Here is a 225539-nt window from a genome sequence, read left to right as displayed (position 1 = left end):
TAGGCGTCGCAGGTCCAGATGAACTGCGCGGCCTTCTCCGCGGCGTCGGGGAAGATCGCCCCCGCGCGCTGTTTCGGCTGATTCGCGACGATGCCGACCGGCCGCCCGTCGATGCGAGCGAAGGCCGTGATGATCTCCGGCCCGTACTCGGGGCGGAGCTCGAGCACCGAATCGGCGTCGACGACGCGCTCGATGACGTCGAACATGTCGTAGCCCCGGTTGGGCTCTTGCGGCACGACGGAGTCGATTCCCGCGGGCGAGCGTGCGGGATCCGCCCCTTCCGTGCGCGGCGGTTTCTCGTCCGCGTTGTCGGGCAGGTAGCCGATCAGCTTCGCGACGAGTTCGCGGGCGTGCTCCTCGTCCTCGGCGATGAGGTCCGCGCTGCCCGAGTGGCGGGCGTGAACGTCCGGCCCCCCTAACTCGTCTAAGTCGATGTCCTCGCCGGTGACCATCTCGACCATCCGCGGGGAGGCGATGGCCATCGCGGACATGTCCCGGACCATGACGGTGAAGTCCGCGAAGACGGGGGTGTAGGCGGCCCCCGCGATACAGGGCCCGTAGAGGACGCAGATCTGGGGCACGCGGCCGGAGAGCATCGAGTGGTTGTAGTAGTACTTCCCGATGCCCTCGCGGTTGGCGAAGAACCCGGTCTGCTGGTCGATCCGGCCGCCCGAGGAGTCCATCAAGTAGAGCACCGGCCGACCGGTTTTCAGCGCGCGCTGTTGCATCCGGAGGAACTTCTCGACGCCCTTCTCGGCCATCGACCCCGCCTTGACGGTGAAGTCGTTGGCCATGAAGTGGACGTCGCGCCCCTCGAACTCCGCGGCGCCGGTGATGAGGCCGTCCGCCGGCAGCCGGTCGCCGGAGTCCGCCTCCCCCTCCTGCCCGCTGGGGTGCCACTCGTCGAAGTTGGCGAACTTGCCGTCCTCGAACTTGATGCCGCCCTCGCCGTCGCCGGACTGCGTCCGGCGGCTCGACGAGGTTCCCTCGTCGTTGAACCAGAGGTCGAGTCGGTCCCGGACGAACAGCTTCCCCTGCTCGGAGAGCCGCTCGCGGTACTTCTCGGGGCCGCCCTCGAGGATGTCCTCGATCTCTTCGCGAAGCCGTTCCTCGCGGTCGGTCGGCCCGAGGCCGTCGCCGGACGACGCGGCGTTTTCGGTTCCGCCGTCGCCGGTCGCGGCCTCGAGCGCCTCCGCGGCGGCCTCGCTCGCGTCGGCGGGGATCGCGCTCTCGTCCGGCGTGGCCGTCGCGAGGAGCTCGTCGCCCCGCTTCGGGTAGAGTTCCACCTCCTCCCCGAAGTGGGACGCCAGCGCCTTCGCGATCGCCTGTGCCTCCTGATCCGTCGCGGCGGTGTTGACTCTGAGTTCCATGCGAGTTCCGTTAGGTCGATCCTACGACGGGGGCGTTCTTATCGGCTGTGGTGATTGTTGCCACCTGACTCGCCGCCGGCCGGCGGCCGGATTCGATCTCGAGCACGCTCAGTACGATCTCGGGAAGCCGAGCCGTCGGCTGATGTGGTTGTACGCCATCTGCTGGGAGACGGGCGCGAGCCGCGTGAGGTTGACCTCGCGCCACCAGCGCTCGACGTCGTACTCCGTCGCGTAGCCCCAGCCGCCGAAGGCCTGCATCGCGTGTTTGACGGCCTCGATGCCGGCCTCGACGGCCGTCGCCTTCGCGACGTTCGTCTCGTAGCCGCAGTCCTCGCCTCGATCGTAGCGCCACGCGGCCTTCTCGCGCATGAGCGCGGCGGTCTCCATCTTCGCGTAGGCCTCGGTGATGGGAAACGAGACGGCCTGATGGGTGCCGATCGGCGCGCCGAAGATCTCGCGATCGTTGGCGTACTCGATGGCCGCGTTCGCCGCGAGCTTGCCGATCCCGGTCGCGGCCGCGGCGAAGCCGATCCGTTCGGGGTTGAGCATGTCCACGAGCACCCACCAGCCGTCGTCCTCGTCGCCCAGCAGGTTCTCGGCCGGGACGCGGACGTCCTCTATGAAGACCTCGCAGGACTTCGAGTAGTTCATCGCGTGTTTGGGGATCGGCGAGACGTCGACGTTCGGGTCGTCCATGTCGACGACGAAGAGGCTGATGCCGTCGGTGCCCCGCTCGACCTCGTCTCGAGGGGTCGTCCGCGTCACGAGGATCATGTTGTCCGCGCGGTCGGCGAACGTGATCCAGGCCTTCTTGCCGTTCAGGACGTATTCGTCTCCGTCCCGCTCCGCTCGAGTCGCGACGTTCAACGTGTTCGTGCCCGCTTCCGGCTCCGTAATGGCGATCGAGAAGTTGCGCTCTCCCATCGCGATATCGGTCAGGTACCGCTCCTTCTGCTCGTCGGTGCCGTACTCGCCGATACCGACCGCGGCCATGCCGGCGGTCAGCACCAGGTACCACGTGCCGGCCATGCCACAGCCCTCGGCGCAGAGGGTCTCCATCGCCAGCCCCATCTCTTCCATCCCCATCCCCGCGCCGTCGTACTCCTCGGGGACCAGCAGGCCGTGAAAGCCCGCCTCGCCGAGTTCGTCCCAGAACTCGCTCGAGAACTCGCCGGCTTCCTCCTTCTCGCGCCAGTGTTCGGGGCCGAACTGCTCGGCGATTTCCGTCGCCGTCTGTCGGATCAACTTGCGTTCCTGTGTGTCTTCGAAATTCATGGTCTGTCTCGTCTCGACTCCGGGTCGCCGTCGTCCGGAATCACGTTCGAACCGCTCGGTTACTCCGCACGGTCGCCTCGAGCGCGGACTCAGGCCGCCTCGGCCTCCTCTTCGACTTCGTCCTGGAGCTCCGTCCGGCGGATCTTCCCGGTGACCGTCTTCGGCAGTTCGTCGCGGAACTCGATCTCGCGTGGGTACTCGTGGGCCGAGAGCTCCTCTTTGACGTGGTTCCGGATGTCTTCCTTCAGTTCCTCGGAGGGAGTCGCGCCCTCGCTGGGGACGATGTAGGCCTTCACGATGTTGCCCCGCTCGCGGTGGGGTTTCGGGACGACGGCCGCCTCGGCGACGGCCTCGTGTTCGCCCAGCGAGCTCTCGACCTCGAAGGGGCCGATCCGGTAGCCCGACGAGAGGATGACGTCGTCGGCCCGGCCCTCGAACCAGAAGTAGCCGTCCTCGTCCAGATGAGCCAGATCGCCCGAGAGGTACCACTCGCCGTCCGGCCCGTCGACGAAGCAGTCCGCGGTCTTGTCGGGCTTCTCCCAGTACTCCGCGAAGAAGCAGGGGTAGTCCCCGCGCTGGGCGATCTCGCCCGTTTCGCCGGGCTCGAGCACCTCGCCCGTTTCGGGATCCACGACAGCGGCTTCGATACCGGGCAGCGGTTTCCCCATCGAGCCCGGCCGGACCTCCATCGTCGGGTAGTTGTTGATGATCATGTTCCCCGTCTCCGTCTGGCCGTAGGTGTCGTGGACGGTGACGCCCAGCGTCTCCTCGCCCCACTCGACGACGCCGGCCGAGAGCGGTTCGCCGATCGAGAGCGCGTGGCGCAGGTCCAGGGAGACGTCCTCGAGGACGTCCTCGTGTTCCCGGAGCATCCGGTAGGCCGTCGGCACGGAGAACAGCACGGTGATCGGATAGGTGTCGAGCAGGTCGGCCCACGCCTCGGGGTCGAACTCGCCCTCGTAGGTGAACAGCGCGGTCCCCCAGAACCAGGCGCCGAGCGTGTTGATCGGGCCGGTCAGCCAGCCCAGATCGCCCGTCGACCAGTAGCAGTCGCCCTCCCGGAGGTCGACGGCGTACTTCTGGGTGGCCGCGACGCCCAGCACCCACCGGTGTTCGTGCAGGACGCCCTTGGCCAGTCCGGTCGTCCCGCTGGTGTAGTACAGCAGCGCGTCGTCCTCGGCGCCGGTGTCGGCCGGTTCGTACTCGCGGCTCGCGGTCTCCATCGCCGCGCGGTAGCTGACGTCGCCCCGCCGGATCCCCCGCCCGTCGTCGCTGACGACGATGACGTGCTCGACGGACGGGGCGTCCTCGAGCGCGTCGGCGACCGTATCGCGGTTCGCTGCGGTCGTAACGACGGCCTTCGCGTCACAATCGGAGAGCCGATACGAGATGCCGTCGGGGCCGAACCGCTCGTTGATCCCGCCGAAGACGGCCCCGCGCTTGAGCGTCCCGACCAGCGCGACGTAGTGTTCGGGAATCCGAGGCATGTACGAGAAGACGCGGTCGCCCCGCTCGATCCCGAGGTCCTCGAGGACGTTCGCGAACCGGTTCGTCGCCTCGGCGAGTTCCCAGAAGGTCGTCGTGGTCAACTCACCGTCCTCGCTCACCTGATAGAGCGCGACCTTTTCCTTGTTCTCGGCGTGGCGGTCGCAGACCTCGTGGGCGATATTCAGCTCCTCCGGAGCGTCCCAGTCGGCCGCCTCGTAGATGTCCTCCCACGCGAAGCCGTCGCGCACCTGCTCGTAGTCGGGCATATTGTGATCCGATACCATGTCTCGGACGCCACCGCTTTCGGCAATAATTGCTACGGTTGCTCTCGAGGATTCCGAGCCGAATAAAACTCCTCGAGAGCGTCCGTCCGGCGTCCGTCGGAATCCGTGCAGTCGCTACTGGCCGTCGGTGGCCGTACACGTCGTCGGCCTCGCACGTCCGTTCGGTGGGGCGTCGCCGGTGGAGCTGTCGTCGGCACGGTGCCGTCGTCCCGGAACGGCAGGGAGCGGCGCCGTTCGAGCCGAACGAGTATTCACAGAAATGCAAGGAGGAAGCCCACGACTTTCGTCGTGGGAGGAATCCGACAAAGCTCGAATCAATCCACGGACGATAGCAGTCCGACTCCCCAACGTCAGTATTACAACGCGAGCGAGAATATCGCTCGTAAACTTCTCAAACGTCTCCACTCGGGGCAGAAGTCTTCGGGTGGAGGCGCACCCCGTCAGTGTGCGCTGAAGTCAGGGATGTTGAACCTAAACGGCGATTTCCACGCCTCCGTCAAATCGGCGGCAGAAGGGGAGTCCACTGACAAGCCCACGACTTCAGTCGTGGGGTACTGACAAGTTCTATGCGCTGTCACCTCCTTTGAACGACCGTGAGCGAAACCAACGCGATCGACGCCCGACACGTCGAACTGACGTACGCCGACGGGACGGAGGCCGTCGCGGACCTCTCGCTCGAGATTCGGGCGGGCGAGTTCTTCGGCTTCCTCGGCGCGAACGGCGCCGGGAAGACGACGACGATCAAGGTCCTCGCGACGCTCCTGAAGCCGACCGGCGGCTCGGTCGCGGTCAACGGGTACGACGTCGAGTCGGAACCGCGCGCGGTCCGGGAGTCGATCGGCTACATGGCCCAGGAGACGAGCATCGATCCGGGCGAGCGGATCGACGACCTGCTCGAACTCGTGGATCTGGCCGGCGTGGCGAACAAGGTCGCCAAGGACTTCTCCGGCGGGATGAAAAAGCGCCTCGACGCCGCGACCGCGCTGGTCCACGATCCGCCGATCGTCTTCCTCGACGAACCGACGACCGGGCTCGACCCGAAGGCCCGCAACCGGCTGTGGGACTACTTCGAGCGGATCAACGACCGCGGGACGACGGTCTTCCTGACCACGCAGTACTTGGAGGAGGCCGACCAGCTCTGCGACCGGATCGGCGTCATCCGCGACGGGACGATCGTCGCCGACGGCTCGCCGGCCGAACTGAAAGACCGCGTCGGCGGCGCCGTCCTCGAGATCGAACTCGCCGATTCGGACGCGCAGACGCGCGAACGGGCCCGCGAGGTCGCCCTCGAGGCGGACGCCTTCGACGACGCGCCGATCGAGACCGCCGACGACGGACTGAGCGTTCGCTCGACGGCCGCCAGACGGCGCGGCCCGGAACTGCTCGTGGCCCTGAAGGAGGCGGGAATCCCCATCACCGGGTTCAACGTCCGCGATCCGACGCTGGACGACGTCTTTCTCGCGATCACCGGCGAAGGGCTCGACGAAGATGAGGCGGCGACCGAGCCGGGTGGACCCGGGGCGTCGGCCGCGGCCACGGAGGTGGATCGATGAGTATCGACGCCGAGAGCGAGGGCGGGCGGAAGACGGCCGGCAACGGCTTCGTCCGGGACACGTGGATCAACCTGAAACGGTGGCTGATCAAGACCACCCGCAACCCGTTCGTGATGACGGTCTCGCTGCTGAACCCGATCATCTTCCTCGTCCTCTTCACCGAGGTGTTCGGTGGGATCACGGAGGGCGCCATCGCCCAGAGCCTCGGCACGGAGGCCAGCTACGTGACCTTCCTCGTGCCGGCGATCGTGATCCAGACGGCGCTGATCGCCGCGACGACCTCCGGGATCGGTCTCGTCGACGATATCGAGAACGGAATGTTCGAGAAGGTCCTCGTCTCCCCGATGCACCGCGGCGCGATCTTCCTCGGGAAGTCCCTCTCCGAAGTGCTGCGCATCGTCGTCCAGATCGGGATCATCCTCGCGCTCGGCTACGTCCTCCTCTACTTGGACACGGGCGCATCGGTGACCGATTACGTCGAAACCGGCGTTCTCGGTGCGCTCGGAATCGTCGCCGTCGGGATCGTGTTCTCGATCTGGTTCACCGCGCTCTCGAACGTGGTCGCGCTCGTCACCCGCGATCAGGAGTCGACCATCATCGCGGTGAACCTGCTGCAGTTCCCCCTCCTCTTCCTCTCGAGCGCCTTCCTCCCGATCGAGGCGCTTCCCGAGTGGGTCCAGACGATCGCCGCGCTCAACCCGATCACCTACGGCGTCGACGCCGCCCGCGCCCTGATGTTCGGCCAGGACGTCATGACGGTCCTCGAGGTGTCGGCGTTCGGCGGCATGTGGAACACGCTCGTTCCCGCGCTGGCGGTGCTCGGCGCGCTGGACCTCGTCTTAGGGGCCGTCGCCGTCCACTTCCTGAACGGCGCCTCGAGTTCCGACGTGCAGTAGGCGCCGTCGGACGGACTCGAGCGTCGCTCTCCGATTTCACCGGCTGTCGTTCGATCCCCGTCTCAGTTTCGTGCGGCGCGCAAAAGAGACGGGTCTCGGAACGTACTAGCTGCTGTTTCCACTGGACGTGAGCGTCGCAGTGACTGACACAACGAAATTCGAGTCGCTTCGGCTGGCGCGACGGCGCGTCCAATCGCCGTCGCTCGCGCCTCAGACTTGGTTCGCAACGCGAGCCTGCGTCCGGTAGCCGTCGACGCTAGGGCTCGAGTCGGAACCGGGTCGTCGGCGCGCCGTCGAATCGCGGGCCGCGCCCGCGCCGTTCGAACCCGAGCTCCTCGGCGGCGTCTTCGATGGTCTCCGAGTCGGGCGAAACCAGGAGTTCGACGGCCATCGATTCTCGTTTCGCGAAGCGAACCGGTTCGCCGAGGAGTTGCTTGCACGCCTCGCTCGTGCCGTCGAGTTGGGTGACGTGAACGGTGTCCTCGCGGGCGTCGAAACTGATGAATCCCAGCAGGTCCTCCGGATCGGAGCCGTCGAACTGCGAGTCCGACACGTCGGCGTTGGGGTCGTGCGTGCCGTCCTCGGCGACGCGGACGGTTCGGTCGTGAACCAGATTCCGCATCACGTCGGTCGGCGAGTCGGCGATCGACGCCAGCGCGTCCGCGTCGGCCTCGAGTGCGTCCCGTACGTTCATCAACGTGTGGTAATGCCACCCACAAATATAAATCCCGGCTGCGACGGCGGGGCGGTGACCCGCTGTGACCGGCCGCCGTCGGGGACTCTCGTCGGCGCTGACATGTGGACGGTCGATCGCTCGCGGTAAAAACGCGGGCGATGGGACACAGTTATCTGCCCGCTCTGGTAACGGTGTGCCATATGAGCGAAGTTATCGTCACGCGAGCCGCGGACGAGGTGTCAGCATGCGCGTAGTCGCCAAGTTCGGCGGAACGAGCCTCGGCAGCGGGGACCGGATCAACCGCGCCGCCGACTCGGTCGCCGCCGCCGTCGAGGACGGCCACGAGATCGCCGTCGTCGCCAGCGCGATGGGGTCGACTACCGACGACCTGCTCGACGAGATCACGTTCGAGACCGACGAGGAGGACCGCGCCCAGATCGTCAGCATGGGCGAGCGAACCTCGGTGCGGATGCTCAAGGCCGCGCTCTCCGCCCGCGGTATCGACGCGACCTTCCTGGAGCCCGGCAGCGACGACTGGCCGGTCGTCACCGACGAGTACGGCGAGGTCAACGTCGAGGAGACGAAACAGCGCGCCCTCGAGGTCGCCGACGAGATGGACGCGACGGTTCCCGTCATCACCGGCTTCCTCGCCGAGGGGCCCGACGGCTCGATCACGACGCTTGGCCGGGGCGGCAGCGACACCACGGCGGTCATGATGGGCAAGTACATGGACGCCGACGAGGTCGTCATCGTCACCGACGTCGAGGGCGTCATGACCGGCGACCCCCACGTCGTCGAAGGGGCCCGGAACGTCGGCGAGATTTCGGTCGACGAACTGCGGAACCTCTCGTTCCGCGGGGCCGAAGTCGTCGCCCCCTCCGCGCTCTCCTACAAGGACGGCGAACTCGACGTCCGCGTCGTCCACTACCAGCACGGCGACCTGCTCTCCGGCGGGACGAGCATCGAGGGCGAGTTCAAGAACCTCGTCGACCTGCGCGAGCGACCGCTGGCCTGCCTGACCATCGCCGGCCGCGCGATCCGGAACGAACCGGGCATCTTCAACCACCTCTCGGAGGCGCTGGCCGAGAGCGACATCAACGTCGACGCCGTCGCCAGCGGAATGGACACCGTCACCTTCTACATCGACGAGGAGGAGGCCGAACGCGCCGAGAACATCCTCCACCGCGAGGTCATCGCCCGCGACGAACTCTCCTCCGTCACCGTCGACTCACCGGTCGCGGTCGTCCGCGTCACCGGCGGCGAACTCCCCAACCAGCCGGGGATCATCAGCGAGATCGTCAACCCGCTCACCGAGGCGCGGATCCACCTCAACGACATCATCACCAGCGCGACCAGCGTCGCGCTGTTCGTCGACTGGGACGACCGCGAGGAGACCCTCGAGCTGACCCAGGACCTCTTCTAGACGCCGCGAGCGCCTCGAGTCGGGGTCGAACCGATTCCGTCAGTCGATTTTGCGGCGACGTTCTCGCGATCGAGACAGTATTTTAGTCGTCGATTAGCCGCTCGAAATCTCGGTAACGGGGTCGTAACGAAGGTGGATGGGACGGGAGTCACTGCCATGAGCACGGAGCAGACGGACGCGGAGGCGTTCGAAGATATCGACCCCGATCCCGACGCGGTGCTGGCCGAGTTCGGCGTGGACTCGCCCGAGGAACTCGTCGCCGACGGCGGCGCACACGATCCCACCACCGACGACGAAATCAGCGAGGCGCTACGCGCCTCGAGCAGTCAGACGCAGTCCGACGACGATGTCGATGACACGACGGCCGCCGAACTGTTCGCCGACCTCGAGGGTCAGGCCGCCGAGGCTCGAGCGCTCGAAGAACGGGACGACGGCGTAACCGACGCGCCGGGCGAGTCGACCGACGAGGAATCTCCGCCCGAATTCGAGGAGTTCGAGGCGGCTTTCGTCGGTACTCCGTCGGTTACCAGTCGCGAGGACGAGGGACTCGTCGAGTCGACGGCCGCCGAACTCAACGCCGTCGCCGAGCGCGTGTTCGGGTCCGACGAGACGTCCGCCGATGATGCGGGCGACGCGCCGCTCGAGTCCGGAGTGATAACCGAGGCCGAAGCGCCGACCGATGCCGACGAATCGGCTGAGGGGAACGCGGGCGACGGCGGACCGGTGACGGACGCTCGACGCGACGACTCGAGTCCCGACCGGACGCTCACCGTCTCACGGGCGACGAACGGGCTGGAACTCGTCGGTCCCGAGCCGACGACGACGCGAGTCGAGAGCGACGTCTTCGGCTGTGCCGACGCGGACGAGTGCTGATCCGGAATCCCCCTCGGAGACGCCGACGTCGGTCGATCGCGGGCGAATTGAGGCTAGTCACGGGCAAGTCGAAGTCGGTCGCGAGGGGACGTCGCGACGTTCGCCCGTCGATGCGCCGATTCGGTCCGGAACGAACGGTTCGACCCATCGATGAACACGAACTCTCAGCTAGACTGAACACGCGCGACGGCGTCGTGGAGGTATGGTCGCGTACAAGACGAAAGTCGCAGAACGGATCCACCTCCCCTCTCGAGACCGGCGCGAACGAGCGCTGTCCGAGGCGGGGTACAACGTCTTCAATCTCGACGCCGAGGACGTCTTCGTCGACCTCCTGACCGACAGCGGCACCGGTGCGATGAGCGACGCTCAGTGGGCGGCCGTCATGCGCGGCGACGAGTCCTACGCCGGCTCGCGCAGCTTCGACGACCTCGAGTCCGCCGTCCGGGACGTGATGGGCTTCTCGCGCGTCGTCCCGACCCACCAGGGGCGGGGCGCGGAGAACGTCCTCTACGGAACGCTGCTCTCGGAGGGCGACGTCGCGCTCAACAACACCCACTTCGACACGACGCGGGCCCACGTCGCGAACCAGGGCGCCGACCCGGTCGACTGCCCCGTCGAGGGAGCGCGCGACCTCGAGTCGGACGAGCCGTTCAAGGGGAACTTCTCGCTCGAGCGCGCCCGGTCGGTCGTCGACGAGGTGGGCGCCGAGCGCGTGCCGCTGGTAATTCTAACGATCACGAACAATTCGACGGCGGGTCAGCCGGTCTCCGTCGAGAACACGCGACGGGTTCGGGACTTCGCCTCCCAGATCGATGCGACCTTCGTCATCGACGCCTGCCGGTTCGCCGAGAACGCCGGCTTCGTCCGGCGCCGCGAGGACGAGTTCGACGGGGCCGACATCGACGAGATCGCCCGCGAGCAGCTCGGATACGCCGACGCGATCGTCATGAGCGGCAAGAAGGACGGGCTGGCCAACGCCGGCGGCTTCGTCGCGACCGACGACGAGGCGCTGTTCGAGCGGTGCAAGCAGCGCGCGATCCTCTACGAGGGCTTTCCCACGTACGGCGGGATGTCCGGACGGGACGTGGCCGCGCTGGCAGTCGGCCTCCGCGAGGCCGTCGAGGAGGCCTACGTCGCCGACCGCCTCGACGGCGTCCGCGCGTTCGCGGACCTACTCGCGGACGCCGGCGTGCCGATCTACACGCCGCCGGGGGGCCACGCCGTCTACCTCGACGCGGGCGCGGCGCTTCCCCACCTCGATTCCGACGAGTTCCCGGGCCAGGCGCTGGTCTGCGAACTGTACCGAGAAGGCGGCGTCCGCGGGGTCGAACTCGGGAGCTTCGCGTTCCCCGATACGGACCGGCCGGAACTGGTCCGCCTCGCGGTACCGCGTCGCACCTATCACACCGAACACTTCGAACACGTCGCGGAGACCGCCGCGACGGTCATCGAGAAGCGCGAGTCGGTCGCCGGGCTCGAGATCACGTCCGAACCCGACAACCGAGAGTTACGTCACTTCACGGCCGACCTCGAGCCGGTTTCGGCCTCACAGTAGGAATACGGCATCGGTACCCGGAACAGTCCGTAAAGCCCCGTTCAGTGATACAGTTACCGGGGGCAGGACTCTGCTCCTTTGACGTTGTCAAGATTGATCCGCTGAATACGGAGGGCATATGATCTGTCTCCGAGAATACCCGAATATGGAGTTGCCCCCTTTCGAACTGGAACGGTGGCTCGACGAATACGAACCGGACGCTGACCTGATGCTCGCTGAAAGCGGCGTCCGAAGTCTTCCCGCCGACCGGTTCGATCTCGACGCGGGTGAACTCGGCTACGTCATTCCGACCGATGGAGCTCCAGAGTTCCGCGCTGCGATTGCCGAGCGCTACGAACGCGACCCCGAAGAGGTGGTTCTCACGTGTGGAACACAGGAGGCCGACTACCTCACGTTCATGGCGCTCCTGAACGAGGGGGATCACAGCGTCGTCGTCTCACCGACCTATCAGTCACTCGCGAGCGTGCCCGCCGCTATCGGCGACGTGACCGAAGTCCGAACCGAACCCCCGGAATGGGAGCTTTCCGTCGATGCCGTCGCGGAGGCGATGCGTCCAGAGACTCGGGTCGTCGTCCTCACGAACCCGAGCAACCCGACGGGCAAGTACCTCGGACCGGAGACGATGCGAGCGCTGTACGACCTCGCGGCGGAGAACGACGCGTACCTCCTCATCGACGAGGTGTACCGAATGCTGGCCGACGACCCGCACGCCCCGGCCGCGTCGCTCGGGCAGCGAGCGATTTCGACCGCTGGCGTCTCGAAGTCGTACGGTCTTGCCGGCGCGCGTCTCGGCTGGGTTGTCGCAGACGGGGAACTCGCCGACACGGTGCGGAAATGGAAAGACTACACGACGATTTCGCCGCCGATAATCGGGCAACACATCGCTCGACAGGCGCTCGGCGAGCGGGAGGCCGATATTCTCGAGGCGAACCGTGCCCACGCGAAGTCGAACCGAGACCGCGTCGCCGAGTTCGTCGAACGCTACGATCTCGAGTGGTACGAACCGACTGGCGTCAACGGCTTTCCGACGATCCCCGACGGCTTCGAGAACGGAACGGAGTTCTGTCGATCGCTGTTCGAGGCCGAGAGCGTCGTCCTCGCACCCGGCGATGTCTTCGGCTATCCGAACCGGTTCCGAATAGGGTTCGGTCTCCACACCGACGAGCTCGAGGCGGGTCTCGAGCGGGTCGGTCGGCACATCGAAACCCACAGCCGATGACGTTCACCCGGTGTTCAGAATCGATGTATCCGCCGTGTACCCCATACGTCTAACATAAGATGTTATAACTAAGGAGGAGTCTCGTGGTCGATAAGCACACGTACGTAGCGAACGACCCGACCCAGTTTCAGACCCGTGTGAAGAACCCGAGCGACCGCCCGAGACGCCCGCTGAACCCCGAGATCAGCGACTCGAGAGCATTCGCTGAGCCCGATCCTTCAGGCTCGGCTCCGGCTCGGGCTGGCGTCCCAGTCGCTGCTTCGCGAGGCTGCGGACGCCCCGCTGGGCCTGTTCGGAGGTCGCGAGATCGATCGCCCAGTCGGGGACCTGCGATTCGATCTCCCGACGCTTCTCCGCTTTGAGCGTGCTGTACTGTCGCAACGCGAGGCCGACGCCGATGAACATGGCGGCGTCGGTCAGTTCCCTGCGGAACCGGTTTCGGTCGTTGCGGACCGCGACCGCCTTGACCAGCGAGATGAGACCGATCCCGATGTAGAGTTTGGCGTTTCGCGACGGATTGCCGCTGAGTAACCCTTTGATTGCCATGCGGCGGTGGCTACCACGTTCTCTCGGATAAAACTCCGCTGGCAGGCGACGGGTTTAGTCGAAGTCCGTCCCGTGACCGGATTTGACGCCGCGGTGTCGCCGGTCGTCGATCGGTTCGATCGAAAAGCCGAGCCGCTCGTAGAACGGGCGAACGCCGTCGTCGAACCGCGCCGTCAGCCGGCCCTCCCGCGCCACGGCGCGGTCGATCAACGCCGTGCCGATGCCCCGCCCGCGGTGCCGTCGACGAACGCCGATCGCCGAGACGTGCGCCCCCGGCTCCTCGAGAGGTTCGAGCACGACCGTCCCGAGGATCCGTTCCCCGGTCCCCGCCGTCCCGCCGCGCTCGTCGCCGGCGACCAGGACGTTCCCCTCCGCGATCCGGCTCTCGACGTCCCCCGGCTCGAGCATGGCCGCGTCGAGGATGCGCCGGACCTCGAGGGCGTCGTCGCCGGTCGCGGTGCGGACGTACCCGACCGCCTCGTCGGACGCGTCCGCTCTCGTCTCGTCGGGGTCGTCCATTCGTCAGGTCCGTCGGTCGACGGTGGCCAACAACTCGTCGATTTCGGGCCGATCCATGTTGCTCCGGCCGCGGTAGGTCGCGACGACCTCGAGGGCGGCGGGGTCGCGGATATCGAGGACGACGGCGGCGGGCATCCGCCCGACGAGGTCGAAGTGGCGACCGACCGGCCCGAGCCGAACGGGCTGGTCGAAGGCCTCGCCCGCGGTCGTCTCCGGATCCGCACAGAGCGGGAAGGGCAGGTCGTACCGTTCCTGCCACTCTCGGACCCGGTCCCGGGGTTCGGGCACGACCGAGACGACCTGGCAGCCCCGGTCGCGGAACTCCTCGTAGCGGTCGGCGACGGCCCGGACCTGCCGGCGACACTGGCCGGCGTGGTGGTCGCGGTGGAGCAACAGGAGGATCGCGTCGTGGGCCGGCTCGGCGCCGTCGGTCGTCGTCGGATCGGCGGGCGCGACCGGCTCCGTCAGGTCGGTCAGCGAGAGCGGATCCGGGCCGGGACCGACGTTCGGGAAGGTCAGTTCGGGGGAAGATTCGGTCATACGTGGCGTACCGCGGCGGCCGGGAAAGTGACTCGGCTTTCAGCAGTCAGGCGGGCACCGCCGGCGCCGCTGTCCGAACGCGATCGAACCGTTCCCCGACCGTAGCGCGCGCATACGGACCCGCGATGAACGTAGTTCGGGTCACACACTCTTTTCGGACCTGGAGCAACAATTAAGTAGTTATAACCGGAATACGTGCTCAAATGACAACTAATATCGGGATCAGAATAACTAATCTGGTGACGATATCTCATACAGGTGGTTGTTTCGGAACGAATATACCGCACAACAGTCGCCGCCGTGACGAACCGTGAGCATGATCGCAATTCTCGATATCGCGCATCCGGATCTCGCGCTGACACCGACGATCCGAGACCGTCCGGACGCGTCCATCGAGGTCGTCCCCCACTCCACGACGGACCCGGAGACCGGACTGTTCTTCTACCTCGTCGAGGGCGCCGACGAGGCGTTCGAGGACGCCCTCGAGCGAGACCACACGGTGACGGACTGGATGCTCGCGGACAATCTCGGTTCGGCGCGAATCTATCGGCTCCAGCACCCCGATGAGGCCGTCCTCATCTCGCCGTTGACGACCGAACTCGGCGGACTGCTGTTGAACGCGGAGACCACCGGGCGGGGCTGGACGACCCGCGTTCAGCTTCCCGACCGGGAAGCGCTCGCCGACCTCTGGGACTGCTGTGAGACGCGGGACATCTCGTTCGAACTGCGCCGGATGTTTCGGCGCGACGAGTGGACCGGCGAGACGTTCCCGGAGGTAACCGACGAACAGCGCACCGCGCTGGTCCGCGCCCACGAGGAGGGCTACTTCGAGGAACCGCGGGAAATCTCGCTCGAGGAACTCGCCGAACGGCTCGGCATCTCGTCGACGGCCGTCAGCGGGCGCATCCGCCGCGGAACCGGGCGACTCGTGGCGTCGACGCTCCGCGAGGAGTGACTCGCGAGGGCGTCGACGACGTGCTCGAACTCGTCCGCTTCCGAAACCCGAGCGTATCGCGGGAGATTCACACTGTGGCCCGTCCGCCGACGGTGTCGGCGATAGCGGTCGGTACTCTCGTTGCCGACCCCGATTCTTCAAAATAAGTGTGTGACATTAACTAACAACCAAGTGGATGCCCGACGAACCGACCGATAGTATGGTCGCGACAGGAACCCGATACGACGTTATCGTGATCGGCGTCGGCGGGATAGGCAGCGCGACGGCCGCTCACCTCGCCGACCGCGGCTGCGACGTGCTCGGCCTCGAACGCTACGACGTGCCCCATTCGATGGGCTCTTCCCACGGGATCACCCGGATCATTCGACGCGCCTACTACGAGCACCCCTCCTACATTCCGCTCGTCGAACGGGCCTACGAGCTCTGGGACGACCTCGCGGAGGAGACCGGCCGCGACGTGATCCACCGGACGGGATCGATCGACGCCGGCCCTCCGGATAACGTCGTCTTCGAGGGCTCGTTGCGCTCCTGCGAGGAACACGACATTCCCCACGAGGTCCTCACGAGCGCGGCGGTCGCCGAGCGGTTCCCCGGCTACGACCTCCCCGAGGGGTACAAGGCCTTGTACCAGCCCGACGGCGGGTTCGTGGTTCCCGAACAGGCGATCGTCGGCCACGTCGAGACGGCCCAGGCGGCGGGCGCCGAGGTGCGCGCCCGCGAGCGCGTCCTCGAGTGGGAGCCGACGGCGGACGAGGGCGTCCGCGTCGAAACCGATCGCGGGACTTACGAAGCCGAGAACATGGTGCTCGCCGCGGGGGCGTGGAACTACAAGTTTACCGACGTACTCGAGGGGCTCGCGGTCCCCGAGCGGCAGGTACTCGGCTGGTTCCAGCCCGATCGGCCGTCGACGTTCGAACCCGAGAACTTCCCGGTCTGGAACCTCGAGGTCCCCGAAGGCCGCTTCTACGGGCTGCCGATCTACGACGTGCCGGGGTTCAAGATCGGCAAGTACCACCACCGCGACGAGGAGGTCGATCCCGACGACTACGAGAGGGAGCCGAACCGCGAGGACGAGCGGCTCCTCCGCGAAGTCACCGAGAACTACTTCACCGACGCCGCCGGGCCGACGATGCGGCTCGCGACCTGCATGTTCACCAACTCGCCCGACGAGCACTTCATCCTCGATACGCTCCCCGAGCACCCGCAGGTGGTCGTCGGCGCGGGCTTCTCGGGCCACGGCTTCAAGTTCGCCAGCGTCATCGGCGAGATCCTCGCCGACCTCGCGATCGACGGCGACACCGACCACCCGATCGACATGTTCCGACTCGACCGATTCGACGCCTGAGTCGCCCGCAACCGTCCCTCGATTCGCCACCGACGGCGCCGAAACGCTCGAGACGGGTCGCCGATCGGTTCCTCGCTCGAGCCGCAGGCGTCGTCGATCGCGCTCGTCGTTCGCTTTCTCTCGGACGTCGCGATTCGACCACTCTCGGAAACGAGCTTTTCGTTCGGCTTCAGAACTCCTGCGTCGATCCCGTTGACCACTGCGCAGTTTGCGGAGCGTGCGGCGACTACTCGTACACGGGGACGGCCTCACAGTCACAGAACTCGTCGACCGAGTCGGACGCACGCTCGACGGCCGCTCCGACCCGCGGTCGGTCTACCGATCCGCGACCGGCGTTAGCCGCCCTTGATCAGCCGCAACACCGTTACGTGCTCGCTCTCGACGGGCTGGTCCTCCGGAACCGGGCGACCGTCGACGAGGACGCTCACCTCGTGAGGGCTGAGATCGACCTCGCGGAGGAGGTCCTGATAGGTCGGGGTCGGCTCGCCGTCTCCGGTCGCTCCCGACGCCGAGACCGACTCGAGGTCGATCTCGCGGGTCTCCTCGCCCTTGACGTCGACGGTGACGCGCATAGTCGCCGTTACGCGAGCGCGGACTTGAGCGCGTCGCTCTCGCGAGGCCCGTCGCCGCGCCGTCGACCCGGCGGGTATCGAACGTACTCAGTCGGTCGTCGGCCCACTCGGTCCGACGCCGCCGCGCGACTCCCGGTCGCGCTCGCGGGCCGTTCGCCAGTGGCTGAACAGGCCGACGGCGAGCGCGCCGATGCCGAGCAGGAGCACGAGCAGGTTCAGCAGGTCGCCGACGTACGGCACCAGCCCCAGCGCCGCGCCGATGACCAGCCCGACCACCAGCGCGAGCCAGCGGTTTCCGACGCCGACGAGCGAGAGCAGCCACGCGCCGACGGCGAAGCGGCCGTAGACGAGCCCGAGCCAGACGGCGAGGGCGAACAGGAACGCGCCGACGATCGAGAACGGGATGCCGATCACCGTGAGCGCCACCGCGACCAGCAGGACCGGAACGCCGATGAGGACCCCGAGCCCGACCAGTCCGGACCGTCCGGGCGTGCTCGCGGCCCGACTGGCGACCCCGTCCGAGAACCGAGGGAACAGGGCGAGCAACGCCGCCCCGAGCACGAGGTTCAGCGCCAGCGCGTAGGCCGCGAACAGCCACGAGGCGATCGGCTGGATCGTCGGCGCGACGTCGACGCCGACCGACGAATCCTGCTCGATGGTACCGGCGACCGCGTCGGTGTTCCCCTCGAGATCGCCGCCGTAGCGCAGATCGCCCGCGATCGACGCGCCCTCGCCCAGCTGGATCGTCTCGGCGCCGATCTCCGCGTCTCCCTCGAGCGTCCCGTCGACGACGACCGTTCCGGCGCCGATCGAGGTCGTCCCGCCGACGACTCCCTCCTCGGTGATCGTCACGCTCCCGCCGGCGGCTTCGACGTCGCCGTCGACGGTCCCGGCGATCGTCACGCTGCCGCCGACGGCCTCGAGGTCCCCCTCGACGGTTCCGTCGATCCGCACGTCGCCGGCGACGGCGCTGACGTCGCCCGTTACGGTGCCTTCGACGATGACCGTTCCCCCGAACGCCTCGAGGCTGTCGACGGTCTCGCCCTCCTCGACGACGACCGTGCCGCCCGTTCGATCGGCCTGTCCGGCGACGGTGGCCGGGACGGCGCCGGCGACGACGACGGCCGCGAGGGCGATGACGAGCAGCGTTCGCGAGTTACTGTTACCGGACATACAGGATCGTACGACGAGTCTCGAGAAAAATACCCTACGCAACGGTCAGTACGTCGGACTGTCTCCCCGTCGTGATTCCCTGCCGGCGGCCGGGGGACCACCGGGCCGACGCGGACAAGGCAAGATTCACCTTCCGGCCGCACCTTGCGAGCGGTATGAGCGAGGCCGACGCCGAGGCGGCGGAGCCGACACCCGGCAGGACCGAAGTCTGGATCGAGAAGTACCGGCCGGAACGGCTCGACGAGATCAAGGGCCACGAGAACATCATCCCGCGGCTGCAACGCTACGTCGAGCAGGACGACCTCCCCCACCTCATGTTTGCGGGGCCGGCCGGAACGGGGAAAACCACGGCGTCACAGGCCGTCGCGCGCGAAATCTACGGCGACGACTGGCGCGAGAACTTCCTCGAACTCAACGCCTCCGACCAGCGCGGAATCGACGTCGTCCGCGACCGGATCAAGGACTTCGCGCGCTCTTCGTTCGGCGGCTACGATCACCGCATCATCTTCCTGGACGAGGCCGACGCGCTGACCTCCGACGCCCAGTCCGCGCTGCGTCGGACGATGGAGCAGTTCTCGAACAACACGCGCTTCATCCTCTCGTGTAACTACTCGAGTCAGATCATCGACCCCATCCAGTCCCGGTGTGCGGTCTTCCGCTTTACCGAACTCACCGAGGACGCCATCGAGGCCCAGGTCCGCGAAATCGCCGAAAACAGGGGATCAGAGGTCACCGACGACGGCGACGACGCCCTGGTCTACGCGGCCGACGGCGACATGCGATCAACGGCCTCCAGGCCGCGGCCGTGATGGCGAGACCGTCGACGAGGAGACCGTCTTCGCGATCACCGCCACCGCGCCCGAGGAGGTCGAGGAGATGGTCGAACACGCCATCGACGGCGACTTCACCGCCGCCCGCGCCGCCCGTAACTACTCGAGTCAGATCATCGACCCCATCCAGTCCCGGTGTGCGGTCTTCCGCTTTACCGAACTCACCGAGGACGCCATCGAGGCCCAGGTCCGCGAAATCGCCGAAAACGAGGGGATCGAGGTCACCGACGACGGCGTCGACGCCCTGGTCTACGCGGCCGACGGCGACATGCGAAAGGCGATCAACGGCCTCCAGGCCGCGGCCGTGATGGGCGAGACCGTCGACGAGGAGACCGTCTTCGCGATCACCGCCACCGCGCGCCCCGAGGAGGTCGAGGAGATGGTCGAACACGCCATCGACGGCGACTTCACCGCCGCCCGCGCCGCCCTGGAGGACCTGCTGACCGAGCGCGGGCTCGCCGGCGGCGACGTCATCGACCAACTGCACCGCTCGGCCTGGGAGTTCGACATCCCCGAGACGGCGACCGTGCGCCTGCTCGAGCGACTCGGCGAGGTCGACTACCGGATCACCGAGGGCGCGAACGAACGGCTGCAACTCGAGGCGCTGCTGGCGGCGCTGGCCCTCGAGGACGACGCCTGACCGGTCCGCCTTCGCCATCTGCCCTTCGTTTCGACTCGAGGTTGTAACACGCCGTCCGAAGTACGCTTTTTTACGGCGACGGAAGTGTCCGTCTCAGTCGCGACTCACGTCGGCCGGGCCGATCCCGCGAAACGCGAAGGTGGCTCCCTCGTCGGTGGCGACGCCGACGTCCCAGCCGTGGGCGTCGGCGATCCGCTCGACCGGCCCGAGCCCGAACCCGGTGCCGTCGGCGGCGGCCAACCGACCCGGAACGGGGGTCGTCTCCCATCCGGCGGACGTCACGTCGGTCCCCGCGGGATGGCCGGTCACGGCGAACCCGTCGTCGGTCGCCCCGACGGTGACGACCGGCGCGTCGTCGTCGCTTCCCTCGGCGACGCTCTCGACCGCAGCCTGCAACAGGTGTTCGAACAGCTCCCGTAGCTGCGCCTTGTCGGCCTTGAGGACGCGATCCTCGCGGGTCACGAGCCGCGCGTCGCCGGTGTCGACGGCGACCCAGGCCCGACGCGCGACGTCGGTGACGGCGACGGGTTCGGTCTCGACGGCCACCTCGTCCCGGCGGGCGATCGCGAGCAGTTCCGCGACGCGTTCGCGGAGCCGTTCCTGGGCCGTCTCGACCTCGGCGAAGTGCTCCGCGTCGCGGGTCTCCTCGACGAGTTCGAGATAGCCGCGGGCGACGTTCAGCGGCGTTCGAACGTCCGTCTCGAGGCTCTCCGCGATCGCCTCGAGGCGCCCCTCGGCGGCCGCCAGTTCCCGCTCCGTCCGGTTCGCGTCGGTGACGTCGCCGTAGACGACCAATCCCTCGGGATTGGTGATTTCGCCGGCCGGCTCCGACCCGTCCGAGCCGTCGCCGTCGGCCGCCTCGAGGGGGACCACCGTCAGCCGGAACTCGCGGACGCCGTCGACGGTCTCGCGCCGGCTGACCAGCTGCCGGCGTCGACCGGCCCGGAGCGCCTCGGTCAGCGTCGCCCGCCGGTGCTCGAGTCCCGGCGGGAGGGGAGCCGCGTCCAGCGGCTCGTCGACGATCGCCGCCGGTTCGGCGCCGAAGACGTCGGAAAAGGCGTCGTTGACGTCCCGGACGACCGGCCGGCCGCCGTCGATCTCGTAGTGGACCGCCGGATCCGGGACGGTCGCGAACAGCGCTCGGGCGCGGTCGCGCTCCGCGGCGAGCCGATCGCGTTCGGCCGCCAGATCGTCGCGTTCCGCTTCGAGTCGGTCTCGAGCCTCGGTGGCTCGGTCCAGTTCCCCGCGCAGCCGATCGCGATCTGTCCGCAGGCCCGCTTCCGTCTCGACGCGCTCGAGGACGGCGGCTCCGACCCGCGCCCACGCGGCGAGGAGGTCGCGATCCCGGCCGTCGAACGCCGCCGGTTCCGCGGCGGCGAGCAGGAGGAGGCCGACGTCGCCGACCGGCGCACAGCACAGCGATTCCGTCCCCTCGAGGGGCGGCTCCGGACGCCCGTCGGCCGCGAGGTCGTCGATCCGAATCGGCTCGCCGCTCCGGAGTGCCTCGTCGAGAGGTCCCTCGCGGGGCATCGAGGCGAGGTCCTCGGCCGCGACCGCGTCGGTGGTCGCCCGCGGCGTCAACTCGCCGAAGTGGACCGTCGACAGCCAGCCGCACTCGGTCCCGACGGCGTCGGCGGCGGTCGCGACCAGGCGCTCGAAGAGTCGGTCGCGCTCCTCGCACGCGACGACGTCGGGGAGCGCCTCGAGGATATCGGCGACCGGCCGGCGCTCGGCGCCGGCGGTCTCGGTCGTGTCAGTGGTATCGGTATCGCCCGTCTCGACCGCGTCCGCGTTCGAACCCGAATCCGCGGCGGCGGCGGGCAGCGCCGTCGCCGCGCCAGCGCGCTCGCCGGCGCAGACCCACTCGATCTCGTCCGCGAGGTGGGCGACGGCGCCGTCGGTATCCCGGCGGACGTAGCCGTCGATCCCGTCGGTCGACCGCGCGGCCGCCGGCGCGTACGCGGACCGGGTGAAGAGCACCAGCGGCGTCGACCCGCAGGCCTCGGCGGCCTCGAGCAGCGTGGCTCCCGCCGCGGTCGTCGGCGTCTCCGCGAAGACGACGCAGTCGACCGCGGACGCCCAGTCGGCCAGGCTATCGACGACGGCCGTCGTCAGCGGGTGGACCGTGCGCTCCGGACCCGAGTCGACGCGCTCGAGGGCGGCCGCGCCGTCGCGGGCCGCATCGTCGGTTTCGGCGAGGTAGACCACCGTCCGCGGGCGTAACTGCGACGAGGGACTCATGACGCTGGCACCGTGTTCGTGTGGAGTGACCGTTCGCCCCTATACGAATGCTCCGGACGTATCGAACGCTGAGTCGCGAGCCGTGACCGACTCGGGACCGGTCGAGAGCGCCGGTCGGGACCACCTTTTCGGCCGTCACCGTGAAACGTGAGTCCATGGACGTGACGCTTCTCAGCACGGGCGGCACGATCGCGAGCACCGACGCGGACGGCGGGGCGAAGCCGACGCGGACGGGCGCGGACCTCCTCGAGGCCGTCCCGGAACTCGAGGCCCACGCGTCGCTCTCGGTCGAGTCGGTCGCGCAGGTTCCGAGCTTCGAGATCGACGGCGAGACGCTCGAGGCGATCGGCGAGCGGGTCCGCGAACTCGAGGCCGACCCGACGGTCGACGCCGTCGTCGTCACCCACGGCACGGACACGATGGAGGAGACGGCGTACTACCTCGACGTCACCGTCCGGCCCGAGACGCCGGTGTTCCTGACGGGCGCCCAGCGCCGCCCGGACGAGGTGAGTTCGGACGGGCCGAGCAACCTCCTGACGGCGGTCCGCGCCGCCGAGGCGTTCGCCGACCGCGACGCCGGCGGGACGTTCGTCGCGTTCGACGAGGCAATCCACGGCGCCCGATCGGTGACGAAGGCCCACACGTCCGCCCTCGAGGCGTTTCGCTCGCGGAACACGGGGCCGGTCGCGACGGTCGACCGGAACGGCGTCGCGATCCACAGACTGCGACTCGCGCTGGCGCTCGAGGCGTTCGACGACGACGACACGATACGAGAGGCATTTTCGCCCGTTGACTCTCAGACGTAGTCGCTCTCGCTCTCGTACACCGACGGATCGTCTTTGTACGTCTCGGCGATCGTCTCGAGGGTGGTGAACCGCGCGTTCTCGTGGCTCTTGACGTACTGGATGAACTCCTCGAGCAGCGGAATCATGTGGGGCAGGCCGTGGATGTCCGGGTGGATCGTGAAGGTGTAGACGCCCGCGCCGCGGCGATCGTAGAGGTAGTCGAACTGCCGCTTGTAGTACTGCTCGTACATCATCTCCGGATCCTTGTAGCCGGCGTGGTAGATCGGCTGCTTGATAAAGAGCATCGGCGGAATGTCGTCGCGATACCAGCTGATCGGAATCTCGACGACATCGGTCTCCTCGCCGTACTGGTACGGCTCCATCCACGTCTCGGGGTCCTCCTCGTACCGGATCTTCTCCCAGCTGTCGCCCTTGCGCATCCAGCCCGGTTCGAACATCCGCTCCATGAGGCTGCTGTCGTACAGGAAGCCGTGTTTCTCGACGAGTTCGGGCGTGTTCTCGCTGAACTCCCACCAGCTGGCGCGGTGGCCGACCGGCTCCGACCCGGTGACGTCCTCGATGCGGTCGATCGAGACCTCGAGGATCTCGTCTTCCTGCTCCCGGGAGAGGTCGGTCGGGTTCTCGTGGGAGTAGCCGTGGACGCCCAGTTCGTGGCCGTCGGCCGCGACCGCCTCGATCTCGTCGCGGAAGGTGTCGATCGTGTGGCCGGGGACGTACCAGGACGTCTCGATGTCCCGCTCGTCGAAGAGCGCGAGCATCCGCGGGATGCCCTCGTTGCCGGCGGCCAGCCCCCGCGAGAGGTCCGCGGGCGAGTCCGCTCCGCCGTACGAGCCGAGCCAGCCGGCGACGCAGTCCGCGTCGACGCCGATCGCGACATCAACAGTTCCCATAGTGCGGTCGTAGCTCTCACGAACGAACGGTAAAGAACTGTTTCACGGCCGCTCGTGACCGTAATCGGCGCTGATCGGTCGCCGCCGATTACGGTACCTCGAGTCGAATCGTTAGCGAAGTCTCGAGGTCGCTCCGTAGAATTACCGATTCGGTTCGACGCCGGTTACGTATCGGCTCGATCGCCGTCAGTGTGCTCGGTCCGCGTCGCGACCGTCGTTCGGACCTCGCCGGCCCAGTAGCTGGCGACGATCCCGAGGGGAACGAGCCAGAGCGCGGCGAAGGGCGCGTAGCGCTCGAGGCTCCGCGGCGGGACGACGGCGACGAACCGCGCGATGCCGAAGGCGGCGACGACCGTCAGGACCGTCACCGCGAGCAGCCGCGGGACCGCGGGGCCGCCGGCGGTCCGCCAGGGGCGAAGCGAGTCCGCGGTCCGAACGTCGGTCGCGTAGAGGGCGAGCGCGCTCGCGGCCGCGCCGGCGGTCAGCGCGACCGCCGTATCGACGCCGAGCACGTACTGGCCCGCCGCGAGGTCGCCGAGAGCGACCGGCACCAGCGGGATCGCGAAGGCCAGTCCCGGCCCGCCGTTCCAGATCGCGTACGCGAACGGAACGATCGTGATCGTGACCGACACGGCGACGATCAGGACGGTGCTGACGTGGTCGAACCCGAGCGATAGCGTGTCCAGCAGCACGTCGTCGACCGCGACGTTCGCCCCCGCGTAGCTGACGACGAACAGCCCGATCAGGGCGCACAAGTACGCGACGGCCACCGTCGTTCGACGGCGCTCGAGGCCGGCAAGCGGATGGTCGAGAACGGCGTTGACTGCGGATCGGAGGGCGAACCGGTTCCGGTTGCGGTCGTCGGTGCTCATTGGGACTCCGTGATGACGGTCGCGAACCCGTCGTGGTCGCTCTGGTCGTTGTCGAGATCGATCGCGGCCGGCGAGACGTCCCAGCCGGCCGCGTCGAAGGCCGCGGCGATCGACTCGCGGCCGCGGTCGTAGGAGATCACGTCGTGTTTCGGCCGGGCGGCCGAGTCCTCGTGGACCTGCATCGAGACGATTCCCTCGAACGACCAGCAGCGCACGTGAAAGCGGCCGCTGGCGCCGAAGTAGGATTCGGCGGCCGTCGCCTGCTGGCAGACGAACCGACCCTCGGTCCGGTCCCAGGCGTAGCGCGTGTACTCGTCGGGGTCGCGAAGCCAGCCCTCGGCCTCGAGTACTTCCATGACGCTCTCGAGGCCGGCCGCGTCGGTCTCGGTGTTCGGAAGGAGGACGACGTTGATCGGCGACGTCGCGACGAACGTCTCGCGGTCGGTTCGGTCGGGGTCGGCGGCGGTCGCGCGGTACTGGTAGCGCGCGATCGGCGTCTCGGTCTCGCGGGTGATCCGGTCGTCGGTCCACCCGGCCACCGCGTCCGGCAGCGCGGCGGCTTCGGCCGTGTGATCCATCGGCGTCGCCTCGGGCGGCGACGGTAACGCGACGAGGCCGCCGAGCGTCCCGACCGCGGCCAGGCCGCCGGTCCGGAGCAGGGAGCGTCTCGATCGCATCACTCGCTACCGGACGGCCGGGCCGAGCGCCCGCGGTCGTCTCGAGCGAAGCGTTCGATTCCGTCCATTTCGATTCCTATACGTGTGAACCTATTGGAATACTATATATCTTTTCAACGAAACGACAGTGGATCGAAGAGACCGGCAGCGGCGGCGCGACGGCTTCGGTTGCGGTCGACGATTTCGCCCGATTGAACGTTGCGGAACTGTTTTAGGCGCTGGCTGGCCAACACATACGTAATGAGCGAACTGGCGGACGAGTACCGCCTCGAGTACTTCGAGGAGGAAGGATTCGAACGCAAGGAGTGTCCGTCCTGTGGCGCGCACTTCTGGACCCGCGACCACGACCGGGAGACCTGCGGCGAGCCGCCCTGCGAGGAGTACGGCTTCATCGAGAATCCCGGCTTCGACGAGGAGTACAGCCTGACGGAGATGCGCGAGGTGTTCCTCTCGTACTTCGAAGACCACGACCACGAGCGGATCGATCCCTACCCCGTCGCCGCCAACCGGTGGCGCGACGACGTCCTACTGACCCAGGCCTCGATCTACGACTTCCAGCCGCTGGTCACCAGCGGCGAGACGCCGCCGCCGGCGAACCCGCTGACGGTGTCCCAGCCCTGCATCCGGATGCAGGACATCGACAACGTCGGCAAGACGGGCCGGCACACGATGGCCTTCGAGATGATGGCCCACCACGCGTTCAACACGCGCGAGGACATCCCCGAGGACAAGTACGCCTACCACGGCGAGGTCTACTGGAAGGACCGCACCGTCGAACTCTGCGACGGCCTGCTCCAGGAACTCGGCGCGGACATCAGCGAGGTCACCTACATCGAGGATCCCTGGGTCGGCGGCGGCAACGCCGGCCCCGCCATCGAGGTCATCTACCGCGGGCTCGAGATCGCCACGCTGGTCTTCATGTGCATGGAGCAAGACCCCGAGGGCGAGTACGAGCTCAAGGACGGGAACCGGTACTCCTACATGGACACCTACATCGTCGACACCGGCTACGGCCTCGAACGGTGGACCTGGATGAGTCAGGGCACCGCGACGGTCTACGAGGCGATCTACCCGGAGATGATCGACTTCCTCAAGGACAACGCCGGCCTCTCCTACACCGACGAGGAGACCGAGATCGTCTCCCGCGCCGCTCGCCTCTCCGGGCAGCTCGACATCGACGACGTCGACGACGTCGAGGCCGCCCGCGGCGAGATCGCCGCCGAGATCGGCGTCTCCGTCGACCAGCTGCGCGATCTCGTCGAGCCCCTCGAGGACATCTACGCCATCGCCGACCACTGCCGCACGCTGGCCTACATGCTCGGCGACGGCATCGTCCCCTCGAACGTCGGGACGGGCTACCTCGCGCGGATGGTCCTGCGCCGCACGAAGCGCCTCTGTGACAACGCCGGCGTCGACGCGCCGCTGGACGAACTCGTCGACATGCAGGCGGAACGCCTCGAGTACGAGAACCGCGACACGATCCGCGACATCGTCCGCACCGAGATCGAGAAGTACCGCGAGACGCTCGAGCGGGGCGGTCGCCGCGTCGAGTCGCTGGCCGAGGAGTACGCGGAGCGGGGCGAGCCGATCCCGACCGAGGAGCTGATCGAGCTCTACGACTCCCACGGTATCCAGCCCGACATGGTCGCGGAGATCGCCGAAGAGGCCGGCGCCGACGTCGACGTCCCCGACGACTTCTACAGCCTCGTCGCCCAGCGCCACGACACCCCCGAGGGCGCCGAGGAGGTCGAGGAGGACGAGGACGAGCGCTTCTCGGATCTCCCCGAGACGGAGAAGCTCTACTACGACGATCAGGAGCGCACCCAGTTCGAGGCGGTCGTCCTGGACGTCTTCGAGCGCGAAGAGGGGTACGACGTCGTCCTCGACCAGACGATGTTCTACCCCGAGGGCGGCGGTCAGCCCTCGGACACGGGGACGCTCTCGACCGACGACACGACCGTCGAAGTCGAGGACGTCCAGATCGAAGACGGCGTCATCCTCCACCGGACCGACGATGACCCCGGTAAGGGCGAACTCGTCAACGGTCAGATCGACGGCAGCCGCCGGCGCCAACTCATGCGCCACCACACGGCGACCCACATCGTCATCCACGCGGCCCGACAGGTCTTAGGCGAGCACATCCGCCAGGCCGGCGCCCAGAAGGGCGTCGACTCCTCGCGGATCGACGTCCGCCACTACGACCGCATCTCCCGCGCGGACGTCAAGGAGATCGAGTCGCTGGCCAACGAGCTCGTGATGGACAACACCCAGGTCACCCAGGACTGGCCCGACCGCCACGACGCGGAGTCCGAACACGGCTTCGACCTCTACCAGGGCGGGATTCCGCCGGGCGAGCAGATCCGGCTGATCCAGGTCGCCGACGATATCCAGGCCTGCGGCGGCACGCACGTCGCCCGCACCGGCGACATCGGCTCGATCAAGATCCTGAACACGGAACGCGTCCAGGACGGCGTCGAGCGCATCACGTTCGCGGCCGGCGAGGCCGCGATCGAGTCGACGCAGGAAAAAGAGGACGCCCTCTACGAGGCCGCCGACGTCCTCGACGTCTCGCCCGAGGACGTGCCCGAAACCGCCGAACGCTTCTTCGAGGAGTGGAAGGCGCGAGGCAAGGAGATCGAAGACCTGACGGAACAGCTCGCCGCGGCCCGCGCCGGCGGCGGTGGCGGCGGCGAGGAGGTCGACGTCGGTGACCGGACCGCGGTCGTCGACCGCATCGACGCCGACATGGACGAGCTCCGCGCGACCGCGAACGCTCTCGTCGGAGAGGGGAAGATCGCCGTCCTCGGCAGCGGCCAGAGCGGCGCCCAGTTCGTCGTCGCGGTGCCCGACGATTCGGACGTCAACGCCGGCGAGGTCGTCGGCGAACTCGCCGGCCGCGTCGGCGGCGGCGGCGGCGGCCCGCCGGACTTCGCGCAGGGCGGCGGCCCGAACGTCGAGGATCTCGACGCGGCGCTCGAGGACGCGCCCGACGTGTTGCGGCAGATTCAGGACGCCTGACCGCTGCTTGGCGCGGTCAGCGCTCAGCTATTCGGCTTCGGTCTCGATCCCGCTCGAGAGCGATCGATATTCACTGATGACCTCCGTATCGACCTCGTTTCGCGTTTCCTCGTTCGAGAGGAGGAGTTCGATTCTCGCCGACAGCGAAAGCATCCCGCTGAGCGCGTGTCGATCGAACGGATCCAGGTCTTCGACGGACGCGTCCCGGACTGCTGAGACGCTCTCGCCGAGTGAATCGACGTGTCGTTCGACTAATTCGTGAGGTGGCATGATCGGGTATTGCAGTTTTCCCGCGGTGATCTCCAGACGGTCGAGCCTCCCACCTCGTCGCTCAGGCTCCGTTCGACGACGAATCGAGTTCTTCGTCGACCTTCGACGGATGACGCCACCAGAACGACTCCGGATAGTATGATCGTTCGACACCGGCCCGTTCGTCGAGGACGGTATCGATTTCCTGTTCGTAACGCAGCCGCAGAACCTCGTCGAGCGTTTCGATCCTGATGTGTTCGTCGTGCAGGTCGAAGTACGGATCTAATTCTAGACGCGTTATTTCCAACCGATCTCGCCAGTCCAGGTCGTTCCGCAGCTCGTTCGGGACTGGCTCGAGTTCGAGGAAGTGGTTCACCACGCTCGGATACCGGTCGATCATGTACTGGAGCTCCTCGAACGCCTTCTCTCGATACTCCGCTTCTTCGAGCACTCCGTTCGTCTCCTCTCGTAGCGTCTCGAACTGTTCCCGTAAGCCGTGGTCCCCGACCTTCTCGGAGCACACCTCGAGCACGAACTCGGTCTCGTTCGCGATGGCGAGGAGCCCCGAAACGGTATTCGGACCAGTGCGATCGAGCGCAGCGGCCGATTCTACCTCGGACACAGTCCGAAGCTGATCACGATAGGTCTCGAGCGAGCGTTCTAACCGCTCTCTCGTCGGTGTGAATCCCATTATGTATCCCCTGCATCTAGTCTGATTGCCGTTCCTTCATCAACTAAGTCGTCGATGTAGTTCGGATCATCGAGTAAAAAGTACGTCTATAGTTCTCCTACTCGAACTGCGTTTTCGGGGTGAGGACAGAGCGTGACGTACGTCGGAGGTGAGCGATCATGTCGTACAGATAGCCGGAAATCGGGAGTGTCTCTGGGCCGCCGGCGACGAAGGACCATCGACCGCGATGGCGAGCGAATCCCGCGGATTTACCCGACCACCTTCGACCGCCCGGCGCTCGAAGCCTGGCTCACGGACGAGTTCGATCGATAGTTCATCGTGAACGGATTCACTTGGCATCGGGGTCGGATCGAACCACCGGTCGGATTGGTGTCCGCACTAGCGGTCAGCTGTCCGTCATTGTGCCGCGATGGATACGCGGACTGGGCGTCCGCTTCGCGCTCCGCGAGCCGTCCGACTGCGCGACGGTATCGCTCGAACTCGATGAGTTCGTTGGACAGGTCCTCGTTCTCGTCGATCACCGTTTCGACGTACTTGGCTGCAGCCCGGCGGATCGCATCGACGAACTCCGAGTCGCAGGATCTCTTCAACGACGCGTCAGCGACCGTGAGATTCGCCGTTCGGTCGAGACTGAAACTGACTCGAGACAGTCTTCGCTGTCTCGAGATGCCACTCGAACTGGCGTAGCTCGTCAGTCAGCGCGGTGTTGGTCGAATTGACAAAGTCGCGGAACGTTGTCCCAGCGTCGATCGTTTCCTCCACGAACGCCGCCTGTCGAACGGTTAGACTCGCCTCATCCTCAGACCGCTCGTCGGGGTGAAGGGCAGTACTCCTCGAATAACACTGCGTGATCCGTACCGCATCGGTGGTAATCGGTTCGACGGCGACGTAAGCGGGACCGTCCGAAGCCGAGAACGCGTAGGGTTGCCCAGCGACGACATGGAGCACGCTCGTGGCCAGTTCGTATAGGAAGCTGTGCAGGTATGCGCTCAGAGCAACGTCATCGCCCCGCGGAAGCGATTCACGATCGGTTCGCAACGTAATCCCACTCAAGGGGTTATGCGTCCCCTCGCGAATCTTGCGTGACATGCTGTCGTCATATTCGATCGCGACCGAGAACACCGATCGTGGATCGTTATCGTTCATCTAACCAGCCTCCAGACCCATCGAGGTCGGGAACCCACTTTTTCACTCCGGATCCTTCTTCGGGAAGCGCTGTGATAATCTGACCTTGCTCGACATCGACCCTCATTTCGGAGACTCCTGTACTGGATTCTGGTTCAAATCGATAGATCGTCGTATCTCCCGGTCCCGATTGCGGTTGCCCTTCCTTGGTGGCGCGATGAATCAACTCATATACGTCGTTCTGAGACATAGTTGCTGGAAGCTGTCTTCCTTTGACTGTTTGTCCGACTGGGAAGAAGGATGTTATCGATTTTTGATCGAGACCGATCTGTCCTGAAATGTGCCTCCCATTGACGTGGATCATCCCGGCGTCAGCGTCGCCGAGTTCCATCCACCGGACGCTCTCGACGTCGTCGCCGCGTTTGGCAATCAGTTGCGTCTCGAGTAAGTTACCGTTTTCTTGGATGCGTATTAGATCCTGTGGGGTAACCGAATCATCGACTAACCGGAGGTTCTCCTTATTCCGAAGGACGTAGACGAACTTATATTGCGTCGCTCGATCGAATCGAAGGACTTTGCGGACATCGTCAGCCGACAGTCTCGCGACGGCCTCGGCTCCGCTATCACCGTGGCGTGTAAGGAACTGACCGAGCTGCTCGTGAACGTCGACTAACTCTGAGAACCGTGATTCCGGAATTTCTTCGACGGCATCACTCGCTTTCTTCGACGAACCGGCCGACCCAGTACTGCGAAGGAAGTCGTCGGTCGACTGTCCGCCGTCGGTCATCGCCTTTCTCGTCAGTCCCGTCTTCGATCCCGATCGTAGGCCGCTCGAGAGATCGCCGACGCTGCGACGCGCCTGTCGGAGCGCGTCGATGAGTTCGTCGGGGTTTCTGGCAGCCTTGGTCACGGAGCCGCCGTATGCCATCGAAGCGGCGAAGTGCAGGCTGTAGCCGGTGTACCAGCCGTCAGCGAACGCGTCGTGTTTGGCCGTCTCCGTGTACGGGTTGAAGGGATTCTCCTGACGTTGCTGCTCCCTGACGCTCTCGGGGAGGCCTTCGACGATCTCTCTGACCGTCGTCTCCCCGAGCGCGTCTCGAACCTCCTGTAACGACTCGTATGTGTCGTGGGGCCGGGTGAACACCAAGACGAGGAGATCCGCCGTTTCCGATGCCCCGTGTGTGAACCCGGAGAGCGCTCCCGTCGTCCCGGCCGACAGCGAGCCGGTGGCGTACTCCTCGGCGAGGTCGGTATAGAACGCATTCTTCTGGAACGCGCGAACCTTGTCTTCGTTTCCGTGGACGTCGGCAACTTCGATGTAGACCTCGGCACCGCGTAGCGAATCGGCGATGAACCCTTCGTACGCCGACGTAAAGCGCGTGTATTCGTCTACTTCCTCGATACCGCGATAGTAGTTAGTGTCCCAGCTCCGGCCGTCTTTCGTCAACTCGCTCCGGGAGAGACCCGCCTCGTCTTCGATCGTGTACTCGAACTCGTACTCGTAGGTGTAAACGGGGTACGAGACCGTCCACCAAAGCACATCTTTCGTTCGCCATTCCGTGATGGTTTCCTCGTCGGCGTCAAGTGCCGTGATCCGCGGCGGTGTGGTGGTAAAGACCGTTGGATCCTCTTGGAACGATTCGCTGGCGTACGCGTCCGAGAGACCGTCACCCGTCGTATCGACTGCAGCGGGATCCGTTCCGAGTGTAACCTGCTCGGCATCGGTGAGACCGTTTCCAGTAGTGTCGCTAACTAACGGATCGGCTGATGCAGTCTTCGATGTAAAGTACGGTTCGAGAACTGGATCGCCCTCCTCGTGAAGTGCTTCTTCGAGAGCCTTCGCGTCCTCCCAGTTGTCGACGACCTCGATCTCCCAGCCGTCGAGTTGTTCGCGATCCGTCAATCCGTCGCCAGTCGTATCGATCCGTGCCGGATGATGCTCGGCATAGGTGACCTGTGCAGTGAGCTTCGTCTCGTTGTTCTCCTCGTAGACTCGATAATCGATGTCGACGGTCTCGTTGTCGCGGATGCCGTCGCCGCTGGTATCTAAGGCGATCGGATCGAGGTTCAGCGGTTCGCCGACGACGCCGGGTTCGCCGGTCGGCATCGAGAGATCCATCTCGGCGACGAGATCTGGAATCCCGTCGCCGTTGGTATCCCGCAGGTCGACGCCGGTCTGATTTTCGGCGACGCGCTCGAACGTCTCGGGGAGGTCTTCCTCCCGTTCGACGTGGTGGAAGTCGCCGCCGGTGATGGCCGCGATCTCGCGGAGTTCGTTCTCGTCGATGCTGTTCCCGAGGCCGATCGTACTGATCTCGATGCCGGCGTCGGCGGCGTCTTCGGCGACCGATAGCGGATCGGAGTCGCTGTTGGACTTCCCGTCAGACAACAGGATCATCACGTCCGAGCGGTTCTCCCAGCCCGCGCTCTCGAGGTGATCGAGGCCGACGCGGAGGCCGGCTTCGGTGTGGGTACCGCCGCCGGCGTCCAGGCGCTCGAGGCTGCGGTTGAGCGCGTCGTGGTCGGTCGTCAGCGACTGATCGAGGCTCGCACTCGAGTCGTAGCCGACCAGCCCGGCGCGTTCGTCGTCGGTGAGCGCGCCGACGAAGCGCTTGGCGGCGTCTTCGGCGTAGTCGATCGGCGCACCGCTCATACTGCCGCTCTCGTCGAGTACGAAGACGAAATCGGCGTTCTCGATCTCGGTGCCGTTCCCGACGCCGTCGTCGAGGTGTTCGTCGTCGAGCGTGATCGTATCGCTCGTCCGATCCTCCCAGTCGTCGATCCGGAACACCGAGAAAAAGGAGAAGTGGTCGACGTCGGCGGTCGCGACGCCGGCGTCGCGGTCGATCTCGGTCTCGACCGGCGTCCACGGCTCGTCGCTGTGGGGATCCCACGTGACGATCGAGAGGTTCCCCTCGCGCTCGAGCGCCTCGCCGTCGAGGGGAATCTCGACGGTCGCCTCGTCGATCGGCGTCGCGTTCTCGATGCGTACCATCGGTCCGGCACGGTACGCGCTATCGGTCGCGGGCGTCTCGTCGGAAACCGAGATGTCGGTCTCGTGGAGGCCGTCCCCGCCGACGGCGACTGAAACGCCAGAGGATTCGTCGACGGCTTCAACGGTCTGGTATTCGTCGGGGGCGGGCCGTTCCCACACGATATCGTCCTCCGTAATACGAATCTCGTGGGTCGCTTCGACCGTTCGGTCGGCGTCGTGGTCCGCCGTCGCTGCCACCGTAACGGTCACATTTTCGGGGTCGGCCCCCAGATCGACGACCGTCGATCCGATCGCAGTCGTTCCCGCTTTTTCGCTGGTAGTGAACGAAACGGGATCGACGTCGGCGTTTCCATCGACCGTCACCGTGGCGTTATCGTAGTTATAGGGACGAACGTCGGTCAGGATTGCCTGAAGCGACACTTGGACCGTCCCGTTTCGTTCGAATGGGCGCCCCTGCGTCAGCGACAGCGAGGGTTCGGTGTTTGCTTCGACCGCGTCGAACGCTCGCTCCGTGTGCTTCCAGGCGTTCTCGAGGTGCGACAACGCTTTCGCGCGGTCGTCCGGACCGATCGATCGGTCAGCGGACTTGCCTCGTTTCTTTCCCTTCCCAGAGGTGTCCCGCGAAACGGTCCTATCGGCCCGTTCGAGGGCATTGATGGCGTTTCCGAGTGCACTCTCGACCTTCTGTCGCTGTCCGCGATTGCGGAACTCGCCTTCGTTTTCGGCGACGACAGCGGTCGCATCGGAGACGGCGAGGCGAGCGCTCGCGTTGCCCGCCGTGTACAGTTCTTCGCTAATCGCATCGACGACCGCTTCGTCGTCCGCATCGACTTCGCTCCGCAGTGTCGCGAGCGCCTGCTGTGCGTCAGCCAAGTGTTTGAAGGCCGCCTGCGAATCAGCGTATCGGGCCCGACGGTACTCGTGCAGCGAAGCATTGATCGCCGCGACGGTATCGTTCGCCGCCGCCGTCGCGTCGTCGTCGTCCGCAATATCGAGCTCCTCGAGGCGTTCAGTCGCAGCGAGGATCGTCTCGAGCGTCGTGTTCTCCTCGAGATTCGGAACCGTGACGTTTGCATCGCCGCGGTCGTGTCCCGGCGGTCCGTCTTGACCCGGTGGTCCACCGCCCTTCTGACCGAGCGATCCATCGTTAGGCCCGGGAGAGTTACCGGGCTGGACTGCGAACGGAGACCGTTGCTCGTCCGCCGCACTCGCACTCGGTCCGCTCGCGAGTGCGGGCATAGCGACCAGCGAGGTCGCCAGTAGTACGGCGAAGAATACTGCACCCAATCGTTCTTTTTCGAACCCCATACCAGAGATATAATATTTCCTGTATTTATAATTTCCCTTAATATTGGACATCAAGTTATACTGTCCGTAGAGTGTTCAACGATGAGAATGGTAGATTAGTTATAATTTCTGCGGATAGTACCGGCTGCCATCGCTGAGGACCGCACGGAATCGAAACCGTCGCCTTTCTCGGCTGCCACACGTTCCGTATGCCCACCGCAACGAACGGGAACACCTCGCTGTACTACGACCGCGCCGGCGAGGGCGACCCAGTGGTCTTCGTCCCCGAAGCCGGCCTCGGCGGCTGGTGCTGGGGCTGGCAACACGCCGCCGTCGCCGGCCCGTACGAGGCCGTCGTCTGGGACCTCCGGGGCACCGGCCGCTCGGACGCGCCCGACGGGCCCTACGCCCTCGAGACGCTCGCCGCCGACCTCGAGGCCGTCCTCTCGGCCTGCGAGATTCCCAATGCCCACCTCGTCGGCTGCGGGCTCGGCGGGGCCGTCGCCCTCGAGGCCGCCCGGACCTCGAGTCGCGTCGCGACGCTGACGCTGTTTGGCACCGCGCCCCGAGGAGCGCAGTTCGACCTCGAGCCGCTGTTCGCGCCGCCGGACGACCGCGACGCGCTCGCCGACTCGCTCGAGGCGGGCCTCTCAGCCGAGTTCCTCGAGAGCCAGCCCGCCGACGTGTGCGAGGGAATCGTCGACTGGCGGGCCGACGGAGACGCTAATCGAGCGGGCTGGGAGGCGCAGATTGCGGCTCTCGAGGGATTCGACGCGACCGAGTGGCTCGTCGAGGTGACCCAGCCGACGCAGGTGATCCACGGCGACGCGGACGAACTGGTGTCGCCGTCGGCCGGCCGGGCGCTGGCGGACGGATTGCCCCGCGGTGAGTTCGCCGCCCTCGAGGACGCCGGCCACCTGGCGTTTATCGAGCGCTCGCGGACGGTCAACGATCGGTTGCTCGGATTCCTCGAGGCCCACACCGACGACGAATAGGACGCGACCGATTCGGGATCGAACGGCCGCCGGCGCTCACTTGAACCGCAGGAACTGCCGATCGTACTCCGGATCGTCTTCCCGCGGATGAAGCAGAACGAACGACTCCGGCGGAAGCGCCGCCAGTCGGTAGGGCAGCTCCCGGAGCTGATCGTGCCAGCCGACGCTGCCCGGTCGCGAGGAGATCACGCTGACCAGATCGTTCGCCGTCGCCTCGTCCTCGAGGGTCGAGTGTAGCGCCCGCCACGAGTTCAGGTCGCGGAACTCGGCGTCCAGTTCCGGCTCGACCAGGTCGAAGAGCCGCTCGTACTGGTGGGCCGACCCCCCGACCGCGAGGACCGTCAGCGGCGCGCCGAGCCGGTCCGCGAGCCGCTTGAGCAGGGCGACGCTCTCGAAGAACCCCTCGTGGTGGTCGATCCCCTCGGGCAGGACGACGAAGAGCCGGTCGGTCGTGTTGACCGGATGGCCGAGTCGAGCGACCACCACCGGGTCGGTCGTCCGATCTAACACCTGATCGATGACGCTCCCGAACAGTCGCTGGCCGAGCGATCGCTGGGCGTCCCAGCCCAGCAGGAGCAGGTCCGCCTGCACCTCGACGGCGCCGCGGACGATCCCGGAGGCGGGGTTGTGGTCGACGCGGATCTCCGGAGCGACGGGGACCTCGGCCTCGCTCCCGGCCGCGGTGAGCTCCTCGAGGTCGGTGTAGGCCTCGTCGACCGCGCGGTCGGGATCGCCGCTCCGATCGGGCCGGACGACCGTCAGCGTGTGGATCGGCTCCTCGCGCTCGTCGTCCTTGAGCAGCAGGGCCAGCTCGAGCAGGTGCCGTTGGCGGTCGGCGGCGTGGGAAATCGGCAGCAGGATACGCGGGTCCGCGGGCGCGTCATCGCCCGGCTCGACGTCGTCGGCCAGCGCGAGCCGCTGGCCGGCGCGTTTGGTCAGCCACGGGCTGGCGACGGCGGTCACGAGCAGCATGAGCACCACCGCGTTGAGGATTGCGGCGTCGAACAATCCGACGTCGTAGCCGATCAGCGTGATCGCCAGCGCCGCCGCGGCCTGGCCGATCGAGAGCCCGAACATGACGTCCCGTTCGTCGGCGGTGTACCCCTTCACGCGGGCGACGAGCCACGCCGCGGCCCACTTCAGGGCGACCATGACGCCGACGATCACCGCCGCCACCTCGAGCGTCCGCCGGCCCTGGAAGATCACCGTGGCGTCGACGAGCATGCCGACGTGCAGCAGGAAGAAGGGGACGAAGAAGGCGTTGCCCGCGAACTCGATCCGGGAGAGCAGCGTACCGCCCTCGGGAATCAACCGGTTGAGCGCGAGCCCGGCGACGAACGCGCCGAGGATCGGCGCGACGTCGAGCAGCGTCGCGACGCTGGCCGCCCCGAAGAAGACGACGGCGACGAAGAGGAACTCGAAATAGCTCTCCTCGCTGAAGTTTTGAAGGAACCGACGCGCGATCGGCGGGACGACGACCCAGACCCCGGCCAGCAGGGCGACCAGCGCGAGGACCTTCCCGACGACGACGCCGGCGGTGAGTCCCGTCTCGGCCGCGCTCCGGACCAGCGCGAGGACGAACAGGGCGAGCGTGTCCGTAAACAGGATCCCGCCGAAGACGGCCGTCACCGCCCGGTTCCCCGTGATGTCGTACTGGTTGACGATCGGATACGCCAACAGCGTGTGCGAGGCGAAGACGGCCGCCAGCAGCAGTCCGGCGAGTAGAGAGAGATCGAGTAGAACGATGACGGCGGCCGTCCCGACGACGAACGGGAGCCCGAAGCTCACGAGTCCGAACAGCGCCGCACTGCCTGGATCCTCCGCGAACTGCCGGAGATCGAGCTCGAGTCCGACCGTAAAGAGGAGATAGATCAACCCGACTTCCCCGAGCAGGACGATCGCGTCGCTGTGCGCGATCAGTCCCGTCCCGCCGGGGCCCAGGAGCGCTCCGAACAGGACGATGCCGACGATTCCCGGCTGGCCGAGTCGCCGGACGAGCAGCGGTCCGACCAGGAAGATCGCCAGCGCTAGAGTGAACACGAGGACCGGTTCCTCGAGCGGGAGGTCCGGAATCGCGACTGCGACTACCGACGGCGCGGCCGACCACGCGGACTGCATGTATCTAGATTCCTGAACGTGCAGCGGCCGCTTTGTTGTGCTGCTTTTATCGGGAACTCCAGGAGAATTCCTCGGCGCTTGACCTCGAGGCGATTCACTCGATTCGGGTAGCGCTGGCCGAGCGCGGTTGTCGCCGGTGGTCGGCGTCGCTCGCGCCCCTCCGGTCGGCGAGCGATCTCCTCATTGTCGCTCTTTCCACTCGCCGTAGTTCCGCTCGGAGACCTCGCCCTTGGCGCGTCGTTCCCGCGGCCAGATGGCGAGTCCGGTCGCGAGACCGACACACAGGACGACGACGCCGACCACGACCGGACCCGGTATTCCGGGCAGCGCCGCGGCCTGTCGCCACGTCTGGCCGGGGTGGTACGCCGCGATCCGGAAGAGCCAACTGGCGAGCATGATCGTTAGTAACGGGATGTACACCCGCCGGAGCCGCCGTCCGAGCGCTTCGGAGTACGGCATCTTGATCGACGGATTGCGGTAGTCCTCGCTCAATTCCGCCCGCCATCGGGGCCGTTCGACGCCGACAGACGGATCGAGCGCGTTCGCGAAGAGATTCTCCTGTAGTAATCGCGCACGCGAGCGCCACACGTCGTAGCTCTGGTAGCGTCGCGCCTCGATCCCGAGGAAGACGACCATGACGAGCATCCCGACGAGCAGAATGGCGTGCGAAGTCCCGTCGCTCGAGAACGCGTAGACGAGGATGGCGGCCATGACGGTGACCGCCCAGTTCGTCGTCTCGTCGAGGCGCCCGCGCCACGTGGTGACGCGTTCGACCTCCCCGCGATAGAGGTGGGCGGCCACCGATCCGAGACCGGTGCTCTGGTCGACCATTTCGCGCCCGATCTCGCTCTCTTCGGGTGCTTCGGGATCGAAATCGGGATCTCCCCGGCTCATCGCGGTTGCTACTGCGGATAGCGAGATAACGAACGCGCCTACACACGTGGTATCTTCGCGCGGTTCGGTCGGCTGCGAGACGAGCGACGAGGCGCGAGCGAACGGACGAGGGATTGTCTCGAATGCTCGAGTGCTTGCGATTGACCCCCCAGCTACTACGGGGACCAGGGTGGCAGTTCCGTTCGTGACACTCTGCTGGCGCGGCGGGCCGAACGGTTCCGGAACGGACGGCGGTCGTCGACGTCTCCGAAGAGCGGCTGTACGTGCGAGACGAGCGACGAGGCGCGAGCGAACGGACGAGGGATTGTCTCGAATGCTCGAGTGCTTGCGATTGACCCCCCAGCTACTACGGGGACCAGGGTGGCAGTTCCGTTCGTGACACTCTCGCTGGCGCGGCGGGCCGAACGGTTCCCGGAACGGACGGCGGTCGTCGACGTCTCCGAAGAGCGGCTGTACGCCCCCGCGGAGACGATCCACGAGAACCGCGTCTCCTACGGCGAACTCTCGGCGATGGCGACGCGGACGGCCGAACACCTCTCCGCGCTGGGGATCGACGCCGGCGATGTCGTCTGTCTCCTCACGCGCAATCGCGTCGCGTCGCTCGCCGTCCTGTTCGCCTGTCGGCGCCTCGGTGCCACCGTCTTCCCGGTCTCTCACTGGCTGACGCCCGCGTCCGTCGAGCGGCCGTTCGACCTACTCGAACCCGATCTAGTCGTCTCCGAGGCGGCCCAGCGCGACCTCGTGCGCTCGGTTCCGTTCGATCGGTCGGTAACCCTCGAGGAACTCGCCGAGGCCGACCGAGACGCCGTCCCCGCTCCGGACGAACGCGACCGCGAGTCCGACGTCGACGCTCCGCTCTTGCTCCTTCACGGCGCTGACGGTCGACCGATCGCCGGCTACTCGGCGTCCGCGCTCGAGTGGAACTGCATCTCGGCGCTCGTCGCGTGGGGGCTCTCGAGCGCCGATGTCGTCCCGGTGACGCCGCCGCTCTCGAGTCCCGACGGGCTCGTCCGCGTCGCGCTGTCGACGCTGTACGTCGGCGGGACCCTGCTGCTCGACCGGGCGTTCGATCCCGGCGACACCCTGACCGCGATCGCCGAGGAGGAGGCGACGCTGCTGGCGGGCCGCGAGACGGCGATTCGAGACCTCGCCGCCGAGTCGGGGTTCGACGACGCGGTCGACTCGCTCGAGCGCGTGATCGTCGAGGGAGCGCTGGACGACGACACGCTCGAGGCCTACCGCGAGCAGGAGATTCCGATCGCGCGCGCGGCGGGTCGGCTCGAGTGCCCGACGGCGTTCTCCCAGTCGTTCGCTGGCGCTGCAGCCGCCGATCCCGGCGACACCTCGACCGTTGCGGACGACGTCGGCACGCCCGTGCCGGACTGTCGCGCGCGACTGGTCGACGAGTCGGGGACCGTCCTCGAGGGGGCGGCCGAGGGCCGACTCGAGCTGTCCGGGCCGGTCGTGGCCGACGGCTACGTAAGCGCTGCCGGAACCGACGACGAGAACTGGTACGCCCCGGCCGAGGAGCAACGCGACGACTACGACGAGTCCGACGACCGCGGCCGGTTCGCCGACGGCTGGTTCGAGACGGGCGACCGGTACCAACGCGACGAGAACGGCACCTATCGACCGCAGTGACCTCGCCTCGTTCCCGCCGTTCGTAACCGGTGCCTGACAGGCCCGCCTCCGCTCGGGAAGCCCGCTAGCCGTCCGCGGTTGCGGCAACCCCGGTCTGGGACAGAAGGCATATCTTCCCTGAGTCGCCAATACGGGACGATGGATCAGCTTCGTATTGCCGTCCTGAACGCGGCTCACCGGGACGAGAACACGACGCGGAACTTCCGACGCGAACTCGACGCATCGCTCGCGGAGTTCGACGCCACCGAGGGCGAGGTTCCGGACGGGTTCGACTACGACGGCGCCGTCGTCACGGGCTCGCGAGCGTCAGTGTACTGGGACGACGAGTGGATGCGGCCGATCAAGGAGTGGGTCGGCGACGCGATCGACCGCGGGATGCCGTTCCTCGGCGTCTGTTGGGGCCACCAGCTGCTGGCGGACGTCCTCGGCGGCACCGTCGAGGACATGGGCGCCTACGAGGTCGGCTACAGCGAGATCGAACACTACGGCGAATCGCGGCTGTTCGACGACATCAGCAGGGAGTTCACCGCTTTCACCAGCCACTCCGACGAGGTCTCGGAACTGCCGCCCGGCGCCGAGCCCCTCGCCGAGAATCACTACTCCAACCACGGCTTCCGCAAGGACCGGGTCTTCGGCGTCCAGTTCCACCCCGAGTACGACGCCAAGACCGCCCGCGAACTCGTCCACCGCAAGGATCTCTCCGACGACCGCCGGCAGTCGGTCCTCGAAGAGATCACCGAAGAGAACTACCAAGCGGCCTGCGAGGCCAAGTTAGTGTTCGACAACTTCCTCGAGTTCGTCCGCGAGGTGCGAACCGAGAACGTCGCCGTTGCAGCCGAGTGCGAGGACGCGACGGCGACGGTCGGTCGCTCCGACTGAGCGCTCGTTTCGACGGATCGGTTCGACGGACGCAGCGTTTTCGACTAACTCCCCGATAGCTCGACGCTGAGCGACGCGTACGCGCCTCGAAGCACTATCGGATCGACGCTCGAGCGGCGGGAAAAAGCGGTCGGACGCGATTACGACGGGCGGAGTATCGAATCGGAACCGGCGGGCGCTCGATCAGTCCGCCGCGATTTCGAGGTCCGCTTCGTCTTCGGCGCCGATGGCTTCGACGATGAGTTCGGCGACGTCGACGATCTCGATCTCGTCCTCGTAGCCGCCGGTCTTGCGACCGTCCTCGTACATCGTCATGCACATCGGGCAGGCGACGACGAACTTCTCGACGCCGCTTCCGGCGTCCGTGTCCTCGAGGGCTTCGCGGATGCGCTCTTCGCTCGGCTTCGGTTCCTCTTCGAAGTCCATCCAGAGGCCGCCGCCGCCCCGCCACAACAGAAGGAGTTGTCGCGGTTACGGGGCATCTCGTCGAGTTCGCAGCCCGTGGCGGATGAGTTCCCGCGGGGCCTCGTACTCGTCGTTGTACCGGCCGAGATGGCACGGATCGTGGTAGGTGACCGTGTAGTCGAGCTCGGTGCCATTGAGGTCGAGCTTGCCCTCGTTGACCAGTTCTTCGACGGCCTGGGTCCAGTGGTAGACCTCGATCTCGCCGTCTTCGTTCCACTGCTCGTCGTACTCGAAGGGCATCATCGGGTCGTCGGCGAACTCGTCGAAGTTGAGCTCCGGATACTCGTTCTCGAACGTGTTGTAGGAGTGGGGGTCCGTACAGACGATGTTGTCGAACTCGCAGTCCTCCCACGTTTCGACGTGGTGGCCGGCGAGTTCGACGTAAACAGTTCCTCGCCGACTCGACGGATGTCGTTGCCGTCGTACTTCTCGTCGTCGAAGAGGATGCCGAAGCTGACGTCGGCTTCCTGCAGGATCGTCGCCAGCGAGCGAGCGACCTGCTTGTTGCGCTCGTCGTAACTCGGGAAGTCGCCGACGTACCAGAGGTAGTCGACTTTCTCCTCGCGAGCGTCCGGCACGTCGAACTCGAGGTCGTCGCTCCAGTCACCGCGATTGCGCGGCGAGTCGCCGAAGGTGTTGCCGTTCTGCATGACGTTCTGGAAGACGTCCTGCATGCTGGGGGCGACGTCGCCCTGATCGGTCATCTGCCGGTTGAGTCGGGTGAAGGACTGGAGGTGCTCGATCTCGACGGGACAGGCGTCCATACAGGCCATACAGGCCATGCAGGACTCCATGGTCTCCGTGTTGATCACGCTCGTACTTCCGTCGGACGGTCCGTCCGACGACGTGCCCCTCGCTGCGCTCGCGGCACCCCCGTCGGCGATGATCGGCTTCTCCTCGCCGTCGGCCTCGAGCTCCTCGCGATACTTGCGGAGGTCGAGGATGACGTCTCGCGGGTCGAGCGGACGGCTGGAGGCCTTCGCGGGACAGACAGACGAACAGCGCCCGCACTTGGTACAGGCGTCCTGATCGAGGATCTCCTTCCAGGTGAAGTCGTCGATGGACTCGGCGTTCGTCGCGTCCAGATCCGACGGGACGTTGGGGAGGCGCCGACCGGCCTTCTCGTCGCGCGTGACGACGTTCGCGAACGACGAGAGCATGTGGAACGGCTTCCCGGCGTGGGGATCCACGCGATGAAGAAGAGCGCCAGCAGCGAGTGCGACCACCACGTCAGCCAATGGAGCGTCTCGGCGTTGAAGCCGAGTTGTTCGACCGCGGCGTAGTCGGGATTGAGCGCGCCGCCCTCCAGGACCGTTCCGGTCGTCGGCAGGCCGATCGCGTCGAAGGCCATCGCCAGGCCGTAGCCGACGAAGCTGACGACCTCGTGGCTCGGCATGCCGCTGATGTAGATGCGAAAGCCCTCGAGGAGGAAACCGCCGACGCCGAGACCGAACAGCGTCCAGATGAAGACGTCGTCCTCGTTGGAGGTGTGGCGACCCCAGAGGCGGTGATTCTGGACCCAGTAGCGCCGGTAGAGGGCCATTCCGATCCCGACGACGAACAGCAGGCCCATCGCGTCGACGATGAACTGGTAGGTGAGATAGAAGTCGCCCTCCCAGAACACGATGCCGAACAACAGCTCCGTCGTGTACTGCTCGAAGCCGATGATCAGCGTCGCGATCAACAGCGTCAGGAATCCCCAGAGGATAAACGAGTGCATCAGGCCGCCGTAGAGATCCCTGTTGAACTGTTTCTCGTTCGTGATGACGATTTTCGCCGCGCTGACGATTCGACCCGGCAGTTCGTCGAGCCGAGCGAACGGATCGTCGTCGCCCTCGGTGTACCGACTGAACCGTCGGTAGACGCCGTAGGCGAAGACGGCGAGGGTCACCGCGACCAGGAAATAGAACAGCACGTATTCCACGCCGCCGATTCCCAGGTAGGTCTCCCTGCTCACCTCCGACTGTGCTATGGTGTTCATGTACAATGACGTGGGAGGCTGTGACTTAATTCTTGTCACCCCTCGCAAACACCACCCCGATGCCGTCTTGCGGAAATTTTCCTCTTATTGCCAGTTTATAATCGTTTACGATGTCTAATATCGGCCCAACGCTATCTGGCAACAGGCTTAAATAGCCGCCCGTCGGGAGTGTCCACCCATGAACGACAAAACCGAGGAACTCCGCGAGATCTTCACCGACGTCACCGACGGCGAGGAAACCGTCACCGAATCCCAGGAGAACTCCCGGGGCTCGCTCGAGCGCGACGACCGATCGGACGAAGAGCGCCTCGAGAGCGTCGTCCAGCAGATGCGCGAGCGCTACGCGTTCGAGACGCCGCTGACGGACGACGAGCTCATCGCGGTCGCGCGGGGCTTCTACGACGGCGAGGACGACGCCGCCATCGCCGCCGACCTCGACGTCGACGAGGAGACGGTCTTCGAGGCCCGCATGTCGCTGCACCTCGTGGACGAGGACGACGCCGACGAGGTCGACCTCGCGGCGATCCGCGACCGGGAGGAAGACGACGCCGCGCTCGCCGACGAGTACGACGTCAGCGAGCCCCAGATCCGCCGCTACCGCCGCGTCGCCGCCGCCGAGGACGAATCCCGCGCCGCCAACGACCGCTACCGCGACGAGTTCGACAGCATCCTCGCCGACGCCGAACTCTCGGAACGCATGACCACCGACGTCCGCGAGGACGGCCTCGAGGACGCCACCGAAGGGATGGAGACGGACGTGGAGTTCTAACGACCGAAGTTTTTTGGCGGGGTTCGAGTGCGGCCGTAGGCCGCGGACCGCCAGCTGATCGCCGAGCGCGCCGACGGCGCGCTCGGTACTACTGCTCGTGCTTCCACACAGTAGGCCGCTGTACTCGCAGCCGAGATAATCGCACCGTCCCTACTCGGGACGACTGTTCGCGCCCGACTCGAGACGGTATCGCCACCTGCTCTGTACGAGACTTTTTATGAGAACGGGCGGCCAGACGATCCGTGTCTCGAGCCCTCGTTCCCTTCAGCGACCTGCGGACGGCCGCCTACTGCGCTCGGAAGTGCTACTACCAGCGGACGGACGACGACGCCGATCGCGAGCCGTCGTCGTCGGTCGAGCGAATTCGGGACCTCGAGCGGCGGTACGAGGCCCTGCTCGAGGCGCCGGCGGGGACGCTCGCGGCCGAACCGATCGCCGTCGAACCCGTGCAGTATCGCGAGCGCCTCGGTGCGACTCGCGACCGTCTCGCCGCGGCCGGCCACTGGGATCGGTTGCGCGACCCGAGCGAACGGAACGTCTACGCCGCCGGGAAGGACTGTCACGGCGTCGTCCACAAGGTGCTCGACGCGCCGCTCGAGCCGGTCCTGATTTCGGCCGGGACGCCGCCCGAACGGGGAGTCTGGGAATCCCAGTCGGTCCACGCCGTCGCGGCCGCGAAGGCGCTGGCCTGGGAGCACGAACGAGAAATCGATCGCGCGTGGGTCGAGTACCCCGCCCACGGCGTCGTTCGCTCCCTCGAGTTGACGACGCGGCGCAAGGCCCGCTACCGACGCGCGCTCCGGACGGTGTGGGACCTCGACGGCCCGCCGGCCCGCACGACGAACCGATCGAAGTGCGAGTCCTGTGAGTTCGCCGCCCAGTGTGGCGTCCGGACCCGAACCCTGCGCTCGCTGTTACCCGGATTCGCTTCGGAATGATGGAAATACAGATATCGGGTATCGAGGCTTGTAAGTCACGAAATCGGACGTATAATCGATCCAGTGGGAGTGATACCGAGAGACTTTTACTCGTGACCGAGTAGTCGATTACACGATGATGTGGCAAGATTTCGTCTTCCTCGCCGGCAGCGTCCTTTCGATCACCTTCCTCGCACCGACGGTGCGAGATCCCACCGCCCAGGTTCCGCTCGGCTCGAGCGTCCCCTCGATGACGGTCGGGGCCGTCTACTCGTTCACCTACGCGACGATGGGAATGACCTTCTCGGCGGCCGGAGCGCTCGGCGTCGCGACCATGTGGTCGCTCATCGCCTGCTATCGCTCTCCCGGGCCCGTGAGCGGACCGCAGACGATCGCTCGGTTCGTCGCGTCGCTGCCCGGCCGCGCCCGCGAATCCGTCGCTGACATGCTCGGTTCCGGACCGTCCCCGACGACCGACGCCGAGCAAGCGGCCGACTGAATTTCGCGGGCTCCCGTTTCTCCGATTCGCTTCGAATCCGATACCGTTAGCCCTCGAGCGACGCTTCGGTCTCGACCGGCACCTGACGGTGTCGTCCGGAGTCCCCGGAACGGCAGTCGCAGTCCCGTCGCGACGTCGCGCCGTCGAAGCGCCACGAAAGGTCGTCCGACGAGGCGGTCGGACCGTCCTCACTCCAGAACGTGCTTCGCGAGCGCGGCCACGGCGGCGAAGACCACGCCGAAGACGACGCCGAGGGGTGCCGCGCTCGCGAGCGATTCGCCGCTGATCGAGAGTCGACTCGCGACGTAACCGAGTGCGGGGACGGTCACGGCGAGAAGGAACCACAGCACCGGCCGCGTTCGGAACAGCGAGTCGCCGGATCTCACACGACCGTTCATACTACCACGTGTCACCGATATCACATCCCGTCGCACATATAATTTCTCCCGACGAACTCGGGAGAGATAGGTCCGCGGCGCTCAGCGCGGCGGTATCGGACGGCTGATCGCCGGACTCGAGTCGCCCGTCAGTTCGCCTCGAGCCACGCCTCGACCTCGTCGGCCAGCGCCCCGCGGCGGTGGATCGTGTCGGCCTCGATGTCGACGACGGTGCTCGGGACCGTCTCGTCGATCGATTCGTACAGGTCGTCGGCCTCGAGGACCACCGCCTCGTCGAGCACCTGTTGGCCGATATCCTCGACTCGCCGGGCGCTCGGCTCCCCGCTGACGTTGGCGCTCGTGGCGGTGACCGGTCGCTCGGCGCGCTCGAGGAACGCGAGCGCCGGTTCGCAGTCGGGCACCCGGACACCGACTCGTTCGCGACCGGCCGTGAGGACGTCCGGGAGGGCCTCGGTGCGCTCGCAGAGCAGCGTCACGGGACCCGGAAGGAATTCGTCGGCGAACGCGCGTTCGCGGTCGCTCGCGCGGACGTAGTCCTCCTCGAGGGCCGTCTCGAACGTCGGCACGGCGACGGAGACCGGTTTCGACCGATCCCGTCCCTTGGCCTCGAAGACGCGTTCGACGGCGCCGGCGTCGAGTCCGTCGGCGCCGAGCCCGTAGACCGTCTCGGTCGGATACACCACCAGTTCGCCCGCGCGGATCGCCCGCGCGGCGCGCTCGAGGGCGTCGTCGTTCATACCCGTCTCTCGCCGCGTCAGCGACAAAAACGTAGCGTCACGCCGCCCGCTCGACCCCGCAGAGCGGAGACGGTACCCGGTCTGCGAGCCGCGCTACTCGAGGCCCAGTTCGGACTCGAGCTCGTCGTACGGCGGGAACTCGGGCCACTCGGTCGACACCCAGGCGCTGTCGATCGTCAGGTCCGGCTCGAGCCCGAAGACGGCGACCCGCGGTTCGCTGATCCCTGCCATCCCGTCGAGATCGTGGGCGATACCTAGCGACTCGGCGACGTCGTTGGCCGGGTCGGCGAAGATCGCGAACGGCAACTCGTTGTCGTCGAGGAACGAGGAGACCGCGTACGGCGTCGACGCCGTGAGGCCGACGATTCGGTCGGCGCGGTCGAACCAGCCCCGCTCGTCGAGTTCGTCGTAGATGTACTTCGCGGCGAAGGAGCCGATCATCGGCGTGCAGACGAGGATCGTCCGGCCCTCGTCGGCGACGACGTCGGAGAGGCTGCGGTCCTCCCAGAACTCGTCGGTGACCAGCGGCCGCGTGACGTCGGGGACCTCCTCGCCCGCCTCGAGGTGATCGGCGGGACCGAGGTCGGTGACCTCGAAGTCCGGCATCAGTCGTCACCCCCTGCCGTCTGGCCCTCGCCGTAGGTCGACTCGAGGTAGTCGACGATGTTGGCGCTCTCGGCCATCGTGACGCCGGTGTTCTCGTCGACGACGACGGGGACGGTGCGGACGCCGGCGACCCGCTTGACGACGTCGCGCTGCGAGTGCATCGGTTCGACGAACCGCGACCGGTACTCCAGATCGTACTCGTTGAGCAGCCGAGCGACGCGTTCGCAGTACGGACACGCCTGTAGCCGGTAGAACGTGATCGGCGCGTCGCTCGCTGCGCTGGCGGACGTTTCCATACCCATTCGTTGGGGAAACGAGCGGGTAAACGTGTCGTCGGCGGCGAGATGGACCCGCTACCTGCCGAGATGGTAAACGGTTAACCGATCCGGCTACAAGCCTCCACATCAATGGCGTTGTCTCTGCTGTCCGCGGTCGCCGCCGCCTACGAGGTGCCAGTCGTGGGTCTCGAACTCGACGAGTCGATGGTAACAATTCTCGGCAGCGTCGCTGTGCTCCTGCTTATCGCGCTCTCTGCGTTCTTCTCCTCCTCGGAGATCGCGATGTTCAACCTGCCGAAACACCGCCTCGAGGGGATGGTCGAGGACGGCGTTCCGGGCGCGAAACTGGTCAAGTCCCTCAAGAACGACCCCCATCGGCTCCTCGTGACGATCCTCGTCGGCAACAACATCGTCAACATCGCGATGTCCTCGATCGCGACCGCGATCCTCTCGCTGCATTTCGGCGGCCTGGTCGGCGTGTTGCTGGCGACGTTCGGGATCACCGCGCTCGTCCTCCTGTTCGGCGAGAGCGTGCCCAAGTCCTACGCCGTCGAGAACGCCGACACGTGGTCGGTCCGAATCGCCAGACCGCTGAAGGCGACGGAGTACTTCCTGTTTCCGCTGATCGTCCTCTTCGACTACCTCACTCGGCAGGTCAACAGGCTCATCGGCTCGACCGGGGCGATCGAGTCGCCCTACGTCACCCGCGACGAGATCCAGGAGATGATCGAGTCCGGCGAGCGTGAGGGCGTCTTAGAGGAGGAGGAACACGAGATGCTCCAGCGGATCTTCCGCTTCAACAACACCATCGTCAAGGAGGTCATGACGCCTCGCCTCGACATGACCGCGGTCCCCAAGGACGCCGGCATCGACGAGGCCATCGAGACCTGTATCCAGAGCGGCCACGCCCGCGTGCCGGTCTACGAGGGGAGCCTCGACAACGTCCTCGGCGTCGTCCACATTCGCGACCTCGTCCGCGATCTCAACTACGGCGAGACCGAGGCCGACGACCTCGAGCTCGAGGATCTCATCCAGCCGACGCTGCACGTCCCCGAGTCGAAGAACGTCGACGAACTGCTGACCGAGATGCGGGAAAACCGGATGCACATGGCGATCGTCATCGACGAGTTCGGCACCACCGAGGGGCTGGTCACCGTCGAGGACATGATCGAGGAGATCGTCGGTGAGATCTTGAAATCCGGCGAGGACGAACCGATCGAACAGCTCGACGACCGCACCGTCATCGTCCGCGGCGAGGTCAACATCGAGGACGTCAACGAGGCCCTGACGATCGACCTCCCCGAGGGCCAGGAGTTCGAGACCATCGCCGGCTTCATCTTCAATCGCGCGGGCCGACTCGTCGAGGAGGGCGAGGAGATCACTTACGACGGCGTCCGCATCACCGTCGAGACCGTCGAGAACACCCGCATCCTGAAGGCCAGACTGCGGAAGCTCGAGCAGCAACCGGAACCCGCCGAGGAGCCGCCGGACGAAGCGGAGTCCGACGAGGAGTCGGTCCCCACGGAGTAGTCATACGGTCCGCTGTAGCGATTTCCCGGCGCCCCACGATTCCGTCCAGTGGATGTGCCGGAACTGACGTACGGCAGTCCGTATCAGTCGCCGTCGGCAGCCTCGCCGGCCTCGAGCATTCGATCCCGGAGTTCTCGTCCCCGTTCGGAGTCGACCGTTAGCTCCGGTACCGGAACCGGCGACCCGTCCTCGTCGATCGCGACGAAGGTAAAGGAAGACTCGGTCGTCCGCTCGGTCTCGCCGGTTCTGGGCTCCTCGCGCCAGGCGCGCAGTCCGACGTGGACGCTCCGACGGCCCGCGTCGTAGACGAAGGCCTCGACCATCGCGGTGTCGCCGATCCCGATCGGGCGCTCGAAGTCGAGTTCGTTCACCCGGGCGGTGACGCAGGTCTCGCCGGCGAAGCGCATCGCCGACATCGCGCCGATCTCGTCGAGCCACTTCATGAGGTTGCCGCCGTGGAGCGTCTCGTTGTTGTTCGCGTGGTTCGGCTGCACCCGGTATCGGTTCTTGATGTACGTGTCGAGTACGGTGGGCATAGCGGTACTCCAGAGGGGGACCCGAAAAAAGGTTGCAGAAACGGGCAACTATGCGTCTCGTCCCAGTTCGGCGAGCAGGTGCGAGACGTGAATGCGGTCGCTCGAGCCCTCCTGCATCTCGAACTCGATGTCGGCGGCCAACTGGTGGATGCGGGCCAGCCGCTCGCCCTGGTATCGCTTGCGGGCGACGCCGAGGATCGAATCGAGGACCTCGCCGCCGTCTAACCCCTCGTCGACCAGCAGGTCGTCCAAGGTCTTGCGGGCGTCCGTGAAGTCGCCGGCCTCGGCGTCGTCTAACATCCCCTCGATCTCGTCCTCGAGGCCGACCTCGCCGATGGTCTCGTAGGCCGCCTGCATCGTGAGTTCGCCCTCGTCCTCGACGGTGGTCTGGGCCGCCAGGATCGCCTGCCGGAGGTTGCCGTTCGCGTAGCCGGCGACGAACTCGAGGCCGTCCGCGTCGTACTCGATGCCCTCCGCCTCGACGATCCGCTCCAAGACGGCGACGGTCTCCTCGCTCGTCGGCGCGCGGACGGGAACGGGGAAACACCGCGATCGGATCGGCGGGATGAGCTTCGTGGGCTGGCGGGTGGCGATGATAAACTGCGTCGTTCGGTGGTGTTGCTCCATGATCCGGCGCAGCGCCTGCTGGAAGTCCTCGCGGACGTCCTCGGCGTTGTCCAGCAGGACCGTCTTGTAGTCGCCGGAGACCGAGGCGTAGCTCGCCGACTCCTTTAAGACGTGGTTGATCATGTCCCGTTTGGACATCGAGGAGCGACCGACGAGGAACTGGGCGAACCGGGGATCGTTCTTGATCTCGGTCTTCGTCCGGCCGAAGAAGTCGGCGACGTTGATCTCGATCAGGTCGTTGTCCGGATCCGCGTGCGCGTCTCGAGCGAGCGCGCGTGCCGCCGCCGTCTTCCCGCTGCCGGGCGGGCCCTGCAGGAGGAGGTTGATCGGCTCGTCGACGGCCCGCTGGAGGTACTCGCGGGCGTCGTCCTGGGGCAACTCGGCCAGCTCGGGCGCGTGGGTGTCGGTCCACAGCGGCGCGTCCATCGCCCGTCCGTAGGGCCGGCCGGGGTAAGAATCGGTCGGTCCGTCGCCGTCCTGCTACTCGCTACCGCCAGCGTCGCTCTCGTTACCGTCGTCGCTCCCGTCCGGGACGTCGGCGAGCGTGAACGTCGTCTCGATGCGCTCGCCCTCGTCCTCGACCGGCGTCGCGTTCTCGGGGTCGCTCGGGTCGCCCGTCGCGACGAACGCGGTCAGTTCCTCGTCGTCCTCGACGGTCGCGTTCTCGTCGAATTCGACGGTGACGTTGTCGTGTTCGCCGGGGCTAAGCACCTCGCTGGTCCCGACGACGGTGCCGTTCGCATCCTGGACGGCGACGAAGCCCTCTTCGGGGGTCGCGACCGCGGCCGTGACCGAGTCGTCGCTCCCGTTGACGATTTCGATTCCGGGCGTCGTGTGGAACGTGAGTTCGATCTCGTCGAGCGCCCCGTGGCCGTCGGTGTAGACGCCGATGGTTCGGTTGCCCGGTGCGAGGCCGGCGGTCTCGATCTCGAAGGAGACCTCGCCGGTCTCGCCGGCCCCCAGTTCCAGCGTCTGTTGCTTGAGGACGTCCCCGTCGAGTCGCAGTTCGACGCTCTGCTGGCTGCCGAGATCGGTCGGATTGGCTATCTCGGCGGTGATCTCGATCGTCTCGTTGGTCGTCGCCGACTCCGGCGCGCTGAGCGACTCGACCGTAAAGGAGTCGTCGAGCGCGTCGGTGGTGTCGCCGGTCACCGTCGCCGTGTCCGAGACCGGGTAGCCGTCCTCGAGGTACGGCGGGTCCGCTTCGCCGTCGCTGTCGTCGTACCCGAAGTTCTCGTCGTCGTTGGTGTCGCGGTGGACCGTCGCCGTGAGCTGGCCGACGAGTTCGGCCTGGGCGTCCTCGTTGCGCTCGATAGTCACGTTCTCGTGGGACCCCGCCTCGAGGTAGTCGGAGACGGCGAGCGTCTCGCCGTCGCTGCCGGTCACGACGACGAAGCCGCCTTCCGAGAGGCTGACCTCGTCGACGGTGACCGATTCGCCGTCGCCGCGCTGGTCTTCGAACGTGATCGACGCCTGGGGGTCCTCCTCGACGCCGAATATCGCGGGGGCCTGGAAGATGACGAGCCCCGCCGCGAGTACGATCGCGATCGCGAGCAGGATCGCGCCGACCCGCTTGATCGTACCGAACGTCAGTCCTGAACTCATTGGGGGTGGTATCATCCGTGCGTAGGGGCTCGACGGACGTAAAATACCGAGTCCGTTTGCACGGCGTGGAGCGATTTTGCCGGTTTTTCGCGAGTCGGGATCGTTCTGAACCGTTTACGACACGGTACGGCCCTGTCATTGGTCACCCCTGAACGGGCATCCCGACGGCTTCTCCGGGTCGAGACGGGCCATCCGAAGGGGGTTTAGTGCCGGCAACCGGAGGAGCCACTGATGCCACTGCGCGTGACGTTTCTGGGGACGGCCGGTGCGATCCCGACGACCGAGCGGAATCCGAGCGCGATCTTCGTCGCTCGAGAGGGCGAGGAGCTGCTGTTCGACGCCGGCGAGGGGACCCAGCGCCAGATGATGCGCTTCGGCACGGGGTTCTCCGTCTCGCACCTGTTCGTCACGCACCTCCACGGCGATCACGTCCTCGGGATTCCCGGGCTGCTCCAGACGATGGACTTCAACGACCGCGAGGAGCCGCTGGCGATCCACACGCCCAGCGGGACGCGCCGCGAACTGAAGGGACTGGTCAACGCCCTCGGCAACCGCCCCTCGTTTCCCGTCCGGATCAACGAGGTCGGCGACGGCGACGTGGCCTACCGCGCCGACGAGTACGAGGTCCGCGCGTTCGCGACCGACCACGACGCCCGCTCGGTCGGCTACGCGCTCGTCGAGGACGACCGCAAGGGTCGGTTCGATCGCGAACGCGCCGAGGAGCTGGGGGTGCCCGTGGGACCGAAGTTCTCGAAACTCCACGAGGGCGAGTCCGTCGAACTCGAGGACGGCACCGTCGTCGATCCCGACCAGGTGGTGGGCGACCCTCGTCCCGGACGCGCGATCGTGTACACCGGCGACACCCGGCCCGCGGCGGCGACGGTCGAAGCCGCCGACGAGCCCGACCTGCTGATCCACGACGCCACGTTCGCCGACGATCGGGCCGACCGCGCCGCCGAGACGGCCCACTCGACGGCCCGACAGGCCGCCGAAATCGCGAACCGAGCGGGTGCGGATCGGCTCGCGCTGATGCACCTCTCCTCGCGGTACGCCGGACGGACGGACGCCCACCTCGAGCAGGCCCGCGAGGTCTTCGCGGGCGACGAGACGGACGCGTTCGTTCCCGACGACGGGCAAGCGCTCGAGATCCCGTTCCCGGACGACTGAGATCGGGGTTCGAGATCCGTTTCGGTCACCGACGGTCGCGACACCGCCGCGCGTCGGTCACAGCCACCCCTCCTGTCGGAAGTACGCGACCAGGAGTGCGGCGACGGCGGCCATGCCGAGCATCGCCGCCGGGTAGCCGAACCGCCAGCCGAGTTCGGGCATGTTGTACGGACTGCCTCCGAAGTTCATGCCGTAGACGCCCGCGACGAACGTCAGCGGGAGGACGATCGTCGCGACGACGGTCAGTTTCTTCATTACGTCGTTGGTCGACATCGCGAGCGCGTTGAGGTAGACGTCCCGCGAGCCGGTCGCGAGATCGCGGTACGTCTCCGTCAGTTCGACCAGTTCGACGAGTTCCTCGTAGACGTCCCGGTAGTACTTGCGGGTCCGTTCGCGAACGTGGTCGACGTCGCTCAGCGCGAGCATCGCCACGGCCTCCCGCGTCGGCCAGAGCAGCCGACGGAAGGCCAACAGGTCCCGGCGCACGTCGTTGATCTCGTGGAGCGTCGCCTCCGACGGGTCGCCGATCACGGCCTCCTCGATGCGCTCGAGTCGCCCCTCGATCTCGTTGAGCACGTCGAAGTACTCCTCGACGAGTTCCGCGACGACGCGGGAGGCGAGGAAGTCGGCGCCGCGGTCGCGGACGGACGCGGCGTTTCGGTTGCGTTCGACCGCCGCGCGGACGGTATCGACGGCCGCAACGGGTTCGGCCGCGTAGGTCACCAGCCAGTTCGCCCCGATGAACAGTCCGAGGGTCGTCCCCCGGAGGTCGTCGGTCGGCCCGCTCGCGGCGTCCGCGCCCGCGTCGATGACGTTCACTCGGACGAGGGTATAGGCGTCGAACTCCTCGACTTTCGTCCGGCCGCCGGCAGCGACGTCGTCGACCGACAGCGAGTGGACGTCGAAGGCGTCGGCGAGCCGCTCGAGGTCGCCCGCGTCGCCGTCGGTCGCGTCGATCCAGGTGAGGTCGTCGGACTCTCGGAGCGCCGTCAGGTCGCCGACGTCCTCCGCGGTCGTCGTCCGCACCGTCCCGTCTCGCCGTCCGATCACCGCCTCGATCATTCGCCGCCCACCCCGATCGCGAGCAGGGTCACGCCGACCATCGCGAGCGTGATCGAGAACGACCGGCCCGGATACGCGACGACGGTCCCGAGCGCGTATCCGACCAGTCCGATGCTCGTGCCGGCGAGTCCGGCCGCGAACCGTCGATCCATACGTGCCCAACACCGCCCGGACCAAAGCGTATAGGGTCGCTCGAGCGCTCCCGGAGAGCGTCGCGGAGACCGTCGCCCGCAGGTCGTCTTCCCGTCGTGATCGTCCGCTCGCTCGAAGCGGAGTGAGCGACGCGCCCGGGCCGGCGGTCGAAAATCCGCGCCGGATTTATACTCGGCTCGCCCCTATGCCCCTCCGTGAGTACGCGAACGAGTGCGCTCGATGCGGTCGTCTTCGGGGTCGACATCCAGAGCGGCGACGTGCGCGGGGACGCCCCGTCGTACGCGCTGGCGGTCTACGACGGCGAGGACGTCACTCGAGACGTCGTCACCCACCGCAAGCTCCGGCGACTGATCGACGACGAGGAGCCGGCGATCGTCGCGACGGACAACATGTACGAGCTGGCCGCGGACAAGGACCAGCTCATCCACTTCCTCGGCTCCCTGCCTGCTGGGACGAAACTCGTCCAAGTGACCGGCGCCGAACAGCCCGAACCGCTCTCCCGAGTCGCGAAACGCCACGGCATTCCCTACGGCAAGGATCCGATGCAGGAGGCCGAGGCCGCGGCGCGGCTGGCCGCTCACAACGTCGGCCACGAGGTCTCGGCCTTCACCGACACGACCGAGGTCAAGGTCTCGAGAGGGCGATCGACCGGCAGCGGCGGCTGGAGCGAGGACCGCTACACCCGTCGCATCCACGGCTCGGTCAGAAAACGGGCCCGCGAGGTCGAGTCCGAACTCGAGGAGGCCAACCTCGAGTACGAGCGGGACGTCCGGGAGGCCTACGGCGGCTTTGCGAACGCGGTCTTCACCGTCCAGGCCCGGCCCAGCGACATCCCCGTCTCCCGAAATCGGTCGGGCGACGTCCGCGTCGAGATCGAGCGCGAGCGCCGCGACGGCATCGAGTTCAAGCCCCTCGCCAAGCGGCGGGATCACGTCATCGTCGGCATCGATCCCGGGACGACGACCGCGGTCGCCATCGTCTCGCTCGAGGGCGACGTACTCGACGTCTGGAGTTCGCGCACCAGCGACACCGCCGACGTGATCGAGTGGATCGTCGAGCGCGGCCGGCCGATCATCGTCGCCGCGGACGTGACGCCGATGCCCGAGACGGTCGAGAAGTTCCGCCGGAGCTTCGACGCCGCGGGCTGGGCCCCCGACAGCGACCTGCCGGTCGACGAGAAACAACACCGCACGCGCGAAGAACCGTACGATAACGACCACCAGCGCGACGCGATGGCCGCCGCGCTGTACGCCGTCGACGCCCACGAGGACCAGTTCGACCGCATCGCCGGCAAACTCCCGCCGGGGCTCGACCGCGGCGAGGTCACCGCCCGCGTCGTCGCCGGCGAGGAGAGCGTCGAGGCCGTCTTGCGGGACCTGACCGACGACGACTCCGGCGAGGAAGAGGACTCTTCCGAGCACGAGCCCCGGGAGCTCACCGAGGAGGAAAAGCGGATCAAGTCCTTAGAGCGGCAGGTCGAGCGCCTCCAATCGCACGTCGAGCGACTCGAGGGCCGCGTCGAGGAGCGCGACGAGCGCATCGAGGAACTCGAGTCGGAGCTCACCCTCAAGCGCCGCGAGGAGCGCACGCAGGTCCGCAAGGACCGCGAGGTGAGCCGTCTGGAGCGCAAGGCCAACCGCTTAGAACGGGAGCGCGACGAGGCCCGCGAGGAGGTCGACGAGCTCGAGGCGAAAGTCGAGCGGATGAAGGCCCTCTGGAAGCTCGACCACTCGAACTTCAGCGACGTCTCGGCGAAGAAGGAAGGGCTCGTCCCGGTGAAGGTCGTCGAGAAGTTCACCAAGGGCGCGATCCGCGAGGCCGACGAGCAGTACGGGCTCGCCTCCGACGACGTCGTCTACCTGCGGGACGCCAGCGGCGCCGGCCGCTCGACGGCCGAACTACTCGCGGGGTTCGAACCGCGGGTGATCCTGAAAGACGGCGGGCTCTCGGAGGTCGCCGACGAAATCCTCTTCGACGAGGAGATTCCGGTCGGTCCCGCCGACGACGTCGCCATGCAGGAGGTCGACGAACTCGCCGTCGCCCGCGAGGACGACGTCGAGGCCGTCATCGACGACTGGCACGACCGCGCCGAGGAGCGCCGGCGCGACCGAAAGGCGTCGATGGTCGACCAGCTCATCAGCGAACACCGCGCCGGCGACAACGAGGTCTGAGTCTGAGGGTCGTTCCGAACGATTCTCCCGAACCGCGATCGCTCGAATCGATGCGACGGCTCGTTAGTCCGCCGATTCCACCGGTGACAGCACCTGCGGCACCTCCTCGATGTCGACCTCGTCGGTCAGCTCCTCGGGCTGGTCGACCGGGCCGTTGACGAACAGCGCGTGCACGATGAAGGCGATCGCGACGAGCCCGAGGACGGCGATCGAGGTCTCGATCGCGATCGCCGTCGCGTAACCGATGCCCGCACCGATCCCGAGGCTCGCGGCGATACACAGCAACACGAGGTCGTAGTAGTGCAGCGAGTACCCCATGCACGAGCCGTGCCGACGAATCGACAAAACGTTTCGGAGCGCAGTCGCAGCGTCGGTACGACGGGTCCTAGAACATCCCGAAGTTCTGGAGCATCCCCGAGATCAGGGACTTGACGACCAGTCCGAGACCGGCGACGACGAGAGCGATACCGACGGCGACGATCCAGTTCGCGTACGCGATGAGACCGATTCCGCCGAGCAAGATCAGGAGACCGACGATTCCGAGCGCGTCGAGATTCTTCAGCATACTCAGCACTGCCGAGCCGAGAGAAATAAACGGCGTGGTTTTCCGGTTTCGGCTGGCGCTCCGTCGGTACGCGAGTCCCGACCGCCATCCCGCGGCCTCGGCGACTCGAGCGCCGACAGCGATCGTTCCGATCGACTCGAGTGCGATCCCGACGCCGGTCGACTTCGCCCTCTCCGACCGTCGCGGGTTTTCGCTTCGTACTTTCTATAAACGGTTAAACCGCTAGGCTCCGAACGCTGGCCTATGAGCGACGACGGTGACGGCGGTCGCAAGAACCTCCGGATGCCCGAAGACGACGAGGTCTTCGCGACCGTCACGGACATGCTCGGGGCGAATCGGGTGCAAGTACGCTGTGCCGACGGTCAGGAGCGCACCGCGCGCATTCCCGGCAAGATGCAAAAGCGCATCTGGATCCGCGAGGACGACGTCGTCCTCGTCGAGCCGTGGGACTGGCAGGACGAGAAGGCCGACATCACCTGGCGCTACGAGAAGAGCGAGGCCGACCAGCTGCGCGAGGAAGGCCATATTCAATAGAACCGAACTTTTGCGCTGCGCTCACAGCGGCGCACAGCGCCGCTGTTCGCTCGGCAAAACTTCGATGAAAAGCACCGGAAGACGCTTCGCGTCTTCCGAGCCCTCGTTCGCTTTCGCTCACGAGGACACTCCTCCTTCCCCTTCATTCACTTGACTCGCGGCTTGCGCCGCGCGTCTATACGCGGCGCGTTGCGCCGCGCTTTCGTTCATTCCGGGTCAGTCGTCGGCCCGCGAGCGCCGGTGGCGCTCGCGGTGAACGGCGTCACTCGGGTTTTTCAAACCGATCGCTCGCCGACAGTACGGGTGTGCTAGGTTCATCCGCAGAAAACACGTCCTCGAGAGTGTCCGCTCAAGCAGCCTCGGCGATCAATCGGTTCGACTGACTGTCAGTCGACACAGAAGACTTATTTCGTCCTTGTGCATCCACCTGCGCATGAAACTCAGTCGGCGGCGGGTACTCGGCGGTATCGGAGCCGGCGCCGCGGCCGGGCTGCTTGGAGTGCCGACGTCAGCCGCGGACTCCGGTATCGGCACCGACACCGAACGGGTGTTCGTCCACCCGCAGACGGGCTCGCTCGACGAACTCGGCGAACTCCTCGACGTAGTCGAGGCCGTCGGCGGCACGACGGTCCTCGAGTTCGACAATTTCGACTTCGTGGTCGCGGAGGTACCGTCGACCGGGTTGGACGAACTGCGTCAGGACCGTCGCGTGGCGACCGTCGAAGAGGACGACGAGACGGGGATTCCCTCGGACTGGTCGCCGTCCCTGTCGGACATCTTCGGTTCTCCCGGCGGCTCGGACTGTGCCGCCCACCCCGACCAACGGCCGTCGTGGGGCGTCGAACGGATCGGCGCCCACGACGTCGACTCGTCCGGGTCGGGCGTCGACGTGGGGATCCTCGACACGGGGATCCAGTCGGACCACTGTAGTCTCTCGGTCGCCGGCGGGCGGAACTTCACCTCTGACGGGACGGCCGGCGACTACGAGGACCGCCACGGCCACGGGACCCACGTCGCCGGAGTCGCCGGCGCCGACGACAACGACCGCGGCGTCGTGGGCGTCGCTCCCGGCGCGAATCTGTACGCAGTGAAGGTGCTCGGGGACGACGGCTCCGGCCGCTACAGCGAGCTGATCGCCGGGATCGACTGGTGCATGTCGAACGACGTAGAGATCATCTCGATGAGCCTCGGCGGCGAGTCCTCGAGCGCCGCGATGGACAGGGCGATCGAAGAGGCACACTCGAACGGCCACCTCCTGCTCTGTGCGGCCGGGAACGAAGGCAACGACGGGAGCGGCTCGTGTGACGCGGAGACGATGACCTACCCGGCGACCCACGAGGACGTCGTCGCGATCACCGCGATGGACGAGAACGACCGGCTGGCGTCCTACAGCAGCGTCGGGTCGGCCGTCGACCTGCTGGCGCCGGGGACGAACGTCACCTCGAGCACCGTCGACAACGAGTACGCCGAGGCGAGCGGCACGAGCGTCGCCACCCCGTTCGTCACCGGCGTCGCGGCGCTCGTCTGGGAGACCCGCGAAGAGGACGGGCCGGGACCGAGCGAGCCGGTTCGGAAGATCCTCGGCGAGACGGCGGAGACGGTGCTCGGAACCTGCGCGGAAGGCGACGGACTCGTCAACGCCCGCGCGGCGCTCGGCGACGAGCGCGCGACGGAGGGCGGGGAGTGGGGCGACGGACCCGTCGGCGGGTTCCGGTCGCTACTCGAGCGGTTCGTGGACCTCATCGTGGGCTTCTTCGAGTGGCTCTGGGAACTCGTTTCGTAACCGCGACGAACACTGCGTAAACGACGAGAATCGGAACCGGTCCGACCGAGTCGCTTGGTCCTTCGATCGCCGGCTAGAGGTCGGCGACGTCCTCGATAGCGTCGGTCAGTTCCTTGATCGACTCGAGGTCGTGTTCGCCCATGTGGCCGATGCGGAACGTCTGCTCGCCCAGCGCCGAGCCGTAGCCGTTTGAGAAGACGAAGTCGTACTCCTCCGAGACGGCGTCGATGGTCGCGGCGACGTCGATCCCCTGCGTGTTCTCGATACAGCTCACCGTCTGGGACTCGTAGCCCTCCTCGGGGAACATGTCGAAGTGCTCGCGGGCCCACTCGCGGGTGTACTCGGCCATCTCGCGGTGGCGCTCGTCTCGGGCCTCGTGGCCCTCCTCGAGCATGTACTTCATCTGTTTGCGATAGGCGAGCATGACCGGAATTGCCGGCGTGGAGTGGGTCTGGCCCTTCCGGTCGTAGTAGTCCAGCGAGCGCTGGAAGCCGCCGTACCACGACGCGGAGTCGCTCTCGAGTTCGCGCTCGTAGGCGTCGTCGCTGACGACGCAGACCGCGAGGCCGGGGGGCATCGCGAAGGCCTTCTGGACCGACGTGAAGATGACGTCGATGTCGTGGTCGTCGATCTCGACGAGGTCGCCGCCCAGCGCGGAGACGGCGTCGACGACGAAGTAGGTGTCCTCGAACTCGGCGACGACGTCGCCGATCTCCTCGATCGGGTTGCGGACGCCCGTCGAGGACTCGTTCATCACGCAGGTGACGACGTCGTACTCGGTGTCGCTCTCCTCGAGGCGCTCGCGGACGTCCTCGGGTTTGACCGCCTGTCCCCACTCGTACTCGAGGGTGTCTACGGTTTTGCCGAGGCGTTCGGCGACGTTGGCCTGACGTTCGCTGAAGCTGCCGCAGGTCGTGACGAGGACGTTCTCGTCGACGAGGTTCAGAATCGAACTCTCCATGAACTCGGTCCCCGAACCGGTGAGGATGATGACCTCGTTGTCGGTGCCGAGGAACTCCTTCGTGTCCTCGACGATGGTCGTGTAGAGGTCGGTCATCCGGTCCATCCGGTGGCCGAACATCGGCTGGCTCATCTCCTCGATGACGTCCTCGCGTACCTCGGTCGGACCCGGGATGTACAGCGTCTTGTCGGGGTAGTCGTCCTTGTATTCGCGTTTCTCGGTCACGGAAGTCACCTGATACGGTCCACTGCGTCGTGCGGTGGTATGGTACTTTTGATGCCACTCGGACAGGGGGCGGTCGCTCGGCGGCTGTCCGCGGGACGGCCCGTCTCGAACCGCGGCGACCGATCGTCCCACGATCGGTCACGGACGATGGCGATCGGAAGGCTCGGCGTCCGGTCTCGAGGGCGCGGGACCGCAGAGCGCTACTCCGGCGTGGCCCCTTCGATCCGGATCTCGCCTTGCATAGTGGCGGCGTGTGGCGCACAGACGTAGGTGGCCATCTCCTTGCGGGCTTCAAATGTGAGGAACTGATCGGTGGGCTGCTCTTCGCTAGTCAACTCCGTCGAGAGGTCGTCGACGACCTCGTCGTCGGCGTTTCGAATCTCGATGTTGTGCACGGTTCCGTCGCCCTCGGTCCAGCCGAGTTCGTACGTTTCGCCGTCCTCGAGGACGAGCGTCGGGTTCGGTAGGTCTTCGACGGACGCCGGTGCGATCCCCTCCCATTCGATGGTCCGTGCGCGGAACTCGACTCGCGTTCCCGGTTCGATCCGGACCTCCTGGCCCGCCGCCGGCCCCTCGTCGTCGGACTCGTCCGACCCGCGGTCGACGGGCGTCTCGACGACGATGTCGCCGCGCATCGTGCTCTCGTGGGGGGTGCACACGTAGGTGGCCATCTCCTCGGTGGCCTCGAACTCGAGCCACTGTTGCTCGCCGGGCTCTTGGGTCACGGGCGTCGAGAGACCGTCGACGACGTCATCGTGGGCATCCCGGATTTCGATGTTGTGTCCGAGGCCGTCGCCCTCGGTCCAGCCGAGGCGGTACGTCCGGCCCGCCTCGAGCGTGAGGGTCGGGTTCACGTCGCCCTCGATTCCGGCCGGCTCGAGGGCCCGCCAGCCGTCGAGTTCGCCGCGGAGTTCGATCTCGAGCGGCGCCGCTTCCGCGTCGTCGGCCGCCTCGTCGCCGTTGGACTGCCCCTCGTCGTCGGTCCCGTCCGGCTCCGATCCCTGCTCGTCGGACGGTTGCGAGCCCGCGTCGTCGGTGTCGTCCGGGTCGTCGACGCTGCTCTCGTCGATACAGCCGGCGAGCGCGGCGGTCGCCGTCGCGAGCCCGGCGGCCCGAACCACGGTCCGGCGAGTCATCCGGTCGGAATTGGCCATGTCCCCACTACTGTCATCCGGTAGAAAAGTTCTTCTCCTTGACCACATCGCGTGTTTCGCTCTCGTTCGTCCGCACAATGTCGTCACAGTAGCCGCTGTTTGCGTTTTAATTGAGTCGGCACTTTCCTTCGTCGGGAAACCGCAGAACGGAGACTCGAAACGGATAAATCGGCGAGAAAACGCAATACCGTTCGGCGTCTAATTACGGCGAACGCTGTCCGTCGTTACTCTTCGGACTCGTTGCCGTTCTCGGACTCGTTGCCGTTCTCGGACTCGTTGCCGTTCTCGGACTCGTTACCGTTCTCGGACTCGTTGCCGTTCTCGGACTCGTTGCCGTTCTCGGAGTCGCCGCCGTTGCTGCCTTCGACCTGAATCTCGCCGACCATGTTACTCGAGTGGGGCTGGCAGACGTACTCGGCCATGTTCTCGCTGGCCTCGAACTCGAGCATCTGATCCTCCTCGCTCTCGATCTCGTCGGCGGTCGTTTGATCGGTCGAGAGGTCGTCGACGATTTCGCCGCTGTCGTCGTGAATCTCGATGTTGTGTTCGGCATCGTCACCCTCGGTCCAGCCGATCGTGTAGCTTTCACCGGCCTGAAGGATGAGGGTCGGGTTCGATTCGCCCTCGATGTCGCTCGGAGCGAGACCTTCCCACTCAGTCGTCTCAGCGCTAAACTCGATCGTCGTGTCGGGTTCGATCTCGTACCCGTCTTCGCCGCCGTTTTCGCTACCGTTGTCGTCGCCACCGTCGCCGCCACAGCCGGCGATGAGTGCAGCAGCTGCCGTTGCGCCTGTAGCCTTCAACGCCGTCCGCCGTGAGATTGGGTTATCTCGTGCCATCACTACGGGATTAGGATTGAGTACATAAAAATTGATACCCTCTATCGTGACACTGTCATGTGTTCACACACCATTCAGCGTTCTGGTAAGTTCCCGTGATATGACAGTCCGAGACGACTCGAGAGCGCCTCACAGACCGTTATAGCACTCGACGACTGCGCGAGTGAAACCGAACTTCGGACCCTCTCTCCTTCCTGTATTATATTCCTTCTGACAACGAGGGTGGGTGAATCGTACGATTTGTCGCGGTCGACGACAGAGCGGCTCAGAACGGTCCACGGTCTTCGGTTGCGAACTCGTTGCGACGCCCGATCGACAGGCGTAGGAAGACCGGTACGGCCAACAGTGCGATGGCGATCTCGAGGCCGCCGACGGCGAGGAAGGCGAGGCCGTAGCCGTAGTCGCTGGCGACGGTGCCGCCGATCAGGAAGCCGCCGAGGAAGCCGAGGCTGCCGGCGACGTTGAAGCCGGCCATCGCGAGGCCGCGCTCGCTCTCGGCGGCGATGTCGGTGACCAGCGCCATCGTCGCCGGCGAGACCAGCGCACCGAGGACGCCGACGCCGACCATGCCGATCGCCGCGGTCGCGATCGACGGCGCGGCCCCGACCGCGAGGATCCCGACGCCGTAACACACCGAGCCGACGACGATCGGTATCGTTCGACCGATCCGGTCCGAGAGCGCCCCCATCGGGTACTGTAACAGCGCGAAGGGGGCGAAAAAGCACGCCAGCAACAGCCCGGTCGCGGCGGGACCGACGTCGAAGGCGTCCTGGAAGTAGAGCGTGCCGACGAGCGCGAAGAAGCCCGCCGTCATTCGGTCGATGAAGCCGAAGGCGAAGGGGATCGACAGCGTCGGTCGCTTCCGAACGCCCTCGAGGAGCGCGCGAACGGCCCGCCGGCTGTCGGGCGAGCGGTCCGGGACACGCGTGACGAGCAGGCCGACGACCACGAGCAACCCGGCGGCGCCGAGCAGCGGCGCGAGCGGGTCCGCTTCGGAGAGCTGGCCGCCGATCGGGGCGCCGAGCGCGGCGCCGAGACCGATGGCGATCCCCGCCGCGCCCATGTTGCGGCCGTGACCGCCCTCGAGGTCCATCAGCATGGTCATCGTCAGCGAGAACGCGCCGATGGTCATCGCGCCCTGTACGACCCGCATGACGAGGACGCCCTCGAACGGGATCGATCCGATCGCGGGAACGGCGGCGAGGGCGGCGTAGCTGGCGGCGCCGGCGAGCGCCCCGGCGACGATGAAGGGCGTGCGACGCCCCGTGATATCGCTCGCGGCGCCCCAGACGCCGACGAAGGCGACGTAGCCCGCGAACTCCGCGACGAGGAACCACATGCTGGCGTCGAGGTCGGTCGCCGCGAACGCCGACGTCGCCGCGTCGGCCCCGAGCGCGTCGACGAGGGTCGACACGCCCGGGTAGAGCAACAGCTGGGAGAACAGCACGGCGAAGACGACGGCCGCGAGCACGATCCGGTCTCGGTCGCTCGAGTGCACGTTTCCCCCTTCTCACCGCTGGCTATCAAGGTCGTCGGTCTCGGCCGACTCCGGGGCGTTCCGCGTCCCCGTCGACCGCACGTCGGCTGACCGGCGGACCAGGTTCTCGACCGGGGCGGGCGCAGCCGAGAGAGCCGTCGGCGCGCTGGCGGCGCCGCGGGATAATAACCGACTCGATGAACCGATGCGCTTTCGTTCTCTGACGACCTGTCTTCTTCGATGACTTTCACGCGCCGCGGATTCCTCGCAGCGGGGGCGACCGCCGGAGCGAGCGCGCTCGCCGGCTGTACCGATTTCGTCGCCGATTCGCTCTCGTCGGATTCGGCGACCGTCGCTCGAGGGGCCCTCGAGGAGACCGGCTACGCCGAACGCACCGTCGAAGAGGTCGTCGTCGAGCGGACCGTCGGTCGGTTCGGACTCGAGCGGACGATCGAGGCCCGCAACTGGTACGCCGAGTACGACCGCGCGCTCGCGCTCGACGCGCTCGGACTGGGACGGTTGCAGGCGTCGGTCGTCTCCGTGCTCACGACGCCGCAGGTGTCGGTGCTCGGGAAGACGTTCAATCCCGTCGGCGACTACTCCACGGACGAACTCGTCGCCTTGATCCAGAGCCGGTACGACGAACTCGAGGGCGTCGAGCGCGTCGGCGCGGAGTCGGTCTCGATACTGGGGGCGGAGACGACGCTGGTCCGCTACCGCGCCGAGGCTCGATTGATCGACGCCGGGACGACCGTCGACGTCTTCCTGCAGGTCGGCGAACCCGTCGCCCACGGAGACGACTTCGTGATCGGCGTCGCCGTCTTCCCCCAGGCACGGGGCTTCGAAACCGAGTCCGGGAACGTTCGGACGCTGCTCGAGACCCTCGAGCACGGCTGAACGGACGACGGAGTGGCGTCGCGTGACGCCTCGAAGACCCCAACCGAGGCCACCGTTCGCGTCGAACCAATCGAATCCACAGGATTACGTCGAACCGGCGACACCGTCACCGGCATGAAAGGTGTTCGGTCGTGACGCAGCCGACTCGGGACGACGAAACCGTCAAGGACCTCGTTCAGCAGCACTGGGACGGCCGCGCGGCGACGTTCGACGAGGAGCCCCACCACGGGATCCACACCGGCGAACAGCGCGACCGCTGGCTCGAGGTCCTCCGCGAGACGATCGGCGACGACCCGCGTCGCGTCCTCGACGCGGGCTGTGGAACGGGCGTCCTCTCGCTGTTGCTGGCGGAACTCGGCCACGACGTTACGGGCGTCGATTTCGCGCCGTCGATGCTCGAGCGCGCCCGAGAGAAGGCTCGAGCGGCGGGCCAGTCGGTCGAGTTCCACCGCGGGGACGCGGAGGCGCTCGCCGCTCCGGACGACGCGTTCGACCTCCTCACGGCACGACATCTCGTCTGGACGCTTCCGAATCCCGCGGCGGCGATTCGAGAGTGGCAGCGAGTGGTCGAGCCGGGCGGTCGGATCCTCCTCGTCGAGGGCTACTGGGACCACGACGAACCGTGGGACGAGTATGAAGTGATTCACGACGACCTCCCGCTGTACGACGGCCGACCCCCGGACGAACTGCGCGAGGTGCTCCTCGAGGTGGGCCTTCGGGACGTCACGTACGAACCGCTGCAGGACTCGACGCTGTGGGGTCGAGAGCCCCGCCACGACTATTATCTGATGAGCGGGACCGTTCCGCGCTGACGCGGATCGGTCGAACGACGAACGTACTGCGATCTCGTCCGGAAACGATCGCTACGGGCGCGCACGAGCGAAGCGCACCGCGTCGCCTACGGCCGAATGTAGGCGTACCCCTCGTCCTGCAGCCGGGTCAGTTCCCCGCCGCCGGAGGGGACGGTCTCGACGCCGTCGACGAGGTCGGACTCCGCGAGGTCCTTCAGTTCGAGGGTGTTGCCACAAGCCTTGACCGCGATGCCGGTCTCGAGCAGTTCTTCGACCATGTTGCTGCCGTCGCCGCCGGCCGTCAGCGGTTCGATCCCCTCGGCCTGCGCGACGATGGCGATGTCGTCGATCTCGACGGAGTCGTCCTCCGTGAGGTTCTCGGCGATGGTGAGGGCGGTCTGTCGCTGGTCCGGGTCGTCGGCGATCAGGTGGAATACTGTCTGCACGATCGGCTCTCGGCCACGTGCGATGGTAGTTGTTGGCCCTGCAAGGTGAGGTGGCTCGAGCACTCGTAGTTTCGCGCTTCGAACTCTCACGCCGTGTGAGCATCTGCGAGCGCAGCGAGCAGTTTGCTACGAGAGAGCGTTGCTCTCTCGGCGTCAAGCGAAGCCTTCGGCTTCGCGGACAGCGAGGAACCGGAGGTCCCTCGAGCAGTCGGCGCGAAGCGCCGACGACCTCGCGAATCTCCGATTCGCTCAGTCACGAAAGAGCGCTCTGCGCTCTTTCGAACGACACCGCCGGAGCGGGCGAAGCCCGCGGAGGCGGCCCTTTTTCATCGAAGTCCGCGAGAGCGACGCTCTCGGGGGCCCATCAGAAATCGAAGATTTCTGAGGACGTTTTTGCGCCGAGCGGTGAGGAGCGAAGCGAGCGAACCCGAGGCGGAAGAAGTTCGTGCGTGTGAATACCACTGAATCGGCTGCGGTTTTTGCCGTTACTGAGACGCATATGTCTCTGCAGTAGTATGCATACGAAACATGAGCGACGACGCGAGCGACGGGACCGCCGACGAATCGGAGCGTCCCGAGCGCGGTCTCGGGACACGAAGCGTCCACGCCGGCCAATCGCCCGATCCGGAGACGGGAGCGATGGCCCCGCCGATCTTCCAGACGACCTCCTACGTCTTCGACGACGCCGACACCGCCGCCGACCGCTACGCCCTGGAGGACGACGGCTACATCTACTCTCGCATCGCGAACCCGACCGTTCGCACCCTCGAGAAACGCCTCGCCTCGCTCGAGGGCGGCGCGGACGCGGTCGCGACGGCCAGCGGGATGGCCGCGCTGGATTCCGCCACGCTGATCCTCGCCGAGGCGGGCGACAACGTGGTCTGTTCGACCGACACCTACGGCGGCACGACGGCCTACTTCTCGAAGACCGCCTCCCGCAGGAACATCGAGACGACGTTCGTCCCCACCCTCGAGTACGACGCCTACGACGACGCCATCGACGAGGACACCGCGTTCGTCCACGTCGAGACGATCGGCAACCCGTCGCTGGTGACGCCGGACTTCGAGCGCGTCGCCGAGATCGCCCACGAGAACGGCGTCCCGCTCGTGGTGGACAACACCTTCGCGACGCCGGCGCTCTGTCGCCCGCTCGAGCACGGCGCCGACGTCGTCTGGGAGTCGACGACCAAGTGGCTCCACGGCTCCGGCACGACCGTCGGCGGCGTCCTCGTCGACGGCGGCTCGTTCCCGTGGGGCGAGCACGGCTACGACGAGATCGCGGGCCCGAACCACGCCTACCACGACGTCGACTTCTCGCGGGACTTCCCCGAAGCCCCCTTCGCCGCGACGGCGCGCTACCGCTCGCTGCGCAGCCTGGGGAACCAGCAGTCGCCGTTCGACGCGTGGCAGACCCTGCAGGGCCTCGAGTCGATGCCGCTGCGCGTCGAGAAACACTGCGAGAACGCCCAGGTCGTCGCGGAGTACCTGGCCGACCACGAGGACGTCGCCTGGGTCACCCATCCGGGTCTCGAGAACCATCCGACCCACGACAACGCCCGACAGTATCTCGCGGACTTCGGCGGCATGGTCGCGTTCGGCCTCGAGGGCGGCTTCGAGGCGGGCAAGACCTTCTGCGAGAACGTCGAGGTCGCGCAGTTCCTCGCGAACATCGGCGACGCGAAGACGCTCGTCATCCACCCCGCGAGCACGACCCACGGCCAGTTGACCTCCGAGGAGCGGGAGGAAGCCGGCGTCACCGACGACCTCGTCCGGATGTCGGTCGGGATCGAGGACCCCGCGGACATCCTGGCCGACCTCGAGCAGGCCATCGAGGCCGCGAGCGACTGACACCGACACCCTGATTCCACCAACTCACAGCTATGACGACCAAAGACACGATCGACCTCGGCGAGTTCCAGTTCCTCTCCGGGGAATCGATCCCGAACCTCGAGGTAGCCTACGAGACCTACGGCGAGTTTACGGGCGACAACGCGGTGCTGATCTGCCACGCGCTCACCGGGAGTTCCCACGTCGCACGGCGTCCCGACTCGGGCGGCGACACCGCCGGTCAGGCCCGCGCCTGGTGGGGCGACGTCGTCGGCCCCGGGAAGGCCATCGACACCAGCGAGTACTACGTGGTCTGTGCGAACGCGCCCGGGTCGTGTTACGGGACGACCGGGCCGTCCAGCGAGAACCCCGAGACGGGCGAGCCCTACGGGACCGACTTCCCGCCGGTCACGGTCGGCGACTGGACCCGGTCCCAGCGCAAGTTGCTCGACGAACTCGGCGTCGGCCGGCTCCGCGCGGTCGTCGGCGGCAGCGTCGGCGGGATGAACGTCCTCGACTGGCTGCGCCGGTACCCGGACGACGTCGAGCGGGCCGGCGTCGTCGCTTCGGCCGCTCGTCTCGATCCGCAGTGTCTCGCGCTCGATACGGTCGCCCGGCGGGCGATCACCAGCGATCCGAACTGGAACGGCGGCCACTACTACGACGGCCCCGAGCCCGAGGACGGGCTGGCTCGAGCGCGCCAGATCGGTCACATCATGTACCTCTCGAAGGCCTCGATGAGCCGCAAGTTCGGCCGGCGCTCGGCGGGCCGGGAGACCGTCCGCGAGGAGCAGCCCGACCCCGCGGCCGCCTTCTTCCCCTACCGGGAGGTCGAGTCCTATCTCGACTATCAGGCCGAGAAGTTCGTCGATCGGTTCGACGCCAACAGCTACCTCTACATGACCCGCGCGATGGACGACTTCGATCTCTCGGCGGGCTACGAGTCCGACGCCGACGCGCTGGCGGCGTTCGAGGGGGAACTCCTCTTGCTCTCCTTTACCGGCGACTGGCACTTCACCACCGAGCAGGCCGAGGCGCTGGCCGAGGCCGCCCGCGAGTCGAGCGTCGACGTCGCCCACCACGTCGTCGAGTCCGACCACGGCCACGACGCCTTCCTCGTCGAGCCCGAGAAGGTCGGGCCGCCGCTGTCGGACCTGCTCGAGACCGGCCTCGCCGGACGGGCGATCACCGACACCGCCGGCGAGGACGAGCCGGTCGAGTCCGAGTCGTTCGCGCCGGTTCACACGAGCCTATTTTCTGAGTGATACGTTCGGCGCGGTAGTCAGTTAATTCACCGATACGCGCCGTTTATCCAGCTCAGATATTGATATCTGCTACTACAGTGCCGTAACTTATAATATCTCTCTGTTTGATGTGTCGCCGATGGCAGACGAGAGGCAACTCGAGTACGAGGACGAACAGACGGACGACCGGTCGGCACAGCAGCCGGCGGTCGAACGAGCCAACGCCGGCGGCAGCGAGCTGCCGATCAAACAGGGGGCGGTGTTCGGGGCGATCACCCTGATCGCGACGTACCTCTCCCACCTGTTCCTGACGGCCATCGCGACGGCCCGATCCACGCCCGCCGCCGGCATGGTCGGCGAGGGCGAGGACGCCTCGCTCGTAGTCACGGAGATGGTCGCCTCCTGGAAGGCCGCGGGCTGGAGCTATCTCAGCACGTTCGGCACCGGGTTCGAGGCCGAAGGCGAAGTGGCGTCGCTCGGCGGCGTTCCGAACCACGGCGCCGCGTCCGTCAGCGGCGCGTTCTCGATGTCGACGCTGTTCCTGTTTCTCGTGACGGTCGGCGGGGTCGCCGCGGCCGGCTACGCGGTCGCCCGGCACACGGCGGCCGACGACGCCGTCGAGGCGGCGAAAGCCGGCGCAACCGTCGCCGTTCCGTACTTCGCGTTCGCGCTGCTGGCCGCGCTCGTGATGACGCACACCTTCTCCGAGGGCCCCGCCGTCGAGGCACTCGTCGGCGGCGAGTTCAGCGCCGGCGCCGTGCCGGGCCTCGAGGCCGCCGATTACCTCGGCTCGGAAGGCCACGTCACCTCCGAGATCGAGTTCGGACCGTCGATCACTGACGCGATCCTCTACGCCGGTCTCATCGTGCCGGTCGTCCTCGGAGCGCTCGGCGGCGTCGCCGCTCGGCGAGAGGACGCGCTCGAGAAACTGACGGCGAAGGTCGATCAGCTGTAGGATCGCGACCGCAGCGTTTCGGAATCGACGAGGCGCAGCTTCGAATCGATCGATACGCTTCTTCGGGTGCGGTACACTCGTCGTCAGACGCCCGACGGAATCGTGTAAACAGCGAAGGAATTAGTCGGCGGAGCCGTCGGTCGACGAGCGGTACTGGTGATCAGCGTCCGACGGGACGAACTGGCTGGGGTTCGACGTCGAGGAGCCGGTGAGCCAGCGCCGGAGATCGCTCGCGAAGAGGACGGGGCTCTCGAGTCGGAGGAGCCGACCCGTGATGCTCATCCCGGTCGGCGAGCGGATCATCGCGATCAGGGCCCACATCGTGCCGGCCGCGAGCGACCCCATCGCGGAGTTCGACATGCCGAGGCTGAGGAAGGTCACGCCGTAGACGAACCCGATCGCCATCGAGGGGAGGCTCGTTCCGAGGGGAACGCGAGCGCTGGCGTCGCGGAGGGTCGGCGCCAGGAAGATGATCGAGAGCCCGCTTCCAATCATGAAGATGAAGTCTTGCCACATCATACAAGTACTTACTCGATCGCGAGTTAAAACCCTCTCGGTATTGAAATCGGCCGTTATGGTGGACATTCGTCGATCCGTGATTGTTCGCGCTCGGGTCCGATACCGGCATGATCGATAGTGTTGAATTCGGTCGACTCAGCGGTCGCTCTCGAGTAATACGACCTGGTAATGAGGCGTAGTCGTCCGAGCGACGCGGTCGAAATCGGAGAAACGAGCCGTTACTCGCCGCGCTCCGAGAGGACGCCTTCCTCGAGGAGGACCTCGCGGGCCTCGGCCATCGAGGTTACGACGACGTCGCAGTGGGGTTCGACGGCCGGTTTCGGCTCGAAGCCGACCGCGAGGCCGGCGACTTCCAGCATCGGCAGGTCGTTGGCGCCGTCGCCGACCGCGACGGTGTCTTCGAGGTCGGCGCCGACGTCGTCGGCGAGGGCCTCGAGCGCGTCGTCCTTGGTGCCCTCGATGAGCGGCCCCTCGACGGCGCCCGTGAGTTCGCCGTCCCGCATCGGGAGTCGGTTCGAGACGATGTGGTCGACGGCGACGTCCTCGCGCTCGAGCGCGGCGGCGACGCCGCGTTCGAAGCCGCCGGTGAGGATCGCGGTGGTGATACCGGCGTCGTTCAGTTCGGCGATGAGGTCGGCGGCGCCCGCCCGGAGTTCGACCTGACCGAAGGCCGCCTCGGCATCGGCTTCCGGCAGGCTCTCGAGGAGCGCCGCGCGCTTGCGGAGGCTCTCGGCGTAGTCGATCTCGTCGTTCATCGAGCGCTCGGTGATCTCGGCCATTTCGTCGGCGACGTCGCGGCGATCGCCGAGCAACACGGTCATCTCGGAGTCCGAAAGCGTCCCGTCGAAGTCGAAAGCGACGACTGTCATCGCCCGCCGATTGTCGGCCCCCGGATAAACCAGTTCAGGTTTCGCCGCGGCTCCCCGACGGTCCTCCGAACGGTCGCCCGCCACCGCAACGCTCTCCCGTCGTCCCCTCCCAGTTCGAACCCCTCGATGACGCGACTACGACCGGGTGAGCCGAGCCGATGACGACGAACACCACTCTCGAGGTCCTCGCGCTCGCGCTCGTCCCGGCGATCCTCTGGGGGTTCACTCCGATCTTCGACAAGCGCGGCATGGCCGCCGGCGGCGACTCGGTGCAGGCGTCGCTGGTCGTCGCCCTCGTCGACTCGGGGATCTACTGGCTGGTCATCGCCGCGCTCCACGGACGGTCGGCGTTCTCGGAACTGACCCTCGAGATCCTGGCCGTCTTCGCCTTCGCGGGCGTCGTCGGCACCGCCGTCGGCCGGATCGCGATCTTCGTCGGCGTCGACAGGGTCGGGGCGAGCCTCAACAGCGCTATTCTCAGCACCCGACCGCTGTTCGCGACCCTCCTCGCGCTGACCTGGCTGAGCGAACCGCTGGGCCCGGTGACCGGCGTCGGAATCGTCGTCCTCGTGGCCGGCCTCGCCCTGTTGACCGCCTCGAGAGGCGGCGATCTGAGCGGCTGGACGCCCCGGGACCTGCTGTGGCCGATCGCCGCCGCCGCGACCTTCGCCGTCGCGAACGTCGCGCGCCGGTACGGGATGCTCGAGACGCCGCTCTCGGCGCTCGAAGCGGTGGCGCTCAACGAGACGGCCGGGCTGGTCGCGCTGGTGGCCTACGTCTTCGCCGTCGGCGGTCGCGATGCGCTCGAGCGTCCGCGGGAATCGTACCGCTACTTTACCGGCAGCGGCCTCCTGACGGCCGTCGCGATGCTGTCGCTGATGACCGCGCTCGGCCTCGAAAGCGGTCGAATCGCGCTCGTCGACCCGCTGGTGGCGACCGCGCCCTTCTTCACGCTGGTGTTCGCCGCCGTCCTCCTGCGGGACATCGAGCGAGTGACGAAGGGCGTCGTCGCGGGCGCGGCGTTGATCGTCGTCGGCGCCGCGTTGATCACGCTCTGAACTCCCCGAGGAGCCGAGTCGCTCGAGAGGGGAGGTCCGGATGCGCGGACGGGATCGGAGGCGCCGTCTCCGAAGTGGACGGTGACTAGGTTTCCACGACGCGCACGGGATCCCCGACGCGAAGCGTTTCGCCGCGGTCGGCTTCCGGCACTCGAGAGATGAGCATCACCGTGTAGTAGTGGTCGAAGGCGTCCGCGTCGGCCCAGTCGGGGAACGTTTCCTCGCGTTTCTCGACGAATCGCTGCTGGAACGCCTCGATCGGCTCGCCGGACTCGGGATCCCGTCGGGGGACGACGCAGCGACCGCAGGGGGTGACGCCCGCGAACCGGACGCCGTCGACCTCGAAGGCCGGAGCGTCCTCGCCGACGAAGCGGTCCTCCCAGAACGGCTCGACGCCGCCGATCTCGACGTTCGCGCGGAGGCGCCGGCGGGCCCCCTCGACGGTCATTCCCTCGTCTTCGAACCAGTCGGCGACGGTCTCGAGCGTGGCGGTGCTGATCACCGACGGCCCCATCTCGCGGCGGTCGACGTAGCCCAGCGACCGGTCGCGCTCGAGGGTCAGGTCTTCCTCGAAGAAGTCGCCGAACCACTCTTCGGCGCGGTCGCGGCCGGTTTCCGTCTCGAGGTCGAACCGGACCCGTTCGCCGTCGGGCGCTTCGACCGAGAGTTCGGTCCGTTCCGGATCGAAATCGGTCCGCAGGTCGTGGACCCGATCCGTCCGCTTCCCGTTGAGCACCTCGCCGTCCGCGTCGAAGAGGGCGAACTCCCGATCGGACGCGAGCGTGCCGCCCTCGAGGAGTTCGGCGGTCTCGAGTTCGATACCGTCGAGTCCCTTGATCGGATAGACCCTGAGCCGCTCGAGTCGTGCCATTAGCAGAATGTGACACGAGACGCACATATAGTTGTTCGTTCGAACGTCATCGGCGGCGACGGCCCGCCGGTCGGCGCCGGTAGCCGATCGCTCGGACGACGGTTCGATCGGGCCGCCGGCGGGCGCTCCCCGTCGCGTTACTCCTCGCCGACGCGACGGGCGGTCACCCGAAACAGGTTCAGCCGCGTGCTGAACACCTGCGCGTCGCCGACGAGTTCGTACTCCGCGTCCGTCTCGAGTTGCTCGCGCGCGAAGAGGTGGGTCGTGGTTCCGACCGCCCCGCCCTCGAGCGTCGAGCGAGCGACGTAGCCCGCGTACTCGTCGGGTTGCGTGAGGACCGGCACCGTTTCGCCGTCGGGCGTTCGAAGAAGCCGAACGACGGTCGTCGCCGGCAGCCGATCGACGAGGCGAACGGTCAACCCCGGCCGGTAGTCGTCGAGCGATACCAGCACGAGATGACGGTCTTCGGACTGCGCGTCCGCCTCGGACGACTCGGTCTCGACGTCGGTGGCTTCGATCGAGGCGGACGTACCGACGACGACGATACTGGCGGTGCCGATCCGCGCTTTCGATGCGTTCGACGACTCGCCCGCTGCGGCCGACGACTCGTTCGACTGATTCTGACTCCGTTCGGCGGTCATGTGACGGTGTGGTAGTGGCGGTCTCTGTCGGTCGTTCGTCCACCGGCGTCGATCCGGACCCGCTTCCCGAACCCGATCAAAAATAATCGACGGAGGAGTACGCGACGGAAGCGCTACGAGACGTCGGTCGAGAGGAGGTTCAGCGTCGGGCTGAACATCGTCGCTTCTTCGCCGAGCGTCGCGCTCTCGCCGCTACTGATGGTCCCGCCGCGGATGAACATGAGCGTCGTGGGACTCACCGGACCGCCGTCGACCTGGTACCGCACGACGTGGCCGACGTACTCGTCGGGCTGGGAAATCTCCGGAACGGCCTCGCCGTCGGCGGTCTGGAGGATCTGCACCGTCGTGCTCGTTTCGAGCTGCGAGATGACCTCGAAGTCCTCGCCGGCTTCGTAATCGTACGTGAAGACCAGTATTTGTCCGTCGCCGTCGTCTTGCACCATTGTCAGTCACCTCCCATATCGGCGGTCGTGTCGTTTCCGGTCGTGGTGGGCTCCTCTTCCGTGACGTTGCCGTTCTCCTCTTGGATCACGTCGCCGTTCTCCTCTTGGACGACGTCCCCGGTGTCCTCGGTCGTGTCGGTATCGGTCGTAGCTCCAGTGCTTCCCAGCGTCGTGTTGAGGAGGTTCAGATCGGAACTCAGCACCGAAGCCTCCTCACCCATCGTCCCGCTGTCATCGGAGCTCAGGCTCTGGCCGCGCACGAACAGGAACGTCGTGATCCCCGACTGCTGGCCGATGTCGTATCGGATGATGTGACCGGACCACTCGTCGGGCTGGGAGATCTCCGGAATGGTCTCCCCCTCTAGCTGCAGTATCTCGACGGTCGTGCTCGTCTGAAGCGGCGCGATGACGTCGAAGTTCCCGCCGGGATAGTAATTGTTCGCGAAGACCGCTACTTGGTCTCCCTGTGCTCCGACTGTGGCCGTCCCGAAGGCGCCCGTTCCGAGCGTCAGCGCACCCGTCGCGAGTGCACCCTTCGCCATGAACGATCGCCTCGAGTCGCCTGTCGTGTCTTGTTCACTCATTTTTGCTCTCACGCCCTCGTGGGCGCACAATCCTTGCCCGAGTTGCCAGATAAACGCCGCCGACCGTTCCTTCTAGTATCCATCAATTTAATATGAGTAGCAGTATTCAGTGGTTGTTTCGACAGTATCCGGTAATCTGGTACGTCTAACGCTATTGTTCGTATGATGGATCTGGAATATAAAGGAGTTTTTTGGTCCAATCTGTCGGATAGCTGGTTCTGACAGGCCCGGGTAACGATCGCCTCGCGCGAGCAAACAGCTGATTGCGTCGTCCGTTCGAGGAAATAGTTACTGCCGCGGGTGACAGCCCGTTGAACGGACGCAGGCTCGCGATCAACGATATTCTACGCGCCGAAATACAGCGATATGCGGCGATTGATCTCGCAACGGTCCGCGTCTCGAGCGAGATCGTTCGGCCGGATCGATCCGTTCCTGTCCGTCATCGAATACGCACCGACTCGCGGTCGCGACTGTAACGGAAATCGTCACCTTCCGACCGAACGGTTCCGCTTCGTCGATCCGCGCCGCGGCCAGATCGTCCGGAATCTCGACAGACGGGCGACGAGTGAACCGGCCGAGCGCCGGTGCGGACCGGTCGCCGGGTGGTTCGCGATCACCGCTCGATCCGGACGGCGCAATCGGACGCTGCGTTTCGAACGGTAGCATCATTTATCCAGCCAGTCATCCAACTGCGCCGGAGCATGGTACTGGATAGCAATGTCAACCGACCGCACCCTCGAGGCGTGTCCCGTCGACGATTCGTGGCGACGGCAGCCGGCAGCGCGGGGCTGCTGGCGATCGGCGGGATCTCGTCGGCCCAGGACGATGGCGGCGAGTTCCCCGACGCTCGACTCGTTTCGACTCGGGATTTCGACGCCGAGATCATCCACACGCTCTACACCTACCGGAAGCGGCGCGCACTCGAGGTGCTCCTCTCCGATCCGGAGGTCCACGCGGTCGCCGAGGACATGCGCTCGAGTTACGAGGCGTACGATCCGTACACGAACTCCCTCGACGCGGTCAGCGTGCAGGGCAGTCCGGACGTCGAAATCGAAGGCGGTCTCGACGAGGGGGTCGTCGACGTCACGGCCGTCGACAGACGGATCGCGTACGGACTCGTCGATCGCCGGACCGACTCCCTCGCCGCGCTGACGATCACTGACCCGCAGGACGTCTCGTGGCGGGCCTGGGAGGCGGACGACGCGGGGCTCGAGGAAGCGCGGCTCCGACGGATCCTCGAAGACGCCCGCGTACAGGAGTACGCCGACGGCAACGACTGGTTTCCGTCGCTGCCGGTCGCCGAATCGATCACCGCGACCGGCGAGATCGAACGCGGCGGCGTGATCCCGATCGTCCTGTTCGTCGACGAGGGCGAAGCGATCACCGCCGTGGTCGTCGATCTCGACGTGCGGAACGACGACGTCGGAGACGTGAGTGACGTGACGCGAGTCGAACGGTTCGTCGAGGTTCCGCCGCACGAACTGGCGGCGACCATCGTGCCGGCGGACGACACCGTCCTCGGAACCGTTCCGTCGGTCCCGCTCGAGCGGCGACCGTGGTACACCGCGGTCGACGGCGGCCACCGGATCGAGGACCCGCCGGAGCCGTTCGATCGGGACGGGTGGCGAATCGGGTGGGACGACTCGGGAGCCCACGGCGTCGAGATCGCCGCCGAGTTTCGGGAGCGCCCGGTGTTCGCGAGCCTCGAGTCACCCGTGACTTTCAGCGGCTACGGCCTCCCGGAACGCGACGGCGAGAACACGCTGGAGTGGTTCTTTCCGGACGGCGAGTCCGCGTTCAGCGGCGACGTACTGGTCTGGGACGTCCACAGCGTCGGAGTCGGCGGACCGGGACTGCTCGGTACCGTGACCTATCCCGGGGGCGCGGACCGACCGGCCGGATTCCGGTTCAGAGCCCACTATCAGACCGGCGCTCGAGGCGCCGAGGGTCGGGACCACCGCTCGGGCTACCGGTTCGGGCAGTCCAGTCACGAACTCGCCACGGAGTTCTGGGAGGACGGGACGGTCGTTCCGATCTGGCGCCGCCAGGGACCGGGGTTCGGTACCGAATATGCGGCCACGATAGCTGACGGAGTGTCTGCAGACGCCGAAACGGATGTCGAGGCCGATCCGGGCGCCGTCGTCGACGGCGACGCGAGCGAGAACGGCGTTCCCCATCACTCGATCGCAACGGTTGCGATGGACGTCACCCCCGGGACCACCGACGGCGTCGCGATCGAACGCTCCGACGGCGCCGAGTGGACGACGCCGGAAACGGAGTTCTACCTGGTCGGCGAGCCCGGGACGGCCGTCCGGTTTTCCAACCCCGAGGGCCCGGAAACGATCGGCGTTCCGCTCGAGGACGGCATGGAGGTCGTCGTCGTCCGCCGCAGCGCCGGGGAGATACCGGGCGCCCAGCGACTCGAGAACCGGGAGATCGAAACCGCGTTCGTCCATCCGGCGCAGTACATCGGCGACGAGCCGATCCAGGGCGAACGCGTCGTCGCCTGGCTCCTGCTGGAGGCCGCGACGGCGCGACTCCCCCACCCGACCGGGACCACGTCATTCGAAACGCAGGCGACGATGCGACTGTCCGGCTACTGAACCGTCCCGCGAGTCGGTCTCGTCGAAGCGGTAGTTTTTGCCCCCGTTGGCAACAACGGAAGGGTTTACGTGCTGCGCACGATTGTCTCGCGCATGAAAGTACTGGTCACGGATCCGATCGCCGACGCGGGTCTGGACGTACTCAGAGACGCCGGCCACGAGGTCGAGACAGGCTACGAGCTCGAGGGCGAGGATCTCCTCGAGGCGGTATCGGACGCCAACGGCATGATCGTCCGCTCCGGGACCGAGGTCACCGCCGAAGTGCTCGAGGCCGCCGAGGAGCTCGCGATCGTCGGCCGCGCCGGTATCGGCGTCGACAACATCGACATCGACGCCGCCACCGACGAGGGCGTCATCGTCGCCAACGCTCCCGAGGGCAACGTCCGCGCGGCGGCCGAACACACCGTCGCGATGACGTTCGCGACCGCGCGCTCGATCCCGCAGGCCCACATCCGCCTGAAGAACGGCGAGTGGGCGAAAAGCGACTACCTCGGCGCCGAACTCGACGGCAAGACGCTTGGCGTCGTCGGCCTCGGCCGCGTCGGCCAGGAGGTCGCCAAGAAGCTCGACTCGCTGGGCATGGACATCGTCGCCTTCGACCCCTACATCTCCGAGGAGCGCGCCGACCGACTCGGCGCCGAACTCGTCGACTTCGAGGACTGCCTCGCTCGTGCCGACTTCCTGACGATCCACACGCCGCTGACCCCCGAGACCGAGGGGATGATCGGCGAAGAGGAACTCGACCTCCTCGAGGACGGCTACATCGTCAACGTCGGCCGCGGCGGCATCATCCAGGAGGACGCCCTCGCCGCGAAGGTCGAGGACGGCACCCTCGCCGGCGCCGCGCTCGACGTCTTCGCCGAGGAGCCGCTGTCGGCGGACTCGCCGCTGCTCGAGCACGACGAGATCATCGTCACGCCCCACCTCGGCGCCTCGACGGAGGCCGCTCAGGAGAACGTCGCCACCTCGACGGCCGACCAGATCAACGCCGCGCTCGCCGGCGAACCCGTCGCGAACGCGCTGAACGCCCCCTCGATCGACGAGAGCGCGTTCCCGCGTCTGGAGCCCTACATCGACATCGCCGAGACCGCGGGCAAGGTCGCGGCCCAGCTGCTCGAGGGTCGCATCGAGGACGTCGAGATCACCTACGAGGGCGACATCGCCGACGAGGACGTCGAGTTCGTCACCGCGAGCGCCCTGAAGGGCGTCTTCGAACCGCTGGAGTGGCAGGTCAACGCCGTCAACGCGCCCCAGATCGCGGAGGATCGGGGCGTCGACGTCACCGAGTCCAAGACCCGACAGGCCGCGGACTTCCAGAGCCTGATCTCGGTGACCGTCAGCAACGACGACGACGAGGTCTCCGTCGACGGCACCCTCTTCGCCGGCGACGACCCGCGGATCGTCCGCGTCGACGGCTACCGCGTCGACGCCATCCCCCACGGGAAGATGGTCGTCACGCGCAACACCGACGAGCCCGGCGTCATCGGCCTCATCGGCTCCGTGATGGGCGAGCACGACGTCAACATCGCCGGCATGTTCAACGCCCGCGAGACCATCGGCGGCGAGGCGCTGACCGTCTACAACGTCGACAGCGAGATCCCCGACGGAGCCCGCGAGGAACTCGAGGCCGACGAGCGCATCATCGGCCTCAACTACATCACGCTGAACGGCCAGGCCTGAGCCGGTCGACCGGGAGTCGTCGGTTCGCGGCTCAGGGCTTCGCGTCCGCTCTCGCGGGAAGCGTCTGGAGACAGTTCCGACAGTACGTGTAGCAGTGATCGTTTTCCGTTCCGCAGACGCGACAGGTGACCGGTTTCTCGAGCTGTCTCTGTGAACTCATCGTCGGTGTTCAGCCCTCGAGGGTGATACCCGACGCGCTGACGTTTGCAAGCCCGTCCCCCGCACGGGGAACCCATCATACTTCAGTCAAGTCGGTGCCGTCGGACGCCGTACTCACGCCCGTTGGGAGGTCGAATCGCCGCTCAGTCCGTCCGACTGTCCCATTCCCGGATGCAACCGCGAGCGCCGCTCTTTTCGGCGGGTACCGATACCGTATCCCGCCGCGTCGGCGGTCGATATCGATTCACCATCTCGAGACGTTCACGACCCGATGATTGTGATCGGATATGACGGGTAGCATACATTTTTATGAGCCGGGATATTGCGCTTCCCGATATGAATCGTCGGAAATTCATCGCGGCGACGAGTGTCGGCGTCGGAATGGCGGGCTGTCTCACCGGGAACGGGACCGATGACGGTGACGACGGAACCGACGGCGACGGCGCGAACGACGCGAACATCGACGTAAACGACAACGAGGAGGGAAGCCGCTCGAGCGATCCCGGCACCGACGGGAACGGGAGCCAGAACGACAGCAACGAGTCCTCGGCCGATTCGGAGCCCGACGAGTCCGACGACTCGACTGGGGACGACGCCGACGAAACGGACGGCGACGAGAACGAGGCCGACGATCCGTCGGGGCGAACGACGTCGTTCGAATCCTGCGAGCGAGCGACGGTGTCCGGATCGTTCGCGGACGGCGACGTCGCCTTCGCGAGCACGGGATTCTACGACGACGACGGTCTCTTCGGCAACACGGTGATCGAAGACGGCGTCGTCTTCGGCGACGACGTCGACGCGCCCTTCTCGGGCACGGTCGCGTTCGAGATCGGCGGCGGTGCGGGCGTCTCCGAGGGGAGCGACGAGATCGTCGTCACGGTTCCCGACTACGGCGGCGTCGGCACCGTGATCACGTCGTTGACGACCGAACAGGCCGATTACGCCGCGGGCGCTCCGACGACGTCGAACCCGCACGCCGAGGACTGTCTCAGCGAACTCGAGGCCGAGGCCGGCGGCGGTGGCGACAACGACAGCGATGAGAACGACACCGACGGCGACGATAGCGGGTCCGCCGACGACGATAGCGGGTCCGACGGCGACGATAGCGGGTCCGCCGACGACGATAACGGGTCCGATGGCAACGATAGCGGGTCCGCCGACGACGCCGCGGCGTCGTTCGCGGTCTCGATCCGTAGTACCAACTCCCCGGTCGACGCGGGCGGCTACCTCGAGGGGACCGTCGAGGTCCGGAACACCGGCGGCGCCGCCGGCTCTGCCACCGTCGACCTCGTGGTCGGCCACGATCCGACGACCGTCGAATCGCGGTCGGTGTCGCTCGAGGCCGGCGAACGGACGACGTTCACGATGAGCTACCAGACGCCGCCGGTCGCGTCCGACCAGCAGTTCCCCGTTCGCGTCGAGACGGCCGACGATTCGGACCAGCAGACGGTACGCGTCCGCGGCGCCCAGTAACTGCGAGCGCGGCTTCCGACCGATTCCCGCGGCGTAAGAATCCGCCCCGTTTCTGAAACCGTACTCGAGCGTACCGGGACGTGATGCTATCGACAGCTGGGACCTCCGGCGGACGCCTCGTGCGCACGTCGCCGTTCGGCCGCCCGCAGCGGCCCGTTTCCCTCGAGTCTACCGCCGTCGTCCTCCGGTACGCCGCTCTCGAGCGGCCGCGGGCGAGGCCGCGGCAAAAGACCTATCGCCCTTCCAACCAACCGCCCGTACATGGACGACGACGTTTCGGTCGACTTCGGCGAGGACGGACTCGTCCCCGCCGTGGCACAGGACGCGGAGTCCGGCGAGGTGCTCATGCTCGCCTACGTCTCCCCCGAAGCCCTCGAGCGCACGCGCGAGACGGGACGGGCCCACTACTACTCGCGCAGCCGCGACGAACTCTGGGAGAAGGGCGCGACGAGCGGCCACGTCCAGGAGATCGAGGAGGTGCGCGTCGACTGCGACGCCGACACCCTGCTCTACCTGGTCGAGCAGGAGGGCGGGGCCTGCCACACCGGTCACCGGTCGTGTTTCTACCGGACGATCGAGGGCGAAAACGTCGGCGAAGCGGTCTACGACCCCGACGACGTCTACGGCGACGAGTAACCGACCATGAGTGAACGCGCCCATCGCGGCGGCGACGCCGCCGGAACCGGGTCCGCGGGACGGTCTCCCCTCGAGGCCCTCGAGGGGGCCCGCAGGCGGTTCGAGGAGGCCGACCAGCGGATCGAGGACGCGGGCGGCGACGCCGTCGCGGAGGCCGCCGAGGCCTACCGGGACGCGACGGAGTTGCTCGAGGAGTACGTCGATCGAGCGACGGGCACCGGCCGAGAGAACTTCAAGGCCTACGTCGAACTCGAGGGGCGGTTCGACTCGCTGGTTTCGGAGCTACCCGACGATCTGAAGGGCTACGAGGCGTTCGAGGAGGCTCTCGACGCGATCGACAAGCGCCGCCTCAGCGAGTCGGACTTCGAGCGCGCCCACGAGGCCCTCGAGCCGGCGGCCCGGTACGCCGAACTGCTCGAGGAACGCGAGGCCGCCCGCGAGGCGATCGACGAGGCCCGAACCGCCGCCGCGAAGCGCCGGCGGGAACTCGGCAACGAAATCTCGGAGCGCGAACGACTGGTCGAACTCGGGGAGGCCGACCTCGAGGCGCCGGTCGCGGAACTCCGCGAGCCGATCGACGCCTACAACGAGGCGATCGAGACGGCCTTCGAGGAGTACCGCCTCGAGGCGTCGGCTCGCGAGGTGTTCGACCTGCTCGAGCGGAGTCGCTGGTACCCCTTCGTCGACTACGAGCAGCCCCCCGACGACCTCGCGACCTACGTCCGCGAGGATCCGGCCGGCGAGTACACGATTCCCGAACTCCTGGAGTACGCGAACTACTCGCGGTCGAAACTCGAGCACTACGTCTCGAGCGCGGACGAACTCAAGCGCCGGGTGGCGACCCAGCAGACGTTCCTCGACGGGATCGACGCCGACCCGCTGACGATCCCGTGGCCGCCGGGCGAGGCGGGCGCGCTCCGCCACCGGGTCCGCGAGTGCCGCCCGTTCGTCGAGCGCGTCGCCGGCGAGGACGTCGTCGCGAAACTGCGATCGATCCGGCGGCTCGCGACCGATCCCGAGTTCGAGTACGATCGGCTCCAGACCGCGGCGCAGGCGGTCGCACGGCTCTCCCCCGCCGAGCGCGAGCGGCTGGCCGACGGCCGGGTCGCCGACGAACTCGAGTCGCTGCGAGACGAGCGGGCGCGACTGGAAGCGGCCCTCGAGGTCGAGGATCCGATTTAGTTGACCCCGCTCGATCGTTGTCGCTCGAGTTCTCGTCGGAGTTGTTGCCGGATACGCACGTCTGGGCTGCGACTGGAGCCACTACTGCTGGAAGAATAGACGCTCGAGGTGGAATCGTTCCGAGCGCCGTAGTGCGCTCTTGAGCGGTGATAATCCCCACGACGGCTAGCAATACGAACAGTAGACATCGAACGAAATACCTCCTCCGAGCACGTTTACCATCGGTTTTTGGGAGATTTTATTCTATTCTAAGCACGTTGTATTTAATAACATGGTAGAGGTGAGTTCATATGATGGCCGATAAGTATCTCACAAACTGGAAGTCGACGCTGAAAAGAGGGTACATACTCATAGTCATCATCCTATTACTAGGATCAGTCTTCGATAATGGACAATCGGTATTGGCCCTCCGGTTTCTTATTCAGATTGCGGTAGTAGTATACGGCGCGAGTGCAGGATACCGACACAGAAATCAGACTGTTCCGACGATAGCAGCTCTCCTTATCGCGATTGGTGGCGGCTATGGGTGTTACCTCGTCTGGGGAGGGAGCGAGGCGTTTACGAATCTACTCTACCTTGGACTCGTCGGTGTCGGGTTCCTGGGAGACCGAGCTCAGGATTCGCGTTAAAAACTTCTCTCGTGGCTGTCTTAACGGAGACCCATCTTGGAACAGACCGCGCCGATCCCCTGTTGCCACGAAAGCAGGGCGCTCGGTTTCGACTGGTTTCCCTGACTTTCCAACGCAGCAACTGAGCGAATAGCCGATCGAGTCACTCCTGCTCCTCCTCGAGTTCGGCCGCTTCGTCGAAGTCCACGCGCGGCACGAACGGGCCGAAGTCGGCGGTTCGCGACGCGATCGAGGCGATCCGGAACGTGTAGACCAGCAGAACGGTAAACGGGAGGAAGACGAAGGTGACGACGCCGCTGACGACGAGCACGAGCACCGACGCCGTTCCGACGGTCTCGATGATCGTCGAGTACGTCATCATGAAGATGCCACCGCCGAGCAGCGTCGGAAAGCCGACGACCAGCAGCACTTTCGAGAGGTGGGCGAGTTCGTACTGCATGTACAGCGTCTTGAACGTCTGGCGAGCGATCGCGAGCTGGCCGAGCAACTCGACGATCGCGTCGAGCGTCTCGAGGGCGTCGTCCGAGAGCGCGTCGGCGTAGTGGGTTCGCAGCTGCCGGGCCGCGTACAGGTGGGATCCGTTGAAGCGGCCGAGCACCGCCGACAGCGTGTCGAACGTCCCGAAGTCCGACCCCTCGAGCGACGCGGAGACGAGTTCGCCTTCGGTCTCGACCGCTTCGACGAACCCCCTGAGAACCGCAGCGCGGTTCGGATCGTCGAGTTGCTCCGCGACCGCTTCCAGCCGTTCGGTCCGTTCGACGACGGTATCGACGACGAGTTGCAGGAAATCGGCCGGCGCCGCCGGACTGACCGGCGTTTCCGTCAGGGACTCGATCTCTCGGCGGAAGGTCACCATCTCTTCGAACCGATCGGAGAGGTCGCCCGGCCAGCCCAGTTCCTGCGAGAGGACCAGCTGGTTGATCGCGAGCACGATGGTGATGAACGGGAGGGTCCCGCCGACGATCGCCGCGACGAGCGTCGTCGCCGTGTCGGGATCGGTGACCGGAATGTACCCGGCGAAGCCGATGCCGGCACACGCGACGAAGACGACGAGAGAGAACAGTCCCGCGATCGCGTATCGGTTCCCGTCGAGCAACACCCACCGCTTGATCGGTGACTCGCGGAGCCGCTCGTGAACGAGATCGCTCCGACTCACCGCCGCGTCGATCCGTTCGTCCTCGTCGAGACCGGACTCGCCCGCGCTCATGCCAGTGCCGTCGATACAGCGGCAGAAAAGTGTACGCACGGACGGTGCTCGCTCCGCGCGTGTTCGAGCACCCGCGACTCGGACCGACCGTCGCCGACGCCGGACTCGAGGCGACGACTGAAGGCGCCGGCCGTCGTAGCGCCGGTATGACCAGACGCGTACTCGTTCCGATGGACGACTCCGAGCCGGCCCGCGCGGCCCTCGAGCACGCGCTGTCGGTGTTTCCGAACGACGAGGTGGCGGTGGTTCACGTCGTCGACGAACTCGAGGCGGGGTACGGCGGCCGACCGCCGGTGACGACTGGCGGCGAGGCCGACGCGGACGAACCCGACTTCTTCGCGGACGTGCGTTCGATCGCCGCCGAGCGCGATCGAACCGTCGAGACGGCCGTCATCGAAGGGACGTCGGCCGAGGCGATCCTCGAGCACGCCCGCGAGGCGGACGTCGACCAGATCGTGATGGGCAGCGAGGGGCGGTCGGGCGTCTCCCGGATGCTGCTGGGCAGCGTCGCCGAGGCCGTCACGCGGCAGGCGTCGGTGCCGGTGACGATCGTTCCCTAGCCGGATCGGATTCGATGCCCCGTTCAGCGATACCCGTTCCGCGTCGTTCCAGTCGGAAAACCGAACGTCCGTCCGCTGTCGATCGACGGCGACCTCGAGAACCGGCCGTTTATCGAATCGCGGGTGTTTTTCCGGCGAAGACGTAAGGACGAGTCATGGACGACCGGCTGGGGACGACGCTTCACACTGGACTCCTGCTCTCGACGACCGCGGTGCTGGCGTGGCTCTCCGGCTTCCCGATGTTGTTCCCGAGTCTGGGTCCGTCCGCGTTCGTGCTGGCACTGTTCCAGGACAGCGATGCGACGTCCCCCCGGCGGGTGATCGGCGGCCACGCGATCGGCGTCGTCGCCGGCCTCGCGGTCTACCACTTGCTCGCGAGCGGGATCGCCATGACGGCCGTTACCGAGCCCGGCTCCCTCGATGGGCTCAGACTCGGCGCGAGCGGCGTCGTCGCGACGATGCTGACCGCCGGCGGCATGCTCTGGACCGAGACCCGCCACCCGCCGGCCTGCGCGACGACGCTGATCGTCTCGCTCGGCCTGCTCTCGACTCCCCTCGAGGGGGCGTTTATCGTCGCCACCGTCGTCGTGCTCGTCGTCGCCCACGAACTCCTGCTGGCGACCGAGCGGGTCGGCGCGCGGTACGGGAACCGGCTCCGATCGTAGACCGACGGCGGCGACCGCGCGACCGCGGTATTGATACGGTATCGATACGTTCTCGATATCGAACACGATGCGGGTGGCTGCCGGGGGCAGACGGGCGGGGAGAATCGAACCGCGAGCGGTCGGCTCGACGCGCGGAGGTGTTCGGCGGTGGACGCGCTGACGACGCTGCTCCTGGTCGGTCTCGTCGCCGCGGGCGCCACCGCCGTCGCGATGGCGCTCGAGTCCCGCGGACGCCTCCCCGCGTGGGTCGGCGTCTGGGGACCGGTCGTCACCCTCGAGACGGAAAACGGGCTCGGCGCGCTCGACCGGCTGGCCCGCCCGCGCTACCGGCGCGTCTGGCGGCGGTGGACCGGCGCTGGGGTCGCCCTCGCGGTGCTGTTGCTCGTCGTCATGACCGCCGTGGTCCTGTTCGCCGCCTACGTCGCGCTGACGCGGGAGGCCGCCAGTCAGGTGAACCAGCCGCGAAACGTGCTGGCGATTCCGGGGGTCAACGACTTCCTGCCGCTGGCGGCGACGCCGGCGATCCTCGTCGGCCTCGCCGTGGCCGTCGTCGTCCACGAGTTCAGCCACGGCCTGCTCGCTCGCGTCGAGGACGTCGCCGTCGAGTCGGCCGGCCTGATCTTCGTCACCCTCGTCCCGTTCGGCGCCTTCGTCGGCATCGACGAGGCCGACGCCTCGACGGCCGAACGCAACCGAATCTACGCCGCGGGGATCGCGAACAACCTCGCGGTGGCGCTGGTCGCGTTCCTCGCCCTGTTCCTGCTCGTCTCCACCTCCATCGCCGCCGTCTCCGGCGCCGCCGTCGGCGGCGTCTACCCCGGAACGCCGGCCGATCAGGCCGGCCTCGAGCGCGGCGACGTCGTCACCGCCGTTGACGGCCGGCCGATCGACGACGCCGACGACCTGCGGACGGCCCTCGACGCGACCGACGGGAGCGTCGAACTGACGGTCGCGGGCGGCCGCGACGACGCCGAGACCGTCACGCTCGAGCGATCGGTCGTCGTCACCAGCGCGCTCGAGGGAACGGAAACGGGGGCGAATGGGGTGGTAAACGAGAGTACCGACGACGAACCGAACGCACTCGAGCCGGGTGACACGATCACAGCGGTCGACGGCACCCCAGTCCACACCGAACGCGAGTTCCGCGCGGCCCTCGAGAACCGCACGGTCGCGACGCTCGAGGCGGAGGACGGTTCCACGACGGTCGTCGCCGGCGCGGCCGTCGCTGCGGTCGACGCCGACGGCCCGCTTTCGGCCGCCGGCGTCCCCGATCCGGACGGCGACCCGCGTTCGCTCGTCGTCACGCGCCTCGACGGCGAGCGAATCGTCGATAGCGACGACCTCCGCGAGACGCTCGCGGACGCCGCCCCCGGTGAGACCGTCTCGCTCGAGGCCGTCGTCGACGGCGAGCGCCGGGAGTACGCAGTGACGCTGGGCGACCGGAACGGCGAGGCGGTCCTCGGCATCACGACGGTGCCGGGAACCGGCGGGACGACGGTGACCGACCTCGGCGTCGATCCGCATCCGAGCGCACAACACCTCGGCGTCCTCCGGGGCCAGCCGGTCGCGGACGGGCTCGGATCGTCGCCCGTAGAGCGCGGGTTCGCGACGTTCGCCCTCCCCTTCGCCGGGCTGATCGACGGCTTCTCGACGGCGAACTTCGGCGGCTTCGTCGGGTCGGTCGCGAACGCCTACGCCGTGACGGGGCCGCTCTCGGTTCTCGGCGGTGGCGTCTTCGCCGCGGCGAACGTTCTCTTCTGGACCTGGTGGCTCAACCTGCTGGTCGGCGTGTTCAACTGCATCCCCTGCTATCCGCTCGACGGCGGCAAACTCCTCCGGACGACCGCTGAGGCCGCCGGCTCGAGGGCGGGACTCGAGCGGCCCGATAGGTCGGCGACCGCGGCGATGGTCGGCGCTAGCGCGGTCGTCGTGGTCGCGATCCTGCTGGTGCTCTCGAGTCCGTTCCTCGGCTGAGTTCTCGTCCCGTCGCTGAAAAGTAGTTGGAGATCACCGCTCGACCGTCGTGGCGAGGAGATTCAGTCGCGAACTGAACATCGACGCGTCGGTATCCAACGACGCGCTTTCGCCGGTACTGATGCGCCCCTCGCGGACGAACAGGATCGTCGTCGGCTCCAACGCCCCGCCGGAGGATTCGTACCGGATCACGTGACCGGTGTACTCGTCCGGTTGCGAGATCTCCGATACAGTCTCCCCGTCGACGGTCCGGAGGAGCCGTATCGTCGTCCCCGGTTGCAGATGTGCGATCGTCTCGAACTCCGAGCCGGGTTTGTAGTCGTACGAGAAGACGAGCGTTCGTCCGTTGGTATCCTGTGTCATCGTTACTCACCTCCGTTCTCGGGGTCGTCGTCATCGTCCCTGATCGCTTCCTCGAAGGCGTCGATCTCGTCCTCCTCGAGCGGTTGCGGTCCGGTCTCCGTCTCTTCGGTAACCGACGTACTGAGCAGGTTCAACTGGGAACTCAGCACTGACGCGTCTTCACCGATCGTACCCCTGCTACCGGCGCTCAGTCGTTGTCCGCGCGTGAATAGAAACGTCGTGATGCCCGCCTCCCGAACGTCGCCGATGTCGTAGCGAATGATGTATCCGGTCCACTCGTCAGGTTGGGAGATCTCGGGCACGGGCTCCCCGTCCGCTTGTAGTATCTCGACCGTCGCACTCGTCTGGAGCGGCGAAACGACGTCGAAGCTCGCTTCGGGATAGTACTTATTCGAGAAGACCGCCGTTTGCTCTCGCTGTGCGCTCCCCGTGGCTGTCCCGAACGCCGTCGCTCCGAGCGTCAGCGCCCCTGCCGCGAGGACCCCTTTCGCCATGAACGACCGTCTCGGGTCGCCTATTGATTCGCGTTTGGCCATGATTCCGTCCCTGTCGCCCGTCGTACGGCTCTTCTCCACGCACTGATCCCACCGTGTTCGGCGTAGTCGATGGGCACGTGATCATTGGCGAACGACTCTCATCAAGTCATCTTTCGATATTCGGTCACGCTGCGATCCTCGTTCACGGTGTGATACAAGCGGTCCGCGCGGAATGTGTGCGCGACGATACACTATCTCTGACTTAATATACCGCTCTACTCACCGCGCACGTCGCGAAACGCGACCCGGGAAGCGATTCGAACGAGAAGGGGCAGTCGATTCAGGCCTCGGCCTTCGCGTCGGTCAGCGTCTCGTACATCTCGTCGGCCAGTTCGTGGGCGCGGTCGCCGTTGCGGGCCTCGGCGTAGATCCGGACGAGCGGTTCGGTGCCGGAGGGGCGGGCGAGCACCCACGCGTCGCCGTAATCCAGCCGGTAACCGTCCCGCGTGTTGAGTTCGGCGTCGGCCGACTGAGCGTGGTTGGCCGCGGCGTCTAGCATCGCGTCGCGTTCGGCCGTCGACTCGTACTCGACGTTGTGGCGGACGTTGGCGTAGCCGCCGTAGGGGGCGACGATCTCGCTGACCGGCCGTTGGGCGACGAGTTCGAGGAAGCGGGCCGCGGTGAAGGCGCCGTCCCGCGAGAGCCGGAAGTCGGGGAAGAAGATCCCCCCGTTGCCCTCGCCCGCGATCGGTACGTGCTGGCCGTTGGCCTCGAGTTCCTCGATCCGGGTGATGATGTTCGTCGACCCGATCGGCGTCAGCTCGAGGTCGGCGCCGACCTCGGTGACGACGTCGACGAGCCGCTGGGAGACGTTGACCGCCGAGACGGTCGTGTCGCCGGGCTCAAGTTCGGCGGCGGCGAGCGCGGCGAGGGTGGCGTCGCCCTCGACGTACTCGCCGGTCTCGTCGAAGAAGATGGCCCGATCGGCGTCGCCGTCGTGGGCGATGCCGACGTCGGCGTCGGTGGCCCGGACCAGCTCCCCGAGGTCATCGAGGTTGCCCGGGACGGGTTCGGGATCTCGGCCGGGGAAGTGGCCGTCGGGCTGGCCGTTGACGGTGACGACGCGACAGCCGAGCTCGCGGAGGAACTCGGGGCTGGTGATCGCGCCGGCGCCGTGGCCGGGATCGAGCGCGACCGTCAGCTCGGCGTCGGCGATGGTCTCGTAGTCGGCCGCCGCGAGCAGTTCGTCGATGTACGTCGCCCGCACGCCGTCGACTTCCCGGACGCGGCCGGTCTCGTCCCAGGAGGCGACGTCGAACGCCTCCGCGAGCAACACGTTCTCGATCTCCTCTAAGTCCGTGATCGCGAGCTCGATTCCGTCGCCGCCGACGAGTTTGACGCCGTTGTACTGGGGCGGGTTGTGCGAGGCCGTGATCACCATGACGGGGATCCCCTCTCGCTCGGCGTAGGCCTGCGCACCCGGCGTGGGCAGGATTCCCAGCCGATCGACGTCCGTCCCCGTGCTCGCGAGTCCGCTCGCGGCCGCGTCGGCCAGCATCCGTCCGGTGTATCGCGTGTCGCGCGCGATACCGACCCGGTCGACCCCCCACGCCGTCCCGGCCGCTTTCGCGACGCGCAGGACGAACGCCGGCGTCAGCTCTTCGTTGGCGACGCCGCGCGTTCCGCTCGATCCGAACACTTGCATCACGCGCTAGTCGTATGGGTCCCCTCAAAGGGATTCCGGAGCAGACGGAACGCTTTCGGCGCGCGGCCCCGACCGTGGACGTATGCATTCCATCGAGGAAAAGCGCGTCTACGGCGACCGCGACGGGGCCCTCGAGGCCTACGTCGCCAGTTCGATCGGCGTCGTTCGCGTCCGCGTCGCCGACGACACCGTCGGAGAGTTCGGCCTCTGTGACCGCTGTACGGCCCGCGACATCGCGGCGACGGACGGCGTCGTCGCGATCGCGACCGACGAGGACGTTCGCCTGCTCGACCTCGAGCGCGACGACGACGCGGACGACGCGACGGTCGTCGACAGCGGCTTCGGGCCCGCCGTCGCGGTCGGCGCCGACGGTTCCGGGCTGGTCGCCGCCGGTCCCGACGGCGACGTCGCCCGCCTCGAGTCACCCTCGATCGGCCTCGGCGACGCCGGGAGCGCCCGCGAGTGGACGCCCTTCGAGAGCGACGGCGTCGCGGCGGTGCGGGCGATCGACGGCGACCTCGTCGGCACCGACAGCGGCGTCTATCGCGTCCACGAGGGACGCCTCGATCACGCCGGCCTCTCGGACGTGCGGGACGTCTCCGCGGCCGGCGTTCCGCTGGCCGCGACCGCCGACGGCCTCTACAAACTCGGCAACGGCTGGATGGAGGCCCTCGAGGGCGGGTTCGAGACCGTCGCCGCCGACCCGCACAGCGAGCGCGGACAGTTGACTCGCGCCCACGCGGTCGGCGGCGACGCCGTCTACGCCTACGACGCCGACGACGAGTCGTGGACCGAGTACGACCGCTCGAGCGCGCCGATCGTCGGCATCGGCTACGGACGCACGGTCTACGCCGTCACCGAGCGGGGAACCTTCCTCTCGGCGACGCCGGACGACGGGGCCAACCGATGGCGGTCGCAAACGATCGGCGTCAGCGGCGTGACGGGGCTCGCCGTTCCCGGCGACGAGTAGCGGTTCCGGTCCGTACCGAGTCGACGACCGCGGTTCGACCGTCTGACGGACATTTATCTGTCCTGGATACTTTCAACATTTCGTATGAGTGGGATCCAACGCCGCCGACTCCTCGCCGCGACCGGGGCCGGCCTGACGGGTGCGATCGCCGGCTGTCTGGGGAGCGATGAAAGCGGCGGTGCGAACGGCGATGAGAACGGGGACGAGAACGGAGACGAAAACGAGACCGAAAGTGAAACCGACGAGACCGCCCAGTCGGTCTCCGGAACGATCGTCGTCGACAACCTCGACGATACGTCTCACACGTTCGACATCCTCGTCGAGTACGACGGGCAGATCCAGCACTGGGAGACCAGATCCCCCGGCGCCGACGAGACGCTCTCCTTCGATCACGACTGGTCGGCCGACCGAGAGCAGTTCCGCGTAACCGCCCGGCTCAACGAGGGCGAGCCGGTGAACATCACCCCGTCGAACTGGAACGAGTCGACCTGTCTCAGCATTTTCGTCCGCATCACCGACGGCGAGACCATGACGCACTCGAGCAACACCGACCCCGGCCACTGCGGGGCCGCGTCGGACGACGACTCCGAGTAGTCGGCTGCGCCCGCTTCCCCGCGGTCGGGCGTCGACGCGTCGAACCCGAGAACGAAAACGGGTTTACCTCCCGCCCGCTCTGCTCGAGTATGACTACGATCGTCAGCGGATCGGCCTCCCAGACGCTGGCCGCCTCCCTCGCGGACGAACTCGAGGTATCGCTCGCCGCCGTCGAGTACGACCGGTTCCCGGACGGCGAACTGCTCGCGGCCGCTCCCGACTTCGACGACGACAGGGCGATTATCGTCGGCTCGACGGTCTCGAGCGACGCCCACCTCGAACTGCTCCAGCTGCAGGACGCCGTCCGCGAGGCCGGCGCCGAGGACGTCGTCACCGTCCTTCCGTACATGGGCTACGCCCGCCAAGACGAGGCCTTCGAGGCGGGCCATCCCGTCTCCGCGCGCGCGGTCGCTCGCGCGATTTCGACCGGAACGGACCGCGTCGTGACCGTCAACCCCCACGAGGAGGCGATCTGCGAGTTCTTCGAACCGACGGCGACCGCCGTCGACGCGGCGGGCCGGCTGGCCGATCCGCTGCCCGCAGACCTCGCGGACCCCGTCTTCCTCTCGCCCGATGCGGGCGCGATCGAACTCGCCGAAACGGTCCGGGACGCCTACGGCGACGGCGAGACGGACTACTTCGAGAAGACCCGCCACTCCGGCACCGAGGTCGAGATCTCCCCCAGCGACGTCGACGTGACCGGTCGCGACGTCGTCGTGACCGACGACATCATCGCGACGGGCTCGACCATGAGCGAGGCCGTCGGCGTCCTTCGGGACCGCGACGTCGGGCGCGTCTTCGTCACCTGCGTCCACCCGCTGCTGGCGCGCAACGCGGTGACGAAGCTCCGCCGCGCGGGCGTCGAAACGATCTACGGCACCGATACGATCGAACGCGAAGTGAGCGCCGTCTCGGTCGCGCCGGCGATCGCCGACGAACTGTAACCGATCCGCCGACGCCGCGCCGCCACGATTTTGCGCGACCGTTCCGTCGACTCGGAGCGCCCGTTCTCGAGACGACGTACCGACAGTCCAGAGACACCGACGCTCAGCGCCGCCGACCGACCGTCGCGATCGCGACCGCGAGTCCGAACGCGACGGCGGCGGCCGCGACGCCGAAACCGGGCATCGATTCGACCGTCGATTTGATCCCGCCGACGGCGACCGTCGTCGTCCGCTCGCCGGCCCTGATCTCGTAGTCGCCGCCCTCGTCGAACGTCAGTTCGGCCGCGACGCTCCCGGTCTCGCCCGGCGCGAGCGCGATCGGCTCTCCAGTTTTCGTCTCCGACGCCGTCCGGAACGCGAGTCGGCCGGCCGCGGGGAGGGAGTCGGCGGTCGTCACCGTCGCGGTCGCCGTCACCGATTCGCCGGGGGCGACGCCGTCGGGTTCGGCTCGCAGGTCGGTGACGGTCAGGCTCGGGGTCGACCGGACGTAGACGGTCAGTCGGTCGCTCCCGACGCGAACGTCGTAGATCCCGGGCTTCGTCGGCGTCCACGCGAGCGCCGTCGTCGCCGCCTCGCCGGCCTCGAGCACTCGCCGTTCGGTCGCGACGACGTCGCCGTCGACCTGCAGGGTCGCGTCGGCGGTCCCCGCGCGGTCGTCGCCGTTCTCGAGTGCAACCGGCACCGTGACGCGCTCGCCGGCCGGCACCGCCAGCACGTCGCCGGCGCCGATGTCGGCGCTAAGTCCGGACAGGTTCGCGCGATCCCAGCGCCCCCACTCTCGTCCGTCGACCGTGACGGGCTCCTCGCCCAGTCCCGACGCGGTCGCGGCGCGGGACTGTCCGAACGTCGCCTCGTGCTCGAAGTAGTTCCACATATCGGGCGTCGCCCTCGTGTGCGCGTACCGCTCGGCGCTCGCTCGCAGTTCCGTCCCGCCCGCCTCCTCGAGCGCCGTCAGGAAGTCGGCCGCCGTCACCCGCTCGTCCTGCGCGTTCAGCGTTCGGACGATATCCTCGAGCCGTCTGTCGCCGTCAGTCGCGTCCCGAAGCTGCCGGTCGAGTTCGCCGTAGACGAGCGCGCCCTTGGCGTAGTCGGTCCGGTGGTGGCCCCACGTTCCCGGCTCGGCGAGGACGCCGTCGGCGTGCGGCGACTGCTCGCCGCGCTCGAGATGGTCGCGGAACTCGCTGTACGAGATCAGCCCCTGCTCGTAGGCGAGCAACGCGGCGTGGTACTCGGCCCCGCCCTCGACGAGCCAGGAGGCGTCGGTCGCGACCTCGTCGTTGGCGAAGCGCTGGTGGACGTGGACGTACTCGTGGAGCCAGACGTTCGACGCCTCGGAGAGCGGGGCGTCGGCGCGGACCCACGCGTCGGACTCGCCGTACTGGAGTCCCCGCGGGCCCCAGTCGGCGTCGCTCGGCACCGCGGCCACGAACACCGTTTCGTCGCTCGGCGCGATCGAGAGGCGCCCGCTCGCGTCGCCGAGCGCCTCGAGGATGTCGTCGGGGTCCTCGCGGAGGTCGGCGGCGTCGGAGACGACCAATCTGACGGTCTCGCCGTTTTCGGTCCGTTCGTACTCGGTCACCGGTCCGAAGACGGCGATATCGCCCCCGGTCGCCCCCGGCCCGTCGACGGTCACCGTCTCCTCGATTCCGATGCTGACGTCGGCGTCCCGCCGGTAGGAGACGCTGACGCCCGGTACGGGGACGACGCCCCACTCGCCGGTATCGACGAAGCTGTAGCCGCTCCGGCTCGAGCCCACGCGGCCGCCGGTTTCCGTCTGATCGGCCGGGAGCCGGATCCGGATCGACGGCGCCTCGCCGTCGCCGGTCCACCGGTAGGTCCCCTCGTCGGTCGCCTCGAACCCGTCGGTCGACCGGACCGTCGCCTCGTCCTCGAGGTCGACCGTCAGACTGCTCATCGGCTCCGGAATATCGAACGTAAACTCGGCCTCGTACACGTCCGGTCGGTCGGGCAGGTGCCGGAGTTCGATCGTCCGGTGGAGGATGTCGTCGGCCTCGGCCATCGCGGCCGCCTCGGCGTCGGTCTTCGTTGCGGCGCTCGGTTCGGCGGTCGCAGTCGGTACGGCGGCCGACTCGAGCGCCCCGACGCTATCGGATCCCGGATCGCTCGCTGTCGGACCCCCGCCGGCGCCGGCGATGCCGGCCGGAACGGTTCCGAGGAGGAGCGCTACGACGACGAGAACGGTAGCCCGAGATGTCACTACCTACGGCTGGTAAATCAGTCACCATGACTTTTGTGGCAGGGATACTGTCAACTGAACGCGACTGGTTCGGATCGAAGAACACGCCGTGAAATCGCGGTACGACCGGGTCGTCCGGCGAACGGGGTTAGGTTTCGATCGCTGCGTTTCGTTCGTTGCCGTCCGCATCCCGCTCGACGACGGTAATCGTTCGAACTTCCTCGTCGATTGACATCGTGATCTCGTACCCGTCAGCGCTCATCGCCTCATCGCAAGAACCCCCGAGAAGTCGATTGTCGGGATGGTCGTCCGACTTCGCGTGACTGATGCGGAGTTCTACGGACCCGTCCGATTCGTCGGCGGAAACGTCGGCGAGCGTCGCTTCCTTACACTTCTTCGACCCGACCCGGATCGCTCCTTCGACCGTCGCTTCGCCGGTTCCCTCGGTAACCGAGATCGCGGGCGCATCCCGCGGATCGAGATCGGTATCGGTGAGCTCGAACTCGAGTTCCGATACCGCAGCGGGCAGTGATCGAGAGTCCGAATCGGTAGCCGCCGGTCGATCGAGGCACCCGGCGAAACCGATAGACGGAAGAACCGCTGCACGTGAGAGGAGCGTCCGGCGATCCATAAGAACTGCTACGTGATGGGGGCGCAAATATTCTCTCGTGGCTCAAACGGCTCTTTGAGCTATCGTTCGGTTTGCAGCCACGGTTATCGACTATCGGTGGCCGGTTCCCCTTCAGTCGTTGCCAGCGGCTCGATTTCGATCTCTGCATCCACCTTTTTCCGCGTCGGGTTCGGTCGTTCCACTCCCTCACCTCTCGCGTAAAAATCTGTCTGCCGAGAGCAAAGCTCTCGCTGACCTTGCTTCGCTCCGCTCAGCAAGAGACCAAAAAGACCGGAACGGTCGACTTCGTCTCCCGTTCCGGAAACGTATGGTCTCAGTCCGACGCTTCAGCAGCTGCCAGCGGTTCGACCCCGATCTCCATCGTCACGCCCTCGACCTCCCACTCCTTGCGGTGGCCGTCGTCGATCTCGCCGAGTTCGTCGGCGCGGACCTCCTCGCGGATCAGGTCCTCGCGCTCGGCGACGAGGTCGGCCACGCGGTCGTCGCTGATCTCGAGGTCTAAGGCGATGCGCTCCTCGACGTCGAGGTCGAGGTCCTTGCGCATCTCCTGGACGCGGCGGATGACCTCGCGGGCGTACCCCTCGCTCTCGATGTCGTCGGTCAGCGAGGCGTCGACGTAGGCGACGCCGCGGTCGTCGCCGTTCAGCCCGAAGGCGGTGCCGGCGATGCCGTCGGGCGTCTGGGTGACGAACGAGACCATCTCGTCGGTGATCGATTCGCCCTCTTCGAGCACGTCTGCAACGGCCTCTTCGATCGCCTCGAGGCTCGGCTCGTCGATGCGGGCCTCGTTGAGCGCGTTCATGACCTGACCGGCGCGGTCGCCGAAAGCCGGGCCGAGTTCGCTCATGTCGGCCTCGGCGCTGTACTGGAGTTCTTCCCAGCGGTCCTCCGCGGAGACGAGCTCGATCTCGCGGGCGTTGAGTCGGTCCTCGAGCAGGTCGGTGTGGCGTTCGACGGCCTCGACGACGCGCTCGTCGCCGGCGGCGACGACGACCCGCGGAACCGGCCAGCGGAGCTTCCGACCGGCCTGCTGGCGGGCGTTCGCGCCGGCCTCCTCGATCGCCCGGAGGATGGCGACGTCGTCCTCGAGCTGTTCGTCCTGCCAGTACTCGTCGACCTCCGGCCAGTCTTCCATGTGGACGGTGTCGAACCCGTCGTCGCCGGTCAGCGTCCCGTAGATCTCCTCGCTGATGAACGGCGCGTACGGCGCGAGCAGGGCGACGCTCTCCCGGAGGACCCGATAGATCGTCGCGTAGGCGGCCCGCTTCGAGCCGCTGTCCTCCTCGGCCCACATGCGCTCGCGGACGGCCTGGACGTAGAACCGCGAGACGTCCTCGACGACGAACTCGATGAGCGCGTCGAGCGCGCGGTCCTGCCGGCGGTCCTCGAAGGCCGCGGTCATCTCGGCCTTCGTGGACTGGAGGCGGGCGAGCACCCACTCGTCGATGAGCTCGAGGTCCGAATCGACGTCGTCTCGCGGCTCCGCCGCTCGACTGTCCGCGGAGCTTCGCTCCGCGCTATCCTCGAGCGTGGTCTCCTGCGGGTCGAACTCGTCTAAGCGCATGTACGGCAGCGGGAACCGGAAGACGTTCCACAGCGTCCGGAGGTGGTTCTCCATCGTCTGCATCCCGTCCCAGTCGAAGCGCATGTCCTCGCCCTGCGGGTTGTTCGACAGCAGGAACATGCGCATGACGTCCCGGCCGTGGCGGTCGATGGCCTCGTGGGGGTCGATCAGGATGTCCTTGGACTTGCTCATCGCGCGGCCGTCGGGCATCAGCGCGTGGCCGTGCATCAGGACCTCCTGGTACGGGCTCTCGCCGAGCGCGGCGGTGCTCATCCCCAGCTGAGACCAGAACCAGCCCCGCGTCTGGTCGTGGGCCTCGAGGATGAAGTCGGCGGGCCAGAGCTCGTCGAATTTGCTGTCGTCCTCGGGGTAGTTCAGGGTGCCCCAGGAGGCGACCGAAGAGTCGAGCCAGACGTCGAAGACGTCGGGGACGCGGGTGTAGGTGGTCCCGTCCTCAGTGATGGTGAGGTCGTCGACCGTGTCCTTGTGGAGGTCGACGTCCTCGGGATCGACGTCCTGATCGACGCGTTCGGCGAGTTCCTCGCGGTCGCCGACGACGATCATGTCCTCGTCGTCGTCGCGGTCCTCGGGCGTCCAGACCGGCAGCGGGATGCCCCAGTAGCGCTGGCGCGAGACGTTCCAGTCGGGCGCCTCCTCGACGAAGTCGCGGAAGCGGTTGTCCCGCGCCCACTCGGGGTGCCACTCGCTGTCCTCGATGTTGTCCAGCAGTTCGTCCTTGACGTCGGTGATCGTGATGAACCACTGGTCGGTGACGATCTGGAGGATCCCCGTATCACAGCGCCAACAGTGGCCGTAGCTGTGGGTGACGGTGCCCGACGCGAGCAGCGCGCCGTTGTCCTCGAGGTCGTCCGTGATCTCCGGGTCGGCGTCCTTGACGAACTGGCCCTCGTACGTGCCGGCCTCCTCGGTGTAGACGCCGTCGCTGCCGACCGGACAGAAGATCGGGAAGCCGAGCTCGCGGCCCCGCTCGAAGTCCACTTCACCGTGGCCGGGCGCGGAGTGGACCAGCCCGGTGCCGTCGCCGTCGGTGTCGACGTAGTCGGCGGCGTAGACCTCGAGCGCGCCGTCGACGTCGACGTGGTCGGGCACCTCCTCGGCGAGCGGGTGCTCGTAGGACCAGCCGATCAGCTCCTCGCCGGACAGTTCGTCGACGACCTCGTAGTCGTCGTAGCGGCCCTCCCGGAGGACCTCCTCGTGTTTCGCGTCGGCGACGTACAGCAGCTCCTCCTCGCCGTCTTTCTCGGCCCGGACGCCGACGTAGTCGCCCGCCTCGTCGACGGCGACGAACGTGTTCGCCGGGATCGTCCACGGCGTCGTCGTCCAGATGACGAGCTTGCCCTCGCGCTCGGCGAGGTCGAACTTGACGTAGACGGAGGGGTCCTCGACGTCCTCGTACTCGACCTCGTTGTTCGCGATCGCGGTCTCGCAGCGCGGACACTGGGAGATCGAACGGTGGCCCTTCTCGACTAACCCGCGGTCGGCGGCCTTCGAGAAGCCCCACCAGGCGGCCTCCATGTACTCCGGTTCGACCGTCCGGTAGGGGTCGTCCCAGTCCATCCAGACGCCGAAGTCCTGGAAGTCCTCCTGGAGCCCCTCGAGTTGCTCGTCGGCGTAGTCCTTACACTCCTGGATGAAGTTCTCCTCGCCGAACTCCTCGATGTCCTTCTTGTTCTCGAAACCGAGTCGCTCCTCGACGCGGGTCTCGATGGGAAGGCCGTGCATGTCGTAGCCCGGCCGGTCGGTGACGTCGTACCCCTGCATCCGCAGGAACCGCAGGTAGACGTCCTTCAGCGACTTGTTCCAGGTCGTTCCCATGTGCGCCGACCCCGACGTGTACGGCGGCCCGTCGACGAAGAAGAACGACTCGCCGTCCGACCGGTGCTCGACCGTCTGCTCGTAGGCGTCGACGTCGTCCCAGTAGTCGAAGATCCGCCCCTCGAGTTCGTGCGGATCGTACTGGTCGTCGACCTCGCCGAATCTGCTCATACGGGAGCAATCTCACTCCGAGAGTAAAGGGGAATCGGTCCCGCTGGCGGCCGCGGAACTCGAGACGGCCGGGACGCTGACGACACCCTAAGCGTAGCCGCGAAAATCGACCGTCGGTGACGCTACTGCTCGATGCCGAACGCTCGCGCGAGCACCTTCTGGTAGCCGAGGCCGTAGACGCCGGCGTAGAGCATGACGCAGCCGATCGCCGCGAGCCAGAACGCGACCGTCGTCTCGCCCGCGCCGATGTGTTGCATGCTCGCGTACTCGGCGGCGAAGCCGATGACTGTCAGGACGCCCGCGGCGATCGTGTAGGCCACCATCGGGAGAAGTTCTGCGAGGAGTTCCGGAATTGCCGTTCCCATTACCTATCGAGAACCGCCGAGGGAAGGTAAATCTGTCTGCTCGACCGGGACGCGAATCCGAGCAACCTAACCCGGCGCCGGCCCACCTGACGGACGTGTCTCCCTCCGACACCGATCCGGCCTATCCGACCGACCGAAACGTCGTCGAACCCGACTGCGAGCGCTGTCCGGCGCTCGCCGAGCACCGCGAGTGCATCTCGTGGGGGACGGGACCGCTCGACGCCAGCGTGCTGGTGATCGGGGAGGCCCCCGGTCCCGGGACCCCCGACGCCGAGCGCTGGCGGGGCGGCAACTGGACCGGCAAGGCCTACACCTCCCGTCACTCCGGCCGGCGCATCCGCCGGATGCTCGAGCGGGTCGGCTACGGCGACGACGCCTACTACACGAACGCCGTGAAGTGTTTTCCAGCCGATCCCGAAGACCCCACGAGTAACCGAGAACCGACGCCCGCGGAGCGGACGAACTGCCGCGGCCACCTGCTGACCGAGATCGAGACCGTCGATCCCGACGTCGTCCTCGCGACCGGGAAACACGCGACGGCGAGCGTCCTCGCGGCCGAAGACCGCACCCTCGAGGGCTTCATCGACACGGTCCTCGAACCGGTGGACTGTGAGCGACTCGAGACGACGCTCCTGCCGATCCTGCACCCTTCGTATCAAGACGTCTGGATCGGACGGCTGGGATACGAACCCGAGGAATATCTCGCGGCGATCGGCGAGGCGCTCGAGGAGTCGTGTGGTCCGGGCAGCGAGTAGCGACCCGACCGCGGTCTCGCATCGCTACCGGAGACGCCGAACGGTCGTCGCCCCGCTACGTCCGCTGCGATTCGGCGCTCGCTCGGAGCGAAGCGGGCGCGACGTCCCACCGATCCGCGGTGACGCCGTCGACGCCGGCCTCGTGTAGCGCGCGGACGTCGTCGGTCGTCCGTGCGGCCTTCCACGCGATGACGTCGAACCCGCGATCGCGGGCGGCGGACACGACGTCGGTTTCGACGCAGAGGTCGTAGTGCGGGAAGACGTGCGTACAGTCGAGTTCGACCGCGCGCGAGAGGTTCTCCTCGGGTTCCTCGCCGAAGAGCAAGCCGTTCGGGACGTCCAGATAGTTCGTCTCGATCTCGGCCAGCGCCTCGGGGAGAAACGACGTGACGCGGACGTCGGCGCCGACCGTCATCGCCAACTGCAACGTCTCCGAGGCGATCCCCCGTTCTTTCAGTTCGAGTTGCAGGGTGACGTCGTCCGGGACGGTCCGCAGAACCGTCTCGAGGCGCGGAATCGATTCGCCCGACTCGAGGACGGTCAGGTCGCGGAGTTCGGTCCACGGCGTCTCCGCGACGCGGCCGTCCGCGTCGGTGACGCGCTCGAGGGTTTCGTCGTGAAATACCACCAGTTCGCCCGACCCGCACCGCCGAACGTCGACTTCGACCGCCGGCAGCCGACGAGCGGCTTCGCGGAGCGCGAGGAGGGTGTTCTCCGGAAACTGATCCGCACAGCCGCGATGGCCGATTATCTCCATCTATCCGGGTCCCGGCACCCGCTGGCAATCAACATTTTGGTTCCACTGCGCCGTTCCGTACAATCGTCCAGAATGTATCGAACGTTGACCGGCGCGGTCACGGAGTAGCGGCGCGGAACCGTCTCAAGGCCGCTTCCGGACTCCCGCCGCGTTCGGTCACCGATCGGCTGCGACGATGCCGGTCACGCACACCGGATCCGATCGGAGGCGAGCCACGCTCGCAGTCGGCCGAGGTCGGTCGGTCGATTGAGCTCCACGTGTCGCTCGGCCGGGATCAACAGCGGCCGCGTCGGCGTCCGCGGGTAGACGCAGGGGTACCAGTCCCGGAGCCGTTCGCGCAGGATTCGCATCGCGGCCGTTCGGTGCTCGCGGCTCACGACGCCGAAGCCGGCGTGCTGGTGACCCTCGATGAGTCCGTACGCCGAGACGCGTCCCGTCTCGTCCCACCGAATCGCCGTCTCCGCGCTCTGGAGCCCCGGAATGCATCCGACGAGGTTGAGCCGGCCGTCGAGGGCGTCGAACGCTCCCGCCAGCCGACCGACCTCCCGTTCGTCGACGAGGACGTCGCCGTTTATCACCAGCAGATCGTCGTCGATCCGCTCGAGCGCGAGGAGCAGCGACGCGGCGTTCTCGTACCGGTCCCAGCCCTCGAGGACGATCGGATCGACGGGCTCGTACCGCTCGAGAACGGTCTCGTGACGGTATCCCAGTACGACGCTCGTTCCGTCCGCGTACGGCTCGAGCAGGTCGCGCTGTCGATCGTACAGCGTCCGGCCGTCGAACTCGAGGAAGGCCTTCGGAACGTCGTCGGTGTACGGTCGCATCCGCCGGCCCCGTCCCGCGGCGAGGATCACGCCCCGCATCGCAACACCTCGCTGGCGGCGCGTTCGCCGGCCCGGCCGTCCATCGGAATTCCGAGGTCCTCGAGCCACGACTCGCGACGGCGGGCGACGGGTGCGGGCTCGCCGTTGTTGTAGAGGTCGTCGACGAGCGCGAGATCGATCGCGTCCGTCGTGACGCCGATCTCCGGAACCGCGCGGTCCGGCGCGTCGATGTCCGTCAGCTGGACGAGCGGCCGTCCGGTGTGGAGCCACTCGGCGATCGACCCCGAGTAGTCCGAGACGAGGACGTCGGACCGCCGCATGCTCTCGGTCGGCGTCGCGGTCTCGTCGAAGACGACGTTCGGTAGCTCGGCGATTCGAGCCCTGCACTCGCGCGTGACGGCCAGCCCCGGCCCCTCGCGTCTGTCGGTCGGATGGGGCCGAAAGAGCAGTTCGTACTCGGTGCCGGCGAAGCACTCCACGACCGAACGGGCGGTGTTCGCGTACGCGCCGCGGCCGACCATGTAGTTCGTCGGCGCGTACAGCACCCGGCGCTCGCGGGGCGGCGGCGCGTCGACCAGCGCGTCGGCTTCCGGGAGGCCGACGACGGCCACGGTCACGTCGGGCGGCGCGGCGGCCCGATAGGCCCTGGCCCACCGCTCGCCGGGCGCGAGGGCGGCGGCGACGCGCTCGAGCATCGTCCCGGTCGTCACGGAAATCTCGCCGCGGCCGATCGAGGCGCCGTGTCGGAGGTGAACGAGCGGGTACTCCTCGTAGAAGGAGAACCGCTCGATCCCGAACCGATGATTGTAGACGACGACGGCCGGATCGATCGCTCGCACGTTCTCGTCGACCGCGCCGGGATCCCGGACCTCGATCTCCGCGATGCGGTCGCTACAGCCGCGCGCGTCCGCTCTGACCGGGACGAACGCCGATTCGACGTCCACGTGCCGGTCGATCGCCTCGAACGTCTTCCGCATGAACGGTCGCTCGATGGCGTACAGTACCGCTACCATCTCGAAGTCACCCGAGCACCCGTCTCGAGCGGTAGCGTCGCGGTCTGCGTGCCGACACAGCGGTTCCGTTCGGTCGCCGTGCGAATGATACCCACGAATAGGGTGGACAACGTACTAATACTTGCAGCTTGCCGCCGCTACGTAGGTCGACTGTTCACTATGGACGAACGTTCTACACCGACTGTGAGATATTCGGGACTGTCAGCTGAATCCGCTGGGTCGAACGCGGCGTCGCGGCTCGTCGGTTCGGAGCATCGCCGAAAACCGTCGGCGGTGGTGTGTCGGGGTTCGTGACGTGGTGGCCGCCGACGATCGTGCGGTCGACCCGGTGTGACCAGCGTGACGGTGTCGGTCCGGTACAGGTGTGCGATGTCGCACGAGGTTCCCCATCGGCGCGATACGACAGGCCCCCGCTGGGCACTCTCACCGAGACGGCGCGGGGTATTGAACGGCCCCGATCGTCCATCACGATTCTCGACACGTAAGCACAGCTAGCCGGACTTTACGCCAGTTCACACTGTTCGCGGTCGATGACGGTCGCCGATCGGTGGCGATTCCGACCGCGAGGTCGGCGAGTAAGCTTCTTACAGCCGGCCGACACACACTCGCGTATGAGTACGATCTTCAGCCAGATCGTCGAGGGGGAGATCCCCGCTCGAGTCGTGTACGAAGACGAGACGACGATCGCCTTCCTCGACGCCAATCCGCTGGCGCCGGGGCACACGCTGGTTATCCCGAAAGACGAGTACGAGCGGCTGAACGACGTCCCCGACGACGTCGCCGAGGACCTCTACGCGACGGTCCACCGGCTGGTGCCCGCCGTCGAGGAGAGCGTCGACGCCGACGCCTCGACGGTCGCGTTCAACAACGGCGAGGAAGCGGGTCAAGAAGTGCCCCACGTCCACTGTCACATCGTCCCGCGGTTCGACGACGACGGCGCCGGGCCGATCCACGCCATGTTCGGCGGCCAGGAAGACATCGACGACGACCGACTCGACGAGATCGCCGACGCGATCGAGTCTCGAGCCTGAGACTGCGGCCCGTCTTCGCAGATCCGCGGTGAGCGCGGCGGTGAGAGCGCAGCGACCGATCCCGCCGCCGAATTGCCGTGACGTTTTTGATCGTCGCCCGTCACTCTCGCGTATGCTCGCCGATATCGCCGCCCAGTTCCGGGCCCATCCCGTCGCCACGATCCTCGAGTTAGGGAGCGTGGTCGTCTGTCTGTTCCTGTTCCTGGGGACGCTCGCGCTGTTCTCCACCGGACTCCCGACGGGTCGAGGGGATCCGTGGCTCGCCCTCATCGGCGTCGGCGCGGTCTTCGTCGTCTTCTGGACCGCGCTGGTGCCGCTGTACGAGCGGTTCGTGTACGCGCAGTGAGTCGATCACTGGTGACGTATCAGCGACGGGCCGACACTTCGGGGCAGTAATTTTCTCTGCGACGGCGCGCGCTGTCGGTCGGCCGAACGGTAGTGAGGCGACCGACGATACTGCGCGAGGGATGAGTAAGCGAGTATGCGAGCGAACGAATCGGCTGGGGAGGGTGTGGTCCCCCTAGCTGCCACGATTCGCAGAGCGCTTCGGCTCGGACTCGATTTTGAAGCGAACCTCGACCGATGCTCGGTTGACTCGAGGGAACACGTTCGCTGCTCGCCCACCACGGTGCAGCGCGCGCCACCGCACGTCGATTGATCGGAACGGGGCCGGAGAGAGACTGTCCGCGTCTCAGAACAGCGGTCCGATGAACAGGTTGCCGTAGCCCAGCGCGACCAGCAGGCCGAGGAACGTCGGGACGAGAAACGGCGTGCCCGGCGAGATCCAGACCGTCTCCTCGGTCGCGAGCACCTCGAGGCCCTCCCGTAGTTCGGCGGGCCGAGTCCCGTAGGCCGAGCCCTCGATGTCCTCGAGGAAGGCGTCGGCGCCCCACGGGTCGTCGGTCGATACCTCGAGCCCGTCGGTGGTGGAATCGGTCTCGAGTTCGCTCTCGCCCTCGAGCGTCGCGCCGCCGTCGCCGCGAACCGCGGCGGTGACGGCGCCGTCGGTCGGGGGATTGGGCTCGACGGGCAGGGTCGCCGGATCGCGGTAGCGGTCGGGGTCCTCGCGGACGTCGGCCAGCGTCAGGCCGCGCCAGCGGAGGTACATCCGGAGGGCGTCGAGGTCGAGCCCGCCCCGGGAGGGGCCGTCGGGCGTCTCGAGGAGGCGGCCGTGGGTTTCGGGGATCGCGTCCCACGAGACTGGCCAGCCGATGAACATGACGCCGGCGAACCGGCCGGCGACGGCGTTGCAGACGGCGAGGAAGATCGGGGCGGCGAGGCCGATGAAGACGGTGTTGACCAGGACGGTAAAGGCGAACGCCTCGACGGGCATGGACGTCACCGGGAACGTCCACGAGCCGACCGCGTACTCCGGGTACACCGGGAAGAACAGGGCCAACACGAGCAAGGCCTTCGCGTCCGCGCCGCCGATCCCGCCGATCCACCAGAACAGGTAGGCGATGGGGACGACGAACCCCAGGCTCACCGTCGTCGGCAGGAGAAAGTCGTAGGTCCAGGCGGTCCCGCCGGCCGTCCAGGCGAGCCACCCGTCCCAGACGAGCAGGACGGCGCCGAGCAGGGAGAGGGGGATCCAGACGGCGCTCGAGACGCGCCTGGTCTCGATGTCGCGGACGGCGACCCAGGCGAAGACCGGAACGGCGACGAGCCGCAGGAGATCCGGGGCCGTCGCGACGTCAGTGAGAGTCACAGGTGGTGCTCTCGAAGCGGGGGAGTGTTATCCTTTCGGCTCTCCCGGCCTTCGGGCGGGGACTCCCGACCGACGTTCTCGGCCGCGCCGCGAGGGAGTCGCCACGTCACTCGACGGCGTCGAACTCCTCGCAGTCCTCCGAGTGAAAGTGCGCCTTCTGCCCGCTGCAATCTCCGCGATGTTCGAATTCGCGGGCTGACTAACTGCGATCGAGCTGGCGTCGGTGCTCCTCCAAGGAGTGGTCCTCGAGTTCGCTTCTCGAGTCGAACACGTCACCACAGATTGGACAGTCGTGATTACCGGACAGAGGCGATGGGCCGTCCGTTAGCGGGAAACGCTTCAGCCTTTCACACGCTGCTGCGCGGACGAGTCGCGTACAGAATCTCGGACGCGGAGTTGTACTTCGGGAGTGCAGACTCACACGAGTGGAAGTTCCTCAGAGACCAGACGCAGGTGTCGAACAGCAACTCGGCTGAGAGTCGGGACTAACCGAGAACCGGGACGCGAGATACGTCGAAAAAACGTTGTTGTGGCCACGACGTGGCCCGTTTCTAGTTTAAATGACGCGGTTCTGGAGGTAGTCGAGGTGCTTGGCGTTGTACACGATCTTGACCTCGTCGGTCTCGGCGGAACCGATGCAGGTCAGGCGGACGTTCTTCTCCTCGACCTCCTCGTCCGAGAGGATCTGCTGCATGTCCATGTCGATCTCGCCCTCGAAGACGATGGCCGCGCAGTTCGCGCAGGCGCCTGCGCGACACGAGAAGGGCCAGTCGTAGCCCTGCGCCTCGGCGGCCTCGAGGATGTACTCGCCCTCGGCGACGTCGAGGGTACCGTAGTCCTCCTCGTCGAGGCCGGCGTCGGCGGCCTGCTCGAAGAGGTCGTCGTCGTCCATGTCCCAGCCCTGGTCGTCCAGTACTTCGTAGTTGAGGTATTCTACCGTGGGCATCACTCGGTGATTCACGTCCCGCACTGGTATAGCTTGCTGTTCAGTCCTAAATTGTCTTTGAATCGGAATTTGGAAGTTCGAAGGGAAGAATGTCCATATTTAGCAACTAATAGTCCACAAAGAGGGAGAGAAAAGGAAACGTTTCAACCAACGCTCTCAGTTCCTGCATCGATTGCCGCTTTTCACGTCTGCTACCACACTGAACGGGTCGAACGGCGAGCCGTCGGCGAATCCGACCGCCGACGGAGCGTCGTCGACTCGAGAGTGCCGGTTGCGATCGATCGTCGAACGTCTCGACTAGAAGCCGAATATCGGCACGAATCGGAACGTGATGAACGCGCCGACGGTCGAGATGATCGGGACGACGTTTTGCATGAGGATGACGCGGGCGGTCGTCGATGGATCGAAGAGGTCCGACGCCTTCGGGATGTCTTCGGGCTCCTCCTCGCCGATGTCGGGGGACTGTTCGCCCTCCTCTTCGGCGGTGAGTGCGCCGACGGAGACGCGGGTCTCTTCGCCGCGAGCGGCGTCTGACAGCGTCGTCGTCCGCGTCGCGCGTCCCCAGCCCAATCCGACGATGCTCATCGTCGCGATGACGACGAAACTCGCGGGGATGCCGATCGCGGAGAGGCCGACGACGATGGTCGAACTGATGACAGCGACGACGATCGCGGCCGTCAGCGGCAGGTTCGTGATGTCGTTGCCCAGCGTGTCGAGCGTCCGGCGGGCGATGGTGAAACAGCCGACGGCGACGGCCGCGGATCCGATCAGGATCAGCGTCACCATGTCGACGTCGCCGGTGCCGTAGATCGGGGCGATCGCGTTGGCGATGTTGCTCGTCCCCGAGGAAAAGCCCATCAGACAGCCGATGCCGACGACGACGAACGCGCCGGTGACCTCCCGCCGGTCGCCGTCGGCCCCGAACCGGAGACGCGGCACGACACTGGACCGGTCGACCGAGATCATCGGCTCGCCGCCCGTGCTCCCCTCGATGGCGACCCAGGCGTTGATCCGCGGGTAGAAGTACCGGCCGACGACGCCGGCCACCCAGAAGCCGATGATCGGCGCGACGATCCACCAGACGACGATCTCGCCCAGTACCGACCAGTCGAGTTCGCCGGTCGCCAGCCCGAGGGCGGCGATGGCGCCGACGGCGGTCATCGACGTCGAGGCCGGGACGCCGGCGTAGTTGCCGACGAACAGCGCGCCGCCGATGAAGAAGAGGACGGCGACGTTCGAGCGCAGCGTGAAGATCGAGGTGTCGGTGACGAGCTCCTCGCCGAGCGTGGTGACGACCTGCGGACCGATGGTGTAGGCCCCGATAAAGAAGAAGACCGACATCAGCCCGGCGGCCATCACCTTCGTGATGACGTTCGCGCCGACGGCCGGACCGAACGCCGGTCCCGTCGTCGAGCCGCCGATGTTGTAGCCGACGAAGATCGCGGTGAGGATTCCGACGATAAGCAGCGGTTCCGCGTTCACGTCCCGTAGTCATACGAACCGATACTAAAAACGCGCACATTCGCGATTCCCTTGCCGAGACGACCTCGAGTCGAACGGAACGCGACGACCGGATGCAGTCGACGACCGACTCACCGAACGACGACCACCGGTACCGGTGATCGTCGAAACACCTTCTCCGCGACGTTGCCGACGAAGATGCGGTCCGCGACGGTCCCGCCGTGACTGCCGATCACGACCGTCTCGTAGTCGTCGGCGCAACCGACGATCGCGCGGACGGGGTGGCCGAATTCGATCTCCGTACGGAGGACGACGTCGTCGTCGGCGTCGGTGACGATCTCGCGTGCCCGTTCGAACACCGTCTCCGCGTGCTCGCGGGCCGCCTCCTCGATATCGTCGGCGAGCGCGAGACCCGTCGCTCGCCCCCACATCGGAGACGGCTCACCGACGACGTGGAGAACGGTTATCTCGGCGTTCGGAAACGCGTCGATCGCGTACTCGAGCGCGTATTCGCTCATCTCCGATCCGTCCATCGGCACGAGGACGTCTGAGACCATACGCCCCCTCCCACGGCGACGGGAATAAGCCCACGGGCGGGCCGCCGTTCGCACGGATCGCCGGGGGCGTCGGCCGTCGTCTTCCGCCCCCAGTACCAAGGGGGTGTGTCGCATAGATACTCGCGACCACGGACCGACCATGGATCGCGACGCGCCGGCGGTCGGCGAGGGAACCAACATCGACGACGAAGCGCCGCGTATCGAACCGACGATCGAAACCGAAGCGGCGACGAAGACCGACGACGCCGAACTCGAGCGGACGCTCGGACTCGTCGGCGGCCTCGCGATCGGTATCGGGACGATGATCGGTGCGGGTATCTTCGTCTTCCCCGGCTTGGCGGCGGGACGCGCGGGCCCCGCCGCGGCTGGCTCGTTCGCGATCGGGGCGGTGATCGCGCTCTTCGTGGCGCTGCCGGCGTCGGAACTCGCGACGGCGATGCCGAAAAGCGGCGGCGGCTACTACTTCATCTCGCGCGGACTCGGGACGTTCGCCGGGACCGTCGTCGGACTGTCGCTGTGGCTGGGGCTCGTGTTCGCGACGGCGTTCTACCTGGTCGGGTTCGGGTATTACGCCGTCGACACGCTCGCGGAGCTCGGAATCGCGGTCGGCAACGGACTGGTGATCCCGCTGGCGCTGCTGTTCGGCGCCGGGTTCACGGTGTTGAACGTCACGGGAACGGAGAACGCGGCGAAGCTCCAGAACGGAATCGTCGCGCTGTTGCTCTCGATTCTGGTGTGCTTTCTGGGCTTCGGCGGGCTCGACGCGCTCGGCCTCGTCGGCGAACCGGCCGCGCCCGAGCGGTTCGCCCCGTTCGGCGCGTTTCCCGTGTTGACGACGTCGGCTCTCGTGTTCACCTCCTATCTCGGCTTCGCACAGATCGCGACCGTCGCCGGCGAGATGAGAGACCCCGGCCGGAACCTGCCGCTTTCGATGGTCGGCTCCGTGCTCATCGTCGGGACCCTGTACGTGGTGACCATCTTCGTCGCGACGAGCGCGTTCGGAAGCGAACGCCTCGCCGAACTCGGCGAGACGGCGATGGTCGAAGTCGGGCGCCACTACCTCGGTTCGATCGGCGCGTTGGCGATCGTCTTCGGCGGCCTGCTCGCGACGATCTCGAGCGCCAACGCCTCGATCCTCAGCACGTCGCGGGCGGTCTACGCCGTCTCGAGGGACGCCTTGCTCCCGCGGCGGGCGAGTCGAATCAACCTCAGGTACGGGACGCCCCACGTCGCGCTCGGGTTGGCCGGCGGACCGATCCTCGTGTTGGTCGCCACCGGACAGGTGGAGCTGCTCGCGGAGGTCGCGTCCTTCCTGCACCTCGTCATGTACGGCCTGATCTGCGTCGCGCTCGTCTCGCTTCGCCGCGACGAGCCCGAGTGGTACGATCCCGCCTTCCGGACGCCCGGCTATCCGGTCGTCCCGGCGGTGGGGGCGGTCGCCAGCTTCGGGCTCATCGGATTCATGCAACCCGCTTCGCAGATCACCGGCGTCGCGGTGATGGCCGTGACCGCCGGCTGGTACTTCTATTACGCGCGCGACGTGACGCTACGGGGGGCGCTGTGATGACGCGCGTCCTCGTTCCGCTGACCGTGCTCGAGGGCGAATCGGTTTCGCCCGGACTCGTCCGCCTGCTCGAGCCGGTCGACGTGACCGTCCTCGGCTACCACGTCCTGCCCGAGCAGACGCCGCCGGATCAGGCGCGGCTCCAGTACGGCGAGCGGGCGACCGACGCGCTCGCCGACCTGGCGACGGCGTTCGAGGACGACGGACGCGAGGCCGACTACCGGCTCGCGTTCACGCACGATCGGGACCAGACGATCGATCGAGTCGCCGCCGAGACGGAGTCGCGAGCGTACGTCATCACGGGCGCCGCGGGATCGGTCGATCGACTCTTCGTGGCGCTCACCGGCGACGTCGCCGTCGACCGCATCCTCGAGTTCGTCGTCGAACTGGTCGGCGACCGCGAGATCGGCGTCACGCTGTTCCTCGCGACCGACGCGGAGGCCGACGGCCGACTGGCGCTCGAGGAGGCCGTCGAAACCCTCTCGAGGCGCGGAATCGACGCGGCGTCGACGCTCGTCGTGAGCGAGGGGCCGCTCGACGCCGTCAGCGGCGCGCCCTTTGACGCGCTCAGGGAAGCCGCGGCGGAGCACGACGCGATCGTCGTGGGCGAGCACGCCCCGTCGCTCCAGTCGTTCCTGCTCGGCGAGAAACCCGAGCGGATCGCCGCCGAGTCTGTCGGCCCGGTTCTGGTGGTTCGCCCTCCCGCTCGAGACGCGTCGTCGGCGTCGCTATCGGATTCGTCGTGAGGATCGTCTCGACGCTCACTCGGTTACTCGGCTGCAGCGTCGCGTTCCTCCTCCTCGTCGGCGGGCTCGAGGTACTCTCCGCGGACGACGAGGACCGGATCGGCCGTCCGCTTCGCGATCCGCTCGGCGCGGTCTCGAAGGACGTACCGACGGATCGACGGTCGACTCTCGCCCGCGACGATCGCGTCGTGTTCGTCCGCGGCCTCGAGGATCGCCTCCGTCGGCGAGTCGGCGACGACGACCGAGCGAGAGATCCGATCGCGGCCGACCCCCGCGTCCTCGAGCGCGTCGGCCGTCGTCGCGAGCAGTTCGTCCCCTCGATTCCGGTCTCGTTCGTCCGCGACGACGTGAAAGAGGGTCACGTCGATCTCCGTCCCGTCCAGCACCGTGGCGACGAGTCGCGCCTTGTGCTCGACGTTAATGTCGCTCCGAATCGCGACGAGAAACCGCTCGAGGACCGGCGCCGGATTGAGAATCAAGACGGCGTCACACTCCGCTTCGACCGCGACGCGTTCGAACGTCTTGAAGCGATCGTGCGTGAACACGAGCCGCGAGGTGACGGGACAGCCGGCGGCTTCGAACACCGACCGACGCTCCTCGAGTTCGCGCGCGGCTCGCCGCTGGTACTGATCGCGCGCCTGATCCGGCGACGTCTGTTCGGGGACTTCGTGATACCCGAGCAAGACGACCGGGATCGACGCGAACGCGTCGACGATGGTCGTGGGAACGCCCTCCCCGCGGAGTACCGCGACGGGAACGAGCACGCGGTGATCGCCAGTGTCAGGCATTGGCGAATGCCTCGGGTTCGCATACGGGACAGCGGGTAATATACCCCCTGCAGGAAAGCGAGCACCGATACCGATCGCCGTCGGCGTCTCGCGTCGGACAGCGGCGGCGTCAGAGTCCGAAGAGGGGGACGAACCGAAACGTGGCGTACGCGCCGACCGTCGCGATCATCGGGACGACGTTCTGCATGAGCACGACGCGGGCCGTCGTCGCCGGATCGAAGAGATCGGCCGCGCTCGGGATCCGCTCGGGTTCCTCTTCGCCGATCGGCGGCAACTCCTCTCCCTCCCGATCGGCGGTCAGCGCGCCGACCGAGACCGGCGGCGACTCCTCGCCGCGGACCGCCTCGGAGACCGTCACCGGTCGCGTCGCCCGCCCCCAGCCCAGACCGATGATGCACATCGTCGCGATGATGACGAAACTCGCCGGAATGCCGATCGCGGAGAGGAAGATCACGAGCGAGGCGCTGACCGTCGCCGTGACGATCGCCGCCGTCAGCGGCAGCTCCGTGAGCTCGTTGCCCATCGTCTCGAGGGTGCGCCGTGCGATCGTGACCGTCCCGATCCCGACCGCGACACAGCCGATGACGATGGCGGGATTCATCTCGAGTTCGCCGCTGCCGACGAGCGGGGCGATCGCGTTCGCGATGTTCGAGGTCCCGGAACTGAACGCCATCAGGCAGCCGATGACGATCACCATCGCCACGCCGCCCAGTTCGCGCCGGTTGGTGGTGTCGCTCGGAGTCGGGATCGGAACGCGGCCGGACCGATCGATCCGAACGAGCGGGCCGACGCTGCGTTCCATCGCGAGCGTTCGATTGAGGGACGAGTAGAAGTAGCGGCCGATGATCAGCGAGACCCAGAATCCGATGAACGGGGAGACGATCCACCAGATGGCGATCTGCCCCATTACGACCCAGTTGAGTTCCCCGGCGGCGAGTGCGAGTCCCGCGATCGAGCCGACGGCGGTCATCGACGTCGAGGCGGGGACGCCGAAGAAGTTCCCGATGAACAGCGCCACGCCGATGAAAAAGAGGACGCCGACGCTCGCCTCGAGCGTGAAGACCCCGGGATCGTAGACGAGGTCGCCCCCGAGGGTCTCGACGACGCGCCGCCCGATCGTCCACGCACCGACGAAGAAAAACACCGTCATCAGTACGCCGGCGGTCGTCTTCGAGATGGCGTCGGCACCGACGGCCGGACCGAACGCCGGTCCCGTCGTCGCGCCGCCGATGTTGTAGCCCACGAAGACGGCCACGAGAATCCCCACGAGCAGCAGCACGGACACCATACTGATGTACGGCTTTCACGTCGATTCGGATATTCGTTGTGCCGTCGTGTACGTCGCGAGAATCGACGGAACGTCGGGTGTGAGTGGTGTCCGCGTCAGTGAACCGATACGGCTTCGAGGGGTTACCGACCCGAGTTCTCGGTCCCGTCTCCGCCGCCCGCCGCGTCGTCGGCGACCGTCTCCTCGAGGAGGTCCTCGATCTCGTCTTCGCGCGGACGACGGTCGATGCGCTCGTCGACGGTTTCGATCTGTTGTTGGACCGCGTCGACCTGCTCGCCGATCGACTGTTCGACGGCCTCTTCGACCGTCTCTTCTACTTCCCTCGTCATCCACTCCGGATCGAAGCGCGCCATCTTCCAGATCACGTGCAACGCGTACGAGACGAGGACGCCCAGGCCGAGCGCCAATCCGACTCGCGTTCCCTCGACGACGATCAGAACGACCGAGACGAAAATCAGTACGCCGTAGGCGAGATCGATGATCGCGTCGATACGGGTCGGATTCATCGTTCGGGCTGCCCCTTCAGCGTAGTCGCAGGTCGGTTTCGGACTCGTTTCACACGGACGCTCATAACGTCGTGTCATTTCAGGGTAGCGTGTGAAATCACTTGGGGAGAACTGCATCAGACGCCCCAGAAGAACGCGATCCCGAGGACGGTGACCACCGAGAGCAGCACCTGCAGCGGCGCGCCGATCCGCGCGTAGTCGCTGAAGCGGTAGCCGCCGGGGCCGTAGACGAAGAGGTTCGTCTGGTAGCCGATCGGCCCCAGAAAGGCCGTGCTCGCGGCGAAGGTGACCGCCAGGACGAACGCGAACGGGTTCGCGCCGATTCCCGCCGCCGCCGCGGCCGCGACCGGGATCAGGAGCACGACGCTGGCGTTGTTGCTGATGACCTCAGTGAGCAGCCCGGTCAGGATGTAGAATAACCAGAGCACGGCCAGCGTCGGCAGGAAGCCGGCCGCCTCGACGACCAGGAAGGCGAGGTAGGCGGCCGCGCCGCTTCCCTCGAGGGCGATCCCGAGCGGGATCACGCCCGCCAGCAGGAAGATGATGTCCCACTCGACGGCGTCGTACAGTTCGTTCGGATCCAAGACGCCCGTGACGACCATCGCGACCACGCCCGCGAGCGCGGAGATCAGGATCGGATAGATCTCGAGGGCCGCCACCGCGACGACGCCGATCATGATGGCGACGGCGATCGGCGCCTTGTCGGCGCGGTACTCGGAGCGGGGCGGTTCGCGGGCGACGATCACGCCGTCGCGCCGCGAGAGTCGATTCAGCGTGTCGGGCGGCGCCTGAATGAGCAGCGTGTCGCCGACGTCGAGCCGGCGGCCGACGATCCGCTCGCCGACGAGCGCCCCGTGGCGCCGGAGGCCGAGGACGGCGGCGCCGAACTCCTCGCGAAACGACTCGGGATCGAGGCGTTCGCCGACCAGTTGCGAGTCCATCGCGACGACCAGCTCCGTGATGATCCCCGACTCGCCGTCCGGAGAGAGATTCGCGGCGGTGTCGGGCTGGCCGACGAGTTCGACGCCTTCGGCGTCTTCGAGGGTCGCGATCGCGTTCCGGTTCGTGCGGACGACGAGGACGTCGCCCTCCGCGAGGTGGGTGCTTCGACGGGGCGCGACCGATCGGTCCTCGTCGCGGACGACCTGTACGACGTCGATCTCGGGACCGAACCTGTCGGTCGCCTCGCCGACCGTCTCCCCCACGAGCGGCGAGCCGGGGACCACCGCGACGTCGGCGATGTAGTCTCCGACGTCGTACTCCTCGAGGTAGTCCGCCCGCGGCGGAACCCGCTCGGGGAGGAGGTAGTGACCGACGAAGATCAAGTATAACGAGCCGGTGATGACGACGATGACCCCCAACTGCGTGAACTCGAACATCGAGAACCGGTGAAGCTCGGGGTACTGTGAGCCGAGTCGAGCGCTGACGTCGCTGGCGAGGATGTTCGTCGAGGTGCCGATCAGGGTGAGCATCCCGCCGACCTGCGAGGCGTACGACAGCGGAATCAGCAGCTTCGAGGGCGAGGTGTTCCCGCGGTTGGCGACGTCGGTGACGACCGGGACGAGCAGCGCGACGACCGGCGTGTTGTTCAGAAAGCCGGAGACCGGCGCGGTCGCGGCGACGGTCGCGAACAGCTGCTTCCGGAGACTCTCGCCCGCGAAGGCGGCCATCCGCCGTCCCAGTTCCTGGACGAGTCCCGTCCGGCTGATGCCGCCGCTGAGGATCAACATCGCCAGCACCGTGATCGTCGCCTCGTTGGCGAACCCGGAGATGCCGGTCTCGGGGTCGATCCCCGTCCACGGCTCGAGGACGACCAGAATCACGATCAGCAGGATCGCGGTCACGTCGATCGGCAGCCGTTCGGTGACGAACAACGCGAGCGCGAGCGCGAGGACGCCGAAGACGACGAGGGCGTCCGTCGTCAGTTCGGGCCGGGTCGCGAGGTCCTGTGCGAGCGCGACGGGGGCCGTCATCCGGTTACCACAGCCCACGCGGCCTCGGGCCGTAAGCGCTCGCCACGAGATCCGGACTGTAACGGCTCGAGAGTCGTCACCGACGCTGATACGCGTCCGTCGCCTGCGCCGCTGCGCGGCGTCGCCGGCGCCGAAGTCGGTGGCTTTAGGCCCGCGCCCGGCCTGCGCCCTCGTATGAGCGCGTTTCCGGCATTTCAGGTGATTCCCGCCGTCGACATGCAGGACGGCGAGGTCGTCCAGCTCGTCCAGGGCGAGCGCGGGACCGAGAAGACCTACGGCGATCCCGTCGACGCCGCCCGGCGGTGGCTCGACGAGGGCGCCGAGGCGTTACACCTCGTCGATCTGGACGGCGCCTTCGAGGGCCGGCGGGCGAACGGCGACGCCATCGACGAGGTCCTCGAGACCGTCGACGTGCCCACCCAACTCGGCGGGGGCATCCGCACCGCCGACGACGCCGTCGATCTGCTCGAGCGCGGCGTCGACCGGGTCATCCTCGGCACCGCCGCCGTCGAGAACCCCGAGATCGTCGCCGAGATCAGCGAGCGCCACCCCGACAGCGTGGTCGTCAGCCTCGACGCGAAGGACGGCGAGGTCGTCGTCGAGGGCTGGACCGAAGGCGCCGGGATCTCGCCGGTCGACGCCGCCGAGCGCTACGAGGAACTGGGCGCCGCGGCGATCCTCTTCACGAACGTCGACGTCGAGGGGCAACTCGAGGGGGTCGCCACCGAACCCGTTCGCGAACTGGTCGCGGCGACCGATATCCCCGTGATCGCCAGCGGCGGCGTTGCGACCTTGGAGGACGTGCGGGCCCTCGAGGACGCCGGCGCCGCTGCCGTGGTGGTCGGAAGCGCGCTGTACGAAGGGCGGTTTTCGCTCGCGGAGGCGCAGGCTGCGGTCAGCGAGTGATCGAGACTAGCACTCCGTGTTCTCGAGGTTGACTCGAGCGGTCTACTGGTTCCGACGCACAGGGATTCCACGTCCTCCACAGTCGGCTCGTTCGCTCACACGACCCCCATGAGCCATCGGCTCCTCGCTATGATCAGACGCCGATAGCATGGTCGTGTCTGCTTGTCACGGCCGGGAGCGCGGCTCGAGCAACGCGAGAGCCGTGCGACCCGGGGGAGGGCAGGCGGTCGCACGAGTGTCACCGCGAGCGACCGTAGGGAGCGAACGGGCCGACGACTGACCCGCAGGGGAAGGAGGAGTGCTTTTAATCGAATTTTTGCCGAGGGTGCGCCTACGGCGCACCCGCAGCGCAAAACTTCGTCTTACGATCGCCAGAACGCCGGCGTCAGCAACACGAGCACGGGGACGATTTCGATGCGTCCGATCCACATCATGACGATCATGACGGTCCGCGTGGTGGTGGGGAAGCCGGCGTAGTTGTCCATGGGGCCGGCCATACCGAACGCGGGGCCGATGTTGAGGAAGATCGAGGCCGACGCGCTCAGGGCCTCGAACTCGGAGACGGCCGTCCCGGCGCGGACCGCGTCGACGACGACGAAGACGGTCAGGAGGGCGAAGATGCCGATCGCCAGCATGAGGTAGGCGAAGATGTCGCCGATCGTTTCTTCGTCGACGACGTCGTCGCCCAGTCGGACCGGGCGGACCGCCTGCGGGTGGATCGCAGTGAACAGAGAGCGCCGAAACGCCTTGAGCGCGACGAGCCAGCGCAGCGTCTTGATCGAGCAGGTCGTCGAACCGGCCATGCCGCCGAGGAACATACAGAAGAAGAGGAGCTGGGTCGCGCCCGCCGACCAGTAGTTGAAGTCCGTCGACGCGTACCCCGTCGTCGTCAGCATCGAGACCACGTTGAACAGCCCGTGTCGGACCGTCGCCTCGAGCCCGTCGTCGATCGTCGGATCGAGCCAGAGGATCGTTGCGACGAGCGCGCCGATGCTCGTCAACAGGCCGATGTAGAACCGGAACTCCGCCGACTCGAGGGGACGTCGCCACTCCCCCTGCGTGAGGGCGTAGAGCAGGACGAAGTTGGTCGCACCGAGGACCATGAAGGGGATGACGGCCCACTGGACGACGGGTTCGAACGCCCCGACGCTCTCTCCCTCCGGCGAGAAGCCGGCCGTCGCGACGCTGGTCAGCGCGTGGGAGACGGCGTTGAAGAGGTCCATGTTCGGAGCCAGCCCGAGCAGGTGGAGTCCGTAGAAGGTGCCCGCGGCCAGCGCCGTGAGACCGACGTACAACCCCCAGATGAGGCGGGCGGTCTCGTCGAGCCGCGGGCGGAGTTTCTGGACGCTTTTGGTCTGCGTTTCGGTCTCCATGAGCTGTGCGCCGCCGACCAGCAGGTTCGAGAGCAGGCCGATGGCGACGATCAGGATCCCCAGCCCGCCGAGCCACTGGAGGAGCTGGCGCCAGAGGAGGATCGCCCGGGACTGGTTGGCGAAGTCCCAGCCGCTCATCACCGTCGCGCCGGTCGTCGTAAGTCCGCTCATCCCCTCGAACGCGGCGTTGACGACGCCGTCGACCGAGAAGGCGAACGCGGAGGCCGAGGGCGCGCCGAGCCCGACGAGCACGAACGGGATCGTTCCGACGAGGGCGACGGTCAGCCACGTCAGCGAGACCATGAGAAAGGCCTCGCGCTGTCCCAGCGTCGGGTCGCCGCGCAGGCCCTCGAGGCCGATCCCGATCGCGACCGTCGCGATGATCGCAACGACGAACGGAACCGGATCCTCGGCGTCAAGCAGCGCCAGTACGAGCGGCGCGGCCAGCGGCACGGACAGCCACTTCAGGACGGTCCCGGTGAGACTACAGCTCGAGCGCCAGTCGACGCGAATCCGCATTGAATGGATCCACCTGTGCGAAGGAGACCATTAACGGTTCGGAAGTGGACGGACAGACCGGACGGCAGTCGACGTTCCGATCGGCGGCTCGGCGCTTACCGCTTGTAGCCGTGGCCGACGTAGAGGGCGCAGACGTTGACGGCGAGAAGGACGAGGAACGTGGCGGTGATCCGCGGATCGCCAAGCCCCTGTGCGAGCAGCGGCAGGTGGACGAACGGGAGGGCGATCGCGACCCAGAACGAGAGGAACTGCGTCGAGCCTTTGACTGAGCGGGCGAGCCGGCGGAGGCGCTGCTCGCGTTGTCGGTCCGATTCAGGGCCGGACGGACCGATCGATTCGTTCGAGAGCGGGGAGGGGTTTGACATCGATTCGGGTCACCTCTTCGTACACACGACATTCTCCCCGCTCATCATATAACGGACTGAATATTGTCGTCATTTCGCTTCGTTTTACCCCCGATAACGAGTCAATACGATATTTCGAAACTCGATTAGAGATAGTTAGATATTTCATAAGGCGATTAGAGTGTCTAAACCGATCCGAAGCTGTTTTTCGGCTACCGAGCGGTCGAGAGTGAAACGTGGGCGACAGTATCAGTATATAGACACTGTCGGCGCTGGCCACCTCGAGGGGGGACCGGTCGAGCGCAATTCCCTTGTACCGGCGGTGCGATCGAAGCGACATGAGCGAGCGAACGGCGACCCGAACGCGGGAGACGGCCGAGACGTCGATCGAACTCGAACTCGCGATCGACGGCACCGGCGAGGCCGACGTCGACACCGGGATCGGTTTCTTCGATCACATGCTGACGTCGTTCGCCAAACACGGCCTGTTCGACCTGACCGTCGACTGCGACGGCGACCTCGCGGTCGACGACCACCACACCGTCGAGGACGTCGCGATCGTCCTCGGGGAGGCGTTCGACGAGGCGCTGGGCGACCGGGCGGGAATCGTCCGCTACGCCGACCGGAAGGTGCCCCTAGACGAGGCCGTCGCCGGCGCCGTCGTCGACGTCAGCGGACGGCCCCGGTTCTACTTCGACGGGGCGTTCTCGCAGGCACAGATCGGTGACTTCACGAGCGACATGGCTCGTCACTTCGGCGAGTCGCTGGCGATGAACGCCGGCCTGACCGTCCACCTCGAGGTGGCCTCCGGCGAGAACGCCCACCACGAGGTCGAGGCGCTGTTCAAGGCGCTCGCGCGGACGCTCGACGACGCGACGCGACTCGACGACCACCGCGAGGGGACCCCGAGCACGAAGGGGACGCTCTAGGCGTCGGGTCGGCGCAGTTCGCCGCGCTTCTCGACGAACTCGTCCCGGTCGATCGCGTGATCGATGATCGCGTCGACTTCGCTGGACTCGAGGTCGTAGGCGCCGGCGGCCAGGCTTTCGACGGCGCTGCGCTGCATGGGGAACTCGCGGTTTCGCAGCAGCCGAAGCACCTTGCCGTACGCGGCCGGCGGCTGACTCCCGGCGTCTCGATCGGCTGCCGTGCCGGGCTCCGCGGCGCTCGAGCGCTCGTCGTCGGCCTCTGTTTCGTCGTCGGTTTTCTCCTGGGTTGTTGACTCCGTTTCCGACGTGTCCGACTCCCCGTCCACGGGGTCGGAGCGCTCGAAGGTGATCCCGTCCTCGAGCAGCGACTCGGAATCGATCGCCGCGTCACCGCCGGCGTCGGCGGCGCTGTTGTCAGTTTCGGCGGCTTCGGCTTCGGTGTCGTCGGATTCGGCGTCATTGGCGCCGACGTCATCGCCGGCGGCGTCGCTCTCGCCGGAAGTCGCGTCCGATACCGTCGCGTTGGGACTCGAGGCCCGCGACCGCTTCGGGGTCGACTCGTCGGCCGAGGCGACGACGGTTCCGCTCTCGCTCGCGTTTTCGCCGGCGCGATCGTCGCTGTCGTCGCTCTCGTCGGAGGGTCGTCCGTCCCCCGCGGACGCTGCCGACGACTCGCCGCCCGCGCCGGCGCGGGCGAGCAGCGGTTCGATGAGGGTCTGCAGCCGATCCTTGCAGTCGGTACAGAGGACGACGCGTCGCTGTTCGGCTTCGGTCGGCTCGAGTTCGGGCGGGACGATTTCGAAGGCCCCGGCGGCGTCGCCGCCGCAGAAGTCACAACGTCGGAGTTCGCGCATGGTGTGCCGTTTCGCCCGGACCGTCAAAAATCGCCCGTCAGACGCGCCGTTCGCTCGATGACGTCGATCACCGGGCCTTATACGCCGGCCGCCGTATACCCGCCAACGAATGTTCGACGAGATCATGGAGAAGTTCGAGGGCTCGCCCAGTCAGCAGGCGGTGATTCGCTTGCTGTTAGAGCGGGGGTTCTCGGTCAACGACGACGGCCGCGTCGTCTCCGGGGGGATCGAGATTCCGAACACGGGTATCGCTCGCGAGATCGGCGTCGATCGGCGCGTCGTCGACTCGACGACCGACGTCATCCTCGACGACCCCGAGCTGCGCCGCATCTTCCAGAACATCTCGCAGGTGCCGAGCCTGATGGATCTGGCGCCAGTACTGGACCTGACGGTGCTGACGGTCACGCCCGACGACGCCGATCAGAAGGGAATCGTCGCGGGGATCACCGGGCTCTTGGCCGAACACGACATCTCGATCCGCCAGACTATCAGCGAGGATCCGGAGTTCACCGACGAGCCACAGCTCTACCTGATCACCGACCAGGAGCTGCCGGGTAACGTCATCACCGAAATTCGGGACCTCGAGTTCGTCCGCAAGATCGAACTCCAGTGACGACTCACTCCTCGTCGTCGGTCGACACCGTATCGACGTGATCGTCTAACACCGACTTGGTCGCGGTCGTCAGTTCCTTGAACCGATCCATCGACATGTCGTCGGTCGTCACCCAGACGCCGTGGGGCCCGCGGATCACCCGGGAGAGGTAGCCGTTCTCGAACATCCGAACCGTCGCTTGGTACTCGCCGAGCTGCGTGTTGCGGTAGGCCGACTGGGAGCGAAAGCCGAGCCGTTCGTGATCGGCGAACCCGACGAGGTCGGCCGTCTGTTCGAGGTCCGAACGGAGGTAGATCTGCTCGACCTCGTCCTCGGTGAAGTAGGTGATGCTCCGCAGCTCGTCGCCGACGGCGGTTCGGCTGACGCTGAGGAGTTCCTCCGCGAGCGTCCGGTCGATGGTTTCGGTCTCGAGCTCGGTTTCGTCGCTCATACCTGCATCCACCACAGCGGGGGACAAGAGCGTACTGAACGTCGAGAATATGATAGTTCTCGGGACGAACGGACCGACGCGCTCTTTTCGCTACCGGGCGTACCGTCGCGTATCGTGCGAGGGGAGCCGCCGTGAGTCGATCGTACCGAACCGTCGCCCGAGCGGCCACCGCCGACTTCGTCGTACAGGGTTCGGAGTTCGTCGGCCGCGTTCGACCGGTCGACTCCGTCGACGCTGCCGAGTCGTTCGTCGACGCCGTCAGCGAGGAGTACGCCGACGCGACCCACAACGTCCCCGCCTACCGGGTGCGGGTCGGCGACGGAGCTGACAGCGGCGGGAACGGCGAGAACGCCGCGGGAGCGGGCTACTTCCTTCGAGAGTACTCGAGCGACGACGGCGAGCCCTCGGGTTCGGCGGGGAAGCCGGCGCTGAACGTCCTCACCCAGCAAGAGATCGAGAACTGCGCGGTCGTCGTCACGCGCTACTACGGCGGGACGAACCTCGGCGTCGGCGGCCTCGTCCGGGCCTACTCGCGGGCCGTCAAGGAGGCCGTCGAGGCCGCCGGCGTCGTCGAGGAACGACCCCACGAAGGGGTCTCGATCACCGTCGAATACGACGACTCCGGCACGGTCCGCGGGATTCTCGAGAGCGAGGGCTACGAGTTCGAGGCCGACTATCAGGAGGACGTCTCGTTCGACGTGCGCGTCCCCCTCGAGGAGGCCGACGCGTTCCGGGATCGGCTGCGGAGCGCGACGAGCGGGCGGGCGGACCTCGAGTAACGCGGGGACGACGCCTATCGTCTGCCGGCCGTCTCGAGGCGGCGATCGATCGCCTCGCGGAGGGCCTCGGGGTCCTCGAGGGCGTCTTGGTCGAAGCGGTGGTCGAACCGCCCGCGGTCGATGACGAGTTCGTCGCCGCGGAGCCGGACGTGGGTAATCGACGACCACGGGACAAACTGCCGGCGGTACGGTCGCTCCGTGGCGAACCCGTGTTCGTAGACGCGGATTTCGGCCGCCTCGCTCGAGGCGTCGGGGAACCATCTCGTCCAGCGACCTTCAGTGACGCTCACGACCGCGCCGAGAACCATGGCGCTGGTCCCGAGGACCGCAGACCACCAATCGCCGACGATGGCGCTGCTGACGGCCAGAAGCCCCCACATAAGGAACTGGATGAGATCGAGGGTCCACGAGCCGGACGGCGACCAGTACCAGCGCCAACTCCCGACGGGCTCGTCGCCCTCGGTGGCAGCGTCGACGTAGCCGTTCTCCGCCACCCGCGCGAGGAGGATCCCCGAAATCGCGACGGCACACGCCGACCCGAGTGCGGCGAATTTGACCTGCGACCCGAGTGACCACGGAAGCGACGCGACGATCACCGCGGCGAACGGGAGGGCCCCGCAGATGATCGCCAGCCTGCGGACCCACGTCCGACCGAGTCGCCCGGGGAGTCCGTGCAGGCGTCCCGCGAGCCCGGCACCGACGACGGCCCCCGTCGCGAACGTCGCGACAGCGATCGCGAGGAGGCGCGGGGACGATTCGAGCGACAGGGCGGCGGCCGTCGTCGCGAGCCCACCTAGCCCGGCGCCGACGTAGAGCCCGAACGCTACCCGGAACGTCGTCCCCGTCGGTCCGGGGCCGGCGTTGCCAGCCGCCGGTGTCGCGTTCGAATAGGACATATCTGAACCGTATTCGTGTGCGATCAAAAACAGTTCGGTCGAACGGAGTCACCGACGCACCGTCGTAACCCGCGATCAGGCGACCGCGGACGCGATTCGACGGTCGATGGCCTCGAGAACGGCCTCGGGGTCCTCGAGTTCGTCCCGGTCGAACCGCACGTCGCGGAGACCGCGGTCGATGACGAGTTCGCCCTCGCGCAGGCGGACGTGATTGACGTCGCGCCACGGGACGAACGCCTTCGTGTACGGCCGCCGTTTGACGAGTCCGGTCTCGTAGAATTGAATTTCGCAGCGCTCCCGGCCGGGGCCGAACGGCCACCGACCCTCGACGAGACAGGCCGCGACCCAGCCGACGGCCAGCAGCAACGACATGAGTCCCTGCATCGGATCCCTGGTGGCGACATTGCCGATGCCGAGGAGGACCCACGTCCCGGCGAGCAGGAGGTCGACGACCACGGAGCCGGGCGGCTCCCATTGCCACGTTTCCTCGGGTTCGCCGGGGGTGACGGCGTTGACGTACCGGTTTCCGGCCAGTTGCGAGAGGGCGTACCCCGACGCGAAGACCACGATCACCGACCAGAAGGAGACGGCACTGACGCCCGTCTCGAGCGGGACGAGCCAGACGACGACGATGGGCAGTACCGGCAGGACGATCGCGAGCCGGCGGCGCCAGTTCCGTCCCAGCCGTGAGGGGAGCCGCAGATCGACGCTCGCCGCCGCGAGGCCGACGAGAACGCCGACGGCGAACCCGGTCGCGTACGTGCCGCCGAGGCCGACGGGCGAGCGTCCGGTCAGTGCGCCGATCGTCGCGGCGAGCCACGCGAGGACGGCGCCGCTGTAGGCGCTGACTGCGAGCCGAAATATCGCGTCCGGTCCGCCGGTGTCGCCACCGGCGATGGACGCGGTCGCGGAGTCGGTATCGGTCACGCGCCGACGTACGGCCGCTTTCTATTAAAATAATGACTTGTTCGCCGCCCTCAGGCCTCGCCGGCCGCGGACGCGGACGGCTCCGCGTGGGTCCCCGTCGGCCGCGAGTAGTTGCGGTACGACAGCGTGGTGAGGATCACCAGTCCGACGATCCGCATCGGGAACGTCACCGAGAAGCCGGTCAGTCCGATCGAGACGCCGGCCAGCGCCAGCACGCCTTCGAGGACGAGCAGCGGGATCTCGGGAACCATCAGCAGGATCGACGCCACGGCGTACAGGGCGCGCCGGGTCGAGTCGACCGCCGAGTACTGGTAGCCGATGATGGTGACGCCGAGCGCGTACACCCCGGCGAACATTCCGATAACGGGGACGATGACTTCGGGGAGGAAGAAGCCGACGTCGGCCACGTCGCTCCAGCCGATGAGCCCCCACTGGCCGTCGACTTTCCGCGCGAGGATGATCCCCGGCGAGAACACGAAGGCGAAGGGGACGAGAACCTTGTTCAGCGAGAGGAGGAACGCGATGCTCGCGGTCTTGATCTCGTCGGCCTTGGCGACCCCCGCGCCCGCGAAGGCGGCGACGGCGACCGGCGGCGTAACGTCAGCCATCAGCCCGAAGTAGAGGACGAAGAGATGGGCGGCAACCACCCAGACGCCGATGTCCTCGATCGGGCCGCCGAGCATCGCGATGAGGATGATGTACATAGCGGTGGTGGGCATCCCCATTCCGAAGATGATCGACGCGACGCCCGTCAAGACGAGCAACAGCAACACGGAGTTACCGCTGACGGTGTTGATGAGCGCCGCAAGATTCGGGCCGAGCCCGGAGACGCTGATGACTCCCGGGACGACGCCTGCGGCGGCGACGGCGACGACGACCGTCGTCGCGGTCCGCGCGCCGGAGTCCATCGATTTCAGGACGAACGCCCCGAACCGGTAGCCGGTGTTTCGGGAGAGCGTGGGCCGATCGAGCAGCGCCGCCGTTTTGTCCGCGGCGTCGTCGACCGCCCCGTCAAGTTCGAGCAGCGGAGCCCCGCCCCGCGGTTGAACGAGCATGAATGCGAGACTGACGAGGAGCGCTATCAGACCGAGATCCGACGCCGCCGCGGTCGCCGCGTTGCCGAGGGAGTAGGCTGCGGTCGTCGATCCACCAACTACGCCGCCGAGGCCGGTGCCGTAACTCGCGAAGGCCGCGACCTGAACGAGATAGAGCGCGGCGATCGATCCCAGCAACGGAATGCGCGTTCGCTCGTTGTACGCGGCCACGACCGCGATCAGCGCGACGATGGTGACGATCGTATACCAGCCCGAGCGGTTGATCGAGAAGCGAGCGATGACGAGGAAATAGATCAGCAAGACGAGCGGAACGAGGTAGAACCAGCCGGTACGAAGCGCCGCGGGAACGTCGGGGAGTTCCGCGCGCGGGATACCGCCGATTCCGCCCTTAACGGCCTCGAAGTGGACCATCACCCACATTCCGAAGAAGAAGGCGATGGCGGGCAGGGTGGCCGCCACGATCACGTCCGAGTACGGCGTCCCGGTGAACTCGACGATGAGGAAGGCGACGGCACCCATGACGGGCGGGAGGATCTGGCCCCCGGACGACGCCGACGACTCCACCGCGCCGGAAAACGAGGGGGAGTAGCCCGACCGCTTCATCAGCGGAATCGTGAAGGCGCCCGTCGTCACCGTGTTCGCGATCGACGATCCGCTGAGCATGCCCATGAACCCGCTCGAGACGACGCTCGCCTTCGCCGGGCCGCCCTTTCTGGTGCCGGTCATCGAGTAGGCGAGGTCGATGAACCACTTGCCGGCGCCGCTCATCTCGAGGAACGCGCCGAAGAGGATGAAGATGTAGATAAACCGGACGCTGACGCTGACGGGCGTGCTGAACACCCCCGCCTCGACCGTGTACCAGAGGTTGTAGACGATATTGTCCCACTCGATGACCTGAATCGACAGGGCGCCGATCGGCGAGTCACTGGGGATCATGTAGCCCCAGCGGGCGTAGACGATAAACGACGCAACCAGCGCCATGAGGACGGCGCCGAGCGTCCGTCTGGTCGCCTCGAGTACCAACAGGATGCCGACGATCCCGAGGAAGTACGCGACGGGGAAGTCGACCGGAAGCCCCAGGGACGCGAGCGGCGCCACGAGCGGCTCGAGCCACGGGTATAGATCGTGGATCGCACTGGCGTTTTCGATGCCGATGATCGGGAGCGACCGAATCTCGTCGAACTCGGTGGTGATGTAGTAGGCCGGCCAGAGCGCGAGGACGATCAGCGCGACGTCCAGCGGCGTGATTCGGTCCCGTTCCGGATCGACGACGGCCCAGCGGACGCCGTCCGCGAGTCGAGCGATCGCCCTCGAGACGGCGTGGTCGGCGCCCAAGCGGTCGCGGACAGCCGGCGGGATCCGACCGAGCCGTCGCGCGACGAACCCGTCGCCTTCGCTCGCCGGAAACAGCAGAAAGGCGAGCACCAGCGCGAACGTGACGTGGATCGCGTTGACCTGTAACTGTTGGAGCGAGATGAACTGGAACTCGCCGATCATTGGCAGCGTTCCGCCGAACTGGCGCCCGCGGGCGGCGATCCACATCTGGAACGCCGAGAAGCTGATGCCGATCAGGGCGACGAGAACGGCCGCGGGCCCTCGAAGCGTCCGCCGCCGCTCGATTTCCTCGAGTATCTCGTCTGTCTGTTCGTCCGAAACCGTGTCCGTACCGTTCGTATCTATACTCATACCAGTAATCTCCCTGACCGCGCGTCGCTCTCGCTTCGGTCGTCGACGGCCGAGTCGATCCCCCGAAGGGCCGTCAGACGGTCACCGATGGTGCCGTCGATCGCGAGGACGACGGATCCGTTCGACCGCTCGACGAGGTCGTATCGGTCGCCGTCGACGACGAGTTCGTGGCCGGCGATCGAGCCGGGAGAGACCACGATCTCCTCGTGGGAGCCCTCGCCGTCGACGACGAACCCCTCGTCGGTCCGCTCGATCGGTTCGTCGGACGGCAGTCCCGCACCGTGGGAGTGAAACACCACTCGATCCGCGCGCAGTTCGGTTCCGTCGACGACGTACACGTCCTGAACGGGTGTCTTCTCGACGCTGTGCGTATACGAAAGGATCACCTCGTCGCCCTCGTCGACGGGGACCTCGAGCAGCGGCTCGCCCGAGTCGGCGTCGGCGACGACGAGCGTGCGTTCGGTCGCTCCCGACGCGACGACCGCGCCGGTCGCGACGAAAACCACGAGGGCGGCGACGACGACGGCGCTACCGTACCATTTAGTCGATCGTTCCATGAGTGGGAACCGAGGGCTGAAGATCCGTCCCGAACGTCAGTTGAAGTACGCCTCGGCGCCGGCGTGCAGGTCGATCGGCATCCCGTCTTGGGCCGAGTCGGCGTCGATGAACTCCGATTTCGTGCCGATCTCGTCGGTGTTGTCGAAGATCGCCGTCGTCACCTCTTCGACGGTCTCCTCGTCGACGCCCTCGTGGGTGGCGATCATCGCCTGGACGGAGACGGTATCGACGTCGTCGTCGACGCCGTCGTAGGTTCCGCCGGGGATGGTGTCCTCGGCGAACCACTCGGCGTCGGACATGATGTCTTCGCGCAGGTCGCCCGAGATCTCGACCAGTTCGATGTCCTGGTTGGTCGCGAGGTTCTCGACGGAGCCGACCGGCCAGCCGCCGACGGTAAACGCCGCGTCGACGTCGCCGTCCTGGACCTGGTCGGCCGCCGTTCCGAAGTCGGCGTTCTGCTCGTCGAAGTCGTCCTCACCGATGCCGGCGGTCTCGAGGATCTGCAGGGCGTTGACCTGCGTCCCGCTCCCGGTGTCTCCGGTGTTGACCGAGGCGCCTTCGAGGTCTTCGAGGCTGTCGATTCCCGAGTCGGCCTGCGTGATGACGTGGATCGTCTCGGGGTACAGCGTCGCGACGCCGCGGATGTTCTCCATCGCGTTGCCCTCGAGTTCCTCGATCCCGGTGCCGTTGACCGCGAAGTAGGCGATGTCGTTCTGAATCAGCGCGAACTCGGCGTCTTCCCTGTTGAGGCTGCTGACGTTCTCGACGCTCGCGCCGGTCGACTGGACCTGCAGGGAGTAGTCGGTCTGGTCTTCGACGATCGTCTTGAACTCGCCCGAAAGCGGATAGTACGTTCCGTCGGTGCCGCCCGAGTGCCACGCGAGCTGGTCCTCGTCTCCCTCGCCGGAACAGCCCGCGAGAGCGGCGATACCGGTTCCGCCGATGCCTGCGATGAATGTCCGTCTATTAATATTCTGGTTCATACCGCTAGCGATTTCGTCGGAGCTATTTATACATTTTTGATTGTAAATCATATAGCCGAAACAGTCGCATGGTATGTTGTGAAAATCATTGTTAGATGGCTATATTTTCAACCATCACTCATTCGGCGTGAATACCTCGGCTATAGAGGACGGAGACTCGTCGAGCGAGTACGGTCGGGACGGGTCGCACCCGTCGACGAGTTCGATCCCGTCCGTCTCGAGGAGATCGATGTCATCCGGAACCGCCGCCGGTGCGCAACGAGCGGGTGCGGGCGCCGTCGAGTGAATCGTCGCTGGCGCCGTCACCGCTCGGCCGATGTCTCCAGCCAGCGGTCGACGGCCTCGAGGACGGCGTCGGGGTCTCCCAGCTCATCGGAATCGAATCGGACGTCGCGCAGGCCGCGGTCGAGGACGAGTTCGCCCTCGCGCAGGCGGGCGTGGTCGATATCGCTCCACGAGACGTACGTCTTCGTGTACGGGCGCCGTTTGACGAGGCCGGTTTCGTAGAGTTGGACCTCGCAGCGGTCCCGTCCCGGACCGAACGACCACCGGCCCTCGATGAGACAGCTCGCGACCCAGAAGACGGCGAGTGCCAACCACAACAGGCCCTGCGCCGGGGACCCGGTGACGGCGTTACCGATTCCGATGACGAGCCACATCCCGGCGATCAGGGCGTCGACGACCGGGGAGCCGGGCGGCGTCCACCGCCACCGTTCCGCGGGCTCGCCGGGGGTGACCGCGTCGACGTACCGGTTCCCGGCCAGTTGCGAGAGGACGTATCCCGAGGCGAAGACCGTGATCACCGCCCAGAGCGCGACGACGTCGACGGCCGCCTCGAGCGGAGCGAACCAGACGACGGCGAACGGGACGGTCGGGACGACGACCGCCGCCCGCCGGCCGAGCGTGCGGCCGAGGCGGACGGGAAGCCGCGGATCCGCGGCCGCCAGCGCCAGTCCGCCGCCGAAGCCGACGGCGAACCCGGCCGCGTAGACGGCGAGGAGGGGACCCGGGACGAACGCGGTCAGGACGGCCGCGACCGAGACGACGCCCGCGAGGAGGACGCCGGCGTAGACGGCGACGGCGAGTCGAAATCGCCCGTTGGACGGCTCGTCGCCGCCGTCACCGAGCGCGACGCGCTCGGTCGAGTTTCGCGTTGCCATACTCGAGAGACGACGGCCAGCTGACAAAAAGCTACCGGACCCGACGGAGCTGGCGGTCGGCCGACTCGCGGGTCGGCGACGAACGGCTCCGATCGACGCTCGAGGGGCGAAACGCGGTCACGACCGCCTGCCGCCTCGCCGAGATATATGGGCCGGCGGGTACGACCTCGAGTATGAACGGGATCGAGGCGGTCGACTACCACGAGATCGCCCAGGTCGAGGAGCCGCGGCTCTCGCCGGACGACGAGCGGGTGGCGTTCGTCCGCCGGACGCCCGCCGACGACGAGTCGTACGCGGCGTCGATCTACACCGTCCCCGTCGGCGGCGACGAGGCCGCGCAGTTCACCGCGGGCGACGGCGTCGACTCCCAGCCCCGCTGGAGCCCCGACGGCGATCGACTCGCCTTCGCCAGCACTCGCGGCGAGGGCGACCGCGAGCAGGTCTGGCTCGTTCCGACCGACGGCGGCGAAGCGCGCCGGCTCACGTCGGTCGTCGGCGGGATCGACGACCTCGAGTGGAGTCCGGACGGTTCCCGACTGTGCTTCTCCCAGCGCGTCACGCCCGAGGATCGAGAGGCCGATCGGGACCGCGCGGTCGATTCCGACTACGAGCGCGAGGCCCCCGATCCGCGGGTGATCGACCGCACGATCTACCGGGCGGGAACCGAGTACTTCGACGGCCGGCGGCGCCACGTCTACGTCCTCGCGGTCGAGGCCGCGCTCTCGAGGGCTCCGGAGGACGATCCGGACGGAACGGCGATCACCCGCCTCACCGACGACGACGGGCCGGCCGACGCGGTCGTCGACTACGTCTCTCCGACGTGGGGCGACGACGAGACGGTCTACTACGCGGCCAAGGCCGCCGCGGCCGGCGAGGATCCCGACGACACGCTGACCTACGATCTGTACGAACACCGGACGGACTCCGGCGAGGTCGAGGCGTTCGCGCAAACGTCGGGCTGGCTCGAGTCCGGGTCGATCGACGCCACCGCGGACGGTCGCGTCGCCTTCGAGTTCACGCCGGAGGACCGGACATCGATGCGCCAGACCGAGATCCGCGTGCACGACCGCGGGACCGGCGAGGAGCGGACGCCGACGGAGCCCCTCGATCGAACCGTCGGCCACCGCTGTGGCTTCGAGTGGGCACCCGACGGCGAGACGCTGTACGTCACGACGCCCGACGAGGGTTCGCGCGTCTGCTGGTCGGTGCCCGGCGACGCGAGCGAGGAACCGGCGCGAGTCTACGGCGACGGCGTCGCGATCGCGGATTTCTCGGTCGGCGAGAACGCCGTCGCCTACGTCTACAGCGAGTGGGACCACCCCGGCGACGTCTTCGTGACGACCCGCGGCGGCAACGAGGCCCACCGGCTGACTCGCGTGAACGACGGCTACCTCGCCGACCGGCCCGTTCGGCGCCCCGAGGAGGTCTGGTTCGAAAACGACGATGGAACGGAGATTCAGGGCTGGCTCCTCACGCCACCCGAGTTCGACGCCGACGCGTCGCCGGGCGAGCGCTACCCCCTCGTCGTCGAGATTCACGGGGGTCCCCACGCCCACTGGACGACCGCGGGGACGATGTGGCACGAGTTTCAGACGCTCGCGGCGCGAGGGTACGTCGTCTTCTGGTGCAACCCGCGCGGGTCGACGGGGTACGGCGAGGACCGCGCGACGGCCATCGAAGGCGACTGGGGCGAGGTGACGCTCGCGGACGTGCTCGCCGGCGTCGAGACGGTCTGCGAGCGCGAGTTCGTCGACGACGACGAGGTCTTCGTCACCGGCGGCAGCTTCGGCGGATTCATGACGGCCTGGGCGGTCGCCCGGAGCGACCGCTTCGAGGCCGCGGTCTCCCAGCGGGGCGTCTACGATCTCGCCGGGTTCTACGGCTCGAGCGACGCGTTCAAACTCGTCGAGGACGATTTCGGGACGACGCCCTGGGACGACCCCGACTTCCTGTGGAACCAGTCCCCCGCCGCCCACGTCGCCGACGTCGACGCGCCGACGCTCGTGCTCCACGCCGACCGTGACTACCGGACGCCCGCCAACACGGCCGAACTGTTCGTCCGCGGGCTGCAGAAACACGGGGTCGACACGCGGCTGGTCAGGTATCCCCGCGAGGGCCACGAACTCTCCCGGTCGGGCGAACCCGCTCACGTCGTCGACCGACTCGAGCGCATCGCCCGCTGGTTCGACGGCTACTCCGCGTCTCACGAGTCACCACCGGCGCTCGAGCGCGAGCGCGACGCCGGGCTCTCCAGCGGGAGCGAAGACGACGAGAACGAAGAGTGAGCCTCGCGGCGTCGGGACGCGACTCCCGGCGGTCGGAGCAGCGTTTCGTCTGGACCCGCGACCGTCGAACTGCCCGAAAACGGCCGTTCGAGTGGGTTCGACCGGAAACGAAGGGGTTCGATTCGCGATCGACGACGCCGGTGTACAGACCCCAGCATTCCGATCGCCAGTCGGTGCAAGGAAATCCCTACGAGCGTCCCGCCCGTTCGTCCGCGTATGGAGAGAAACGTCGGCGGCTTCGACCGCGCGCTGCGGATCGTCCTCGGCGCGGCGCTGCTGGTGATCGGCTACCGAAACCGGGATCGAACGGCCGGCACGCTCGCGTTCGTCGCCGGCAGCGATATCGTCGCGACCGCAATTATTCGGCGGTGTCCGGTCAACGCCGTCCTCGGGATCGACACCTGTTCGGCCGAGTAGGGAGCAGGCACTCGAGCGCCCCGGTTCGCGGCCGAATCGCTACTCGTCGGGCTCGTAGGGGACTGCGTCGTCGCTGACCGGCGGCGCGCCGATCGCGATCACGTCGACCGACCCCTCGGCGTCCTCGGGGTTGTACGCTCGGTGGGGCGCTTCGGGCGGGGCCGCGAACATCGATCCCTCCGGTACCTCGAGTTCGCCTTCGGGCGTCTCGACGTGAAGCGTCCCCGAGAGCACGACGAACGCCTCCTCCTGTTGTTCGTGGTAGTGGTAGGCCAGCGGCAGCTGTTCGCCCGGCTCCGCGCGGAAGCGGTTGATCGCGACGTTCTCGAGGTCGGCCGCGTCGCTCAGCCGGCGCAGATCGCAGGGGCGACCCTCGACGGGCTCCCCGTCGTCCGGATCGATAACGGAGTACTCCATACGGAGCGATTACGGCTCGCTCACAAAAAGTCGACGGCGGCCGGCGGGTCGGCGACGGACGGTTACGTGGTGCGGAACGCCCGGTCGCCCGCGTCGCCCAGCCCGGGCACGATGAAGCCGTCGTCGTCGAGGCGGTCGTCGATCGAGACCGTCAGCAGGTCGGCCTCGGGGAACTCGTCGCCGACGCGGAGCAGCCCCTCCGGCGCGGAGACCGCCGAGAGGACGATCAGGTTCTCGGGCTCCGGCGAGTTCTCGATCACGTGATCGAGGACGGTACACATCGTGGACCCGGTCGCGAGCATCGGGTCGGCGATGATCACGGTGTCCTCCTCGGTGATCTCGGGGAGTTTCACGTAGTCGACGGAGATGGGGAACGAGCCGTCCTCGGCGCGGCCGGCCTCCTCGTCGCGGCTCGCGCTGATGACGCCCTGCCGAGCGCGGGGGAAGGCCTTCAACAGCCCCTCGACGAACGGCGTCGCCGCGCGCAGGACGTTGATGATCACGACGTCGTCCAGCCCGCGGACGCGCTCGCCCATGGTCTGCTCGAGGGGCGTCTCGATCTCGACGTACTCCGTTTCCATCCGGCCGTCGATGATCTCGTAGCCGCAGATCCGGCCGAGCTTCACGAGGCCCTTCCGGAAGCTGACCTGCTCGGTTTCGACGTCGCGGAGCCGCGAGAGCGTGTCCTTCGCCAGTGCGTGCGTGACGAGATAGGCGTTTTCCCGGTCTTCGATCGTCATACCCGTACAGCCTGTCGCCGGGTAGTTCACGTTGTCGATCAGCCGCGGCCGAGGCGGAATCTCCCGTGGTTCCGGCTGCCATCCCGCAACCCGCCGTCTGACGACGGGTTTCAATCCGCGATTACTCGGGCACACCCGTGCGGTTTCGGTCGTTATCGGCTGCTGGGACCGCGAAAGCCGGACGTTTTCTGACGTAAACGGACGAAACGGTAGAGCCGGTTTAATCGAGGGATCGGCGTAGCCGCCGGCACACTCGAGGTGCACTATTCATGACTCATCACTCGGATCAGCGGCAGCACGACCGAACCGGCGAACAGTACGGCCAGCGACCCGAGGCGAGGGGACCGGGGACGCGAACGGGCACCGGAATGGACGCCCAGCCGCAGTTCGGCGGCTCGTCCGAACAGTCCGAGACGGGCGGCCGGGAGACGAGCATGACACGTGACCGGGGGCCGAGTACCAGCCGGTCAACGACCGACCAGCAGGAGGACCCCCGACAGCAGGCCGGTCGGCCGATAGCCGACCGGGGGAGCGAACCGATGCGCGGCCGTCAGCGAGGCGGGCAGCGAATGAGCGGCCACCGGGACGGCCAGCGGACGAACTCCCACCGGATGGGGAGGCAGGGACCCCACCAAACCGGAACGCAGGGTACCCGCCGAACCGAGACGCGAGGGACACCGCAGGCTTCGCCGACGCGGGGGATGCAGCAGCGGGGCGGTGGGCAGACTACGCAGGCCCCCTTCTTCGAGGACCACATGACCGACGAGCTGTGGATCGCCCTCGAGGACTTCAGCGAGCTTTCCCACGTCGCCGCCTGGTGTGCCACGCGGTGTGCGAGCGGCGGACCGGAGCTCGGACGCTGCGCCCGAATCTGCCAGGATCTCGCCGAGATCGCGGCGCTCAACGAGATGCTGATCGCCCGCGACTCGATGTTCGGCCCGGAGATCGCGACCGCGTTCCTGCGGGTCGCCGACGAGGGGCTCCCGACGCTTCGGCAGTTCCGGGATCGCCACCCGCACGTCCTCGAGACGGTAGCGACGATCGAGCGAACGATGAACTCCTGCGAGAGCCTCCTCCGGCGGGTCGGCGGGGGCTCTCAGGGTCGTCAGGGGACCGGAACCGGCGCCGGATCGACCGGGTCTCGAGGGATGCGAGGGATGGCCGAACAGGGAGAGTACGGGCAGGGAATGAGCGGTCAGCCGAGGGGCGGCTCCGAGGTGACCGGACAGCGATACTGATCGCGGCGGCGGCCAGTCTTGCGCAGTAACGAAGTTTATAGCGATCCGTCCCCTAGGACCGTGGCAACCGAATGGAAGAGAGTATCTCGGGCTTCAAGGTTCGCGGTGACTGGGGCGACGTCGTCGAACACGGCGAGCGCATCACCCGCGCGCTCCGGGACGCCGGCGTCCACGATCCCGACGGAGCCGACGACACCCGCTTCGTCGACGCCTTCGAGGAGTGGGAGGAGTGGCGGCCCAAGGCCCACGAAACCCTCGATACCGATGTCAGCGAGAAGACGGCCGACCAGGCCAGCGTCGAGGAAGGGAAGGGCGAGAAGGCCGGTAAAGAACCCGACGAGGACATCAAAACCGCCGGCGAGAAGCTCTCCGAGTCCTACGAGCGACTCGAGGACGACGACGCCGAGGGCGCGGTCGGGAACTGGCGGGAGTCGATCGATTACGTCGCGCGCGCGGCCGACTCGGCGAGCCGCAAGGCGCTCCGTCGCGTCGAGGACACGGTTTACCAGAACGTGATGACCCAGCTGGCGCCGTACTACTTCGACAACGAACTGATCAGCGCAAACATCCAGCAGTCGACCCGCAACGGCGACAACGGCGAGCAGTTCGTCTTCGAGGTCAACGTCAACGACGACGTCCTCAAGGACGACGTCTCGGACCTGCTCGCGGAGTACGAGGACGAGATCGACCGCTGGCACGTCGGCGTCGAGAAGGACACCGACGCGGCCGAGGCCATCGAAGGGGCCGAGCCACCACCGGAGCCGGACGACGACTCGCGGTCGACGACGAACTGAGCACGAATCCGGTCCAACCGCGAACGGCGAACACGAGCGAGTTCGAGGCAGGTGCTGTTGTAGAATCCGCGGTCAAGGTAGACGGCCTTGACCTGCGCGTCAAGGCCGTCAAGGAGTTCGAAGAACTTACCAAGAGCATCGCTGGTGGCTTCGCCAACGACCAACTGGAGAACTGCTAGCGTGTATCGCTTGTTACGCACCCGCGCGTAGAGCGTGAAGTAGGCGTGAAAGGCGGTGGTTCCTCGTTTCGCCTGCGAGAAGTACAGTGACTCCGTCTCGTCCTCGTCACCGTAGGAGGGATCGAGGTGGAGGTCGGCGACGACCTCCGCCGGTCGATCTGGAGGCGTCTCAAGGACATCCCGTTGAAGAAGCGTGTTCCCGGCCGCTCCAACGGTATCAAGATCGAACTGATCGGTAAGATATCCACGGATGGTATTGGCGTGGGGCGAGTCGTTAGTTTTCTCGCAGACGTGATTGATCGAGGCCCTCTGTCGTGACCTCCTCGTTCTCCCCGAGCTCCAGCGAAAGTTCCCTATCGAGACTGTTGACGACAAAATTAAGCAGGTGCTCTTCTTTTAGCTCGTTGTCTGCTCGGGTTGATTCCACACCTTCTCCAAGCAGATACTCGTTCTAGTCCGATGTGATCGACTGATTTTGCATCAGTCGGCAGTACCGATCAACGACTCTCATCCTGTGATCTGTGTCCGCATTCTCGTAGTGTTCGAACGCACACTCTCCAGGTTCTGATCAGATATTGCCGTTATTTATTTGATGAGTTGCAACGATCGCATCAAAAATAGTGTGAATGGGTGAGTCAGTCAATTAGGGACAGGATCACAGGCAGGATCTAGTTCACAAGGGGTAGGACCGCCGTCTTTGTGGTCGTCGTCTTTGTGGTCAAAGGGGAAATCGATCTTGTCGTCTTTGTGGTTGAAGGGGAAGTCGTCCCCGAAGTCGATTTCGTGCTTTTTGTCGTGTTTGTCGTCGTGTTTGTCGTCGTGCTTTTTGTCGTGCTTTTTGTCGTGTTTGTCGTCGTGCTTTTTGTCGTGCTTTTTGTCGTGTTTGTCGTCGTGCTTTTTGTCGTGCTTTTTGTCGTGTTTGTCGTCGTAGTCGTGCGCAACCACGCCGCCTGCAAACAGCACGCTACCTATCACTACTACTGCCAGTACAATTGAAAGTGCACGTTTCATTGTTCAGTCACCGTGTCAGGCAACATAGGCCACAGTAGGGAACATCCCTCGTATGACGGTGCTGTTGCTCATCACGAGGAAACTGCAATTTCCCCCCTTGTGGCGTGTTGCCCGGTTATTACTGTCACCAGAGATCCATTTAAATTCGGTAAATAGTTTCGAATGAACTCTGAGATTAGAGCGACTGATAGCTCTGTTTGTTGATCTAGATTCATTTTCACTGGTTATATAAAAGAATTACTCCTCGTGTTGACAACATTACCGGGAGTTCTCATCGCTATTTTCGACAGGGATATCCGTGTTCCGGCTGCCAAAATATATCGGATAAGATTTATTATTTGGCACTGTCTAGTTAAGCGCTTCTACTGTAGAACGGTGTTTCAGAACCTGTCGCAGAAAAGACCGTACAATCTGGGGTTATCACTTCTTCTGAGACGTTTGCTGAAGCAGTCGAATGTTCGCCGCTCGTGGAACCGGGTTTCGTTGTGTCAGATCATAGCTGGTGGTTTCACGACCGATACCGTCACTTCGTCATCGTCCTATCTTGCGGTTTCCGTTATATAGACAGTGCCGCAACCCCATGCGAGTAGTTCTATGACGGCCTCATCCTGTGTTGAGACGGCGTCGACGCCGTCGACTGGCGCTCCGAGGTCGGCACACACTTGTAGGGCTAGCTGGTATGCCGGGATAGATGGTCGAGCTCGTGACGATCGCGACGTTTCTGGTGGCCGCACTGGCCAGCCTCTTTATGGCCTGGGCGATCGGTGCCGGCTCGAGCGGCTCGACGCCCTTCGCCCCGGCGGTCGGCGCGAACGCGATCTCGGTGATGCGAGCGGGGTTTCTCGTCGGCCTTCTCGGCTTCGCCGGCGCGGTGTTACAGGGCGCGAACGTCTCCGAGGCGGTCGGCGCCGAACTGATCCGCGGCGTGACGCTGTCGCCGATGGCGGCGACGATCGGGCTGTCGATCGCGGCCGGGCTGGTCGCGATCGGCGTCTTCGCGGGGTATCCCATCGCGACCGCCTTCACCGTGACGGGGGCGGTCATCGGCGTCGGGCTGGCGATGGGCGGCGATCCGGCGTGGGCGAAGTACACCGAGATCGCCACACTCTGGATCCTGACGCCGTTCGTCGGCGGTGGTCTCGCGTACACGATCGCCCGCCTGCTCCGGGCCGAACTGATCGCCGAGCGGTATCTCATCATGCTCCTGGCCGCCTTCGTCGGCGTCCTCGTCGCCAACATCGAGTTCGCGATCCTCGGCTCGGCGGGGGCCGGCGGGGCGTCGATCGCTCAGGCCTCGAGTCGCTGGATCCCCGGCCCCGAAATCGCCGGCACCGTCGGGATGACGGCCGCCATCGCGGTCCTCTGGGCGGGGGCCGTCGGCTTCGACCTCCGGAACGGCCTCGAGAGCGGCGAGCGCCACTTCCTGCTCGTGTTGGGCGGACTGGTGGCGTTCTCGGCGGGCGGCAGTCAGGTCGGGCTGGCGGTCGGGCCGCTGATCCCGCTGTCGGGTGACCTCGAGATCCCCCTGATCGCCCTGCTCGTCGGCGGCGGGTTCGGACTCCTGTTGGGTTCGTGGACCGGCGCGCCGCGGATGATCAAGGCGATCTCGCAGGACTACTCCTCGCTGGGGCCGCGCCGATCGATCGCCGCGCTCATCCCCTCGTTTATGATCGCCCAGAGCGCGGTGCTGTTCGGCATTCCCGTCTCGTTCAACGAGATCATCGTCAGCGCGATCATCGGGAGCGGCTACGCCGCCGCGGGCGCCGGCGGCGGCGTCAGCGCCCGGAAGATGGGGTACACAGTCCTCGCGTGGATCGGCTCGCTGGCCGGCTCGGTTATCATCTCCTACGCCGGTTTCGTCGCGGTCGCCGCCGTTCTCGGCTGAGTCGGTCGACATCGAACAGGCTTTACACGACCGGTCGCGAGTGAGCGTATGGACGAGGACGTGTCCGCGGACTCGAGCGACGCCGAGACGATCCAGTGGCGACGCGACGCCTCGACGTCTCGCACCGTTCGACTCCTGTGGTCGCTCGGCGTCGGAACGTTCTTCGCGACCGCTTCCATCATCGTCTTCTGGCGGCTGTACGACCTCGCCCGGCAGGCTGACGCCGGCTCTCTCATCGTCGCGCTGTTCGCCGCGCTCGTCGTGACGGTGCTCGCCGTCGCCACCGTCGGCGACACCGAACGACACCTCGCGACCCTCACCGGACCGCTCCCCGTCGACGCGCCGTCCGGACCGGGCCTCGAGCGGCTGGTGGACGCCGCTCTCGGAACGATCGCGATGCTGGCGGTCATGGGATCGCTGATGGCCGTCGGCCGGGTCGTCTCCCAGCGGGAACTGCTGGCCGTCGGCGCCGGCCCGTTCACCGGGCTGGCCGCGCTGCTGGTCCCGCTGGCCCTCGTCGCGCTCGTGCTCGCCTCGTTCCTGCGGTCGGTCGGCGCGCTCGACCCCGAGGAGGGGACGATCTACCTCTACGATCCCGACCAGGCGATCGACCTCGCGGTCATTCGGGACGCCTCGACTCGGCGGCTCGGCGACGCGGCGATCGTGTCCCTCGAGTACGCCCAGCCCGACGGCCAGTACGTTCCCGGCCCGCGCCGGATCGTCATGCCCCCCGAGGTCGCCCGGAAAGTGGAGTCGCTGGTCGAGACGACCGGTGCGTGAGTCCGTTCCCCCGCGTCCCGGACCCGCTCCGCCGGCCCGAGCCGGTCGGTGACCGATACCGTCGTCCGCTTTGACGCATTTACCACGATCGGACAACCTCCGGCGCGTGCCGCTGCTCACGTGGGCCGGGATGCTCGACGAACTCGTCCCCTACCGAGGCGTCCGCAACTACCGCGACGACCTCGTTGAGCACGGCTAGCCGCCGGCTCGATTCGTTCCCACGGGACGACCACTTCACGTTCTTCGCGCGGGACGAGTGGGGTCCCGGCCGGGACTCCCTCGGCGTCGTGAGCGACTCGAACGGGAGGGGGAAGTCGAGCGAGCGAACCGCTCCGTTTTGTTCGTTCGCATACACTAGACCGCCAGTGACGGATCAGATAAAGTAGCAGTAGTCTGATAAGAGTCTCCCGTGGAGCCGTCGAAGGCTCACTAACCGGTTGTACGCCCCTGTGGATTTATTTATCCCCGTGCCATCATCCTGTATTCACCGCCGAGAAGATTGGAAGTAGAATAGTTGGAACGAAAATGTATGAGGGGGAACAGTTGGTGCACGTCCACACCTATCTGATAAATAACGCTATGAATACATGATGGCAGACGACGATTTCCGTATCCTCCTCGTCGAGGACAATCCGGGCGATGCCCGCCTGATCGAAGAGATGCTCCGGGAGACGACCGTTCCGCTATCGTCGGTCGGCGAGGCGGACGTCGGCCGGGAGAGCCGGGAGGTGACTCTCCTCCGCGCCGATCGCCTCGAGGCGGGGCTCGACCGGTTGTCGTCGTCGTCGATCGATATCGTGTTGCTCGATCTAGGGCTCCCGGACAGTTCGGGCCTGGATACGCTCACGAGCGTCCTCGAGCACTCGGCGACCGTCCCGATCGTGGTGCTGACGGGCCTCTCCGACGAGCGGGTCGGCGTCCGCGCCGTCCAGCAGGGCGCACAGGCGTATCTCGTCAAAGACGAGATCACCAGCGCACTGCTGACCCGTTCGCTTCGCCACGCGCTCGAACGGCACCAGCGCGAAACGCAGTTGACCGCGCTGTCGACGGTCTCGCGGGAACTGATGTCGATGACCGCCTTCGACGATATCGCGGACCGAGCGGTCACCGCGGCGGCGGAGTCCCTCGAGTTCCCCGTCGCCGTGGTCTGTCTCTACGACGACCGCGGCGAGTTGCGGCCTCGGGCCGCCACCGATCGAGCGGAGGAAGTGCTGCTCGCCGAGGAACCGTCGGGTGCGACCGGCGTCTCGTCCCGGCTGTCGACGCCCTGTGCGGCGGTCGTCGAGCGCGTCTTCGCCACGAAACGGGCCGACGTCGCCGCGGCCGACGATCCCGACGCGTCCCTCCCGGACGCCGACTCCCCGCTGCGGAGCCGGCTCGCGTTTCCGCTCGGGACCCACGGCGTGTTCCTCGTCGGCTCGCCGACCGAATCGACGATCCCGTCCACCGCTGTGGACTACGCGACGATCCTGGCGACGAACACGGAGGCGGCGCTCGAGCGGCTCAGCCGCGAGCAGCGGCTGCAGGAGCGGGAGGCCGAACTCGAGAGGCAGACCGAGTCCCTCGAGCAACTCAATCGGATCAACGCCATGATCCGAGACGTCGTCCAGAGCGTCGTCCACGCGACGACGCGGACCGAAATCGAGCAGGCCGTCTGCGATCGATTGGCGGCCGCCGACTCGTTTCGCTTCGCCTGGATCGGCGTCCACGACGAACTCGAGCGGACGGTGACGCCGCACGCTCGATCGGGCGTCGAGGACGGGTACCTCGACAGCGTCCCGCTCGCGACCGACGGGGAGTCGGACGAGGGCGGTCCGGTCGGGGCCGCCGTGCGGACGCGCGAACTCCGGGTCGTCGGGGACGTGGTCCGGGAACTGTCGTCCGCATCGCGGCGCGAAGAGGCGATGAAACGCGGCTATCGGTCCATCGCCAGCATCCCCCTCGTGTACGCGGAGACGCTGTACGGCGTCCTCACGATCTACGCGGACCGCCCGGGGATCTTCACCGAGCGAGTGCAGGCCGTGCTGACCGAACTCGGCGAGACGATCGCCCACGCCATCAACGCGGTCGAAAGCAAGAAGGCGCTGATCAGCGACCGTGTCGTCGAACTCAAGTTCGAGATCCGCGACACGGATATCGTTTTTCTCGCCCTGACCGCGGAGATCGGTTGCGAGTGCTCCGTCGAGAGCGTCGTTCCGCGGATGGACGATCGGCTCCGCGTGTTCTTCTCGACCGACGGCGCGTCGGTCGACGAGGTGGCGGCGTTCGCCGAGCGAGCGCTCGCTATCGAGGAGTTCACGCTCGTCGCGGAGCGGGAGGACGAGTGCGTGTTCGAGTGCACGCTGCGAGAATCGAACGTCATCTCGTTCTGTCTCGAGCGGGGAGTGTCGGTGCAGACGCTGATCGCGGACGACGGAACGGGTCAGCTGACGGTCGAACTCTCCAGCGACGCGGACGTCAGGGGGTTCGCGGAGCGCTTTCGATCGACGTACCCGGAGTCGTCGCTGGTGGCGAGTCGGGAGGGCGAGCGGTCGGTACAGACGCGACAGGCGTTCCAGACGACGCTGACGGATCGACTGACGGATCGGCAGGCGGAGGTCCTGCGCACGGCCTTCTTCAGCGGCTACTTCGAATCGCCGCGCGCGAGCAGCGGGCGGGACGTGGCGGCGACGCTCGACATCACGCAACCGACGTTCAACCACCACCTCCGGGCGGCCTTGCGCAAGCTGCTGATGCTTCTCTACACGGACTGACCGGCGACTCCGTCGATTGAGCGCGCCGATCGGGTCCCGTTCGCGGCGATCTGGCGCGGACATCTCAACTGATAGTGCTCGCTCAAGCGCGCACCTCTCAGTTGAGCTAGTACGGCTTTCCCCGAACGTTCCGTTTTGCCGAGTAGAGCAACAGATGAGCGCAACAGAGACGACCCGACAACTCTCTCGGGCCGACGAGGTGTGTACCACGGTCGCGCTGGCGGTCGCGGACGCGACGGAGACGCCGGTCGACGAACTGCCGCCGCTGTACACGGTGATCGATCCCGACGCACTCAACGATATCTTCCGGCCGCGCAACGGCGATCGTCCGCCGGCGGGAACGCACGTCTCCTTCGTGATCGCGGGGTGCACCGTCAGCATCCGCGACGGCGCCGTCGTCGTCAGTCCGGGCGCGGAGACGGCCGACGACCGAACCGCCTCGGCGCGCGCCAGCGCGAACTGAGCGATGCGAAACGCCAGCCACGGCGGGTTCGATGGATGACGACGATCCGTCGGCCGCCGCCGCACCCGACGCTCCCGCCCGCTGTGAGAACTGCGGAACGAGCCTCGATCGGGGCAACTGGCACCCGACGGTCGGGTGGACGGACTCGGACGACACGTACCGTATCGCCCGGTTCTGTAGCGACGCGTGTCGCGACGAGTGGCGTCCGCCTCGCGAGGGGACCGACGACTCGTGACCGAACACCGACGACCGCGGGTAACGCCGCACTCCGATGACGGACACTGAGACCGAGGACGATCGAATTCGCGACGAGTACAGCGAATACACGGCCGACGGCGACGTCGTCGGCGTCATCGCCGATCCGCGAAACGACCGCGCGTGGATCTCGTCGACGATCACCTGCGACGTCGAGCAGTAGCCCCCGTCCCTCCGGCGCTCGCCGCCGCGGTCCGAGACGATCGCGTTCGCGTCCCGGAGGCTCGCCGCTACGTCGACGGCTCCCGCCGCTCGAGGACGAGCACGTACCGCGTCAGCGAGCGGTGGACGCGGCGTTCGAACGCGGCCTCGAGTTCCCACCCCGCGTCCCGGGCCTCGCTCGTCCACGACCGGTCGGCGATCATCACGGCCCGCGGGGCGACCCGCCGCGCTTCAGCGAGCGCGCCGGCGACCAGGTCCTCGAGGCGGTGGGTCTCGATCTTCGACTGGCGACCGTAGGGCGCGTCGAAAACGACGCCGTCGACGCTGTCGTCGGCCAGCGGGAGCCGGGTCCCGTCTCCGCGGGCGACGGCCCACTCCCCGCGGCCGACGCCGGTCGGCGACGGCTCGTCGGGCTCGAGGAAGTGCTCGAGGTTCTCCCGCGCGCCGCGGACCATCTTTTCCTGTGCGTCCGTCCCCACGACGTCCGCGCCGACGAGACCGGCCTCGACGAGGCCGCCGCCGGTGCCGCACATCGGATCGAGGATCGTCGCGCCGGGGCGGGCGCCGGCGATGTTCGCCGCCGCCCGGGCCAGCAGCGGGTCCATGCTGCCGGGCTGGAAGAAGGGTTTGTCCGTCGGCGCGCGGTCCCCGAAGTCGCGGACGCTCTCGGCCGCGAGCCAGCCGAGTGCGCAGACCGAGACGCGTTCCTCCAGCGAGTCCGCCTCCGCGCCCGCGTCGGCGAACAGGTCGCCGGTCTCCGCGTCGGCCTCGAGTTCCCCGCCGCCCTCGAGCGGTCCCTCGGAAAACGCCGCGCGCAGCACGTGATCGGGGTCGTCGAGGTCGACGGTAAAGCCCCGATTCACCAGGATCGAGCCGAGTTCGCGCTCCGCGCGCGCCGTGCTGACGCCCGTCGAGCCGTGGACGTCGGTCGCGCGCACCGCGACGCTCCCCTCGCGGTCGAGCGGCGCGGTCTCGAGGAGGGCGCGCGCGGTCTCGAGGTCGGCGTCGGTGCGCCCGAGCAGGTCGCTCGCGCGGTGCGTGTAGGCCAGTCCGCGGACGCGCTCGGGGTTGACGGCGTTCGCGACGGCCAGACCGGGGGCGATCCGCCGGACGCCGGTCGCGGCGCTGGTCGCTTCGCGGGCCGCGAACGCGTCGTCCTCGCCGCCGAGCTCGAGCAGGTACACGCCCGTAGCTCACCGCGGCGGCGGCCATGAGCCTACCGCTTCGCGGTCGTCGCCGCGGCGTTTCGAACGCCGATCGACCGTACATTCGTCCCGACTTAAACCCGCTTGCGAGCCAGTGACACCGGTTAAATTGGCGTATAAGCGCCTTCCGGTGCCGTCGAATATACCGGATATATCAGGTGGCGGTACTAACCTTTATAAACCTTAAATACGTCTTTTTAAGCGACTTATGACGGATCCCAAGGACACCATCAATATCGAAAACGTGGTGGCGTCGACCGGTATCGGGCAGGAACTCGACCTTCAGAGCGTCGCGATGGACCTCGAGGGCGCCGACTACGATCCGGAGCAGTTCCCCGGCCTCGTCTACCGCACCCAGAACCCCAAGTCCGCCGCGCTGATCTTCCGGTCGGGCAAGATCGTCTGTACCGGTGCCAAGAGCACCGACGACGTCCACGAGAGCCTGCGCATCGTCTTCGACAAACTCCGCGAACTCCAGATCCAGGTCAACGAGGACCCCGAGATCGTCGTCCAGAACATCGTCACCAGCGCCGATCTCGGCCGGAACCTCAACCTGAACGCCATCGCGATCGGGCTGGGCCTCGAGAACATCGAGTACGAGCCCGAGCAGTTCCCCGGTCTGGTCTACCGCCTCGACGAGCCCGAGGTCGTCGCCTTGCTGTTCGGCTCCGGCAAGCTCGTCATCACCGGCGGCAAGAAGCCCAAGGACGCCGAACACGCGGTCGACAAGATCGTCTCCCGCCTCGAGGACCTGGGCCTGCTCGAGTAACGCCACCCGTTTTCGCCCGCTCACCGGCTCGCGGGTAACGGCCGTGTAGTTTTCCGCGGCGCACCGCGCCGCGCTCGCAACCCCGCTACCGACAGGGTTCGACCCGCCGCGGACGGACGCCATCGCGGTCGTGAACCGTTCTCTTCGCTTCCATTAGTGCTCGCTTTCGGTCGGTAATTGAATCGATTTTGCGACTCTCGTCGACCACTGTCCCGAAAACCGTTTCGCCGTCACTTCACCACTCTTCTGCCGGATTTCGATCGTTCGAACTCCGTTGAACGGTCCATAGTGGGCTGAATTCGGTCTCAGGTACCCCAACGACCGACCCGGTTTATCCACTCGCCAACGCTGAGTGTCCGGTATCGATGACGATCCACACAGACCAGCCGACGACCGGGTCACCTGCCAGCCGTCGGCGCGCGGACGACGGCGACGACCGCGCGGACGGGACTGCGGTCGCGATCGACGACTCCATCCCGCAGGCTGCCGTCCGCCGCGTGCTGGACAGCGATCGCCGCCGCGAACTGCTGCGCTGTCTGCTCGACGCGGACGACTCCCTCGAGCTGCCGGCGCTGGTCGCCCGGATCGCCGACGCCGAACACGACTCGACGGCCGTCACCTCGCTGCTGGACCTGCGCCAGCGCGTCCACGTCTCGCTGTGCCGGACCCACCTGCCGCTGCTCGAGAACTACCGCGTGCTCGACTACGACGAGGGGTGCGGCTGCGTCGCTCCCGGGGCGCGGCTCTCGGCGTTCGAATCGGTTCTCGACCTCGAGGCCCTTGGCGGCCCGGACACTGCGGGGCTGTCGTCGGGGCCGTAGCTCGGCGGAGTCGGACCCGCGGTCGCTTCGCGCGAGCCGGGCGCCGCGCGGCCGCGATTACTCGACCAGCCGCTCAATCTCGGTCACCAGAATGTCGCTCGCGCCGGCGTTCTTGACCTCGGTGATCGTCTCGAAGACCCGCCGTTCGTCGACGACCGCGTGGACGGCCACCATCTCGTCGTCAGCCGGCGCTTGCGTCTCCCCGCCTTCGCCGGCGATGTCCATCACCGTCGGCCCGCCCATCCCGGGGATGACGTCCCGGACCTCGTCCAGTCGGTCCCGCGGCGCGTTCATCATCAGGTAGCGCTTGCCCTCGGCCTGCTTGACCGACGAGAGCGCCGTCCGGACCTCCTCGACCTTCGGGTCGTCGAGGACGTCCTCGCGACCGAACAGCCGGACGGAACTCGAGAGCACCTCCTCGACCACCGCGAGCCGGTTCATCTTCAGCGTCGTCCCCGTGCTCGTGATGTCGACGATGGCGTCGGCCATCTCGACGTGGGGAGTGAGCTCCGTCGCGCCGGAGACCTCGACGATGTCGGGCTCGACGCCGGTCTCGGCGAAGAAGTCTTCCGTGATGTTCGGGAACTCGGTGGCGACGATGCCGCCCTCGAGGTCCGCGACCGACTCGATGTCGCCGTCTTCGGGGGCGGCGAGGACGAGTCGACAGCGGCCGAACTCGAGGTCTAACAGTTCGTCGACGTTGTCGACGCGAGCCTCCCGGACCTGGTCGTAGCCCGTGATCCCGAGGTCGGCCGCGCCGTCGGCGACGTACTCCGGGATGTCCGCCGCGCGGGCGAAGAGGACGGAGACGTCCGGGTCGACGGTGTCGGCGTACAGTTTCCGATCGGCACCGTTCTCGAGGTGGAGCCCCGCCCGCTCGAGGAGGTCGATCGTCGGCTCGTGCAGGCGGCCCTTGTTGGGAACGGCGATTCGCATATGCTCCCCGTTGGTCGCCGGCGGGGAATTGTCTTTTCATCCGGGCGAACGGTCGGTCTCCCGGCGCCGCGGCCGGGAGTCGCCGGCCCCACCTCCTTGGTGACCGACCGCATACCGTCCGACCGAAGCGACCGATGGACGATCACGATCACCGAGCAGAGGAGCCGTCCGATACCGCTCGAGACGACGACGAGCGGGCCGACCGGACCGAACGGTCGCTGCTCGAGGACGAGGCCGACGACGCCGAGCGCGGGCGAGCCGAGATCCGCGACCGGCAGGAGCGCGAGGGCGGTCGCGCCGGCGACGAACGCGGTGCGGGTCGCGGGAGCCACGGCGACGATCACGGCGCTCACGAGCACGGCGACCACGGCGGTGGGATGCACGCCGGCCACGAGACGATGTTCCGGCGCCGATTCTTCGTCTCGCTCCTGCTCTCGATTCCTGTCCTGCTCTACAGCGAGATGCTCCAGGAGTGGCTCGGATTCTCGGTGCCGGCGTTCCCCGGCAGCGAGTGGATCACCCCCGTCTTCGCGGTGATCGTCTTCGCCTACGGGGGCGTTCCCTTCCTCCGGATGGCCGTCCCGGAACTGCGCGAGCGCGCGCCGGGGATGATGACGCTCATCTCGATGGCGATCACCGTCGCGTTCGTCTACAGCCTCGCGAGCGTCGTCTTTCCAACCCAGTCGGCGTTCTTCTGGGAACTCGTGACGCTGATCGACATTATGCTGCTTGGCCACTGGATCGAGATGCGCAGCGTCCGGCGCGCCTCGAGCTCGCTGGACGAACTGGCGAAGCTGATGCCCGACACGGCCGAGCGGCTTACGGATGACGGTGAGAGCGCGGGACCACGTCCCGTGGACAACCGGGCGCAGCCCGGTGAAACGGAAGAGATTCCGGCGACCGAACTCGAGGAGGGCGATCTCGTGCTCGTCCGGCCCGGCGCGAGCGTCCCCGCCGACGGCGTCGTCGAAACGGGCGAGTCGGACGTCAACGAGTCGATGATCACCGGCGAGTCGATGCCCGTCGAGAAGGAACCCGGCGACGAGGTGATCGGCGGGACGGTCAACGGCGACGGCAGCCTCCGCGTGCGCATCAGCGCGACGGGCGAGGAGACGACGCTGGCCGGCATCATGCGGCTGGTCGAGGAGGCCCAGGGGAGCAAATCGCGAACGCAGGCGCTGGCCGACCGCGCCGCGGGCTGGCTGTTCTACGTCGCCCTCGGCGCGGCCGTCGTCACGGCGCTCGCGTGGACGATCGCGACCGGTTTCGACTCGGCGGTGATCGAGCGGGTCGTCACCGTTCTCGTCATCGCCTGCCCGCACGCGCTCGGGCTGGCGATTCCCCTGGTGGTCGCGATCAACACCTCGCTGGCCGCGCGCAACGGGATGCTCGTCCGGGACCGGATCGCCATGGAGCGCGCTCGCACCCTCGATACCGTCGTCTTCGACAAGACCGGGACGCTCACCGAGGGCGAACAGGGCGTGGTCGACGTCGCGACCGTCGACGGCGTTTCCGAAGAGGAGGCCCTCGCGCTGGCGGCCACCGTGGAGAGCGACTCGGAGCACATGATCGCACAGGCCATCCGCGAGGCGGCAGACGAACGCGGCGTCTCGAGGGGGACCGCCACCGACTTCGAGGCGCTGAAAGGGAGGGGCGTCCGCGCGACGGTCGACGGGGCGGCGCTCCGCGCCGCCGGACTGTCTCGCGGCGACGAGACGCGAGACGGCCAACGGATCTACGTCGGCGGGCCGAACCTCCTCTCGGAACTCGAGGGCGACGTTCCGACAGCGCTCGAGCGGTTCGCCGATCGAGCGGGCGAGAACGCGCAGACGGTCGTCTACCTCCTTCACGACGAGCGCCCGGTCGCCGCCTTCGCGCTCGCCGACGTCGTCCGCGAGCAGAGCGACCGCGTCGTCGACGCGCTCCACGAACTGGGACTCGAGGTGGCGATGCTGACCGGCGACTCTGAAGACGTCGCACACGCCGTCGCAGCCGATCTCGGCATCGACACGGTCTTCGCCGAGGTGTTGCCGGAGGACAAGGACGAGAAGATCACGGAGCTCCAGGAGCAGGGGAAATCCGTCGCGATGGTCGGCGACGGGGTCAACGACGCGCCGGCGCTCACCAGAGCCGACATCGGCATCGCGATCGGGAGCGGGACGGACGTGGCCGTCCAGTCGGCGGACATCATCCTCGTCAAGAACAACCCGATGGACGTGGTTCGGCTCGTCAAGCTGAGTCGGGCGAGCTACCGGAAGATGCAACAGAACCTCGTCTGGGCCGCGGGCTACAACGTCTTCGCGCTCCCGCTGGCGGCGGGGATCCTCGCGCCGATCGGGATCCTGCTCTCGCCGGCCGTCGGCGCCTTGCTCATGTCGCTGAGCACGGTGATCGTCGCGATCAACGCGCAGTTCCTCCGACGGACCGATCTCTCGGTGCCGAGCCTGCCGGGCGTTGCCGCGCCGGGTGAGCCCCGGCCGGCGGACTGAGTCGACCGAGCCGTCGGTCGCGACCCGAACGATCGGTGCTTTTCCGGCCCGCGGACGTAGCGGAGCGTATGCCCGGTTCGCGAACCGCGACGGCGGCGATTGGTCTGCTGGTCAGTCTGCTCGTGAGCGTCGTTCTCTGGTGGCGATTCAACACGTTCGCGTTCTTCCTGTTCGTTCCGTTCGTCCCGTTTCTGTTCCGCGGTTCGGGTCAGAGCGCAACCGAAGCGACGACTCGAACGTGTCCGTCTTGTGGATTCCAGACGCGGAATCGAGCCTACGAGTACTGTCCTCGAGACGGAACGCGGCTGGCGGACCGACGTCAGTAGCGAGTGTTCGCCTCGATTACGCGCTGGCCTCGTAGCCGGCCTCGTCGACCGCCTCGACGAGCGCCTGCGGGTCCGCATCGCCCTCGACGGTGGCTCGCGCGGCCTCGCGGTCGACGTCGACCGACTGCACGCCCGAGACGCCCTCGAGTGCGTCTTCGACGGTCTGTTCGCAGTGTTCGCAGGACATTCCTTCGACGGTGATCGTCTGACTCATAGGAGAGTGTAGGGACGCCCGCTCTTTGTGCGTTACTGCTTTCGATGCTAGCGCGTCGGCGAATCTGAGTTCGGATTCCAAAGCGAGCGCCGCTACTCTCTTTGGCGGCCGGTGCGAACGACGCGTATGCGAGACCTCGACGAAACCGACATGGAAATCCTGCGGCTGCTGGGCGAGAACGCCCGGCGGCCGTTCAGCGAGATCGCCGACGAAGTCGACCTCTCCGGGCCCGCGGTCTCGGACCGCGTCCAGCGCCTCGAGGAGGCCGGGATCATCAACCGATTCACGCTCGACGTGGACCAGTCGCAACTCCGGGCGGGCGTCCCGGTGTTCGTGCGGGTGACCGCTCCCTCGGGCGCAGTCGAGGACTGCCGGACGGCGGCCGCCGAGGCCGACGCCGTCGAGCACGTGTTCGTCACCGCCGACGGCGAGATCTGGTTCTACGCCCGCGCGCAAGTCCGGCGCGTCCGCGAGTGGCTCGAGGGGCTGCTCCCCGACGGAGCGGACTGCGAGTACGACGTGACGCTGCTGGACGACGCCGAGTGGACGCCCTCGCTCGAGGGGACGCAGTTCGCGCTCACCTGCGCGGAGTGTGGCAACACCGTCGACAGCGAGGGGGAGTCGACGCGAATCGACGGCGAGGTGTACCACTTCTGCTGTCCGTCCTGCTCGAGCCGGTTCGAAGGCCGATACGATCGGCTCGAGGAGGGCGTCTGAGTTTCGACTCGAAAGAAACTGCGCCCCGAAACTTTGGGTTCGAACCAATAAAGGGGGTAAGTCGCCGTCGTGTAGTAGTTAGTAATGAATACCCGGACCGCACGCCTGGATATCCGGGGCATGAGCTGTGCGAACTGTTCGCAGACGATCAGCGATGCCCTGGAGTCCATAGACGGCGTACGCGAGGCGACCATCAACTTCGCCACCGACGAAGGCACCGTCGAGTACGACCCCGACGCCGTATCGCTCGCCGAGATCTACGCGGCGATCGACGAGGCCGGCTACGAGGCCGACCGGGCGAGTCGATCGATCGGGATCACGGACATGAGCTGTGCGAACTGCGCCGAAACGAACGAGTCGGCCCTCGAGTCCGTCCCCGGCGTCATCGAGGCGGAGGTCAACTACGCGACCGACGAGGCCTCCGTCGCGTACAACCCGGCCGATACCTCGCTCGGGGACCTCTACGCGGCGATCGAGGACGCCGGCTACACGCCCGTTCGCGACGACGCGGACGGGAGCGACGAGTCGGATCGGGACCGACGCGACGCCGCCCGGCAGGCCGAGATCCGCAAACAGCGCCGGCTGACCATCTTCGGCGCCGTGCTGTCGGCCCCGTTCCTGTTGTTCATGGCCGATCGGCTCCTGCTCGGAGGGGCGATTCTGCCCGAGACGGTCCTCGGCGTCGAGTTCGGCTGGCTCGAGTTCCTGCTCGCGACGCCCGTCTACGTTCTGCTCGGTCGGGAGTTCCTCGAGAACTCCTACACCGCGCTCGCGAGGAATCGGACCGCCAACATGGACGTGCTGATCGCGCTTGGCTCCTCGACGGCGTATTTCTACAGCCTCGTCGTCCTGCTGGGCCTGCTGGCGGGGAACCTCTACTTCGACACCGCCGCGCTGATCCTCGTGTTCATCACGCTGGGCAACTACCTCGAGGCCCGCTCGAAGGGCCGGGCCGGCGAGGCCCTGCGGAAACTCCTCGAGATGGAGGCCGAGACGGCCACGCTGGTCGACGACGACGGGACCGAGACCGAAGTACCCCTCGAGGACGTCTCGGTCGGCGACCGGATGAAGGTCCGGCCGGGCGAGAAGGTGCCGACGGACGGCGTCGTCGTCGACGGCCAGTCGGCGGTCGACGAGTCGATGGTCACCGGCGAGTCCGTGCCGGTCGAGAAGGGCGAGGGCGACGAGGTGATCGGCTCGACGATCAACGAGAACGGCGTGTTAGTCGTCGAGGCGACGAAGGTCGGCGAGGACACGGCCCTGCAGGGGATCGTCCAGACGGTCACGGAGGCCCAGTCCCGCCAGCCCGAGATCCAGAACCTCGCGGACCGCATCTCGGCGTACTTCGTCCCCGCGGTCATCCTCAACGCGACGTTCTGGGGGCTGGTCTGGTTCCTCTTCCCCGAGGCGCTGGCGGGCGTCGTCGACGCCGTGCCCGTGCTGGATCTGGTCGGCGGCGGCCCCGCGGCCCTCTCGACGTTCGAGTTCGCCGTCGTCGTCTTCGCCTCCGCGGTGCTGATCGCCTGTCCCTGCGCGCTCGGGCTGGCGACGCCCGCCGCGACGATGGTCGGCTCCACGCTGGGCGCCCAGAACGGCGTCCTGTTCAAGGGCGGTGACGTCTTAGAGCGCGCGAAGGACGTCGACACCGTCGTCTTCGACAAGACCGGGACGCTGACGACCGGCGAGATGACGCTGACGGACGTCGTCGCCCTCGAGGGCGAGACGGCCGCGCCGGACGGCGGTGAGACGGCGACGGACGGCGGTGCAGTCGCTGCTCGAGCCCGGCTCGACGAGAGCGAGGTCCTTCGCCTCGCTGCCAGCGCCGAGCGCGACAGCGAACACCCGCTCGCCCAGGCCATCGTCGAGGGCGCCGCGGAGCGCGGCCTCGACCTCGCAGACGCCGCGGACTTCGAGAACGTCCCCGGACAGGGCGTCCGGGCGACCGTCGACGGCCGCGAGGTGCTGGTCGGCAACCGGCGGCTGCTCGAGAGCGAGGGCGTCGATCCGTCGCCCGCCGAAGGGGAGATGGAACGTCTCGAGCGCGAGGGCAAGACCGCCATGCTGGTCGCGGTCGACGGCGCGGTCGCGGGCGTGGTCGCGGACGCCGACACGGTCAAAGAGAGCTCTGCCGACGCGGTCGCCGACCTGCGCGAGCGCGGACTGGACGTCATGCTGATCACCGGCGACAACGAGCGGACGGCCCGCGCGGTCGCCGAGCGGGTCGGGATCGACCCCGACGACGTCCGCGCCGGCGTGCTGCCCGAGGACAAGGCCGACGCCCTCGAGGACATCCAGTCGACGGGCCGCAAGGCGATGATGGTCGGCGACGGCGTCAACGACGCGCCGGCGTTGGCGGTCGCCCACGTCGGCACCGCCATCGGCTCGGGGACCGACGTGGCCATCGAGGCCGCGGACGTGACCCTGATGCGCGACGACCCGCTCGACGTGGTGAAGGCGATTCGGATCTCCGAGGCCACGCTGGCGAAGATCAAGCAGAACCTCGTCTGGGCGCTGGGCTACAACACCGCGATGATTCCGCTGGCCTCGCTCGGGCTGCTCCAGCCGGTGCTGGCGGCCGGCGCGATGGCGCTGTCGTCGGTGTCCGTGCTCTCGAACAGCCTGCTGTTCCGGCGGTACACGCCGGACCGCGACTACGAGCTGCTCGGTCGGCTGCGACGCTAGTCGCGTGCGGTATCTGTTGATTCTACTCCACGAATTCTACTTTCTGACGGACTTCATCTGGTTCGGTAGCGAACCGCCAAGCAACGGCGAGCGTCCTGCATACCGTGGCAACGGGGAATTCCACGCCCTCCCCAGCCGATTCGCTCACGCTCTCCGACCGTTCGCTCATCCCTCGCACGAGGTTGACGACTGGTCTCGCTATCGCTCGACCAGCCGACAGCGCGCGCCACCGCATTGCTGATCGTCAGTTTCGAATGTCGAATGCCGGGTGTCGAGTTCCCCGCTCACAGCGGGACGAGCACGTCCGCGAGGAGCAGCGTCACGTAGGCCTCGACGAACGCGGCGAGGACGAGCAGCAGCCAGCCGAAGACGACCAGCGCGGTCGTCCGCGCGAGGTAGGCTTTGGTGAACAGCGCGTCGCGAGAGCCGGCGATCCGCTGGCCGACTCGGTGGACGAACCGGAAGCCGACGGCGGCGGCGATAAACAGCGCCGGGAGTTCGAAGAGCCCGTGGGGCCCGATCAGGGCGACGATCACCGCCGGACTGGTCTCGGCACCGAGGACGGCCGCGACGTTGCCGATGAGGAGTCCGTTCGTGACCATGATGAGCAGCGTCACGAGCCCCAGCGTGAGCCCGCCGCCGATCGCCGCCAAGAACGGCGGCGTGTTGTTCGCGATGAAAAACGACGCCGTGGGATCGAAGGCGATCTCGCCGACGGGATCGACGCCGCCGCCGGGCAGTTCGCCCTCGCCGAGATCCTCCGTGATCATCTCGAGCAGCAGCGCGGTCAGGTCGACGCCGGCGGCGTACAGCGCGACGCCGATCGCGATCCCGACGGCGAACAGCGCCGCCGAGAACCAGACGTACGGCCGGTGTTCGGCCCACCCGGTCTCGAGGGCGGAGAGAAGCGACGGCGCGATCGTCCGGCCGACGAGACCGGCCGCGCCCAGTCCGACGCCGAGCACGGCGGCGCCGGCGGCCGCCGTCGGCGCGTCGTGGGCGACGAGGATCGTCCCCGCGGTGCCGACGGCGACGACTGCGAGCGAGAGCAGGAGCGCGGCCCAGACTCGGTTTCGCCGGGTACCGGGAGCGGCCGGCGGCTCCGAGCCGCCGCGGTCCGGCTCCGGACTCGAGACGGCTCCTTCCCGATCGTCCCGCAGATCGACCGTCAGCCGGTCGGTCCGCGAGTCGTCGCGGCGATAAGCTGGCGACCGCTCCTCGCGGCCGGCCGTCGCTTCGGACCTCCCCGTTCGGTCGTCGTCGCTCCCGCTCATGATGGCAGTTCCTCGAAATAACAGATAAATCTCCGGGCCGTCGGCGGGGTCCGGCGGCGGACGCGGACCGGTTCCGGGTCGACAGTATAAGGCCCCTCCGCGCGAAACGCCGAGCCATGACGACGCTGGCTATCACCGGCGGGCAGGTCTTGCTGCCGGATATCACGGTGACCCGTGCGGACGTACTGATCGACCAGGACGACGGTGAGATCCTCGAGATCGGCGACGACCTCGCCGCCGACGCCGACGAGACGCTCGACGCGGCGGACTCCCTGGTCACGCCGGGGTTCGTCAACGGCCACTGTCACGTCGCGATGACCCTGTTGCGCGGGTACGCCGACGACAAGCCCCTCGACGCCTGGCTGCGGGAGGACATCTGGCCCGTCGAGGCCGAACTGACCGCCGACACCGTCCGCGCGGGCACCGAACTCGGCGTCCTCGAGATGATCAAGTCGGGGACGACCGCCTTCGCGGACATGTACTTCTTCGTCCCGACGATCGCCGAGGCGGTCGCCGACGCGGGGCTGCGCGCCCGCCTCGGCCACGGCGTGATCTCCGTCGCCAAGGACGACGAGGCGGCCCGCGAGGACGCCCGCGAGGGCCTCGCGGTCGCGGCGGAGATTGACGGGATGGCCGACGGGCGCATCGCGTCGGCCTTCATGCCCCACTCGCTGACGACCGTCGACGGCGAGTACTTAGAAGAGTTCGTCCCACAGGCCCGCGAGCTGGGGGTCCCGATCCACTACCACGCCAACGAGACCACCGACGAGGTCGTCCCGATCGTCGAGGAGGAGGGCGTGCGACCGCTGGCCTACGCCGCGGAAAAGGGGATGCTCGAGGACGGCGATTTCGTCGCCCACGGCGTCCACGTCGACGAGAGCGAGATCGGCCTGCTCGCCGAGGCGGGGACGAGCGTGATCCACTGCCCGGCGTCGAACATGAAACTCGCCAGCGGGATGGCCCCCGTCCAGCGCATGCGCGAGGCCGGCGTCACCGTCGGCATCGGCACCGACGGCGCGGCCTCGAACAACGACCTCTCGATGTTAGACGAGGCCCGCGACGCGGCCATGATCGGCAAACTCGCGGCCGACGACGCCAGCGCCGTCCCCGCGGAGGCGGTCGTCGAGATGATGACCCGGGGCAGCGCCGAGGCGATCGGTCTCGACACCGGTCGCCTCGAGGAAGGCGCCCCCGCCGACCTCGCGGTGATCGACCTCGAGGAGCCCCACCTCACGCCGCGCCACGACCTCGTGAGCCACCTCGCCTACGCCGCGGCGGCGGCGGACGTCCGCCACACCGTCTGCGACGGGCAGGTCCTCATGCGCGACCGCGAGGTGCTGACGCTCGAGGAGGACGCGGTTCGAGCGCGAGCGAGCGAGGCCGCCGAGACGTTGGTCACCGCGGCCGAGGAGTGAGGCGGTTCGCGGTCGGCTAGCGACGGCCGTCCGTACCGAAATCTGAACGTTTAGAGCTAGTTATAAACGTTAAAACTGTCTCCTGATACGTTTCGTCGCGAAAGAAACGCCCCGAACCGCCGCGGGGGTTTATTCATGAACTCCTGAATGTCTCGACCGGGATGAACGGATATCGACTGCTTGCGGCGACACTGGCTGCCGTCATGGTCTGTACGGCGCTCGCACCGATGGGTGCGGCGGCCGCGACGACCGACCACGACGACCTCTCGGTGTCCGTCTCGCAGGCGGATGACGTGATCGTAACGGTAGACGCGAACGAATCGGTTGCGAACGCGACCGTCGACGTGACGGTCGACGACGAGAACGCGTCCTACGAGGGCGCAGGCGAGTACGACGTGGCCGACGACGGCACGGTCGTCCTCCCGACGCCCGAGGAGAACGTGACGGTGACCGTCACCGCGACGCTCGGCAACGAGACGGCCGAAACGACGGCGACCCTCGAGGCCCCCGAAGAATCGGGTACCACCGGGATCGACGTCGCGCAGGACGGCGCCGACGTCTCCGTCACGGTCACCGAGGACGGCGAGGGCGTCGCGACGGACGTCGCCGTCTCGACGGTCGACGAGAACGCCAGCTACGCGGACAGCGGCACGCACGCGACCGACGAGAACGGCACGCTGACGCTCCCGGCGCCGGAGGGCAACGAGAGCGTCGAAGTCGCGTTCTCGGCGACGGTCGGGAACGAGAGCGTCGAGACGACGGCGACGCTCTCGCCGGCCGAGGAGACCAACGACGGCCTCCCGGGCAACTTCGGCGCGCTCGTCGGACAGTTCATGGAGGAGAACGCCTCCGACAACGAGAGCGACGAACCGTTCGGCGTCAGGCTGGCCGGCTTCGTCGTCGAGCACAACCCGGGTAACGCGCCCGATCACGCGGGCCCGCCGGACCACGCCGGCCCGCCGAGCGATGACGACGGTAACGACGTCGACGACGACGAGAAGCGTCAGGGTCCGCCGGAACACGCCGGTCCGCCGGACAAGGACGATGAAGACGACGACGGTGACGAAGAAGACGAGGTGGAAGATGAAGACGACGGGAACGGCGGCGGTCCGCCGTCCCACGCCGGTCCGGACAACTAACGACCGATCGACGGACGGCGGTCGACGGCGCGGCGTTCGGATCGTCAGAGGCACGAACCCCGTCGTCGCCGTCCGCTCCGATCGCGCGCGCTCGAGGCGGCTCGGGCGCCCTCGATCGTCGACCGACACCCTGTAGTTGCCGTTCGAACGATTTTTTCGACCGAAATCGATACTGATCGAGCGACCGTTCCCACCCGGGGAGTCGCTCGTCGAGCGATCGTTTCGCTTCGGACGGCCGTTCCGCGCTCGACATCGCTTCGGTAGCGTTTTGGCGCCCCTTCCACTCAGTCGACGTATGACCGACACTGCGTATCCGCCGATCAGCGAGCAACTCGACGACCTCGAGTCGGCCCGGGAGGAGGGCCGTCGCAAGATGGACTGGGCCGCCCAGCACATGCCCATCCTCGAGTCCGTCCGCGAGGAGTTCGTCGCCGACCAGCCCTTCGAGGGCGAGCGCATCGGGATGGCGATGCACGTCGAGGCGAAGACGGCGATGCTCGTCGAGACGCTCGCGGAGGGCGGCGCCGAAGTTGCCGTCACCGGCTGTAACCCCCTCTCGACCCACGACGACGTCTCCGCCGCGCTCGACACCCACGAGAACATCACCAGCTACGCGAAACGCGGCGTCGACGACGAGGAGTACTACGACGCCATCGAGGCCGTCATCGCCCACGAGCCGACGATCACGGTCGACGACGGGATGGACCTCGTCGCCGCGATCCACGAGGACTACCCCGAACTGATCGACGGCATCGTCGGCGGCGCCGAGGAGACGACCACGGGCGTCCACCGACTGCGCGCGATGGACGCCGACGGCGCCCTCGAATACCCCGTCTTCGCGGTCAACGACACGCCGATGAAGCGACTCTTCGACAACGTCCACGGCACCGGCGAGTCCTCGCTGGCCTCCATCGCCATGACCACGAACCTCTCGTGGGCCGGCAAGAACGTCGTCGTCGCCGGCTACGGCTACTGCGGCAAGGGCGTCGCGAAGAAGGCCGCGGGCCAGAACGCGAACGTCATCGTCACCGAGGTCGAGCCCCGGCGCGCCCTCGAGGCCCACATGGAGGGCTACGAGGTCATGCCGATGGCCGAGGCCGCCGAGGTCGGCGACGTCTTCCTGACGACGACGGGCAACCGCGACGTCATCGTCGAGGAGCACTTCGAGAAGATGCAGGACGGCGTCCTGCTCGCGAACGCGGGCCACTTCGACATCGAGATCGACCTCGAGGCACTGGACGACCTCGCGGTCGACCGCTACGAGGTCCGCGACGGCGTCGAGGCCTACGAACTCGAGGACGGCCGCAAACTGAACGTCATCGCCGAGGGGCGACTCGTCAACCTCGCCGCGCCCGTCTCGCTGGGCCACCCCGTCGAAGTGATGGACCAGAGCTTCGGCGTTCAGGCCGTCTGCGTGCGAGAGATGCTCGAGAACGGCGACCGGTACGACGCGGGCGTCCACGACGTGCCCGACGAACTCGACAAGGAGATCGCCGAGATCAAACTCGAGGCCGAGGGCGTCGACCACGACTCGCTGACGGACACCCAGCGCGAGTACATGGACTCCTGGGACCACGGGACGTAAGCGTCGATACCGCGGTCTCGGTAGCCGTTCGGGAGGGTCCGTAACAAGGCTCGATTCGGACCGCCTGAGCCGTTACGACCCCGCCGTCGCGTCTACCGCCCAGTCCGGTTTCTCGACGTCGGTGCTCCCCACGTCGGACAGCGTGTACGACTGCGTAATCCTCCGGGTCGTGGATTCGGCCCAGACGAATTCGTACTCGTAGTGGCGGATGACGCCGTCTTCGTCGAGCAGGAGTGTCGCTGAGAACTCCTCGTACGTCGAACTCGCGTTCTCGCCTCCCGCCCACGAGTCGGACAGCGCGTCGACGCCGGTGGCCTCGTACCGCATCACCGGAACGTCTCGGAACGTCTCGACGCCTTCGCGCTGGTAGGTGGCGTCAATCGCGGCGTGATCGAGCTGGCGCATGCTGTCGTTGCTGAACAATCCCCGCCAGAGGTACCGGTCGCTCGATTCGTTGAACACCGACGCGGGAGAGAGTTTCCGCACCGTCGTGCGGTCGTCCTCGAACAGCACGGACTCCGCACTTCCGTTCGAGTAGGTGCTCCCGTTCCCTGAAAAGTAACCGGTGGTGTGTCCGAGGTACTGCGAACTGCTGGGCTCGGCGAGAAACCGGCTCGTGTCGTTCATGTGCCTGACGTCCTTCTCCGACGGGTGGAGAACGCGATCCGTTCGGTTTTTCTCGGTCGAGAGCGTGAAACTCGTGTTCGTCATCTCGGTTGCGTGTCTATCGAACACCGACTGGTCGATGGCCGACGCGTTCGGGAACTCGTCGGGAGACACGTCGGGGGACGCGTCAGGCGACGAGTTCTCGTCCGCGCCCGGAAGTCCGGTACATCCCGCGAAGACCAGGAGGGCAGCGACGGCGATCGCTGAGAGCGGAGACGTACGCATGGGAGACTATTCAATCAACTCACAGTTAACGCTGCCGGGGAACTCCACCTCTCGGCCACGGGCGATACCATCCGAACCCGGTGTTGTGACTCTCAGGAGAATCAGTCCCGAACCGATTGCAAGATACGCGCTCTGTACTCGGCACGCCTTTTCTGACAGCCATCAGTGACACGGATGGCCACACTGGTAACGCCCTCGCCGCTACTGATCGCTAGTTTCACGGACGATCGAGCACGCAGAACCGTGCTCCCCTCCACTGACTGTAACTGGAGACGGAGAAGGCAGCGTCGGAGACAGAACAGCGGGAAACCGACCTAGCTCGAGTCGCCCGCATCGGCGTCCGTATCGACGGGTTCGACCACGAACACCAGCCCCCCGTCCTCGGGACCGCCCAGGCGGACCCGAACCGGAAACGTCCCCCCCGAGTTTCGACGGCCGGTACAGCTCCCGGTCCAGCGCCAGCCGTCCGCGACCGTCGGCACCGCGGCCGTCTCGAGGCGCTCGACGCTGTCGTCGGTAAACAGCGTCCGCCACGAGCGTCCGGCGAGGTCGTCCCGACCGTAGCCGAACTGCATCGCGAACCCGCGGTTCGCGAACTGGACGGTGCCGTCGGGCGCGACGATGGCGATCGCGTCCCCGGCGAGTTCGATGCCGGCCAGCGAGCGCCGGGAGAGTCCGGCGAGGCGTCGCCGCTCGACGAGCGACCGAATCCGGCGGCGCAGCCGATCGCCGTCCTCGATCGCCGCGGCGCGGTCCACCCAATCGAGCCAGCCGTGGGAGCGTACTCCGTCGTCGACCGTCGCTCCCTCGTCGACGAGCAGGACGATCGGGAGGTCGATCGTCCCCTCGGTGACCCGCTCGATGAGGCCGGTGCCGTTTTCCGGCGGGTAGGAGCCGACGAAACAGTCGACGTCGTCGAGCTCCGGGAGGGCGTCCGCGACCGAGGGCGCGGTCCGAACCGCGATTCGATCGTCGTCGTCGACGGCGGCTTCGACCCGCTCGGTGTGCCGTCGATCGCCGACGGCGAGGGCCGTGAGCTCCCCGGCGATCGGCGACGGACCGTCGAGGGCGGGCGCGACCGTCGCCGGCGTCATCGGCGTCCTCCTGATCGATTCGCGCCGCCGGGCGCGGTGCTGGAGGGGGCGATCGCCCCCGTCGTTGTTCGACCGCACCGCTTACGGGCTCTCATGGACCGTTCCGTCGACCAGAATGGTGCCGTCGCCTCGAACTTCGACGGTGTGCTCGCCGTAGCTGAACTGGACGCGAGCGGTCGCCGGCGTGGTCCCCTGAAAGAGCTGATCGAGCGCCTCGGGGTCGACGACGTGGTACAGCGGCTCGAGTTCGACGGGGTCGGTGTCGGTCGCGTCGGCGATGGCCTCGATCACTGAGAGACTGAGCGAATCGTTGTGGTAGTCGAGCGTCGTTCCGGACATGTTATTCGTTCGAAGGGCAGCGGCGGCTATCCGGCTATCCATTATACACGTAAACCCGTCGCGATCGAGACGCTACACATATAGAAACCGGGCCGAATCGGCCGAGTTGGGCCGCTCGAGGGGGCGTCTCGTCGGTCGGCCGATCCGATTGTGAACGGTCGTCGTGCCCGAGTCGCCGGACGGCCGCTACGGATAGTAGTCGCGCGGTAAATTTCGCCAGCGAACGGGCGATACGATCCCTGCAGATCATGTACGGTCCTCGCATACGTCGGTCATGGTCAGTCGTTCGTCACGCAGCGGCGCCCTCGACGGGTCTCTCGGCCGGCGGCGGTCGCCGGTCCTCCTCGGGGTGATTCTCGTCGGTGCGCTACTCCTCGGTCTCGGACCGCAACTCCACGACCCGTCGATCGTTCCGCTCCCGTTCGTCCTCGGACTCGCCGCTCGCGGCGGCGCCGATCGGGAGCCGACGCTCGAGCGCCTCGCGGGCGAACTCGAGACGTTCGTCTCGCGGATTCGCGACGGCGAGGTCGGCGAAGCGATCGCCGGTCCCGAAGCGGACGCCGAAGCCGTCGACTTCGAACTCGACCGCGACGACGCCCTCGGCCGCCTCTCGACGGCGATCGACGAACTGACGGCGGCGGTCCGGGAGCGCGAGCGCCGGTTCGACGAGCGCGAACGGGAGCTCCGGGAGACGAACGAACGCCTCGGGGCGGTGATCGAAGCCTCGCCGTCGGCGCTGGTCGCGCTCGACACCGACGAGACGGTGACGCTGTGGAACCCCGCCGCCGAACGCGTCTTCGGCTGGAGCGAGGACGAGGTGCTCGACGAACCGCTGCCGTTCGTTCCGGACGACCGGGCGGAAGACCACCGCGAGATCTTCGACCGACTGTTCGATGGCGAGTCGATCGCCGGGCTCGAGACCCGGCGGGTGACGAAAGACGGCGAGCGGATCGACGTGAGTATCTCCGCCGCCCCGATCTACGGCGCCGACGGCGAGATCGTCGGCACGATGGGCGCCCTCGAGGACATCACCGAGCGCAAGGACCGCGAACGCCGGCTAGAGTCGACGAGCGCGCGCCTCGAGGCGCTGTTCGAGAACTCTCCCGACATGATCGACGTGCTCGATACCGAGGGGACGATCGTCGAGGCGAACCACCGGTTCTGCGAGATGCTGGGGTACGAGGAGTCGGAGCTGGTCGGCACGAAGATCTGGGAGTACGAAGCGCTGTTCGACGCCGCCGACGTCGAGGCGCTGCTCGCGGAGCTCTCGGTCGGCGAGCGGCGCAAGTTCGAGGGCCGATACCGCCGCCGCGACGGCTCGACGTTCCCCGTCGAGGTCCACCTGATCCGGATCGATTTCGCCGACGAGACCCGGTTTCTGGCGATCAGTCGCGACGTGACCGACCGGAAGGCCGACGAGCGGCGGTTGCGCGAGCGCGAGCGGGAACTGCAGCGATACAAGGCCTACACCGACGACGTCCTCGACGCCATCGACGACGTGTTCTACGTGATCGACGAGGACGGGGCCCTCCTGCGGTGGAACGAGTCGCTCGCCACGGTCTCCGGCTACGACGCCGACGAGATCGACTCGATGGACGCCGTCGAGTTCTTCGCCGAGGCGGATCGGCCGGCCATCAACGAGGCGATCGCCGAGGTTCTCGAGACCGGCACGGCCCGCGTGGAGGTGCCGATCCGGACCGCCGACGGCGAATCGATCCCCTACGAGTTCGTCGCGACTCGACTCGAGGACCTCGAGGGCGAGACCGTCGTGACCGGCATCGGTCGCGACATCTCCGAACGGACCCGCTACGAGCGCGATCTGGAGCGGACGACCGAACTGCTCGAGCAGGCCCAGCGGCTGGCGTCGGTCGGCGGCGTGGAAATCGACGTCCGCGGGGATCCCTACGAGGTGACCGCGTCCGACGAGTTCTACCGGCAACTCGACCTCGAGCCGGGAACGACCCTGACGCCCGACAAGATGCTCGCGCAGTTCCGTCCGGACGATCGGCCGGCGATTCGGTCGGCGCTTTCCGGCGCCGTCGAGGACGGCGAGGCGTACGATCTCGAGGCGCGACTCCGATCGACCGACGGCGAGCCGCGCTGGGTCCGGGTGATCGGCGATCCCGTCCGCGAAGGCGGGGAAACCGTCGCCGTTCGGGGGTCGATGCAGGACGTCACCGACCGCAAACACCGCGAGCGCGAACTCGAGCGCTACGAGACGATCGTCCAGTCGATCGGCGACCCGGTCTACACGCTCGACGAGGACGGGACGGTTCGGTTCGTCAACGACGCGATCGAGACCCTGGCGGGGTACGATCCCGAGGCGTTGATCGGCGACGACGTCTCGGCGCTCCTGCCGCCTCCGGACCTTGAGCGGGCCCGCGAACAGGTGCGGGAGCTGCTCCGTGAGGAGGAGGGACCGTACGCCACCGTCGAGACGGATTTCATGACGGCCGACGGCGACGTGATCGAGACCGAAACGCACATCGCCCTGTTGCCGTCCGAGGACGGCGAGTTCGCGGGCACGGCGGGGGTCGTCCGCGACATCACCGACCGCAAGGAACGCGAGCGCGAACTCGAGCGCTACGAGACGATCATCCAGGCGATCGGCGACCCGGTCTACACGCTCGACGAGGACGGGACGTTTCAGTTCGTCAACGACGCGATCGAGCCGCTGGCGGGGTACGAGCCCGAGACGCTGATCGGGGCGGACGTCGAGAGCGTAATGTCCCCGACGAATCTCGAGACCGCCCGGAACCTGGTCCGGGAGCTGCTCCGGGAGGACAAGCTCTACGAGACCTTCGAGATGGACCTCGAGACCGCCGACGGCGACGTGATCGAGGCGGAAAACCACATGGCGTTGTTACCGTCAGAGGACGGCGAGTTCGCGGGCACGGCGGGGGTCGTCCGCGACATCACCGACCGCAAGGAACGCGAGCGCGAACTCGAACGGACGACCGAATTACTCGAGCAGGCCCAGCGGATCGCCGGCGTGGGCGGCTGGGAGCTCGACGTGACGGCCGATCCCTACGATCTGACCGTGAGCCCCCAACTCCAGCGCCTGTTCGGCCGCGATCCGTCCGGCGCCACGCAACGGGACGTCTCGGCGGCGCTCGGGCGGTACCACCCCGACGATCGATCCCGCGTCCTCTCGGCCGTCGAGGACGCGGTCGAGCGCGCCGAGAGCTACGATCTCGAGGTCCGGATGTACACGTACGACGACGAGCTGCGGTGGATGCGGACGATCGGCGAACCGATCGTCGACGACGGCGAGGTCGTCGCCGTCCGCGGCTCGATGCAGGACATCACCGACCGCAAGCGACGCGAACGCGAACTCGAGCGAACGACGGATCTGCTCGAGCGGGTCCAGCGGATGGCGACGATCGGCGGCTGGGAACTCGACCTCGAGTCCCAGCCGCGGACCGCGACCTGGACCGACGAGATGTATCGGCTCCACGACCTCCCGACCGACGCGACACCCGACCTCGAGCGGACGATCGAGTGCTTCCATCCCGACGATCGGGCGTTCGTTCGCGAGCGAGTCCAGACGGCCCTCGAGACGGGGACGGGATACGATCTCGAGACGCGGATCCGAACCCGCGAGGGCGAGATCAGGTGGGTCCGCGCGATCAGCGAACCGATCCGGAACGAGGACGGCGACCTCTACAAGTACCGGGGCACGGTGCAGGACATCTCAGACCGGAAGCGCCGGGAACTGGCCCTCGAGTCGCTCCACGAGACCGCCCGCGGCCTGCTCAACGCGGAGACGGAGTCGACGGTTACCGACCTGGTCGTCGAGACGGCCGCCGAACTGCTCGAGACCGACGACGTCAGCGCGGGCGTCTACCTGCTCGACTCCGAGACCAACCGGTTCGAACCGGTCTCGTCGACGGCCGGCTTCGCCGATCGGTCCGGCGGCGCACCGTCCATCGCGGTCGGCGACGGCGACTCCGTGCTCTGGACGACCTACGTGACGGGCACCCAGACCGTCGTCGACGACGCCGAGATCGGCGATCGATCGCCGCTGTTCGGCGGCGACGCTTCCGGCGGGCTGCTCGTCCCGATCGGCGACTACGGCGTCTTCGTCCTGCTGGCCTCGCCCGCGACGATCGACGACGAAACCCGACGGCTGTTCGAGACGCTCGTCGCGACCACCGAAGCGGCCTTCGACCGCCTCGAGAGCGAGGCGAACCTCCGGGAGCGCGACGCGGAGCTGGCGGCCCAGAACCGTCGGCTTCGGCGCCAGATCCAGATCACGGAGATCATCCGCGGGATCGACCGGTCGCTCATCGGCGCCGACGGCCGCGACGAGATCGAGCGAACCGTCCCCGAGCGACTCGTCGCGGCGGACAACGTCTCCTTCGCCTGGATCGGCGACCTCGACGCGAGCGGCTCGACCCTCGAGCCGCGCACCTGGGCCGGCGACGACCCGGAGTACCTGGACGCGGTCGACTTCGGTCTCGAGGGGGAATCTCAGGAGCCCGCGGTTCGGGCCGCTCGATCGGGGACGCCGACGGTCGTCGAGAACGTCGTCGAGGGCCTCCAGGGAGAGGCGTGGCGAACGAACGCGCTCGACGCGGGCTTCCAGTCGGCCGTCGCCGTCCCGCTCACCTTCGAGGAGTACAGCTACGGCGTCCTGACGGTCTACGCCGACGAACCCGACGCGTTCACCGACCTCGAGCGCTCGGTGTTCGCCGAACTCGGCGAGGGGATCGCGAACGCGATCAACGCGGCCCAAACCCAGGAAGCCCTTCACGCCGAGACGCTCGTCGAACTGACCCTCGACCTCGAGACCGACGACGTCCTGTCGCGGATCGCGACGGCGACCGGCGCCGCGGTCACCTACGAGGGGCTCGGCACCCACGGCGAGTCGGAAACGTCCCTGTTCTTCGAGACTCGAGGGGCGTCGGCGGCGGCCGTCCGCGACGCGCTCGACGGCCTCGTCTCCGTGACGTCCGCGCGCCTCGTCGCCGAATCCGACTCGCGCTGTCTGTTCGAGGCGACCGTCACCGGCGACGTCCTCGCCTCGCGGCTGGTCCGCCACGGCGGGAGCCCGCGATCGATCACGGCCGACGAGGGCCGGACCGAGGTCACCGTCGACGTCCCCGTGACGACCGACGTTCGCGAGTTCGTCGAGATGCTCCGGGATCGGTACGAGCGCGTCGACCTCCGGTCGCGCCGGCACGTCCAGCGGACGATGCACACCCGCCAGGAACTGGTGACGTCGCTGTTCGAGGACCTGACCGACCGACAGCTCGAGGTGCTTCGGACGGCGTATCTGGCCGGCTTCTTCGAGTGGCCCCGCGAGAGCACCGGCGAGGAGATCGCCGAGATGCTCGAGGTGACTCAGCCGACGGTCAACCGCCACCTCCGGATCGGCCAGCAGCGGCTGCTGGCGCGCCTGTTCGACGACGAGACGCTCTCGCTCGCCGACGGCTCCTGAGCCGCTGACGGCGCCCCCGTCCAGCGACGGCGGTTCTACTCGGAACGCCCAAGGATCCGGCGGCCGTACGGGCGGGCATGGAGACACCACAACGGCACCGCGAGCGGACGGATGGCCCGCTTCGCTCGACGCTCGTGGCCATCGGACTGACCGTCTTCGGCGTCCTCGTGGCCCCCAACTTCACGACGCTGCCGGCGTTTCTGCTCGACCCTGCGCTGATTAATTCGCCGATGGACGCGTCGATCACCGCCAGAGCGGCGCTGCTCTCGCTCAACTTCGTCGGGATCGCGCTGGCCGGTGCCATCTATCTCGCCGTCACCGATCGCGGATGGGGATACGTGGATCTCCGAATGCCGACGAAACAGGGCTGGATCTACGCCATCGCGGGCGTCGTCGGCATCCTCGTGTTTTACGTCCTCGTGGCCGTCGTCGTCTCGATGCTCTCCTTGCCCTCCTCGGAAAACAACGTGATGGGCTACATCGGCGACGATCCGACGATGGTTCTGATCATGATCGGCATCGTCTTTTTCTTCAACGCGCCGGCCGAAGAGTTCCTCTTCCGGAACGTCGTCCAGAAACGCCTCTACGAGGCGTTCAGCCGGACCCACGCGATCGTCATCGCCAGCGTCATCTTCGCGCTCGTTCACTTCGTCTCCTACGCCGTCCTCTCGGACTCGCTGCTCGCGACCATGGTCCCGATCGCGACCGTCTTCGGCGGCGGGCTCATCTTCGGCTACCTCTACGCGAAAAGCGAGAACCTGCTCGTGCCGATCCTCTCTCACGCCGTCTACAACGGGTTCCAGTTCGGACTGGTCTACCTCACCCTCGTCTACGACCTCGAGGAGTCGGGACCGACCACCGAGGCCCTCCTCGATCTGGCGGTGGCCGTCGCGACCCTGCCGCTGCCGCTCCCGCTGTAGCCGAGCGAACACTTTCACCGCGCCCTCCGTCCTTTTATTACCGCCCGCGGTCGAGAGGCCGGTATGTCTCAGGCGAAGGGCGACCGCCGCGAGCGGGAACTCGTCAACGAACTCGACGCGGCCGGCTTCGCGGTGATGCGCGCGCCCGCCAGCGGCTCCGCGACCGAACGCGAACTCCCGGACGTCCTCGCGGGCGACGGCGAGGTATTCTACGCGATCGAAGCGAAATCGAGCGCCGGCGACCCGATCTATCTCACCGGCGAGGAGGTCGAGGCGCTGATCTTCTTCGCACAGAACTTCGGCGCGAAACCCCGCATCGGCGTCCGCTTCGACCGCGAGGACTGGTACTTCTTCCACCCCGGCGACCTCCACGTCACCGACGGCGGTAACTACCGCGTCAAGAAGGAGACCGCCATCGCCGAGGGCACCGACTTCGACGAGTTCGTCGGCCGCTCCGAGAAGGTCACCCTTGAGGAGGTCGGCGACGGCGGCGGCGACGGCCCCGACGAGGAGATCCTCCGCGTGCTCAACGCCGTCAAACAGGACGTCATGGACGTCGAGGAGGCCGCGGAACTGCTCGAGTAGGTCGTGAAACTCGCTCGCGATCGCGAGCAGCCGACCGGTCGACGCTCGCCCAACTAGTTGGGGTTAACTCACTTCCAGTCGACCGGCCTGGGTTCACTGACCGATGACCGATTCGACGGCAATCTCGCGCGGGACGGCGGTCTGCGAGAACTGCGGCTCCGTGTTCGCGGCCCGCATCTGGCCGGACGGCCGGATTCGGCCGATCGGGTCGCCGGCGAACTGTCCCTGCGGCGGGACCGAGTTCCGTCGGCTCTCGTGAGCGGAGCCGGTTCCCGTGCTCGGGGTCGATCGCTGCGCTCGAGCCGTCGCTGCGGGTAGTTCCCGCCGGCGTCCGTTCGTACTCGCGTCCGCTCGATCGTCTCCGTTCAGTCGTCCGCCGGAGCCGTCGCCGAGAGGATCTCCGGATCGACCGGCCCGCCGCGGACGATCGGCTCGAAGGCCTCGAGGACGTCCCGATCGCCGCTCGTGATTCCGCGGGCCGGCCGCTCCTCGAGTTCGGTCGCGACGAACCGTCGTGCGATCAGCGCGACCCGGCCGTTCTGGGTGTTCTCGCCGCTCTCCTCGCTTTTGGTCTCGTCGTCGGCCTCGAGACCTGTCTGCGCCTGCGCGAGCAGCAACGCGGCGGTGAAGACGTCGAAGACGTAGTGGGCGAGACGCTTGGCCGACAGCTGTGCGTACTCGCCGTCCTCGGTCGCCAGCGTCGCGAGGGCGGCCGCGAGATCCTCGTACTCGGCTTCGACGGTCTCGGCGGCGTCCGCGAGCGCCGGGTGGGAGACCGTCTCGAGTCGCTCCTCGATCGTCTCGAGCAGCGGTTCGTGGGCGTCCTCGCGCTCGAGGGCCCGGAGGACGTCCAGCGAGAGGACGTTCTCGGTCCCCTCCCAGATCGGCAGCACCTGCGCGTCCCGGAGCAGACGGTCGGTGACGAAGTCGTTCACGTAGCCGTTGCCGCCGTGGACCTCCATCGCGTAAGAGGCGGTGTCGACGGCCATCCGACCCGTTCGGAGCTTGGCGATGGGGATCAGCAGTCGCATGAGGCGGTAGGCGTCGTCGGCGCTCTCGTCTGCAGTCGCGCTCGCGGCGTCGTCGGCGCGGGCGCGCCGTTCGGTCCGCTCGCGCTCGGAGAGCAGCCGCGCCGCTTCGAACGTGAACGCCGTCGCGGCCTCGTGGGCGACGGTCATGTCCACGAGATCCGCGCGCATCAGGGGGTACCGATCGATCGTGTCGCCAAAGGCCTCCCGGTTGGCGGCGTAGATCGCGCTCTCGAGCACTGCACGCCCCATCAGTCCGCAGGCCGCCGCGGCGTTCGAGAGCCGCTCGAGGTTGAGCATCTCGGTCATCTGTTTGAATCCCTGCTCCTCCTCGCCGACGAGGAAGGCCTTCGCGCCGGTGAACTCCACCTCGCCGGTCGGGACCGCCGTGGTCCCGAGTTTGTCCTTCAGCCGCCGGTAGCGCTGGTCGTTGACCGCGTCCGGCTCGAGCGGGCCGTCCTCGAGGCGGTCGCCCTTCGTGTACGGCCCGTCGCTCGGCGTCTCGTCGGAAGCGGGATCCGAGTGGGAGACGAGGAACATCGAGAGGCCGGCGGTTCCCTCCGGCGCGTCCGGGGTTCGGGCGAGCGCGAGGGTGCCCTCGGCGTCGATATTCGAGCAGAACCACTTCTCGCCGTGGAGGCGCCAGTAGCCGGCCTGCTCGTCGTACTCCGCTCGGGTTTCGTTGGCCCCCACGTCGCTGCCACCCTGCTTCTCGGTGAGAAACATCGCGCCCTCGATCAGGTCGTCGTACTCGCGGGCCGTCAGCGCGTCGTAGTACTCGGACAGGTCGCCGTCGTCGAACTTCTCGAGGACGAGCGCGGCGCCCGCGGTCATCGCGACGGGGCAGTCGAAGCCCACGTCGGCGTAGCTCAGCAGGTACTGCATCGCGAGGGTGTGGGCCAGCGGCATCGGTTCGTCGCGACCCGGCGGCGCTTCGAAGGCGTCGGCGACGATTCCCCGCTCGTAGGCCAGCCGATCGTTCTCGAGCTGTTCGGCCGGGTATCGGACGCGGTTCCAGATCTCTCCGTGGGCGTCGTAGGGCTCGAGTTCCGGCCCGTGGTCGTCGATGTAGTCGGCGTTGTCCGCGATCGCGTGGCCGACGATCTCGCCGAACTCGGCGAGGCGGGGCTCGGCCCACTCGAACTCGTCGTTCGTATACAGTCGGCGGAGTTCGCGCTCGAGGGGCCGATCGAGTTCCCAGTAGTTGATCGCCCGTCCCTCGTCGAATCGGCCGTGATCGAGCCCCGTTCTCATGCCGTGAGTGTTGTTGACGATCAGCAATAAAACGGCCGTGCATCAACGTGCCGTCTGTTTTCGATCGTTTACGTGACTCGAATTCGCGACTCGTTGGCTAATTCTGGTTCGCTCGTTTCGACCCGATCAACTGCCGTGCGGTGGCGCGCGCTGTGCCGCGGTGAGTGGATCACGAACCGTGACACGGAGTCGTGCGAGCTCTTCGCGAGTGGCACAAGCGGACGACTCGGAAGACGCGGCGCGTCTTCCGCTGGATGAGCGAGCGGACTCGAGAGCGAACGAATCGGCTGGGGAGGGCGTGGCCATCCCTAGTGGCCACGTAAGCAGGGGATCACGTTTGGAGGCGCTGATAGAGCGTCGTCAACGAACTCAAACACTGGGGCGCGACGGACGTCTCGACTGAGACAGCGAGCCAGCACTACGTTGACCCGACGACCATCCCTTACCAGCACGACAAGTCAACGACATCGTTGTGGACTTTCGACTCGGCTCCAGACGACAAGAAGATAGGTTTCGCGTACGGTCCCGGAGACGTACTTTGCCTCACAAAGGTTCAGATTCAATATACGTTTGTGGCGATAAGGGAGACGCGATGACGAAAGACATGACTGAAGACTTCCCTGCAACCGAAGCAGCGCAGGCACTCGCAGAGATCGAGGGATACGACGAAACACTGACTGCACGTACATTCGGTCTGAATCTCATGGTGTTCGCGCTGGCGATCGCGGCAATCCCGATCTCCTACACAGCAGCCGACCCCTGGCTGACCGACCACAGTAATGGCGCACTCGCAGTCCTCTGGCTCCCGTGGATAGCCGGCGCAGTTATCATCACAGCAACGCTCTGGTCCACACACTCGATCACACTAGGTCACGAGCAAAATTCACTCAGCGAAGGGGCCTTGGGAACAGGATTTACCGTTCTGTTCTTCGTAATCGCCGCTGTCGTCTCAATCATACTCGGATCTGAGGCGACCATCTACATCATCATGGGGATAACTGGCGGCATCCTCACAGCCATCATCGGCGTCGTCTTCTATTTCGTGTACAACTCGAGATGGGTTCTCACACCGATGGTCGTGGCCGGCACCGCGATCGTCCTCGCGAGCATCGCAATTCGCTTGGGAGACCTTTCACTTACTGGGGAAGGATTTGCACTCGGACTCGTCCAGGGATGTGCGTATTTTGTCACAGGCTGGATAATCACATATCGAGGCTGAAATGAATCTCCCATCGGATCTCAAGCTGATCCATCAACCAACTAGACTCCGAATCATGGGGGTTCTATACAAACACAGAGACGTCTCGTACACCCACATTCGAAATCATCTGGATCTCACGGATGGGAATCTCGCCTCACACGCAGAAAAATTAGAGCAGGCAGGATATGTCGAGGATAGACGCGCTTGGGCCCAAAACGGGTTCGAAACGCGCTACCAGATTACGAAAGCTGGCGTTACTGCATTCCAAGCGTATCTACAAGAACTGAGTGGATTCGTAGACGAACACGAGACAGAGCAGCAATCAGATAGTGGGAAATCTTGAAGGAGCGGCGTCGGTCACGTCTTCCACGCTGAACCGGATCCGCTCGTGGTGGTCATCGACGGCCTCGAGACCGGGATTAGACCCGCTCCCTGTTGCGCTGGTCCGGTCGTGGATCTCCTGGACGGCCTCACCGACTGACCGCCTCGAGGCGAGTCCCGGGATGTCCTCGATAATCGTCCCGGTGCGGTCTGGAATCGATCGAATCGAAAATAAAGCGGAGGGATTACGTCGCTTTCTCGAGTCGAGTTCGCGGGAAGACGTAGACCTTCAGCGAACCGGGGACGACGCCGTTCTTCGCGACGGTCGCGTGGGGGTAGACGGCGCCGACGACGGGCACGTCGGGGTCGTAGTCCTCGTTGGTCGCGTAGTCGGCGACGGTGGTGTCGCTGCCGCCGATCGTCACGGCGTCGGCCCGCAGGTCGGAGACGTCGACGACGGTGAGTCGATCGCCCGTCTCGCGGTCGCGGACGGCGTCGCCGGCGTGGATCTCGTGGGTCTCGCAGTAGAACGGCCCGCTGGCGTCTTCGTCGACGAAGGTCGTCTCACCGCAGTCGCGACAGGCGACGGCGATTTCGCCCGGCGGCGGCGTCCGCCCGTGGGTGATCTCGATCGCCACGCGGCGGATGTGCTTGCAGCGGGCCTCCCGGAAGACGTAATCCGGACAGGTGCAGCGACCCGCCTCGAGGTCGACGAGGTAGGTGTGGTCGCTGGCCGACTCGACCTCGTAGAGGCCGTCGCCCAGCGCCAACACCGACATCGGTTCGGTGAGGGCGCGGCGAGAGCGCTCCTCGAGGTGGTCGCTTGACGGTACTGGCAGGGCTGTTTTCGGTGACGCTGTTGTGTTCATGGATGCGTCAGACTGATCGCTGGACTGGTCGGGTGGCTATTCGATGATGGTAGGGGATCGAGCGATATAACGGGCGCGCCGGCGGTTGCAGGCCGCCGGTTTATCAATCCCGACTGCGCTGTGGACTGCACAGCGGGCTCGAGTAGCCGCCGATCTACGGCCTGTTCGCGTCGGTGAACGCCAGAACCTCGTTTTTCGCCTCGGTCAGATCCTCTTCGACGGTGTCGTCGTCGGCCTCCGCCTCGACCGTTTCCGTCGCGGGGTCGCCGGTGTACACCGTCCCGTTGACTTCGATTGCGTTCCCGGCGCCGCCGATGCTGATCGGCCCGAACGGGTTCTCCTCGGCGGTGTTGCCGCGCCCGCTGTTCCGATCGGATTCCGATAGGTGGAAGCCCGGTCCGCCCCCGACGGCGACGTTCTCGTTCGCGGCGTTCAGGTCGAGGCGATTGTCGTTCGAGCCCACGAGGGAGATCCCGATGGCGTTCAGCGTCGCGGTGTTCTGCAAGAGGCGGTTCCCGTCCGACCGCTGGAGGAGGATGCCGACTCCGTCGGCGCCGGTGACGTCGTTTCCGATGAGTACGTTCCCGTTCGATTCGAGGAGATCGAGACCGGGGAAAAACGTATTGGATGTGGAATTACCAACTAACACGTTCTCGTTCGCATCGATGAGGTATATCCCCGATCCACCGCGCTCGAGGTCGTTGTCGACGAGCGCGTTCCGGTCGGCGTCGATCAGGACGAAGCTGGTGCCGGCGATCGTCGTCATCTCGCTCGTGACTGCTTCGATCACCCCGTCCGTCACGTCGTCGAAAACGACCCCGTTGCGAAGGCGCTCGAGGGTGAGGTTCGTGACCGTCACGTTCGAGATCGATTCCTCGCCCGGCGGCTGGACCAACACGCCGACGCCCTCGACCCCCTGCCCGTTCGGACCGGTGATCGAGTGGCCCCGCCCGTCGATCAGGACGTCGCTGGCCCGAACGGTGATACAGGCCGTCTCCGGCGCCGTCTCGAGGTCGTCCGCGAGCACGTAGGAGCCGGATTCGGTGATCGTCGTACACTCGGTGAGCTCGGTTCGACTCCCGTCCGCGGTATCGCGGTTTCCGTTTTTCTTCCCGTCACCAGCGGCCGCGATCCCGGACCCCATCGAGAGGGCACTCAGTGCGACGGCGCTTCCGGCGAGGTACGATCGTCGGTCAACCGTCCCCTGGTGATTATCATTTGACATTCCACTGCAATTCAGCGGCGGCTACGGCTTTGGTATGAGCGGCTTTGGTCTCTCGTCGGACGGTTCTCTCTCGCCGACGAACGGTTTGATAGTTCGTACGCGATACGGGATTCGGGCGCTCTCGGAACTCATCGCCGGACCCGTCCGGTGACCGAGCCAGTCTCGTCCGCCTCCGCGGAGAGCAGTAACACGGTGAGGTGATCACGGAACCGAAGAGCCGTACGCATCGCTTATCGCGCGTTCAACGGGCCTACCGATCGTTCCCGATACCGTACAGCCGGGACGTTCGTTCCGAGTTCGGTATCGGTAGCGCGCCCTTCGAAGCGCTTTTGCTTCGGCCGCCGAAAGCAACGCACCAATGCTCGACCGCGAACAGATCATCGAAATCAGCGTCTCCGTCTCGATGGTCCTGCTGATGCTCGGCACCATGATTACTATCGGGACCCAGTACGGCGGGTCCAGCGGCACACTCTCTCCCGAAGGCGGCGAACTGCTCGTCGGCGCCATCACCGGCTTTATCATTCTGATGCTCGCGGTCGGCATCGCCCTCGCGTACCTCCTGAACGACCCCGAGGACGGACTCGAGGCCGACGACGAGACGGACGCCGACACCGGCAGCGCGATCTGACGGCGGCACAACACTTTTTTGCAGTTGTCGCGTTGATATGATGTATGAGCAGTCCCGACGCCGATCCCGAATCGACGCAGTCTCGCTCGAGGTGGACGGTGATCGCCGCCGTCATCGGGACCCTCGTGTTCGGTTCGGCGATAATCGGTTTCTCGGCAACGGTCCTCGAGGCGCCCCTCGCCGTCGGCGCGGTCGCGGTGCTGACGCTGCTCGCGGCCGCCCTCGCGTGGCGTCGCGCCGCGACGGCCGGCGAGACCGCCGCCGACGACGAGGGAGTCCGGGACGTCTGGAACGCGATCCCGTCTTGGCAGTACGACGGCCGGCACGCCGAATCCGGCGGCCTCACGCGCGGCGAACAGGAGAGCGCGCTCCGGGAGATTCAGCGACGGGCCGACGACCTCGAGGAGCGAGAGCGCAACTGACGCGGAATCAGTCGCCGCTGGCCGACTGCTCCTCGCGCTCGGCTTCCCGCCAGTCCTCGATCTCGTCGTCGTCGGCGTCGTCGATCCGCTCCTCGTAGTAGGCCATCGGGTGTGGAATGCGTTCGCAGAGGTCGTCCTTGTTCACGCAGTCGCCGTAGGACTGCATCGTCGCACAGGAGGGCGGCGAGTACTCCGTCGGCGAGCTGTCGCCGCGGATGTGATCGGTCTGGTAGCGGGTCATCTCCTCGCCGAACGACGAGTTGACCCGGTAGAGGTCGACGATCTCGTCGGTCGTCATCCCGATGCTCGTCAGGAAGGCCGTGATCGCAAACCGCGAGTGATGGGGCAGGTGTTCGCCCTTCTGGATGTCGTCGAGCAGGGCCTTCATACACGGCGGGAAGAGGTCGGGAACGACGGTGTCGATGTCCTGCGTGAGTTCGAGATCGGCGAGCACCTCGCGGATCTCGGCGGCCTCGTCCTCGAGGGCGGCGGCGATGACGTCGGGGACGTCGAAGGGGAGGCCGTCCTCGATGCGGCCCCGGATGGCCTCCCGGAGCAGGGTCAGCAGTTCGTCGTCGTCGACCGGCACCTCGCCGTCGGTCAGCGCGCGGTTGACCAGGTGCCACTCGTCGCCCCACAGGTCCTCGGCGAGGGGGAGGTAGGTGCCGACGTCGATCCGGTAGCCGTCGGCGGTCTCTCGGACCGCGCCGTCGAGGTCGAACTCCGCGAGGAGGGTCTCGAGGTCCAGCCCGGTCGACTCGACGCTTTTCAGTTCCGTGGTGTCCTCGAAGTCGGTCGTAAAGCGATCGTAGGCGGTCGCGGCCTCGGCGCGGGCGTACTTGCGAACGAGGACGCGTTCTTCGACCATCGAGACGAGGACGCGCGCGACGGGATAGGAGAGCAGTTCGACGCGCGTGTCTCGCCGCGGCTCGCCCGTCTCGCCGTCCTCGAGGGCCGCCACCACGCGCTCGCGGGCGCGGTCGACGACCGCCCGATCCTGGTCGACGACGGTGGCCAGATCGACGGCCTCCGTCGCCACGGCGTCGCGGGCGGTCTCGAGGAACGGGTACCGGGCGTGCAGTCGCTGCATCGGTAATGGGATGTTACTGCGCGGGGTTAAAGCCGCTGATTGTTCGACGGGGGAGGGCCGCGGGTAAACCGAGATTGGACCGCGCCGCGACGGGCGATGGAGGCGATATCGGCCGGTTTTCGGTCGGTCGTCGGGATCGATTTCAAGGGCGTCCGACACGTCACTCCGAGTATGCCACGGGCCACTCGAGACGGCGTGTCGATCCACTACGAGTACGACGAGAGCGAGGGCGGCGGAACGCCGGTCGTCTTCGTGCAGGGACTGGGCTACGGGCGCTGGATGTGGCGCTGGCAGCGCGAGGCCGTCGCGGACGACCGGGACGTGATCGCGCCCGACAACCGCGGGACGGGCCGATCCGACGCCGGTCTCCCGCCGCTGCTCCCGCGCCTGCCGCGGAAACTCCGCGCGCCCCTCATCTTCAAACTGGCCGGCTACTCGATCGGCGGTCTCGCCGCGGACCTCGAGGAAGTCCTCAACGACGCCGGCGTCCGTCAGGCCCACGTCGTCGGCGCGAGCATGGGCGGGATGATCGCCCAGCGCTACGCGCTCGAGTACACGCGGGCGAAGACGCTGACGCTGTGCTGTACGAGCCACGGCGGCCCCGACGCGGTCCCGGTCCCCGACGAGACCCAGGAGTTCATCTTCGACGTCCCCGACGGCGCGAGCGAGCGCGAGACGCTCCGCCACCGGATGCGCCCCGCCTTCACCGAGCGGTTCACGAATCGGAACCCACACCTGATGGACCGGATCATCGAGTGGCGACTCGAGCAGGACGCCGACGACCCGGCTCGCGAGGCCCAGGCCGCGGCCGTCCTCGACTTCGACGTCAGCGATCGGCTCGAGGGGCTCCGCGTGCCGACGCTGGTGCTCCACGGGACCGACGACCGCGTGGTCCCCTTCGAAAACGGATTGCTACTCGAGGAGGCGATTCCGAACGCGCGACTCGAGCGGTTCGAGGGGGGCTCGCACTGCTTTTTCATCGAGCACGCCGATCGGGTGAACGATGAACTGCGGGCGTTTCTCGCGGACCACGACTGACCGCTTGCGGCGACCGCGAAAGCCCCGGATCTACGCGGTCGGGGCGGCGCCGTCGTAGAACTGGATTCGACCGTCGCTTCGCACGCCGATCTCGTACCCCGCGTAGGGGAACCAGAGTTCGTGGGCGCCGGCGTCCGCTCGCCGGGCGTGGTCGACCAGCGAGTCCAGCGCGTCCGGATCGATGGCCTCGTAGAGGGGCTCGAGGTCGACCGGTCGATTGCCGGTAAGCGCCGCGACCGCCGTGATGACGGCCTCGCTGGCTCGCTCGCCGACGTCCGGATCGAACGTCGTCGTGTACGTCGGCTCGTCCGCGTCGCTGGTGTCCGTCGGACCGTCTGTGGAGGGCATAGCCCGGACTACTCGAGAGAGACTGGTAGCCTCCCACCTTCCCATATGATATTTTTAAGTAAGAGCGCGATCCCGCGACCGCCGTCGCGGTCGTCGACTGGTGCCGTCGGCAGTCAACCGAGCCGAACGGCGGTTCGATTCAGTCGCTCTGGATGCGCGGTGCGAGCATGTAGGTGACCTGCCCCTGCCCCTCCGCGAAGCCGAAGTAGATCTTGACCGGGAACTCCTCGCCGAGGTGGAGCGTGACCTCGGTATCCGAGGGGATGGCCTTGTTCATGTCCTTCAGGTAGTCCAGCGAGAACAGCGAGTGGGCCGGGCCGACCTGCAGGTCGATCAGATCCGCTTCGGTGAGTTCGAGGTGGACGTCGTCGGTGTCGCCCTCCGCGTCGACGTAGAAGTACTCCTCGCCCTCGTCGACGCCGAGTGCGATGTGGTCGGAGACCATGTCCGCGGCCTTGACCGATCGGTTGACGTCTTTCCCCTCGAGGACGACCTCCGCGGGCAGATCGAGGTCCGGAATGTCCGGCTCCTGGCGGATCGAGTCGGGGTCGATCAGCGCCAGGGTGTACTCGAGCCCTTCGATCTGGATCTGTAGCTTCCGCGTCTCTTCGTCGAGTTCGAGCTGGACGAGCTGGCCGGATTCGGCCATGCTCGCGATGTCCTCGAGCCGCGAGAGGTCGACGCCGATCAGCCCGCCGTCGGCCTCGTAGGATTCGAACGCCGAGGCATCGAGCGAGAGGTCGACCATGCCGACGTTAGCGGGATCGACGGCCCGGATTTCGAGGCCGTCCTCCTCGAGGTGGATCTTGCACTCGTCGACCAGCACGCTGATCGAATCGAGCGCGCTGGTGAGCGTTTCCGCGCTCACGATGGCCTTGAACATATACGCCGGGCTACGGACGGTTGCCATAAAAAGCCACCCTTTACGCGCGGCTCCGCGGGGGTCGATGACCCGCGGTCGGCCGCCGGGTCAGTACTCCTCGCGTAACTGGATCGCGTCGTCGGTGATCTCGGCGATCGCGTCGTGGCGAAGCGGATACTCGCTCTGGGCGTCCCGCCCCCAACCGAGTCGGCTCTTGAGGTCGCCGCCGAGTTTCGCCTCCTCGGGTTCGACGTACGCCGTTCCCTCGTCGGCGTCGACGTCCACGACGACGCCGATTTCGTTGCCGTTACTGTCGACGATTCGCTTGCCGGCCTCGTCCGCCGTGATCTCGTCGCTCACGTGTGGCCGTCCACCGCTCGACGGGATAACTGCTGGCCCGGAGTTCGCAACCGGGTCGATCGGTGGCCGTCCGCGGATCGCGGACCGCTCACCTCCGTCAGGACTCGATCTTCTCGACGATCTCCGTCGCCTGCTCCTCGGCTTTGTCCTCGCCGACGCTCTTCTTGATGAGGACGCTGGTTACCTCCCAGTCGTCTTCCCCCTCGACCTTCCCGGTTCGGACCTCGCTCCCCTCGGAGACGGACTCCGCCGGATCCTCCGCCCAGTCCGGCGTCCGGACCTCGTCGTACTTGTCCGGGTCGCGGAACCGAACGTGGATGTAGTCGTCTTCCGTTTCTACCTTGTTCACGTCTGGCGTCTCTGCCATACGAACCCCTCATCAGCGGCGAGCCTAACGGTACGCCCTGAATACGCTCCGTCTCGAGGCGGGATCCGAAGCCGAGCGAGGGGCGACGAGTCCGTTCGCGACTCACTCGAGGCGGGTCGCGAACCAGTCGGCGGCGCGGTCGGCGACGGCCTCGAGTTCGCCCTCGCCCTCGAAGAGGTGGCCGGCGCCCTCGACGATCCGGAGGTCCCGCTCGCAGGCCAGCGCGTCGTAGACCTCGCGGTTCAACTGCAGGACCGACTCGTCCTCGCCGCCGACGATCAGCAGCGTCGGCGCGCGGACGTCGTCGACGACCTCGGCCGCCAGATCGACGCGGCCGCCCCGAGAGACGACCGCGCCGATCTCGGTCTCCGGCCGGGCCGCTCCGCGGAGCGCCGCTGCGGCGCCCGTGCTCGCGCCGAAGTAACCGACCGCGCGGCCGCCGCTCTCCGGTCGCTCGCGGAGCCACTCGGTCGTCGCGACGAGCCGATCGGTCAACAGCGGGATGTCGAACCGGTTCTCCCGGTCCCGGTCTTCGCGTTCGGTGAGCAGATCGAACAGGAGCGTTCCCAGCCCCCGCTCGCGCAACCGCTCCGCCACGAAGTTGTTCCGCGGGCTGTGCCTGCTGCTGCCGCTCCCGTGGGCGAAGACGACCAGCCCGTTCGATCCCTCCGGGACGGCGAGTTCGCCCTCGAGGGTCGCGTCGGGCAACTCGATGTCGGTCACGGTGGGCGATCCGTCGGCCGGCATACGCGTCGCTCCACCGAGGACGGAGTTGAGTGTTGGGGGCGGCGTCGCCGCCGATCGCTCGAGGGGACCGCTCGGCGCGACGGCCGCCGCTCGTACCGAAGGCGCTCGTGACCGACGCTCGGATCGAAAGCAGTCGCGCTCGAGACCGCCCGATGGGTGCGCACGCAAGGAAACGGTGTTTTCCGCGGCGGTCGTAGCTCGCCACCATGAGCGACCCGGACACCGACTGGACGTTCGCGGACGTCTTCGCCGACGCGCTCGAGGCGGTGCCCGACGAGCACCGCGATCCGGAGCGGTTCGTTCCCGGCGTCGGGCCGCTGTCGGCCGACGTGATGCTCGTCGGCGAGGCGCCGGGGGGCCAGGAAGTCCAGCAGGGCGAGCCGTTCGTCGGCCAGGCCGGCCAGCAACTGAACCGCGCCCTCGAGTCGATCGGCCGCGACCGGCGGGAACTGTACATCACCAACCTCGTCAAGGTGCGGCCGCCGGAGAACCGCGACCCCCACGTCGACGAGATCGAGGCCTGGTGGCCGGTGCTCGAGGCCGAACTCGAGCGCGTCGATCCCGCGGTCGTCGTCCCGATGGGCAGTTTCGCGACGGCCGAACTCCTCGAGACCGACGAGACGATCACGGACCTGCGCGGCGAGGAATTCGAGCGCGAGGTGCCACCCGCCTCGCACGCCTCGGACGGGGAGGGTACCGGCTCCTCGAGCGGGGAGGGAGCCGATGCAAGAGAGCGGACGGAGCGGATCGTCCGTCCGTCGTTTCACCCGGCCGCGGCGCTGTACGACCGGAGCAAGGTCGACGCGATCGAGTCGGATCTGCGGGCGGCCCTCGAGTCGGCGTGAGCGCTCGGGCCCGATTGGGGCGGCGTAGTCGGTGAGCGCCCGAGCACCTGCAGGCAGGAAGGGCTTTTTCCGGCCGGGCGAACCCCGAGGGGATGAGTCCGAGCTTCACCAGCGACGACGTCGGAAAGCCGGTCGAGACGGCCGACGGCGAACGGGTCGGCGTCGTCGCCGACGTCGATCCGGAGACCGCCTACGTGGAACCAGCGTCGGACGTCGGCGACTCGACGCGAGCCGCTCTCGACTGGGGGAGCGGCGAGGAGGCCGTCCCGCTGGCCGACAGCGCCGTCAGCGAGTGGACCGGGGACGCGATCAGACTCGAGGCCGAGGTCGCGGCGGACGCCGTCACGTCGGGCGACGGGCCGAGCGAGGACGCGTCGGCGGACGATGAGACGCCCGAGATCGGATCCCAGGACGCCGACTACGATCCCGGCGAGCCGGTGGCTTCGAACCCCACCGAAGCGCCGCCCGACGAGCCCGGAACGACGCCGGACAACGAAATCGGCGACCGCGAGGGAACGGACCCGATGGTCGAAGACGACGAGTTCTACGACTCCCCGGAGGACGGGCCGCGGGTCGACCCCGACGACCGGATGGAACCGCCGGAGGAGGCCGAATCGCCCTCGGAGACGGAAGACCGAGTCGAGGGGACGACCACCGACGACCACGACCGCGACGACGTCGACGTCGATCCCGACGAGGTGATCGACGGCGAGCCGGAGGCCGAGATCGATTCCGAGGAGGACGTCGCCCGCCGGGGCGGCCCCGGCGACTCGAGCGACTGATCAGTTCGTAATCGTCAGGATCCCGTCGTTGACCGTCACGTCGCTCGCGCCGGCGGGGATGTCGAACTCGAACTGTTGTCCATCTACCACGACGATCGCCGTCCCCTCGACGACGTCGAGCGACGGCTTGGCGCCGGTCGGGCCGAAATCGACCGCGATGACCTGCTCGGTGCCGTACTCGCGTTTCGTGATCGTGACGTCGTCGCGATCGTCGACCGCCGCTTCCAGTTCTGGTGGCGTGTCCATGTGCGAGCGGTCGCGGCCGCTCGCCGTAAGCGGCATGCACGAAACTGCTACCTTCCGGTTCCGCGAGCGCTCCGGTTTTCGGGCCGTCGACTGGTCTCCACCGGTCTCGACGGCGTTTCCGGCCGTCGTCTCGCCACACCTATCCGTACCGGGCCACTAGCGATGTCACAACTCGATCATGGCTCGCAAAGACGACTACTACAACAGGGCGAAACAGCAGGGCTACCGGAGTCGGGCGGCCTACAAGCTCAAACAGCTCGACGACCTCGAGAACGTTATCTCCGGGCGCGACGCGGTCGTGGACCTCGGCGCCGCTCCCGGCGGCTGGCTGCAGGTCGCCGCCGAGAAGGTCGGCCCGCAGGGGACCGTCATCGGCGTCGACCTCCAGCGGATCAAGGACTTAGAAGACGAGACGCTGAACGAGCGCGTCGAGACGATCCGCGGCGACATGACCGAGGCGAAGACCCGCGACCGCGTCACCGACGCCGCGGGCGGCTCCGTGGACGTGGTCGTCTCGGACATGGCGCCTAACATGTCCGGCGAGTACTCGCTGGACCAGGCCCGCTCGCTGTACCTCGCGCGTCAGGCCTTCGAGACCGCGCTCGAACTCCTCGAGTCCGGCGGCAACTTCGTCGTGAAGGTCTTCGAGGGGCCGGACGTCGACGACCTCCGAGCCGATATCGACGACGAGTTCCAGTACGTCCGCGCGACCGCGCCGAAGGCCAGCCGCGAGGAGTCCTCCGAGATCTACCTGATCGGGAAGGGCCGTCTCACCGCCCCCGTTCGGGAAGGCGACGAACTCGAGGTCGAGATCGTCGACGTCGGCAGCGAGGGCGACGGGATCGCGAGCGTCGACGGCTACCGCCTGTTCGTCTCCGGCGCCGAACCCGGCGACGTCGTCGACGTTCGCATCGAGGACGTCAAGCCGAACTTCGGGTTCGCACAGCCCCTCGAGGAGTGAGGACGCCGGCTCGGAACGACGTGAGAGAACTCGGTTCGTTTCGCGCTCGAATCCGCTGTTGGCGCCGTTTTTCGCGCCACTGACGCCGTGTCGCACCGCTACTTTCCCGTTCTCTCGTACCCGCGGATCCGCCGCTATGAACCGTTCACTCCCGCTCGTCGGCCTCGAGTCGGTCGTGTCGCTCGTCGATCTCGTCTAACAGGTCGAGGGTCTTGCGAACCGACGCGCGGATCGCGTCGCTGCGGTTGACGAACTTGCCGTCGTCGCCGACGTGATCGTCCAGATCGTCCAGCAGTTCCTGCGGAATTTCGACGCTGATCTTCGGCATTTGCGTAATCGTTTGCAGGCGGCCGTCTTAACAGTCGTTGTCACGACGGCGGCGACCGACTACTCGGGGGTCGCGCCCGATTCGGGCTCGGGGTCCGGATCGGCCGGATCGCCGCCGCTCCCGCCGCCGCCGAACAGGCGGCCGCCGGCGGTGAGCACGTAGAGGAGGGCGAGCCCGAGCAGATACGTCAGCGCGAGCGGGATCGCCAGCATCAGCATCGTCAGGACGCCCTTCGGGCTGGCGATGGCGGCCAGCGTGAAGATGCCGACGACGACCGGCCGCCAGCGCCCGAGCATCGTCCGGTAGCTGACGATGCCGCCGACGTGGAACAGCGCCATCGTGACGACGATGTTAAAGAGGAAGCCGACGCCGAGGGTCGTGTAGATCACCAGCCAGGAGAAGCTGTTGATCCGGAAGGAGACGACCATTCCGTTCTGGATGGCGTCGGTGATGAGATACGAGATGACCGCCGGGGCGATCCAGTAGAACCCGACGAACAGCCCGGCGCCGAAGCCGAGGAACATCGCGAGCCCCCAGACGAGGAACACCCGCGGGTCGCCCCGAACCAGTCCGCGCTCCCTGGCCGCCGGCCAGCCCCAGTACATGATCAAGGGGGCGACGGAGATGAACGCGAGGATCGTACTCACCTTCACCATGAAGATCAGCACCTCGACGGGGTGGAGGGCGATGACCAGCCCCAGCTCGTTGATCAGTTCGGTCGTCGTCTCCGCGCCCGCGACCGCGCTCCCGCCGGAGACCTCGCGGAGCACCTCGTCGGGGACGCGGTCGACGAACTGCGCGAGGATGACCCCGAACCCGCCCTGGTACAGCGCGAGGAACGAGGCCGCGAGGACGGCCATGAAGACGCCGACGATGTAGATCGCCTTCGACGTGAGGCTGTTGACGATGAACGCGAGGTCGTAGGCGTAGCCGCCGATGTCGTCCTCGGTCGTCTCGTCTTCGGTGAACGCGTCGAGCATCCCAGCGGCGGTACTCGAGAAGACGCTTCCCTCCTCGTCGCCGCCGTCGCCGGCCCCGCCGGCTGCGTCGGCGGCCGCCCCCGGCCGCCTCGGCGGCTGCGGCACCGCCCTCGCCGTCCGCGTCGTCGCCCGCCTGCTGTTCCTGCAGCGTGTCGAACCGGTCGAGGATCGCCTGGGCCTTCTCCCGGTTATCGTCGTACATCGCCTTTCGGGAGTAGTCGAGGGCCTCCTCCTCGTCCATCGAGAGGAAGACCGTCGCCGGAATCTCCCCGATGTCGTCGGCCGAGAGCGTCTCGAAATCGACGTCTTCGGGATCGTCCGCGTTCCGGAGATCACCCTCTCGGGGGTAGACCGGCGCCTGTAACACGCGGACCGTGTAGACGAGGAGGACGAGGAACCCGACTGCGGCGGCGACGGCCGCGCCGACGGCGACGTCGCCCAGCAGTCCGTGTTCGGCCGCGTACGTCTCGAGGCCGAAGGTTCCCTCGGGCCGGATCGGCGCCGGGAGCAGCGGGAAGACCGCTTCGTCTAAGGTGTCGGCCCCGTCCTGATTGATGAAGATGCTCGTTCCGACGGCGATGAGCGCCAGCGCACCCCCGAACTGGAGGAGGCGGCGTTTCATCAGCGAGGTCCCCGTCTCGAGCTCGGCCGCGCCGCGCCGACGGATGTTGGCGACGACCTTCGCGAGACCGAGGCTGAACCCGTAGAGAGCGACCAGCGGCAGCGCCCACATCACCAGCGTGAACGGGTCCGGCGGCGAGAAGGCCGCCCCGAAGACCGTGATGGCGACGACCGCGTGGCGCCACTTGTCCCGGAACATCTCGTAGGAGACGACCTCGGTGTACGACAGGACGCTCATCGCCAGCGGAAGCTGCGCCGCGAGCCCGAAGGAGATGGTCAGCAGGGCGATGAACTCGGTGAACTCGGTGATCCCCCAACTCGGGGTGACGCCCGCGTCGTAGGCGACCGAGCCGAGGAATTCGAAGGCGAAGGGGAAGAAGATGCCGTAGGCGTAGCCGACGCCGATCCAGAACAGCGTGAACGACGTCAGCGCGAAGAGCGCGATGTATCCGCGCGAAACCGGGAACGCCGAATCGAAGCCGCGTTCGCGAAGCGTGTGCCGCGAGAAAAACAGGAGCGCCGGGATCGCGACGATGACGCCGATCAGCATCCCGATCTTCGCCTGCAAGAGGATGACCTCGAACGGCGTGCGGGTGATGATTCGGGTCGCCTCGGCGACCGTCTCGTTCATCTGCGCTTTCGCCGTCGCCTCGAGGAAGTCCCAGATGAAGACGCGAAGGGCGTAGAACGAGCCGATGAAGCCGATGACGAAGACGATGAATACCTTCTGGAGATGCGTCTGCGCGGTCGAGAGCATCGTACCGACCGTCTCCCGACCGGCGTTGATGGCTTTGGCCGTATCCTCGTCGACGGCAGAACTCATTGATCGTCTGTGGCTAACTGACATCCGGTTATCAACCTTTCGTGTGCTGGGGCCGGCTACGGGCGCGTACTCGACCTTCATCGCTTTCGCAGGATGTCCGTAAGAAAAAGGCCTATAACCGGGGGCCCGTCATACCTCTATAGATGTCGGACGAGCCGGCGAACCGTAGGGACGTCGAGGGGTCCACGGAGCCGCGGGAATCGGCCAGCGTGGACCCGCCGATCGCCGGCGGGAGCGACGACGCCCCGCCGGTCGCGACTGACGGCGGGGAGGAGCCCGATTCCGACGACCGGCCGATCGAAACCGACGGCGAGGGCGTCGTCGGCGATCACGCCGATCACGGTGAGGCCGACTACCCCGATCCCGACGACGATATCGGCGGCATCTCGACGCCCCCGGACGACGAGGAGATGCCGTTGGCCGACCACATCGAGGAGATGGTGCTCCGGTTCGCGGTCGTCCTCCTGTTCGGGGCGACCGGAACCGCGATCGGACTGCTGGGGGCGTCGGAGGCCCTCGAGTTCATCTGGCTCGACGTCTTCCCGGCCCAGGCCGAGGAAGTGCCGCCGCCGCATATCTATCATCCCCTCGAGCTGTGGATGACGCGGATCAAGCTCTCGGCGCTGCTGGGCATCATGGTGGCCCTGCCGACGTTCGTCTACGAGTGTTACAAGTTCATGAAGCCGGGGCTGTACCCCCACGAGCGCAAGTACTACCTCGCGTCCGTTCCGCTGAGCGTCGTTCTCGCCGCGCTCGGCATGCTGTTCTCGTACGTGCTCGTCCTGCCCGTCCTCTTCCAGTACTTCACGTACTACGCGGAGGGCAGCGCCGATATCGCGTACGCGCTCGGCGAAACGTTCGACCTGATCATCACGCTGACCGGCTTCCTCGCGATCGTCTTCCAGATTCCGCTGTTCATCATGCTCGCGATCATGATGGGCGTGACGACCCGCCGCTGGCTGGCCCAGAAGCGCCTCTACTTCTGGGCGGGCTTCGCGGGGCTGTCCTTCATGTTCACGATGGATCCGACCATGATGGCGCCCATCCTCGTGGCGGTCACGATGATCCTGCTGTTCGAGGGGACTCTCCTCGTCCTGAAGTGGGTCGGGCGGGACTGACCGTTCGGTCGGCGATTCTCGCGACGCGACCGGCTTTTCCTGCGACCGTTTCGTTCGGGAGCGACTGCGTTCGCGAGGACTCGAGTCCACCCCCGCGTCCGTGTGTCACAATCCCCCATCATATGACCCGTCGATTCGTGGACGCCCGTCCGATCGCTCCCCTCGTCCGATGATTTCACATCCTTATATTCTCCCTATCCATCCGTAGATTGATGGATGGGTCGCGTTATCGGAGAAATAATCACAGTTTGTAAACGATTACCGTTTAGTAGTCCCATACGTTCCCTATTGCTGTGAAAGAGTTCATGAAGTTGGGCCAAACTCTCGATGAAGAGTGTGATTGTAAATCACACGTCGGTCGTCTCGGGTCGGGCCGGAGGTGGACGGCGTGACTGACCTGGTATCGACGACGTGTATGCGGTGTGCCGTCGGCTGCGGTCACGTCCACCGGCCCGTCGAACAGGGTTACGGCCTCGACGTCGTCCGCGGCGACGCCGCTCACCCGGTCAACAACGGGCTGGCCTGTCAGCGCGGCATCACCGAGTCCGCCGATCCCGGCGCCGAGTGGCTCACCCGCCCGCTCGTCCGCCGGAACGGCGACCTGGTGCCGACGACCTGGGAGACCGCCTTAGAGCGCGCCGCCGAAGGGCTCGACGCGGCGCTCGAGGGCGGCGACGGCGGCGAGGGCGTCGCGGTGCTCGGCAGCGGCCAGCAGACCAACGAGGCCGCCTACGCGCTGGGCAAACTCGCCCGCGGCGGCTTCGGCACGCCGTACTACGACGCCAACACGACGCTGTGTATGGCCTCGGCCGTCACGGCCTACTACGACGCCTTCGGCAGCGACGCGCCGCCGCCGACCTACGACGACATCCCCGAGGCCGAGACCCACCTCGTCTGGGGGGCGAACCCCGCGGCGGCCCACCCGGTCATGTTCCGGTGGATCAACCAGTCGGCCGACGAAGACGACTCGGAACTGATCGTCGTCGATCCCATCGAAAGTGAGACCGCCGAGGTCGCAGACCACCACGTCCCCCTCTCGCTCGGCGGGGACCTCGACCTCGCCCGCGCCGCCCTCGCGCGCGTCATCGAGACCGACCGCGTCGACGAGGCGTTCGTCGCCGCGGCGACTGACGGTTTCGACGCCCTCCGCGAGGACCTTCCCGACGCCGCCGATGCCGCCGCGGCCGCCGGCGTCTCCCTCGAGGACGTCGATCGAATCGCCGCGGCGCTCGAGGATCCCACGCTCGTCTACTGGGGAATGGGGATCAACCAGAGCGTCAACGGCACCGCGGCGTCGGGCGCGCTGATCGACCTCTGCCTGGCGACGGGGAACCTCCGACCCGGCTCGGGTCCGTTCTCGCTGACCGGCCAGGCCAACTCGATGGGGACCCGCGTCTGCTCCTCGAAGGGATCCTGGCCCGGCCACCGGCCCTTCACCGACCCCGAGCACCGCAGCGAGGTCGCCGAGACGTGGAACGTTCCGCAGTCGCGGCTCCCGGACGATCCCGGCCCCGGCCCGGTCGGGATCGTCGACGAGATCGGCGACGACGTCGCCGCCGTCTACGCCGTCGCGACCAACCCCGTCGCCGGCATGCCCGACGCCAACCGCGTCCGCGAACGGCTCGAGGACGCCTTCCTCGTCGTGCAGGACGCCTTCCGCAGCGAGACGGTCGAACTCGCCGACGTCGTGTTCCCCGCCGCGACGTGGGGCGAGTCGGAGGGAACGACGACCAACATGGAACGAACGGTCTCGCGCGTGCGCGCCGCGACGGAGACGCCGTCGGGCGTGAAAACCGACCTCGAACTGATCGGCGACCTCGCCGACCGGCTCGTTCCCGACCTCTTCGACGACCCGCTCGAGCCCGACGCGGTCTTCGACGAACTGGCGGCGCTGACCGAGGGCACCCCCGCCGACCTCTCGGGGATCAGCTACGACCGCCTCGAGGAGGAGATGGCGGTTCGCTGGCCCGCGCCGGAACCGGACGTCTCGGGCGGCTACCGCTACTACGAGGGACCGACGACCGACGACGAGCGCGAGGCCGACGCCGAGGCGACCGACCGCGCGGAGTCGTGGTCGTTCCCGACCCCCTCCGGCCGCGCGCAGTTCTCGACCGGCGAGGCCCGGCCGCTGCCGGAGTCGACCGACGAGGAGTACCCCTTCACGCTGACGACGGCCCGGCGTCCCGACGCGTACAACTCCGGCGTCCGCGCGCGCGACGACGACCCCGTCGCCCGGGTCAGCCCCGCGACGGCCGCCGCGCTGGCCGACGAACTCGAGTCCCGTCCCGACGAGTCCGACGAGGACGACCCCGCCGAGTACGCTCACGTCGTCTCCCGCCGGGGCTCGATCACCGTCCGCGTCGAGCGCGACGAGTCGATTCCCGACGGCGTGGTCTGGCTCCCGATCCACCAGCCCGAAGTCAACGAACTCACGCTCTCGGACGTCGACCCGCGTTCGAAGGAACCCAACTTCAAACAGTGCGCGGTCCGCCTCGAGGCGCCCCGCGAGCGGGAGGCCAGGGCGGTCGCGGAAGCGAGTGCCTGACGATGGCGGTCGTTTTCGGGTGTTCGACCGATGCGTGAGCGACCGCCGGCGACGACCGACGCGAGCGACGGGTCTGCGCCGCCCGTCCGAGGGACGCCGCGACGGGGCGTCGCCTCCGCGACCCTCGGGTTTTTCGTCGGCTTCGCCGGCGTCGTCTGCTACGGGCCCGTCGCCTCGGAGTTCGAGGGCGCGATGGGGCTCTCCGGACTGTTGCTCGGGTTGCTCGTCGCCGCGCCTCAGCTAACCGGCTCCTTGCTCCGGATCCCCTTCGGGGCGTGGGTCGAGGACGTCGGCGCGAAGAAGCCGTTTCTGGTCCTGCTCGGCCTGTCGATCCTCGGGATGGGCGGTCTGTCGGCGCTTCTGGTGACGGCCTATCCGGACGGGCTCACGATGGCCCACTACCCGATCGTGTTCTTCTTCGGGGCGCTGTCGGGCTGTGGCATCGCGACGTTCTCCGTCGGGTCCACCCAGACGTCGTACTGGTACCCCTCGGAGAAACAGGGAACGGTGCTCGCGGTCTTCGGCGGGCTCGGCAACACGTCGCCGGGGCTGTTCACGCTCGTCCTCCCCGTCGCGCTGGCCGCGCTCGGCCTCACCGGCGCGTACCTCGCGTGGTTCGCGTTCCTGATCGTCGGGACCGTCGCCTACGCGTTCTCCGCCGTCGACGCGCCCTACTTCCAGTTCGTCGAGCGGGGCGTCGGCGAGCGCGAGGCTCGGCGGCGCGCCGAGGCCTGCGGCCAGGACCTCTTTCCCGGCGGCGACGCGATGGCCTCGATCCGGGGTGCGGCGAGCATCCCCCGGACGTGGGTCCTCGTCGCGCTGTTCTTCACCTCGTTCGGCGGCTTCCTCGCGCTGACGACCTGGCTCCCGTCGTACTGGCAGGCCGTCCACGGCGTCGACGTGCGAACCGCCGGCGCGCTCACGGCGGTCGCCTTCACGCTGCTCGCGGCGGTGATCCGCGTCCCGGGCGGCGTCGTCAGCGACCGGCTCGGCGGCGAGCCGACCGCGATCGCCAGCTTCGGCGCGATCGTGCTCGCGACGGCGCTGCTCGTCATTACCCGCGAGTTCGCCCTCGCCGTCGCCGCGACGATCCTGCTCGGCGCGGGCATGGGGGTCGCCAGCGCGGCCGTCTTCCAGCTGGTGCCGACGTACGTCCCCGACGCCGTCGGCGGCGCCTCGGGACTGGTCGGCGGCATCGGCGCCTTCGGCGGCTTCGCCATCCCGCCGATCCTCGGCCTCTTCGTCGACCTGCAGGGGACGCCGGGCTACGCGACCGGCTTCGTCGTCTTCCTCGTCCTCGGGGTCGTCTCGATCGGCCTCTCGAGCGGGCTCTACCGAACCCGGTCGGCGCTCGTTCCCGCCGATTCGTCGGCGCCCGCCGACGACTGACCGGGCGCGTCTCGATCGCGGGTCGATTACTGTAGCGGGGGTTCGTTATCCACCCACGGGCGAGGAACCCGCGATACGTACAGACAAAGGCGTACCGAAGTGGCTATCCACCTCTCCGATGGGTGCTGAAAAGCGTACTGAACGAGGCCCGTATTCGCCATTCCTCTGCAGATACCGACCGAATGAAGACTTATCTGATCGACGCACCATACTATTGCTCGTATGAGTGAATCAGCGGGGTCTTCTAGCTCGGTGTTCTGGGGAGACACCGATGACACCGAGGCCCTCCGGCGCTATCGGGTGCTCGTGAACGCGATCGACGATGGTATCTACCACCTCGACGGCGACGGTCGATTCATCGCGGTGAACGACAGCATCGTCGAGCTAACGGGATATGCACGCGAGGAACTGCTCGGCGCACACGTCTCTCTGCTGCTCGACGACGACGACTCGACCACTGAATCGTTCCTTACGAATCCTGCCGATCGAAGCAAACAACTCGAGTTCGCCGTACGGACTGCCGAGGAAGACCACGTTCGCTGCGAAGTACGGGTCAGCCCGCTCGAAGCGGACGACACGATGCAGGGAACCGTCGGTATCGTTCAAGAGATCACCGACCCCGGAGGGCCGGAGCAGCCACTCGATGAATCCGACCAGCGACACAACTGCGATCCGACCACCGAGTGCGAACGGAGTCTCCGCGAGACGAAAACTCGACTCGAGGTCGCCAAGTCCGCTGGATCCGTCGACACGTGGTCGTGGGACCTCCACGAGAACGGCGTGACTGCGGACGTACGTCTCGCTGAGTTCTCCGACACGGACTCAGAGGCGGTCACTACAGGCGTACCGATCGAGGAATTCTTCGCCTCGGTTCACGAGGCAGATCAAGAACGGGTACGGAACCGCCTCGACGAGGCGGTCGAGGAGACGGGTGAGTTCGAGGTCGAGTACCGCATTACTGACGCGGAGGGCGACACGCTGTGGGCGGTGTCCCGCGGCGAAGTCGAGTACGACAGTAGCGGTGAGCCGAGCCAGATAATCGGCGCTACCGCCGACATCACCGAACGCAAGGAAGCGGAGGCGGAGTTGAAGAGAACGACCGCCGAGGCCGAGGAGCAGAAACGGCTCTACGAGACGATCGTCTCCAGCACGCCCGATCTCATCTACGCCTTCGACCTCGAGTACCGATTCACGTTCGCCAACGACGCGGTACTGGAGATGTGGGGCCAAACCCGTTCGGAGGCCATCGGGAAAACGCTGCGGGAGATCGGCTACGAACCGTGGCATGCGGAGATGCACGAACGTGAAATCGACGAGGTCATCGAGACGAAAGAGCCCGTTCGCGGCGAGGTCGCGTTCCCGCACGCCGAACGCGGCCGTCGAGTCTACGAGTATATCTTCGCACCGGTGCTCGACGACGACGGCGAAGTCGAAGCCATCGCCGGGACATCGCGCGACGTCACCGAACGCAGGCGGGCCGAGGAGAAACTCCAGAAGAATAAAGAACGATTCCGAGCGCTGGTCACTGCCAGTTCGGACGTGGTGTATCGCATGAGCCCTGATTGGAACGAGATGCACGAGCTCACGGGCAAAGAGTTCCTCGCCGATACGGACGAACCGACCAGTGACTGGCTCGATAAATACATTCATCCGGACGAACAGCCGCGAGTCACGGAGGCTATCGACGAAGCAATTCAGACGAAGAGCACGTTCGAGTTGGAACACCGGGTGGAACAGGACGACGGGAGCACGGGCTGGACGTTCTCGCGTGCAATACCGATGTTGGACGAGGACGATGAGATCGAGGAATGGATCGGAATGGCGAGCGATATCACCGAACGCCGCGAATACCAGCGCAAACTCGAGGAATCTAACGAGCGGTTGGAGCAGTTCGCCTACGCCGCCTCCCACGACCTCCAAGAGCCCCTGCGGATGGTCACGAGCTACCTCCAACTCCTCGAGAATCGGTACGCCGACGCCTTCGACGAGGACGGCGAGGAATTCCTCGAGTACGCCGTTGATGGAGCCGAGCGCATGCGCGAGATGATCGACGCCTTACTCGAGTACTCGCGGATCGAAACGCGGGGTGATCCGTTCGAGTCCGTCGACCTGAACGAGATTCTCGAGGACGTGCTCGCAGATCTCCAAGTCCAGATTGCGGAGAGCGGCGCCGAAGTGACGGTCGAGGAACTGCCCCGCCTCGAGGGCGACGTCAGTCAGCTCCGTCAATTGTTCCAGAACTTGCTCGACAACGCGATCACCTACAGCGGCGACGAGCAACCGCGGGTTCACGTCGACGCGGATCGACGCGGCAACGAGTGGCTCATCTCGGTCGAGGACGACGGCATCGGCATCGAGCCCGACGACCAGGAGCGGGTATTCACGGTCTTCGACCGACTCCACAGTCGCGAGGAGTACGACGGGACAGGCATCGGTCTCGCGCTCTGCCAGCGGATCGTCGAGCGCCACGGTGGTGTGATCTGGGTTGACTCCGAACCCGGCGAGGGCTCGACGTTCTCGTTCACGCTCCCGGCCGAAAGTGAACACGATCTATGACCGGCCTGTATTGACCGCCCACCCGTTCACACGGACTGAGCAGTTGACTGCTGAATACGCGCCGTGTCTCTCGCACGACGCAATGAAACTGACCGACCCCCGTCGTAACTCCCGGTGTTCGGTTCGCACGTGTACTTAGCGAACCGTTCGACTCCGTTTTAGATATCATTCCGAATAACGAACCTCGCTACTCTACTGATAGAACTGGACGACCGTTCGTCCGCTCGAGGCTGCATACGCCGTACAAACGGACCATTCCCGGCCCCGACGAATCGTAATTCTATCGCGCGCGACGGAGGTACCGGTCGCGCACCGATCGGCGCTCGCCGCTGACTCCCACCCGGTTCCGAGTCCGACTCGCCGTTTCGAATCGGCCAATTGCCACGTCCCTCGAGTCGAATATACGTCCTAATACACATCATATCCGATTGGAGATGCTACGTTCGACGCTGGAATGGGGAGAAAAATACTAGTATGTAAACGATTACTGTTATATGGTTTAGAGCCGTGACGTAAAAACGTGAATTACATCATGTTTGGAGAGGAAATTCGCGTATTCAGTTCCGATCGTCCGATCGGGGTGGTCGCCGATGGCGCATAAGAAAGAAGAACAGAAGGAAGACTGCTACGGCGACGAAGTACGAGAACACATCGAGCGCTTCGCCGAGAACGGCGGCTTCGAGGCCATCCCGGATGACGAAGTCGACACGTGGACCACCCGGTTCAAGTTCTGGGGCGTCTTCCAGCAGCGCTCCGGACAGGAGGAGTACTTCATGATGCGGCTGACCAACGCCAGCGGCATCCTGGAGCCGGGTCAGTTGCGCCGTATCGGCGAAGTCGCGAAAGAGTACGCGAAGGGTCCCGTCGCCAACCCCGAGTTCGGGAACGGCTGGATCGACCTGACGACACGCCAGTCCGTCCAGCTCCACTGGCTCAAACTCGAGGACGTTCCCGAGATCTGGGAGCAACTCGAAGCCGTCGGCGTCCACTCCCGCTCGGCGGGCGGCGACACGATGCGCAACATCTCCGGCTGTCCGCTCCACGGCAAGGCCGAGGAGTTCGTCGAAGCCGGTCCCCTGCTCGAGCGCTTCGAGGAGGACCTGCGCAAGGACGACGCGCTGGCGAACATGCCCCGGAAGTTCAACATCAGCGCGTCGGGCTGTACGGTCGGCTGCGCCCAGGACTCGATCAACGACATCGGGTTCGAGCCGGCGACCAAGGAGGTTGACGGCGAGGAGGTCCGCGGGTTCAACGTCCGCATCGGCGGCGGGCTCGGCGGTCGCCAGCCCCGCGCCGCGACGCCGCTCGACGTCTTCGTTCGCCCCGAGAACGCCTACGAGGTCGGCCGCGGCTTCGTCGAACTCTACCACGACTACGGCGACCGCCAGAACCGCTCGAAGAACCGCGCCCGGTTCTTCGCCGAGAACTGGGGGATGGCGAAGATCCGCGAGACGCTCCAGGAGGAGTACGTCGACTTCGAGATGCTCCGCGCGGGCGAGGACTTCCGCGAGGAGTACACCTACAACGCCGGCCGCCCCGTCGAGGAGGGCCAACACGACCACGTCGGCGTCGGCGACCAGAAGGACGGCCGGAATTACGTCGGCCTGAGCGTCCCCGTCGGCCGGCTCCCGGCCGAGGACGCCATCGAACTCGCCGACCTGGCCGACGAGTACGGCTCCGGCGAGGTCCGGCTGACCCGCCGCCAGAACCCCGTTATCGTCGACGTCGCCGACGAGGACCTCGAGGGGCTGCTCGCGGAACCGATCCTCGAGGAGTACCCCGCCGAGCCGAGCCCGTTCGAGCGCGGGGCGATGGCCTGTACCGGCACCGAGTTCTGCTCGATCGCGCTGACCGAGACGAAGGGGCGGATGGCCCACATGCTGCGCTGGTTCAACGAGAACGTCGACCTGCCCGACGACGTCGGCAAGATCAAGATGCACTACTCCGGCTGTACGGCCGACTGCGGCCAGGCGATGACCGCCGACATCGGCCTGCAGGGCATGCGCGCGCGCAAGAACGGCGAGATGGTCGAGGCCTTCGACATCGGCGTCGGCGGCGGCGTCGGCGAGGACCCCTCCTTCATCGACTGGATCCAGCAGCGCGTCCCGGCCGACGAGGCCCCCGGCGCGATCCGGAACCTGCTCGAGGCCTACGCCGCTCATCGCAGCGAGGGCCAGACGTTCCGCGAGTGGATCGAGGCGACGGGCGAGGAACAGCTCGTCGAGTTCTGCGAACCCGAGGAGACCGACTTCGAGGCCCCGTACATGGGCGACGCCAAGCAGTCCTGGTACCCCTTCGCCGAGAGCGAGTCCGCGGCGGCCGCCGCCGGCGAGGAGTCCGTGGCACCCTCCGACGACTGACTGCGTTCACGCGGTGTGATCGCTGCACCCTTTCGATAGCAATTCTGTTCGTTTTGCGTCTGGGCATCTGACTAGCGACATCCGCCCGTGAGGGATCTGCGCGACTTCCGGGACGTCCGCTCGGTCAGTGACCTGACGCGTCGTCAGCGACTGCTCATCTACTACGTCCTCGGTCTGGGTGGCGTCATTCTGTTCTTCACGATCGCTTACAATACGGGGATGCGCACGCTCGAGGGCGAGGACCACTCGATCTTCCGCTCGTTCCAGACGGTCGTCGAGACGATGACCACGACCGGTTACGGCGCCGACTCGCCGTGGGCGACGCCGTGGATGAACGGGCTCGTGGTTCTCATGCAACTCTCCGGGATCGGCATCGCGTTCTTCACGCTGCGGGTGCTCGTCATTCCGCTGTTCAAACGGACGCCGGTCTCGCTCGCCGACCGACTGACGCCGAAGGACGACCACGTCGTCATCGGCGAGTACCGTCGGGACAGCGAGGTCTTACTCGAGGAACTCGAGGGGGTCGGGATCGAGTACGTCCTCATCGACTCCGATCGGGAGGAGGCCGAGCGGCTCTCGGACGCCGGCTACCAGGTGATTCACGGCGACCCCGAGGACGCCGACGCGCTCGAGCGGGCGTCGGTTCGGGACGCGTCGCTGCTGATCACCGACGCCGGCGACCGGAACGCGAGCGTCGCGCTGACCGCGCTGGACCTGAACGAGGACCTCCGCGTAGTGAGCCTGACGGAGTCGGCGCGCCGAACCGACGCGCTCGAGCGGATCGGCGTCGACCGACCGGTCTCGCCGCCGGTGCTCATCGGGGAACGCCTCGCCCGGAAAGCCGCCACGTCCGTGACGATCTCCGAGGATACGTCGTTCGGCGAGAATATCGAGATCAGGGAGCTCCTGGTTCGACGCGAGAGCCCGCTTCACGGTATCGAGATCCGCGACTCGCAGTTCGCCGATCACCCCGAACTCACGCTGGTCGCGGGCTGGTTCGACGGCGGCCTCCGACTCCCACCGTCGCCGACCGACCGGCTCGCGCCGAACACGGTGCTGGTCGTCGCCGGCCCCGGCGACGTGCTCGACGACCTGCGGGGCGAACTCTCGGGCGTTCGATCGACGCGCGAGCACACGAACGTGGTCGTCGCGGGCGCCGGTGAAGGGGGAAACGCCGTGGTCGACACGCTCTCGGACGACGTCTCGATCACCGCGATCGATCGCGAGGACCGCGAGGGAGTCGATATCGTCGGCGATATCGGCGAACCCGAGACGCTCGAGGCGGCGGGGCTCGACGAGGCGACCGCCCTGATCGTCACCGTCGACGACGACGCGACGGCGCTGCTGGCGATCGCGCTGGCCCGCTCGCTCACCGACGACCTCGAGATCCTCGCGCGGGTGTCCGACGACGGCAACGTGGCGACCGCGTTCGGCGCCGGCGCCGACTACGTGCTGTCGATCCAGCAGACCACTGCGCGGTTGCTCGCCCGCGAGGTCCACGGGGAGGACGTGGTCTCACCGATCGGGCAACTGCGACTGGTTCGCACGGACGCGGCGCCCTTCGCCGGACGGACGCTCGAGGCGGCCAACGAGGAAGCCGCGGACGAGTGGGTGATCGTCGGCGTCGAACGCGACGGGGCGTTCCGAACGGATGCGACGACTCCCATCGAGGCGGCGGATACGGTCGTCGTGGCGGGAACGGACGAGACGATTCGAACGTTCGAGCGGGAGATCGCGTGACGGCCGGGGCGGGACCCGCACGATCCCGTGTCAGGATACCGTTACGGCTCTCCGCCGCTCGGTTCTTCCGAGGCGCCTCGCGCCTCGCTCTCGTCGAACTCGCTGCGAACTCAGCGGTGCTCTCGCGTCCGCTCGTAGGCGTAGTCGAGCGCGTCCTCGAGCGATCCGGGGCCGTCGTAGTTGGCCGAGAAGAGGTCCATGAAGTCGCGAGCGATGCTGTTGCAGCGGTCGAACGTGAGGACGGTCCGGACGCGGATCGTCTCCGAGAGGTCGAGTCCGGGGTAGCTCGTCGCGGTCAGCGCGTATCCGGGATGATCCTTCCCGTCGAGCGACGCCGGGGCGACCTTCAGCCGCAGGTCGCCTGATTCGTGGCGGTACGTCCGATACTGCATTTCCCGATCGGTGTCGACCGGGGAATAGGTCCGACTCTCTTCCGTGTTCCACGCAGACGGCACGTCGGCGTCCATCATCCAACGATACCGACCCGAGTGCTACGTCCGTATCGAAATGAGCAATATTCCCGGACGTTAGTTCACAAACCGAACTAATGATGGGTTCGATGCGCCAAATATGATTATATTCTGAAAGCGCGTGCAATAATGTCTCCGTAATACGGATACTATCGAAATTAACTCCGGAACTCGGGACGGAACTGCACTCGAGTGCGAGAACGGACAGCATTTGACAGCCGATAGCACGTCCCAAACCGCCGTCGGTCGTCAGTCGTCGCTCCGGGAGCGCGAGTCCCCGGCGAAGACGTCCTCGACGAGCGGTTCGTCGCCGTCGCGGGTTCCGTCGGTCTCGGGCTCCGTCTCGCTCTCGGGACTGACGCTGCCCGTCCGATAGCCGTGGAGGTCGAGCGTGACGTGGTCGAACCCCAGCTCCGACAGCTCCTCGCGGACCGTCTCCGCGAACTCGCGGGTCAGCGCCCGCTCGAGTTCGTCGGGCGCGACCTCGATCCGGGCCAGCCCGTCGTGGTCGCGGACGCGGAACTGGTCGAACCCCCACTGGCGAAGCAGGGCCTCGGCGCGCTCGACGCGGGTGAGCCGTTCCTCCGTGACCTCGAGGCCCGTCGGAATCCGGGAGGAGAGGCAGGCCATCGACGGTTTGTCGGCGACCGAAAGGCCGTAGCGGTCGGCGATCTCGCGTACCTCCGCCTTGGTGATGTCGTGGGCCAGCAGCGGCGAGTGGACCTCGAGTTCCTCGACGGCCTGCAGTCCGGGGCGGTGCCCCGCGCCCGGATCGTCGGCGTTCGTGCCGTCGCAGACCGTTTCGATCCCGAACTCGCGGGCCGTCTCGAGCATCTCGCCCAGCCGCATCGTCCGGCAGTGATAGCAGCGGTCGCCGTCGTTCTCGACGAAGTCGTCGCTCTCGAGTTCGGAGAAGGCGACGACCTCGTGGCGGACCCCGATCTCGTCGGCGACTCGCTTGGCGTCCTCGAGTTCCGCCTCGGGGAGCGTCTCGCTTTTGGCGGTGCAGGCGACTGCGTCCTCCCCGAGCGCGTCGTGGGCGAGCGCGGCCACGACGCTCGAGTCGACCCCGCCGGAGAACGCGACCAGCACGCCGTCGCGGTCAGCGAGGTCCTCGCGCGCGGCCTCGAGTTTCGCCTCGAGCGTTGTCATGGCCCGTGGTTCGCACCCGAGGGGCAAAAGCGCGTTGTCGTCGGCTCGGCCCCGACGCTCGGAGCGCGGCCGCGATCAGACGTCGACCGGGCGACCCAGTTCGGCGCTCTCGGCCAGCGCGTCGATGACGCGCATGTTCGCGATCGCTTCCTCGCCGTCGGTCCGCGGCGACCGGCCGTCGGCGACGCTCGAGGCGAATTCCTCGATCTCGAGGCTGTACTGGTCGATCGCACCGAACGTCTCGACGGCGTGGCGACCGTCGATCCGGTACTCGAGTTCCAGGGGCTCGTCAGTCGGCGCGTCGAAGGCGTCGCGGACCTCGAGCCACCCGTTTGCCGCCTCGACGCGGTAGCGCTGCACTTTCTGCGTGTCGAACCCGGACGCGACGCGCGCGGACGAGCCGTCGTCGAACTCCAAGATCCCGGCCAGTTCCGTGTCCACGCCGGCCCCGCGGGAATCGTCCGCGTGCGCGTAGGCGCGTTCGGGTTCGCCGAGGAGCTGCCGAACCAGCGAGACCGGGTAACAGCCGACGTCCATCAGGCTCCCGCCGTCGAGATCGGACGAGAGCCGCACGTCGTCCGGGCGGTCGAACAGCGGGAACTTGAACGCGGCCGTCACGGAGCGGACGTCCTCGAGTTCGTCTCGAGCCAGTTCGATCGCCCGCTCGGTCCGCGGGTGATACAGGTACATGAACCCCTCCATCAGGGTCACGCCGCGGTCCGCGCAGTGGTCGACGACCTCGCGGGCCTCCTCGGCGTCGACCGTCAGCGGTTTCTCGCAGAGGACGTCGAGGCCGGCGTCGGCCGCGCGCTTCGTCCACCGGCCGTGCAGGCCGTTCGGGAGCGGGACGTAGACGGCGTCGATGTCCGCGTCGGCGATGAGATCCTCGTAGCCCTCGTAGGACTCGTCGATCCCGTGGTCGTCCGCGAACCCCCGCGCGCGGTCGCCGTCGCGGGAGGCGACGGCCGTGACCTCGTGGTCGGTGACCTCGATGGCGGGGAGAAACGCTTTTCGGGCGATGCCGGCCGTACTGAGTACGCCGAAATCCATACGCCACGTTGCCGGACCGGTCTCAAATATCCCCGCATTGGCAGCGATCGCGGTTTCCGTATCGGTTCGTCGACGAATCGACGGCCGCCCGCATCGTCTCGCGAGCGTCCGGCGGTACCTCGTCGGCGGCCATCCGTTCGTCAGGCCACCAGCGACGCTCGAGGACGATCGCTTCGTCGGTCTCGCGGAGTCCGTCGAACCGCTCCCACGGGAGATACTGGACACTCACCGTACCGATATCGGCGTATTTGAGGCCGTTTTCGCAGGCCTCGTACTCCCGCGATCGTCGGCCGTTGATCAGCATCGTGATCAGCGCCGCGAGCAGCCCACTCAAGAGAAACGAGGGGGCACCGTAGAGCACACCGACGAACGCGGCGACGGTTCCGAGACCGAGCAGCAGACTCCAGCGACGGATCTGCCGTCGTCGGCCCGGATCCGGTTCTGCGATCCAGTACGCGCGCAGTTCGCCTGCCGCCCGGTCGGCGTAGGCCCTGGTTCCGAGGAGCCAGATCGCGAAGCCGACTACTATGAACCCGAGCAGCGAGAACAACACCGACAGCGAAACGTCGACGCCGGTGACGAATTCGTCCTCGAGGACGAGCACCGCCGCCGCAGCCATGGGAACGACCGTCGGGACGGCGAGCAGTCGCCGCTGTCCCAGCGCGACCCACAGGTCCGGTCGCCGTCCGAGGGCGAGCGCGACGAGTAGCCAGGCGAGTCCGCAGCCGGCGAGTAATCCCGTCCCGTCGATTCCGACGGCCGCGCCGGCGACGTAGCCGACCAGCCCGACGTAGGCGCTGGTCGCGATCGACGGGCCGTCGAGCGATCGCATACGTGTTAGCGTTCAAATTACTTTAGACAGATAAATTCCTACCGATGCGGGCGACAGTCGTCCGCGTTCTAACGGCCCCCGGGCCGTCCACTGCACGCCGGGCGGTTAAGGAGCCGTTCGTGGTAGACACGCGGACATACGATGTCCGTATCCGACCGCCTGCGATCGATCGCCGAGACCGAAGGGGACACGGAGGCCACCGACAGACACTCGCGACAGGAGCACCTCGCCGGTGCCGTCCTCCGCGGGATTCAGGCCGGGTTCGTCGCGACGATCATCATGACGGCGTTCCGGCTGCCGATCCTGCGGTCGCTGCCGCCGTCGGCGAACTTCTGGGCGCAGTACGTCACCGGCGACGACCCCGAGGAGCACACGTTCATGGGGCTCGTCCTCCACTTCGTCTACGGGATTCAGGCGGGGGCGATCTTCGGCGGCCTGTTCGCCCTTCAGGACGCCGAACGATCGATCGAACCCGAGCAACGCGGGCTCGTCTGGGGCTCGATCTACGGGATGGTCCTCTCGGCGTTCGGCTCGCAGTTCATGCTGAAGGAGTTGCTGGACATCCGACTCGAGGCCGACGAGCTCGCGCTGTTCCACGCGGGTCACCTCGTCTACGGGCTCTCGCTCGGCGCCTGGGTCGGCTCCCGGACCGAGGGCGTCGAGGATCCCGAAGCCGAGTACGAGTACGACGACGGAAACTGAGATCAGTCCTGTCGTGGATCGGTATCAGTGGATAGTAGCGCGATTTCTTTATTCATACCCATGCCTGAAACAGGCAGTTTGGTAACTACGTGTGCGAGTGTCTCATGACTGCCTACTCAGGCGTACCGCACGCACAAGCAGGTAGCCAGCCACCGCGAACCACACGACTGCCCATACGTTTGATGGGATGGGGTCCTCGATAGTGTCGGACAATATCACCACACCGTACACGAAAATAAGCAGTGTAAGTCCGATTTTCACACCCCACTGGAGTCGGACAAACAAACTATCGTCCGAATCTGTCGTGTTAGCCGCCATGATTTATTTTTGGCTGATTCGAGGAATAAGATTTCTCCTCCAACGAATTCTGAATCAATTTCTTCGATGCGTAGTTCTTATCCGCTACTAAACCAATTTTCGCTCCACTCTCTTGGCGCCGAGGAGCGTCAGACGCCCACCGTCTCGACCAGTTCGTCGACGTCCTCCTCGAGCCGGTTCGCGTACTCCAGGCGGAGGTCCCGCGCGTCGCCTCGCGTCACGTACTGGCGGCCGTCGATCCGCGTGGAGATGGGGTGGTAGTCGTCGACGGCGAACCCCATCCGGTCGAGGTAGCCGACGACGTCGGCCGACTCGAGGCCGTCGTCGATCGCCGATTCGGCGAAGGTACAGGCGGTCTCGAACGTGGGGAGCCTGATGCCGTCGTCGGTGACGTGGCCGGCGTGGCGGCTGTCGCTCACGGACTCGACCTCGACGTTCGTGTGGTGAACGCGTTCCATCACGGTCTCGAGGTCGTCGGCCAGCCGGAGGAGCTGGCTCGGCAGCGCCGCGTCGGGCGAGCGCCACTCGACGGTCGGCATCTGGTCGCGCAACCTGATCGGCGTCCAGACGACGTCGTCGGTCGAGAAGTTGTCCTCGATCGCCGCCTCGTCGATCCCCTCCTCGAGGGCGGCCCGCTTGAACTCCTCGTAGCGATCCTCGAGCCGGCGGTGCCACTCGCCGACGGTGTCGACGTAGTGCCAGAGCTGGCCGTGTTTCGGGAGGCCGCCGTAGCACTTCTTCCGGTAGCAGTGGGCGCGGGCGCTGTTGGCCACCCGCTCGCCGTCGAGGTACGGCGAGGAGTTGACCAGCGCGAGCGCCGCGTCAAGGGCTATTAACGTGTTGAGCTGATCGGTGACGTTGCGCTTCTCGACGTGGATGTGGGTCCCGGCGCAGTACTTCGCGTAGGCGAAGTCCTCGCCGAGGACCGCCTTCTGGATGCGCCCGCGTTCGCCGGGCCGGCGGTCGATCGCGCCGCAGTTGATCGGCGTCCCCAGCGGGACGAGTCGCTTCTCCTCGGCCGCCGCCGTCGAGAGGACGTCCTCGAGTTGCTCGGCGAAGGTCGCCCGCAGTTCGTCGATCGTCTCGCAGGGGGGCGTCTTCAACTCGAACAGCGGCTCGACGAACTCCCGTTCGGTTCGCTCGGAGACCGCCGCGAGCGCGCCCGGTTCGGTGAGTTCGCCGTCCGCGTCGACGACCCAGTACTCGACTTCGATGCTCGTGTTCATACTCAGGAGGGAGTTCGGCCGTCGGTGCGTCACAGCGGTCGCTGTCGGCGCCCCGTCGGGTGGGCCGACGAGGCGGTTTCCGCCGCCGTGTCGCCGGTCGGTTCGGCGACGGCGCGTTCGTCGGCGTCCGTACCGACGCCGCCGTCGCGATTCGATACGGTCCCTATCACGCGATTCGTTGAAGTGACGGTGCCTGCAGCCGCCTGCCGCGCTTCTAGCTCGACGTCCGTGCCGTACAGCATCGGCACGCGCGTTCGTATCGGCGGCGCTGACACTCCGCCGGCCGTCGATAAGCGCTTTCCCTCGCACCGACGAAGCCCGACCGTGACTTCGCTATCGACGACGGCCGCCATCTCGAACCCGGTCACCGGCGAACGGATCGCGTTTCGAGAGCGAACGGAAGCGGGGCTGCGATTCGAGTACGCGCTCGAGCCCGACGGGTTCGCCGTCGGCAAGGTCGATCACGTCCACCCCGGCCAGCGGGAACGGATCGCGGTCGAAGCCGGCCGACTCGGCGTTCGCATCGGGGGCGACGAGTGGACGGCGACGCCGGGGACTCGCTTCGCGGTGCCGCCCGGCTCCGACCACACGATCTGGAACGACGGCGACGAGCCGGTTCGCACGACTATCGAACTGCGGCCCGCACTCGAGTCCAACCGGCTCTTCGAGACGCTGTTCGGGCTCGCTCGAGAGGGGAAGACCAACGGCTGGGGGCTGCCGGGGCCGCTGCAACTCGCCGTGATCGCCGACGCCTACCGCGACGAGTTCGCCCTCGCGCGCGTTCCGCTCGCGCTCCAGCGGGCGCTCGCGACGGCGACCGCTCCCGCCGGTCGGCTGGCGGGCTATCGGGCCCGCTACGATCGGTTCAGCACCGAGTAGCGCTCGCGTCGAGGCGACCGCTCCTTATCCCTCCTCGAGCGCGAGGGTTTTCAGAATCGATTCCTCCGTTTCGACCTCCTCGAGCGCCTCGACCGCCGCCCGTTCCTCGGCCAACGTCGTCTCGAGCGGCTCGACGACGTCGTCGGCGTAGGCCAGCCGACCGGCGAGGGTCAGCAGCGATTCGTAGGCGCGGATCTCGAGCCGTTCGCCCGTGAGCGCGATCTCGAGGGCGCTCGGGACCGCGGGATCGCCGTCCGACCCCGATCGGTGCTCGTGCCACGACTCGACCAGCCCGTCGATCGACCGCGTTCGACTCGCCCGCGGGTGTCGACCGAGCGCCGCGAAGACGTCCTCGAGCCGGTCGACCTGGGCGTCGGTCTCCGCGCGGTGGTCGGCGAGTACCTCGCGGAGGTCGTCGGTCGGCGCCGCGTCGGCCATCTCCGAGAGCAGTTCGACGTGCGCCCGTTCGGCGTAGTAGGCGTGCTGGAGCTGCAGGCCGAACAGGTCCTCGAGCGTTTCGACGTTCATGGATCGGTCGCTCCGTGTCGGTCCGGGTGCGATCGCTCCCGCCGGGATCGATCGAGCGATTCTCGGGGCGCGTCGTCGATCGGACTCGCGGCCAGCAGGGTCTCGACGGCCTCGCCGTCGGCGAGCTCCTCGAGGTCCGTCCGCATCCGCCGCTCGTCGTCGTAGTTGTGTTCGAGCGCGTCGACGACGGCATCGCCGGCACCGGTCGTCTCGTCGCCCTCCTCGCCGTCCTCGAGCGCGCCGGCCAGCGCCATCGTCGTCTCGTAGGCCGTACACTCGACGGCCTCGAGCTGGAGCGTCGTCTGGATGTAGAACAGCGGTCGGAGCCCGTCGTTCAGGACGACGTTGTTGAACGCCTCCTTGTCGGCGAGCAGGCCGTCGAGGGCCGGCACGGGGCGCGTCTTCGGTTCGGCGCCGAGGGCGTCGAAGGCGCGTTCGATCCGGTCGACGTGCGTCTCGGTCTCCTCGCGGTGCTGGTCGATGACGTACTGGAGCTGCTCGCGACACTCCAGGGCGCGTATCTCGTCGAGCGTGTCGATCGAGACGTCGGTCGACAGCGTCTCGAGGGCCGATTGCAGCTCCCGTTCGATGGCGTACAGTCGTTCGAGTTGGGCCGTCAGTGCGTCGCGTGCTGTGGTCGCTGTGGTACTCATGGGTTCTCGGTGGCTCTCGCTCGCGTCGTCGGGCCGTCAGAACGACTGCTGCATCCGCAGCTGTTCGTCGGTATCGTGGGGGCTGTCCCCGCGGTCGCTGTACCGGGGCCGCCCGACCGCGTCGCGCCGGACGCCGTTTAGGATCGCCAACTCGAGTTCGTCGGCGCTCTCGTAGGTCTCGTGACCCGAGGTCTCGAGGATCACCCGGAGCGGCTCCGACCGGCGCGGGTAGGCGATCTCGACGTCGGCGAACTCCGTCAGAACTTCCTCGGTCGTCATCGGGAACGTCGTCTCCTCGAACAGCCGGCTCACGGCCCCGATCTCGAGCGATCTGACCTCGTCGGCGCTGTCGTCGATGTGGCTCATCGGGCACTCCTACCGGCATGGGCGGCAAAGAGCTACAGCCTGCAGTCGACGACTCCCTCGCGCGCGGCGCGCTCGAGCCTCGCGGCGTCGGGCGGTTCGCGCAGACGGCCGCGTTCGGCGTCCGTTCGGCGCTCGAGTTCGGCGCGCAAGCCCCTCGACCGGTTTCCCCTTGACTCCCCGCCCGAACCGGTTCGCACGTTTTTCCACTCCGTAGGAATTGCAGCGCTACTTGAGGGTGTGGCGGTTCGATCACCGCTTGTCATGCACGTCTCCAGAAAGCAACTGGCCACGTTCCTCGCGGTGATCTTCGTCGCGAACCTCGTCGTGATGGGCGGCGGGGCGTGGCTCTCCTACGAGAACGAACCCGAGATACCGGAGACGATCGTCGGCCCGGACGGCGAGACCGTCGCGACCAGCGACGACGTCCAGTCCGGGAAGATGGTCTTCCAGGAGAACGGGTTGATGAACCAGGGCTCGATGCTCGGTCGCGGTAGTTACTACGACGTCGACTACACCGCCGACGCCCTCGAGTTGAAGACCGAGCACATGCGCGACTACTACGCGCAAGAAGAGCACGACACGGCCTACGAGGACCTCGAGTCGTCCGAACGGGCCGCGATCGACGCGCAGGTCCGGGAGGAGCTGCAGTCGAGCGAGTACGCCGACGGCGAGCGGGTCGAGTACTCCGCCGCGGAAGCGTACGCCCACGAGCAGGTGCGCCAGGACTACGTCGAGACGTACCACGAGGGCGACCGCGAGCGCGGGATTCAGGACGGACTGATCCCGACCGAAGAGGAGGCCGAGCGGTTCGCCGACTTCGCGCTGTGGACCGCCTGGATCTCCCACACCGATCGGCCCGGTTCGGACGTCTCCTTTACGAACGACTTCCCGTACTCGCCGGCCGCGGGTAACGACGCCGGCGGCGCGGTGATGACCTGGAGCGTCATCGCGATGGTGTTACTGATCGCCGGCGCCGGGGTCGCCATCTGGCTCTACCAGGCCGTCGAACTCCCCGAACCGGAGGCCGCGGGCGTCTCGATCCCCCACCCGAAGGAGATCGATCTCACCCCGAGCCAGCTGCTGAGCACCAGATTCGTCCTCATCGGCGCGCTGCTGTTCGTCCTCCAGACGTTCATGGGCGGACTGCTCGCCCACTACTACGTCGAGCGCGACGACTTCTTCGGGCTCCACGAGGTCCTCGGCGTCGACATCCTCGAGTGGCTCCCGTGGACGATCGCTCGCACGTGGCACGTCGACCTGGGGATCCTCTGGATCGCCACGATGTGGCTCGGCGCCGGCCTCTTCCTCGCGCCGCTGCTGACGGGCCGCGAGCCGCGCAAGCAGGCGCTGTACATCAAGGGCCTGATCGCCGCGTTACTGGTCGTCGCCGTCGGCGGCCTCGCCGGCATCTGGCTCGGCGTCAACAACGTCTTCGACGGACAGCTGTGGTGGCTGCTGGGTAACGAGGGCCTGGAGTACTTGGAGATCGGTCGCGTCTGGCAGGCCGGCCTGCTGGTCGGTTTCCTCGGCTGGACCGCGCTCGTTGCGCGTGGCTTCAAGCCCTTGCTCGATCGCGAGCCCCGCTACGGGCTCGCCCACATGATCGTCTACGCGGGCGGCTCGATCGGCCTGCTGTTCACGGCCGGCTTCCTCTACACGCCGAAGACGAACTTCGTCATCACGGAGTTCTGGCGCTGGTGGGTCGTCCACATGTGGGTCGAGGGCGTCTTCGAGTTCTTCATCCTCGTCGTCATCGCCCTGACGCTGGTCTCGATGAACCTCCTCTCGAAGAAATCGGCCGAGAAGGCCGTCATCTTCCAGGCCGCGCTGGTCATGGGCAGCGGCATCATCGGCGTCTCCCACCACTACTGGTGGGCCGGCCTCCCCGAGGTCTGGCTGCCGATCGGCAGCGTCTTCTCGACGCTCGAGTTCATCCCGCTCCTCTTCATCCTCTACGAGGCGCTGGGACAGTACCGCGCGATGGACGCCGCCGGGACGGACTTCCCCTACCGGATGGCGTTCTACTTCATCGTCGCCTCGTCCGTCTGGAACTTCTTCGGGGCCGGCGTCATCGGCTTCTTCATCAACCTGCCGGTGATCAGCTACTTCGAGAGCGGGACCTACCTCACGGTCGCCCACGCCCACGGCGCGATGTTCGGCGCCTTCGGCTTCCTCGCGATGGGGATGGCCGTCTACATCCTCCGGGTGACCACCCGCGACGCACGCTGGTCCGACCGGCGGCTGCGCTGGTCGTTCTGGCTGTGCAACGCCGGGCTGGCGCTGATGCTGTTCCTCTCGCTGCTCCCCGTCGGCTTCCTCCAGCTCGAGGTCGCCTTCACGGAGGGCTACGCGGCCTCGCGCAGCCTCGAGTTCTACGACGGCGGGCTCGTCCAGACGCTGTTCTGGCTGCGCATGCCCGGTGACACCCTCCTGATCGCCGGCGCGATCGTCTTCGCCTGGGACGTCGTCGTGAAGCTCCTCTTCCAGCGGAAGCCGACCGCCGAGGAGACCCGCAGCCACGTCATCGCCGACCGGATCTTCGGCGACGACGCCGTCGATCCCGTCGATCCGGCCAGCGACGACGACTGAGTCCCGGTCGACATCTCTTGCGTTCCGGCGACCACCGATTACCCGACGGGGCGTTCTCGGAGGGCCGATACTGCTAACAAAACCGAAACTGATTACCAGTATATGCGCTGGCCCGCGGACGCCGATATCGTCTCCCCGGATCGAATCCCGCAGTACGTGATCGGCTTCGCAGCCGCACTGACGATCGTATTGGTCGGTGAGATCGTGGTATACTTCGCGTGGGGGATCGAGTTCGTCACCAGCGGGCAGTTTCTGGTCGGTATCGTCACGTCCGTTCCCGCCATCGGCGGGATCGCGTTCGGCGGGTACTGGCTCCGGAATGCGGACCTCCCGCCGAGTCGCTATCCACGGGCCGTCGGCTGGTCGGTCGGCGGACTGGTAATCTTCTTGCTCGTCAACCTCGCGCTCATCGCCACGATGCCGACCGAGTCGTGGGTGCACGTCGTCTCGTGGGCGCGGTGGGCCGTCGTACTCGGCGCCGGCATCGGCTTGCTAATCGGCTGCCTCGAGGGGCGAGCCATCGAACGCACCCTGACCGCCGAGCGCGCCTCGCTCCGGGCGGAACACTTAGCGGAGCAACGGGAGTACCTCGACTACCTCAACGGTATCCTCCGCCACGAGGTGTTGAACACGGCGACGATCATCAACGGGTACGCGTCGCTGCTCCGCGAGGAAGCGGCGACGACCGACCAACAACGACGGTGGGCCGAGATCGTGATCGACGAGTCCGAGGAGATGTCGACGGTGATCGACGACGTGCGAATCCTGTTGCAGTCGACCGACGGCGAGGTGCAACTCGAGACGGTCGACCTCTCCCGACTGCTGACCGACGAAGTGCGGAAGCTGGAACACAAGTGGGGCCCCGTCGACGTGGAGACGTCGATCCCGCCGGAGGTCTCCGTTCGGGCCGACCACCTGGTCGCTCGCGTCTTCGGGAACCTCCTCTCGAACGCGGTCGAACACAACGACGCTGCGACGCCGCGCGTCTCGGTCGCGGTCGATCCCGGCCCCGAAACCGTCCGGGTCGAAATCGCGGATAACGGCCCCGGAATCACCGACTCGACGCTCGAGACGCTCTTCGAACGCACCCAGAGTCGCGGAAGCTCCCACGGGATCGGGCTGTATCTGGTTCGCCAACTCGTGACCAGATACGAGGGCTCGGTCGACGTGGTCGAGACGGGGCCGGACGGAACGACGTTTGCGGTCGAACTTCCGGCGGCGGCCGAGTCGCAGTCGACCGCGTCCTCGAGCGCCTCCTCGTCGCCGCCGTCGTAACGGAGACGCGGCCGTCCTCGAGGGACGCCTCGTTCGTACACTCGACGCGTCCGGTCGCTACCGCGGACGCTCACGGCCGGCCGACCGCGTCGTGCCGACGGACGAGGTAGTAGCCCGCCACGATCGGCTGGAGCGGCGGCACGAACAGGCTCAGAAAGGCGATCCCGAGGTAGAGCGCCGGATTCGGTCGCCACGACCGATTTCGCGTGCAGACGTAAGCCGCGTCCCGGTGGATCGCGATCGGGAACGAGCCGACGGCGACGGTTCCCGCGAGCCCGACGGCGGCCGCCAGCAGCCCCGGAATCGTGAAGACGATCGCGACGGCCGCGGCGACGAACCCGAACAGCGTCGTCGCGAGCGACACCGCCACGACGAGCCACCAGTCCGACCGTCCCGCCGGCGTCCCGAACCGTCTGTGTCTGCGAACGAGATAGGCGACGCCCGCGACCGGGGGCGAGACGAGCGCGGCGGCGGCGTTGAGCCACGGGTTCGGCGTCCAGTTCCCGCTGGCCCGCGGTCGGCGTCGTATCCGGCGTGCGTCGAAGAAAATTGCGACGAGCAAGCCGAGCGTCAGGGCGGTGTAGCCGAACCCGCTGAGGAGCAACAACACGAACTGGAGGCCGGGAACGCCCGGTTCTGCGTCCTGTAAGACCCCGACGAGTCCGACCCCGAGGATCGGCGGAAACAGGTAGAGCAACCGCTCGACGATCCGGGCCCAATCGATCTCGTCGACGTGTGTGCTCATTCCGAGCGCGAGTCCTGTGGCGTCGTCGGCGGTCGGCGGTCTGCCGTTCGATATCATCGGCGGCCGGTTCTCGTCCCGCGTCGCTGCTGGTCGGTCCCCCGCACCCCGTCGGTCGCGAGGGGAGATGGCTCAGGCTTACGCCCCGATCACAGCGCGTGCTTGTACGCCTCGAGGGTCTCCTCGACGTCTTCCTCGGTGTGGCCGTAGCTGACGAACTGGCACTCGAACTGGTTCTGCGAGAGGAAGACGCCCTGCTCTTTCATCTGGCCCCAGAAGATCCGCCGCCAGCGCTCGGTCTCGGCGTTTTTCACGTCGCCGGCGTTCTTGGGGCTGTAGTCGTAGCGCGGACAGGTCGGATCCTGTCGGCAGCCGGCCGGACACTGCTCCTCGAGGGAGTTGGGGCTCGGTCCCTCGCGCGTGAAGATCACCTTGAACATGCTGTCGGTGCCGGTGACCGTATAACTCGGCGCCTGATCGGCGACGATGTCGGTCAGCCCGCGACGGAGCCGGTCGCCGAGGCCGTTGACGTGCTCGTAGACGTCGTTCTCGGCGGCGAACGTGAGGGTCTCGAGCCCGGCGGCCATCGTGACGGGGTGACCCGAAAAGGTGCCGGCCTGGAAGACGTCGCCGGAGGGGGTGAAGTTCTCGATAATCTCGGCGCGGCCGCCGATGGCGCCGACCGGGAAGCCGCCGCCGATGATCTTCCCGAAGGTCGTCAGGTCGGGGGTGACGCCGAACTCGCTCTGGGCGCAGCCGAGGCCGCCGACGCGGAAGCCGGTGATGACCTCGTCGAAGATCAGCAGCGAGCCGTGCTCGTCGGTGATCTCACGGAGGAACTCGTGGTACCCTTCCTCGGGGTAGACGATGCCGTAGTTCCCCAGGATGGGTTCGGTGAGGACAGCCGCGATGTCGTCGCCGTGCTCCTCGAAGACCTCGCGGACGGCGTCCTCGTCGTTGAACGGGACGGGAAGCGTGTGCTCGGCGAACGACTGCGGGATCCCGGCCGAGGATGGACGCGAGTTCTCGTGGTCGCCCTCGACCAGCGTCGACTCCTGGGCGCCGTGGTAGCCCCCCTGCATGACGACGATCTTGTTCCGGCCGGTGTAGCCGCGTGCGAGTCGGACCGCCGAGGTGGTCGCTTCGGTGCCGGAGTTGACGAAGCGGATCTTCTCGACGCTGGGGACGTGACGGACGACGAACTCCGCGAGGTCGACCTCGATCTCGGTCGGGGTGCCGTACATCGGCCCCTCGCTGGCCTTCTGTTGGATACCCGCCCGGACGGGTTCCGGGAGGTCGTGGCCGAGCAGCAGCGGGCCGAGACCCATCACCCAGTCGACGTAGCGGTTGCCGTCGGCGTCGATGACGTGGCCGCCGTCGCCCTTCTGCACGAAGAACGGGTACGGTTCGATCGCCGCACGAACCGCCGAGTTGACTCCGCCGGGCATGACCGACAGCGCCCGATCGTAGAGGTCGCGTGAGTTGTCGTCGTTCATACTCCGGTGTTGGGAATGAGACGGGAAAGTAGTACCGAGGTTTCCTCGAGGACGGGACCGAAGCGGCGGCTCAGTAGTCGCCGGCCTTCCGCTCGGACTGGCGCTGCCGGATCGTGTTCGCCACGTCGGCGTAGTTCGGCACGCCCGAGAGCGACAGCGCGCTCGTTCGGCTGAATCCCTGCGGGATCACCGCGTGCGAGACGGTGACGGTTCCGAACCCCCGTCCGCGACTGAAGGCGGTCGTACTCGTCTGTAGTCCGCGAATATCTTCCATCCACGTCTCGGAGGTCGTCCTGGCGGTGAATCCCGCGATCACGACGAGCCGCCGGTCGGTGACGAGATAGCGGACTCGGTTCCGTCGATACCAGATGTAGCCCGCGATCACGAGCCCCGTGACGATTCCGAGCACTCCCGCCGCTGCGCTCCCGGCCGCGAGGCCGATCACTCCGACCAGTCCGGCAAGTCCGCCGCCGACGGCGTGGCCGATCCAGTTCCACCACGTCGGCTGCGCGTCGACGAGGACCTCCTCGCCCTCGAGCAACGAGAGCTCCCTCCGCGATTCGGTCCGACCCGAACGGTCCGAACCGCGGTCGACCGTCTCGGCTTCGTCGTACGCCAACGCCGATCCGTCGCGTTTCTGACTCATTCACTCCCCGCCTCGTAGCCGCATTCAATAAGCGTACTGGCGGGTTCTCCCGTCGCACCCGCCGCGTCGGCGACCGAGACTCGCGGCGTCGTCGACTCGAGCGACGGTGCCGATCGAACGGCGAACCGATGCCGTTAAAAACAGAAACGGGTGGATCCGTTACGTCGAGAACCGCGACACGATCGAACGGTACGGAGTCCCACCATCGAATGGCGGCCGTCGGTATGTCAGCGACGACCGGTGGCGCCCGGTTCGGAACGGGCGCCGAACTGCCGAGTGTCAGAGGCACTGCGGAACGTGGGTCGCGCGAGCACGAGCGTGCTCCCGGAACGCGTCTCGGCGGAACGCGCGTGTGACGACCGGCGCGTCCCGATCTTAGACGGCGTCCTGTCCGGTCTTGCCGGTCCGGACCTGGTAGGCGTCCTCGACGGGCAGGACGAAGATCTTGCCGTCGCCCGGCTCGCCGGTGTTGGCGGCCTCGCCGATGGCCTCGACGACGTCCTGAGCCGGGATATCGGCGACGACGCACTCGATCTTGACCTTCTGGTGGAGGTCGACCGTGTACTCCTCGCCGCGCCACTGACCCTTCTTCGCGGGCTGGGAACCGCGGCCGGAGACGTTGGTGACCGTCAGCGACGGCGCGCCGATCTCGGCGAGTCCCTTCTTGACGTCGCCGAGCTTGTCGGGGCGGATGATCGCGGTGATCATCTTGAGCTCGCCGTCGTTGGGCTTGCCGCCGTCAGAACGGAGTTCTGACGAGGATCCCGATTCTCCGAATCGCTCACCGCCGTCGGTCGCGACGTCGGGCTGGCCGAACTCGGGGTAGGTGTCGACACCGTGTTCGGAGACGTCGAGCCCGTCGCGCTCGTGTTCCGGCGAGACGCGGGCCTGGCCGGCGAGCTTGAACACGAACCAGATCAGGCCGGTCGCGACGACCGTCCAGACGGTGATGACGCCGACGCCGATCAGCTGCGAGATGAACGCGTTCGCGACGCTATCGACGACGCCCGGTGCGGCCACGAAGGGGAACAGCAGCGTTCCGAGGACCCCAGCGGAGCCGTGGACCGGGAAGACCGCACAGACGTCGTCTATCTTCAGGTATTGCTCGACGAACTCGAAGACGAGCGGCAGCTGAACGCCGGCGAGACCGCCGACGACGAACGCGCCCCACCACGCGGTCGTGTCGGGGATCGCGGTGATCGCGGCCAAGCCGGCCAGCAGACCGTTCGCGACGTACAGGGTATCGACTTTGCCGGTCTTGAGCCAGGCGACGAGTCCGGCCCCCATCGCACCGCAGGCCATCGAGACCGTCGTCGTCAAGGCGACGCGACCGAGCTGGTCGCCGAGGAACGCGCCCTCGCCGATGATCGCCGAGGTACCGACGTTGAAGCCGTACCAGCCGAAGGCGAGGATCAGCGTGCCGAGCGCGGCGAAGGTCAGCGAGTGCCCGGGAATGACGTTTACGCTCCCGTCGCTGTTGTACCGGTCCATGCGCGGACCGAGGATCCACGCGGCGGTGAGACCGGCGATGCCGCCCATGCCGTGGACGATCATCCCGCCCGCGAAGTCGTGGAACACGACGCCGCCGTACGCGAGGTGTTCGCCGGCCCACGTGAGGCCGGTAACGACCGGGTAGATGACCGCGGCCAGGAGGAACGTGTACGTGACGTACGCACGGAGCTTCGCCCGACCGGCGACGGCTCCCGAAACGATGGTCGCCGCCGTCATGGCGAAGACGGCCCCGTACAGCCAGTCCATCCAGCTCGCCGCATCGCTCTGGAACTGGAACGCGAGGCCGTCTCCGGCGACGAGACCCTCCACGGTCGCGCCAACCAGGAAGAACACCGTCACGCCGACGCTCCAAGTCAGCAGGTTCTTCGTCAGCTGATTGGCGACGTTCTTCGAGCGCACCTGGCCCGCCTCGAGCATGGCGAAGCCGGCGTGCATGAAGAAGATCAGGAAGGTGGCAACCAGGATCCACGTGTAGTTGATCGCCTCCATCAGCATCTCGACCTCTTCCCCGCTCTGTAGTAGCGTCGGCTCCATTAGGCGACCACCCCGTTTTCACTCACTTCCGCCCCGATGCGTTGTAGACGTTTGTCCATGTCTGCTCCATTCGGGCTCATGGTTGTCTGCTTAATCACGTCTGATCACGATGGACCAACTCCATATAAGGATTAGCGTTTAAGAACGATTGATAATCGTGCCGTAATAGGGCCATACGATCAAATCTAGAGGGGATTTAATGTGTATAAGGCTATTCGATCTTGCGGATTTTTCGAGTCGTGGTTATATATTCGCTCTTTGTAAACTCGGAAAAACTCGGTCGGCTTCGACCGTCGCCCGCGAATGCCCGATATCGCGCCTCGAGCGAGCGGTCGACGCTCGCGCGCGGCAGATCTTGCCACTCGTGCGACGGAGAGAGCGCCGACTGGACGTTCGTCCGAATGCCGTGACCGAGGGTCGATTCCGCGAGCCGCTCACCGCGAATCGGCCTCGATCGGGTAATCGTCGAGTGTTCGAAATCGACGCGACCGCCTACCGACCGGCGGGCAGTCGTCGCGCCACGTCCTCCGCGAAGTAGGTCAGAATCAGATCCGCACCGGCGCGTTTGATCGACAGCAGCGACTCGAGGGCCACTTCCTCGAGATCCAGCCACCCCTTCTCGGCGGCGGCGTGGAGCATCGCGTACTCGCCGGAGACGTTGTAGGCGGCGACGGGGTGGTCGAACTCCCGTCGCACGGCGCTGACGATGTCGAGGTAGGGGAGGGCCGGTTTGACCATCATCACGTCCGCGCCCTGCTCGGCGTCGAGGCGGACCTCCCGCATGGCTTCCCGGGAGTTCGCGGGGTCCATCTGGTAGTGCCGTCGGTTGCCGAACGAGGGCGCGCCGTCGGCGGCGTCCCGGAAGGGGCCGTAGAAGGCGCTCTCGTACTTGGCCGCGTAGCTCATGATCGGGACGTGTTCGTACCCCGCGCCGTCGAGGGCGTCGCGGATCGTCCCGACCATGCCGTCCATCATGCCACTGGGTGCGACCATGTCTGCGCCCGCACGGGCGTGCGAGGTAACGATCTCCTCGAGCGCCTCGAGGGTCGCGTCGTTGTCCACGGTCAGCGTCGGCTCGCAGCCGGGGCCGTCCTCGGCGACGCCGCCTTCGCTCCGGAGTTCCTCCTCGAGGGGGCCGCAGTGGCCGTGGTCGGTGTACTCGCAGAGGCAGACGTCGGTGATGACGTAGGCGTCGGTCTCGCTCGTAATCCGACGAAGCGCCTCCTGAATAACGCCGTCATCGGCCCACGCGCGGGTTCCTTCGGGATCCTTCGATTCAGGGATGCCGAACAGCATGACGGCTTCGACGCCCGTCTCGAGGACTTCCTCGACGCGGGCGACGGCCTCGTCGATCGGCACCCGCTCGTGGCCCGGCATCGACTCGATCGGCACCCGCTCGTCGGTCGTCGCGTCGACGAACACCGGCGCGATCAGATCGGTCGGCTCGAGGCTCGTCTCGCTGACGAGACCGCGCACCCGATCCCGTCGGAGTCGCCGCGGACGATGTGTGAGGTCCATACCCGTCTCTTCGGCGGCAGTCGCAAAAGAATCACGCTCGCGACCCGATTCCGCGGCTCGAGTCGGATCGGTGAGCTGCGAACTGAGGGGACCGGACTCGAGGCGTCGACTGCCGGTAGCAACACCGTCATGGGGCGGGACCGGTGACTCTCGAGTAGCGTTTTCGTACCGACTGCCGAGAGACGCACCCCGATGATCGAGCCGGAACCCGACCCCGATTTCGACGTGAACTGATGCGCTGGCGATACAACGAAACCGTCCTGGCGGCGTGTACGCTCGCCTTTCTGGCGACGATGGCCGCCCGGCTGGTCATCAGCCCGGTCGTCCCCCAGATCACCGCCGCCTTCGGCGTCTCCAACGCCGTCATCGGGCTCGCGCTGACGGGACTGTGGATGGCCTACTTCCTCGCGCAGTTCCCCAGCGGCGTCCTCGCCGACAGGTACGGCGAGCGGCGCATCATTCTGATCGCGGTCGGCGGGACGGCGATCGCGAGCGCGCTTCTCGCGTTCGCACCGCTGTTCCCGCTGTTCGTGCTCTGCGTTATCGCGCTCGGGTTCGCCGCCGGCCTCCACTACAGCGTCGCCACGTCGCTGCTGACCCGGACCTACGACGAGATCGGCGCCGCGATCGGCGTCCACAACAGCGGCGGCCCCATTGCGGGACTCATCGTGCCGCCGGTGGCCGCCTGGATCGGCGTCCGCTACGGCTGGCGGGCCGCGATCGCGGTCGGGGTCGTCGTGGCCGTCCCGATCTTCTTCCTGTTCGCCCGCGCGGTCCGGCCGATCGACCCCCGGCGCCCCGACCAGCCGATGGCCGAACGGTTCGAGTTCGAGCCGCTGGCGGAACTGCTCGGGCGGCCGAAGATCGCCTTCACCGTCGCGCTGGCCGTACTGGGGGATTTCGTCTGGCAGGCCGTCGCTTCGTTCCTGCCGACGTTCCTCGTCGCGTATCGCGGCCAGTCGGCGACGACGGCGAGCCTCGTGTTCGGCGGCTACTTCCTCGTCCAGGGAATTACGGGCGTCGGGGTGGGCGCGGCGTCGGATCGCTACGGTCGCGACGTCGCCACGGCGGGCTGTATGCTCCTCGCCGTCGCCGGCATCGCCGTGCTGCTGGCGGTTCCGGGCATCCCCGCCGTCGCGGGCGCGGTCGTCCTCCTCGGGATCGGGCTCGGCTGGGGCGGAGCGTTGCTGCCTCGGTTTATGGATCACCTCTCGGCGGCGGAGCGAAGCGCGGGCTTCGGGCTCGTCCGCACCGTCTACGGCTTCGTCGGTGCGCTCGGATCGGTCGTCACGGGCGCGCTGGCCGATCTCTTCGGCTGGGGCGTCTCCTTCGGCTTCCTCGCCGCGTTGCTCGCGCTCGTTTTCGTTGCCCTGACGATCAATCGGGCGTTCTCCCTGGGCTACTGAGATACGGGACGTCTCGTTCGTACTCGAGTCGAGATCTCGGGCTGTTGTTACGGCTGGAGTACCCGAGGCCGTACTCTCCGAAAACTCACGCTTCGCTTATCCGTTTTCCCGGAGAAGTAGCGCGTATGGGAGCACGGTCACAACGGAAGGGAGCGGCGCAGTGTACGAACTGTGGCAGGACGATGGCCGTCTGGTTCTCGGACGGCGGCGACGAGGTCCGCCCCATCGGAAGCGCGAACGGCTGTCCCTGCGGCGAGAGTTCGTTTCGCGTGTTCGAGTGACCGTCACATGACGGGGCGGCGTTGGCAAGCCACGTTTTTTCCCTGTTTCTCAGTGATAATCGTGCGTGTCCAACGCTGAGGAAGCGGTCATGGCCCTCGAGGAACTGGGGCTGACCGAATACGAAGCGCGGTGTTTCGTCGCCCTTACGCGGATCTCCAGGGGAACCGCAAAGGAGGTGAGCCAGGTCGCAGACGTTCCCCGCTCGCGGGTGTACGACACCATCGAGCGCCTCGATCGGAAGGGGCTCGTCAACGTCCAGCAGACCGAACCCCGAGAGTACAAGGCCGTCTCGGTCGACACGGCCTGTCGGCGCATCCGCGAGGACTACGACTCCCGGATCAACGCCGCCGAGAACGCGCTCGGGAACCTCAAGACGCCGGAATCGGACGACGACGAGGGGATGTGGGCGATCACGCAGAACGAGCACGTTACCGACCGCATCGTCACGTTTCTCGAGGACGCCGACGATACGGTTCACTACCTCGTGCCGGCGCCAAAGGTGGCCGAAACGCGGATCGTCGAGTCCCTTGCGTCGGCCGCCGACCGCGGCGTCGACGTCTACATCGAAGTGCCGACCGAGGACGAGCGCGAGGAGTTCGCCGACGCGGTTCCGGGCGCTGCCGTCACGGTCTCGCCCGATATCGCGACGACGAACGAAATCCACTCCGAGTGGCCCGGTCAGTTGCTCATGACCGACCAGAAATCGATCGTCGCGACCGGGATCAAGGAGAGCGACCTCCCCGACGTGACCCAGCAGGTGGCGGTCTGGACCTACGGTCACGATCACGGTTTCGCCGTCTGGATGCGCGAACTGCTCGACGACCGACTCGAGATCCGTCACGAGGATCGCTCCCTCGAGGAGTGAGCCGACGGTTCCCCGCTTCGAGGCGCCCGCTGTCGGTCAACGAGTATATATCTTTAAGGCTGTGCCGCCGCTAGCGATGTTAGCAATGGCCATAGATCCGCAGTTTCACGAGAACCGCGACCAGGTCGACGAACACGAGGGCCACTCCGTCTGGGGCCCCGTCGACGAACCCGAAGAACTCGGCATCCACGGAACGCACGTCGCGGTCGACTTCGACCTCTGTATCGCCGACGGCGCCTGCCTCGAGGACTGCCCCGTCGACGTCTTCGAGTGGGTCGAGACGCCCGGCCATCCGGAGAGCGAAGAGAAGGCCGACCCCGCAAACGAGGCCCAGTGTATCGATTGTATGCTCTGCGTCGACGTCTGTCCGGTCGACGCGATCGACGTCGACGCGGGACGGTCGGCCTGAGAGACGGTTGGGACCTGCTACTCGGCGCGGTCGACGTCCACTTTCTCCTTGAGCGTCTCGAGGCCGTCGGCTTCCGCGAGCTCCTGTAAGCGTTCGCGGAAGTGTTCCTCACAGAGACCGACTTTGAGACCGTCCGATTCGGCGGCGAACGCGGCCTCGCGGTCACAGTAGTGGCAGTTCATAGGTGCCTTTTGGGACCACGATGCATTGAACCCTCCGCTATCGGCTAAGGTTGTCTCACGAGTCTGCGATAGTCGTCGCCTCGTACTCGCGTCGCGACAGGCCCTCGACGCCGAGTTCGGTCTCGTGGGCGTCGCTTCCGCCAGTTACCAGCAGGTCGTTGCGTTCGATCGCCCGCTTCACGACGTCCAAATCGACGTCGTCGCGCCCGTACGGATAGTGAAGTTCGACGGCCTCGAGGTCGGGGTCGGCGGTCAGTCCGAGCGCCGCTTCGGGATCGCGATACCGGAGCGGGTGGGCCAGCGAGACGAGTCGACTGGCGCCGGACAGCGCCGCCAGCCCGCGCTCGAACGACGGGACGTCTCGAGCCGCGTAGCAGGGGTCGCCGTAGCCGATGAGTTCGTCGAAGGCGTCCTGATAGTCGTACTCGACGTCTGGATGGGCCTCGATCGCCCGGGCGACGTGGGGCCGTCCGAACCCCTCGTCGACGGTCACGCCGAGATCGACCCCCAGTCGGGTCTCCACGCAGTCGACGATCGCCCGCCCTCGCTCGATACGATTTCGCTGGATCCGCTCGACGATCCCCTCGAGTTCCGGGGTCGGCTCGACGCCGTATCCGAGCAGATCGACCCGCTCGCCGTGGGGCGTCTCGACGCGGAGTTCGATCCCGTTGACGAGCGTCACGCCGTCCCGCTCGACCACCGGCGCGTCGAACGGCTGGAGCCGATCGTGGTCGGTCACCGCGACGACCTCGACGCCCGCGTACCGGGCGGCGTCGGGCACCGTCTCGAGGTCAAGACTCCCGTCCGAGCGCGTCGTGTGGACGTGCAGATCGGCGTATGGCATCTACTCGAGTCGAGGACTGCCGGTCGTAAAGACGTTTCTCCGCGCCTGTTCCGGCATTCGTCCCGCTGTCACAGCCACATATTAGGTGTATAAGGAATCAAGTGCTACTAGGAAACATGGATGGACAATGTTTATAATTATCGTTCACGGAGGATAGGGTGTAATGCTGCTCAACGGCACCGGCGACGTCATCGACGACCACGAGTATCCCGCCACCACCGAGGAACTGATCGAAAACTACGGCGATCGAACCCTCGAACTCCCGAACGGATCCGAGACGGTCGGCGATGTACTCGCCCGCCTCGAATCCGAGACCTTCGAATACCCCGAGGAGGCGCGCTTCGCCGTCTATTCCGCGGTCAGCGACAAGGCCGTCGGCCGCGTCGGCTACAGCGACCGCGACCCGACGCCGACCGGCAGCCCGTACTCGCCGGACGCGGTTTCCTTCTAACAAACTTTTTTAGCAGGGTCCTCCCTCGCTTCGCTCGGTCGAACCCCGCTAAAAAACTTTGATGAAAAAAGGCCGAGCGCTCACTTCGTTCGCGCTCGGTACAATTGCTTGTTCTCAACCCGCGCCAAGGAGTCACCGCTAACATCTGCGAGCGACCGCAGGGAGCGGGCGGGCCGACGACCGATGTGAGTAGCGCGGCGCGAAGCGCCGCGAGAAGCGAACGGCGAAGCCGTGAGTCGAGCAGCGCGAGCGAACGGAAGGAGGAGTGTCCTCGTGAGCGAAAGCGAACGAGGACTCGGAAGACGCTTTGTGTCTTCCGGTGCTTTTATACTAAATTTTGCCGAGGGCGCGGCGAAGCCGTGCCCGTGGTTCGAAAGGCGCTTCGCGCCTTTCGTCATCACGAGAGAGCTTCGCTCTCTCGAACGACAGAGCAAAATTTAGTTGAACGTGTCGATGACCGGGATCCCTTCCGTCTCGTAGTCGGTCATCGCCTCGAGTTTGTCGGTGACGTCCTCGAGACCGATGGTTTCGGAGACGACGTCTGCGGGGCGGAGTTTGCCGGTCGCGACCATGCGGAAGATCTCGTCGTATCGGGTCGGCGGCATGCCGAGCGAGCCGATGAACTCGATCTCCTGCATGACCATCGCATCGGACGGAACGGTGATCATGCCCTGTTCGTCCTGCGTGGTCAGGCCGACCTGGAGGTGCTGGCCGCGGTTGCCGAGGCTCTGGACCGAGTTCTGGGAGGTCGTTTCGATGCCCAGGGCGTCCATCGAGACGTTGGCGCCTCCGTCGGCGATCGCTTTGACTTCGGCCGGGACGTCGTCGACGTCGCCGGCGTTGACGGTCTCGACGGCGCCCAGTTCCTGCGCTTTCTCGAGTTTCTCGTCCGTGAGATCGACGGCGATCACGTTGGCGCCGAGGGCGTCGGCGATGTGGACCGCCGAGAGGCCGACGCCCCCGACGCCGTGGACCGACACCCAGTCGCCCGCGCTCACGTCGGCCCGGTGGGCCAGCGCGTGGAACGACGTCATGAACCGACAGCCCAGTCCGGCCATGTCGACCGACGAGACGCCGTCGGGGAGTTCGACGAGGTTGTGATCGGCCGCGGGGACGTGTACCTGCTCGGCGAACGCACCCTGTACGGGTTCGACGAAGCCAAGCGGCATCACGTTCTCGCAGGTGTTCGAGTGGCCTCGGCGACACTCGTGGCAGGTCCCGTCGCCGAGGTTGAACGGAACGGCGACGTGGTCTCCTTCCGAGACGTTCGTCACCTCGTCGCCGACGGCCACGACGCGGCCCGCGGGCTCGTGGCCCAGGATCTGTCCCGGGTTCGTCTCGAGGCCCAGCCACCCCCAGTCGCCCTGCCAGCCGTGCCAGTCGCTCCGACAGACGCCGCAGGCTTCGACGTCGACGACGGCACCCTTCGGATCCGGATCCGGCGCGTCGACGTCTTCGATCGAGAGCGGTTCGCCGTGTTCCTCGAGGACTGCTGCGCGCATGAATCTGGGTGATGCTACCGCACCACATATATGTGCGCATCGTTCGCACGTAGAGACGGTCGGCAACGCGTCCGTCTCGAGAGAAATCCGCCGTTTCGTTTCCGTCACTCACCGCGAGCGGGAGCGATCAGTTCAGGATGTCGACCGCACCCGCCAGATCGAGTGGGACCCGGCCCTTCGTGTACCCCTCGGCGCGGCCGTCCGGGCGAACGCGATAGACGACGGCCGGCCGGTGGCGCACGTCGGGCTGTTCGGCGCGGACGGCGTTCCAGGCGTCGTCGCGAAAACTCGAGCAGTCGACGAACAGCACGGCGCCGCCGCCGTGTTCGGCCAGTTGGCCGTTGGTCTTGGTCTCGGCGGTGTCGCGGACGGCGGCGACGGGCCCCGCCGCCGCGCGGTTGATCGGCGGCTGGGGACGGGTCACCTCGACGAGGACGTTGGTCCGTTCGTCCTCGGCGCGGAAATCCAGCGAGTGTCCGGTCGTGACCTCGATTTCGGGTTCGACGGCGTAGCCGGCGTCCGTGAGGATCTTCGCGGCGATGAACTCGGCCATCGCGGCGCTCATGCGAACGCGATCGACGTGGTCGCTGGTCCCCAGTTTCCCCGACATGACGTGTCGGTACTCGTCTAAGACGCCGGTCCGGAGGAAATCCTCGAAGAACTCGGTCGTCTCGCGCCGCCCGGCGTCGGGGAAGCCGGCGGCGTGTTCGCGGAAGAACGCTCGCGTCGACTCGCGGCCGTCCTTGGACATGAAGACGGGGAGGAAAAACCACGAGAGGTGCGGGTAGTCGACCAGCCACGGATCCTCCTCGTGGAGCGTCGAGAGCAGTTCCCGCTGGGTCCACCGCGAGACGTGATAGGGGACTTCCCGCCAGCCGAACTTGTCGGTCTTCCACAGCGACGAGGGCGTCTCGGTGTTGCCCATCCAGTAGGCCTCCCCGCCGTTTCGCGCGAACAGCGCGACGTCGCCGTTTTGCATCTCGAAACGGTGCGTCTCCCAGTCGGCGCCGATGTCGAACCGCGGCGCCACTGCGCGGGCCCCGATGTTCGACCGGAGCGGCTGGAGGATCTCGTGTCGGACTTTCTCCTCGCTCCAGGAGGCGGGCGAATACCGAAAGCGAAGCGGCCGTGCCACGTTCTCACTACGCCGGCGGGGTGCATACGTGTTACGTGTCGGATTGATATGATTGACCGTTACATTAATGATCGAGACCCGCCTACGTGTGTATACTTGCCATGTCAATGGGTGCCTATGACGAAGACGAACACGAGCGACGCGAGCAGCAGGCGTCCAGAGTCGACGCCGATTTCGACGACGAGCGGACGATCTATCACGGCGAAGTCGAGTACGACTCCGGCGAGTCGGCCGAAGCGCTACTCGACCAGTTCGAACAGATGAAATCGGAATAGTGCGACCCGCATTCCGCCGTTTTCTTCCCGTTGGAATCTCGGCGTCACGTCGATAGCGACGCGTCCGGGTCCGGGCCGTCCCAGCAGTCCGTGGAATCGCCGCCCGCTCACTCGAGGGCGTCCCAGCCCGGCGTTCCGGGCGCGCCGCGGTCGTCCTCGATCTCAGTAGCGACGTCGGGGTCGGGAACCGTCCCGTCCGCCGTCGCCCGTCGCCGGTGCCACTCCCGGATCGCCGGCCCGACCCACGACTCGGCGCGGTCCCGCTTCGAGTCGGGGGCGTCGCCGCTCCGGTCGTCACCCGCGTCGCGGTCGTCGCTCGAGTCACGACGAACGGCCGCACCGTCCGGCGCGGCCTCGAGCGCTCGCTCCTTCCCCCACTCGTAGTGGTAGTCGGACGTCGCGAGCGTGCCGGGGCTCGAGGCCGCGGCGACGGCCAGACACTCCGCGCGGTCGGCGGCCGTCAGCGTTCCCGCGGCGGTCCGCTCGACGATTCCCTCGAGGTCCTCGGGTCGGGGATGGGCGAACAGTTTCGCGCCGAGCGCCTGCGATCCAAACAGCAGGCCGTCGAGATCCGGGTCGACGTCCGCCTCGAGCAGGCGCTCGCCGCCGAACGCGGCCTCGACGCGCTCGCACTCGGTCTCCTGCTCGAGCGCGAGGTTGTGCGCCGGATAGGCGCCGCACTCGTCGGGAAAGCGGTCGCTGCCGTGGATGCGACACTGCAGCGTCGTCGGGTCGAGGAAGACGCAGGTCGGGAGCCACGCCGGTTCCTCGCGGTCGAAGGGGGCGACCGGTTTGGGCGGCTTCCGGAGGCCGACGAAGAAGACCGGTCGACCGGCGACGGCGGCGACGCTGCGGCCGTCGATCTCGACGCCCTCGCTCCCGTCGCGAGCGCGCCAGAACCGCGGCGTCAGGGCCGGCGCCATTCCCGCCTCGAGGAACTCGCGGACCTCGTCGCGGGTGAGGGCGACGAAGTTGGCGTCGTCGTCGATCGGCGGCCGGCCGTCGCCCTCGCCGTCGTCGAACGGCCGGTGCCGTCGCTTGTTCGCTGCCCCGGCGGCGTCGGTCGCGCTCTCGCCGTCCTCGAGCAGCGGTCGCCAGTCCATGCAACAGCCCGCACAGCCCTCGCAGTGGACCTCCATACGCGGCGGTAGCACGGGGGGACGTAAAACCCATCTGGCGCGGGAGAACGACTTTCAGCGCACGGCGCACAGTTTCGGGTATGGCACGGAACACCTGCGACGGCTGCGGACGAACGGTCTCGGTCGCCGGCGGCATCGCCAACCTCTGGACGTTCGGCGAGGACGACGGCAGCGACGGAACCGCGATGACCCTCGAGTTGGCCGACGGGTCGGAACACCTGCTGTGTTACCCCTGTATCGAGGCTCTGCCCGACGAACCGACGGCCGACGACGTAGCGAGACTCGAGCAGGTCGACGAGGGGAGCTCGCAGCTCGGCGTTCAGTGACCGAAAAATCGGGTTAGCGCGATCGGTTGACGGGTGGACCGCCGTCGCGAGCGCGACGCGAGTCGCACCGATCGCGAGATCGATCGCGGGTGCGCGTGAGCCACAGACCGCGACCGCGATCGCCGCAGCGTCGAGGGCCGCACGCGGAAGGGGGCGGCCGGCGCGGCCGAGCGCCCTTCCGTACCCGAACCGAAGGGCGGCGTTCCTATTCGTAATCGCCCGCCTATCGTCCGGTAGCCGCCACATACCGCGGGGGATTCCGCCGTCGGACGCCCCGTAGTGTCCGGTTTCGCGGTTCGGCCGCTCGTCTCGAGTCCGAACCCGGACGTTCGGCTCGAGTTCGCCGACTGCATCGCGCGCGACGGTTCGTAGCCTTTAGGACGCGGCCGCGCGGTGCATCGAACGGTGAACCCCGAGCGGATCTTCGAGGAGTTTCCCGCGCCCAGCTACCGCGGGACCCAGGAGCAGGCCCTCCGCGACATTCAGGACGCCTTCGCGGCCGGCAACGACGTGGTGTTGGTCCGAGCGCCGACGGGCAGCGGCAAGTCCCTGCTCGCCCGCGCGGTCGCGGGCTGTGCGCGGGAGACCGACGACGCCGACCCGAGCGACGCGACCGGCGCCTACTACACGACCCCGCAGGTCTCGCAGTTGGACGACGTCGCGGCCGACGACCTGCTGGCGGACCTGAACGTCATCCGCGGGAAGTCCAACTACTCCTGTATCCTCCCCGACGAGCGCGACACGCCGGTCAATCAGGCCCCCTGCGTCCGCGAGCGGGGGTACGACTGTTCGGTCAAGCACCGCTGTCCCTACTTCTCGGACCGCGCGATCGCGTCGAACCGCAATATCGCCGCGATGACGCTGGCCTATTTCATGCAGACCGCGGGCAGCGAAGTCTTCCGCAAACGCGACGTCGTGGTCGTCGACGAGGCCCACGGGCTGGCCGAGTGGGCCGAAATGTACGCGACGATTCAGCTCGGACCGCGGACCGTCCCCTTCTGGGACGACCTGCGCGTCCCCGAGATCGACGACCTCGATCGGGCCGTCCGGTACGCCGAGAACCTCGCCCAGAAGTGCGGGCGGCGCAAGGACGACCTGCTCGCACAGGACTCTCTGACGCCCGCCGAGGTCCGCGAACGCGACCGGCTGCA

Annotated in this window: 207 protein-coding genes and 6 pseudogenes (2 of these 213 only partly in view); 100 read left to right on the top strand and 113 right to left on the bottom strand. The window is 66.9% G+C overall.

All coding sequences use genetic code 11. The annotated features are described in order from the left end of the window. From HTZ84_RS17420 to HTZ84_RS17410, 3 genes are all read right to left on the bottom strand, one after another. Window positions 1-1370 carry the 5' portion of an acyl-CoA carboxylase subunit beta gene (locus HTZ84_RS17420; protein WP_174681836.1) on the bottom strand. The gene continues 496 nt to the left of window position 1, outside the view, so 1370 of the gene's 1866 nt are visible here — the first part of the coding sequence; it begins with the start codon at window positions 1368-1370; the stop codon falls past the left edge of the window. A 108-nt stretch (window positions 1371-1478) separates the two neighbouring features. Beyond that, entirely contained in the window at window positions 1479-2645 is a 1167-nt protein-coding gene (locus HTZ84_RS17415) for an acyl-CoA dehydrogenase family protein (protein ID WP_174681835.1), read from the bottom strand. A gap of 89 nt (window positions 2646-2734) precedes the next feature. Beyond that, complete coding sequence (locus HTZ84_RS17410) at window positions 2735-4417, bottom strand: acyl-CoA synthetase (RefSeq protein WP_174681834.1); 1683 nt, start codon at window positions 4415-4417, stop codon at window positions 2735-2737. Between the two features lie 357 nt (window positions 4418-4774). Here HTZ84_RS17410 and HTZ84_RS23180 point away from each other — a divergent pair. The 3 genes and pseudogenes from HTZ84_RS23180 to HTZ84_RS17400 all read left to right on the top strand — a co-directional run. Next, a pseudogene (locus HTZ84_RS23180) lies at window positions 4775-4975 on the top strand (hypothetical protein); the annotation flags it as partial. A 35-nt stretch (window positions 4976-5010) separates the two neighbouring features. Further along, the gene (locus HTZ84_RS17405) at window positions 5011-5970 is read left to right on the top strand and encodes an ATP-binding cassette domain-containing protein (RefSeq protein ID WP_174681833.1); all 960 of its coding nucleotides are present in this window, start codon (window positions 5011-5013) and stop codon (window positions 5968-5970) included. Then, window positions 5967-6866, top strand: a complete 900-nt coding sequence (locus HTZ84_RS17400) for an ABC transporter permease (protein WP_174681832.1) — start codon at window positions 5967-5969, stop codon at window positions 6864-6866. The genes HTZ84_RS17405 and HTZ84_RS17400 overlap by 4 nt, the downstream gene beginning before the upstream one ends. A 256-nt stretch (window positions 6867-7122) precedes the next feature. On the opposite strand, the gene HTZ84_RS17395 is transcribed toward HTZ84_RS17400, so the two are convergent. Beyond that, a complete protein-coding gene (locus HTZ84_RS17395) occupies window positions 7123-7560 on the bottom strand; it encodes a hypothetical protein (protein WP_174681831.1) in 438 nt (145 codons plus the stop codon). 226 nt (window positions 7561-7786) lie between these two features. Between HTZ84_RS17395 and HTZ84_RS17390 the strand changes: the two genes are divergently transcribed. The 4 genes from HTZ84_RS17390 (at window position 7787) to HTZ84_RS17375 (ending at window position 12612) form a co-directional block, all read left to right on the top strand. Next, complete coding sequence (locus tag HTZ84_RS17390) at window positions 7787-8965, top strand: aspartate kinase (RefSeq protein WP_174681830.1); 1179 nt, start codon at window positions 7787-7789, stop codon at window positions 8963-8965. Between the two features lie 156 nt (window positions 8966-9121). Next, window positions 9122-9838 (top strand): sugar ABC transporter substrate-binding protein, encoded by a 717-nt coding sequence (locus tag HTZ84_RS17385; RefSeq protein ID WP_174681829.1) that lies wholly within the window; start codon window positions 9122-9124, stop codon window positions 9836-9838. Between the two features lie 202 nt (window positions 9839-10040). Further along, on the top strand, window positions 10041-11393 hold the full coding sequence (locus HTZ84_RS17380; protein WP_174681828.1) for a tryptophanase: 1353 nt from the start codon (window positions 10041-10043) through the stop codon (window positions 11391-11393). A gap of 145 nt (window positions 11394-11538) precedes the next feature. Beyond that, complete coding sequence (locus HTZ84_RS17375; protein ID WP_174681827.1) at window positions 11539-12612, top strand: aminotransferase class I/II-fold pyridoxal phosphate-dependent enzyme; 1074 nt, start codon at window positions 11539-11541, stop codon at window positions 12610-12612. 183 nt (window positions 12613-12795) lie between these two features. On the opposite strand, the gene HTZ84_RS17370 is transcribed toward HTZ84_RS17375, so the two are convergent. The 3 genes from HTZ84_RS17370 to HTZ84_RS17360 are packed head-to-tail and all read right to left on the bottom strand — an operon-like array spanning window position 12796 to window position 14217. Continuing rightward, window positions 12796-13158, bottom strand: coding sequence for a hypothetical protein (locus HTZ84_RS17370; RefSeq protein ID WP_174681826.1), 363 nt, complete (start codon window positions 13156-13158; stop codon window positions 12796-12798). Window positions 13159-13212: 54 nt separating this feature from the next. Further along, on the bottom strand, window positions 13213-13677 hold the full coding sequence (locus HTZ84_RS17365; RefSeq protein WP_174681825.1) for a GNAT family N-acetyltransferase: 465 nt from the start codon (window positions 13675-13677) through the stop codon (window positions 13213-13215). A gap of 3 nt (window positions 13678-13680) precedes the next feature. Next, the gene (locus tag HTZ84_RS17360; protein ID WP_174681824.1) at window positions 13681-14217 is read right to left on the bottom strand and encodes a peroxiredoxin family protein; all 537 of its coding nucleotides are present in this window, start codon (window positions 14215-14217) and stop codon (window positions 13681-13683) included. A 316-nt stretch (window positions 14218-14533) separates the two neighbouring features. Between HTZ84_RS17360 and HTZ84_RS17355 the strand changes: the two genes are divergently transcribed. Both HTZ84_RS17355 and solA read left to right on the top strand, forming a co-directional pair. Then, window positions 14534-15172, top strand: a complete 639-nt coding sequence (locus tag HTZ84_RS17355; protein ID WP_174682616.1) for a helix-turn-helix domain-containing protein — start codon at window positions 14534-14536, stop codon at window positions 15170-15172. 199 nt (window positions 15173-15371) lie between these two features. Next, window positions 15372-16517, top strand: a complete 1146-nt coding sequence (solA, locus tag HTZ84_RS17350; RefSeq protein WP_174681823.1) for an N-methyl-L-tryptophan oxidase — start codon at window positions 15372-15374, stop codon at window positions 16515-16517. 335 nt (window positions 16518-16852) lie between these two features. On the opposite strand, the gene samp2 is transcribed toward solA, so the two are convergent. Next, window positions 16853-17089, bottom strand: a complete 237-nt coding sequence (gene samp2, locus HTZ84_RS17345) for a ubiquitin-like small modifier protein SAMP2 (RefSeq protein WP_174681822.1) — start codon at window positions 17087-17089, stop codon at window positions 16853-16855. A gap of 87 nt (window positions 17090-17176) precedes the next feature. Continuing rightward, the gene (locus HTZ84_RS17340) at window positions 17177-18262 is read right to left on the bottom strand and encodes a polymer-forming cytoskeletal protein (protein ID WP_174681821.1); all 1086 of its coding nucleotides are present in this window, start codon (window positions 18260-18262) and stop codon (window positions 17177-17179) included. 155 nt (window positions 18263-18417) lie between these two features. On the opposite strand from HTZ84_RS17340, the pseudogene HTZ84_RS17335 reads away from it, so the two are divergent. After that, window positions 18418-19186 (top strand): annotated as a pseudogene (locus tag HTZ84_RS17335) (replication factor C small subunit); the annotation flags it as partial. A gap of 3 nt (window positions 19187-19189) precedes the next feature. Next, window positions 19190-19732: pseudogene (rfc, locus tag HTZ84_RS17330) on the top strand (replication factor C small subunit); the annotation flags it as partial. 93 nt (window positions 19733-19825) lie between these two features. On the opposite strand, the gene HTZ84_RS17325 reads toward rfc, so the two are convergent. Beyond that, window positions 19826-21973 (bottom strand): GAF domain-containing protein, encoded by a 2148-nt coding sequence (locus tag HTZ84_RS17325; protein ID WP_174681820.1) that lies wholly within the window; start codon window positions 21971-21973, stop codon window positions 19826-19828. 155 nt (window positions 21974-22128) lie between these two features. Between HTZ84_RS17325 and HTZ84_RS17320 the strand changes: the two genes are divergently transcribed. Next, window positions 22129-22779, top strand: coding sequence for an asparaginase domain-containing protein (locus tag HTZ84_RS17320; RefSeq protein ID WP_254611773.1), 651 nt, complete (start codon window positions 22129-22131; stop codon window positions 22777-22779). Here the strand turns inward: HTZ84_RS17320 and HTZ84_RS17315 are convergent. The 3 genes from HTZ84_RS17315 to HTZ84_RS17305 form a co-directional block, all read right to left on the bottom strand. Beyond that, entirely contained in the window at window positions 22770-23669 is a 900-nt protein-coding gene (locus tag HTZ84_RS17315) for a polysaccharide deacetylase family protein (protein ID WP_174681819.1), read from the bottom strand. The two genes, HTZ84_RS17320 and HTZ84_RS17315, sit on opposite strands and share 10 nt — an antisense overlap. A gap of 164 nt (window positions 23670-23833) precedes the next feature. Next, window positions 23834-24541, bottom strand: coding sequence for a hypothetical protein (locus HTZ84_RS17310; protein ID WP_174681818.1), 708 nt, complete (start codon window positions 24539-24541; stop codon window positions 23834-23836). Then, window positions 24538-25218 (bottom strand): hypothetical protein, encoded by a 681-nt coding sequence (locus tag HTZ84_RS17305; RefSeq protein WP_174681817.1) that lies wholly within the window; start codon window positions 25216-25218, stop codon window positions 24538-24540. The genes HTZ84_RS17310 and HTZ84_RS17305 overlap by 4 nt, the downstream gene beginning before the upstream one ends. Window positions 25219-25458: 240 nt before the next feature. On the opposite strand from HTZ84_RS17305, the gene alaS reads away from it, so the two are divergent. Continuing rightward, entirely contained in the window at window positions 25459-28236 is a 2778-nt protein-coding gene (gene alaS / locus HTZ84_RS17300; RefSeq protein ID WP_174681816.1) for an alanine--tRNA ligase, read from the top strand. Between the two features lie 27 nt (window positions 28237-28263). Here the strand turns inward: alaS and HTZ84_RS17295 are convergent, their stop codons facing one another. The 4 genes from HTZ84_RS17295 to HTZ84_RS17280 all read right to left on the bottom strand — a co-directional run bounded on the left by HTZ84_RS17295 (window position 28264) and on the right by HTZ84_RS17280 (window position 34604). Further along, window positions 28264-28506: a hypothetical protein gene (locus tag HTZ84_RS17295; protein ID WP_174681815.1), complete on the bottom strand. Its 243-nt coding sequence runs from the start codon at window positions 28504-28506 to the stop codon at window positions 28264-28266. 61 nt (window positions 28507-28567) lie between these two features. Continuing rightward, a complete protein-coding gene (locus HTZ84_RS17290) occupies window positions 28568-29107 on the bottom strand; it encodes a hypothetical protein (RefSeq protein ID WP_174681814.1) in 540 nt (179 codons plus the stop codon). Between the two features lie 666 nt (window positions 29108-29773). Next, on the bottom strand, window positions 29774-30322 hold the full coding sequence (locus HTZ84_RS17285) for a hypothetical protein (RefSeq protein ID WP_174681813.1): 549 nt from the start codon (window positions 30320-30322) through the stop codon (window positions 29774-29776). Further along, window positions 30312-34604 (bottom strand): vWA domain-containing protein, encoded by a 4293-nt coding sequence (locus tag HTZ84_RS17280; RefSeq protein ID WP_174681812.1) that lies wholly within the window; start codon window positions 34602-34604, stop codon window positions 30312-30314. Before HTZ84_RS17280 ends, HTZ84_RS17285 begins: the two co-directional genes overlap by 11 nt. Before the next feature lie 188 nt (window positions 34605-34792). Here HTZ84_RS17280 and HTZ84_RS17275 point away from each other — a divergent pair, with 188 nt between their 5' ends. Beyond that, on the top strand, window positions 34793-35578 hold the full coding sequence (locus HTZ84_RS17275) for an alpha/beta fold hydrolase (protein WP_174681811.1): 786 nt from the start codon (window positions 34793-34795) through the stop codon (window positions 35576-35578). Window positions 35579-35614: 36 nt separating this feature from the next. Here the strand turns inward: HTZ84_RS17275 and HTZ84_RS17270 are convergent, their stop codons facing one another. Then, complete coding sequence (locus HTZ84_RS17270; RefSeq protein WP_174681810.1) at window positions 35615-37696, bottom strand: cation:proton antiporter; 2082 nt, start codon at window positions 37694-37696, stop codon at window positions 35615-35617. A gap of 180 nt (window positions 37697-37876) precedes the next feature. Then, entirely contained in the window at window positions 37877-38590 is a 714-nt protein-coding gene (locus tag HTZ84_RS17265; protein WP_174681809.1) for a DUF2270 domain-containing protein, read from the bottom strand. Between the two features lie 375 nt (window positions 38591-38965). Between HTZ84_RS17265 and HTZ84_RS17260 the strand changes: the two genes are divergently transcribed. Both HTZ84_RS17260 and HTZ84_RS17255 read left to right on the top strand, forming a co-directional pair. After that, entirely contained in the window at window positions 38966-40231 is a 1266-nt protein-coding gene (locus tag HTZ84_RS17260) for a class I adenylate-forming enzyme family protein (protein ID WP_309138879.1), read from the top strand. Window positions 40232-40369: 138 nt separating this feature from the next. Continuing rightward, window positions 40370-41110, top strand: coding sequence for a type 1 glutamine amidotransferase (locus tag HTZ84_RS17255; protein WP_174681807.1), 741 nt, complete (start codon window positions 40370-40372; stop codon window positions 41108-41110). Window positions 41111-41293: 183 nt separating this feature from the next. Here the strand turns inward: HTZ84_RS17255 and HTZ84_RS17250 are convergent. Continuing rightward, window positions 41294-43556, bottom strand: a pseudogene (locus HTZ84_RS17250) ((Fe-S)-binding protein). 178 nt (window positions 43557-43734) lie between these two features. On the opposite strand from HTZ84_RS17250, the gene HTZ84_RS17245 reads away from it, so the two are divergent. The 3 genes from HTZ84_RS17245 (at window position 43735) to HTZ84_RS17235 (ending at window position 45741) form a co-directional block, all read left to right on the top strand. Further along, window positions 43735-44325, top strand: coding sequence for a conditioned medium-induced protein 4 (locus tag HTZ84_RS17245; RefSeq protein WP_174681806.1), 591 nt, complete (start codon window positions 43735-43737; stop codon window positions 44323-44325). Window positions 44326-44567: 242 nt separating this feature from the next. Next, window positions 44568-45263: a CRISPR-associated protein Cas4 gene (locus HTZ84_RS17240; protein ID WP_174681805.1), complete on the top strand. Its 696-nt coding sequence runs from the start codon at window positions 44568-44570 to the stop codon at window positions 45261-45263. Between the two features lie 115 nt (window positions 45264-45378). Beyond that, window positions 45379-45741: a hypothetical protein gene (locus HTZ84_RS17235; RefSeq protein ID WP_394353280.1), complete on the top strand. Its 363-nt coding sequence runs from the start codon at window positions 45379-45381 to the stop codon at window positions 45739-45741. 188 nt (window positions 45742-45929) lie between these two features. Here the strand turns inward: HTZ84_RS17235 and HTZ84_RS17230 are convergent, their stop codons facing one another. From HTZ84_RS17230 to HTZ84_RS17215, 4 genes are all read right to left on the bottom strand, one after another. After that, window positions 45930-46139, bottom strand: coding sequence for a hypothetical protein (locus HTZ84_RS17230; protein WP_174681804.1), 210 nt, complete (start codon window positions 46137-46139; stop codon window positions 45930-45932). 128 nt (window positions 46140-46267) lie between these two features. Further along, window positions 46268-46876: an L-threonylcarbamoyladenylate synthase gene (locus HTZ84_RS17225; protein WP_174681803.1), complete on the bottom strand. Its 609-nt coding sequence runs from the start codon at window positions 46874-46876 to the stop codon at window positions 46268-46270. Window positions 46877-46969: 93 nt separating this feature from the next. After that, the gene (locus HTZ84_RS17220) at window positions 46970-47482 is read right to left on the bottom strand and encodes a redoxin domain-containing protein (RefSeq protein ID WP_174681802.1); all 513 of its coding nucleotides are present in this window, start codon (window positions 47480-47482) and stop codon (window positions 46970-46972) included. Beyond that, window positions 47482-47778, bottom strand: coding sequence for a glutathione S-transferase N-terminal domain-containing protein (locus HTZ84_RS17215; RefSeq protein ID WP_174681801.1), 297 nt, complete (start codon window positions 47776-47778; stop codon window positions 47482-47484). Before HTZ84_RS17215 ends, HTZ84_RS17220 begins: the two co-directional genes overlap by 1 nt. 111 nt (window positions 47779-47889) lie before the next feature. Here HTZ84_RS17215 and HTZ84_RS17210 point away from each other — a divergent pair, with 111 nt between their 5' ends. Beyond that, window positions 47890-49290 carry a hemolysin family protein gene (locus tag HTZ84_RS17210; RefSeq protein ID WP_174681800.1) on the top strand — a complete coding sequence of 467 codons (1401 nt, stop codon included), beginning with the start codon at window positions 47890-47892 and terminating at the stop codon, window positions 49288-49290. An 83-nt stretch (window positions 49291-49373) separates the two neighbouring features. Here HTZ84_RS17210 and HTZ84_RS17205 read toward each other — a convergent pair whose 3' ends face one another. Genes HTZ84_RS17205 through HTZ84_RS17195 form a run of 3 tightly spaced genes read right to left on the bottom strand, consistent with a single transcriptional unit; the run spans window position 49374 to window position 52058 of the window. Next, window positions 49374-49826, bottom strand: coding sequence for an acyl-CoA thioesterase (locus tag HTZ84_RS17205; protein ID WP_174681799.1), 453 nt, complete (start codon window positions 49824-49826; stop codon window positions 49374-49376). Window positions 49827-49874: 48 nt separating this feature from the next. Next, a complete protein-coding gene (locus HTZ84_RS17200; RefSeq protein ID WP_174681798.1) occupies window positions 49875-50879 on the bottom strand; it encodes an AAA family ATPase in 1005 nt (334 codons plus the stop codon). Between the two features lie 54 nt (window positions 50880-50933). Further along, complete coding sequence (locus HTZ84_RS17195; RefSeq protein WP_174681797.1) at window positions 50934-52058, bottom strand: DUF7282 domain-containing protein; 1125 nt, start codon at window positions 52056-52058, stop codon at window positions 50934-50936. Between the two features lie 231 nt (window positions 52059-52289). On the opposite strand from HTZ84_RS17195, the gene rnz reads away from it, so the two are divergent. Continuing rightward, window positions 52290-53225 carry a ribonuclease Z gene (gene rnz, locus HTZ84_RS17190; RefSeq protein WP_174681796.1) on the top strand — a complete coding sequence of 312 codons (936 nt, stop codon included), beginning with the start codon at window positions 52290-52292 and terminating at the stop codon, window positions 53223-53225. Window positions 53226-53282: 57 nt separating this feature from the next. Here rnz and corA read toward each other — a convergent pair whose 3' ends face one another. Beyond that, window positions 53283-54287 carry a magnesium/cobalt transporter CorA gene (gene corA, locus HTZ84_RS17185; RefSeq protein WP_174681795.1) on the bottom strand — a complete coding sequence of 335 codons (1005 nt, stop codon included), beginning with the start codon at window positions 54285-54287 and terminating at the stop codon, window positions 53283-53285. Then, window positions 54284-54439, bottom strand: a complete 156-nt coding sequence (locus HTZ84_RS17180; protein ID WP_174681794.1) for a hypothetical protein — start codon at window positions 54437-54439, stop codon at window positions 54284-54286. Before HTZ84_RS17180 ends, corA begins: the two co-directional genes overlap by 4 nt. Before the next feature lie 195 nt (window positions 54440-54634). Here HTZ84_RS17180 and HTZ84_RS17175 point away from each other — a divergent pair, with 195 nt between their 5' ends. Further along, complete coding sequence (locus HTZ84_RS17175) at window positions 54635-56611, top strand: DUF460 domain-containing protein (protein ID WP_174681793.1); 1977 nt, start codon at window positions 54635-54637, stop codon at window positions 56609-56611. A gap of 63 nt (window positions 56612-56674) precedes the next feature. Here HTZ84_RS17175 and HTZ84_RS17170 read toward each other — a convergent pair whose 3' ends face one another. After that, complete coding sequence (locus HTZ84_RS17170; RefSeq protein WP_174681792.1) at window positions 56675-56929, bottom strand: hypothetical protein; 255 nt, start codon at window positions 56927-56929, stop codon at window positions 56675-56677. 67 nt (window positions 56930-56996) lie between these two features. Next, window positions 56997-57176 (bottom strand): DUF7470 family protein, encoded by a 180-nt coding sequence (locus tag HTZ84_RS17165; protein ID WP_008893203.1) that lies wholly within the window; start codon window positions 57174-57176, stop codon window positions 56997-56999. Window positions 57177-57419: 243 nt separating this feature from the next. On the opposite strand from HTZ84_RS17165, the gene eif1A reads away from it, so the two are divergent. Together eif1A and HTZ84_RS17155 are read left to right on the top strand one after the other, a co-directional pair. Further along, window positions 57420-57710, top strand: coding sequence for a translation initiation factor eIF-1A (gene eif1A, locus HTZ84_RS17160; RefSeq protein WP_174681791.1), 291 nt, complete (start codon window positions 57420-57422; stop codon window positions 57708-57710). Window positions 57711-58143: 433 nt separating this feature from the next. Beyond that, entirely contained in the window at window positions 58144-59493 is a 1350-nt protein-coding gene (locus HTZ84_RS17155; protein WP_174681790.1) for a S8 family peptidase, read from the top strand. A gap of 73 nt (window positions 59494-59566) precedes the next feature. Here HTZ84_RS17155 and HTZ84_RS17150 read toward each other — a convergent pair whose 3' ends face one another. The 4 genes from HTZ84_RS17150 to HTZ84_RS17135 form a co-directional block, all read right to left on the bottom strand. Further along, a complete protein-coding gene (locus HTZ84_RS17150; RefSeq protein ID WP_174681789.1) occupies window positions 59567-60679 on the bottom strand; it encodes a pyridoxal-phosphate-dependent aminotransferase family protein in 1113 nt (370 codons plus the stop codon). A gap of 200 nt (window positions 60680-60879) precedes the next feature. Further along, on the bottom strand, window positions 60880-61833 hold the full coding sequence (locus tag HTZ84_RS17145) for a cupredoxin domain-containing protein (protein ID WP_174681788.1): 954 nt from the start codon (window positions 61831-61833) through the stop codon (window positions 60880-60882). A gap of 224 nt (window positions 61834-62057) precedes the next feature. Next, complete coding sequence (locus tag HTZ84_RS17140; protein WP_174681787.1) at window positions 62058-62672, bottom strand: plastocyanin/azurin family copper-binding protein; 615 nt, start codon at window positions 62670-62672, stop codon at window positions 62058-62060. A gap of 265 nt (window positions 62673-62937) precedes the next feature. Then, the gene (locus HTZ84_RS17135; RefSeq protein ID WP_174681786.1) at window positions 62938-64170 is read right to left on the bottom strand and encodes an MFS transporter; all 1233 of its coding nucleotides are present in this window, start codon (window positions 64168-64170) and stop codon (window positions 62938-62940) included. Between the two features lie 219 nt (window positions 64171-64389). Between HTZ84_RS17135 and HTZ84_RS17130 the strand changes: the two genes are divergently transcribed. Next, window positions 64390-65046: a DUF6517 family protein gene (locus HTZ84_RS17130; protein WP_174681785.1), complete on the top strand. Its 657-nt coding sequence runs from the start codon at window positions 64390-64392 to the stop codon at window positions 65044-65046. Between the two features lie 131 nt (window positions 65047-65177). Continuing rightward, on the top strand, window positions 65178-65858 hold the full coding sequence (locus HTZ84_RS17125) for a class I SAM-dependent methyltransferase (RefSeq protein ID WP_174681784.1): 681 nt from the start codon (window positions 65178-65180) through the stop codon (window positions 65856-65858). A gap of 86 nt (window positions 65859-65944) precedes the next feature. Here the strand turns inward: HTZ84_RS17125 and HTZ84_RS17120 are convergent, their stop codons facing one another. After that, window positions 65945-66283: a DsrE family protein gene (locus HTZ84_RS17120; RefSeq protein ID WP_174681783.1), complete on the bottom strand. Its 339-nt coding sequence runs from the start codon at window positions 66281-66283 to the stop codon at window positions 65945-65947. A gap of 528 nt (window positions 66284-66811) precedes the next feature. On the opposite strand from HTZ84_RS17120, the gene HTZ84_RS17115 reads away from it, so the two are divergent. From HTZ84_RS17115 to HTZ84_RS17105, 3 genes are all read left to right on the top strand, one after another. Then, window positions 66812-68131: an O-acetylhomoserine aminocarboxypropyltransferase/cysteine synthase family protein gene (locus HTZ84_RS17115; protein ID WP_174681782.1), complete on the top strand. Its 1320-nt coding sequence runs from the start codon at window positions 66812-66814 to the stop codon at window positions 68129-68131. Window positions 68132-68163: 32 nt separating this feature from the next. Further along, window positions 68164-69375, top strand: a complete 1212-nt coding sequence (gene metX / locus HTZ84_RS17110) for a homoserine O-acetyltransferase MetX (protein WP_174681781.1) — start codon at window positions 68164-68166, stop codon at window positions 69373-69375. Window positions 69376-69493: 118 nt separating this feature from the next. Continuing rightward, window positions 69494-70309 carry a hypothetical protein gene (locus HTZ84_RS17105; protein WP_174681780.1) on the top strand — a complete coding sequence of 272 codons (816 nt, stop codon included), beginning with the start codon at window positions 69494-69496 and terminating at the stop codon, window positions 70307-70309. Between the two features lie 120 nt (window positions 70310-70429). Here the strand turns inward: HTZ84_RS17105 and HTZ84_RS17100 are convergent, their stop codons facing one another. Together HTZ84_RS17100 and serB are read right to left on the bottom strand one after the other, a co-directional pair. After that, window positions 70430-70828, bottom strand: a complete 399-nt coding sequence (locus HTZ84_RS17100) for a hypothetical protein (protein ID WP_174681779.1) — start codon at window positions 70826-70828, stop codon at window positions 70430-70432. 218 nt (window positions 70829-71046) lie between these two features. After that, window positions 71047-71697: a phosphoserine phosphatase SerB gene (gene serB, locus HTZ84_RS17095; protein ID WP_174681778.1), complete on the bottom strand. Its 651-nt coding sequence runs from the start codon at window positions 71695-71697 to the stop codon at window positions 71047-71049. 158 nt (window positions 71698-71855) lie between these two features. Here serB and HTZ84_RS17090 point away from each other — a divergent pair, with 158 nt between their 5' ends. Continuing rightward, the gene (locus HTZ84_RS17090) at window positions 71856-72755 is read left to right on the top strand and encodes a DMT family transporter (RefSeq protein ID WP_174681777.1); all 900 of its coding nucleotides are present in this window, start codon (window positions 71856-71858) and stop codon (window positions 72753-72755) included. Between the two features lie 85 nt (window positions 72756-72840). Here HTZ84_RS17090 and HTZ84_RS17085 read toward each other — a convergent pair whose 3' ends face one another. From HTZ84_RS17085 to HTZ84_RS17070, 4 genes are all read right to left on the bottom strand, one after another. Next, on the bottom strand, window positions 72841-73626 hold the full coding sequence (locus tag HTZ84_RS17085; protein WP_174681776.1) for an MOSC domain-containing protein: 786 nt from the start codon (window positions 73624-73626) through the stop codon (window positions 72841-72843). 137 nt (window positions 73627-73763) lie between these two features. Then, window positions 73764-74267, bottom strand: coding sequence for a hypothetical protein (locus HTZ84_RS17080; protein ID WP_174681775.1), 504 nt, complete (start codon window positions 74265-74267; stop codon window positions 73764-73766). 113 nt (window positions 74268-74380) lie between these two features. Beyond that, a complete protein-coding gene (locus HTZ84_RS17075; protein ID WP_174681774.1) occupies window positions 74381-74710 on the bottom strand; it encodes a hypothetical protein in 330 nt (109 codons plus the stop codon). A 2-nt stretch (window positions 74711-74712) separates the two neighbouring features. Then, window positions 74713-75294 (bottom strand): calcium-binding protein, encoded by a 582-nt coding sequence (locus tag HTZ84_RS17070; protein ID WP_217468236.1) that lies wholly within the window; start codon window positions 75292-75294, stop codon window positions 74713-74715. 761 nt (window positions 75295-76055) lie between these two features. Between HTZ84_RS17070 and HTZ84_RS17065 the strand changes: the two genes are divergently transcribed. Then, entirely contained in the window at window positions 76056-77897 is a 1842-nt protein-coding gene (locus tag HTZ84_RS17065; protein ID WP_309138878.1) for a hypothetical protein, read from the top strand. A 93-nt stretch (window positions 77898-77990) separates the two neighbouring features. Further along, a complete protein-coding gene (gene serA / locus HTZ84_RS17060) occupies window positions 77991-79577 on the top strand; it encodes a phosphoglycerate dehydrogenase (protein ID WP_174681772.1) in 1587 nt (528 codons plus the stop codon). 31 nt (window positions 79578-79608) lie between these two features. Here serA and HTZ84_RS23295 read toward each other — a convergent pair whose 3' ends face one another. Beyond that, on the bottom strand, window positions 79609-79737 hold the full coding sequence (locus HTZ84_RS23295; RefSeq protein ID WP_449271943.1) for a DUF7577 domain-containing protein: 129 nt from the start codon (window positions 79735-79737) through the stop codon (window positions 79609-79611). A gap of 335 nt (window positions 79738-80072) precedes the next feature. Between HTZ84_RS23295 and HTZ84_RS17055 the strand changes: the two genes are divergently transcribed. From HTZ84_RS17055 to HTZ84_RS17040, 4 genes are all read left to right on the top strand, one after another. Then, a complete protein-coding gene (locus HTZ84_RS17055) occupies window positions 80073-81209 on the top strand; it encodes a CARDB domain-containing protein (RefSeq protein WP_254611772.1) in 1137 nt (378 codons plus the stop codon). A gap of 261 nt (window positions 81210-81470) precedes the next feature. Further along, entirely contained in the window at window positions 81471-81845 is a 375-nt protein-coding gene (hisI, locus tag HTZ84_RS17050) for a phosphoribosyl-AMP cyclohydrolase (protein WP_174681771.1), read from the top strand. A 6-nt stretch (window positions 81846-81851) separates the two neighbouring features. Beyond that, window positions 81852-83027 carry a DUF7118 family protein gene (locus HTZ84_RS17045; protein ID WP_174681770.1) on the top strand — a complete coding sequence of 392 codons (1176 nt, stop codon included), beginning with the start codon at window positions 81852-81854 and terminating at the stop codon, window positions 83025-83027. 290 nt (window positions 83028-83317) lie between these two features. Next, window positions 83318-83656, top strand: coding sequence for a hypothetical protein (locus tag HTZ84_RS17040; protein ID WP_174681769.1), 339 nt, complete (start codon window positions 83318-83320; stop codon window positions 83654-83656). A gap of 142 nt (window positions 83657-83798) precedes the next feature. On the opposite strand, the gene HTZ84_RS17035 is transcribed toward HTZ84_RS17040, so the two are convergent. Continuing rightward, complete coding sequence (locus HTZ84_RS17035) at window positions 83799-84863, bottom strand: hypothetical protein (RefSeq protein WP_174681768.1); 1065 nt, start codon at window positions 84861-84863, stop codon at window positions 83799-83801. Between the two features lie 146 nt (window positions 84864-85009). On the opposite strand from HTZ84_RS17035, the gene HTZ84_RS17030 reads away from it, so the two are divergent. From HTZ84_RS17030 to HTZ84_RS17020, 3 genes are all read left to right on the top strand, one after another. Further along, on the top strand, window positions 85010-85423 hold the full coding sequence (locus HTZ84_RS17030; RefSeq protein WP_174681767.1) for a universal stress protein: 414 nt from the start codon (window positions 85010-85012) through the stop codon (window positions 85421-85423). A 155-nt stretch (window positions 85424-85578) separates the two neighbouring features. Further along, window positions 85579-86088, top strand: a complete 510-nt coding sequence (locus tag HTZ84_RS17025) for an HPP family protein (RefSeq protein ID WP_174681766.1) — start codon at window positions 85579-85581, stop codon at window positions 86086-86088. Window positions 86089-86235: 147 nt separating this feature from the next. Beyond that, the gene (locus HTZ84_RS17020) at window positions 86236-88062 is read left to right on the top strand and encodes a site-2 protease family protein (RefSeq protein ID WP_174681765.1); all 1827 of its coding nucleotides are present in this window, start codon (window positions 86236-86238) and stop codon (window positions 88060-88062) included. Window positions 88063-88095: 33 nt separating this feature from the next. On the opposite strand, the gene HTZ84_RS17015 is transcribed toward HTZ84_RS17020, so the two are convergent. The 3 genes from HTZ84_RS17015 to glmM all read right to left on the bottom strand — a co-directional run bounded on the left by HTZ84_RS17015 (window position 88096) and on the right by glmM (window position 90606). Continuing rightward, the gene (locus tag HTZ84_RS17015; RefSeq protein ID WP_174681764.1) at window positions 88096-88425 is read right to left on the bottom strand and encodes a hypothetical protein; all 330 of its coding nucleotides are present in this window, start codon (window positions 88423-88425) and stop codon (window positions 88096-88098) included. 2 nt (window positions 88426-88427) lie between these two features. Next, entirely contained in the window at window positions 88428-88919 is a 492-nt protein-coding gene (locus tag HTZ84_RS17010; RefSeq protein ID WP_254611771.1) for a calcium-binding protein, read from the bottom strand. 322 nt (window positions 88920-89241) lie between these two features. After that, complete coding sequence (gene glmM, locus HTZ84_RS17005) at window positions 89242-90606, bottom strand: phosphoglucosamine mutase (protein ID WP_174681762.1); 1365 nt, start codon at window positions 90604-90606, stop codon at window positions 89242-89244. 82 nt (window positions 90607-90688) lie between these two features. Between glmM and HTZ84_RS17000 the strand changes: the two genes are divergently transcribed. From HTZ84_RS17000 to HTZ84_RS16990, 3 genes are all read left to right on the top strand, one after another. Then, a complete protein-coding gene (locus HTZ84_RS17000) occupies window positions 90689-91576 on the top strand; it encodes an HVO_0234 family beta-propeller protein (RefSeq protein ID WP_174681761.1) in 888 nt (295 codons plus the stop codon). An 84-nt stretch (window positions 91577-91660) separates the two neighbouring features. Beyond that, window positions 91661-92170 (top strand): hypothetical protein, encoded by a 510-nt coding sequence (locus tag HTZ84_RS16995; RefSeq protein WP_174681760.1) that lies wholly within the window; start codon window positions 91661-91663, stop codon window positions 92168-92170. Window positions 92171-92259: 89 nt separating this feature from the next. Then, a complete protein-coding gene (locus HTZ84_RS16990; RefSeq protein WP_174681759.1) occupies window positions 92260-93114 on the top strand; it encodes a ribose-phosphate diphosphokinase in 855 nt (284 codons plus the stop codon). A 103-nt stretch (window positions 93115-93217) separates the two neighbouring features. Here the strand turns inward: HTZ84_RS16990 and HTZ84_RS16985 are convergent, their stop codons facing one another. The 3 genes from HTZ84_RS16985 to HTZ84_RS16975 form a co-directional block, all read right to left on the bottom strand. Next, window positions 93218-95332 (bottom strand): hypothetical protein, encoded by a 2115-nt coding sequence (locus HTZ84_RS16985; protein WP_174681758.1) that lies wholly within the window; start codon window positions 95330-95332, stop codon window positions 93218-93220. Window positions 95333-96255: 923 nt separating this feature from the next. Beyond that, a complete protein-coding gene (gene ileS / locus HTZ84_RS16980; protein WP_174681757.1) occupies window positions 96256-99513 on the bottom strand; it encodes an isoleucine--tRNA ligase in 3258 nt (1085 codons plus the stop codon). Window positions 99514-99635: 122 nt separating this feature from the next. Next, complete coding sequence (locus HTZ84_RS16975; RefSeq protein WP_174681756.1) at window positions 99636-99878, bottom strand: hypothetical protein; 243 nt, start codon at window positions 99876-99878, stop codon at window positions 99636-99638. 86 nt (window positions 99879-99964) lie between these two features. On the opposite strand from HTZ84_RS16975, the gene HTZ84_RS16970 reads away from it, so the two are divergent. Beyond that, window positions 99965-100633: a uracil-DNA glycosylase gene (locus tag HTZ84_RS16970; protein WP_217468394.1), complete on the top strand. Its 669-nt coding sequence runs from the start codon at window positions 99965-99967 to the stop codon at window positions 100631-100633. Between the two features lie 55 nt (window positions 100634-100688). Here HTZ84_RS16970 and HTZ84_RS16965 read toward each other — a convergent pair whose 3' ends face one another. The 3 genes from HTZ84_RS16965 to HTZ84_RS16955 form a co-directional block, all read right to left on the bottom strand. Further along, window positions 100689-101390 (bottom strand): glycerophosphodiester phosphodiesterase, encoded by a 702-nt coding sequence (locus HTZ84_RS16965; protein ID WP_174681754.1) that lies wholly within the window; start codon window positions 101388-101390, stop codon window positions 100689-100691. A gap of 182 nt (window positions 101391-101572) precedes the next feature. Further along, a complete protein-coding gene (locus tag HTZ84_RS16960) occupies window positions 101573-102253 on the bottom strand; it encodes an NTP transferase domain-containing protein (protein WP_174681753.1) in 681 nt (226 codons plus the stop codon). Continuing rightward, window positions 102241-103227, bottom strand: coding sequence for a hypothetical protein (locus tag HTZ84_RS16955; RefSeq protein WP_174681752.1), 987 nt, complete (start codon window positions 103225-103227; stop codon window positions 102241-102243). The genes HTZ84_RS16960 and HTZ84_RS16955 overlap by 13 nt, the downstream gene beginning before the upstream one ends. 611 nt (window positions 103228-103838) lie before the next feature. On the opposite strand from HTZ84_RS16955, the gene HTZ84_RS16950 reads away from it, so the two are divergent. After that, complete coding sequence (locus tag HTZ84_RS16950) at window positions 103839-104258, top strand: HIT family protein (RefSeq protein WP_174681751.1); 420 nt, start codon at window positions 103839-103841, stop codon at window positions 104256-104258. Window positions 104259-104370: 112 nt separating this feature from the next. Next, on the top strand, window positions 104371-104604 hold the full coding sequence (locus HTZ84_RS16945; protein ID WP_174681750.1) for a hypothetical protein: 234 nt from the start codon (window positions 104371-104373) through the stop codon (window positions 104602-104604). A 345-nt stretch (window positions 104605-104949) separates the two neighbouring features. Here the strand turns inward: HTZ84_RS16945 and HTZ84_RS16940 are convergent, their stop codons facing one another. From HTZ84_RS16940 to HTZ84_RS16925, 4 genes are all read right to left on the bottom strand, one after another. Next, complete coding sequence (locus tag HTZ84_RS16940) at window positions 104950-105966, bottom strand: A24 family peptidase (RefSeq protein ID WP_174681749.1); 1017 nt, start codon at window positions 105964-105966, stop codon at window positions 104950-104952. A 556-nt stretch (window positions 105967-106522) separates the two neighbouring features. Beyond that, complete coding sequence (gene fer / locus HTZ84_RS16935; protein WP_174681748.1) at window positions 106523-106912, bottom strand: ferredoxin Fer; 390 nt, start codon at window positions 106910-106912, stop codon at window positions 106523-106525. A gap of 297 nt (window positions 106913-107209) precedes the next feature. Next, window positions 107210-108394, bottom strand: coding sequence for an inorganic phosphate transporter (locus HTZ84_RS16930; RefSeq protein WP_174681747.1), 1185 nt, complete (start codon window positions 108392-108394; stop codon window positions 107210-107212). Window positions 108395-108504: 110 nt separating this feature from the next. After that, window positions 108505-108930, bottom strand: a complete 426-nt coding sequence (locus HTZ84_RS16925; RefSeq protein ID WP_174681746.1) for a universal stress protein — start codon at window positions 108928-108930, stop codon at window positions 108505-108507. Between the two features lie 139 nt (window positions 108931-109069). Here HTZ84_RS16925 and HTZ84_RS16920 point away from each other — a divergent pair, with 139 nt between their 5' ends. Together HTZ84_RS16920 and HTZ84_RS16915 are read left to right on the top strand one after the other, a co-directional pair. Continuing rightward, window positions 109070-110494: an APC family permease gene (locus HTZ84_RS16920; RefSeq protein ID WP_174681745.1), complete on the top strand. Its 1425-nt coding sequence runs from the start codon at window positions 109070-109072 to the stop codon at window positions 110492-110494. Then, window positions 110494-111240, top strand: a complete 747-nt coding sequence (locus HTZ84_RS16915; protein ID WP_174681744.1) for a universal stress protein — start codon at window positions 110494-110496, stop codon at window positions 111238-111240. Before HTZ84_RS16920 ends, HTZ84_RS16915 begins: the two co-directional genes overlap by 1 nt. Window positions 111241-111263: 23 nt before the next feature. Here the strand turns inward: HTZ84_RS16915 and HTZ84_RS16910 are convergent, their stop codons facing one another. The 4 genes from HTZ84_RS16910 to HTZ84_RS16895 all read right to left on the bottom strand — a co-directional run bounded on the left by HTZ84_RS16910 (window position 111264) and on the right by HTZ84_RS16895 (window position 115795). Further along, the gene (locus HTZ84_RS16910; RefSeq protein ID WP_174681743.1) at window positions 111264-112028 is read right to left on the bottom strand and encodes a universal stress protein; all 765 of its coding nucleotides are present in this window, start codon (window positions 112026-112028) and stop codon (window positions 111264-111266) included. A 109-nt stretch (window positions 112029-112137) separates the two neighbouring features. Continuing rightward, window positions 112138-113316 carry an inorganic phosphate transporter gene (locus HTZ84_RS16905; RefSeq protein WP_174681742.1) on the bottom strand — a complete coding sequence of 393 codons (1179 nt, stop codon included), beginning with the start codon at window positions 113314-113316 and terminating at the stop codon, window positions 112138-112140. 122 nt (window positions 113317-113438) lie between these two features. Continuing rightward, window positions 113439-113822 carry a hypothetical protein gene (locus tag HTZ84_RS16900; RefSeq protein ID WP_174681741.1) on the bottom strand — a complete coding sequence of 128 codons (384 nt, stop codon included), beginning with the start codon at window positions 113820-113822 and terminating at the stop codon, window positions 113439-113441. 116 nt (window positions 113823-113938) lie between these two features. After that, the gene (locus tag HTZ84_RS16895; protein WP_174681740.1) at window positions 113939-115795 is read right to left on the bottom strand and encodes an SLC13 family permease; all 1857 of its coding nucleotides are present in this window, start codon (window positions 115793-115795) and stop codon (window positions 113939-113941) included. Between the two features lie 174 nt (window positions 115796-115969). Between HTZ84_RS16895 and hisA the strand changes: the two genes are divergently transcribed. After that, on the top strand, window positions 115970-116701 hold the full coding sequence (gene hisA / locus HTZ84_RS16890) for a 1-(5-phosphoribosyl)-5-[(5-phosphoribosylamino)methylideneamino]imidazole-4-carboxamide isomerase (RefSeq protein ID WP_174681739.1): 732 nt from the start codon (window positions 115970-115972) through the stop codon (window positions 116699-116701). Between the two features lie 362 nt (window positions 116702-117063). Here the strand turns inward: hisA and HTZ84_RS16885 are convergent, their stop codons facing one another. Then, window positions 117064-118593 carry a TrkH family potassium uptake protein gene (locus HTZ84_RS16885; RefSeq protein WP_174681738.1) on the bottom strand — a complete coding sequence of 510 codons (1530 nt, stop codon included), beginning with the start codon at window positions 118591-118593 and terminating at the stop codon, window positions 117064-117066. A gap of 95 nt (window positions 118594-118688) precedes the next feature. Next, window positions 118689-118958: a hypothetical protein gene (locus tag HTZ84_RS16880; protein WP_174681737.1), complete on the bottom strand. Its 270-nt coding sequence runs from the start codon at window positions 118956-118958 to the stop codon at window positions 118689-118691. 317 nt (window positions 118959-119275) lie between these two features. On the opposite strand from HTZ84_RS16880, the gene hisB reads away from it, so the two are divergent. After that, entirely contained in the window at window positions 119276-119866 is a 591-nt protein-coding gene (gene hisB / locus HTZ84_RS16875; protein ID WP_174681736.1) for an imidazoleglycerol-phosphate dehydratase HisB, read from the top strand. Here the strand turns inward: hisB and HTZ84_RS16870 are convergent. Beyond that, window positions 119863-120720, bottom strand: a complete 858-nt coding sequence (locus HTZ84_RS16870) for a prolipoprotein diacylglyceryl transferase (protein WP_174681735.1) — start codon at window positions 120718-120720, stop codon at window positions 119863-119865. The two genes, hisB and HTZ84_RS16870, sit on opposite strands and share 4 nt — an antisense overlap. Before the next feature lie 109 nt (window positions 120721-120829). Here HTZ84_RS16870 and HTZ84_RS16865 point away from each other — a divergent pair, with 109 nt between their 5' ends. Continuing rightward, the gene (locus HTZ84_RS16865) at window positions 120830-121333 is read left to right on the top strand and encodes an amino acid-binding protein (protein ID WP_174681734.1); all 504 of its coding nucleotides are present in this window, start codon (window positions 120830-120832) and stop codon (window positions 121331-121333) included. A gap of 4 nt (window positions 121334-121337) precedes the next feature. On the opposite strand, the gene HTZ84_RS16860 is transcribed toward HTZ84_RS16865, so the two are convergent. Continuing rightward, the gene (locus tag HTZ84_RS16860) at window positions 121338-121763 is read right to left on the bottom strand and encodes a DUF7522 family protein (protein ID WP_174681733.1); all 426 of its coding nucleotides are present in this window, start codon (window positions 121761-121763) and stop codon (window positions 121338-121340) included. A gap of 131 nt (window positions 121764-121894) precedes the next feature. Between HTZ84_RS16860 and HTZ84_RS16855 the strand changes: the two genes are divergently transcribed. Then, window positions 121895-122542: an IMPACT family protein gene (locus HTZ84_RS16855; RefSeq protein ID WP_174681732.1), complete on the top strand. Its 648-nt coding sequence runs from the start codon at window positions 121895-121897 to the stop codon at window positions 122540-122542. A 14-nt stretch (window positions 122543-122556) separates the two neighbouring features. Here the strand turns inward: HTZ84_RS16855 and HTZ84_RS16850 are convergent, their stop codons facing one another. From HTZ84_RS16850 to HTZ84_RS16825, 6 genes are all read right to left on the bottom strand, one after another. After that, complete coding sequence (locus tag HTZ84_RS16850; RefSeq protein WP_174681731.1) at window positions 122557-123438, bottom strand: hypothetical protein; 882 nt, start codon at window positions 123436-123438, stop codon at window positions 122557-122559. 75 nt (window positions 123439-123513) lie between these two features. Further along, window positions 123514-124365, bottom strand: coding sequence for a hypothetical protein (locus HTZ84_RS16845; protein WP_174681730.1), 852 nt, complete (start codon window positions 124363-124365; stop codon window positions 123514-123516). 50 nt (window positions 124366-124415) lie between these two features. Next, entirely contained in the window at window positions 124416-127106 is a 2691-nt protein-coding gene (locus HTZ84_RS16840; RefSeq protein WP_174681729.1) for a TRAP transporter permease, read from the bottom strand. Beyond that, window positions 127103-127663, bottom strand: a complete 561-nt coding sequence (locus HTZ84_RS16835; protein WP_174681728.1) for a DUF1850 domain-containing protein — start codon at window positions 127661-127663, stop codon at window positions 127103-127105. The genes HTZ84_RS16840 and HTZ84_RS16835 overlap by 4 nt, the downstream gene beginning before the upstream one ends. 36 nt (window positions 127664-127699) lie before the next feature. Then, window positions 127700-128647, bottom strand: coding sequence for a TAXI family TRAP transporter solute-binding subunit (locus tag HTZ84_RS16830; protein ID WP_174681727.1), 948 nt, complete (start codon window positions 128645-128647; stop codon window positions 127700-127702). 302 nt (window positions 128648-128949) lie between these two features. Next, on the bottom strand, window positions 128950-129807 hold the full coding sequence (locus HTZ84_RS16825; RefSeq protein ID WP_174681726.1) for a hypothetical protein: 858 nt from the start codon (window positions 129805-129807) through the stop codon (window positions 128950-128952). 173 nt (window positions 129808-129980) lie between these two features. On the opposite strand from HTZ84_RS16825, the gene HTZ84_RS16820 reads away from it, so the two are divergent. Next, window positions 129981-132092, top strand: a complete 2112-nt coding sequence (locus tag HTZ84_RS16820; RefSeq protein ID WP_174681725.1) for a S9 family peptidase — start codon at window positions 129981-129983, stop codon at window positions 132090-132092. A gap of 216 nt (window positions 132093-132308) precedes the next feature. Beyond that, on the top strand, window positions 132309-132509 hold the full coding sequence (locus tag HTZ84_RS16815; RefSeq protein WP_174681724.1) for a YgaP family membrane protein: 201 nt from the start codon (window positions 132309-132311) through the stop codon (window positions 132507-132509). A 39-nt stretch (window positions 132510-132548) separates the two neighbouring features. On the opposite strand, the gene HTZ84_RS16810 is transcribed toward HTZ84_RS16815, so the two are convergent. Both HTZ84_RS16810 and upp read right to left on the bottom strand, forming a co-directional pair. Further along, on the bottom strand, window positions 132549-132926 hold the full coding sequence (locus HTZ84_RS16810; protein WP_174681723.1) for a cupin domain-containing protein: 378 nt from the start codon (window positions 132924-132926) through the stop codon (window positions 132549-132551). A gap of 62 nt (window positions 132927-132988) precedes the next feature. Continuing rightward, window positions 132989-133666, bottom strand: coding sequence for a uracil phosphoribosyltransferase (gene upp, locus HTZ84_RS16805; protein ID WP_174681722.1), 678 nt, complete (start codon window positions 133664-133666; stop codon window positions 132989-132991). Window positions 133667-133935: 269 nt separating this feature from the next. Between upp and HTZ84_RS23130 the strand changes: the two genes are divergently transcribed. Next, the gene (locus HTZ84_RS23130; protein ID WP_309138877.1) at window positions 133936-134904 is read left to right on the top strand and encodes a hypothetical protein; all 969 of its coding nucleotides are present in this window, start codon (window positions 133936-133938) and stop codon (window positions 134902-134904) included. 71 nt (window positions 134905-134975) lie between these two features. Continuing rightward, on the top strand, window positions 134976-135698 hold the full coding sequence (locus tag HTZ84_RS16795; protein WP_174681721.1) for a DUF5828 family protein: 723 nt from the start codon (window positions 134976-134978) through the stop codon (window positions 135696-135698). Between the two features lie 38 nt (window positions 135699-135736). On the opposite strand, the pseudogene HTZ84_RS16790 reads toward HTZ84_RS16795, so the two are convergent. Together HTZ84_RS16790 and HTZ84_RS16785 are read right to left on the bottom strand one after the other, a co-directional pair. Next, window positions 135737-136304, bottom strand: a pseudogene (locus HTZ84_RS16790) (ISH3 family transposase); the annotation flags it as partial. A gap of 212 nt (window positions 136305-136516) precedes the next feature. Next, window positions 136517-136888, bottom strand: a complete 372-nt coding sequence (locus HTZ84_RS16785) for a hypothetical protein (RefSeq protein WP_174681720.1) — start codon at window positions 136886-136888, stop codon at window positions 136517-136519. A gap of 691 nt (window positions 136889-137579) precedes the next feature. Here HTZ84_RS16785 and HTZ84_RS16780 point away from each other — a divergent pair. The 6 genes from HTZ84_RS16780 to HTZ84_RS16755 all read left to right on the top strand — a co-directional run bounded on the left by HTZ84_RS16780 (window position 137580) and on the right by HTZ84_RS16755 (window position 143187). Then, window positions 137580-138773: an inorganic phosphate transporter gene (locus HTZ84_RS16780; protein WP_174681719.1), complete on the top strand. Its 1194-nt coding sequence runs from the start codon at window positions 137580-137582 to the stop codon at window positions 138771-138773. A 48-nt stretch (window positions 138774-138821) separates the two neighbouring features. Further along, window positions 138822-139553 carry a hypothetical protein gene (locus tag HTZ84_RS16775; protein WP_174681718.1) on the top strand — a complete coding sequence of 244 codons (732 nt, stop codon included), beginning with the start codon at window positions 138822-138824 and terminating at the stop codon, window positions 139551-139553. A gap of 590 nt (window positions 139554-140143) precedes the next feature. Then, the gene (locus HTZ84_RS16770; RefSeq protein ID WP_174681717.1) at window positions 140144-142306 is read left to right on the top strand and encodes a bacterio-opsin activator domain-containing protein; all 2163 of its coding nucleotides are present in this window, start codon (window positions 140144-140146) and stop codon (window positions 142304-142306) included. Window positions 142307-142460: 154 nt separating this feature from the next. Beyond that, window positions 142461-142769 (top strand): HalOD1 output domain-containing protein, encoded by a 309-nt coding sequence (locus HTZ84_RS16765; RefSeq protein ID WP_174681716.1) that lies wholly within the window; start codon window positions 142461-142463, stop codon window positions 142767-142769. 31 nt (window positions 142770-142800) lie between these two features. Continuing rightward, a complete protein-coding gene (locus HTZ84_RS16760) occupies window positions 142801-143004 on the top strand; it encodes a DUF7576 family protein (RefSeq protein WP_174681715.1) in 204 nt (67 codons plus the stop codon). A 36-nt stretch (window positions 143005-143040) separates the two neighbouring features. Continuing rightward, window positions 143041-143187, top strand: a complete 147-nt coding sequence (locus tag HTZ84_RS16755) for a hypothetical protein (RefSeq protein WP_174681714.1) — start codon at window positions 143041-143043, stop codon at window positions 143185-143187. Between the two features lie 67 nt (window positions 143188-143254). Here the strand turns inward: HTZ84_RS16755 and HTZ84_RS16750 are convergent, their stop codons facing one another. Beyond that, window positions 143255-144370, bottom strand: coding sequence for a methyltransferase domain-containing protein (locus tag HTZ84_RS16750; RefSeq protein WP_174681713.1), 1116 nt, complete (start codon window positions 144368-144370; stop codon window positions 143255-143257). Between the two features lie 229 nt (window positions 144371-144599). Between HTZ84_RS16750 and HTZ84_RS16745 the strand changes: the two genes are divergently transcribed. Both HTZ84_RS16745 and HTZ84_RS16740 read left to right on the top strand, forming a co-directional pair. Next, complete coding sequence (locus tag HTZ84_RS16745) at window positions 144600-145160, top strand: TATA-box-binding protein (RefSeq protein ID WP_005554970.1); 561 nt, start codon at window positions 144600-144602, stop codon at window positions 145158-145160. Window positions 145161-145525: 365 nt separating this feature from the next. After that, complete coding sequence (locus HTZ84_RS16740; protein ID WP_126663936.1) at window positions 145526-145981, top strand: DUF7344 domain-containing protein; 456 nt, start codon at window positions 145526-145528, stop codon at window positions 145979-145981. Window positions 145982-146038: 57 nt separating this feature from the next. Here the strand turns inward: HTZ84_RS16740 and hisG are convergent, their stop codons facing one another. After that, window positions 146039-146917, bottom strand: a complete 879-nt coding sequence (gene hisG / locus HTZ84_RS16735; protein ID WP_174681712.1) for an ATP phosphoribosyltransferase — start codon at window positions 146915-146917, stop codon at window positions 146039-146041. 134 nt (window positions 146918-147051) lie between these two features. Here hisG and HTZ84_RS16730 point away from each other — a divergent pair, with 134 nt between their 5' ends. Both HTZ84_RS16730 and HTZ84_RS16725 read left to right on the top strand, forming a co-directional pair. Beyond that, complete coding sequence (locus tag HTZ84_RS16730; RefSeq protein ID WP_174681711.1) at window positions 147052-149406, top strand: heavy metal translocating P-type ATPase; 2355 nt, start codon at window positions 147052-147054, stop codon at window positions 149404-149406. Window positions 149407-149474: 68 nt separating this feature from the next. Next, complete coding sequence (locus HTZ84_RS16725) at window positions 149475-149732, top strand: hypothetical protein (RefSeq protein WP_174681710.1); 258 nt, start codon at window positions 149475-149477, stop codon at window positions 149730-149732. Window positions 149733-149748: 16 nt separating this feature from the next. Here the strand turns inward: HTZ84_RS16725 and HTZ84_RS16720 are convergent, their stop codons facing one another. Further along, window positions 149749-149946 (bottom strand): CopZ family metallochaperone, encoded by a 198-nt coding sequence (locus HTZ84_RS16720; RefSeq protein WP_174681709.1) that lies wholly within the window; start codon window positions 149944-149946, stop codon window positions 149749-149751. Window positions 149947-150072: 126 nt separating this feature from the next. Between HTZ84_RS16720 and HTZ84_RS16715 the strand changes: the two genes are divergently transcribed. Then, window positions 150073-150663, top strand: a complete 591-nt coding sequence (locus tag HTZ84_RS16715) for an AsnC family transcriptional regulator (protein WP_174681708.1) — start codon at window positions 150073-150075, stop codon at window positions 150661-150663. Window positions 150664-150747: 84 nt separating this feature from the next. After that, on the top strand, window positions 150748-153345 hold the full coding sequence (locus tag HTZ84_RS16710) for a heavy metal translocating P-type ATPase (RefSeq protein WP_174681707.1): 2598 nt from the start codon (window positions 150748-150750) through the stop codon (window positions 153343-153345). A 284-nt stretch (window positions 153346-153629) separates the two neighbouring features. On the opposite strand, the gene HTZ84_RS16705 is transcribed toward HTZ84_RS16710, so the two are convergent. After that, window positions 153630-154619 (bottom strand): stage II sporulation protein M, encoded by a 990-nt coding sequence (locus tag HTZ84_RS16705; protein ID WP_174681706.1) that lies wholly within the window; start codon window positions 154617-154619, stop codon window positions 153630-153632. A gap of 116 nt (window positions 154620-154735) precedes the next feature. On the opposite strand from HTZ84_RS16705, the gene HTZ84_RS16700 reads away from it, so the two are divergent. The 3 genes from HTZ84_RS16700 to HTZ84_RS16690 all read left to right on the top strand — a co-directional run bounded on the left by HTZ84_RS16700 (window position 154736) and on the right by HTZ84_RS16690 (window position 158758). Next, window positions 154736-156034, top strand: coding sequence for an amidohydrolase (locus HTZ84_RS16700; protein ID WP_174681705.1), 1299 nt, complete (start codon window positions 154736-154738; stop codon window positions 156032-156034). Window positions 156035-156195: 161 nt separating this feature from the next. Further along, window positions 156196-157173 carry a hypothetical protein gene (locus HTZ84_RS16695; protein WP_174681704.1) on the top strand — a complete coding sequence of 326 codons (978 nt, stop codon included), beginning with the start codon at window positions 156196-156198 and terminating at the stop codon, window positions 157171-157173. Window positions 157174-157468: 295 nt separating this feature from the next. After that, the gene (locus tag HTZ84_RS16690; protein ID WP_174681703.1) at window positions 157469-158758 is read left to right on the top strand and encodes an adenosylhomocysteinase; all 1290 of its coding nucleotides are present in this window, start codon (window positions 157469-157471) and stop codon (window positions 158756-158758) included. A gap of 72 nt (window positions 158759-158830) precedes the next feature. Here the strand turns inward: HTZ84_RS16690 and HTZ84_RS16685 are convergent, their stop codons facing one another. The 3 genes from HTZ84_RS16685 to HTZ84_RS16675 all read right to left on the bottom strand — a co-directional run bounded on the left by HTZ84_RS16685 (window position 158831) and on the right by HTZ84_RS16675 (window position 161082). Then, window positions 158831-159649 carry a DUF7537 family lipoprotein gene (locus tag HTZ84_RS16685; RefSeq protein WP_217468235.1) on the bottom strand — a complete coding sequence of 273 codons (819 nt, stop codon included), beginning with the start codon at window positions 159647-159649 and terminating at the stop codon, window positions 158831-158833. Between the two features lie 314 nt (window positions 159650-159963). Next, a complete protein-coding gene (locus HTZ84_RS16680) occupies window positions 159964-160743 on the bottom strand; it encodes a PAS domain-containing protein (protein ID WP_174681702.1) in 780 nt (259 codons plus the stop codon). A gap of 81 nt (window positions 160744-160824) precedes the next feature. After that, a complete protein-coding gene (locus HTZ84_RS16675) occupies window positions 160825-161082 on the bottom strand; it encodes a HalOD1 output domain-containing protein (RefSeq protein ID WP_174681701.1) in 258 nt (85 codons plus the stop codon). A 274-nt stretch (window positions 161083-161356) separates the two neighbouring features. Here HTZ84_RS16675 and HTZ84_RS16670 point away from each other — a divergent pair, with 274 nt between their 5' ends. From HTZ84_RS16670 to HTZ84_RS16655, 4 genes are all read left to right on the top strand, one after another. Then, window positions 161357-166525, top strand: a complete 5169-nt coding sequence (locus tag HTZ84_RS16670) for a PAS domain S-box protein (protein WP_174681700.1) — start codon at window positions 161357-161359, stop codon at window positions 166523-166525. 77 nt (window positions 166526-166602) lie between these two features. After that, the gene (locus HTZ84_RS16665) at window positions 166603-167445 is read left to right on the top strand and encodes a CPBP family intramembrane glutamic endopeptidase (RefSeq protein WP_174681699.1); all 843 of its coding nucleotides are present in this window, start codon (window positions 166603-166605) and stop codon (window positions 167443-167445) included. 63 nt (window positions 167446-167508) lie between these two features. Next, a complete protein-coding gene (gene hjc / locus HTZ84_RS16660; protein ID WP_174681698.1) occupies window positions 167509-168030 on the top strand; it encodes a Holliday junction resolvase Hjc in 522 nt (173 codons plus the stop codon). A 103-nt stretch (window positions 168031-168133) separates the two neighbouring features. Beyond that, window positions 168134-168289 (top strand): hypothetical protein, encoded by a 156-nt coding sequence (locus HTZ84_RS16655; protein WP_174681697.1) that lies wholly within the window; start codon window positions 168134-168136, stop codon window positions 168287-168289. A 106-nt stretch (window positions 168290-168395) separates the two neighbouring features. On the opposite strand, the gene HTZ84_RS16650 is transcribed toward HTZ84_RS16655, so the two are convergent. Further along, a complete protein-coding gene (locus HTZ84_RS16650) occupies window positions 168396-170312 on the bottom strand; it encodes an acyl-CoA dehydrogenase family protein (RefSeq protein WP_174681696.1) in 1917 nt (638 codons plus the stop codon). A gap of 604 nt (window positions 170313-170916) precedes the next feature. Here HTZ84_RS16650 and HTZ84_RS16645 point away from each other — a divergent pair. Continuing rightward, the gene (locus HTZ84_RS16645) at window positions 170917-171531 is read left to right on the top strand and encodes a hypothetical protein (RefSeq protein ID WP_174681695.1); all 615 of its coding nucleotides are present in this window, start codon (window positions 170917-170919) and stop codon (window positions 171529-171531) included. A gap of 1 nt (window position 171532) precedes the next feature. Further along, entirely contained in the window at window positions 171533-171856 is a 324-nt protein-coding gene (locus tag HTZ84_RS23215; RefSeq protein ID WP_174681694.1) for a transcriptional regulator, read from the top strand. A gap of 223 nt (window positions 171857-172079) precedes the next feature. On the opposite strand, the gene HTZ84_RS16635 is transcribed toward HTZ84_RS23215, so the two are convergent. After that, window positions 172080-172703 carry an SWIM zinc finger family protein gene (locus HTZ84_RS16635; protein WP_174681693.1) on the bottom strand — a complete coding sequence of 208 codons (624 nt, stop codon included), beginning with the start codon at window positions 172701-172703 and terminating at the stop codon, window positions 172080-172082. A 154-nt stretch (window positions 172704-172857) separates the two neighbouring features. Continuing rightward, complete coding sequence (locus HTZ84_RS16630; RefSeq protein WP_174681692.1) at window positions 172858-173928, bottom strand: NosD domain-containing protein; 1071 nt, start codon at window positions 173926-173928, stop codon at window positions 172858-172860. A gap of 358 nt (window positions 173929-174286) precedes the next feature. Between HTZ84_RS16630 and HTZ84_RS16625 the strand changes: the two genes are divergently transcribed. Together HTZ84_RS16625 and HTZ84_RS16620 are read left to right on the top strand one after the other, a co-directional pair. Next, the gene (locus HTZ84_RS16625; RefSeq protein WP_174681691.1) at window positions 174287-174556 is read left to right on the top strand and encodes a DUF7472 family protein; all 270 of its coding nucleotides are present in this window, start codon (window positions 174287-174289) and stop codon (window positions 174554-174556) included. 44 nt (window positions 174557-174600) lie between these two features. Then, window positions 174601-174978 carry a hypothetical protein gene (locus HTZ84_RS16620; protein ID WP_174681690.1) on the top strand — a complete coding sequence of 126 codons (378 nt, stop codon included), beginning with the start codon at window positions 174601-174603 and terminating at the stop codon, window positions 174976-174978. A gap of 7 nt (window positions 174979-174985) precedes the next feature. Here HTZ84_RS16620 and priL read toward each other — a convergent pair whose 3' ends face one another. After that, window positions 174986-176068 carry a DNA primase regulatory subunit PriL gene (gene priL, locus HTZ84_RS16615; protein ID WP_174681689.1) on the bottom strand — a complete coding sequence of 361 codons (1083 nt, stop codon included), beginning with the start codon at window positions 176066-176068 and terminating at the stop codon, window positions 174986-174988. Window positions 176069-176239: 171 nt separating this feature from the next. Between priL and HTZ84_RS16610 the strand changes: the two genes are divergently transcribed. After that, complete coding sequence (locus HTZ84_RS16610; protein WP_174681688.1) at window positions 176240-177106, top strand: alpha/beta fold hydrolase; 867 nt, start codon at window positions 176240-176242, stop codon at window positions 177104-177106. Window positions 177107-177136: 30 nt separating this feature from the next. Here the strand turns inward: HTZ84_RS16610 and HTZ84_RS16605 are convergent, their stop codons facing one another. The 5 genes from HTZ84_RS16605 to HTZ84_RS16585 form a co-directional block, all read right to left on the bottom strand. Next, on the bottom strand, window positions 177137-177454 hold the full coding sequence (locus tag HTZ84_RS16605; protein WP_174681687.1) for a HalOD1 output domain-containing protein: 318 nt from the start codon (window positions 177452-177454) through the stop codon (window positions 177137-177139). Window positions 177455-177593: 139 nt separating this feature from the next. Continuing rightward, a complete protein-coding gene (locus HTZ84_RS16600; RefSeq protein ID WP_008893069.1) occupies window positions 177594-178337 on the bottom strand; it encodes a DNA polymerase sliding clamp in 744 nt (247 codons plus the stop codon). A gap of 87 nt (window positions 178338-178424) precedes the next feature. After that, the gene (locus HTZ84_RS16595; RefSeq protein WP_174681686.1) at window positions 178425-178676 is read right to left on the bottom strand and encodes a hypothetical protein; all 252 of its coding nucleotides are present in this window, start codon (window positions 178674-178676) and stop codon (window positions 178425-178427) included. A 97-nt stretch (window positions 178677-178773) separates the two neighbouring features. After that, window positions 178774-179043, bottom strand: a complete 270-nt coding sequence (locus HTZ84_RS16590; RefSeq protein ID WP_174681685.1) for a hypothetical protein — start codon at window positions 179041-179043, stop codon at window positions 178774-178776. A gap of 102 nt (window positions 179044-179145) precedes the next feature. Next, the gene (locus HTZ84_RS16585; protein WP_174681684.1) at window positions 179146-179790 is read right to left on the bottom strand and encodes a dienelactone hydrolase family protein; all 645 of its coding nucleotides are present in this window, start codon (window positions 179788-179790) and stop codon (window positions 179146-179148) included. A gap of 206 nt (window positions 179791-179996) precedes the next feature. Here HTZ84_RS16585 and HTZ84_RS16580 point away from each other — a divergent pair, with 206 nt between their 5' ends. Together HTZ84_RS16580 and HTZ84_RS16575 are read left to right on the top strand one after the other, a co-directional pair. Next, window positions 179997-180635, top strand: a complete 639-nt coding sequence (locus HTZ84_RS16580) for a uracil-DNA glycosylase (RefSeq protein WP_174681683.1) — start codon at window positions 179997-179999, stop codon at window positions 180633-180635. Window positions 180636-180727: 92 nt separating this feature from the next. Next, complete coding sequence (locus tag HTZ84_RS16575) at window positions 180728-181417, top strand: hypothetical protein (RefSeq protein WP_174681682.1); 690 nt, start codon at window positions 180728-180730, stop codon at window positions 181415-181417. Here HTZ84_RS16575 and HTZ84_RS16570 read toward each other — a convergent pair whose 3' ends face one another. Then, window positions 181418-181663: a DUF7127 family protein gene (locus HTZ84_RS16570; protein ID WP_126663902.1), complete on the bottom strand. Its 246-nt coding sequence runs from the start codon at window positions 181661-181663 to the stop codon at window positions 181418-181420. A gap of 178 nt (window positions 181664-181841) precedes the next feature. On the opposite strand from HTZ84_RS16570, the gene HTZ84_RS16565 reads away from it, so the two are divergent. Beyond that, entirely contained in the window at window positions 181842-182624 is a 783-nt protein-coding gene (locus tag HTZ84_RS16565; RefSeq protein ID WP_174681681.1) for a 23S rRNA (uridine(2552)-2'-O)-methyltransferase, read from the top strand. Window positions 182625-182769: 145 nt separating this feature from the next. On the opposite strand, the gene HTZ84_RS16560 is transcribed toward HTZ84_RS16565, so the two are convergent. Together HTZ84_RS16560 and HTZ84_RS16555 are read right to left on the bottom strand one after the other, a co-directional pair. Then, window positions 182770-182952 carry a hypothetical protein gene (locus HTZ84_RS16560; protein WP_008893061.1) on the bottom strand — a complete coding sequence of 61 codons (183 nt, stop codon included), beginning with the start codon at window positions 182950-182952 and terminating at the stop codon, window positions 182770-182772. A gap of 59 nt (window positions 182953-183011) precedes the next feature. Continuing rightward, a pseudogene (locus HTZ84_RS16555) lies at window positions 183012-185376 on the bottom strand (twin-arginine translocase subunit TatC). A gap of 143 nt (window positions 185377-185519) precedes the next feature. On the opposite strand from HTZ84_RS16555, the gene tatC reads away from it, so the two are divergent. From tatC to HTZ84_RS16525, 6 genes are all read left to right on the top strand, one after another. Beyond that, window positions 185520-186494 carry a twin-arginine translocase subunit TatC gene (tatC, locus tag HTZ84_RS16550; RefSeq protein ID WP_174681680.1) on the top strand — a complete coding sequence of 325 codons (975 nt, stop codon included), beginning with the start codon at window positions 185520-185522 and terminating at the stop codon, window positions 186492-186494. A gap of 415 nt (window positions 186495-186909) precedes the next feature. Continuing rightward, the gene (gene nasA / locus HTZ84_RS16545) at window positions 186910-189039 is read left to right on the top strand and encodes an assimilatory nitrate reductase NasA (protein WP_174682611.1); all 2130 of its coding nucleotides are present in this window, start codon (window positions 186910-186912) and stop codon (window positions 189037-189039) included. Between the two features lie 30 nt (window positions 189040-189069). Continuing rightward, window positions 189070-190428 (top strand): MFS transporter, encoded by a 1359-nt coding sequence (locus tag HTZ84_RS16540; protein WP_174681679.1) that lies wholly within the window; start codon window positions 189070-189072, stop codon window positions 190426-190428. Window positions 190429-190650: 222 nt separating this feature from the next. Then, entirely contained in the window at window positions 190651-192984 is a 2334-nt protein-coding gene (locus tag HTZ84_RS16535) for a PAS domain S-box protein (RefSeq protein WP_174681678.1), read from the top strand. Between the two features lie 590 nt (window positions 192985-193574). Continuing rightward, window positions 193575-195344 carry a nitrite/sulfite reductase gene (locus tag HTZ84_RS16530; RefSeq protein WP_174681677.1) on the top strand — a complete coding sequence of 590 codons (1770 nt, stop codon included), beginning with the start codon at window positions 193575-193577 and terminating at the stop codon, window positions 195342-195344. A gap of 96 nt (window positions 195345-195440) precedes the next feature. Beyond that, window positions 195441-197084: an NAD-binding protein gene (locus HTZ84_RS16525; RefSeq protein WP_174682610.1), complete on the top strand. Its 1644-nt coding sequence runs from the start codon at window positions 195441-195443 to the stop codon at window positions 197082-197084. 110 nt (window positions 197085-197194) lie between these two features. On the opposite strand, the gene HTZ84_RS16520 is transcribed toward HTZ84_RS16525, so the two are convergent. The 4 genes from HTZ84_RS16520 to HTZ84_RS16505 all read right to left on the bottom strand — a co-directional run bounded on the left by HTZ84_RS16520 (window position 197195) and on the right by HTZ84_RS16505 (window position 200588). After that, the gene (locus HTZ84_RS16520; RefSeq protein WP_174682609.1) at window positions 197195-197551 is read right to left on the bottom strand and encodes a hypothetical protein; all 357 of its coding nucleotides are present in this window, start codon (window positions 197549-197551) and stop codon (window positions 197195-197197) included. A gap of 252 nt (window positions 197552-197803) precedes the next feature. Next, window positions 197804-198706, bottom strand: coding sequence for an ATP-dependent sacrificial sulfur transferase LarE (gene larE, locus HTZ84_RS16515; RefSeq protein WP_174681676.1), 903 nt, complete (start codon window positions 198704-198706; stop codon window positions 197804-197806). 75 nt (window positions 198707-198781) lie between these two features. After that, window positions 198782-199756: a Gfo/Idh/MocA family protein gene (locus HTZ84_RS16510; RefSeq protein ID WP_174681675.1), complete on the bottom strand. Its 975-nt coding sequence runs from the start codon at window positions 199754-199756 to the stop codon at window positions 198782-198784. A 22-nt stretch (window positions 199757-199778) separates the two neighbouring features. Further along, window positions 199779-200588: a hypothetical protein gene (locus tag HTZ84_RS16505; RefSeq protein WP_174681674.1), complete on the bottom strand. Its 810-nt coding sequence runs from the start codon at window positions 200586-200588 to the stop codon at window positions 199779-199781. A gap of 141 nt (window positions 200589-200729) precedes the next feature. On the opposite strand from HTZ84_RS16505, the gene HTZ84_RS16500 reads away from it, so the two are divergent. Continuing rightward, window positions 200730-201290, top strand: a complete 561-nt coding sequence (locus HTZ84_RS16500; RefSeq protein ID WP_174681673.1) for a DUF6789 family protein — start codon at window positions 200730-200732, stop codon at window positions 201288-201290. A 446-nt stretch (window positions 201291-201736) separates the two neighbouring features. On the opposite strand, the gene HTZ84_RS16495 is transcribed toward HTZ84_RS16500, so the two are convergent. Both HTZ84_RS16495 and HTZ84_RS16490 read right to left on the bottom strand, forming a co-directional pair. Next, window positions 201737-202834, bottom strand: a complete 1098-nt coding sequence (locus tag HTZ84_RS16495; RefSeq protein ID WP_174681672.1) for a glutamate-cysteine ligase family protein — start codon at window positions 202832-202834, stop codon at window positions 201737-201739. 29 nt (window positions 202835-202863) lie between these two features. Continuing rightward, the gene (locus HTZ84_RS16490; RefSeq protein ID WP_174681671.1) at window positions 202864-203187 is read right to left on the bottom strand and encodes a hypothetical protein; all 324 of its coding nucleotides are present in this window, start codon (window positions 203185-203187) and stop codon (window positions 202864-202866) included. Between HTZ84_RS16490 and HTZ84_RS16485 the strand changes: the two genes are divergently transcribed. Beyond that, a complete protein-coding gene (locus tag HTZ84_RS16485; protein WP_174681670.1) occupies window positions 203159-203713 on the top strand; it encodes a cupin domain-containing protein in 555 nt (184 codons plus the stop codon). The two genes, HTZ84_RS16490 and HTZ84_RS16485, sit on opposite strands and share 29 nt — an antisense overlap. Window positions 203714-203737: 24 nt before the next feature. Here the strand turns inward: HTZ84_RS16485 and HTZ84_RS16480 are convergent, their stop codons facing one another. From HTZ84_RS16480 to HTZ84_RS16470, 3 genes are read right to left on the bottom strand one after another with little or no spacing between them, the layout of a single operon-like run. Further along, complete coding sequence (locus tag HTZ84_RS16480; protein WP_174681669.1) at window positions 203738-204241, bottom strand: YciE/YciF ferroxidase family protein; 504 nt, start codon at window positions 204239-204241, stop codon at window positions 203738-203740. Continuing rightward, the gene (locus HTZ84_RS16475; protein WP_174681668.1) at window positions 204238-204894 is read right to left on the bottom strand and encodes a YciE/YciF ferroxidase family protein; all 657 of its coding nucleotides are present in this window, start codon (window positions 204892-204894) and stop codon (window positions 204238-204240) included. The genes HTZ84_RS16480 and HTZ84_RS16475 overlap by 4 nt, the downstream gene beginning before the upstream one ends. Before the next feature lie 36 nt (window positions 204895-204930). Next, a complete protein-coding gene (locus HTZ84_RS16470) occupies window positions 204931-205260 on the bottom strand; it encodes a DUF5789 family protein (protein ID WP_174681667.1) in 330 nt (109 codons plus the stop codon). A 261-nt stretch (window positions 205261-205521) separates the two neighbouring features. On the opposite strand from HTZ84_RS16470, the gene HTZ84_RS16465 reads away from it, so the two are divergent. Together HTZ84_RS16465 and HTZ84_RS16460 are read left to right on the top strand one after the other, a co-directional pair. Continuing rightward, a complete protein-coding gene (locus tag HTZ84_RS16465) occupies window positions 205522-207849 on the top strand; it encodes a nitric-oxide reductase large subunit (RefSeq protein WP_174681666.1) in 2328 nt (775 codons plus the stop codon). 102 nt (window positions 207850-207951) lie between these two features. Next, window positions 207952-209124: a sensor histidine kinase gene (locus HTZ84_RS16460; RefSeq protein WP_174681665.1), complete on the top strand. Its 1173-nt coding sequence runs from the start codon at window positions 207952-207954 to the stop codon at window positions 209122-209124. A gap of 70 nt (window positions 209125-209194) precedes the next feature. Here HTZ84_RS16460 and HTZ84_RS16455 read toward each other — a convergent pair whose 3' ends face one another. The 5 genes from HTZ84_RS16455 to hemB form a co-directional block, all read right to left on the bottom strand. Further along, on the bottom strand, window positions 209195-209869 hold the full coding sequence (locus HTZ84_RS16455) for a hypothetical protein (protein ID WP_174681664.1): 675 nt from the start codon (window positions 209867-209869) through the stop codon (window positions 209195-209197). 146 nt (window positions 209870-210015) lie between these two features. After that, window positions 210016-211362 (bottom strand): glutamate-1-semialdehyde 2,1-aminomutase, encoded by a 1347-nt coding sequence (gene hemL, locus HTZ84_RS16450; protein ID WP_174681663.1) that lies wholly within the window; start codon window positions 211360-211362, stop codon window positions 210016-210018. 70 nt (window positions 211363-211432) lie between these two features. Then, on the bottom strand, window positions 211433-212008 hold the full coding sequence (locus HTZ84_RS16445; protein WP_174681662.1) for a PH domain-containing protein: 576 nt from the start codon (window positions 212006-212008) through the stop codon (window positions 211433-211435). A 375-nt stretch (window positions 212009-212383) separates the two neighbouring features. After that, the gene (locus tag HTZ84_RS16440; protein WP_174681661.1) at window positions 212384-214054 is read right to left on the bottom strand and encodes an ammonium transporter; all 1671 of its coding nucleotides are present in this window, start codon (window positions 214052-214054) and stop codon (window positions 212384-212386) included. 492 nt (window positions 214055-214546) lie between these two features. Next, a complete protein-coding gene (gene hemB / locus HTZ84_RS16435; protein WP_174681660.1) occupies window positions 214547-215572 on the bottom strand; it encodes a porphobilinogen synthase in 1026 nt (341 codons plus the stop codon). Between the two features lie 233 nt (window positions 215573-215805). Between hemB and HTZ84_RS16430 the strand changes: the two genes are divergently transcribed. The 4 genes from HTZ84_RS16430 (at window position 215806) to HTZ84_RS16415 (ending at window position 218534) form a co-directional block, all read left to right on the top strand. Then, a complete protein-coding gene (locus HTZ84_RS16430; protein WP_174681659.1) occupies window positions 215806-216978 on the top strand; it encodes an MFS transporter in 1173 nt (390 codons plus the stop codon). A gap of 125 nt (window positions 216979-217103) precedes the next feature. Beyond that, window positions 217104-217259: a hypothetical protein gene (locus tag HTZ84_RS16425; RefSeq protein ID WP_174678793.1), complete on the top strand. Its 156-nt coding sequence runs from the start codon at window positions 217104-217106 to the stop codon at window positions 217257-217259. 89 nt (window positions 217260-217348) lie between these two features. Further along, a complete protein-coding gene (locus HTZ84_RS16420; protein ID WP_174682608.1) occupies window positions 217349-218125 on the top strand; it encodes a TrmB family transcriptional regulator in 777 nt (258 codons plus the stop codon). Between the two features lie 85 nt (window positions 218126-218210). After that, on the top strand, window positions 218211-218534 hold the full coding sequence (locus tag HTZ84_RS16415) for a 4Fe-4S dicluster domain-containing protein (protein WP_174681658.1): 324 nt from the start codon (window positions 218211-218213) through the stop codon (window positions 218532-218534). 17 nt (window positions 218535-218551) lie between these two features. On the opposite strand, the gene HTZ84_RS16410 is transcribed toward HTZ84_RS16415, so the two are convergent. Further along, window positions 218552-218716, bottom strand: coding sequence for a DUF6757 family protein (locus HTZ84_RS16410; RefSeq protein ID WP_008893031.1), 165 nt, complete (start codon window positions 218714-218716; stop codon window positions 218552-218554). A 55-nt stretch (window positions 218717-218771) separates the two neighbouring features. Then, the gene (locus HTZ84_RS16405; protein WP_174681657.1) at window positions 218772-219560 is read right to left on the bottom strand and encodes a PHP domain-containing protein; all 789 of its coding nucleotides are present in this window, start codon (window positions 219558-219560) and stop codon (window positions 218772-218774) included. Between the two features lie 163 nt (window positions 219561-219723). Here HTZ84_RS16405 and HTZ84_RS16400 point away from each other — a divergent pair, with 163 nt between their 5' ends. Further along, a complete protein-coding gene (locus HTZ84_RS16400; RefSeq protein ID WP_174681656.1) occupies window positions 219724-220011 on the top strand; it encodes a DUF5789 family protein in 288 nt (95 codons plus the stop codon). Window positions 220012-220448: 437 nt separating this feature from the next. Here the strand turns inward: HTZ84_RS16400 and HTZ84_RS16395 are convergent, their stop codons facing one another. Beyond that, window positions 220449-221513 (bottom strand): zinc-dependent alcohol dehydrogenase family protein, encoded by a 1065-nt coding sequence (locus tag HTZ84_RS16395; protein WP_174681655.1) that lies wholly within the window; start codon window positions 221511-221513, stop codon window positions 220449-220451. 127 nt (window positions 221514-221640) lie between these two features. Further along, the gene (locus tag HTZ84_RS16390; protein WP_174681654.1) at window positions 221641-222648 is read right to left on the bottom strand and encodes a DUF5784 family protein; all 1008 of its coding nucleotides are present in this window, start codon (window positions 222646-222648) and stop codon (window positions 221641-221643) included. Window positions 222649-222749: 101 nt separating this feature from the next. On the opposite strand from HTZ84_RS16390, the gene HTZ84_RS16385 reads away from it, so the two are divergent. After that, window positions 222750-222923 carry a DUF5786 family protein gene (locus HTZ84_RS16385; RefSeq protein ID WP_164722063.1) on the top strand — a complete coding sequence of 58 codons (174 nt, stop codon included), beginning with the start codon at window positions 222750-222752 and terminating at the stop codon, window positions 222921-222923. 107 nt (window positions 222924-223030) lie between these two features. On the opposite strand, the gene HTZ84_RS16380 is transcribed toward HTZ84_RS16385, so the two are convergent. Then, a complete protein-coding gene (locus HTZ84_RS16380; RefSeq protein WP_174681653.1) occupies window positions 223031-224062 on the bottom strand; it encodes a YkgJ family cysteine cluster protein in 1032 nt (343 codons plus the stop codon). 80 nt (window positions 224063-224142) lie between these two features. Between HTZ84_RS16380 and HTZ84_RS16375 the strand changes: the two genes are divergently transcribed. Then, on the top strand, window positions 224143-224388 hold the full coding sequence (locus HTZ84_RS16375) for a DUF7561 family protein (protein WP_174681652.1): 246 nt from the start codon (window positions 224143-224145) through the stop codon (window positions 224386-224388). 405 nt (window positions 224389-224793) lie between these two features. Next, on the top strand, window positions 224794-225539 hold the 5' end (the start) of the coding sequence (locus HTZ84_RS16370) for a helicase C-terminal domain-containing protein (protein WP_174681651.1). It continues 1105 nt past the right edge of the window; the window shows 746 of its 1851 coding nt (coding positions 1-746); its start codon is at window positions 224794-224796; the stop codon falls past the right edge of the window.

Origin of the sequence: Haloterrigena gelatinilytica (genome assembly GCF_013342145.1) — an archaeon.
GTDB classification, from domain to species: domain Archaea; phylum Halobacteriota; class Halobacteria; order Halobacteriales; family Natrialbaceae; genus Haloterrigena; species Haloterrigena gelatinilytica.
Note: the sequence above shows the minus strand (reverse complement) of the source record. Positions and strands in the feature narration are given on the sequence as shown.

What these genes read in the sequence shown, in the direction of transcription:
- HTZ84_RS16570 (WP_126663902.1), bottom strand. Translation starts at nt 181,663, where the DNA reads ATGGACACGCCACCAGAACTGGAAGCGGCGGTCGACGATCGCGACGAC.
- HTZ84_RS16850 (WP_174681731.1), bottom strand. Translation starts at nt 123,438, where the DNA reads ATGTCCTATTCGAACGCGACACCGGCGGCTGGCAACGCCGGCCCCGGA.
- HTZ84_RS16670 (WP_174681700.1), top strand. Translation starts at nt 161,357, where the DNA reads ATGGTCAGTCGTTCGTCACGCAGCGGCGCCCTCGACGGGTCTCTCGGC.
- HTZ84_RS23130 (WP_309138877.1), top strand. Translation starts at nt 133,936, where the DNA reads ATGACTCATCACTCGGATCAGCGGCAGCACGACCGAACCGGCGAACAG.
- HTZ84_RS16490 (WP_174681671.1), bottom strand. Translation starts at nt 203,187, where the DNA reads ATGGCGGCCGTCGTCGATAGCGAAGTCACGGTCGGGCTTCGTCGGTGC.
- HTZ84_RS16440 (WP_174681661.1), bottom strand. Translation starts at nt 214,054, where the DNA reads ATGGAGCCGACGCTACTACAGAGCGGGGAAGAGGTCGAGATGCTGATG.
- HTZ84_RS16795 (WP_174681721.1), top strand. Translation starts at nt 134,976, where the DNA reads ATGGAAGAGAGTATCTCGGGCTTCAAGGTTCGCGGTGACTGGGGCGAC.
- HTZ84_RS17200 (WP_174681798.1), bottom strand. Translation starts at nt 50,879, where the DNA reads ATGGACGCGCCGCTGTGGACCGACACCCACGCGCCCGAGCTGGCCGAG.
- HTZ84_RS16380 (WP_174681653.1), bottom strand. Translation starts at nt 224,062, where the DNA reads ATGGAGGTCCACTGCGAGGGCTGTGCGGGCTGTTGCATGGACTGGCGA.
- HTZ84_RS16925 (WP_174681746.1), bottom strand. Translation starts at nt 108,930, where the DNA reads ATGGTCTCAGACGTCCTCGTGCCGATGGACGGATCGGAGATGAGCGAA.
- HTZ84_RS16665 (WP_174681699.1), top strand. Translation starts at nt 166,603, where the DNA reads ATGGAGACACCACAACGGCACCGCGAGCGGACGGATGGCCCGCTTCGC.
- HTZ84_RS16920 (WP_174681745.1), top strand. Translation starts at nt 109,070, where the DNA reads ATGGATCGCGACGCGCCGGCGGTCGGCGAGGGAACCAACATCGACGAC.
- HTZ84_RS16625 (WP_174681691.1), top strand. Translation starts at nt 174,287, where the DNA reads ATGCTCGACCGCGAACAGATCATCGAAATCAGCGTCTCCGTCTCGATG.
- HTZ84_RS17075 (WP_174681774.1), bottom strand. Translation starts at nt 74,710, where the DNA reads ATGGTGCAAGACGACGGCGACGGACAAATACTGGTCTTCACGTACGAT.
- HTZ84_RS16860 (WP_174681733.1), bottom strand. Translation starts at nt 121,763, where the DNA reads ATGAGCGACGAAACCGAGCTCGAGACCGAAACCATCGACCGGACGCTC.
- HTZ84_RS16900 (WP_174681741.1), bottom strand. Translation starts at nt 113,822, where the DNA reads ATGAATCCGACCCGTATCGACGCGATCATCGATCTCGCCTACGGCGTA.
- solA (WP_174681823.1), top strand. Translation starts at nt 15,372, where the DNA reads ATGGTCGCGACAGGAACCCGATACGACGTTATCGTGATCGGCGTCGGC.
- HTZ84_RS17390 (WP_174681830.1), top strand. Translation starts at nt 7,787, where the DNA reads ATGCGCGTAGTCGCCAAGTTCGGCGGAACGAGCCTCGGCAGCGGGGAC.
- HTZ84_RS17235 (WP_394353280.1), top strand. Translation starts at nt 45,379, where the DNA reads ATGATGTGGCAAGATTTCGTCTTCCTCGCCGGCAGCGTCCTTTCGATC.
- HTZ84_RS16505 (WP_174681674.1), bottom strand. Translation starts at nt 200,588, where the DNA reads ATGCGATCGCTCGACGGCCCGTCGATCGCGACCAGCGCCTACGTCGGG.
- HTZ84_RS16745 (WP_005554970.1), top strand. Translation starts at nt 144,600, where the DNA reads ATGACGGATCCCAAGGACACCATCAATATCGAAAACGTGGTGGCGTCG.
- HTZ84_RS16870 (WP_174681735.1), bottom strand. Translation starts at nt 120,720, where the DNA reads ATGCGCGAACTCCGACGTTGTGACTTCTGCGGCGGCGACGCCGCCGGG.
- rnz (WP_174681796.1), top strand. Translation starts at nt 52,290, where the DNA reads ATGCCACTGCGCGTGACGTTTCTGGGGACGGCCGGTGCGATCCCGACG.
- HTZ84_RS17035 (WP_174681768.1), bottom strand. Translation starts at nt 84,863, where the DNA reads ATGAGCGCGGGCGAGTCCGGTCTCGACGAGGACGAACGGATCGACGCG.
- HTZ84_RS17025 (WP_174681766.1), top strand. Translation starts at nt 85,579, where the DNA reads ATGGACGACCGGCTGGGGACGACGCTTCACACTGGACTCCTGCTCTCG.
- hemL (WP_174681663.1), bottom strand. Translation starts at nt 211,362, where the DNA reads ATGAACGACGACAACTCACGCGACCTCTACGATCGGGCGCTGTCGGTC.
- HTZ84_RS16460 (WP_174681665.1), top strand. Translation starts at nt 207,952, where the DNA reads ATGCGCTGGCCCGCGGACGCCGATATCGTCTCCCCGGATCGAATCCCG.
- HTZ84_RS16945 (WP_174681750.1), top strand. Translation starts at nt 104,371, where the DNA reads ATGCTCGCCGATATCGCCGCCCAGTTCCGGGCCCATCCCGTCGCCACG.
- HTZ84_RS16565 (WP_174681681.1), top strand. Translation starts at nt 181,842, where the DNA reads ATGGCTCGCAAAGACGACTACTACAACAGGGCGAAACAGCAGGGCTAC.
- HTZ84_RS16405 (WP_174681657.1), bottom strand. Translation starts at nt 219,560, where the DNA reads ATGCCATACGCCGATCTGCACGTCCACACGACGCGCTCGGACGGGAGT.
- HTZ84_RS16645 (WP_174681695.1), top strand. Translation starts at nt 170,917, where the DNA reads ATGACTGAAGACTTCCCTGCAACCGAAGCAGCGCAGGCACTCGCAGAG.
- HTZ84_RS16725 (WP_174681710.1), top strand. Translation starts at nt 149,475, where the DNA reads ATGCCCGGTTCGCGAACCGCGACGGCGGCGATTGGTCTGCTGGTCAGT.
- HTZ84_RS16775 (WP_174681718.1), top strand. Translation starts at nt 138,822, where the DNA reads ATGGACGAGGACGTGTCCGCGGACTCGAGCGACGCCGAGACGATCCAG.
- HTZ84_RS17280 (WP_174681812.1), bottom strand. Translation starts at nt 34,604, where the DNA reads ATGGGGTTCGAAAAAGAACGATTGGGTGCAGTATTCTTCGCCGTACTA.
- HTZ84_RS16975 (WP_174681756.1), bottom strand. Translation starts at nt 99,878, where the DNA reads ATGGGAACGGCAATTCCGGAACTCCTCGCAGAACTTCTCCCGATGGTG.
- HTZ84_RS17285 (WP_174681813.1), bottom strand. Translation starts at nt 30,322, where the DNA reads ATGAACGATAACGATCCACGATCGGTGTTCTCGGTCGCGATCGAATAT.
- HTZ84_RS17305 (WP_174681817.1), bottom strand. Translation starts at nt 25,218, where the DNA reads ATGCGATCGAGACGCTCCCTGCTCCGGACCGGCGGCCTGGCCGCGGTC.
- HTZ84_RS17245 (WP_174681806.1), top strand. Translation starts at nt 43,735, where the DNA reads ATGAACGACAAAACCGAGGAACTCCGCGAGATCTTCACCGACGTCACC.
- HTZ84_RS16470 (WP_174681667.1), bottom strand. Translation starts at nt 205,260, where the DNA reads ATGAGCCACATCGACGACAGCGCCGACGAGGTCAGATCGCTCGAGATC.
- upp (WP_174681722.1), bottom strand. Translation starts at nt 133,666, where the DNA reads ATGACGATCGAAGACCGGGAAAACGCCTATCTCGTCACGCACGCACTG.
- tatC (WP_174681680.1), top strand. Translation starts at nt 185,520, where the DNA reads ATGTCGGACGAGCCGGCGAACCGTAGGGACGTCGAGGGGTCCACGGAG.
- HTZ84_RS16400 (WP_174681656.1), top strand. Translation starts at nt 219,724, where the DNA reads ATGCTGCTCAACGGCACCGGCGACGTCATCGACGACCACGAGTATCCC.
- HTZ84_RS16710 (WP_174681707.1), top strand. Translation starts at nt 150,748, where the DNA reads ATGAATACCCGGACCGCACGCCTGGATATCCGGGGCATGAGCTGTGCG.
- serA (WP_174681772.1), top strand. Translation starts at nt 77,991, where the DNA reads ATGAAAGTACTGGTCACGGATCCGATCGCCGACGCGGGTCTGGACGTA.
- HTZ84_RS17140 (WP_174681787.1), bottom strand. Translation starts at nt 62,672, where the DNA reads ATGGCACGAGATAACCCAATCTCACGGCGGACGGCGTTGAAGGCTACA.
- HTZ84_RS16635 (WP_174681693.1), bottom strand. Translation starts at nt 172,703, where the DNA reads ATGAACACAACAGCGTCACCGAAAACAGCCCTGCCAGTACCGTCAAGC.
- HTZ84_RS16650 (WP_174681696.1), bottom strand. Translation starts at nt 170,312, where the DNA reads ATGAGAACGGGGCTCGATCACGGCCGATTCGACGAGGGACGGGCGATC.
- HTZ84_RS16675 (WP_174681701.1), bottom strand. Translation starts at nt 161,082, where the DNA reads ATGTCCGGAACGACGCTCGACTACCACAACGATTCGCTCAGTCTCTCA.
- HTZ84_RS17315 (WP_174681819.1), bottom strand. Translation starts at nt 23,669, where the DNA reads ATGGGAACTGTTGATGTCGCGATCGGCGTCGACGCGGACTGCGTCGCC.
- hisI (WP_174681771.1), top strand. Translation starts at nt 81,471, where the DNA reads ATGGACGACGACGTTTCGGTCGACTTCGGCGAGGACGGACTCGTCCCC.
- samp2 (WP_174681822.1), bottom strand. Translation starts at nt 17,089, where the DNA reads ATGCGCGTCACCGTCGACGTCAAGGGCGAGGAGACCCGCGAGATCGAC.
- HTZ84_RS17210 (WP_174681800.1), top strand. Translation starts at nt 47,890, where the DNA reads ATGGCGTTGTCTCTGCTGTCCGCGGTCGCCGCCGCCTACGAGGTGCCA.
- HTZ84_RS16755 (WP_174681714.1), top strand. Translation starts at nt 143,041, where the DNA reads ATGACGGACACTGAGACCGAGGACGATCGAATTCGCGACGAGTACAGC.
- HTZ84_RS16455 (WP_174681664.1), bottom strand. Translation starts at nt 209,869, where the DNA reads ATGAGCACACACGTCGACGAGATCGATTGGGCCCGGATCGTCGAGCGG.
- hemB (WP_174681660.1), bottom strand. Translation starts at nt 215,572, where the DNA reads ATGGACCTCACACATCGTCCGCGGCGACTCCGACGGGATCGGGTGCGC.
- HTZ84_RS17145 (WP_174681788.1), bottom strand. Translation starts at nt 61,833, where the DNA reads ATGGCCAATTCCGACCGGATGACTCGCCGGACCGTGGTTCGGGCCGCC.
- hjc (WP_174681698.1), top strand. Translation starts at nt 167,509, where the DNA reads ATGTCTCAGGCGAAGGGCGACCGCCGCGAGCGGGAACTCGTCAACGAA.
- HTZ84_RS16840 (WP_174681729.1), bottom strand. Translation starts at nt 127,106, where the DNA reads ATGAGTATAGATACGAACGGTACGGACACGGTTTCGGACGAACAGACA.
- HTZ84_RS16540 (WP_174681679.1), top strand. Translation starts at nt 189,070, where the DNA reads ATGCGTGAGCGACCGCCGGCGACGACCGACGCGAGCGACGGGTCTGCG.
- HTZ84_RS16585 (WP_174681684.1), bottom strand. Translation starts at nt 179,790, where the DNA reads ATGCCGGCCGACGGATCGCCCACCGTGACCGACATCGAGTTGCCCGAC.
- HTZ84_RS17375 (WP_174681827.1), top strand. Translation starts at nt 11,539, where the DNA reads ATGGAGTTGCCCCCTTTCGAACTGGAACGGTGGCTCGACGAATACGAA.
- HTZ84_RS16910 (WP_174681743.1), bottom strand. Translation starts at nt 112,028, where the DNA reads ATGCCTGACACTGGCGATCACCGCGTGCTCGTTCCCGTCGCGGTACTC.
- HTZ84_RS17010 (WP_254611771.1), bottom strand. Translation starts at nt 88,919, where the DNA reads ATGGCGAAAGGGGTCCTCGCGGCAGGGGCGCTGACGCTCGGAGCGACG.
- HTZ84_RS17080 (WP_174681775.1), bottom strand. Translation starts at nt 74,267, where the DNA reads ATGACCGCCGAACGGAGTCAGAATCAGTCGAACGAGTCGTCGGCCGCA.
- HTZ84_RS16760 (WP_174681715.1), top strand. Translation starts at nt 142,801, where the DNA reads ATGGATGACGACGATCCGTCGGCCGCCGCCGCACCCGACGCTCCCGCC.
- HTZ84_RS16425 (WP_174678793.1), top strand. Translation starts at nt 217,104, where the DNA reads ATGGGAGCACGGTCACAACGGAAGGGAGCGGCGCAGTGTACGAACTGT.
- HTZ84_RS16950 (WP_174681751.1), top strand. Translation starts at nt 103,839, where the DNA reads ATGAGTACGATCTTCAGCCAGATCGTCGAGGGGGAGATCCCCGCTCGA.
- HTZ84_RS16695 (WP_174681704.1), top strand. Translation starts at nt 156,196, where the DNA reads ATGAACGGATATCGACTGCTTGCGGCGACACTGGCTGCCGTCATGGTC.
- HTZ84_RS16465 (WP_174681666.1), top strand. Translation starts at nt 205,522, where the DNA reads ATGCACGTCTCCAGAAAGCAACTGGCCACGTTCCTCGCGGTGATCTTC.
- HTZ84_RS17265 (WP_174681809.1), bottom strand. Translation starts at nt 38,590, where the DNA reads ATGAGCCGGGGAGATCCCGATTTCGATCCCGAAGCACCCGAAGAGAGC.
- HTZ84_RS16375 (WP_174681652.1), top strand. Translation starts at nt 224,143, where the DNA reads ATGGCACGGAACACCTGCGACGGCTGCGGACGAACGGTCTCGGTCGCC.
- HTZ84_RS16575 (WP_174681682.1), top strand. Translation starts at nt 180,728, where the DNA reads ATGAGTCCGAGCTTCACCAGCGACGACGTCGGAAAGCCGGTCGAGACG.
- HTZ84_RS16535 (WP_174681678.1), top strand. Translation starts at nt 190,651, where the DNA reads ATGAGTGAATCAGCGGGGTCTTCTAGCTCGGTGTTCTGGGGAGACACC.
- larE (WP_174681676.1), bottom strand. Translation starts at nt 198,706, where the DNA reads ATGACAACGCTCGAGGCGAAACTCGAGGCCGCGCGCGAGGACCTCGCT.
- HTZ84_RS16820 (WP_174681725.1), top strand. Translation starts at nt 129,981, where the DNA reads ATGAACGGGATCGAGGCGGTCGACTACCACGAGATCGCCCAGGTCGAG.
- HTZ84_RS16590 (WP_174681685.1), bottom strand. Translation starts at nt 179,043, where the DNA reads ATGGCAGAGACGCCAGACGTGAACAAGGTAGAAACGGAAGACGACTAC.
- HTZ84_RS16605 (WP_174681687.1), bottom strand. Translation starts at nt 177,454, where the DNA reads ATGCCCTCCACAGACGGTCCGACGGACACCAGCGACGCGGACGAGCCG.
- fer (WP_174681748.1), bottom strand. Translation starts at nt 106,912, where the DNA reads ATGCCCACGGTAGAATACCTCAACTACGAAGTACTGGACGACCAGGGC.
- HTZ84_RS17360 (WP_174681824.1), bottom strand. Translation starts at nt 14,217, where the DNA reads ATGACCGAATCTTCCCCCGAACTGACCTTCCCGAACGTCGGTCCCGGC.
- HTZ84_RS17030 (WP_174681767.1), top strand. Translation starts at nt 85,010, where the DNA reads ATGACCAGACGCGTACTCGTTCCGATGGACGACTCCGAGCCGGCCCGC.
- HTZ84_RS16480 (WP_174681669.1), bottom strand. Translation starts at nt 204,241, where the DNA reads ATGAACGTCGAAACGCTCGAGGACCTGTTCGGCCTGCAGCTCCAGCAC.
- HTZ84_RS17380 (WP_174681828.1), top strand. Translation starts at nt 10,041, where the DNA reads ATGGTCGCGTACAAGACGAAAGTCGCAGAACGGATCCACCTCCCCTCT.
- HTZ84_RS16865 (WP_174681734.1), top strand. Translation starts at nt 120,830, where the DNA reads ATGTTCGACGAGATCATGGAGAAGTTCGAGGGCTCGCCCAGTCAGCAG.
- HTZ84_RS16500 (WP_174681673.1), top strand. Translation starts at nt 200,730, where the DNA reads ATGTCCGTATCCGACCGCCTGCGATCGATCGCCGAGACCGAAGGGGAC.
- HTZ84_RS17400 (WP_174681832.1), top strand. Translation starts at nt 5,967, where the DNA reads ATGAGTATCGACGCCGAGAGCGAGGGCGGGCGGAAGACGGCCGGCAAC.
- HTZ84_RS16990 (WP_174681759.1), top strand. Translation starts at nt 92,260, where the DNA reads ATGACTACGATCGTCAGCGGATCGGCCTCCCAGACGCTGGCCGCCTCC.
- hisB (WP_174681736.1), top strand. Translation starts at nt 119,276, where the DNA reads ATGAGCGAGCGAACGGCGACCCGAACGCGGGAGACGGCCGAGACGTCG.
- HTZ84_RS17415 (WP_174681835.1), bottom strand. Translation starts at nt 2,645, where the DNA reads ATGAATTTCGAAGACACACAGGAACGCAAGTTGATCCGACAGACGGCG.
- eif1A (WP_174681791.1), top strand. Translation starts at nt 57,420, where the DNA reads ATGAGCGACGACGGTGACGGCGGTCGCAAGAACCTCCGGATGCCCGAA.
- HTZ84_RS17225 (WP_174681803.1), bottom strand. Translation starts at nt 46,876, where the DNA reads ATGAACGACGACGCCCTCGAGCGCGCCGCGCGGGCGATCCGCGCGGGC.
- HTZ84_RS16770 (WP_174681717.1), top strand. Translation starts at nt 140,144, where the DNA reads ATGGCAGACGACGATTTCCGTATCCTCCTCGTCGAGGACAATCCGGGC.
- HTZ84_RS17055 (WP_254611772.1), top strand. Translation starts at nt 80,073, where the DNA reads ATGAATCGTCGGAAATTCATCGCGGCGACGAGTGTCGGCGTCGGAATG.
- HTZ84_RS16815 (WP_174681724.1), top strand. Translation starts at nt 132,309, where the DNA reads ATGGAGAGAAACGTCGGCGGCTTCGACCGCGCGCTGCGGATCGTCCTC.
- HTZ84_RS17310 (WP_174681818.1), bottom strand. Translation starts at nt 24,541, where the DNA reads ATGAGCACCGACGACCGCAACCGGAACCGGTTCGCCCTCCGATCCGCA.
- HTZ84_RS23295 (WP_449271943.1), bottom strand. Translation starts at nt 79,737, where the DNA reads ATGAGTTCACAGAGACAGCTCGAGAAACCGGTCACCTGTCGCGTCTGC.
- metX (WP_174681781.1), top strand. Translation starts at nt 68,164, where the DNA reads ATGACGACCAAAGACACGATCGACCTCGGCGAGTTCCAGTTCCTCTCC.
- HTZ84_RS17000 (WP_174681761.1), top strand. Translation starts at nt 90,689, where the DNA reads ATGCATTCCATCGAGGAAAAGCGCGTCTACGGCGACCGCGACGGGGCC.
- HTZ84_RS17205 (WP_174681799.1), bottom strand. Translation starts at nt 49,826, where the DNA reads ATGCCCACCGTACTCGACACGTACATCAAGAACCGATACCGGGTGCAG.
- HTZ84_RS16600 (WP_008893069.1), bottom strand. Translation starts at nt 178,337, where the DNA reads ATGTTCAAGGCCATCGTGAGCGCGGAAACGCTCACCAGCGCGCTCGAT.
- HTZ84_RS16740 (WP_126663936.1), top strand. Translation starts at nt 145,526, where the DNA reads ATGACGATCCACACAGACCAGCCGACGACCGGGTCACCTGCCAGCCGT.
- HTZ84_RS17195 (WP_174681797.1), bottom strand. Translation starts at nt 52,058, where the DNA reads ATGAGTTCAGGACTGACGTTCGGTACGATCAAGCGGGTCGGCGCGATC.
- HTZ84_RS17325 (WP_174681820.1), bottom strand. Translation starts at nt 21,973, where the DNA reads ATGAGTCCCTCGTCGCAGTTACGCCCGCGGACGGTGGTCTACCTCGCC.
- ileS (WP_174681757.1), bottom strand. Translation starts at nt 99,513, where the DNA reads ATGAGCAGATTCGGCGAGGTCGACGACCAGTACGATCCGCACGAACTC.
- HTZ84_RS16610 (WP_174681688.1), top strand. Translation starts at nt 176,240, where the DNA reads ATGCCACGGGCCACTCGAGACGGCGTGTCGATCCACTACGAGTACGAC.
- alaS (WP_174681816.1), top strand. Translation starts at nt 25,459, where the DNA reads ATGAGCGAACTGGCGGACGAGTACCGCCTCGAGTACTTCGAGGAGGAA.
- HTZ84_RS16630 (WP_174681692.1), bottom strand. Translation starts at nt 173,928, where the DNA reads ATGTCAAATGATAATCACCAGGGGACGGTTGACCGACGATCGTACCTC.
- HTZ84_RS16445 (WP_174681662.1), bottom strand. Translation starts at nt 212,008, where the DNA reads ATGAGTCAGAAACGCGACGGATCGGCGTTGGCGTACGACGAAGCCGAG.
- HTZ84_RS16620 (WP_174681690.1), top strand. Translation starts at nt 174,601, where the DNA reads ATGAGCAGTCCCGACGCCGATCCCGAATCGACGCAGTCTCGCTCGAGG.
- HTZ84_RS17090 (WP_174681777.1), top strand. Translation starts at nt 71,856, where the DNA reads ATGACGACGAACACCACTCTCGAGGTCCTCGCGCTCGCGCTCGTCCCG.
- serB (WP_174681778.1), bottom strand. Translation starts at nt 71,697, where the DNA reads ATGACAGTCGTCGCTTTCGACTTCGACGGGACGCTTTCGGACTCCGAG.
- HTZ84_RS16580 (WP_174681683.1), top strand. Translation starts at nt 179,997, where the DNA reads ATGAGCGACCCGGACACCGACTGGACGTTCGCGGACGTCTTCGCCGAC.
- HTZ84_RS17070 (WP_217468236.1), bottom strand. Translation starts at nt 75,294, where the DNA reads ATGAGTGAACAAGACACGACAGGCGACTCGAGGCGATCGTTCATGGCG.
- HTZ84_RS16530 (WP_174681677.1), top strand. Translation starts at nt 193,575, where the DNA reads ATGGCGCATAAGAAAGAAGAACAGAAGGAAGACTGCTACGGCGACGAA.
- HTZ84_RS16410 (WP_008893031.1), bottom strand. Translation starts at nt 218,716, where the DNA reads ATGAACTGCCACTACTGTGACCGCGAGGCCGCGTTCGCCGCCGAATCG.
- HTZ84_RS16415 (WP_174681658.1), top strand. Translation starts at nt 218,211, where the DNA reads ATGGCCATAGATCCGCAGTTTCACGAGAACCGCGACCAGGTCGACGAA.
- HTZ84_RS17040 (WP_174681769.1), top strand. Translation starts at nt 83,318, where the DNA reads ATGATGGCCGATAAGTATCTCACAAACTGGAAGTCGACGCTGAAAAGA.
- HTZ84_RS16895 (WP_174681740.1), bottom strand. Translation starts at nt 115,795, where the DNA reads ATGACGGCCCCCGTCGCGCTCGCACAGGACCTCGCGACCCGGCCCGAA.
- HTZ84_RS16510 (WP_174681675.1), bottom strand. Translation starts at nt 199,756, where the DNA reads ATGGATTTCGGCGTACTCAGTACGGCCGGCATCGCCCGAAAAGCGTTT.
- hisA (WP_174681739.1), top strand. Translation starts at nt 115,970, where the DNA reads ATGAGCGCGTTTCCGGCATTTCAGGTGATTCCCGCCGTCGACATGCAG.
- HTZ84_RS17015 (WP_174681764.1), bottom strand. Translation starts at nt 88,425, where the DNA reads ATGACACAGGATACCAACGGACGAACGCTCGTCTTCTCGTACGACTAC.
- HTZ84_RS16965 (WP_174681754.1), bottom strand. Translation starts at nt 101,390, where the DNA reads ATGGAGATAATCGGCCATCGCGGCTGTGCGGATCAGTTTCCGGAGAAC.
- HTZ84_RS16785 (WP_174681720.1), bottom strand. Translation starts at nt 136,888, where the DNA reads ATGAAACGTGCACTTTCAATTGTACTGGCAGTAGTAGTGATAGGTAGC.
- HTZ84_RS17355 (WP_174682616.1), top strand. Translation starts at nt 14,534, where the DNA reads ATGATCGCAATTCTCGATATCGCGCATCCGGATCTCGCGCTGACACCG.
- HTZ84_RS16385 (WP_164722063.1), top strand. Translation starts at nt 222,750, where the DNA reads ATGTCAATGGGTGCCTATGACGAAGACGAACACGAGCGACGCGAGCAG.
- HTZ84_RS16395 (WP_174681655.1), bottom strand. Translation starts at nt 221,513, where the DNA reads ATGCGCGCAGCAGTCCTCGAGGAACACGGCGAACCGCTCTCGATCGAA.
- HTZ84_RS16885 (WP_174681738.1), bottom strand. Translation starts at nt 118,593, where the DNA reads ATGCGGATTCGCGTCGACTGGCGCTCGAGCTGTAGTCTCACCGGGACC.
- HTZ84_RS17220 (WP_174681802.1), bottom strand. Translation starts at nt 47,482, where the DNA reads ATGCCGGACTTCGAGGTCACCGACCTCGGTCCCGCCGATCACCTCGAG.
- HTZ84_RS17385 (WP_174681829.1), top strand. Translation starts at nt 9,122, where the DNA reads ATGAGCACGGAGCAGACGGACGCGGAGGCGTTCGAAGATATCGACCCC.
- nasA (WP_174682611.1), top strand. Translation starts at nt 186,910, where the DNA reads ATGCGGTGTGCCGTCGGCTGCGGTCACGTCCACCGGCCCGTCGAACAG.
- HTZ84_RS17045 (WP_174681770.1), top strand. Translation starts at nt 81,852, where the DNA reads ATGAGTGAACGCGCCCATCGCGGCGGCGACGCCGCCGGAACCGGGTCC.
- HTZ84_RS17130 (WP_174681785.1), top strand. Translation starts at nt 64,390, where the DNA reads ATGACTTTCACGCGCCGCGGATTCCTCGCAGCGGGGGCGACCGCCGGA.
- HTZ84_RS17215 (WP_174681801.1), bottom strand. Translation starts at nt 47,778, where the DNA reads ATGGAAACGTCCGCCAGCGCAGCGAGCGACGCGCCGATCACGTTCTAC.
- HTZ84_RS16825 (WP_174681726.1), bottom strand. Translation starts at nt 129,807, where the DNA reads ATGGCAACGCGAAACTCGACCGAGCGCGTCGCGCTCGGTGACGGCGGC.
- HTZ84_RS16960 (WP_174681753.1), bottom strand. Translation starts at nt 102,253, where the DNA reads ATGCGGGGCGTGATCCTCGCCGCGGGACGGGGCCGGCGGATGCGACCG.
- HTZ84_RS16880 (WP_174681737.1), bottom strand. Translation starts at nt 118,958, where the DNA reads ATGTCAAACCCCTCCCCGCTCTCGAACGAATCGATCGGTCCGTCCGGC.
- priL (WP_174681689.1), bottom strand. Translation starts at nt 176,068, where the DNA reads ATGCAGCGACTGCACGCCCGGTACCCGTTCCTCGAGACCGCCCGCGAC.
- HTZ84_RS16685 (WP_217468235.1), bottom strand. Translation starts at nt 159,649, where the DNA reads ATGCGTACGTCTCCGCTCTCAGCGATCGCCGTCGCTGCCCTCCTGGTC.
- HTZ84_RS16420 (WP_174682608.1), top strand. Translation starts at nt 217,349, where the DNA reads ATGGCCCTCGAGGAACTGGGGCTGACCGAATACGAAGCGCGGTGTTTC.
- HTZ84_RS17155 (WP_174681790.1), top strand. Translation starts at nt 58,144, where the DNA reads ATGAAACTCAGTCGGCGGCGGGTACTCGGCGGTATCGGAGCCGGCGCC.
- HTZ84_RS17180 (WP_174681794.1), bottom strand. Translation starts at nt 54,439, where the DNA reads ATGGATCGACGGTTCGCGGCCGGACTCGCCGGCACGAGCATCGGACTG.
- HTZ84_RS16915 (WP_174681744.1), top strand. Translation starts at nt 110,494, where the DNA reads ATGACGCGCGTCCTCGTTCCGCTGACCGTGCTCGAGGGCGAATCGGTT.
- HTZ84_RS16905 (WP_174681742.1), bottom strand. Translation starts at nt 113,316, where the DNA reads ATGGTGTCCGTGCTGCTGCTCGTGGGGATTCTCGTGGCCGTCTTCGTG.
- HTZ84_RS16955 (WP_174681752.1), bottom strand. Translation starts at nt 103,227, where the DNA reads ATGGTAGCGGTACTGTACGCCATCGAGCGACCGTTCATGCGGAAGACG.
- HTZ84_RS16430 (WP_174681659.1), top strand. Translation starts at nt 215,806, where the DNA reads ATGCGCTGGCGATACAACGAAACCGTCCTGGCGGCGTGTACGCTCGCC.
- HTZ84_RS17230 (WP_174681804.1), bottom strand. Translation starts at nt 46,139, where the DNA reads ATGAACGGTCGTGTGAGATCCGGCGACTCGCTGTTCCGAACGCGGCCG.
- HTZ84_RS16655 (WP_174681697.1), top strand. Translation starts at nt 168,134, where the DNA reads ATGACCGATTCGACGGCAATCTCGCGCGGGACGGCGGTCTGCGAGAAC.
- HTZ84_RS17085 (WP_174681776.1), bottom strand. Translation starts at nt 73,626, where the DNA reads ATGGCACGACTCGAGCGGCTCAGGGTCTATCCGATCAAGGGACTCGAC.
- HTZ84_RS17255 (WP_174681807.1), top strand. Translation starts at nt 40,370, where the DNA reads ATGGATCAGCTTCGTATTGCCGTCCTGAACGCGGCTCACCGGGACGAG.
- HTZ84_RS16680 (WP_174681702.1), bottom strand. Translation starts at nt 160,743, where the DNA reads ATGACGCCGGCGACGGTCGCGCCCGCCCTCGACGGTCCGTCGCCGATC.
- HTZ84_RS17275 (WP_174681811.1), top strand. Translation starts at nt 34,793, where the DNA reads ATGCCCACCGCAACGAACGGGAACACCTCGCTGTACTACGACCGCGCC.
- HTZ84_RS16730 (WP_174681711.1), top strand. Translation starts at nt 147,052, where the DNA reads ATGGACGATCACGATCACCGAGCAGAGGAGCCGTCCGATACCGCTCGA.
- glmM (WP_174681762.1), bottom strand. Translation starts at nt 90,606, where the DNA reads ATGCAAGTGTTCGGATCGAGCGGAACGCGCGGCGTCGCCAACGAAGAG.
- HTZ84_RS17165 (WP_008893203.1), bottom strand. Translation starts at nt 57,176, where the DNA reads ATGCTGAAGAATCTCGACGCGCTCGGAATCGTCGGTCTCCTGATCTTG.
- HTZ84_RS17395 (WP_174681831.1), bottom strand. Translation starts at nt 7,560, where the DNA reads ATGAACGTACGGGACGCACTCGAGGCCGACGCGGACGCGCTGGCGTCG.
- HTZ84_RS17105 (WP_174681780.1), top strand. Translation starts at nt 69,494, where the DNA reads ATGGCAGACGAGAGGCAACTCGAGTACGAGGACGAACAGACGGACGAC.
- HTZ84_RS17370 (WP_174681826.1), bottom strand. Translation starts at nt 13,158, where the DNA reads ATGGCAATCAAAGGGTTACTCAGCGGCAATCCGTCGCGAAACGCCAAA.
- HTZ84_RS23215 (WP_174681694.1), top strand. Translation starts at nt 171,533, where the DNA reads ATGAATCTCCCATCGGATCTCAAGCTGATCCATCAACCAACTAGACTC.
- HTZ84_RS17115 (WP_174681782.1), top strand. Translation starts at nt 66,812, where the DNA reads ATGAGCGACGACGCGAGCGACGGGACCGCCGACGAATCGGAGCGTCCC.
- HTZ84_RS17170 (WP_174681792.1), bottom strand. Translation starts at nt 56,929, where the DNA reads ATGGGGTACTCGCTGCACTACTACGACCTCGTGTTGCTGTGTATCGCC.
- HTZ84_RS16765 (WP_174681716.1), top strand. Translation starts at nt 142,461, where the DNA reads ATGAGCGCAACAGAGACGACCCGACAACTCTCTCGGGCCGACGAGGTG.
- HTZ84_RS16475 (WP_174681668.1), bottom strand. Translation starts at nt 204,894, where the DNA reads ATGAGTACCACAGCGACCACAGCACGCGACGCACTGACGGCCCAACTC.
- HTZ84_RS16705 (WP_174681706.1), bottom strand. Translation starts at nt 154,619, where the DNA reads ATGAGCGGGAGCGACGACGACCGAACGGGGAGGTCCGAAGCGACGGCC.
- HTZ84_RS16520 (WP_174682609.1), bottom strand. Translation starts at nt 197,551, where the DNA reads ATGGACGCCGACGTGCCGTCTGCGTGGAACACGGAAGAGAGTCGGACC.
- corA (WP_174681795.1), bottom strand. Translation starts at nt 54,287, where the DNA reads ATGATCGAGGCGGTGATCGGACGGCGAGACGGGACGGTGCGGACGACG.
- HTZ84_RS16560 (WP_008893061.1), bottom strand. Translation starts at nt 182,952, where the DNA reads ATGCCGAAGATCAGCGTCGAAATTCCGCAGGAACTGCTGGACGATCTG.
- HTZ84_RS16995 (WP_174681760.1), top strand. Translation starts at nt 91,661, where the DNA reads ATGAGTGGGATCCAACGCCGCCGACTCCTCGCCGCGACCGGGGCCGGC.
- HTZ84_RS17410 (WP_174681834.1), bottom strand. Translation starts at nt 4,417, where the DNA reads ATGGTATCGGATCACAATATGCCCGACTACGAGCAGGTGCGCGACGGC.
- HTZ84_RS17365 (WP_174681825.1), bottom strand. Translation starts at nt 13,677, where the DNA reads ATGGACGACCCCGACGAGACGAGAGCGGACGCGTCCGACGAGGCGGTC.
- HTZ84_RS16830 (WP_174681727.1), bottom strand. Translation starts at nt 128,647, where the DNA reads ATGAACCAGAATATTAATAGACGGACATTCATCGCAGGCATCGGCGGA.
- HTZ84_RS16720 (WP_174681709.1), bottom strand. Translation starts at nt 149,946, where the DNA reads ATGAGTCAGACGATCACCGTCGAAGGAATGTCCTGCGAACACTGCGAA.
- HTZ84_RS16835 (WP_174681728.1), bottom strand. Translation starts at nt 127,663, where the DNA reads ATGGAACGATCGACTAAATGGTACGGTAGCGCCGTCGTCGTCGCCGCC.
- HTZ84_RS17270 (WP_174681810.1), bottom strand. Translation starts at nt 37,696, where the DNA reads ATGCAGTCCGCGTGGTCGGCCGCGCCGTCGGTAGTCGCAGTCGCGATT.
- HTZ84_RS16690 (WP_174681703.1), top strand. Translation starts at nt 157,469, where the DNA reads ATGACCGACACTGCGTATCCGCCGATCAGCGAGCAACTCGACGACCTC.
- hisG (WP_174681712.1), bottom strand. Translation starts at nt 146,917, where the DNA reads ATGCGAATCGCCGTTCCCAACAAGGGCCGCCTGCACGAGCCGACGATC.
- HTZ84_RS17295 (WP_174681815.1), bottom strand. Translation starts at nt 28,506, where the DNA reads ATGCCACCTCACGAATTAGTCGAACGACACGTCGATTCACTCGGCGAG.
- HTZ84_RS17340 (WP_174681821.1), bottom strand. Translation starts at nt 18,262, where the DNA reads ATGTCCGGTAACAGTAACTCGCGAACGCTGCTCGTCATCGCCCTCGCG.
- HTZ84_RS17100 (WP_174681779.1), bottom strand. Translation starts at nt 70,828, where the DNA reads ATGATGTGGCAAGACTTCATCTTCATGATTGGAAGCGGGCTCTCGATC.
- HTZ84_RS17320 (WP_254611773.1), top strand. Translation starts at nt 22,129, where the DNA reads ATGGACGTGACGCTTCTCAGCACGGGCGGCACGATCGCGAGCACCGAC.
- HTZ84_RS16715 (WP_174681708.1), top strand. Translation starts at nt 150,073, where the DNA reads ATGCGAGACCTCGACGAAACCGACATGGAAATCCTGCGGCTGCTGGGC.
- HTZ84_RS16810 (WP_174681723.1), bottom strand. Translation starts at nt 132,926, where the DNA reads ATGGAGTACTCCGTTATCGATCCGGACGACGGGGAGCCCGTCGAGGGT.
- HTZ84_RS16495 (WP_174681672.1), bottom strand. Translation starts at nt 202,834, where the DNA reads ATGAACACGAGCATCGAAGTCGAGTACTGGGTCGTCGACGCGGACGGC.
- HTZ84_RS16780 (WP_174681719.1), top strand. Translation starts at nt 137,580, where the DNA reads ATGGTCGAGCTCGTGACGATCGCGACGTTTCTGGTGGCCGCACTGGCC.
- HTZ84_RS16700 (WP_174681705.1), top strand. Translation starts at nt 154,736, where the DNA reads ATGACGACGCTGGCTATCACCGGCGGGCAGGTCTTGCTGCCGGATATC.